Consider the following 219,566-nt stretch of genomic DNA (forward strand, 5'->3'; position numbering starts at 1 on the left):
ACGCATGTATCTGTCTGGGAGGGGCGGATTATGGCACGTGCAGTGCGAGTCACTGATCCGTAGTGATAGACCCCAGATGGGGTCCGTGAGCCGCGCGAGCAGCGTGTCGTGCTCGAGCGGTGCATCGCGCCGCGTGTCCAACTCAAAGATCCACTCGTCGCCTTTGATCCACGATCTAGTTGAGTAGGCCGAACTGGAGGTGTGAAAGAGCGCGATGCGCCGTAGAAGACCAGAGCCCAGCCATGCCAGCTCGCGGTCGCCCTTCCTCACACGCGGGTGCTTGATCTCGTCCTCGCGCTCGAAGCTCGACAGTACAGGCTCCTGCCACAGCGGAGGGTGACCGCCCTCGTCGAGTTCCTGCCACCGGGCGGACAGCTCGTGCTGCCATCGAGTGCCGGGGATTCCACGGACGATGAGGCGGCCGTCGCTGTTGACTCTGGTGAGATGCAGGTCCGTGTTCTGAACACCCGCTACCCGCAGGCCGAACGCACCATCGACCTGTACCCCTGGATCTGCGTAGGGCAGCAGATTGTCGAGGGCGTAGGAGCTCATCGGATACATTTCCCCAGCCGAGAGCTCAGTGTGGCCATCAAGGTGGACAACCACTGTGCCTTCGGGAGTGATGCGTACCTTGGAGATTCCGACCGGATGAGCCCACCATTCGCCTCCCCGCCCCAGGTGAGACATGAGTTGAGACTCGAGAAGAGCTTGATCACCTATAGCACCCGGGATGGGGTGTTCGTTGTCAAGAGCCTTCAGAGACCCCTTGAGGCGGCGAAATGACTCCCCGGTATACAGGCAGCGCATCCGAATGCGATTGGCCAGACGTCCACCAGCAGACATGCACGATCCGTCCTCGAACGCCGCTGCCCCAAAGCATCCGAACACTGATCAGTGCACCTGAGAAGGCGCAGACATACGTCACCTAGCGATGAGTGGTGAAGCTAGGGCTTCTTGATCCCTCGGAGGCACCGCTCTGGGGCAGCGCAGTGCCGGGATTGGCCGCCATCCGACCAGGGCTGATGGTGGCCTATCACGCGCGCTTCACGCAAGTTCCCTGGTGGTAAGGCAGTCGACGTCCAAGCGTCCGCGGGGTGGGCGCGGCTGGTCGGGACGCAGAGTCCCCCATGCTCAGCGCCAAGGCGCGTGGAGGGGAGGTATCGGCGCAGGTGAGAGGGTGCGCAAGGTGAGCCCGATGTGAGCCCGGATGCCTGCGGATGAGCTGTCATGGACTGATAGCCAACGCAGCGCCGCCCGGCGCTGACCTGCATGGACAGCGACCGGGCGGCAGGGCTCTGAATCCCCTGTCATGATCGGTCTCGAACTCGTCATGCGTAGGTCAAGGGTTCGATTCCCTTAGGCGGCTCCTCTTTGACCAGCGGCTTCCTTCGGGGAGCCGCTGTTCTGCGTGTGCCGTCGCCACCATCTGCGGTAGAGATTTCAGGCCACCCGACGCGTCCCCCCATCCGCTGACGTCCGGGGCTGGGTGTCGGGCGGGGGCGCTGGTGGGGTCGGTGGGTTGGGTGGGTGGGGCAACCGCATCGGGGGGCTTCGGAGTCAGGTCTGCGAGGGGGTGGTGTCCGAGAATGTGCACCGTGACCAGCGGCACCGACGCACCGACGTTCGAGGAGTACGCCGGCAGCATGTGGCCGTCGCTGTACCGCAGCGCGTATCTGCTCACCGGGAACCACGCGGATGCCGAGGACATCGCTCAGCAGACGTTGTTGCAGGCGTACCGATCCTGGTCGCGGGTGATCCGGTCGGACTCGCCCGACGCGTACCTGCGGCGCATGCTCACCAACACGTTCCTGTCGGCCCGCCGCCCGATGAAGCGGCGTCTTGAGCTGCTGACCGACGCTCCGCCCGAGCACGACGCGGCGCGGCTGCCGCACGGGCCCGAGGACCGGATGGTGCTCTGGCCGCACGTGAAGTCCCTGCCGCCGCGGCAGCGCGCGGTGATCGTGCTGCGCTACTACGAGGACCTCAGCGAGCAGGAGATCGCCGACGCCCTCGGCTGCTCGCGCGGCACGGTGAAGTCCACCGCACATCGCGCTCTCAAGGCGTTGCGGGCCGTCCTCCGCTCGGAACGCACCGACGGGAGGGAGAGCTGACATGAACGACGATGTCGAAGAGGTCCTGGGCCGCGAGCTCAACGAGGTGGCCTCCGGTCTCCAGGTCCCGGCCCGTCCGCCCCTGCCGCAGGAGGAGCGGGTGCAGACCCGGGGACTCTTCCGGTGGCCGAGGCTGGTCGGGTGGCGGCCGGTGGTGGTCGCCGCCGTCACCCTCGCCGTCGTGGGCGCGGTCTCCGGGGTGCTGTCGTACCTGGACGGCGGGCCGCGGCAGACGGCGGTGCCGCCGCCCACGCGGAGTCCCTCCGTACCGACGGACGGCCCCTCCACGCCCACGCAGAAGCCGCCCGCCCGTCCCCTCACCGCCGACGCGCCGACGGTGCCGTATCTGCTGGAGGGGCGCCTGTTCGCCGGGGGTGAGCAGGTGCCCGGGGAGTGGCTGACTCTGCGGCAGGCCGGTGACGCCTGGGCCGCGTGGAGTGACGACGGCACCTGGTCGTGGGGTACCGGTCCCGAGGGGAACGCCATTCCCGGCACGGTGGTCCTCCAGCCCCGGCTCTCCCCCGACGGGGGGCTCCTCGCGGTCGGCACCATCACGCCGGACGGCGGCCGCGTGCTGCTGATCGACACGCGGTCCGGTGAGACCGTCGACTCGCTGCCGTTCGACGCGGCCGAGCCCGGCGATCCGAACGCGCTCGGCGTCGTCGCGGTCACCGGGGACCGCAGGGTCTTCATCGAGGACGGGAGCGACAACGGGCGCCTGTGGCTCGCGGGCGGGGGCGACAGGACCGTCGACCTCGACAGCACCGCGCCCGGCCAGCAGGTCAGGGGCAGCACGGCCGCCGGTCTGATCGTGTTCGACGAGACCAGGGACGGCCGGCGCGACGCGACCTACCTGGCGGAGGCGTCCGGCACCGGAGCGCTGACGCGGTTGCGGACGCTGCCGAGCGAGGAGGCGGCGGTCAACCCGTCCGGCTCCTGGCTCGCGTACGGCGGCTCCTGGGGCGGCGAGTCCGAGACGATCTCCGAGATCACGGCGCAGCAGGTCGACGGCGGCCGCGAGCTCACGCTGGCGCCGGCCGACAAGCGGCAGCTCCTCCCCAAGACCTGGGAGGACGACGACCTGCTGCTCGCCGAGCTGTACACCGACGGAAGCCCGACCGGCCTCGCACGGTGCAGCGTCCGCGAGGAAGCCTGCATGGTCGTCGACCTCCCGTGAGCCTTGCCGAAAGTCATCAGCAGGGGGCAACCCGCGAAAACGTATCCCTCGTCAGTGGATTGGAGATTTCACGAGTGGGCGGGACGAAGGGGAGCCACATGGGGTGGGACCGGGCGGGACACGGGGACACGGCGGGGAGACCGGCGCGGCGGGCGGTGGTACGGGCCATGGCGCTGACCGGCGTCGCGGTCGGCGGGGCGAGTGCCTGCGTCAAGGGCAGCACGGCGCAGGCGGATGACGATCCCACCCGGCGGGGCGGTGCCTCCCGTTCGCCGTCCGCGCCCGTCATCACCATCGAGCCCGGCGGCGAGGCGGGCGCGGTAGCGCCGGGCGGCCGGGTGACCGTGCGCGTCGACGGGGGCCGGCTCACCGAGGTGACCGTGCGGGCCGAGGACACGGACTCCTTCGCGGGCGAACTGTCGCGGGACGAGTCCGTGTGGACGTCCACGGCGCTGCTCGGCCCCGGTGTCCGGTACACCGTCTCGGCCCGCGCCCAGGGGGACGGCGGCCGGGACGCCGCCGAAAGCGTGGAGATCACGACGGCCGAGGCGGGGGAGACGTTCGTCGGCGAGTACAGCCCGGAGAAGAACTCCGTGGTGGGCGTGGGCATGCCCGTGTCGATCGTGTTCAGCAAGCCCATCGGCGACAAGGCGGCCGTCGAGCGCGGGCTGAGCGTGACCTGCGAGCCCGGGGTCGAGGGCGCGTGGCACTGGATGACCCACCGGGACGGCAGGGACCGCGTGGACTTCCGGCCGAAGGAGTTCTGGCGGCCGGGGACGCGGGTCACGCTCAGGATGTCCCTGTCCGGTGTCGACAACGGCGACGGACTCCTGGGCACGCAGCAGCGCGTGGTGAAGTTCCGTATAGGCGACGCGGTCGTCACCGAGGTGGACGTGCGGAACAAGACGATGACCGTCACCAGGAACGGCGAGAAGCTCCGGGCACAGCCGGTCCTGATCTCCGCGGGCAAGCCGGGCTACGACACCTGGAGCGGCACCATGGTCGTGCTCGGCAAGGTGCCCGACCTGCGCATGGACTCCAGCACCGTCGGCATCTACGGCCCCGAGGCGTACGACATCGGCCATGTGAAGTGGGACGTGCAGCTCACACCGTCCGGCACCTATACGCACGCCGCCCCGTGGAACGAGGGAAAGTTCGGCCGGATCAACTACAGCCACGGCTGCATCGGCATGAGCACCGCCGACGCCCAGTGGTTCTACGACCAGGTGCACCTGGGCGATCCCGTGACCGTGACCGGCTCCGCGGAGCGGACCGTGGACACCAACAACGGCTACGGCGGCTGGAACGTCGACTGGGAAGCCTGGAAGGCGGGCAGCGCGCTGGCCTGAGACCGGTGGGCGTCGCGGGGTCAGGCGCCGGGCGGACGACGGCCGGCGGCTCCTCGGCCGTACTGCGCCGGACGCGGCGTCAAGTCGCGTGTTCGGGAGGTATCGGATGAGATGGTGCCATCTGTCCCACGCGGACCCGAGGGAGGAGGGCACCCGTGTCCGACGGCATCCCGGCCGCCCCCCGCCGGCTGGACCTGGTCCTGGCGGTCGTCATGGCGCTGGCCGCCGTCGGGACCGCCTGGGCCGGGTTCCAGAGCGCGAAGTGGAGCGGCGTCCAGGCCATCGACTACGCCGCCGCGGGCGCCGAGCGCACCAAGTCCAACCGCTCCTCGACCAAGGCGGGACAGCAACGTGTCACCGACGTCGTGACCTTCACCTCCTGGCTGAACGCGCTGAACCAGGAGATCGTCGACGATCCCTCCGCCCGCCCCCGCGGCGAGTACGAGCCGGACCCCGACGCCGTCTCCGGCTTCCTCTTCCAGCGCTTCCGCGACGAGTTCCGGCCCGCCGTCCACGCCTGGCTGGCCACCCGTCCCCTCGTCGACCCCGACGCGCCCGCCACCCCCTTCGCCATGTCCCGCTACCGGCTCGCCGAGGACGCCCGCGCCCGCCTCCAGGAGCGGCGCGCGGACCGGCTGTCGCAGGACGCCCGTACCGCCAACCAGCGCTCCGACAACTACGTCCTGACCGCGGTCGTCTTCGCCCTCGTCCTCTTCTTCGCGGGTCTCGCCGGCCGCACCACCACCAGAAGGGCCCCGCAGTACCTGCTCTCCGTTCTCGCCGCGGTGGCGCTGCTCTTCGCCGCCGCCCTGCTGCTCACCTTCCCCGTGACGGTGTGAAAGGCGGCGGGTGACGGGTGACGGGCGGCGCGCACCGGCGGAAAGGCGTGCGCGCCCCGCGTCACCCGCCCGGCCCCCGGGCTCAGCCGGTGCCGAGGCGGCCCACGCCGCCGTAGAGCCACACCTCGTCGAGGTGCCGGGGCCGTACGGGCCCGTCCGGGTGCCAGTGGGGCAGCTGGACGACGCCGGGGTCGACGACGTCGAAGCCGGCGAAGAAGGACTCCACCCGGTGCCGGGGGCGGGGCACCATCAGGGCCGCGGCGCGCCGCTCGCCGTAGACGGCGGCGGCGTCGGCGGCGCGCTCGGGCTGGATGTCGTTGGTGGTGTGGGACAGGGCCAGGTAGCTGCCCGGGGGGAGGGCGTCGCGGAGGGTGGCGACGAGGCCGGCGGGGTCCTCCTCGTCGCGTACGAAGTGCAGGATCGCGGACAGCATCAGGGCCACCGGGCGGTCCCGGTCCAGGGTCCGCCACAGCTCCGGGGCGCGGAGGATCTCGTCCGGGCGGCGCACGTCGGCCTCGATGTACGCCGTGCGGCCCTCCCGGGAGCCTCTCAGCAGGGCGCGGGCGTGGGCGAGGACGACGGGGTCGTTGTCGGCGTAGACGACGCGGCAGTCGGGGCTGATGCGCTGGGCGACCTCGTGGAGGTTGGGCGAGGTGGGGATGCCGGTGCCGATGTCGAGGAACTGGCGTACGCCGCGGCCGACGAGGTAGCGGGCGGCGCGGCGCATCCAGGCGCGGTTCGCGCGCGCGGACTCGCGGACCTGGGGGGCGCGCCGGATGGTTTCCTCCGCGGCGGCGCGGTCGGCCTCGTAGTGGTCCTTGCCGCCCAGGAGGTAGTCGTAGATCCGCGCGGGGTGCGGGATGTGCGGGTTGATCGGTTCCGGCGGCTGTTCGCCTAAGGGGGGCTGGTGGGTCACGGGCGTCTCACTCTCGGTGTCGGCGGTTTCACCGCGGACCACCGTCCACCATCCGGCGGTACGGGACAACTCCGGCCGCGCCCCGGCCACCCGGGTGGGGTGGCCGGGGCTCTTCCACTCGGGCAACGGCGCTGAAAGCCGAGCGGAGTCAGGGGAGTCCGCGGGCCGCGGACAGGGGCCGGTCAGCCGGCCGGGCGGGGTGCGCTCGCGGGCGGGAAGTCGGGCAGGGCGAGGGCGGAGTGGGCCGGCCGGCCCGCCCCGGAGGGGATGGCGCTGAGCTTGCGCAGCCTGGCGTTGCGCTGTTCGAGGGCCTCGGCGGTGGTGGGGAAGAGCGTGGCGCCGCCGGCGCCGACGAGGTCCTGGTTGAGGGTGACGAACCCGCGGGTGCCGTGCTCGTACGCGGCGAGGCCCGCGGTGTGGTCCCGGCCGGCCAGCGAACGGGCGAGCATGTACGCGCCGACGAGCGCGAGGCTGGTGCCCTGGCCGGTGAGGAACGACGGCGCGTACGCGGCGTCGCCCACCAGCGCTGCCCGTCCGCTGGACCACCGGGGCATGCGGATCTGGCCGACCGCGTCGAAGAACACCTCGTCCGCGTCGCGCATCGCGGCCAGCATGCCGGGGACCTCCCAGCCCGCGTCGGCGAAGACCGCGGCGACCAGGTTCCGCTGGGCCGGCGGGTCCGGGAAGGCGTCGAACGGCGGTACCGGCCGGGCGAAGTTCAGGAAGGCGTGTACGTCGTCGCCGTCGCCCCCGACGGCGTAGAGCGCCGCGGCCCGGCCGGGGGCGTTCCACATCACGGTCTCGTGGGAGAGCCCGAAGGTGTTGCGCATGGTGAACACGGCGAAGCAGTAGCCGAGGTAGCGGTGGAACCGCTCCTCGGGGCCGAAGAGCATCTCCCGGGTGCGCGAGTGCATGCCGTCCGCGCCGACCACCAGGTCGAACGTGCGCCTGCCGCCCCCGCGGAAGGTGACGTCGACGCCGTGGCCGGACTGGTCGAGGGTGTCGACGGAGTCGTCGAACAGGAACTCCACGTCGTCGCGGACCGCCGTGTAGAGGGCGTCGGTCAGGTCCCCGCGCCGCACCTCCAGGTCGTGCCCCTCGACGCCGCCGCTGACGGAGTGCGGGTGGACCGACGCCACCCGGTCGCCGTCCCCGTCGAGGAAGGTCAGCCGGCGCAGGTCGATGTGCGCGTCCCGCAGCGGCGGCAGGATCCCCATCCGGCGGACGACCTCCAGGGCCGTGCCGCGTACGTCGACGGGGTAGCCGCCGGCCCGCGGGCCGCCCGCCTTCTCCACCACGGTGACGGCGTATCCGCAAAGGACGAGCCAGTACGCGAGGGCGGGGCCGGCGATGCTGGCCCCGGAGATCAGGACCTGGCGCGGGGGTGTGGTGGGGGTCATTCCTGGACTCCTTTGCTCATGGTGCGGACGACCAGCAGGGACAGCGCGGTGACGGCGCCGGCGATGACGAAGCCGGTGACGAAGGAGGACTCGGCCGGGATCTGCGACCCGGAGGGGGTTCCGGCGGTGAGGAGCAGACCGCCGATCTGTGCGCCCACGGCGTAGCCGACCACGCGGTTGACGAGGATCAGGCTGCTGGCGATGCCGGTGTCGCTCTGCGCGACGGAGGTGGCGGTGCTGGTCATCATCGCCGTGACGCACAGGCCGTTGGCGAGGGCGATCAGCGCCTTGCCGACGACGACGTGCCAGACCGCGGAGTGCACGGCCGCCAGCGCGAACAGGGAGACGGCCATCATGACCGCCCCGGCGGCGACCACGGCCCGCGAGCCGAACCGCCGGGTCCCGAGCCCTCCGAGCGGCCCGGCCAGGGAGGCGGCGACGGCGCCGGGCAGCAGGAAGAAGCCGATCGCGGTGGCGCCGGCCCCGAACCCGTACGACCCGTCGGGCAGCGCGAGCAGCTGCGGTACGAGGAAGACCGCCACCGAGGTGCCGACGCAGATCAGGAACGTCAGCACGCACGCCTTCCAGATCGCGGGGCGGGCCAGCATGCGCAGGTCGATCATCGGCGCGGGCGAGCGGCGCTCGACGACGACCCAGCCGGCCGTGCAGGCGGCCAGGGCCACGACCAGGGCGGTGAGCGCGAGTGGCCGGGTGTCGAGTTCGGTCGCCTTGACCAGCATGATCATGAGGGCGGACAGCATTCCGCTCAGAAGCAGCAGCCCGGGCCAGTCGATCCCGGCGGCGTCGGACCGGCCCGGCGGGTCGTTCGGCATCAGCCTGTGCACCAGCAGGGTCGACCCGATGACCGCAAAGGTCGGCAGCGCGAACATCCAGTGCCGGGACAGCGTCTCCGCCACGGGCCCGGCCGCCAGGATCCCCGCCATCGTGCCCCCGACGAACAACCCGCTGACCGTCCCGATGGCCACCTTCGACTCGCCCGCGGGGAGGTGCGCGCGGACCACGATGAACGACAGGGGCAGCGCGCCCACCATCGCCCCCTGGAGCACCTGGCCGAGCAGCAGCACCGGCAGGTTCGGCGCCACCGCGGACACCAGGCCGCCCACCGAGACCACCGCCATCAACCGGACCAGGACCCGCTTGCCGCCGTAGCGGTCGCCGAACTTGCCGGCGATCGGTGCGGTGAGCGCGCCGGTGATGGCGAGCGCGATGCTGAGCAGCGCCCCCTCGGCCGGGGTCAGGTTCAGCTCGCGCTGGAGGAGCGGGAGCGTCGGCGTCACCACCGACTCCAGGGCGCCGCTGGCGAGGGCCAGCAAGCCGAGGGCCCCGACAGCGGCCTTTCCGAGGGGGACCGGGGGAGCCTGGGCTGTGGTGGTCATGAGCGTCCTTTCCGTCGGTGCCGGGCGGGCAAGGGGTCGGCGGTACGGGCCGCGCCGCCGCGCTACGCGGACGTACGCGCGCCGCCGCCCGCGCGGGGCGGCGGGGGCGCGGGCGCGGCCGCGGAACTGCTCGGGGGAGGGGGAACCGTCCCGGTCGGCGGTCCGGCCGCGGCTCCGGCCGGGTCCCCGGCCGGGCGGGCGGCGGCGTGGCCGAGGGCGCTCACGGCCAGGACGGCGAGCGCCGCCGCCGTCACCGCGAGACCCGCGTGCACCCGGCACAGCGCCGCGCCGGCGACGGCGCCGAGGACGATGAGCGAGACGGCCGCGACCCGCCGCAGCGCGCCCCGGCCGCGGGCCGCGCCGAGCCGGGAGTCCGCCGCGAGGCCGGTCAGCGTGGAGGTGACGACCACGGTGGTGACGTCCTTCACCGCCAGGTGGCGGGCCGTCGCCGCCTGCGCCCCCATGGCCAGGGCGAGCGCCGACGCCGACAGCGCGCGGGCGCCGGGGGTGCCCGACCCGGCGGTGGCCAGGCAGAGGGCCGTCGCGGCCAGGACCAGCCCGACGCCGCCCAGCAGGCCCGTGCAGCGGCGCCTCCAGCCGGGGCCGGCGGTGCGCAGCACCCGCCCGGCGAGGGCCGCGCCGACGAGGAAGAGCGCCAGCGCCAGGAGGGGTCCGAGCACCGGCAGCCCCGTCCCGCCCGTGGCGGCCATCCCGAGGATGACCACGTTGCCGGTCATGTTGCCCGCGAACACCTGGTCCAGGCGCAGGTATCCGACGGCGTCGACGACGCCCGTCGCGAAGGTGAGGGCGAGCATCAGCCCCAGGGGGGTGACGCGCCGCCGCACCGCGCCGCTCATCGGCCCGCCGCGTAGCCCTGGGCGCCACGCGGGTTGGCCGCCGCCCGGAGGAGGCCGCTGTCCGGGTCGCGGGTGACGACGGACAGCCGGCCCTGGCTCCACGGCCCGGAGACGGTCACGGCGTGGCCGCGTGCGCGCAGCTCGCCGACGACCGCCTCGCCCGCCCGCTCCTCGATCACCAGTCCCCCGGGCGTCCAGGTCCGCGGCCAGAACGAACTCGGCACCGCGGTGGTGTGGAACGCGGGGGCGTCGATCGCCTCCTGCGGGTCCAGCCCCAGCGCCAGCGTGCGCACCAGGTAGAGCAGCTGCCACTGGTCCTGCTGGTCGCCCCCGGGGGTGCCCAGCGCGGCCACCGGGCGGCCGCCGCGCAGCAGCAGGGTCGGGGTCAGGGTGGTACGGGGCCGCCGCCCCGGCGCCAGGCGCGCCGGGGCGGCCGGGTCCAGCCAGGTCATCTGGAGCCGCGTGCCCAGCGCGAAGCCGAGGTCCGGCACGGTGGGGGAGGACTGGAGCCACCCTCCCGACGGGGTGGCGGAGATGAGGTTGCCCCAGCGGTCGACGACGTCGAGGTGGCAGGTGTCCCCCCGGGTGTCCCCGGTCTGCTGCACGGTGGGTTCGCCCACGCCGTCGGCCCGTACCGCGGGCTGCGCCGTGACCAGGGGAGGGGCGTACGGTGCGACGCCGATGTCGCCGGGCCGGAGCGTCGTCGACGCGGTCTCGCCGATCAGGGCGGCGCGCTCCGCGCTGTAGCGGGGGGACAGCAGGCGGCGCAGGACGGTCTCCGCGTCCGCCGGGTCCAGGTGCCCGTAGTACGCCTCCCGGTCGGCCATGGCCAGCTTCAGCGCCTCGGTGACGGTGTGGATCCCCGCGGCGGTGGAGGGGTCGATCTCCGCGTCGCCGAAGTGGCCGAGGAGGGTGAGGGCCTGGAGCAGCACCGGCCCCTGGGACCACAGGCCCGCCTTCGCCACCGTGGTGCCGCGGAACTCCGCGGTGACCGCGGGTTCCAGGGACGGCTGGAAGTCGGTGAGGTCGGCGGCGGTGAGCACGCCGGCGTGGTCCCGGCCCGAGGAGTGCCGGTGCGGTACGGCCGCGAAGCCGGCGAGGGCGGCGGCGACGAACCCGGTGCGCCAGGTCCGCCGCGCGGCGTCGATGCGTGCGGTCCTCGTCGCCCCGGTGCCCGCGGCGGTCAGCCGGCGCAGGGTGCGGGCGTAGGCGGGGTTGGTGAGGGTGTCGTACGGGCGGGGGAGCCGTCCCCCGGGCAGCCACTGCGCGTACGACGTCGGCCAGTGCGTGCGGAAGAGGTCCTCGACCGTGGCCAGGACGCGCGTGAGCTGGGGTACGGCGGGTACGCCGCGCTCCGCGTAGTCGACGGCGTAGGCGAGGACGTCGGCGAGCTCCCAGGTGCCGTACGCGCCGAGCAGCCACAGCCAGGAGTCGACGGCGCCCGGGACGGCGGCGGCCAGCGCCCCCGCGCCCGGGACGTGGTCCAGCCCTTCGGCCCGGAAGTGCTCGATCGTGGCGCCGCGGGGCGCGTGGCCCTGTCCGGCCAGCACGCGCGGCGACGGGTCCGCCGCGGTGGCGAGGACGGCGACGAGGTCGCCGCCGGGCCCGTTGAGGTGGGGTTCGGCGACGTGGAGGACGAAGGCGCCGGCGGTGGCGGCGTCGAAGGCGTTGCCGCCGCGCTCCAGTACGGACTGGGCGGTCGCGGAGGCCAGCCAGTGCGTCGACGCGCACATGCCGAAGGAGCCGCGCAGCGTGGGGCGCGTGGTGTGCGGGGGCGCGTCGGTCGGTGACGGTTGCTGACCGGCCATGTCTGTCCCAATCCGTTCGTCTGGCGGGGGCGGGTGACGGGTGGCGTCCGGCGTTTGGCGGGTGGCGGGTGGCGGGTGGCGGCTTACGGCGCGGGCGGGGCCGTGCCGGGACCGGCGCGGTGGTGGGCCGCGTGGTGGGCGGCCAGGACGTCGCCGCCGAAGTCGGTCTCCGGGTCCCGCCACACGGCGTGGGCGTGGTTGGCGCCGCGGTGGACGTTGGTCCACTCGATGAGCAGCCGCGGGCCCTGGAGGCGGTAGTAGTGCGGTTCGCCCGCGGCGGTGGAGCCGGCCCAGGCGAGGTGGACGGCGTCCAGCGCCGCCGGGTCGTCGTAGCGGGGCAGCGGGGACACCCCGTCCGGGACGCGGTCGAGGTAGGTGCCGAGCAGGGCGCGCAGCAGCTCCCGCTGCGCGGCGTCGAGGGCGGCGCCCGGCACGCCCTTGGGCGCCGGGGTGAGCGCCAGCGCCCGCTGGTCCGTCCCGTACAGGCCGGTGACCGGGTGCCCGGCCCGGTCCGGTACGTGCTGTCCCGGGCGCCAGAGTTCGCTGCGCCGCACCACGCGGTCGCCGACCCGGGCGCTGTTGCCCGCCACGACGTCGTTCGGGGCGCGGGGCAGCAGCACGGCGCGGGCGGCGGCCTCGGGGGCGAGGGAGCGGACCAGCTCGCGGGCCAGGTCCTCGGCCGTGCCCAGCGGGCGCAGCGCCGCGCCGCCCAGCAGCGGTGCCGCGGCCGGGTCCGCGCCGAGGAAGCACGGTGTGGCGGCGGCGACGCGGCCGTCGGCCACGAGGTTGTTGAGCGAGACGTGGTGGCCGCCGAACCGCCAGCCCCACGGCTGCGCTCCGCCGGGTTCGCCGAAGACCCGCAGGTAGTACATGCCGGGATCGCGGGTGCGTTCGCGGCCCCAGTTCACCGAGAAGCCCTCGGTGCGGTCGAGGACGTTCTCCAGGCCGAGCACGGTGGCCACGGTGGTGTAGCCCGCTTCGGACAGCCCGCTGGCGACCAGCCGCATCACCAGCCGGTGCTGGTGGGGGCGCTGCTGGTGGAAGGTCAGGCCGCCGTGGTCGGTGGGCGTGTAGAACCAGCGGGTGCGTTCCGCCCCGGCCGGGCCGGCGGCCCCCGGCGGCGGCCCGGACGCCGCCCGGCGCTGGTCCGTGTCCAGGGACTCCAGCCACGCCAGGGCCGCTTCGGCCATCCGGGCCGCGGCCTCGCGGCTGCCGTCAGCCATGGCGGGGGAGCCGGGCCGGGCGCGGGCGGGGGGTGGCCGGGTGGCCCCGCTGCGGGCGCCGGGTCCACGGGTGGGCCGTACCGCTCATGCCGCGTTCACCCCGAGGAAGTCGCGCACCCGGCGGGCGACCGTGTCCGCGAACTCGACCGCGATCCCGTGCCGCCCGCCCTCGATCGCCCGCAGTTCGGCGTTCGGCATCCGCCGTGCCATCAGGACGGCGCCTTCGTAGGGCGCGAGGCGGTCCTCCGTGCCGTGCACGAGGAGCGTGGGCGCGGTGATCTCCCCGAGCCGGTCCCGGACCTCGTGGAGCCGGGCGGCGTCGTGGCGGCGGGCGCGCTGGCCGGGGTCGCGGACGGTGAGCGTCCGGGCGGCGGGCCGGGAGCGGAGCGCGGCCTGCCCCGCGGGGGTGAAGAAGAAGTCCGCCACCGCGTCCTGCCGGTCCTCGTGGGACATGCGCAGCAGCTCGTCGATCGCCTCGCCGCCCAGCGCGAAGCTCGGCGTGGTGGCGACCAGGACGAGGGACGCGACCCGCCCGGGGTGCCGGAGCGCGGCCTGGAGGGCGACCACACCGCCGAAGGAGGTGCCCAGCAGGTGCGCCCGCGGCAGGTCCAGCGCGTCCAGCAGGTCGGCGAGGTCGTCGCCGAGGACCTCCGGGGGGTACGGGACCGGGGGGTTCACGGTGATCCCCGAGTCCCGCTGGTCGTACGAGATCGCCCGTATCCCCGCGCCGAGCCGGCCGCGGAGCGCCGTGAACTGGGTGCGGTCGCTCTCGCCGCCGTGCACGAGCACGAGCGGCACGCCGTCGCCGTCGTCGATGACCCCGACGTCGAGTTCACCGGCCCGTACGGTCGCCTGGTGTGTCGTCACCGCCACCCTCCTTGTTGACGTAGGAGTATAGAAGACTCTGATTTGAGATGAGCGTATCACTTTAACGCCGGACCGGACCCGGGCGTGCGGAGAGTGTGCGCGCACGGCCGTGCGGCCGGCGTCGTACCCGGGTGGTGAGGTGGGGGTGCTACCCCGGTAGGGGGTGGTGGAGGGGCGGCAGGGCGGCGGTCAGCCCGCCCGCGACCAGCCGCTCAGGGCGCCGCGGTACGCCTCGGTCAGCCGCGCGATGACCTCCCGGCGGGACAGGCCCGTCTCCCGCAGCAGGTCCTGGACCTCCCGCGGATCGAAGATCATGTTGCTGAGGAACAGGGCGTACTCCAGCATCCCGGCGGGGATCCCGAGGTCGTCGAGCAGCCCGCGCACCGGCCCGCTCCAGGCGTCGCGCATGGCGACGATGATCTCGTTCCCGGCGTGCAGCCGCTCCAGGTAGCCCCGCCGGGACCGCAGCTGCACCAGCGCCGGGCCGTGCTCGGCGAGCAGGTCCACCCACTTGTCCACGACCGCGTCGAACAGCGGCCGCCCCCGCGCGGCCGACGACACGCTGAAGTCGCGCAGCTCCTCGACGACGCTGAGCACGTAGGCCGCGAGCACGTCGTCCATTGAGGAGTAGTAGCGGTAGGCGGTGGCCGGGCCGATCTCCGCGCGCGACGCGACCGCCTGCATGGTGAGCCGGTCGGGCGCCTCCCGGGCCAGCTCGCCGACGGCTTCGAGGAGGCGCCGGCGGTTGCGGAGGGTGTCGCTGCGCACCTTGCGCCCCCCGCTCGGGGCGGCCTGCTGGTCGGCCACGGGGCTCCTCCGCCTCATCGACGTGCGGGCAAAAGATTAGCGCCTCCCGGGCGTGGGCCGGCCGGCCGCCTCGTCAGCGGCGCGCGGAGCGGAAGTAGCGGACGAGGCGCTCCAGCCCGGTCCACAGGTCGTCCTCCGCGGTCGCGAACGAGATCCGGAGGTGCCCCTCGCCCGAGGGCCCGTACTCGGCCCCGGCCCGGACCAGCACCTTCTGCTCCGCCAGCGCGCGGGCGACCGCCTCGGAGGGCACGCCGGTGCCGTAGCGGAGGAACCCGTAGAACGCCCCCTCCGGCGGCACCAGGTGCAGGCCGGGCACGCCGGACAGGTGCGCGACCGCCAGGTCGCGGCGCTGCCGGTACGTGTCCGCCATGGCGTCCACGACCCGGTCGGGCAGTTCGAGGGCGGCCAGGGCCCCGTGCTGGACCGCCGTGTTCAGCGAGCCGTTGCCGGTCCGGTGCACCTGGGCGGCCGCGTCCACCACCGCGCGCGGCCCGGCCAGGTATCCCACGCGCCAGCCGGTCATCGCGTACGTCTTGGAGAACGTCTGCACGTACACCGTCCGGTCCCGCAGCGACGGGACCGCCAGCGCCGGGACCGGGGTGTGCCCCGGGTGGGCCAGCCGGTGGTACGCCTCGTCGCTGACGACCAGGGTGCCGGAGCCGTCCAGGAGCGCGCCGAGGGTCTCCAGCTCCTGCCTGCGGTGCACGATGCCGGTGGGGTTCGACGGGTTCGAGAAGATCACCATCGCCGCCCCGGGGAGCGCGGCGGCCAGCGCGTCGAGGTCCCAGTGCAGGTCGGGGGCGAGGGGGACGAAGTCCACGGTGCCCCCGGCGAGGACGACCAGGTCGGCGTAGAGCGAGTAGGCGGGCTCCGGGATCACCACGCGGTCGCCGGGGCCGACCGTCGCCGCCACGACTGCCGCCAGCGCGGCGGTGGCGCCGTGGGTGACCACGACGTCGTCCGCGGTCCAGGGCCGGCCGGGGCGGGCCGGCAGCCCGGCCGCGAGCGCGGCGCGCAGCTCGGGCAGGCCCTTCTGGTCGGCGTAGTGGGTGGCGCCGCCGCGCAGCGCGGCCACCGCGGCCGCGACCACCGGCGGCGGGGTGGGGTGGTCCGGCTCGCCCATGGCGAGGGAGACGGTGCCGGGCGGGGCGGGGGCGAGGGCCGGGCGGCGCGAGCGGCGGCGCAGCTCCGCGACCCGGAAGGCCGGTGCCGCGGCGGTCACCGGGCCGCCGCCGACCGGTCGGGGCGGGCGGCGAGGATGCGTCTGCGGAGCGCCTCCTCCTTCTCGACGATCCCGTCGACCGCGCCCGCGACCTCCGCCGCGCGGCGCCGCGGGACGACGACCACGCCGTCGGCGTCCCCGACGAGCACGTCGCCCGCGGCCACCACCACGCCGCCGACCGCCACCGGGGCGCCGACGGTGCCGGGCCCCTCCTTGAACGGGCCGGCCGGGGTGACCGCACGCGCGTACACGGCCAGGCCCATCCCGGACAGCGCCCGGACGTCGCGGACCGCGCCGTCGACCACCGCGCCGGCGAGCCCGGCGTTCACCATGATCTCGCCGATGAGGTCGCCGATCAGCGCGCGGGTCGTGTCCCCGTGCCCGTTGACGACCAGGACGTCGCCCGGGCGGGCCTCGTCGAGCGCCCGGTGGACGGCGAGGTTGTCGCCCGAGCGCACGTCCACCGGGAGGGCGTTCCCCAGGAGCGCGGCGTGCTCGGTGCACAGCCGGATGCCGCCGTCCATGACGGTCATCCGCCGCAGCGCGTCGCCGACGCTGGCGGCCGGCACCTCGCCCAGCCGCCGGGTCTCCGCCGCCGCCGCGCGGTCCCAGCCCGGAGCGACGGACACGCTGTCCGCCGCCGCAGCAATGAACACAATGGCGCTCCGTTCTTAAATGAGTCTTCTCTCTCACATGAGAGAGTAGCCTCCCGGGCGCCCGGCGACAACGGGTCCGGGGCCGTCCGGCCCCCGCCGGTCAGACGACGCCGGCGCGGATCTCGTCGTACAGCCGGACGGGATCCTCGGCCAGCGACTTCTTGACGTGCGCGCTCCAGTCGTCGGCCAGCACCTCCGCCGCGCCCGCCTCGACCCCGTCCAGCCCGGCCCGGACCGCGGCGGCCGGGTCGCCCTTGGGGCCGTCGTAGGCGGCGCTGAAGTCGGTGTCGACGGCGCCCAGGTGGAGGCCGGTGACGAGGGTGTGCCGAGCGGCCAGCTCCATGCGTACGGCGTTGGTCAGCGCCCACTGCGCCGCCTTGCTGGCGTGGTAGCCGTTGGTGCCGGGGAAGGCGAACCAGGACTGCGCGGACAGGACGTTGAGGACGGCCCCGCCCCCGGCCGCGGCGAGCGCCGGGGCGAAGGCGCGTACGACGTTCAGCGTGCCCCAGAAGTTGGTCTCCATCTCCGCGCGCACGTCGGACAGGTCGCCGGTGACGAGGTCGGTCCAGCGGCTGATCCCCGCGTTGTTCACCAGGAGCGTCACGTCGCCGGCCGCCTCGGCCGCCGCCCGGACGTCGCCGGTGTCCGTGACGTCCAGCCGCAGTGGTACGACGCCCGGCAGGTCGACCGACTCCGGCCGGCGGGCGGCCGCGTACACGCGGGCCGCGCCGCGGTCCAGCAGCTCGCGGGCGAAGAGGCGGCCCAGGCCGCGGTTGGCGCCGGTCACGAGGGCGACCGCGCCGTCGAGGCGGAGGCCGGGGGCGGGGCGGGGGCTGGTTTCTGCGTTCGGTGTGCTCATGCTTGGTACGCTAAGACCTACCGTTGACGTGAGGGTCAAGTCCTGGGTCCGGACCGGTGGGAAGGCGGGCGGAAGCGTGCGTATCGGAGAGGTCGCCCGGCGCTCCGGAGTGAGCGTCCGGGCCCTGCGCTACTACGAGGAGCAGGGGCTCCTCACCCCCGGCCGCAGCCCCGGCGGCCAGCGCGAGTACGGCGCCGACGCCGTCGACCGGGTCCGCTTCTACCAGCAGCTCTACGCCGCCGGCCTGCCCAGCCGCCGCATCGCCGAGCTGCTCCCCTGCATCGACACCGGCACGACGACCGCCGAGCAGCGGGCGATGCTCGACGCCGAACGCGCCCGCATCAGGAAGCAGATCGACGAGTACGCCGCCGCGCTCACCCGCCTCGACGAGATCGTCGAGGCCGCCGCCGCCCGCCGCGCCTGAGTCACCCTTCCCGCGCCCGGCGCTCGGTGTGGGCGGAGCGGGGCGCGGGCCAGGCGCCGGGGGGCGCGGTCTCGCGGGTGAGGCCGGTGAGGACGGCGGCGACGACGCGCTCGGTCTGCCGGTCGGCGGCCGCCGGTGAGTCGAGGGTCATCAGCCCGTCGGCGAGCAGCGCGGCGACCCCGTGGACCGCCGCCCAGACGGCGAACTCCGCCGCCGGCCGGGCCGCCGCGCTCAGCTCGCCCGCCGCGGCCAGCCGGTCCAGCTCCGCGTCGAGGACGTCGTGCGGGTGCGGTGGGGCCGCGGCGTCCGGGTCGCGGTCCGGGTCGCGGTCGCGGGCGGCGGCGCCGAAGGCGAGGCGGGCGACCGCGGGGTCGTCCAGGGTCCAGCGGACGTACGCGCGGCAGGCCGCGACCAGGCCGCGGCGGGCGTCGTCCCGCTCGGGCGCGGCGGCGTCGGCCATCCGGGTGCCGAGGCGGCCGAGGAGGCGTACGGACAGGGCGCGTACCAGCGCGTCGCGCGACGGGAAGTGGTGGTACGCGGCGCTCGGGCTGACGCCGACGCGGGCCGACGCCTCCCGCAGCGACCAGCCCGCGGGGCCGTGCTCGCGGACGAGTTCCTCGGCGGCGTCCAGCAGCGCGCCGCGCAGGTCCCCGTGGTGGTAGCGCCTCTTGCCGCTCATGACGCCGCATCTTAACAGCGTTCAGATACGTGCTACGGTCGGAAGCGGATCTCAACACTGTTCAGATTGGAGCGTGGCACATGGACCTCAGCACTCCGCCGCCGCCCGTCGTACGCGGCGAGCCGGTCGAGGTCGCCGACGGCGTCCACGTCATCCCCGACCGGCGCGTGGAACTGGTGCCGAACATCGGGATCGTGGTGGGCGAGCAGGCCGTCCTCGTCGTCGACACCGGCCTCGGCCCGCGCAACGGCGCGTACGTCCTCGAACACGCCCGCCGCCTCGCCGCCGGCCGCCGCCTCTACCTGACCCTCACCCACTTCCACCCCGAGCACGGCTACGGCGCCCAGCCCTTCGAGGGCGCCGCGACGATCGTCTACAACCGGGCGCAGCGCGACGAGCTGCGCCGCAAGGGCGCCGCCTACCTCGACATGTTCCGCGGCCTGCGCCCGGCCGTCGCCGCCGAACTCGACGGCGCCGAACCGGTCGCCCCCGACCTGGTCTTCGACGGCGAGGCCGAACTCGACCTCGGCGGCCGCACCGCGCTGCTCCGCCAGGTGGGCCCGGCGCACACAGCCGGCGACCAGGTCGTCCTCGTCGACGGCCGGGTCCTCTTCGGCGGCGACCTCCTCGAAACCCGCATCTTCCCCATCACGCCGTACTTCCCCCCGCACGACACGGACGTCGACCCCCGCCGCTGGATCGACGTCCTCGACGGCCTCGCCGCGCTCGCCCCCGAGGTCGTCGTCCCCGGCCACGGCGAGGTCGCCGGCGCCGGGCTGATCACGGACGTCCGCGACTACCTCACGTACGTACGCACCGAAGCGGACCGCCTGCGGGCCGCGGGGGTCCCCGCCGAGGAGGCGGCCGCCGCGATCGACGGCTCCGCGCGCGCCCGCTGGCCGGCGTGGGAGCGGCCCGAGTGGATCACCCCGGCCGCCCACGCCTTCTACGCGGGCGCCGCCGGCTGAGGCCCGGCGCCGTCCTCCTCCCGCAGCATCGCCGCGGTCAGGACCCCGCCGCCGACGCCCCACCCGCCGTCGCCCACCTCCTCGACGAGGACCACGGTGGTGGCGCGGGCGCGTTCGCCGTACAGCTCGACGTACAGGTCGGTGGTGCGGGCGACGATGGCCGCCTTCTGCCGGTCGTCGAGGGTGCCGGCCGGGATCTTGAAGTTCGCGAAGGGCATGCTGGTACTCCTTGTCAGATGATGCCGCCGTTGGCGCGTACGACCTGGCCGTTGACCCAGTGCCCGGCCGGGGAGGCGAGGAAGGCGACGACCTCCGCGATGTCCGCGGGCGTGCCGAGGCGCTCCAGCGGCGGCTGGGCGGCCAGCCGGGCGACGGTCTCCTCGTCCTTCCCGTCGAGGAACAGGTCGGTGGCGGTCGGCCCGGGCGCCACGGCGTTGACGGTGACGTCCCGCCCGCGCAGCTCGCGCGCGAGGATCGGCGTGAGCGCCTCGACGGCGCCCTTGCTCGCGCTGTACGCGCCGTACCCGGGCGGCGCCAGGCCGACGACGGACGTCGAGAAGGTGACGAGCGTGCCGCCGGCGCGGAGCCGCCGCGCGGCCTGCCGGGCGACGACGAAGGTGCCGCGGATGTTCGTACGGTGGACCGCGTCCAGCTCCGCCAGATCCAGCTCGGCGACGGGCGCCAGCGCCATCCGCCCGGCGGCGTTGACGACGGCGTCGACGCCCCCGAAGTCGTTCTCCGCGGCGTCGAACACCGCCGCGACCTGCTCCTCGTCGGCGACGTCCGCCTGCACGGCGCGCGCCGTACCGCCATCGGCGGCGATCTCCGCGACGGCCTCCTCGGCCAGTGCGCGGTTGCCGGCGTAGCCGACGAGGACGGCAAAGTCGTCGGCGGCGAGACGGCGTGCCGTCGCGCGGCCGATGCCGCGGGAGCCGCCGGTGACGACGGCGACGCGGCGTTGGTGGGTGGTGGTCATGTGCGCTCCTGCGGGATGGTGTGGGGCGGCCCCCGCGGCCGGACACCGCTGGGGCGACCCGCCGGGGGCTGGTGGTCTCCAGCGTGATCCTGGACGCGCGCCGTAGCCAGCGCGCTCTTCACCCTGGGGTCGCCGTCCCCTGGCTCACGCCCACCGCCGCGCGCGACCATGGGACACGTGAACCCCTCCGCACTCGCCGCCTACCTCAAATCCCGGCGCGACCGCATCCGCCCCGCCGACGTCGGCCTCCCCACGGGCCCCCGCCGCCGGGTCCCCGGGCTGCGCCGCGAGGAGGTCGCGGCGCTGGCCGGGCTGTCCGCCGACTACTACACCGAACTGGAGGGCGGCCGCGGCGCCCAGCCCTCGGCCCAGGTCCTCGCCGCCCTGGCCCGCGCGCTGCGCCTGACCGGCGACGAACGCGACCACCTCTTCCACCTCGCCGACCGCCCCCTCCCCCCGGCCGCGTACGGCCCCACGGCCCACGTACAGCCCGGCCTCCTCGGCCTCCTCGACCGGCTCACGACCACCCCCGCCCAGGTCATCACCGACCTGCACGAGATCCTCGTCCAGAACCCCCTGGCCGTCGCCCTCGTCGGCCGCCCCCCGGCCCGCACCGGCCCCCGCGCGAGCCTCGTCTACCGCTGGTTCACCGACCCCGAGTCCCGCACCCTCTACCCGCCCGAGGACCACCCGCACCACTCCCGCGTCTTCGTCGCCGACCTCCAGGCCGTCGCCGCGAAGCGCGGCGGCGACGCGGAGGTGACGGGGATGGTCACGGCGCTGCGCAAGCGCAGCGAGGAGTTCGCCGCCCTGTGGGACACCCACGACGTAGCCCTGCGCCGCTCGGACCACAAGCGGATCGTCCACCCGTCGCTGGGCGTGATCGAGCTGGACTGCCACAGCCTCTTCAGCGAGGACGGCCGCCAGCGCCTCCTGTGGTTCGACGCCCCACCCGACAGCGAAGGCGCGGCGCAGCTGCGCCTGCTGTCGGTGATAGGCACCCAGGACATGACCCCGTCCGAGCCGCCGGCGTAGCCGGGGCGGCTGAGGCGGCCCCGCGCCCGCAGTCTGGCGAAGCCGCACGTCGTCCGACGCCGTGTCAGTGTCAGCGACCGCCGGTAGGGTTCCGGATCAGGCGATCACCGTGCGCTCCCGGGCCGAACCGATACGCTGATCGCAGCGGCGAGAGAGGAGGCCAGCGTGCTGCTTCGCGCCCGTGTCGCGAATGTTCGGTCACTACGTGACGAGCAAGAGCTGTCCTTCGTCGCCCCCTCAGACGAGGACCCGGGCGACTCCGTGCGGGACGTGCGTCTCGGCGGCGACCGGTCCGCGGCGGTCTTCCCTCTCCTGGGCATCTTCGGGGCGAACGCGTCGGGAAAGTCGAACGTGCTGCGGGCGCTCGCCGACATGCGCAGAGCCGTCTTGGATTCCTACGGGCGCTGGGCTTCGTACGAGGGTGTCTCGCGCAAGCCCTTCGAACTCGACGCCAAGAGCGCGAGTGAGCCGAGCTTCTTCGAAGTCGACCTCGTGATCGACGAGGTGCGCTGGACGTACGGTTTCGAGCTGAGCCCGAAGCGCGTCGAGGCCGAATGGATTCACAGCTACCCGCGCGGCCACCGCCAGGTATGGCTTGACCGGGACGCGTCACGGGCGCAGGCGTTCGAGTGGCCGGGCAGCCGGGTGAAGGACCGGAACCAACTCGTCCGCCGTACCCGCCCCAACGCCCTGCTCCTCTCCACCGCCGGCACAGACAACCACCCGCAGCTCTCCCCCCTCTTCCACTGGTTCCGCAGCAACCTGTGGCTCGTCAACCCGGAGGACGAACGAGCAGAGCGCGAGCGGTACACGATGGGCGAACTCACCGGCGACCGCGGCCGGCGCATCAGGGAACTGTTGCGCGTCGCCGACCTGGGCATCACCGACGCGGAGTACGTACCGGAGACCGCCGGCGGCCCCACGGTGACGCTCACGCACCGGTCGGCCGCCGGCGAGGTGAACCTCGACTGGAAGAACGAGTCTCTCGGCACCCGCTCCTGGTTCGCCCTCCTCGGCCCGCTGCTCCTGGCCCTGGACGAGGGCGCCGTGCTGCTCATCGACGAACTGGACGCCAGCCTCCACCCGCGCTTCGCCGCCGAGGTCATCCGCCTCTACCACGACCCGCTGTCCAACCCCCGGGGTGCGCAGCTCGTTTTCACCACCCACGACCCTTCTCTGCTCACCACGTCGAGCGGCGGGCGCCTGCTGGATCCCGGGCAGGTGTGGCTGACGGAGAAGACCGAGGACGGCGCCACCGAGGTGTACTCGCTGGCCGCCGCCGTCGCTCCGGGCGAGCACGAGGACCTGACGAAGTCCTACCTGGCCGGCGCCTTCGGCGCGGTCCCCTCGCTGCTGGAGGGACAGATCGCCCGGCGCCTGCTGGCCACCACGGAGCGGGAGCGCGAGTACGAGGCGGAGCGAGGCTGATGGCGTACAGCAAGGGGCGGGACTCGCTCGGCCCGCCGAAGCAGCGGGGGCGGCGCCGCAGGATCGTCCACGTCTTCACGGAGGGCAAGGTCACCGAGCCCACGTACATTGAGATCATCAAAGCGCGGGGCACGTACGCCGATTCGGCCACAGCCGTCGAGGTGAAGATCGCGAACCAGAAAGCGCCCGGGTCCCAGCGCAAGCCTCTCAAGCTGGTCGAGGCGGCGGCACGGCTCATGCAAGAGGAGAAGAGGGCAGCAAAGCGCGGACGGCTGAAGAAGGAGTTCTGGCCGCAGGTCTGGTGCCTCTTCGACCGCGATCAGCACGAGCACATCGAGACCGCGCTGAAGGAGGCCCGGGAAGCCGATGTCCGCGTCGCCTTCTCGCACCCGTGCTTCGAGGTCTGGCGGGTGCTCCACCACAAGCCGGTGACCGGCATGTTCAACGGGGTCTGCGACCAGGTGACAGCGCGGCTGCCCTACGCCGCGAGCGCCGAGAACATCAAGATCGTACTCCCCGGGCAGATCGCACACGGCAGCTTCGAGGAGGCGAAGAGGCGCGCCAGGCAGATGAACGCCGCCCACGGCGACCACGTCCCGCTGTCCAACCGCGACCCGTACACCGATGTCTTCACGTTCGTCGAGGACGGGCTCGGACTCGTCGCGTACTGACAGCCAAGCTCACGCTCGCGCAGTTGGAGCGGGCAGCTGTTCGCCGGCGCGCGGGCCCGTGGGCGGGACTACCAGTGGCGTCCTTCCGGAAGATCGGACAGGTGGGGCGTGGACAGGTGCAGCACCTCGTACCGCTCCGTGGCGTCCTCGCCCTCGGGTACGGCGTGCTGCCACAGGACGAACCGCATCAGCTGCCAGTGACGGGGATCGAAGGCGAGGGCGGCGGTGTGCACGCCGTCGCGCCGGGCCAGAACCTTCAGCTCGTCGACCTCGTTCTGGATCAGGCGGGTGACGCCCGTGCCCGTCGGGTCGGAGTCGACCGGGATCCCGGTCAGGCGACGTGAGGCGGCCCCGGGGGCCGCGCCGCGGGACGGACCCGTGTGGCTGGCTATGCCGGTCCAGTGGTGGACAGCGGGGCGGCCGAAGTCGCGGATGATGCCGTGGAATCCGCCGCCGCCGACGAGGAAGTTGCTCATCGCGCCGGTGTCGTTCCACAGGTAGAAGGGGGCGTACTGATTGACCGGCGAGCCGTTCACGCCGCGCACACGGATGACGTATGCCTTCAGCCCCAGCCCGGCGCGGTCGTCGAGGATGTGCCCGTAGTCGGCGACCCGTTTGCGGATGACGCCCATGTCGTAGTCGGCGGGCAGGGTGACTTCGTACTGCTTAGCGTACATGTCGCTTCTTTCTGCTCAGGGTGCGCGCCGGAGGTGACGGCCTCGCCGCGCTCCGCCTCGGTGCCGTCGTCGGCGGCGTCCTGGACGGCCAGAGGCGCGGCGGCGGTGTCCGGGAGGATGCGGATGATCTGCAACGGAGGCGGTTCCTACCGGGAGGGTGTGGCGGCCTGGCAGGCGAGGAGTTCGAGTACGCCGGTGACGGCGTGCTCGAACGGCTCCGTCGAGTCGGCCGCACGGGCCAGGACGTAGCCGCCCTGAAGCACCGCGACCACCGTCGAGGCGGTCTTCGCGGGATCCATCGCGGCGTTGAGCTCACCGGCGTCGCGGCCCTCCGCCAGGACGGTGGTCAGGCGGTGACGCAGCCAGTCGAAGGTCTCGTCGACCGGAGCGCGCAGCGCGGGATCGGCCATCACGTCCGGATCCTGGGTCAGCCGGCCGATCGGGCAGCCCTTGAGAACGTCGCGCTCGCGCCGCAGGTACGCGGTGATCCGCGCCACCGCCGTCCCTGGAGCGGCGAACTGCGCCTCGGCCTGTGCCCGCAGCTCGTCCGCCGTGCGGCGGATGGCGGCCAGCGCGAGGTCCTGCTTGCCGCTGAAGTGGTGGTACATGCTGCCCTGCCCCACGTCGGCCCGTTGCAGGACGGCCCGGGGGCTGGTGCCCACGTAGCCGCGCTCCCAGAGGAGTTCGCGGGTGCTCGCGATGAGGCGTTCTCTGGTGCTCATGTGAGGAGTGTACATACTAGTAGTTACAGAAGGGTGGGCCCGGCGCCGGATTACCGGATGTGGGGCGGTTACCTGGTGCTCGTGGTCGCCGGGCGGACAAGGCCGCCGTTCTTCAGGGCGCTGACGAACGATGCCCAAGCGTCCGAGGTGAAGACCAGCGCGGGCCCGTTCGGGTCTTTGGAGTCGCGGACGGGGACGCCGGAGATGTGGCCGTCCAGGACCTCGACGCAGCTGCCGCCCTCGCTGTTGCTGTACGACGACTTGCGCCAGCCGCTCAGTGCTCCCGCGCGCGGGATGAGGGGTTCAGTCATGGTCTCCGTATTCCTCCGCGTATCCCTTCAGTACGGTGAGGGACTCCCGCTGGGGGAGCGCGTCACCCATGGCCAAAGCGTATGCGTCTTGCAGCCGTTGGACCATACTCGGGGAGTCGTGCAGCTTGCCCACCGAGGTGCCCTCGCTGTAGGCAACAGGTGGTTGGTCCTCGAACCCATCAGGGTCACCATCCCGGGCAGCATCGGGTGAAACCCGAGGCTGAACGGCAGGACATGGACGCGCACGCGCTCACCCTCCACCAGGCTGACCAAATGCGTGATCTGGTCAGCCATCGTGCGGGGGCCGCCGACGGGGCGGCGTAGCACTGCCTCGTCCAGCAACGCCCACACTACGGGCGGGGCCTGACCGTCGAGCACCTTCGCGCGCTCCAGCCGTGTGACGACGAGCCTGTCACACTCGTCCTCACTCGGCCGGGGGAAGCCCCAGCGCAACACCGTACGTGCGTACGGCGCTGTCTGAAGGATGCCGGGCACGAACGACAAGGCGAACTCCTGGATCATCGTCGCCTGTTGTTCGAGGATTCGCGCGGCCTCGAAGTACTCGGCGACCGCCGCGTCGTCGTCCGGCAGGAAGCTGGTCAGTACATCGCCCGTGCCCAGCGCCTTGTCCAACCGCCGCGCGTCGTTCCTGGAGGGGGTGCGGCGGCCCGCTTCGATGTGGGCGATGTGCGAGCGGGTCATCAGCGCTATGTCCGCAAGCTCCTGCTGGGTGAGGCCCCGGGCCTCGCGCTGTGACTTGAGCCAGTCGCCATAGGTGTTCGTCACTCGGCACCTCCCCCTGTGACGGAAGTCGCGTCACACCGTCACCTCTGGTGAGCGTAACCCCTCTCGTCTCACTCTGTGAGTGGATCGCTACAGAGCGATACCCCTCACCGATTGCGAAGGAGTCGACGGGATGCTCGACCGTACGGGCCGACTGCTGCCCTGGTCCTCGCCGGAGGGCAAGCCCTGCTACCTGCTCGGGGACGGATCCGGTTACGTCTCGCGGCTCGCGGACGACGTCGAGCGGGTGCAGCTCAGGATGGCGGTCGAACTCCGCGGGCACGCCACCGGCATGCTCCACGACGAAACCACCACCCTGCCGCAGTTCCGCTACCTCGTGGCATGCCTGGTCGAGTCGCTCAACGCCGTACACCGGATTGCCGAGAGCCGAGGAGCGCGTATCCCGGCCCCCGATGACGAAGACGACGAAGACGACGAAGAAACCGCCACCGCCCCGTAACCGGTCATGGCCGAAACCGCCCGCCCGTCGCCGTACGCGGACCTCCGCGCGGCAACCGTGCCGGATAGTTTGCCCGTTGACACCCGACGCCCACCCGAGGACGGCTCCTGTGGCGGAAGACCCGAACACCGACGAGGACGCCTCCTCGCCGATCGACGCGACGGTCTCGCACCCGGCCCGCATCTGGAACTACTGGCTCGGCGGCAAGGACAACTACGAGGCCGATCGGCAGGTCGGCGACGCGACCATCGAGGTCTACCCGGAGATAGCGGAGCTGGCGCGCCAGCAGCGGGCCTTCCTCGGCCGGGTCGTACGCCACCTGGCGGGCGAGGCCGGTGTCCGGCAGTTCCTGGACATCGGCACCGGGCTGCCCACCGCGAACAACACCCACGAGGTCGCCCAGCGGGTCGCGCCCGAGTCGCGGATCGTCTACGTCGACAACGACCCGCTCGTCCTCGCCCACGCCCGCGCCCTGCTCACCAGCTCCCCGGAGGGCGCCACCGACTACATCGACGCCGACCTGCGCGACCCGGACCGTATCCTCTCCGAAGCGGCGAGGACGCTGGACTTCACCAGGCCCGTCGCCGTCACCATGCTCGGCGTGCTGCTCTTCATCCCCGGTGACGACGAGGCGAGCGCCCTCGTGAAGCGGCTGCGCGACGCCCTGCCCTCGGGCAGCCATCTGGCCCTGACCCACTCCACGAACGTCATTCACGGCGAACGCGCGGACGAGGCGGTCCGGGTGTGGAACGAGGGCGGCTCGACGCCGATGGTCCTCCGTTCCCTGGAGATGATCACGAGCTTTTTTGACGGGATGGAGCTGCTGGAGCCCGGGCTGGTGCCGCTGTCGAGGTGGCGGCCCGACCCGGCGACCGTCGGTGCCGTCGCCGAGGTCGACGAGTTCGCCGCGGTCGGCCGCAAGCCGTAACGCCCGGTCGGGGGGCGGTGGGTGACCCGGTGTCGGGGTGGGGGCGGTGTCGGGGTGGGCGGCCGTGCGTCAGGGGCCGCGGCGACGGGGGTTTGGAGCATTTGTCCCCCCGGGCCCCGCCGCCCGGCTTTTCAGGAGTGCCGGGCGGTGGGCTTGGCCGGCGATAGGGGCGGAGCTGGCGGCGATGGGCCCTCGTATCGCGTCCGTACCGCTGCCGGGGGGCGGTTCCCGGCCCGGCGGCGCCCGCCCGCACCGCGACTCGGGCACCGCACGTGCCTCGGCGCGGTCAAGTGCCCGCCGGTGGGCGAAACTCGGCCTTCATGGGTGATTTGGTCGGGTTTTGGGGGTCGGTTACCGCGGGTTCGTCACCGCCGCGTGCCGCGCGTGCACGTCACCGGGCGAAACTCGGCTCCGGTGGGCGATTTGCCCTGGTTCGCCGAGGGGGTTACCGCAAGTTGTGACCGGTCAAGCGGCGAGTCGCAGGGCGGGCGCGGTGCCGCCGGGCAGTAAGCACCCCGGCGCCCGGCGGTGCGGGCGGGATACGAGGGCCCATCGCCGCCAGCTCCGTCACATCGCCGGCCGCACCCCGACGCCCGGCACTCGTGGAGAACCGGGCCGTAGGTCCCGGGGGGACAAATGCTCCAAACTCCCGTCGCCGCGCCCCCACCCGCACGACCACCCACCCCGACGCCGCCCCCACCCCCGGCCCCGGACCACCCACCGCCCCTCGGCCACCCCCGACGCAGCCACCCCGTCACCGCGCCCCCCCACGTTCGCCCACCCACCCGGCACCGCCCCAACCACCCCGGCACCGGGCCACCCGCCGACCCGGCCGACCCCGGCACGTGCGCACCGCGCAGCCGTCGCTCCGCGGTGCGAAGCCAGGCGCCTCCGGACTGCGGGGCGTGGCCACGTTCAGGGTCCCGACGGTGGGGGTGTGCGGTAGGCGCGGAGGGGGGCGTTGGTGGCGGCTACGGCGGCTATCGCCGCTACGGCGGCCAGGCCGCCGGTGACCAGGGAGACGGTGGCCGAGGTGGCAGAGGCGACGAGGCCGCCGCGGAAGTTGCCGAGTTCGGGGCCAGCCACGCCGATGACGTGCTCCACCGACGAGACCCGGCCCCGGTAGGCGTCCGGGGTTTCGAGCTGCACCAGGGCGCTGCGCGTGACGACCGAGACGGTGTCGGCCGCCCCGGCGACGGCCAGGCAGGCGAGGGCCAGCCAGAGAGGGCCGGCCAGGCCGAAGCAGGCGAGGGCCAGGCCCCAGAGGGCGGCCGCGGTGAGCTGGACCAGGCCGCCGCGGCGCCAGCGGGTGACCGTGCCGGAGAGCAGGCCGGCGGTGATGCCGCCGACGGCGACGGCCGAGAGGAACAGGCCGAGGGTCTGCGGGTCGCCGTCGAAGCGGGCCTCGTTGACCAGGGGGAAGAGGGCGATCGGCATCGCGAGGAGGGTGGCGGCCAGGTCGGTGGCCAGCGAGCCCCAGAGCGTCCGGCGGCGCAGGACGATGCGCCAGCCGCCGCGTTCCGCCCGGCGCCTGCCGCCGCCGCTGCTGCTCACACCGCTGCCGCCGCTGCCGCCCTTCGGCCGTACGCCTTCGGGGGGCATCGGCGGCAGGCGGAAGACCGCGAGCACCGCGATGGCGACGGTCGCAGCCTGGGTGGCGTACGCGGCGGGGAAGCCCCAGCGGGCGATGATCAGCCCGGCCGCCGCGGGCCCGGCGAGCATGGCGGCCTGGAAGGAGACGTTGCTCAGCGCGAGGCCCGCCGCGACCTGGTCGGGCGGCAGCAGGCGGACGGGGAAGGTGCGCCGGGCGGGGGCGCCGAGGGCGGCGCAGGCGGTGCTGAGGGCGACCAGGGCGAGCAGGAGGAGTACGTTCCGGTTGTCCATGAGCGCCTGGGCGCACAGCGCGCCGGCCGCGAGCAACTGGCCCGCGGTGGTGGCCCGTACGAGCGCGCGGCGGTCCACGGTGTCGGCCAGGGTGCCGCCGAGCAGGCCGAACACGATCATCGGCAGGCCGGTGGCCAGTCCGATGGCACCGGTGCCGACCGGGCTGCCGGTGAGGTCCCAGACCTGGGCGAGGACGGCCACGCCCGTTATCTGGGCGCCGAGTTGGGAGGCGGACGTGCCGATCCACAGCGCGCGGAACGGCGGACTGCTGTGCAGCGGGCGGGTGTCGAGGAAGCGGATCCGCCGCTTCACCGGGGTGGCTCGACGAGGTGGCCCTCGATGCGTTCGCGCATCGAACGGTGTGCCAGCGCCTCCCGTACGTCCCGCACCACCGCCGTCATCGCGTACGGCAGCTGGGCGTCCAGCTCGGCGACCGTCGCGTGGGTGGCGCGCCACTCCGCCTCCAGGAACGGCACGAGCGCCCGGCCGCGCTCGGTCAGGTCGATCCGCCGGGTGCGGGCGTCGGGCCCCGGCTCGGAGGTGACCAGGTCCTCCTTGCGCATCGCGGCGACGGTCTGGCTGACGGCGGAGTGCGAGCGGTGCAGGGAGTCGGCGAGTTCGCGGATGGTCAGCGGTCCGGTGTGGGCGAGGCGGATGAGCGGGTACGCGAAGCGGGGTCGTACGCCCTTGATGCCGCGGTCGGCGTAGACCTGCTCGATCTCGGCGTCGAGGGAGGCGAGGAGGGCGTGCAGCTCCTGCCAGGGGTCGGGGAGCTTGGTGGGGTCGGTAGATGTCACAGCGCTAATATAACAGCGCTGTGATAAGCGCGGCCGCGGGCAGGTCGTTCGTGCGTACGGGCGGACGGGGCGGCGTTGTCGGAGGGGGCGCGTAGCCTTGGGCGGGAGTGCGGGGGACGTGTGGCCGGGGGATATGGCGGCCGGGGTGCCGCAGCGGCGGGAGCGGCTGGAGGAACGGGTCCAGGGCCACCGCGCCGGCGGCTCAGCGTCGGGAGCGGCGGAGGAACTGGTCCAGGGTCACCGCGCCGAGGATCAGCAGGCCCTCGATCGCCTGCTTGTACGTCGGGTCCCACCCCAGCAGGTTGAACCCGTTCGAGATCAGACCCAGCAGCAGCACCCCCATCAGCGTCCGCCAGATCGCGCCCTCGCCGCCCAGGATGCTCGTGCCGCCGATGATCACCGCCGCGATCGCGGTGAGTTCCAGGAGCGTCCCCATGTTGGCCTGCGCCGAGCCGCTGCGGGTCGCCATCACCAGGCCCGCCAGCCCCGCGCAGGTGCCGCTCAGCGCGAAGGTCACCACCCGTACGACGTCCGTCCGGATCCCCGAGAGGCGGGCCGCCTCCGGGTTGCCGCCGATCGCGTAGATGCTGCGGCCCAGCGTCGTGCGGGACTGGAGGACCCAGAAGACCGCCGCCACCGCGAGCAGCAGCAGCGACGGGGCCGTCAGGTCGGCGAGGACCGTGGGGCTGCTCAGCTCCGCGAAGGAGTCGAGCTGGTCGGCGTGGGGGTAGACGATCGCGCCGCCGGTGAGGATCACCGCCAGGCCGCGGTAGACGATGCTCAGCGCCAGCGTGGCGATGAACGAGTGCACCCGCGACAGCACGGTGACCAGCCCCGTCGCCGTGCCCATCAGCGCCCCCGTCGCCACCGCCGCCGCGTAGCCCGCCCCCGGGCCCGCCGCCCGCGTGATCTCCACGGCGGCGATCGCGCTGACCGCCAGGACGGCGCTCACCGACAGGTCGAACATCCCGCAGGTGATGCAGAGCGTCAGCCCGCAGGCCAGCAGCCCGATCACCACCGCCTGGTCGACCACGTTGACGAGGTTCCCCGAGGTCAGGAACGTGTCCGTGGAGAGCGAGAGCGCCACGGCCAGCAGCAGCGGCGCGGCCGCGATGCCGTAGTCGCGGATCTCCAGCCCGCTGCGGGTGCCGGGGCCGGGTCGCGGCCACCCGCCCTTGAGCGCAGCTTTCACCGCAGCCCCGCCAGCGCCAGTACGTCCCGCACCCCCGCCGTCCCCCGCGCGAACTCCCCCGCCACCCGCCCCTCCCGCATCACCAGCACCCGGTGCGCCAGCCCCAGCACCTCGTCCACGTCCGACGACGCGACGAGCACCGCCACCCCCTCCGCCGCCGACTCCGCCAGCAGCCGGTGGATCTGGCTGCGCGCCGCCACGTCCACGCCGCGCGTCGGCTCGTCCGCCAGCAGCAGCCGCGGGCGGCGTATCAGCCACTTCCCGAACAGCGACTTCTGCTGGTTGCCCCCGGACAGCGTCCACGCCGGCCGGTCCAGCCCGGCGCCGCGGATGTCGAGGCGGTCGGCGGCCTCCCGGGTCGTGTGCCGCTCCGCGGACCGTCGTACGAAGCCCAGCCGGCGCCGGTCCGCCAGGCTGGCCAGCGCCAGGTTCTCGGCGGTGGACCGGACGAGGACGAGCCCCTGGTCCGCGCGCGACGCCGGGATCAGGCCCGCGCCCAGCGCCATCGCGCCGGTCACGCCGGTGACCCGGCGGCCCGCCACGGTCACCTCGCCGCCGTCGCGGCGGTCCGCGCCGAACACCGCACGCAGCGTCTCCGTACGGCCGCTGCCCGCCAGCCCCGCCAGCCCGACGATCTCGCCGGCCCGCACCTGAAGGCTGACGTCCCGCACCGTCCTGCCCCGCGACAGCCCCCGCACGGCGAGCACCACCGGCGCGTCCGCCCGCACCGGCGCGGGCTCGGGGTACAGCGTCGCGACCGGCATCCCCACCATGTCGCGCAACAGGTCGCCGGGCGTCGTCCCCGCCGCGGGCACCGTCGTCACGTGCCGCCCGTCGCGCAGCACGGTCACCGTGTCGCAGGTGGCGAGCACTTCGTCGAGGCGGTGCGAGATGAGGACGAAGGAGATGCCCGAGTCCGCCGCCAGCCGCCGTACGGTCGCGAGCAGCCGGGCGGCGTCGGCCTCGGCGAGCGCGGCGGTCGGCTCGTCGAGGACGACGAGGCGGGCGCCGTGCGCGAGGGCGCGGAGGAACTCGACCCGCTGGCGGGCCGGGAAGGGCAGGTCGCCCACGCGCGCGTACGGATCCGGGGCGTCGGCGGCGTACGGGCCGCCGGTCTCCCCGGCGGTTTCCCCGGCGGCGGGGACACCGGCGGCTTCCCCGGCGCCGGTCTCCCCGGCAGCCGCCTCCTCGGCGGCCCCGTGCGGATCTCCCCCGTCGCCGTACGGCTCGGCCGTCCACCCGGCCCGCGCCACCAGCTCGCCGTACCGCCGCCGCTCCGCCGCCCCGTCCCGCAGCCCGAACCGCCCGGCCCGACCGGCCCGCCCGAACCGACCGGTCCGCCCGGCCCGTGTCCCCGACCCCGTGCCGAGCAGCACGTTGTCCAGCACACTCAGCCCGGGCACCACCGCCCCCTCCTGCGTGACCAGCACGATCCCCGCGCCCAGCGCGTCCCGCGGCGTCCGGATCCGGGCCTCCCGCCCGTCGATCAGGACCCGCCCCCGGTCCGCCCGCGCCGCCCCGCACAGCACCCGGGCCAGCGTGCTCTTGCCGGCCCCGTTCTCGCCCACCAGCCCGTGCACCCGCCCCGCGGGCAGGCTCAGCGACACCTCGCGCAGGACGGGCGTACCGCCGTAGCTCTTGCCGATGCGGTCGAGGGCGACGTCCATCGCTCCGTCACTCGTCGTACTCGCCGGTGATGCCGAGCGACGTGATCTCCTTCTTCGTGTACACGCCCTCCTTCTCGGCGGCGAGCGACGCCATGTCCGTCGCCGCGGGCACGTCCTCGCCCCGCGCGTGCGCCATGCCCAGCTCCACGGCCTTCGCGCCGGACGTGGTCACCGGCAGGTACGGAATGCCGTACCAGCGGCCCTCCTTCACCGCCGACACCGCCTGCCGCGAGGCGCCGTTGCCGACGTACGTGATGTCCTTGCCGTCCGCCGCCTTCTCCGCGCCCAGCACCGCCTGCGAGGAGCCGATGACGACGTCCACGCCGGGGTGCGCCTGGAGCACGTCCTGCATCGCCGTACGCCCCGACTCGCGGGTGTAGCCGCCCTCGACGCGCGCGACGACCTCGATCCCGGACCCGGACTTCAGCGTCTCCACGACGGCCTCGGTGCGCGCGTTGTCCAGCGGCAGCGCCTTCAGCCCTTCCAGGTACGCCACCTGGCACGGCTCCGCGCCCCCGGACCCGCCCCGGGCCTCGCACGCGCCCGTGCCCAGCTCGCCGAGCCGGCGCCCGTTCTCCACCGGTACGTCCACGAGCGAGATCGCCCCGTCGACCTGCGGCTCGGGGGTGTCGTACGCCGTGCCGACCGGCGTGAACTGGACCACCACCGAGATGTCCTCGCGGATCGCGCTGCGCACCGCCGGGACGACCGAGGCGCCGTCGACGGCCTGGACGACGAAGACGTCGAAGCGCTGCGACGTGATCGCGTCCTGCATCTGCTTCACCTGGGTCTGCGCGTCGAACTCAGCGTCGAAGAACTCCGCCTCCGTGCCCTCCTTCTCCGCCTGCTCCTTGACCCCGTCGAAGGTGGCGACGGTGAAGGAGTTGGCCTTGGTGAAGCCGAAGAACGCGACCCCCTCGGGGGTCTTCTGGCCCCCGCCGCCCTTCTTCCCGTCGTCGCCCCCGTCGTCCTCGTCCGCGCATCCCGCCGCCAGCAGTGATAACAGCAGCGCCGCGGCCGCAGCCGACTTCCTGATCACGCTTTCCGCCCCATTCCCACGTAGAACCACTCTCCGCCCGGACGCCTGCGGTCCAGGTCTCCGTCCGGCCGCCACTCGTTGACCCGGGTCACCCCGGGGTCCAGCACCTCGAACCCCTCGAAGAACCGCGCGACCCCGGCGTGCGAGCGGTGGATCAGCGGCGCGGTGGCGTCGTCGTACACTTCCCTCGCCGCCGCCCCCACCTCGGGGTGGGCGTCGTCGGTGAGGTGCGAGACCGCGAGCATGCTGCCCGGCGCCAGGGGCGCGGTGAGGGTGCGTACGACACCCCACGGGTCCTCGTCGTCGGTCAGGCAGTGCAGTACGGCGATGCACAGCACCGCCACCGGCTGCGATAAGTCGATCAGCTGCCGCACGTCCGGGTGCGCCAGGATCCGCTCGGGCGCGCGGATGTCCTGCTGGACGACGGTGATGGTGTCGTCCAGCATCCGCAGCGCCTCCGCGTGCGCGCGCACCACCGGGTCGTAGTCGACGTAGACGACCCGCGCCCCGGGGTCGTACCGCTTGGCGACCTCGTGCACGTTCTCCTGGGTCGGCAGTCCCGTGCCGAGGTCGAGGAACTGCCGGATCCCCTGCTGCGCCGCGTGCCGTACGGCCCGGCCCAGGAAGCGCCGGTTGGCGACGCAGATGTCCCGGCTCGGGCCCAGGGCCATGATCTTCTCGGCCGCCTCCCGGTCCACCTGGTAGTTGTCCTTGCCGCCGAGGTAGTAGTCGTACATGCGGGCGGCGTTGGGGATGGTGGTGTCCACCCGGCGGAGCGCGGGGTTCTCAGCGGGGTTCTGTTCGGTCACTGCGAACCTCCGATGGGGACAGAAGGGCAGGAGGGGGCCAAGTGGGCGCACAGTAGCAGCACTTGATCCCGGCTCTCCAGGGAGGGGGTGGCGGGCCGGGGCCGGTCAGGGCTTCGCCGTCTGCTCCGCCGTCCGCTCCGCGAGGAAGTCCTCCCACGTAAGGCGCCCCACCGCGTGCTCCGGGGCCAGGTTGGCGCCGGCGCGGAACGCCGCCGCGGCCCGGCCCGGCAGCCGCGTCGGCAGGATCGGGCGGCGGCGGCCGGTGGCCCGGAGGTAGCCGCGCAGCAGGTCCCTCATCTCGTACGTGCGCGGGCCGCCCATCTCCGCCACGAGTCCCGCGGGCCCGGCCAGCGCCAGCTCCGCGAGCCGTTCGGCGACCTCCGCGGCGGCGATCGGCTGGATGCGGAAGCCGGCCGGCGCCGGGAGCACCGGCATGCGGGCCATGGCCCGGGCCGTCGTCAGCGTCAGCTCGTGGAACTGGGTGGCGCGCAGCGTCGTCCAGGGCAGCCCGGACTCCTCGACGACGCGTTCGGCGGCGCGCTTGGCGGCGACGTACCCGAACATGGCGCGGTCGAGGCGGCTGACGACGGGGGTGCGGTCGGCGCCGACGACGGAGATGAAGACGAGGTGCGGGCGCCCGGCGGCGGTGGCGGCGTCGACGAGGTGCCGGGCCTTCACGTCGTCGCCCTTGGCGGTGCCCGCGCAGTGGACGATGATGTCCGCACCGGCGACCGCCTCGGCGGTGCCCTCGCCGGTGCCGAGGTCTCCGGTGACGTACTCGACGCCCTCGGCGCCCTCGGCGGGGTCGTGGGCGTGCCGGCTGAGGACGCGCAGCTCGGCGCCCGCGGACCGCAGCCGCGGTGCGACGAGGCGCCCGAGCGTCCCGGTGCCGCCGGTGAGCAGAACGACTGATGACATGATCACTCCAGGGTGTTCAGCACTCGCAGGTCGGATGGGGTGTACTGCGAGGACCCCCGGCGAGTGAGGGATGTGACGGATGGACGGGCACGAGTTGCCGGCGGAGCGGCCGGACGACCTGCTGGCGGCGCGTTTCGAGGCCGAGCGGAGCCGGCTGCGGGCGGTCGCGTACCGGATGCTGGGCTCGGCCGCCGAGGCCGACGACGCCGTGCAGGAGACCTGGCTGCGGCTCAGCCGCTCCGACGCCGACGCGATCGAAGACCTGACGGCGTGGCTCGTCACGGTGGTGTCGCGGATCTGCCTGAACATGCTGCGGTCCCGCGCGCACCGGCGGGAGGAGCCGCTGGAGGTGCGCATGTCGCCGTACGGGGACGGGGGCGGACCCGGAGACAGCCCGGGCGGCCCGGGTCCCGGCGCCCGGGATCCGGAGGAGGAGGCGCTCCTCGCCGACTCCGTCGGGGTGGCGCTGCTCGTCGTACTGGACACGCTGGCGCCGGCGGAGCGGCTGGCGTTCGTGCTGCACGACATGTTCGCCGTGCCCTTCGACGAGATCGCGCCCCTGGTGGAGCGCACCCCGGCCGCCGCCCGCCAGCTCGCCAGCCGCGCCCGCCGCCGCGTCCGGGGCGGCGCCCCGGCGGGCGGCGGGTCCGGCGCCGCGCCGGGGCGGGACGCGGCGCGCAAGCGGCGCGTCGTGGACGCCTTCCTCGCCGCGACGCGCGGCGGGGACTTCGAGGCGCTGGTCTCCCTCCTCCACCCCGACGTCGTCCTGCGGTCCGACCGCGCGGCGGTGCCGACGCCGGAACCGGTCGAGGTCCGCGGCGCGACGGCGGTGGCGAAGGGCGCCATGGCCGCGGCCGGGCGGGCGCGGTTCACCGGGCCCGCGCTGGTCGACGGCCGGATGGGGCTGGTCATGGCGCCGCTGGGGCGGCTGCGGCTGGTGCTGAGCTTCACGGAGGCGGACGGGCTGATCACGGAGATCGACGTGATCGCGGACGCGGAGCGGCTGCGGGGGGTGACGCTGGCGGTGCCGGAACGGGACCTCCCGGACGCGGCGGAGTGACCGCACCCCCCGCCCCCGACCCCGCCCCTGGCCCGGGCCCGGGCCCCGGGGGAGCGGGTCATCGCCCCGGGCCCCCTGCCCCGGGGTGGAGACCGGGCCCGGGGATCACCCGGCCCGGTTGCCGTGCCGGGCCCCGAGCTTCCGTGCCGGGTCTCGTTCCCGTGCCGGGCCCCGCGCCGTTGTCCGCCCCCGCCCCGGCCCCCGGACGGCGGCCCGCCCGGACGCGTACGTACGCCCCGGGCGCCCCGAGCGCACGTCCCGCGCGCGCCGCCGCGCCCCGCCCCCGAAACACCCGCCCTCCCAACGGGTGAAGCTCCCCGCTCCCCCGGGTGGCACACCGCCCACCGCCCCACCCGGCGCCCCGCGCAGCCCTACGGTGAGCGCCATGTTGATCTTGAAACACCGGTCGGCGGCCCGCCGCCGGCGCTCCCTCGCCGCCGGCGCCGCCGCGCTCTTCGGGCTCTCCCTGCTCTCCTGGACCGGCGCCACTGCGGCCCCGCAGCAGCCCGCCGCCGCGCAGCCGGGCCCCGTCCCCGTCCAGCTCCTCGCGCTCAACGACCTGCACGGCAACCTCGACCCCGTCGACGGCCCCGCCGGCGCCGTCTCCCGGGTCACCGGGTCCGGCGAGGTCGTCCGCTCCCAGGCCGGCGGCGTCGCCGGGCTCGCCACGCTCCTCAAGGACGCCCGCGAGGGGCAGCCGAACACCCTCACCGTCGGCGCCGGCGACCTCATCGGCGGCAGCCCGCTGCTCTCCGCCAACTTCCACGACGAGCCCACCGTCGACGCCCTGGAGGAACTCGGCCTCGACGTCGCCTCCGTCGGCAACCACGAGTTCGATGAGGGCCCCGACGAACTCCTCCGCATCGCCCACGGCGGCTGCCACCCCGCCGACGGCTGCGCCGTGCCCGGCGAGCCGTACGACGGCGCCGACTTCCCCTACCTCGCCGCCAACGTCACCCGCAAGGGCAGCGCCGAGCCGCTGCTGCCGCCGTACTGGATCAAGACGCTGCCCGGCGGGGAGCGCATCGGCTTCATCGGGCTGATCACCCAGCATGCCCCCGACGCGATCTCCGCCGCCCGCATCCGCGACGTGGAGTTCCACGACGAGGTGGAGACCGTCGACCGCTACTCGCGCGAGCTGACCGGGATGGGCGTCGCGGCGCAGACCGTCGTCATCCACGAGGGCGGCGCCCACGGCGGCAGCGTCCCGTACAACGAGGACTGCGACGACGGCGGCCCGGGTGCGAAGCTCGGCCAGCCGATCCGTGCGCTCGCCGAGTCCTTCTCGCCGGACGTCGACGTGATCGTCAGCGGCCACTCCCACGAGCCGTACGTGTGCACCGTCCCCGACCCCGCCGGCGACCCGCGCGTCGTCACCCAGGCCGCGTCCTTCGGCCGCACGTACACCGACCTGCGCTTCGCCCTCGACCCCGGCACGGGCGACGTGCTCCGCAGCACGGTCGAGGCCGCCAACCACCCCGTCTCCACCGCCGCCCCGCAGGACCCGGCGATGGCGAAGCTCGTCGCCACCTGGCGCGAGCGCTCCGCCGAGCTGGAGAACAAGCCGGTCGGCTACATCACCGACGACCTGCCCGGCCGCGGCTCGACCGCGCCCGAACGCCCGCTCGGTGGCGTGATGGCGGACGGGCAGGTCGAGGCCACCCGCGGCAACGGCGCGGAGATCGCCATGATCCAGCCGGGCGGCATCCGCGCCGACCTCACGTACGCGTCGTCCGGCGACGAGGGCGACGGCGTGGTGACGTACGCGGAGGCGTTCCGCGTCTCGCCGTTCGAGACCGGGCTCGTGACCATGACGCTGACCGGAGACCGGCTCGTCGAGGTGCTGCGGCAGGGGTTCTCCGGCGCCAACGAGGACCGGGCGCGGTTCATGCAGCCCTCGGCGGCGCTGTCGTACGCGGTCGATCTGCGGCTCAGCGGCGGGGCCCGGCTCGACGCGTCGAGCGTGCGGGTCGCGGGCGAGCCGGTGGTGGCCGACCGGGAGTACCGGGTCACCGTCAACGAGTTCCTCGCCGAGGGCGGTGACGGGTTCACGGCCTTCAAGGAAGGTACGGACCGGCAGAGCGGCGGCATGACGGACACCGCGGCCCTCGTCTCGTACCTCCAGAACGCCAGCTCGCCCGAGGCTCCGCTGGCGCCGCCCGCGCCGGCGCGGATCGAGGTCAGGGAGTAGCCGGTGCGCCCCGGGTTCCCGCGGCTACGCTCACCGGTATGAGCGAGTCGCGGGAGACCTGGCAGCCCACCGCCCCCGGGGTGCTGCGGCTGCCCTCCGGGCGGTACGTGCGCGGGCGCGGCCTGCGCCGCCCCGCGCCGGAGGCCGCCGGCCCGGACCCGGAGCTGGGGCTGTACCTGCTCGGCCGGACGCCGCCGGCGGTGGCGTGGGAGAGCCGGTGGGTCCGGTGGCCCGACTTCCGGCTGCCCGCCGACCGCCCGGCCGCGGAGGCGGCGCTGCGCGAGGCGTGGGAGCGGGCCGGGTCGGAGCGGGTCGAGGTCGCCTGCGGCGGCGGAGTGGGGCGTACGGGGACGGCGCTGGCGTGCCTCGCGGTGCTGGACGGGGTGCCGGCGGGGCGGGCGGTGTCGTACGTACGGGAGCACTACAACCGGCGCGCGGTGGAGACCCCGTGGCAGCGCCGCTACGTGAGCCGCTTCCTTCAGGGCCGGGACGCGCGGACGGGGTGACCCGCCGGGCCCGGCCACGGGACCCGGGGCCGGACCGGGCATGGATCTCCCGCCCGGCCGGACGGATACTCGCCCCATGGCCGAGACGTACGAGACCCGCCCCCCGGCACCCGCCGAACAGCAGCGCCCGCCGCGCGCCCCCGTGCTCGCCGCCGGCGGCATGGCCGCGAGCGCGCACCCCGCCGTCACCTTCGCCGGTGCCGCCGTGCTGCGCGACGGCGGCAACGCCGTGGACGCGGCGCTGGCGATGGCCGCGACGTCGTGGCTCGCGCTGCCCGGGCAGTGCGGCGTCGGCGGCGACGCCTTCGCCGTCGTACGGGAGCCGGACGGCCGGGTGTGGACGGTGTGCGGCAGCGGCTACGGGCCGGACGGCGGCGACCCCGGCTTCTACGCCGACCGCGGCCACACCGCCGTCCCGCTGACCGGGCCGCTCTCCGTCGCCGTACCCGGCGCGCCCGCCGCGCTGGCCGCCCTGCACGCCGCCGGCGCCACCCGCGCGCTCGCCGACCTCTGGGCCCCCGCCGTCCGCGCCGCCGAGGAGGGCCTGCCGTGCACGGCGAAGACCCGCCGCGACATCGCGGAGGAGGCCCGGCTCCTCGCCGCCGACCCCGACGCGCTGCGGAACCTGCTGCCCGGCGGCCGCCCGCCCGCCGTCGGCCACCGCCTCGCGCAGCCGGACCTGGCGGCGACGATCCGTACCCTCGCCGACGACCCCGCGGCCTTCTACACCGGCGCGTTCGCGGAGCGGGCCGTGGCCGCGCTGCGCGCCGCGGGCGCGCCGTTCAGCGGCGAGGAGTGGGCGCTGACCGGCGACGTGTCCCCGGAGCCCGCGATCAGCGCCGCCTACGGCGGCCGTACCGTCCACCAGACCCCGCCGCCCACCCCCGGCTGGATGGTCCTTCAGCAACTCGCGATATCCGACGGCACGCTGGGCGGCCTCCCCCCGCTCGGCGCCGACGCCGTGCACCTGCTGGCGTCGGCCGCCCGGCTGTCGTTCGCCGACCGGGTCGGGCGCTGCGCGAGCGACACCGGGGTGTGGCGGGAGACGCTGACACCGGCCGCGGTCGCCGCCGCGCGCGAGCGCGTCGCGCGCGGCGCGGCGCCCGCGGGGGCGGCGGGGCGGGCGGACGGCGACACGACGTCGATGGTCGCGGTGGACGCCGAGGGCCGCGCGGTCAGCTACATCCACTCGCTCGCGTTCGCGTTCGGCTCGAAGACCACCGTCCCCGGCACCGGCGTGCTCCTCAACAACCGCCTGGGCCGCGGCGCGTACCTCGTACCCGGCCACCCCAACGAGGTCCGCCCGCGCCGCCGCCCGCTGCACACGCTCAACGCCTGGCTGGTCACGGACGCGGCGGGCCGGCTGGAGCACGTCGGCAACACCCCGGGCGGCGACGGCCAGGTGCAGTGGAACACGCAGCTCGTCTCGCACCTGGTCGACCACGGCCTCGACCCGCAGGCGGCGGTGGAGGCGCCGCGGTTCACCGTCCACCCGGGCAGCGACGCGGACGTCGTCGGGCAGCCGGAGGAGCTGCGGTGCGAGTCGCGGCTGGGCGCCGCGGTGCTCGCGGGGCTGCGGGAGCGGGGGCACGCGGTGGCGGACGCGGGGCCGTGGGGCGGGGGCGGGAGCGCGATGGTGGTGTCGGTGGACGCGGCACGCGGCTGCCTGCTGGGCGGCGCGGACCCGAGGCAGGACGGGGTGGCGATCGGCGTCTGACCGCGCGGTACGACCCGGCCGCGCACCCCGCGACGGCCCCGCCGCCGGGCGCGCGGGGCGGACCGGCCCCTCACCCCCCGGAGTGCACCCGGTACTTGAGATGGGCCACCCCGTTCCCCGCCACCGCCCGGACCTGCTCCAGCCGTACGCCCGTACCCCCGAGCCCGTCGAGGGGCCGGGAGCCGCCGCCGAGCAGCACGGGCACGACGTGCAGTTCGAGCACGTCGAGCAGCCCGGCGGCCAGGTACTCCCGCACGATCCGGCCGCCGCCGTACAGCATCACGTCCTTGCCGTCCGCGGCCTGCTTCGCCCGGTCGAGCGCGGACTGGACGCCCTCGGTGACGAAGTGGAAGGTGGTCCCGCCGGCCATCTCGACGGACTCGCGGGGGTGGTGGGTGACGACGAAGACGGGGTAGTGGTACGGCGGCTCGTCACCCCACCAGCCGTACCACGGCTCCTCGTCGGACCAGGGGCCGCGGCCCACGGGCCCGAACATGCCGCGGCCCATGACGGCGGCGCCGATGTTCGCGATCGACTCCTCGAAGACCGCCGTGCTCGCGGTGACCTCACCGCCCTCCATGCCGTGCATCCGGCGCCAGGCGGCGAGCGGCACCACCCACTCGTGGAGCCCCTCGCCGCCGACGCCGAGAGGGCTCTCCTCGCTCTGGTCCGGCCCGGCGACGTAGCCGTCGAGGGAGATCGAGATGTGACACCTGAGCTGGCTCATGCTGCTCCTCGGAAGGTCGGCTGATGCACGGAGCATGACGGGGACGGGGGCCGTCGTCCACCACCCGCGGCGCTCGGTGAGCCGCTCCGTTCCCCGGCCCGGGGCGGCGGCTCAGCGCGGGCGGCCCGGGGAGACACGAGGCCGTTCCCGTAGCGAACCCCGTGCTGTCGGCCGGGGGGCACGGTCGACGACCGCACTCCCACCGGGGGAGGAGATACGCCCTGGAGCACGGGCCCGGTCAGGGGCGGGTCGGCGTCCGGCGGGTGCGGGAGCGGGCGTGGCGGGTGCGCCGTACGAGGTCGGCGGCGGCCTGCGGCCAGGCGCCGTGGTCGAAGGCGAACCCGGCGTCGCCGAGCCGCCCGGGGACCACGCGGCGGCTCTTCAGGAGCAGTTCCGTGTCGGAGCGGAGGACGAACGCGCCGACCTCGGCCATCCACCGGGTCGCGGGCAGGCCGACGGGCATGCCCCAGGCGCGGCGCAGGGCGCGCATGAACTCCCGCTGCGGCAGCGGGCCGGGGGCCGCGAGGTTGACCGCCCCGGTGAGGTCGTCCCGGGTGATCAGGAACTCCACGGCGCGGACGAAGTCGCGGTCGTGGATCCAGGACACGTACTGGGCGCCGCCGGCGACCGGTCCGCCGAGGCCCAGGCGCGTCAGCCACAGCAGGTAGTCGAAGACGCCGCCGCGGTCGGGGCTCATCACCATCGCCGACCGCAGGGCCACCTTGCGGGTCCGCGGGGTCGCGGCCTTCTCCTGCTCGCGCTCCCAGTTCCGGGCGATCTCGACGCTGTACGCCCAGTAGCCGGGGACGCCGGGCTCGGCTCCGCCGACGGTGCCGGTGGCCTCGTCGTTCGGCGCGTCGAAGCGGTGGGCGTAGAGGGTGGCGGTACTCATCTGGAGCCAGACGGCGGGCGGGGTCCGGGCGGCGGCGATCGCCTCGCCCACGACGCGGGCGGAGTCCACGCGCGAGTCCATCATGGCGCGCAGGTTGGTGTCGGTGTAGCGGCAGCTGACGCTGCGGCCGGCGAGGTTGATCACGACGTCGCTGCCGTCGACGGCCTCCGCCGCCCAGGGGCCGAGCGTCCGGCCGTCCCACGTGACGTCGCCGGCGCGCGCCGGCCGTCTGGTGAGGACCACGACCTCGTGTCCCGCGGCGGTCAGCGCCCGCCGCAGCACGCCCCCGACCTGGCCGGTCCCTCCCGGCAGCACGATCTTCACCGGCCTCGCCCCCGTGACGCCTCTGCGGTTGATGCCGTACGGCGAGCGTACGGCCCGCGCCCGGGCGCGACGCGGCGGGGGTGTCGGGCACGCGCACGTACACCACCGGGACGCACCACCGGGGTCGCCGTGCCCAACGGCGCGTTCCCCGGCCGGGCTACCCCGCTGCCGCCGCCAGCGCCCTGTCCACCTGGCTCGGGGACAGCGCGTGCTCGATGGCCAGGATCCCCGCCCCGATCGCCGCCGCGTTCTTCCCCGTCCGGGTCGGCTCGATCCGCAGCACGTGCGTCGCCAGCGGGTGCGACCGCCGGTAGACCGCCTCCCGCACCCCCGCGAGCAGCTGGTCGTGCACCGCCGCCAGCGCGCCGCCGACCACCACCGTCTCCGGGTTGAAGAAGTTCACCAGCCCCGCCAGCACCTCGCCCACCGCGCGGCCCGCCTCGCGGACCATGCGGACCGCCTCGCGGTTGCCCTCCTTCACCAGCCGGACGACGTCGAGGCCCGCCGACGCCTCCAGGCCCAGCTCCCGCAGCCGCACCGCCAGTGCCGCGCCGCCCGCGATCGCCTCCAGGCAGCCGGAGTTGCCGCAGCGGCACAGGTCCTCGCGCTCGCCCACCCGGATGTGGCCGATGTCGCCGGCCGAGCCCTGCGCGCCGCGGTGCAGCCGGCCGTCGGCGACGATGCCGCAGCCGATGCCGGTGCCGACCTTCAGGTAGAGCAGGTACGACGTGTCGGGGAAGGCCTGGCGCTGTTCGGCGAGGGCCATGACGTTCACGTCGTTGTCCACCAGCGCGCGGACGCCGAAGCGCTCGTCGAAGAACTCCGGGATGGGGAACTGGTGCCACCCCGGCATGATCGGCGGGTCCACCGGGCGGCCGGTGGAGAACTCGACCGGGCCCGGCACGCCCGCGCCGATCGAGCGGAGCGTCTTCGGGTCCCGCCCGGCCTCCTCCAGCAGCGCGTGCAGCGTGTGCTCCACGTGGCCGAGAACCGCCGCCGGGCCGTCCGCGATCGTCAGCGGGTCCTCGCGGACCGCGAGGAGCGTGCCGCCGATGTCCATCAGCGCCACGCGGCAGTGCGAGGCGCCCAGGTCGACGCCGGCGACGGCGTGTTCGCGGGTGCGCAGTGACAGGCGGCGCGGGGGGCGGCCGCCGGTGGAGCCGGCTTCCGCGTCCTCGTCGACGAAACCGTGCGCGATCAGCGCGTCGACGCGCTGGGAGACCGTGGAGCGGGCGAGTCCCGTCAGCCGGGCTATCTCGGCGCGGGTGGCGGCGGCGCCGGAGCTGATCAGCGCGAGCACTTCGCCGGGGGACTGGCCCGCGGGCGGGCTGGGGGGCGGCGTACCGGTGGCCGATGGCGGCGGCGGTGGCGGCATCGGCGAAGAAGGTGCTGTCACAGCGCCCACCTTAGACACCGCCAGGTGCACCAACAAGCCCTTCTTTGTTCGACATCCGGCCGAAGTCGTCGCCAATTAAACATAGAAACCCCTTGCTTAGGCTCTTGACAGTCCAAAGAACCCTCGGGACATTGCCTTTCATGCTGACGATGCAGGACGTGTCCAAGAGCTTTCTCGGGGTGCGGGTGCTGCACGGGGTGTCGCTCGACCTCGATCCGGGGGAGGTGCACGCCCTGGTGGGGGAGAACGGCGCGGGCAAGTCGACGCTGATGAAGGTGCTGGCCGGGGAGTACGCCCCCGACGAGGGCACCATCACGCTCGACGGCACCGTGCACGCCTTCACCCACCCCGTGCAGGCCCAGGCCGCCGGGATCGGTCTGATCCATCAGGAGTTCGCGCTGCTGCCGCACCGCACGGTCGCGGAGAACGTGTTCCTCGGCCGCGAGCCGGTACGCCGCGGCCTCGTCGACCGCCGCGCCATGGAGCGGCGCACCGCCGAGCTCCTCGCCGAGCTGGACGAGACCGGAATCGCCCCTCACACCCTGGTCAAGGACCTGTCGGTGGCCCGCCAGCAGACGGTGGAGATCGTCAAGGCGCTGGCCGCCTCCGACGTCCGGGTGCTCGTCATGGACGAACCGACCGCGCCGCTGGCCGATCACGAGGTGGAACTCCTCTACGCGCTCATCCGCCGCCTCGCCGCCCGCGGCATCGGCATCCTCTACATCAGCCACCGCCTCCGCGAGGTCTTCGACCTCTCCCGGCGCATCACCGTCCTCAAGGACGGCCGCAGGGTCACCACCCTCACCACCGCCGAGACCACCCCCGACGACGTCGTACGCGCCATGGTCGGCCGCGAACTCGGCTCCTACTACCCGCCGCGCGCCTGCCCCGAGGAGATCGGCGAGCCGCTGCTGACCCTCGCCGGCGCCGGCAACGAACGCCTGGCCGGCATCGACCTGACCCTGCGCGCCGGGGAGGTCACCGGCATCGCCGGGCTCCAGGGCTCGGGCCGTACGTCCCTGGTACGCGCCCTCTTCGGCGCCGCGCCCTTCACCCGCGGCCGGATGACGGTGGCCGGGCGGGCGCTGCGCCCCGGCAGCCCGCGGCAGGCGATCCGCGGGGGTGTGGCGCTGGTGACGGAGGACCGCAAGGGCGAGGGCCTGGCCCTGCGCCAGTCCGTACGCGACAACGCCCTCCTCGTCACCCGCGCCGTCCACGGCGGCGGGGCGCGGCCGGGCGAGGTCCCCGGGCTGCTGGAGCGCGTCAACCTCCGCTCCCGCGGCCACGACCAGGAGGTCCAGTACCTCTCCGGCGGCAACCAGCAGAAGGTCGTCATCGCCAAGTGGCTCGCCGCGAGACCCCGTGTGCTGCTCTTCGACGAGCCGACCCGCGGCGTCGACGTCGGCGCCAAGTCCGCCATCCACACCCTCGTCCGCGAACTCGCCCGCGACGGCATGGCGGTGCTGATCGTCTCCTCCGAACTCCCGGAGCTGATCGGCATGAGCGACCGCATCCTCGTCATGGCCGACGGCCGGCTCGCCGGCGAACTGCCCGCCGGGGCGGGCGAGGAGGACATCATGCGGCTGGCCACCCGGGACGCCGCGGACCCCGCGGGCACCGCTCCCGAGGGGAGCGCCGCATGACCGCCGTGCGCACCGACGCCCCCGTCCCCGCCCCGCCCGCGCGCCGCGCGCGCCGGCTGCCGGCGACCGGCCGGCTGCGGCTGAACGACCCCGTGGTCGGCGTGTGGCTCGCCGCCGCCGCGGTCACCCTCATCGGCTGGATCGTGGTCACCCTCGACGGCGGCCAGTTCATGACCCAGGCCAACGCGACCGGCATCCTGCAGAACTCCGTCGCCCTCGGCCTGGTCGCGGTCGGCCAGTCCGCGGTGATCCTCACCGGCTCGCTCGACCTGTCGGTCGCGTACCTCATCAGCCTCGGCACGCTGGTGGCCGCCGAGACGATGGAGGACGGCAGCGTCGTCACGGCGGTGATCGCCGTGCTCGCGCTCTCCGCCGCCGTCGGGCTGGCCAACGGCCTCATCGTCACCGGGCTGAAGGTCAACGCCTTCATCGCCACCCTCGGGATGTCGTTCATCCTCCGCGGCTACATCGAGGACAACTACACCGGCCCGGCCGGCGACGTCCCCGCGTCCTTCCAGCGCCTCGGCTACGACCGCGTCGGCTTCGTCCCGATCTCCGTCTTCCTGCTGATCGGCGTGGCCGCCGTGCTGTGGCTGATCACCAAACGCACCCGCCTCGGCCACCACATGTACGCCACCGGCGGCGACGAGCACGCCGCCCGCCTGTCCGGCGTACGCACCCGCCGCACCGTGATCTACGCGCACGTGCTGTGCTCCCTGTGCGTCGGCGCCGCCGCCCTCTTCCTCGCCTCCCGGCTCGGCGCGGGCGCCCCCTGGGCGGGCACCGAGGCGCGCTACGACCTGGACTCCATCGCCGCCGTCGTGCTCGGCGGCACCGCGCTGGCCGGCGGGCGCGGCGGGGTGGCGGGGACGCTCGGCGGGGTGCTGCTGCTCTCCGTACTGGACAGCATCTTCAACCAGCTGTCGGTCGACCCCTTCTTCAAGAACGTCGTCCGCGGCGTCGTCATCATCGCCGCCGTCGCGCTCTACGCGAGGCCGCGCTGGGCGCGGGCTGCCGGACGGCGGGGCAGGCCGGGCGGAGGCGGACCGGGGAAACGGGCGAAGCCGCCGGCGGAGCCGGGCGGCCCGGTGAAGGAGCCGCCCGGCGGCCCTGACGGCGCCGATTCCGCCGGCGAAGCCGGGCGGGAGACGCGGGACGCGTCCGGTAAGGAGTTGCCCGCATGACGACAGCCACCCCCGACCACCCCCTCCGGCCGGAGCGGCGACTGGTCGCCGCACTCGGCACCGGCGCCCCCGTCTACGTCCTCCTCGCCGTCATCCTCGCCGCGCTGGCGGTCACCGACCCCGGCTTCTACGAGCCCGACTCCTTCCTCGCCTTCGTCAAACGCGCCGCGCCGCTGGTGATCCTCGCCGCCGGCCAGTACATGGTCATCGTCTCCGGCGGCTTCGACCTCTCCGTCGGCGCGGTGGTCACCGCCGGTGTCGTCGCCGCGGCCGAGTTCTACGGCTCGTACCCGGACGCCCCCTGGCTCCTGGTCACCGCCGGGCTGCTGCTGGCCGGCGCGATCGTCGGCCTGGTCAACGGGCTCATCTCCACCGTGCTGCTGGTGCCGTCGTTCATCACCACCCTCGGCATGATGCTGATCCTCGAAGGCGCCGTCTTCTACTGGACCGGCGGCTCCCCGCAGGGCGTGCTGCCGCAGTCCTTCCGCGAGTTCGGCCGCGGCGACGCCGGCGACTGGCTGCCGTGGGCGGTCCTCGCCTGCCTGGCGGTCGGCGCGCTCGCGGTGTGGCTGATGCGCTCCGACTTCGGCCGTACGCTCCTGGCCACCGGCGACAACGACCGCGCCGCCGCCCTGGCGGGCGTGCGCGTACCGCGCGTGCGCACCCTGGCGTTCGTGCTCTCCGGTGCCGCCGCGGCGCTCGCCGCCGTGCTCGTCGCCGGCTTCTCCGGGGTCTCGGCGCAGGCCGGGCGGGGGCTGGAGTTCGAGGCGATCACCGCCGTCGTCCTCGGCGGGGTCATCCTCGGCGGCGGCCGCGGCTCGGTCGTCGCCGCCATGGCCGGCGCGTTCTCGCTCCAGGCCCTCTTCACGCTGCTCAACCTCCAGGGTGTCTCGGGCGCGCTGGAGTCCACGGTGCAGGGGTTCATCGTCATCGCGGCCGTCGGCCTGGGAGCGACGGGCTCCTCGGGGCTGGCCCGCCTGCGCCGCCGTCCACAACCCTCGGAAGGGAAGTCCTCCTCATGAGCCGTACGCGCCGCACGACCCGCCCAGGCGGCGGCAGCCGCCGACTGGCGGCCCCGGCCGCCGCCCTGCTGGCCGCCGCACTGCTCGCCTCCTGTTCGTCGGACGCGCCGAAGGAGGACCTGGCCGACGACCCCGCCGCCTCCGAGGAGGCCGGGGACGCCGAGGGCACGTCGGAGTTCTTCGACCAGGCGGACTACGACCGGCAGCTGAAGCTCATGGAGGCGACCCCCGAGGGGCCGGCGGACAAGCCGTGGGAGCAGATGCTCGACCCGCAGTCGGCCGGGATGGTCGACACCTCCGAGTACGCGATGAAGGACAAGGCGCGGCAGCTGTGCTTCTCCAACGCCGGGGTCTTCAACCCCTGGCGGCAGGTCGGCCTGAAGACGATGAAGGCCGAGGTCGCGCTGCACGACGAGATCGCGGACTTCAAGATCCTGGACGCGCAGGGCAAGGACGACAAGCAGATCTCCGACATCCAGGAGCTGTCCGGCGGGGACTGCGACGCGCTGATCGTCTCGCCGAACACCACGGCGACCCTCACCCCCGCGGTCGAGGAGGCGTGCGGCAAGATCCCGGTCATCGTCTTCGACCGCGGCGTGGAGACCGACTGCGCCGTGACGTTCATCAGCCCCATCGGCGGCTACGCCTACGGGGCCGCCGCCGCGGACTTCCTGACCGAGGAGGTGGACAAGGGCGGCAAGATCGTCGCGCTGCGCATCTCGCCCGGCGTGGACGTGCTGGAGACCCGCTGGTCGGCCGCCGAGATCGCGTTCGAGAAGGCCGGACTCGACGTCGTCGAGGTGAAGTTCACCGACGGCGACCCGTCGAAGACCAAGTCGATCGTCTCCGACGCCATCGCTCGCCACGGCCAGATCGACGGCGTGTGGATGGACTCCGGCGCCACCTCCGTCGCCGCCGTCGAGGCGTTCGAGGACGCCGGCGAGGACATCCCGCCGATCACCGGCGAGGACCAGCAGGACTTCCTCACCGCGTGGCAGGACAAGGACCTCACCGCCATCGCGCCCGCGTACCCGACGTTCCAGTGGCGTACGCCCGTGATCGCCGCGCTGAAGATCCTGAACGGCGAGGAGGTCCCCAAGGAGTGGACGCTGCCGCAGCCGGTCGTCACCGAGGAGAACTTCGACGAGTACTACAAGGAGGGCATGCCCCCGCTGCACTACGGCGCCTGCGGCTGCGAGGACCTGCCCGGCTACCCCGAAGACTGGGGCGGTGAGTGAGGGTGGCCGGACGACGGCAGCTCGGCGCCAACCCGTGGATCTGGCACTCGCCGGTCACCGAACGCGCGCTGGCGGCGGTGCTGCCGCGGCTGGCGGGCTGGGGCTTCGACTGCGCGGAGCTGCCGCTGGAGCAGCCCGGCGACTGGCAGCCGGCCGCCGTGGCGAAGCTGCTGGACGACAGCGGCCTGGCGCCGGCCGCGGTGGTGGCCGTGCTGCCGCCGGAGCGCGGGCTCGTGCGCGCCGAGCCGCTGGCGGTCCGTTCGACGCAGGACTACCTGCGCCGGTGCGTCGACGCGGCGCGGGAGACCGGCGCGCCGGTCGTCGCCGGGCCGATGTACGCGGCGGTGGGCCGGACCTGGCGGATGGACGCGGACGAGCGGGCGGCGGCGTACGCCGAGTGGCGCGACAACATCGCGCCGGTCGTCGAACACGCCGCCGCGGCCGGGGTGCTGCTCGCCGTCGAGCCGCTCAACCGGTACGAGACCAGCCTGCTCAACACCGTCGCGCAGACCGTGACGGCGCTGGACGGGCTGCCCGGCGAGACGATCGGCGTCGCCCTCGACACGTACCACCAGAACATCGAGGAGCGCTCCCTGCCCGGCGCCGTGCGCGCCGCGGCGGGGCGGATCGCGCACGTCCAGGTGTGCGCCAACGACCGGGGCGCGCCCGGCGCGGACCACCTGGACTGGCCGGGTTTCCTTGGCGCGCTGGACGAGGCCGGCTACCGCGGCCCGCTGTGCATCGAGTCGTTCACCGCGCACAACGAGACCATCGCGGTGGCCGCGTCGGTGTGGCGGGCCCTGGCACCGAGCCAGGACGCCATCGCCGTCGACGGCCTCGCCTTCCTCCGCCGCGCGCTGGGCGACCGCTCGCCCACCTGACCGCGTACGCACCCTGACCGCGTACGCCCGCACCCGCCGCCGGGCCCGGAGACCGCGACCCCGATCCGGGCCCGGCGGACCACCCCTGCGCAACTCCCTGCGCACCCGCACCCGCACACCGAAGGAGAGGACCGACTCATGAGCTGTCATGCTCGTGACATTGGCAGGTCGTTGGTCACCTTGCTGGCCGCCGTCCTGCTCGCGCTCACAGCGCTGCCGTCCAGTGCGGCGGAGAAGGCCCCGGCCTTCAAGGCGCTGCTGTTCACCAAGGCCGTGGGCTACGTCCACGGCTCCATCCCGGCGGGCATCCAGATGGTCCAGGAGGAGGCGGAGGAGAACGGGTTCGCGGTCGACCAGACCGACGACTCCACCGTCTTCAACGACGCCGCGCTCGCCGAGTACGACGTGATCATCATGCTGCAGAACTCCGGCATGGTCTGGGACACCGACGAGCAGCGCCAGGCGATGCAGACGTACGTCAACAACGGCGGCGGCATCGCGGCCATCCACAACACGCTCGACATGGGGATCGAGAACGAGTTCCCGTGGTGGGACGAGCTGATCAACGGCGGCGCCCACATGCCGAGCCACTCGCCCGGCGTGCTGGACGGCACCGCGAAGGTCGCCGACACCGTGCACCCGTCGACCGAGGGCCTGCCGGAGCGCTGGCAGCGCCCCGAGGAGTGGTACAACTTCGACGTCAACCCGCGCGGCGACGTCCACGTCCTCGTCACCGCCGACGAGACGACGTACAACCCGGGCGGCGACGCGATGGGCGCCGACCACCCGATCTCCTGGTGCCGCAACGCCGAGGGCGGCAAGGTCTGGGCCACCGCCATGGGCCACGACACCCCCGCCTACAGCGAGGAGGAGTTCCGCGACCACGTCGTCGGCGGCGTGAAGTGGGCCGCCGGCGCCGAGCCCGGCGACTGCGGCGGCACCGTCTGGGACGGCTACGAGAAGGTCACCCTCGACGACGACACCGCCGACCCGATGGAGCTGGACGTGGCGAAGGACGGCCGCGTCTACTACGTCCAGCGCGCCGGCCAGGTCCAGGTCTTCGACCCGGCCAGCCACCAGACCACCACCGCCGGCAAGCTCGACGTCTACACCGGCGGCGAGGACGGCCTGGTCGGCATGGAGCTGGACCCGAAGTTCGAGAAGAACGGCTGGATCTACCTCTACTACGCCCCGGCCGGCAGCGCCGAGGACGTCAACCGGCTGTCCCGCTTCACCCTCAAGGACGGCACGCTCGACCCGGCCAGCGAGAAGCAGCTGATCGACGTGCCCGCGTACCGGGACCGCACCTTCCCCGAGCCCGGTCACACCGGCGGCGCGGTCGAGTTCGGCCCCGACGGCACGCTGTACCTGGGCACCGGCGACGACGTGCCGCCGAACCTCAGCCCCGACTGGCAGGGCTACGCGCCGATCGACTGGCGCGAGGGCCAGGAGATGCTGGACGCCGCGCGGACCGCGGGCAACACCAACGACCTGCGCGGCAAGATCCTGCGGATCAAGCCCAAGAACAACGGCACCTACGACATCCCGAAGGGCAACCTGTTCGCGGAGGGCCGGGAGAAGACCCGCCCCGAGATCTACGCGATGGGCTTCCGCAACCCGTTCCGCTTCACCGTCGACCAGGAGACCGGCTACGTCCACGTCTCCGACTACGGCCCCGACCGCGGGCTGCCGACGACGGAGCGCGGGCCGGAGGGCCTGGTCGAGTACAACGTCATCAAGCAGCCCGGCAACTTCGGCTGGCCCTTCTGCCACGGTGACAACCAGCCCTACGCCCCGTACAACCCGGACACCGGCGAGGTCGGCGCGAAGTTCGACTGCGACAACCTGACGAACCCCTCGCCGAACAACACCGGCCTGACCGAGCTGCCCGACGTCCAGATGCCGGAGATCTGGTACGGCTACGGCCCCTCCGAGACCTTCCCGGAGATGGGCGAGGGCGGCTCCGGCCCGATGAGCGGCCCGGTCTACAACTACGACCCGGACAACCCCTCCGAGACGAAGTTCCCCGAGTACTTCGACGGCGCGAGCTTCCTCTACGAGTGGACCCGCAACTACGTCAAGGAGATCCGCTTCGACAAGAACGAGGAGCTGCTGAAGATCAACGACTTCCTGTCCACGGCGACGTTCACCAAGCCGATGGACATGACCTTCGGCCCGGACGGCTCGCTCTACGTCCTGGAGTGGGGCAGCTCGTTCGGCGGCGGCAACAGCGACTCGGGGCTGTACCGCATCGACTACCGCCAGGGCAAGCGCTCCCCGGTCGCCAAGGCCACCGCCTCGGTGACCAACGGGCCGGTGCCGCTGACGGTCGACTTCTCCAGCGAGGGTTCGGACGACGCCGACGGCGACGCGCTCACCTTCGAATGGGACTTCGACGGCGACGGCACCTTCGACTCCACCGAGGCCGCCCCCAGCCACACCTACGACACGGCGGGCGACTTCACCGCGCAGCTGAAGGTCACCGACTCCACCGGCGAGACCGGCTTCGCCAACATCCCCATCACCGCGGGCAACACCGCGCCCGAGGTGACGATCGAGACGCCGGTCGACGGCAAGCTCATCGAGTTCGGCGACCAGGTCCCGTACAAGGTCACCGTCACCGACCCGGAGGACGGTGAGATCGACTGCTCCAAGGTCTTCGTCAACCCGGCCCTCGGGCACGACGACCACGAGCACTCCACGACCGACCTGCCGGGCTGCGAGGGCACCGTCGACACCGGTGACCTCGGCGGCCACCCGGAGGGCGCGGACCTGACGTACGTCCTCAACGCGCACTACGAGGACGGCGGCGGCGACGGCGCCGGCGCGCTGACCGGGTACGCCAAGGCGGTGCTCCAGCCGAAGCACAAGCAGGCCGAGTACCACGACGACCAGTCCGGCACCCGGATCATCGACCAGGCCGGGGCCGAGAACGGCAAGCGGATCGGCGACATCTCCGACGGCGACTGGATCGCCTTCGAGCCGATGTCCGTCGAGGGCGTGAGCCAGGTCTCGTACCAGCTGTCGTCGCCGTACGGCGTGGGCGCGATCGAACTGCGCGCCGACTCCCCGGACGGGCAGCTGCTGGCGACGACGCCGGTGCCGAACACCGGGGACTGGGACACCTACCAGCCCACCCAGGCGGTGCCGGTCGAGGCGCTGGAAGGGTCGCACAAGCTGTATCTGCGGTTCACGTCGCCGCAGAACAACTCGTTCGACGTCGACTCGGTGACGTTCGGCTAGCCGTTCTCCGGAGGAGGTGAACGAACGGCGGCGCCCCGGGCGGTCAGGCCCGCGCCGCTGTGCGCGTGCGCGTCAGAGGCGGATGCCGTACCCGCGCAGGTACGCGACCGGGTCGATGTCCGTGCCGTACTCGGTGCCCGTGCGCACCTCCAGGTGCAGGTGCGGCCCGCTGGAGTTGCCGGTGCTGCCGGAGTCGCCGATCGGGGTGCCGCCGCGGACGCGGTCGCCGGCGGCGACGGACATGCGGTCGAGGTGGGCGTAGAGGACGTAGCGCCCGTCGGCCATGCGGACGAGGACGTGGTTGCCGTACGCGCCCTCGGCGGAGGTGCTGTGGACCTTGCCGGGCCCGACGGAGTGCACCGGGGTGCCGGTGGGGACGGCGAGGTCGACGCCGGTGTGGTAGCCGGCGGCCCAGCTGTCGCCGGGGATGCCGTAGCGCGCGGAGATCCGGTAGTCGGCGGTGACCGGGGCGGCCCAGCCGGGGGCGGGCGCGAGGAGGACCTGGCCGGGGCGGAGCACGTCGGGGTCGTCGCCGATGACGGTTCTGTTGTTGGCGTACAGCAGCCGCACGGGCACCCCGAGCCGGCGGGCGATCGCGGTGAGGGTGTCGCCCGGGCGCACGCGGTACGTGCGCGGGGCCGGCGCCGCGGGCGTAGTACCGGCGGCGGCGTGCCGGGCGTGCTGCCCGCCGTGCGCGGGCGGCGGCGGCTCGGCCGGGGCGACCGGGGAGACCTGGGCCGTCGTGGCGGCCGGGGCCGCCGGGGCGGCGCCCGCCGCGCCCGCTCCGGCGAGGGCCGCGAGCACGGCGGCGAGGACGACGGCGGCGGTGCGCCGCGTGCGGGGGGAGGTCCGGGGCAAGGAGTGACGTCTTGTTGACACGGCGTCACGCTAAGCACGGGTGCGCCCCGTTCCGGTGACGGCGCGCCGTGATCACTCCACGACGAGCCGCACCGGGATGTTGCCGCGGGTGGCGTTCGAGTACGGGCACACCTGGTGGGTGGCGTCCAGCAGCGCCTTGCCCTGCTCGGCCGGGATGGTGTCGGGCAGCTCCACCCGCAGCGTGACGTCCAGCGCGAAGCCGCCCTCGTCGTTGGGGCCGATGCCGACCTCGGCGGTGGTCGAGACGTCGGAGACGTCGAGGTCCATGCGCTTGGCGACGACGCCCATGGCGCTGGTGAAGCAGGCGGCGTAGCCGACGGCGAAGAGCTGCTCGGGGTTGGTGCCCTCGCCGGCGCCGTCGCCGCCGAGCTCGGCGGGCGGGGACAGCCTGACGTCGAGCTTGCCGTCGGAGGTGACGCCGCGGCCGTCGCGGCCGTTGGCGGTGCCGACCGCGGTGTACAGAACGCGCATGGGAGGAGCCTCTCCGGGAGCCGTAGCGAACAGACAGGTCTGTCTGATCGATGTTCAGACTAGACAGATCTGTCTGGTACGGTCAAGGCGTGCCCGCTCCCGTGAAGTCTCCCGCCCGTGGCCGCGTCCTCGACGCCGCGACGCGGCTCTTCTACGCCGAGGGCGTGCACGCGGTGGGCATCGACCGGATCATCGCCGAGGCGGGGGTCGCGAAGGCGACCTTCTACCACCACTTCCGTACGAAGGACGACCTGGTCGCGGCCTACGTGACCGACCAGTGCCGGCGCCAGCGGCAGGCCGCCGCGGCCCTCCCGGCCGGCCCGCCGCGGGCCACCCTGCTGGCCGTCTACGACCTCGTCGGCGCGGCCGGCGCGGGCCCGGGCTACCGCGGCTGCCCCTTCATCAACGCCGCCGCCGAGTACCCCGACCCGGACCACCCGGTGCGGGTGGCGGTGGCGGACTTCCGCCGGTGGTTCCGCGGGATGGTGCGGGACCTGCTGGCGGCGGACGGGCACCCGGACGCGGAGCGTACGGCGGACCTCCTGCTGGTGCTGCGCGACGGGCTGGTCGTGGGCAGCGACCTGGGCGACGCGGCGGAGCTGGGGCGGCTGACGCGGGAGGCGGTGGAGCGGGTGCTGACGCCGGCGCCCTGAGGCCGCCGCGCCTACGCCTGCCCCTCCGGCCCCTCCGGCCCTTCCAACTCCCCCAGCTCCTCGACGGCCTCCGTCAGCCAGCCGATCCAGAACGTCTCCTGCGCGATCCCCCCGCGCAGCACCAGGTGCCGCAGCCGGTCCGCCGCCGCGTCCCGCCCCGGCCCGAAGTCCCGCTCCTCGATCTCCTCGTACTCCGCGAGCCGCCGCCGGTGCAGCCGGACATGGCGTTCCAGCTCCGCGCGCAGCCCGGCCGTGCCGACCACCGCCGCCGCCCGCAGCCGCAGCGTCAGCGGGTCGCGCTGCGGGCGCGGGTCGTGCGGCTCCGCCGTCCAGCGGGCCAGCTCGGCGCGGCCGGCGGGCAGCACGTCGTACTCCTTGCGCCGCCCCCGGGCCGGCTTCTCCGCCGGCAGCGCGCGGACGAGGCCGTCCCGCTCCAGGCGGCCCAGCTCCCGGTAGATCTGCTGGTGGGACGCCGACCAGAAGTAGCCGATGGACCGGTCGAAGCGCCGGGTCAGCTCCAGCCCCGACGACGGCTTCTCCAGCAGGGCGGTGAGGATGGCGTGCGGGAGGGACATGGGCCGCATGGTACGGACCCGGCGGGCCGCCACCGGACCGCTACAGATCCGCCGCCACCTCCGTCCCCTGCCGTACGGCGCGCTTGGCGTCCAGCTCCGCCGCCACGTCGGCGCCGCCGGCGAGACGGGCCCGTACGCCCGCGGCGCGCAGGTCGTCGTACAGCGTGCGCAGCGGCTCCTGGCCGGTGCAGAGCACGACGTTGTCGACCGGGATGAGCTCCGTCCGGCCGTCGACGGTGAGGTGCAGCCCGTCGTCGTCGATGCGCTCGTACGTCGCGCCCGCGACCGTCGTGACGCCGCGGTGGCGCAGCTCGTTGCGGTGGATCCAGCCGGTCGTCTTTCCCAGCCCGGCGCCGACCTTGGAGGTCTTGCGCTGGAGGAGGTGCACGGTGCGCGCGGCGGCGCGCGGACGCGGCGGGGCGGGCGCGAGGCCGCCGGGGCCGCGGTAGTCGGTGTCCACGCCCCAGCGGCGGAAGTACGCGTGGGTGTCCAGGCTCGCGCGGTCGCCGGGGTCGGTGAGGTACGTGGCGACGTCGAAGCCGATGCCGCCGGCGCCGACGACGGCGACCCGGGCGCCGACCTCGGCGCCGTCGCGGAGGACGTCGAGGTAGCCGAGGACCGAGGGGTGGTCGGCGCCGGGGATGGCGGGGACGCGGGGGACGACGCCGGTGGCGACGACGACCTCGTCGAAGCGCCCGTACCCGCTGCCGGCCAGCTCCGCCGCCGTGACCCGGGTGCGCAGCCGCACGTCGACGCCGTGCACCCCGAGCTGCACGCGGAAGTACCGCAGCGTCTCGTCGAACTCCTCCTTGCCGGGGATCCGCCGCGCGATGTCCAGCTGCCCGCCGATGCGGTCCGCCGCGTCGAAGAGCGTCACCGCGTGCCCGCGCTCCGCCGCCGACACCGCGCACGCCAGCCCCGCCGGCCCGGCGCCGACGACGGCGACCCGCTTGCCGCGGTCCGGCGGCACCGGGGTGAGGACCAGCTCCGTCTCGTGGCAGGCGCGCGGGTTGACCAGGCAGGACGTGATCCGGCCGGAGAACGTGTGGTCCAGGCATGCCTGGTTGCAGCCGATGCAGGTGTTGATGGTCTCCGGCCGGCCGCGCCGCGCCTTGGCGACGAAGTCGGCGTCGGCGAGGAACGGGCGGGCCATCGAGACCATGTCGGCCCGGCCCTCGGCGAGCACCCGCTCGGCGACCTCGGGGGTGTTGACGCGGTTGCCCGTCACCAGCGGCACCCCGACCGCGCCCCGCACCCGCCGGGTGACCCAGGTGTACGCGCCGCGCGGCACGGACGCGGCGATGGTGGGGATGCGCGCCTCGTGCCAGCCGACCCCGGTGTTGATGAGCGTCGCCCCGGCCGCCTCGACCGCCTTGGCCAGCGCCACCACCTCGGCGAGCGTGGACCCGCCGGGCACGAGGTCGAGCATGGACAGCCGGTAGACGAGGATGAAGTCCGGCCCCACGCGCTCCCGCACCCGCCGGACGATCTCGACGGGGAAGCGGATCCGGTTCTCGTACGTCCCGCCCCAGGCGTCGTCGCGGCGGTTGGTGCCGGCGGCGGTGAACTCGTTGATCAGGTAGCCCTCGGAGCCCATGATCTCGACGCCGTCGTACCCGGCGGCCTGCGCGAGCGCGGCGGCGCGGGCGAAGTCCTCGATGGTCTCCTCGATCTGCGCGCCGCTCATCGCGTGCGGCGTGAACAGGCCGATGGGCGCCCGCAGCGCGCTGGGCGCGACCAGGTCCTCGTGGTAGGCGTACCGCCCGAAGTGCAGGAGTTGCAGCGCGATCTTTCCCCCGGCGCGGTGGACGGCCGCGGGTATCGCCTCGTGCCGCTCGGCCTCGGCGGCGGTGGTGAGTTTGGCGCCGCCGTCGTACGGCCGCCCGGCCTCGTTGGGAGCGATGCCGCCGGTGACGATGAGCCCGGCGCCGCCGCGGGCGCGGGCGGCGTAGAAGGCGGCGAGCCGGTCGAAGCCGCCCTCGGCCTCTTCGAGGCCGAGGTGCATGGAGCCCATGAGGACGCGGTTGGGCAGGGTGGTGAAGCCCAGGTCGAGGGGCTGGAAGAGATGGGGGTAGGGGGTCACGACTCCGTTGTAGCCCACCGTGGCACCTTTATGCAACGAGTTGCAAAAAGGTGCCACATGGTACGTACGGCGGTACGAAGCTAGCGCCGCCGGCGCCGCCCGAGCAGCGCGCCCGCGGCCAGCGCCCCGGCGAGCACGAGCGCGGCGTTGACCCCGACCGCGGTCCTCACCCCGTCGAGCACCGCCCGGGGGCCGTGCCCGTCCCCGGCGGCGATGCGGGCGGTGGCGATCGCGCTCATCACCGGGATGCCCAGGGTGATGCCGACCTGCTGGGTCATGGTCGCGAGGCCCGTGGCCAGGCCCTGTTCGGAGTCGGGCAGCCCGGAGGTGGCGGTGACCATGAAGCCGGTGATCATCAGCATGTTGCCGACCCCGCCGGCGAAGGTCGCCGCGAGCAGCAGCCAGATCCAGTCGCCGGAGGTGCCGAGCGCGAGCAGCGCGGCCGTGGCGACGGCCTGCGCCACGCCCCCGTAGACGATCGTCGCGCGGCTGCCGATCCGCCCGATGACGCGCCCGCCGAGGGTGCCGCCGAGGACCGTGCCCAGGCCCAGGACGCCGAAGGTCAGCCCGGTGGCGAGCGGGGTGTAGCCCAGGACCTCCTGGAGGTAGAGGGTGAGCAGGAAGACGAGGGAGGTCTCGGTGAGGAAGGCGACGAGCCCGGCGGCGTTGCCCCACACGACGGTGGGCCGGCGCAGGACACGTACCGGCACCAGCGGATTCCGCGCCCTGCTCTCGATCAGCCAGAAGGCCGTGAGCAGGACGGCGCCGCCGCCGAGCGCGGCGAGGGTGCCCGGCCGGGTCCAGCCGGCCTCGCCGGCCCGGGTCAGCCCGTAGACGACGGCGAGCAGCCCGCCGGTGACGGTGACCGCGCCGGGGAGGTCGAGCCGGGGCCGGGCGGCGGGGCGGGAGTCGGCGATGACGGCGGGCGCGAGGGCGAGCACGGCGGCGGCCACGGGCACGTTGACCAGGAACGCCCAGCGCCAGGAGAGCAGGTCGGTCAGCAGCCCGCCGAGCACGGCGCCCGCGGTGAACCCGGCCGACATCAGCGCCCCGTTGAGCCCGAGCGCCCGCTGCCGCAGCGGGCCCTCCGGGAAGGCGGTGGTGAGCAGGGAGAGCCCGGCGGGGGTGACGGCGGCGGTCGCGAGCCCCTGGAGGACGCGGGCGACGAGCAGCATCCCGGGGGAGGTGACGAGGCCGCCGAGCGCGGAGGAGAGGCCGAGCAGGGCCATGCCGCCGAGGAAGAGCCGCTTGCGGCCGAAGAGGTCGGCGATGCGGCCGAACAGGAGGGTGAACCCGGCCGCGGCGAGCGCGAAGGCGGTGGCGATCCACTGCAGGTGGGCGAGGGGGAAGCCGAGGCCGGCGCCGATGACGGGGAGGGCGACGTTCAGGATGGAGAAGTCCACCGCGACCATGAACTGGGCGCCGAGGAGGAGGGTGAGGACGAGCTTCTGCCGCCCGGTCATGCGGGGGGCGGGGGCGGTGGCCACCTCGTCGAGCACGGACATGGAGGTTCCCTTCGAACGGGCTAACGGGACTCGTGTTCCGTTAAGCTGGAGTCGAAGGTAGCAGAGGATCGTCGACTAATGAAACTGGAGACCCGTTAATGAGTCCGGAGACCGATCCCGGGACCCTCCGCCCCGGCGGCCGTACCGCGCGGGTACGGGCGGCGGTGCTGCGCGCCGCCGGCGACGTCCTCGCCGAACAGGGCTTCGCCCACCTCGACCTCGCCGACGTCGCCCGCCGCGCCGAGGTCGGCAAGACCACCGTCTACCGCCGCTGGGGCTCCGCCACCGGGCTCGTCGCCGACCTGCTCGCCGACATGGCGGAGCAGTCCGTACCGCGCACCGAGACGGGCACGCTCCTCGGCGACCTCCGCGCCAACGCCCACCTCGTCCGGAGCACCCTCGCCGACCCCCGCCAGGGCCCGCTGTTCCGCGCGGTGATCGCGGCCGCCACCTGCGACGAGCGCGCGGCCGCGGCCCTGCACCGCTTCTACGAGGTCCGCGTCGCCGAGTGGGCCCCCTGCGTCGAGCAGGCCGCGGCCCGCGGCGAGGTCCCCGCCGGCACGGACCCCCACGAGGTCGTCCGCGCCGTCTCCGCCCCCCTCTACTACCGCCTGCTGGCCAGCGGCGGCCCCTTGGACGACGCCGCCGCCGACCGCGCCGCGGAGGCGGCGGCGGTGGCGGCGCGCGCGGGGGCGTACGCGGCGTAAGACCGGTGCCGGCCCCACGCGTGGCTCTGCGCCGGGGAGGGCTGGTGCTCAGCGGCTACTAGGCTGCGGGGTGCGCCGGGCCCGGCGCGTCGAGTGGGAGGGCGGGTCGATGGCGGTGAGGAAGCCGCCGACCGAGCGGCAGCGGCGGCTCGGGGCGGAGTTGCGCAGGATGCGCGAGCACGTGGGGCTGTCGCCCGCCGAGGCCGCTGTCATGCACCGCACCGATCGGACCACCGTCAGCAACATCGAGTCCGGCCGATTCGGCGTCAGCCCGGACCGGGTCCGCGTCTGGGCCGCCAACTACTCCTGCTACGACCGCGACTACATCGACGCGCTTGCCGACATGGCCCGGGAGCGGCGCGCCTCGACGGCCTACTGGTGGGATGAGTACCGGGACATGCTCGCGGCGCCGGTTCTCGATCTCGCGGAGCTGGAGTACCACGCGACCGCTCTCAGGACGGCGCAGATCACGCACATGCCCGGCCTGCTGCAACACGCGGACTACGCGCGGGCGGTCTTCGAGGAGGCGGTCCCGCCTCTGGTCCCGGACGACTTCGAGCGCAAGCTCGCCTTCCGGCTCCAGCGGAGCTGTGTGCTCGACCGGGAGCAACGGCCACATTGCTCGTTCATCATCCATGAGGCCGCGCTGCGCATACAGTTCGGCGGGCGCCGGGTGGTCAAGGTCCAACTGAAGCACCTGCTGGAGCAGTCCGAACGGGAGAACGTGTCGATCCGTGTGCTGCCGTTCTCCGTCGGCGGCTTTCCGGCCGCCGCCAGCTCGACGCTGTACGCCTGCGGCCCCGTCCCGCCGCTGGACACCGTGCAGACGGACACCCCGGTAGGATCTTCGTTCCTGCATGCGGAGACTCATCTCGCGAACTATCGTGCGATTCTTGACCGCATGGAGCAGCGCGCGCTCGCCCCGGCGGCGTCGCGTGACCTCATCGACGGGATCGTGCAGCAGATGTGAAGGCGTGGGATACGTGGACGTTGAGTGGCGCAAGTCTTCCTTCTCGGAGCAGCCGGACGGCAACTGTCTGGAGGTCGCCGCCGAGGGGGACGTCATCCTGGTCCGTGAGAGCGATGAGCCGAACATTGTCCTGCGGACGACGCCGGAGAAGCTGCGTGCGTTCCTGGCGGGCGTCAAGGCCGGCGAGTTCGACCACCTGACGTAGTCCGGGCACGGCGACGGTGGGCCGTACGTGCGTTGGGGCTGCCGCGGGGCTCAGCGTACAAAGTGTTGTAAGTTAGCCAGAGTTGACGCTAGCCTGTGGTCTGCCTCACATCGCTGAGGCGCAAGTGGCCCCGGCGGTGTTGAAGGCACCCCGGGGCGTGGCCAACGCCTTCCGCTAAGAGGAGCGTCAGCATGCCCAAGCCTATCCGGCCTGCCCGGAAACGAACACTCACCCGCATCCTCACCAGCCTCCGCCGCCCCGGCCGCGGGCGCCACCGGGCGGGGCATACCCCGCCGCCCGCCGCCCGGCGGATCGCCGTCCGGGCCGTAGCACCGCCCCGGCTCCCGGAACGGCTGCGACCGCAGCCCCACCCCGCGGCGGCGCACCCGGGGCACCGCCCCCGCACCTCCGCGGCGGCCCGCCGCCCTCACCCCTCGGTGCCGGGGGGCCCGGCCCCGTACCACCTCCGGGTGCGTCCCTATGTCCTCGCCCACGAGCAGCGCCCGCGGCGGCAGCAGCAGGCCCGCCGGCTTGCCCTCGCCTTCGCCCTCGACGGCATCGACGTCGGCCCGTCGGTCATCCACGGCCACCGCGTCGGCACCCCCGTAACACCCACCTCCACCCCCACCCCCCTGGAGGCGGCCGCGTGAAGAACCAGCCACCGACCCCGCCCGGCGACGGCAACGTCGTCACCCCCGGGCTGCGCATCAACCGGGTCCCCAACCGGCCTGTCCGCCGCGCCCAGGACGGCAGCCTCACCATCGCCCTCTGGCTCCAGCGCGACGGCCGGTTCAACGCCGACGTACCCCTCCGTCTCAGCGCCGACGAGGCCGAGCTGCTGCACGCGCAACTCTGCTACGCCCTCGACAACGAGCCCGTACCCGAGCTGACCGACCACATCCCCGACTGCCGCCGCACCACCGCCGACCTCCCCCGGGTCCGCTGGCCGTAGCGCTGAGCCTGCCCGCCGTCGCCTGCACGCGGCGGCGGGCGTAGGGCAGCGAGATCGACTCTGCTGTATATACGTGCTAGGGTTCAATATATAAGGAGGGAGGTTGAGGTGACCAAAATTCTCGTCGACATCGACGAAGACGCTCTCGCCGCTGCCCAGCACGTGCTTCGCACCAGGACCAAGAAGGACACCGTCAACCAGGCGTTGACCGAAGTCGTCGCCCGGATCAATCGGGCCCAGGCCCGCACCGACCTCGCCCGGCTCGCCGCTGATGGTGCGATGGACCTCGACCTGCTGCTGGACAAGCAGAACTACCGGCCCGGGCCAGGCGAGAAGCGTGATGATGTCACGCCGAAGCGGGGCGGAGATTGAACTACCTCGCGGACACCTCCGCGCTGGCCCGCCTGATTCCGGACGTGGCGGACACCTACGGCTTCCATCAGGCGATCGACGCGGGTCTGGTCGGCATCTGCGACATCACCGAGCTGGAGTTCCTCTACTCCGCCCGCACCGTGGCCGACCGCGCCTCCATCCTCCACCTGCTTGGTGGCGCGTACGTGTGGGTGTCCGTCCCCGACGGTGTCTATCAGCGGGCCCGGGAGGTACAGCAGATGCTCACCCGGCACAGCGAACACCGTGGCCCCGGCGCTGTTGATCTCCTGGTCGCCGCCGTGGCTGAACTCTCGGGACTGACCCTGCTGCACCGAGACGCCGATTTCGAAACGATCGCCAAGCACACTGGTCAACCCACCAAGGTTCTCCCCGGCTCGTAAGAGCGCCGTGAGCCGGAGTGCCGGGAGGAAATGACCCCGCGCCGCGGTGGCGGCACGGGGTGGCGGGCGGTCAGGAGTCGTGTGCGCGGAGGAACGTGCGCAGGCCCGCCAGGTCGTCGGTGTTGATCCAGTCCACGTTCGCGTCGAGCAGCGTGCGCCACAGGTTGTCGCGGGCCGGGCCCGGGGCGTCGGGCGTGGCCCAGAAGCGGACCGTCTGGTCCTGGCGGTGGGCGGTGTGGACGATGAGGTTCAGCCAGTTGCGCTCGGCCGCCGGCATGGTGCCGTTCCCCTGCCAGGTGAAGCTGGCGTTCCAGTTGCCGCTGATGAGCGGCATGAACGACGCGGGGACACCGGAGTTGATGTCGCCGTGGCGGCCGTCGTAGAAGGCGTAGCGGAGCTTCTCGGCCTCCATCGGCGCGCGGGCGCCGCGGTCGCCGGAGATGACGGCGGTCACGGCGCGGCGGCGGACCCGGCCGTGGGCGGCGGAGCTGAAGATCGAGCCGTAGCCGCGCAGGACCTCGGAGAGCGCGCGGTACGTCGGGTCGCCGGCGGTCTTGAGGTCGATGAGCAGCTGGAGCGACAGCCGGTGGCCGCGGTAGACGCGGCCGCCGTTGGCCTTGACGCGGCGGGCCAGCGGGTCGAGGTAGAGCCGCTGGAGGGTGCGGGCGGGGTCGAGCTGCGAGGCGTCGTGCGCGACGAGGAGCTGGCCGTCGACCAGCCAGATGTCCGACTCGACGCTGGCGAAGCCGTGGTCGAGGGCGTCGAGGAGCGGGCGCTCGTGGAGGTAGTCGTTGTGCGCGTGCGCGCGCCGCAGCGGTGCGGGCCCGCGGCCGTGGCCCCGGCCGTGTTCGCGGTCGGCGGCCCGGGCGTACGAGGGGAGTCCCCCGGCGAGCGCGCCGCCGGCGACGGCGGCGGAGAGCGTGGTGACGGCGCGGCGTCTGGAGTAGGCGGACAACGGTCCCTCCCCTGGTGCGGCGTGCAGGATGGACCGAAGTATTGACGCCGCGGGGCGACTTGCACAGGGTGCCCGCGGTGAACGGGAGTTGAGCCGTACGGTACGGGGCCCGCCCGCCCCCTCAGCGCTCGTCGTACGAGCCGCCCGCCGGGCGCGCCCGCCGGAGGATCGCCGCCGTGTCGACGCCCGGCGGCAGCGTGCCGTACGCCAGCCCGCCGTCGCCGTCGAGGCGCGCGGCGCAGAAGGCGTCCGCCACCGCCGCGTCGCCGTGCCGGTGCAGCAGCGCGCCCTGGAGCACCAGCGCCATCGACTCGACGACCCGGCGCGCCCGGTACTCCGCGGCCGTCATGTCCGCCAGGTCCTTGCGCAGCCGAACGACCGCCGCGTCGAGCCGCGCGTCGGCGCCCGCGGCGGCGTCGACCTCGGCGAAGAACGCCGTCACGGTCTCCGGGCGGCGGGCCATGGCGCGCAGCGCGTCGAGCGCGGCGACGTTGCCGGAGCCCTCCCAGATCGACGGCAGCGGCGCCTCCCGGTACAGCCGCGGCATGCCGGACTCCTCGACGTAGCCGTTGCCGCCCAGGCACTCCAGCGCCTCGGCGGCGTGCGCCGGACCGCGCTTGCACACCCAGTACTTGGTCACGGCGAGGCCGATGCGGCGGAACAGGTCCTCCTGCTCGTCGGCCGCCCCGGTCGCGCCGCGGTCGACGGCGGCGGCCAGCCGCATGCCCGCCACCGTCGCCGCCTCGGCCTCCACGGCGAGGTCGGCGAGGACGTTCGCCATCAGCGGCTGCTCCGCGAGCGGCCTGCCGAACGCCCGCCGGTGGCCGGCGTGGTGGAGGGCCTGCGCGACGCCCAGGCGCATGCCGCCGGCGGTGGCGAGCACGCAGTCGAGGCGCGTCATGTTGACCATCTTGATGATGGTCTTCACGCCCGCGCCCTCCTCGCCGACGAGGTGGCCGACCGCGCCCTCGTACTCGATCTCGGCGGAGGCGTTGGAGCGGTTTCCGAGCTTCTCCTTCAGCCGCATGAGACGGATCGCGTTGCGCGTGCCGTCGGGGAGGACGCGCGGGACGAGGAAGCAGGACAGCCCGCCGGGGGCCTGCGCGAGGGTGAGGAAGACGTCCGACATGGGCGCGGAGGTGAACCACTTGTGGCCGGTCAGCGCGTAGAGCCCGGCGCCGTCGCCGGTGGGGACGGCGCGGGTGGTGTTGGCGCGTACGTCGGAGCCGCCCTGCTTCTCGGTCATCGACATGCCTGCGATGAGACCGGCCTTGGCGGTGGGCGGGCGCAGCCCGAAGTCGTAGTCGGGGGAGGTCAGCAGGGGTTCGTACGCGGCGGCGAGGTCGGGCGCGGTGCGCAGGGCGGGGACGGCGGCGTACGTCATGGAGACGGGGCACAGGTGGCCGGCGTCGGTCTGGCCCCAGACGAAGAGCTTGGCGGCGCGCGCGACGTGCGCGCCGGGGGTGGGCTGCCGCCAGGGCGCGGCGTGCAGGCCGTGGGCGACGGCGGTGCGCATCAGCTCGTGCCAGTGCGGGTGGAAGCCGACCTCGTCGACGCGGTGGCCGTAGCGGTCGTGGGTACGGAGAACGGGCGGCTGCGCCTCCACGCCGTCCGCCCACTCCTGCGCCTCCGCGCCACCGGCCAGCAGCCCCAGCTCGTGCACCTCGGGCTCGGCCCGGCCGGCGCCGTGGGCGCGGAGGGACTCCAGGAGCGCGGGGTAGGCGGCGACGTCGTAGGAGGTCAGGGGCGGGGGCTGGTTGGTGACGTCATGGGTCGTCGGCACGGGGGGCTCCCAGGGCTCGGCGGGTGAAGGCGGCGAGGCGGGCGGGGGTGTGCGGATCGGCGGCGTGGGGGTCGCCGGTGGGCGGCTCGGCGGTGGGCGGCCCGGGGGCGTACGCGGTGGGGGCGCCGGACAGCGGGCCGATCAGCGCCTCCGCGCAGGCCCCGACGAGCCCGGCGGCGGTCAGCCGCGGGTCCTGTGCGGGCAGCCGCCCGGAGGCGGTGCCCTCGGCGACGCGGGCGGCGAGCACGTCGCGGAACGCCCGCCGGAAGACCAGGCGTTCGGCCTCGACGGCGGGGTCGACGGGCTCGGCGAGCAGCGCGTACGCCAGCCGGGGGCGGCGCAGCGCCCGGCGCGCGAACGTCTCCGCGGCGGCGGCGACGCCCTCGGCCGGGTCGGCCGGGCGGCGGGCGGCGGCGGACACGGCGTCGACCTCGGTGGTGACGACGCTGCGGAACAGCTCGACGGCGAGGACGGACTTGCTGGGGAAGTGGCGGTACACGCTGCCGGTGGCGATACGGGCCCGGGCGGCGACGGCGGCGACGGTGCAGCCGGCGTAGCCCTCGTCGGCGAGGAGCGCGCGGGCGGCGTCGAGGAGGTCGCGCCGCCGGTCGTCGAGCCGCGCCTGGACGGCGGGGGTGCGACGGTAGGGCATGGAAGGATTGAAGCAGTGATTCACAGCTTCAGCAAGGGAGCGGGGGCGATGTCAGTGGCGGGTGCCAGACTCGGCGGCATGACGGAGGAGCTGAGGCTGAGGGACGTGGCCGAGGAGGACCTGGAGGTCTTCCTGGCGCACGAGCAGGACCCGGAGAACGTGCGGCGGTCGCACTTCCCGCCCCGCGGGCGGGAGCGCTTCATGACGCACTGGCGGGAGAGCGTCCTCGGGGACCCGACGGGGCTGGTGCGGACCGTGGAGGTCGACGGGCGGCCCGCGGGGAACGTGGTGGCCTGGTGGGACGGCGAGCGGCGGTTCCTGGGCTATGTCTTCGGCCGGGAGTTCTGGGGCCGGGGGATAGGCACGCGGGCCGTGGCCCGGTTCCTGGAGCTGGAGCGGCACCGCCCGCTGTACGCGGACCCGTACGTGGGCAACGTGGGCTCGGTGCGGCTGCTGGAGAAGCTCGGCTTCCGCCGCACGGGCACGGACTGGAACGGGGACGACGAGCACGCGGTGTTCGTCCTGGACTGAGCGGGCCCTAGGCTCGGGCGATCATGCCTGCTCTGCTCGGGATCAACCATCTGACGCTGTCCACCACCGACCTCGACCGGCTCGTGGCGTACTACACCGGGGCACTCGGAGCGACGCTCGCGTTCACGCGCGCCGCCACGGGTGCCGACCCCCGGGTGGCGGTCCTCGACGTCGGCGGGAACGACCACCTGATGCTCGTCGAAACCGGCACCGCACCGGCCACGGACCTCGACCCGCTGAACGGCGCGGGGTGGGGGCTGCGCGTGGAGACGTACGAGCAGCTGTGCGCGCTGCGCGAACGGCTGCTGGACGGGGGGTGGCCGGTCGGCGGGATCGTGACGCTGCCCGCGCAGTGGACGATGACCGCCCGCGACCCGGACGGCCGCCCCGTGGACGTACGGGCGCACCGCCCCCGGCCCGCACCGGGGGAACCGGCCGGCGGCTGACGCCGGCCCGGCGGCGCTACGCGGCGCCCCTGCTCCCGCCGCGGACCACCAGCGAGTCCAGCAGCTCCTGCGTCACCGCGGCGATCTCCTCCACCGCCCTGTCGAACGCCTCGGCGTTGTGCGGCGCGGGGTGGCGGAAGCCGGAGACCTTCCGCACGTACTGCAGGGCCGCCGCCCGCATGTCGTCCTCGGTGACGGTGTCGGCGTACGGGGGGCGCAGGGTCTTGATGCTTCGGCACATGTGTACGACGGTACGCCGCCGCTCCGACAGCCGCGGCCGGCAGCGCGGCGGGGGCAGGATCACCAGCTGGTGTGCAGGAGGTGGTTGACGGCGAGCGCCACCGTGGCCTGCGCGGTGAGCCAGGCGCGGTGGTCGCGGTCCGGGAGGAGGGCGGCGGCCGGGAGCAGCCAGAGCGTGAACGGGAGCCAGATCCGCTCCGTCTCCGCCTTGCTGAGCCCGGAGAGGTCGGCCGCCACGATGCACGCCAGCCCGGCGACGGCCATCGCCGCCACGGCGTACGTGGAGACGGCCCTCCGGCGCTCGGACCAGGCGGTGCGCAGCGCGCGGCGGACGCCCGCCACCGCCGCGGGGCCCGCGCTGACCGCCGCCAGCGCCAGGTTCCCCCAGATCCAGTACGCGTACGGCCGCTCCCCGCCCCAGCCCTGGTAGTAGCGCGTGTGCAGCAGGTCGTAGCCCTCGTACCACCAGAAGCCGGCCGCCGTGAAGGCCACCACGACCGGCAGCGCGCCCAGCACCGCCCACGGCACCGCGCGCAGCACCGCGCTCCGCCCCGCACGCCCGCGCCGGGCCGCGCACCACAGCACCGCCGCGACCGGCAGCACCAGCAGCGCCAGCCCGTACGAGAGGTACAGCGCCCACACCAGCACCAGCCCCGCGCCCGCCGCCGCCACCGCCGGGCGGCGGGCCGTCCGGGTCACCGCCAGCGCCAGCAGCGCCAGGCCCCAGGCGGCCACGGCGGCGAAGTAGGCGTCCGCGGACACCCCCGCCCAGATCGCCCACGGCGCCAGCACCAGGAACGGCGCCGCCCGCCGCGCGCGCTCCTCGCCGCCCAGCGCCCGCAGCGCGACCAGCGCCGCGACCGCCGCCGACGCGCCCAGCGTGATGCAGAAGACCGCGCCCCACGCCCCGCCGCCGAGCCCCACCCGGTCCAGGCCGACGAACGTGAGGATCGCGCCGGGCGGGTGCCCGGCGATGTGCGCGGGCCAGTTGTCCGGGGCCTGCATGAGGATGTGGTCCGTGAACGTGCGGACGGCGTGCCCCAGGTCGTCGAAGCGGTCGACGGTCTCCGGCACGGCGTACTCGTTCTTCTTCACCAGCCGCCCCGCGGTCCCGTCCCGCCAGCCGTCGACCAGCGCCAGGGACCAGATCCACGCCATCCCCGCCACCCACGCCGCGGGCAGGAGCCGGCGCCACGGCAGCCGGTCGGCGAGCGGCGGCCCGTACGCGACGACGGCGGCGGCGACGGCGAACGCCGCGGGGGTGCCGGGCCCGTAGTGCGGCTCCCACGTGGCGATCAGCGGCGGCCAGCGCACGTGCAGGATGCCGTCGTCGTTGATGGCCCGCCCGACGACGGCGGTCACCGTGACGAGCAGGGCGGCGCAGCCGGCGGCGACCAGGTCCCAACGGCGGCCGGCCGGCCGCTCCGGGGGCGGCGGCGGGGCGGCCGCGGCCGCGGCTTCGGAGCCGGTGCCGGGCACGGGCCCGGCACCGGCGGCTGGCTCTGTCTTCGTTCCGGCGCCCGGCGGCCGGGGGGGTGAGGCGGTCACGTCGCCACGCTAGGCAGCGGCGGCGCGCTCGCGGCGGGAGCGCGCGGTGACGTCATGCTTTCGTCAGGAGTCGGTGCGGTGGTACGGGCCTTTGACCGGCATACCGTCGACGCATGTCCGCCGTACGCCCGCCGGCTCCCCCCTCGAACCCCGGCCCCGACGCCGACCCCGACCCCGACCCCGGCCCCGCCGCCGGCCCGGGGCCCGCCCTGCCGCCACCACCCGGCCCGTTCCGCCCCGCCTTCTGGCGCAGCCCGCTGCGCGGCCCGTGGTTCACCGCCCTCCTGGGCACCGTCCTGCTCGTCGGCCTCCCCCTGATGCTGCTGACCGGCCTGCTGTCGTACGCCGCCTACAACCCCGGCCTCCCCGGCAACGACCGCACCGCCACCAAGGGCCTCCTCGGCTTCTACCTCTTCTCCTGGCCGACCGACCCGCACTGGCTCTACCGCCTCAACCAGGGCGTCCACGTCACCCTCGGCGTCGCCCTCGTCCCCGTCCTGCTGGCCAAGCTCTGGTCCGTGCTCCCCCGCCTCTTCGTCTGGCCGCCGCTGGGCTCGGCCCGGCACGCGCTGGAGCGCGGCTCGACGCTGCTGCTCGTCGGCAGCGGGCTCTTCGAGTTCGCCACCGGCATCCTCAACATGCAGCTCTTCTACGTCTTCCCCGGCTCCTTCTACACCCTCCACTTCTACGGCGCGTGGGTGTTTCTCGCCGCCCTCGCCGTCCACCTCGCCACCCGCGTCGGCAAGCTGCGCCGCGGGCTGCGCGACCGCGGCATGGACGAGCTGCGCGCCCCCGACCCCGCGCCGCCGACGATCACCCGGCGCGGCGCCGCCGCGCTGGTCGGCGCCGGTTCGCTGGGGCTGGCCGCGGTCACCGCCGGGCAGAGCATCGGCGGCCCGCTGCGCCGCACCGCGCTCCTCGCGCCGCACGGCGGCGGCAACCCGGGCGACGGACCGAACGGCTTCCAGGTCAACAAGACCGCCGCGTCCGCCGGCGTCGAACCGGCCGACATCGGCGAGCGCTGGCGCCTGGTCGTCCGCGCCGGAAACGGCCGCCGCGCGGTGTTCAGCCGGGCGGAGCTGCTGGAACTGCCGCAGCACACGGCCTCGCTGCCGATCGCGTGCGTCGAGGGCTGGTCGACGGACGACCAGCTGTGGCGCGGGGTGCGCCTCGCGGACCTCGCCGCGCTGGTGGAGGCGGGGGAGGAGGACGGGGTGTTTGCCGAGTCGGCGCAGCCGAAGGGCGCGTTCCGGGCGGCGTCGCTGCGGGCCAACCAGGTACGGGACCCGCGGTCGTTGCTGGCGCTGCACGTCAACGGCGCGGTGCTGTCGCGGGATCACGGATATCCGGCGCGGGTCATAGTCCCGGCCAACCCGGGGGTGCACAACACGAAGTGGGTGACGAGGCTGACGTTCGGGGAGCTGCCGTGAGCACGGGCCGCCCTCCGGGCGGGGCACACGGTGAGCACGGGCCGGAGAGGGCACAGGGGGCGGACGGGATGCACGGGCCGGAGGGCGAGCACGGGCCGCATGGCGAGCAGGGGTCTCATGGCGAGCCGGGGCCGGGCGGCGGGCACGAGGCGAACGGCGGCGCGCGGGAGCCTGACGGGGTGCGGGACCCGGGAGGCGCGGGCGGGCCCGGCGGCCGGGCCGCGCCGGGAGGGACCGGTCCGGCCGCGAACGAGCCTGGATCCGCCGCGCCCGCGCCGGAAGGGAGCGTTCCGGCCGCGGACGAGCCGGGTTCCGGGGCGCCCGAGCCGGGTTCCGCCGCGCCTGCGCCGGGTTCCGCCGCGCCCGCGTCGGGAGGGGCCGGTCCGGGTGCGGACGAGGCGGGGGGCGGGGCCCGTACGGCAGGCGGCACCGCGACCACCCGCCGGGGCCGTGCCGCGCACGCCCCCGGCGCCACCCGCGCCCGCGGGCCCGCGGCCCTGCGGCGCCTGCTCGCGCCCGGGCCGCTGCCCACCCTCGTCCTCCTCCTCGCCTCCTTCGCGCTCACCGGCTACGCCGGTGTCCGCCTCTTCGACAGGGAGCCCTTCGCCGTCGCGCTCTGGCTGGCCGGTGCGGCGGTGCTGCACGACCTGGCGCTGGTGCCCGCGTACTCGCTCGCCGACCGCGGCGCCCAGCGCGTCCTGGGCCCGCGGCTGATCAACTACGTCCGCTTCCCCGCGGTCGTCTCCGGACTGCTGCTGCTCGTCTACTTCCCGCTCATCACCCGCCAGGTCGGCGGCTACGAGCGCAAGACCGAGCTGCCCGCCGACGTCTACCTCCAGCGCTGGCTGCTGCTCACCGCGGCGCTGTTCGCGGCGTCCGCGCTGGTGCTCGCAGCGCGGCGAACCGTCGGCCGCCCGCGGTCCAGCGGTCCTCCTCCCGCCAGCGGCCGGCCGCCGCGTACCGCAGCAGGGCGGGCAGCCCGACCCGGGCCCAGGGGAAGGGCGGGCCGTGCGGGGCGCGGTCCGGGAGAAGGGCCTCCCGGGGGCCGCGCGCCCCGTCCGTGACGTGCACCTGCACCCGCTCGTCCACGTCGTCGTCCGCGGCGGCCTCCACGACCAGCCGGCCCAGGGGGCGCAGCAGCGCGGCGGCGCGGTCGAGGAGGGCGGCGGGGTCGCCGCCGATGCCGACGTTGCCGTCGATGAGGAGGGCGGTGCCCCAGCGGCCCTCGCCGGGCAGCGGTTCGAACACCGACCGGCGCAGCGCGGCGGCGCCGCGCGCGCGGGCGTGCTCGACGGCCTCGGTGCTGACGTCGATGCCGAGCGCGGGGCGGCCCAGCTCGGCGAGGGCGGCGACGAGCCGGCCGGGGCCGCAGCCGATGTCCAGCACGGGCCCGGTGCAGCGGCGCAGCACGGTCACGTCGGCGCCGTCCGGCACTCCGCACCAGCGTTCCACTTCGAGCGGCAGCAGCCAGCCGTCGTGCCGTCGGAGGAAGAGCGGGCCGCCGCCGTTGCGCAGGGCGTGCGCGTAGGGGTCGGCGCCGTCCCAGGCGGCGGAGTCGGCCGCGGTGTCGGTCGCGAGGTCGGCCGCGGTGTCGGTACCGGTGTCCGCGGTGGGGGTGGCGGGCCCGGCCGGGCCGCGGGGCGGGGGCACGATCATCGGGCGGCCCGGCCGGGTGCGGTGCGGGCGCGGGCGGTGTCGTCGACCGCCGCGCCGGGCCCGGTGCCGGTGAGCGCCGGGCCGTCGACGGCCGTGGTGTCCGGGGCCGTCGACGGCGCCGACCGGGTGCCCGCCGCCCGGTCGCGGGCGGCGAGGCGGCGGGCCGTCGCGGCGAAGCGGCCGTGCGGGGCGGCGTCGGCGACCAGCGGGACGTCCGCCGGGGTGTCCACGTCGCGCAGCGGCGGCAACTCCCGTACGCGCAGGCCCGCCCCCAGCAGCCGGCGGTGCTGCGCGGCACCGGTCCGGGCCGTCGACATCGGCACGCCGCGCAGCAGCTCCGGGTCCGGCCGCGCGAGGCCCAGCGCCCAGAAGCCGCCGTCGAGCGCCGGCCCGAGGTAGGCGTCGCAGGCCGACCAGGCGTCGTCGGCGAGGGCGGGCGCGAGCAGTTCGGCGGTGAGCTGCGGGGTGTCCATGCCGACGAGCAGCGTCGGGCCCGTGCAGCCGCCGAACGCGGCGGCGAGCCGCTCGTCGAGCCCGCCGGCGGCCTGCGGTACGACGTCGAAGCCGGGCGGCAGCCAGTCGCCGGGGCTGCCGTCGAGGGCCAGCACGCGGCGCCGGGCGGGCAGGTCGCGTACGACGGCGAGGGTGTCGGCGAGCGCCGCCTCGGCGAGCTGCGCGGCTTCGGCGGGGGCGTACGCGGGGGTGAGCCGGGTCTTGACCCGGCCGGGGCGGGGCTCCTTGGCGATGACGAGGAGGGTGACGCCGTCACCGCCGCTCACCGCGCCGCCCCCGTAGCCCGCTCCTCGGCGGCCCCCGCGCCGGCGCCGCGGACGGCGCCGCCCGCGACTCCGGCCGCCGGGCCGCCGGCACCCCCGTCGCCGGCGGCCCGGTCACCTGCGGCGCCGGATTCCCGCGCGTCCGCGCCGGGGCCGGTCGGCGCGCCCGGGCCCGCCGCGTCACCCGGGCCCGCCCCGGGACCCGCGCCGGGGGGCGACTCCGCGCCCGCCGGGGCCGTCCGCAGGACACCCCGCATGTCGTGGACCGCGTGCCAGGTCCCCCGCCACGTCCCCGTCACCTTCGACCGCCCCGTCCGGGGCGCGTACGGCACGTCCAGCTCGGCGATCCGCCACCCCGCGTCGGCGGCGCGCACCACCGTCTCCAGCGGATATCCGCTGCGCCGGTCCGCCACCGCCAGCTCCAGCAGCGCCGCCCGCCGGGCGGCCCGCATCGGGCCCAGGTCGTGCAGCCGCACCCCCGTGCGGCGGTGCAGCATGCGGGCCAGCGCCACGTTGCCCGCCCGGGCGTGGAGCGGCCACGCGCCGCGGGCGGTGGGGCGGCGGCGGCCGAGGACGAGGTCGGCGGTGCCCGCGGCGACCCGCTCGGTGAGCCGGGGCAGCAGGCCGGGGTCCAGGGAGCCGTCGCAGTCGCAGAAGCAGACCAGCTCGGCCGTGGCCGCCCTGAGGCCCGCCGCGCAGGCGGCGCCGAAGCCGCGCTGCGGCTCGGGTACGACGGTGGCGCCGAGTTCGCGGGCGAGGTCGCCGGAGCCGTCCGTGGAGCCGTTGTCGACCACGATCGCGCGCCAGCCGGCGGGGATGCGGGACAGGACCCAGGGCAGCGCGGCGGCCTCGTCCAGACAGGGGAGTACGACGTCGGTCATGGCCACCACCCTACGAGCGCAAAAAGAACATAACGGACGCAAGGTTCTTACGAATCACGGACGTCGCCGGTCGCCATCCGTTCGGCCTCTGCCCACCGACCCCACCCGTGCCACGCTGGCAGCATGGACTCCGTCCCCTCTGGCCGGTCCCGGCCACCCGGAAGCCCGGCCCGCGTGCTGGTCGTCGACGACGACCCCACCGTCGCCGAGGTCGTCGCCGGCTACCTCGACCGCGCCGGCTACGCCGTCGACCGCGCCGCCGACGGCCCGCAGGCGCTCGCCGTCGCCGACGCCGGCCGGCCGGACCTCGTCGTCCTCGACCTCATGCTGCCCGGCATGGACGGCCTGGAGGTCTGCGCGCGGCTGCGCGCGGAGCGCCCCGTACCGGTGATCATGCTCACCGCCCGCGGCGACGAGGACGACCGCATCCTCGGCCTCGAACTGGGCGCCGACGACTACGTCACCAAGCCCTTCAGCCCGCGCGAGCTGGTGCTGCGCGTGGACTCGGTGCTGCGCCGGAGCCGCGCTGTCACGCCGGCGCAGCCCCGCGGCGGCCCCCACGGCGGCGAGCTGCGCGGCGCCGGGCTCACCCTGGACCCCCCGGCGCGCCGGGCCGCCAAGAACGGGGCCGAGCTGGCGCTGACGCTGCGGGAGTTCGACCTGCTCGCGCACTTCCTGCGGCACCCGGGGCGGGTGTTCGGCCGGGAGGAGCTGATGCGGGACGTGTGGGGCTGGGAGTTCGGCGACCTGTCGACGGTGACCGTGCACGTGCGGCGGCTGCGCGGCAAGGTCGAGGACGACCCGGCCCGGCCGCGGCTGCTCACCACGGTCTGGGGCGTCGGCTACCGCTTCGACGCACCGCCCGCCCCCGCCCCCGCTCCGGGCACCGGCCCCGAGCACGCCGCCCACACCCACACCCACACCGACACCGGCTCCGGCTCCGGCACCGACCCCGCCCCGGGCGGACACCCATGAACGACATCCTCCTCATGGCGGCCTTCGCCTTCCTCGGCGCCGCCGTCGCCGGCGTCCTCGGCGCCGTCGCCCTGCGCCTCCTGCGGAACCGCTCCCTCGTCGTCTCCGTCTCCGTCGTCGCCGCGACCGCCGTCACCGCCATGCTCCTCGGCACCCTCGCCGTGGCCAACGCGATGTTCCTGTCCGGCCACGACCTCACCGTCGTCAGCATCGTCATCCTCATGGCCGCGGTCGTCGCCCTCGCCACCGCCGTCCTCCTCGGCCGCTGGGTCGTCGCCCGCAGCAACGCGCTGGCGGCGGCCACCCGCTCCTTCGGCGACGCCTTCGCCGACGGCGGCTCCTTCGCGCCCCCCGCCGGCGGCGCCACCGCCGAGCTGGCCGCGCTGAGCCGGGAGCTGGCCGCGACCGCCGGGCGGCTCGCGGCGTCGCGGGAGCGGGAGCGGGCGCTGGACGCCTCCCGGCGCGAGCTGGTCGCCTGGATCTCGCACGACCTGCGTACGCCCCTGGCCGGGCTGCGCGCCATGGCGGAGTCGCTGGAGGACGGCGTGGCCGCCGACCCCGGCCGCTACCACCGCCAGATCCGCGCCGAGACCGAGCGCCTCGACGCCATGGTCGGCGACCTCTTCGAGCTGTCCCGCATCCACGCGGGCGCCCTCGCCCTCGCCCCCACGCGGATGTCGGTGTACGAACTCGTCGGCGACGCCCTCGCCGGCGCCGATCCGCTGGCGCGCGAGCACGGCGTACGGCTCGTCGGCGAGCCGCCGGCGCCGGAGCCGGCCGCCGCGGTGCCGGTGGAGGTCGACGGCAAGGAGATGACCCGGGTGCTGGGCAACCTCCTCGTCAACGCCATCCGCCGCACCCCCGCCGACGGCACGGTCGCGGTCGCCGTCCGGGCCCGGGCGGGCGCGGGGGTGGTCGTCTCGGTCACCGACCAGTGCGGCGGCATCCCGGAGGAGGACCTGTCCCGGGTCTTCGACACCGGCTGGCGCGGCAACCACGCGCGTACGCCCGTGCCGCCGGCGGGGGCCGGGCTGGGGCTGGCGATCGTGCGGGGGATCGTCGAGGCGCACCGCGGGCGCGCGGAGGTACGGAACGTGCCGGGCGGCTGCCGCTTCGAGGTCATCCTCCCCACGGCCCCGGGCTGACCGTCAGGGGGCCGCCGGTGCCGCCGGGGCCGCCGGAGCCGCCGCAGCCAGCGGCGACTTCGCGAACTCCGTCACCCCCTCCTCGAACCCCACCACCGGCCGCCACCCCAGCTCCGCCCGCAGCCGCGCCGAGTCCGCCGTGATGTGCCGCACGTCCCCCAGCCGGTACTCGCCCGTGACCACCGGCGCCGGCCCTCCGTACGCTGCCGCCAGCGCCGTCGCCAGCTCCCCGACGGTGTGCACGTCCCCGCTGCCCGCGTTGTACGCCGTGAGCCCCCCGGCGCCCGCCCCGGCCCGGTCGTCCCCGTACACCGCCTCCAGCGCCCGGACGTTGGCCTCCGCGACGTCCCGTACGTGCACGAAGTCCCGCCGCTGCGCCCCGTCCTCGTACACCCGCGGCGCCTCCCCCCGCTCCAGCGCCGAGCGGAAGAAGGAGGCGACACCGGCGTACGGGGTGTCCCGGGGCATCCCCGGGCCGTAGACGTTGTGGTAGCGCAGCGACACCGCACGCGCGCCGGTGACGCGCGCCCACACCCCCGCGATGTGCTCCTGCGCCAGCTTCGTCGCCGCGTACACGCTCCGCGGGTCCGCCGGCGCGTCCTCCGCCACCAGCCCCGCCCGCAGCTCCGCGCCGCAGCGCGGGCACCGCGGCTCGAAGCGCCCGCCGGCGAGGTCCGCCGCCGCCCGCGGCCGGGGCCGTACGGTGCCGTGCGCGGGGCAGTCGTAGCGGCCTTCCCCGTACACGACCATCGACCCCGCGAGCACCAGCCGCCGCACGTCCGCCGCCGCCATGGCGGCGAGGAGCACGGCGGTGCCGAGGTCGTTCACGCCGACGTAGGCCGGCGCGTCCGCGAAGTCCTCGGTGAGGCCGACCATCGCGGCCTGGTGGCAGACGGCGTCGGCCCCGGCGAGCGCCGCCGCGACGGTCTCGCGGTCCCGTACGTCACCGCGCACGTACGCGGCGCCCGGGCCCGGCCCGTCCGGTACGTCCCCGGGGTCTCTCACATCCAGCACCACCGCCTCGTGCCCCCGCTCCGCGAGGGCGGAGACCACGTGCGATCCGATGAACCCGGCGCCGCCGGTGACGAGTACGCGCATGCCGGCGAGCCTAGGGTCGCCGGCCCGGCTCACCGGGTGCTGCCACGCCCTCCGTCACACTCAGGTAAGACACTGCGGCAGCGGCAGTTCTATCCAGCAACCCGGGCGGATACTCCTACTCTTTCGAGCGATTGCTGCCGCTTTGCGGCGAAGCATAGCTTCGGTGCCATGACGACCACGCCAGAAGAAACGTCCGCGTCCGTCGAACCCCCCGCCCGCCTCAGCCTCGATACCGCCGCCGCGCGGAACCTCACGACGACCACCAAGACGCCCCCGCAGATGCAGGGGATCTCCTCCCGCTGGCTGCTCAAGGTGCTGCCCTGGACGGAGGTCAAGGGCGGGGCGTACCGGGTGAACCGGCGCCTCACCCACACCCTCGGCGACGGGCAGGTCGAGTTCACCTCCGTGGGCGACCAGGTGCGCGTCATCCCGCAGGAGTTGCGCGAGCTGCCGCCGCTGCGCGGGTTCGAGGACGAAGAGGTGCTGACGGCGCTGGCCGGGCGGTTCGAGCAGCGGGAGATCGCGCCGGGGGACGCGGTCGTGGCCGCGGGGGCGGCGGCGGACCAGGTGGTGCTGGTCGCGCACGGGCGGCTGGAGCGGGTCGGCGCGGGGAAGTACGGGGACGAGACCGTCCTCGGCGTCCTCGCCGACGGCGACTACGCCGGCGGGGACGTGCTCCTCACCGCCGACGACACCTGGTCGTTCACGCTGCGCGCCACCACGCGCGGCACGGTGCTGGTCCTCGCCCGCGGCGCCCTCGACGAGCTGCTGGCGCAGACGCCGGGGCTGCGCGAGCACCTGGAGGCGTTCCGCGCCATCCCGGCGCAGCGGCAGAACGGCAAGGGCGAGGCCGAGATCGAGCTGGCCTCCGGCCACCGCGGCGAGGCGGAGCTGCCGGGCACGTTCGTGGACTACGAGCTGACGCCCCGGGAGTACGAGCTGGAGGTCGCCCAGACCGTCCTGCGCGTGCACAGCCGCGTCGCCGACCTCTACAACGAGCCGATGAACCAGGTCGAGCAGCAGTTGCGGCTGACCGTCGAGGCGCTGCGCGAGCGCCAGGAGCACGAGCTGGTCAACAACCGCTCGTTCGGCCTGCTGCACAACGCCGACCTCAAGCAGCGCATCCGTACCCGCTCGGGCCCGCCCACGCCCGACGACCTGGACGAGCTGATCTCCCGCCGCCGGCAGACGCACGTGCTGCTGGCGCACCCCCGCGCGATCGCGTCGATCGGCCGGGAGTGGAACAAGCGCGGCATCTACCCGCCGCGTACGGAGTACCTGGGCAGCGAGGTCAACAACTGGCGCGGCATCCCGCTGCTCCCGTGCAACAAGATCCCGATCGCCCCCGAGGGGACCAGCTCGGTCATCGCGATGCGGCTCGGTGACGCGGACCAGGGCGTGGTCGGGCTGCACCAGACGGGGCTGCCGGACGAGATCCGCCCGGGGATGAACGTGCGGTTCATGGGCATCAGCGACCAGGCGATCATCTCCTACCTGGTGAGCACCTACTTCTCCGCCGCGGTGCTCGTCCCCGACGCGCTCGGCATCCTGGAGGACGTACAGATCGGCGCCGGCTGACGGCCCCCGGGCGGCTCCCGGCCGGCCGGCGCGAAAGCCGCGCCGGCCGGGAGCCGCCCCGGCCCCTGCGCCGCTGCCCGGTCCGGCCCTCAGCCGGGCCACGTCCAGTCCGCCACTTCCGGCAGGTCCGTCCCGTGCTCCCGGATCCAGTCGTGGTGCCTGCCCCGTACGTCCTCCATCCGCTGCCGCACCACCGCCGCCCGCACGGCGAGGCCCGGCACCCGGTCGATGACGTCCATCACCAGCCGGTAGCGGTCGAGGTCGTTGCGCACGACCATGTCGAACGGCGTGGTCGTCGTCCCCATCTCCTTGTAGCCGCGCACGTGCAGCTGGTCGTGCGCGGCGTGCCGGTAGGCGAGCCGGTGGATCAGCCACGGATAGCCGTGGTAGGCGAAGATCACCGGGGTGTCCCGGGGGAAGACGGAGTCGAACTCCCGCGCCGTCATGCCGTGCGGGTGCTCCTCGTGCGGCATCAGCCGGGCGATGTCGACGACGTTGACGACCCGCACCGCCAGCTCCGGCAGGTGCGCGCGCAGCAGCGCCGCCGCGGCCAGCACCTCCTGCGTCGGCACGTCCCCGGCGCAGGCCAGCACCGCGTCCGGCGCCTCGCCGGGGCGTTCGGTGCCGGCCCACTCCCAGATGCCGACGCCGCGCAGGCAGTGCGCACGGGCCTGCTCCAGCGTGAGCCAGTCGAACGACGGCTGCTTGCCCGCGACGACGACGTTGACGACGTCGCGGGTGCGCAGCACGTGGTCGGCCACGCACAGCAGGGTGTTGGCGTCCGGCGGCAGGTAGACCCGTACGGCGTCGGGGCTCTTGTTGAGGACGTGGTCCACGAAGCCGGGGTCCTGGTGGCTGAAGCCGTTGTGGTCCTGCCGCCAGACGTGCGAGGTCAGCAGGTAGTTGAGCCCGGCGACCGGCGCCCGCCAGGGCTCCTCGCGCGCGGTCCGGATCCACTTGATGTGCTGCGCCGCCATGCTCGCGACGATGTGCGCGAACGCCTCGTACGACGAGAACAGCCCGTGCCGCCCGGTCAGGACGTACCCCTCCAGCCAGCCCTGGCACAGGTGCTCGGAGAGCACCTCCATGACCCGGCCGTGCGGCCCGTGGTGCTCGTCGGTCGGCTTGGTCGCCGCCTGCCAGGCCCGGTCCGTGACCTCGAACAGCTCCTGGAGCCGGTTCGAGGCGGTCTCGTCCGGGCCGAAGATCCGGAAGTCGCGGCGCCCGGCGGTGTCCGCCATCACCTGCCGCAGCATGGCGCCGAGCACCCGGGTCGGCTCGTGCAGCCGGGTGCCGGGCCGGTCGACGGCGACGGCGTACGTCTCGGGCCCGGGCAGCGGCAGCGCGCGCAGCAGGCGGCCGCCGTTGGCGTGCGGGTTGGCGCCGAGGCGGCGGTCGCCGTGCGGCACGCAGGCGAGGACCTGCCCGTTGGGCCGCCCGTCGGCGCCGAAGAGCTTCTCCGGCTCGTACGAGCGCAGCCACCGCTCCAGCTCCGCCAGGTGCTCGGGGTTCTCGCGCACCTCGGGCAGCGGCACCTGGTGGGAGCGCCAGGTGCCCTCGACCGGGGTGCCGTCGACGTACCTAGGCCCGGTCCAGCCCTTGGGGGTGCGCAGCACGATCATCGGCCAGCGGGGCCGGGTCCGCGTCCCCCGCCCGCCGCGGGCGCGCGCGGCCTGCTGGAACTCGGCGATCCGGTCGAGCGCGGTGTCCATGGCCGCGGCCATGTCCCGGTGCACGCGCGCTGTGTCCTCGGAGGAGGCGTCCCCGCCGACGTGCAGGGGATCGTGCCCGTAGCCGCGCAGCAGCTCGTCCAGCTCGCTCTGCGGGATGCGGGAGAGCACGGTGGGCCCGGCGATCTTGTAGCCGTTGAGGTGCAGGACGGGCAGCACCGCGCCGTCGTGCACGGGGTCGAGGAACTTGTCCGCGTGCCACGACCCGGCCAGCGGCCCGGTCTCCGCCTCGCCGTCGCCGACGACGCAGGCGGCGACGAGCCCGGGGTTGTCGAAGGCGGCGCCGTAGGCGTGCGCCAGCGAGTAGCCCAGCTCGCCGCCCTCGTGGAACGACCCGGGCACCACCGGCGCGACGTGGCTCGGCGTGCCGCCGGGGAACGAGAACTGCCGGAACAGCCGCGCCATCCCGGCCGCGTCGCGCGAGACGTCGGGGTGCACCTCCCCGTAGCTGCCGTCGAGCCACGCCCCGGCGTAGACGGCGGGGCCGCCGTGGCCGGGGCCCCAGACGCAGACGGCGTCGAGGTCGCGGGCGCGGATGACGCGGTTGAGGTGGGTGTAGACGAGGTTGAGGCCGGGGCAGGTGCCCCAGTGGCCGAGCAGCCGCGGCTTGATGTCGCCGGGCGTGAGGGGCTCGGTGAGCAGCGGGTTGCGGGTGAGGTAGATCTGCCCCGCGGCGAGGTAGTTGAGGGCGCGCCAGTGGGCGTCGAGGTCGGCCAGCTCCTGCTTCTTCATCGTCGTCCCGTCGACGGGGGGTGCGGTGGACGGTACGGCCCAGTCTTACGGCCCGGGGGCGCGCCCACCACCGCACGGCGCGCGCCGCGCCCCCGCCCGCCCCGGACGGCCCTCGTACCACCCGAATGGCGGGCACGCCTCGCGCGGGACGAGGGGTACGGGTGGGACAGACTGCCTCGTATGTGGACGGCGAACCCGGGGACCGGTGATCAGATGGCCGTGTCGGTGTCGGTCGTGCTGCTGCTCCTCGTGCTGGCGGTGGTGTTCCTGCGCAGCGGCTCGCTGAAGACCTCGCACGCGGTGGTCTGCGTGCTCCTCGGCTTCTATCTCTCCGGCACCACCGTGGCCCCGACGATTCAGTCCGGCCTGGAGGCCACGGCGAACGTGGTGAGCAGCATCCGCCCGTAAATATGGCCGCGCCGGGAACTAACGGGTACCGCCCCGTGCGTTGAACCCTCGGGGGATGACCTTGGTGGACGCCTGATCGGAATCAAGCGCGCACGCTGTGTGCACGTGCATTTGCGCGTGCACCTAGCCGCCAACACAGCTATGATCCCCGACAGTTGACATTGGCAACCACCTTGGAGAAGCGCTGTGGCCCACGCATACAACGGCATTGCGGCCAGAGATCTTCACGGCGCCGCCTGGCAGAAGAGCCGGCACAGCAACTCGCAGGGTTCCTGCGTCGAGTTCGCCAAACTCCCCGGCGGTGAGATAGCCGTTCGCAATTCCAGATTTCCCGAAGGACCCGCGCTCGTCTACACCCGTGCCGAGGTGGAGGCGATGCTGCTGGGCATCAAGGACGGAGAGTTCGACCATCTCGTAGCTGACTGACCACCCCCCATTTCCCGGCTGCCCGCGCGCTTCCGCCGCCCCTTCGGGGCCCCATGGCAGCCGGCTGTCCTACGGATCCCGGGCCGGGATATCGCCGTCGTCGGCGGCGATCGGGACACACCCCCGATCCGTATGGAATGCCATCGCTCCCTTTCCGTCCGCGAACGGTTTCGGAGCGTGAATCACCCCGTATCCAGGGCGCAGCCATGCGTCATCGCCGCTGCGCACGGACGTACGGGACGTACGGCGGGCACGCGCGGCGGCGCCGCGGAAGGGAAAGCAGCGGTGGGAGCGGGCGCGCGTGCGGCCGCGGCCGGGCGGCGGGGCGTACGGGCTCTACCGGCCGTAGCCGTAACCGGCTGTGTAGCTGTGACTGGCTGTACTGGCTGTACTGGCTGTCCTGGCCGTACGGGCCGTCAGTCGACGGCCTCCGCCGCCGGCGGCAGGTGGAACACCGCCCACACCACCTTGCCGTGCAGCGTGCCGTCCAGCGGGTGCCAGCCCCAGCTGTCGCTGAAGGAGTCGACCAGGTACAGCCCGCGGCCCGACTCGGCGCCCACGTCGGCCACCCCGGCCACCGGGCTCGCGGTGCTCGGGTCGCGTACGGCGCACACCAGCCGCGACGCCCAGCGCATCAGGTGCAGCCGCACCGCCGGGTCCCGCCCCTCGCGGCCGGCCAGGGCGTGCCGGAGCGCGTTGGTGACCAGCTCGGAGACGACCAGCGCGACGTCGTCGCTGAGGTGGGTCAGCTCCCAGTGCCGGAGCGTGGTGTGCGTGAAGGCGCGCGCGCCGCTTACGGATTCGTGGCTGCCGGATATCGCACAGGACGCGGCACCGTCGACGGAGCCGGAGTCCAGCGGGGGCAGCCCTCGCCATAAGGGCGCGAGCACGGCTGCTGCTTCGGTCCCCATGCGCGGCACTCCCCAGTCGCGTGCGTTGTCTGTCGTCACCGTGCGGATGCCTATGGTTCCGAATGCCTTTGGCAGATGCAAGGGCAGATGCACGTGCACGAGCGAGGAATGTCTAGCAAATCACCGTTTCATGAGCATTGCCGAGCAAGATTTTCTCGATTGAGTAACCGTTCGGGCACGCAAGGGTACCGAGTGGTGGCAGTATGGCTCGGTGGCGCCGGGGGCGCGCTCGTAGTGCCATGTCCTTGTAAGTGCCATGTCGCCGAGGTGGGTGGAGGGCTCCGATGGCCGTGGACGGATCAAGCGGATCGGTCGTGCGCCGTATCCTGCTGGGCTCGCAGCTCAGACGGCTGCGGGAGGAACAGGGGATCTCGCGCGACGCCGCCGGATACGCGATCAGGGCCTCGGAATCCAAGATCAGCCGGATGGAGCTGGGCCGGGTGAGTTTCAAGAGCAGAGACGTGGAGGACCTGCTCACGCTGTACGGCGTGACCGATCAGACCGAGCGCGACGCCCTCGTCGGCCTCGTCAGCGAGGCCAACACCGCCGGGTGGTGGCACAGCTACAGCGACGTGCTCCCGGGCTGGTTCCCCACCTACGTGGGACTGGAGTCGGCCGCCGCCGGGATCGACGTGTACGAGGTGCAGTTCGTGCACGGCCTGCTGCAGACCGAGGAGTACGCGCACGCCGTCGTCACCGCGGGCCTGCCCACCTCGCCCGTCGAGGCGGACAAGCGGGTCGGCGCCCGGCTGGAGCGCCAGAAGCGGCTGTACGCCGAGCATCCCGCGCAGCTCAAGGCGGTGCTCGACGAGGCCGCCCTGAGCCGCCCGTACGGCGGCCGGCAGGTGATGCGCAAGCAGCTGCAACACCTGCTCGACGCCTCCGAGATGCCGAACGTGTCGCTGCGGATCATCCCGCTGGCGCAGCACGGCCACACCCCCGACTCCGGCGCCTTCACCATCCTGCGCTTCCCGGAGGAGGACCTCTCCGACGTCGTCTACGTGGAGCACCTGACCAGCGCGCTGTACCTGGACAAGCCGGAGGACGTCGCGACGTACGCGAAGGCCATGGACCTGCTCCGGGTCGCCGCCCAGGACGAGGCCGAGTCGAGGGAGTTGCTGCACCGGATCGTCCGAGAGGTGTAGACCGGGCGCGCTCGCGCACCAGTACGATGACGGATCAGCGGTCACAGCCGTGCCCGCCGTCCGCCGTGCGCAGGGGTGCAGCCTCGCTCATGTCTCTCTTCTCCGACCTCGCCCTGCAGTACGTCGACGGCAAGTGGTGCCCCGGCGCCGGCTCGTGGGACGTCATCGACCTCGACCCGTACACCGGCGAGCAGCTCGCGGCGATCACCGTCGCGACCGCCGCCGAGGTGGACGCCGCGTACCGGGCCGCGGAGCGCGCGCAGCGGCTCTGGGCGGAGCGCTCGCCGTACGAGCGGCGGCTCGTCTTCGAACGCGCCCTGCGGCTGGTCGAGGAGCGCGAGGAGGAGATCACCCGGGCGATCGTGGCGGAGCTGGGCGGCACCCGGCTGAAGGCCGCGTTCGAGATCGCGCTCACCCGGGACGTGCTGCGCGAGTCCGTGTCGTACGCGCTGCGCGCCGAGGGCCGGGTGCTGCCGTCCCCGACGCCCGGCAAGGAGAACCGCGTCCACCGGCTCCCCGTGGGCGTCGTCGGCGTCATCAGCTCGTACAACTTCCCGCTCTTCCTGGCCGCGAAGTCCGTCGCGCCCGCCCTCGCCCTCGGCAACGGCGTGGTGCTCAAGCCGCACCGCTACGCGCCCGTCGTCGGCGGCACGCTGCTGGCGTGGCTGCTCCAGGACGCCGGGCTGCCGCCCGGGCTGCTGAACGTCGTCGTCACCGACACCGCCGAGATCGGCGACGCCTTCATCGAGCACCCGGTGCCGCGGGTGCTGTCGTTCACCGGCTCCACCGAGGCCGGGCGGCACGTCGCGGGCGTCGCCGCCCGGCACTTCAAGCGGACCGTGCTGGAGATGAGCGGCAACTCCGCGATCGTCGTCCTCGCCGACGCCGACGTCGACTACGCCGTGGACGCCGCCGTCTTCAGCCGCTTCGCGCACCAGGGGCAGGTCTGCATGGCCGCCAACCGGCTGCTGGTGGACCGGGCGGTGCTGGACGAGTTCACGGAGAAGTTCGTCGCCCGGGCCGGCGCGCTCACCGTCGGCGACCCCGCCGACCCCGCCACCCAGCTCGGCCCGCTCATCGGCGCCCGCGAGGCCGCCGACCTCGCCGCCCAGGTCGACGCCGCGCTCGCCGCGGGCGCCACCGCGCTGCTGCGCGGGCGTACGGACGGCACGCTGGTCTGGCCGACGGTGCTGACCGGGCTGCCGGCCGGCAGCGAGCTGCTGCGGCGGGAGTTCTACGGGCCGGTGGCGTTCGTGGTGCCGTTCTCGGGCGAGGACGAGGCGGTACGGATCGTCAACGACACCCCGTTCGGGCTGAGCGGCGCGGTGCACACCGGGGACCTGGAGCGGGGCGTGCGGCTGGCGCGGCGGATCGAGACGGGGATGGTGCACGTCAACGACGGCACGATCCAGGACGAGCCGCTGGTGCCGTTCGGCGGGGAGAAGGGCTCGGGGGTCGGGCGGCTGAACGGGGAGGCGACGGTCGACGCCTTCACCACGCTGAAGTGGATCTCCGTCCAGCACGGGCGCACGCAGTTCCCCTTCTGAGCGGCCGCGGGCGCCGTTCCCGGGCGGTTCACCCGTTCGGCGGCGGGTGTATCGCCCGCGCGGCAGGGGACCCGGAGCATGACGGAGACGGACCTCCCTCCCGTACCCCACCCGACAGGAGACCCGTGATGACCGCTCCCACCACCGCAAGGAACGCCCGCGACCTCATGCACGAAGGCTGCGAGTGCATCGACTCGACCGAGTCCGTCGCCACCGCCGCCGCGAAGATGCGCTCCATGGACGTGGGCGTGCTCCCGGTGTGCGGCCAGGACGGCAAGCTCGCCGGCATGATCACCGACCGCGACATCGTGGTGGAGTGCGTCGCCCAGGGCCGGGACCTGACGACCTGCATGGCCGGCGAGCTGGCCAGCGGGCGTCCGGTGTACGTCGACGCCGGCGCCCCGGTCGAGGAGGTCCTGCGCACGATGGAGCAGCACCAGGTGCGCCGCGTCCCGGTGATCGAGGACCACCGGCTGGTCGGCTTGATCAGCGAGGCGGACCTGACCAAGGGGCTGACGGACGAGCAGATGGCGAGCTTCTGCCGCAGCGTGTACGCCGGCGGGCACTGACCCGTACCGCCGTACCGCTGGACCGCCGGACCGCCGCACCGGACCGGCGCAGGGCCGGGGCCTCCGCGCGGGGAGGCCCCGGCCCGTGCCGTGTCGGCGCGGGCGGCGGCCGTGCCCCCGTCGCCGCTGGTAGTCAAGGTTGACTAGGCTGGGGCCACAACTCTCCGCGACACGCAAGGAGGCCCCTTGTCCGCGACTCGCCTCCTGGTCCTGGGTGCGGTCCGCCGGCACGGCCGGACGCACGGGTACCAGGTCCGGGCCGACCTGGAGTACTGGGGCGCCCACGAGTGGTCCAACGTCAAACCCGGCTCGATCTACCACGCGCTCAAGCAGATGGCCAAGCAGGGCCTGCTGGTCGCCCACGAGGTCGCGCCCAGCACGGCGGGCGGCCCGCCGCGCACCGAGTACGAGCTGACGGACGAGGGCGACGCCGCGTACTTCCGGCTGCTGCGCGAGGCGCTGCGCCGCTACGACGAGAAGATCGACTTCCTCACCGCGGGCGTCGGCTTCCTCGTCGACCTGCCGCGCGCCGAGGCCGTCGCGCTGCTGAAGGAGCGGCTGGAGGCCATGGAGGAGTGGCGGGCCCAGGTCCTGCTGCACTATTCGCCCCAGGACGACCAGGACTTCGGGCACATCGGCGAGATCATGCGGCTCTGGCTGCACACCGCCGAGGCCGGCGCCGCGTGGACCCGCGCCCTGATCGGGCGGCTGGAGGGCGGCGCGTACGTGATGGCCGGCGAGGGCGACCCGTGGGCCGGCATGGCGACCAGCCCGGACGGTCCGCCGGCGCGGGAGGGTCATTAATCAAGTTTGACTAACCGCGGCGGCGGGGATACCTTCGGGTCCGGTGGTCAAATTTGACTACCGGAGGAGCGGAGGAGGCGTATGACGGCGATCCTCGCCGAAGGACTGCGCAAGACCTACGGAAAGAAGGGCGCCGCGAAGGCGGCGCTCGACGGCCTGGACCTCGCGGTCCCCGCGGGCACGGTGCACGCCGTGCTCGGCCCCAACGGCGCGGGCAAGACCACGGCCGTACGGATCCTGGCCACCCTGCTGCGCCCGGACGCCGGCACCGCGCGCGTCGCCGGCCACGACGCCGTACGGGACCCGGACGAGGTCCGCTACCGCATCGGGCTGCTCGGCCAGCACGCCGCCGTGGACGAGGTGCTCAGCGGCCGGCAGAACCTGGAGCTGTTCGGGCGGCTCTACCACCTCGGCCGGGCCGGCGCCCGGCGGCGGGCGGCGGCGCTGCTGGCCCAGTTCGGCCTGGAGGGGACCGGGGACAAGGCGGTCGGCCAGTACAGCGGCGGCATGCGGCGCCGGCTCGACCTGGCCGCGAGCCTGATCATGCGGCCGCGGGTGCTCTTCCTCGACGAGCCGACGACCGGCCTCGACCCGCGCGGCCGCACGGAGGTGTGGCAGGCGGTCCGCTCGCTCGTCGGCGACGGCACCACCGTGCTGCTGACCACTCAGTATCTGGAGGAGGCCGACCAGCTCGCCGACCGGGTCTCCGTCGTCGACCACGGCCGCGTCGTCGCCGAGGGCACGGCCGACGCGCTCAAGGCCCGCCTCGGCGGCGACCGCATCGACGTCGTCGTACGGGACGCGGAGCGGCTGCGCGCCGCCGCGGCGGTCGTCGGCATGGCCGCCCGGGTCGCGGAGGACGACGTCGAGGTCGACGCCGACGCGCGGCGGATCAGCGCACCGGTCGCCGACCGGATGGCGGCGCTGGCCGAGACCGTGCGGGGGCTGGGCGCGGCGGAGGTGGCGGCGGAGGACGTGTCGCTGCGCCGGCCGACACTGGACGAGGTGTTCATGCACCTGACCGGCCGGAAACCGGAGCCGGATCCGGAGCCGGAGCAGGATCCGGATCCGGGGCCGGGTGGGGACGGCGGCGCCGCCGGCCGGGCGCGCGCCGTAGCGGAAGGGAGCGCCGTATGACGACCGCCACGACCCTCGACGTCCCGCCCCCGCCCCCGCCCGCGCCGCCGCCCGCGCGCACCGCCTCCGCCCGGCTGCGGTGGGCGGTCGCCGACGGGCTCACGATGACCGGGCGCGGCTTCGCGCACTGGGCCCGGCAGCCCGGTCAGGCCGTGGTGAGCCTGGTCTTCCCGGTGATGATGCTGGTGGTGTTCACGTACCTGCTGGGCGGCGGGATGGCCGTGCCCGGCGGCGCCAGCTACCGCGAGTACCTGGTGCCGGGCATGCTCGCGCTCGCCATGTCCTTCGGCCTGGAGGCCACGATGGTCTCCCTCACCTCCGACCTCGGCAAGGGCGTCGTGGACCGCTTCCGCGCGATGCCGATGGCGCCGTCCGCGGTGCTCGTCGGCCGGGCGCTCACCGACATGGCCGAGTCGGTGCTCGGGCTCGCCGCGATGGCGGGCGCGGGGCTCGCGGTCGGCTGGCGCTGGCACGGCACGTGGGCGGAGGCGCTGGCGGCGTTCGGGCTGCTGCTGCTCCTGCGGTTCGCGATGCTGTGGGCCGGGATCTTCCTGGGCCTGGTGGCGGGCAAGCCGGAGATGGTGCAGGCGGTGCAGATCCTCGTGTGGCCGGTGGCGTTCCTGTCCAGCGCGTTCACCTCGCCGGAGACGATGCCGGGCTGGCTGGGCGCCGTCGCGGAGTGGAACCCGATGTCGGCGACCGCGGGCGCGATCCGCGAGCTGTTCGGCAATCCCGGCTGGACCGGCGACTCGTGGGCGGCGCAGCACCCGGTGCTGCTGGCGGTGGCGTGGCCGCTGGCGCTGCTCGCGGTGTTCTTCCCGCTGGCGGTGCGCCGCTACCGGCGCCTGGGGCGCTAGGGCGTCTCTCCGGTGCCGCCGGCGCGGGGCGGCGCCCCCCGCGCCGGCCGCGCTACGGCGCGTACGAGCAGGTGGCGGGCCGCGCCCGCGGGCGCGGGCGACGGCGCTCCCGCCGCGGGGGGCGCCCCCGCCGCACGCCAGTGGCGCCCCGTTTGTACGACTTGACCCGACGTGCCGCCGTGCTGCCGTACTCTCCCGACCCCCCGGGGGCGTTCTTCATGCGGCCGACTTATGCTCGCGGGCGTAAACCTTTCGGCACGTCCGCGGGGGGTGATGGTCCAGTGGGTCAGGAGCCCGAGCCGGATAACGGTGAGGACAGGCCGCAGTCCGACGAGGCGCACAGCGCGTTCACGCCGCCGTTCGGCGTGCCCCTGCCGCCCCCGCCACCGCCCGAAGACGGGCAGACGACCTCCGAGTTCGCCCGCCCCCCGGGCCTCGGCGGGCCCGTCGCCGAGGACCCGGGCGCCGGCTCCGGCTTCACACCCCCGCGCGGCGGCCCCGTGGCCGCCGCCGGGACGGCCGGCGGGGGCGCCGGGCCCGCCGCTCCGGCGACCGGCCCGCTGTCCCGTACGACGCCGTGGCAGGACCGGATGCGGGTCATGCTGCGTACGCCCGTGACCGAGCGCCCGACGCCGGAGCGGATGCTCTCCCCCACCGAGGAGACCGCGCTGCCGGTGCCGCGCGTGCTCGACCTCACCCTCCGCATCGGCGAACTGCTGCTCGCCGGCGGCGAGGGCGCGGAGGACGTCGAGGCCGCGATGTTCGCCATCGCCCACGCCTTCGGCCTGGACCGCTGCGAGCCGACCGTCACCTTCACCCTGCTCACGGTCACCTACCAGCCGTCCCTGGTCGACGACCCCGTCACGCTCAGCCGCACCGTGCGCCGCCGCGGCACCGACTACACCCGGCTCGCCGCCGTCTACCGCCTCATCGACGCCATCGTCGACGAGGACGCCGCCGTCAGCCTGGAGGAGGCGTACCGCGGCCTCGCCGAGATCCGCCGCAACCGCCACCCGTACTCCAAGTGGGCCCTCACCGTCGCCAGCGGCGGGCTGTCCGGTGCGGCGGCGACCCTGGTGGGCGGCGGGCCGCTGGTGTTCTGCGCGGCGGCGCTCGGCGCGATGCTCGGCGACCGGCTGGCGTGGCTGGCGGCGGGGCGCGGGCTGCCGGAGTTCTACCAGTTCGTGGCCGCCGCGATGGCCCCGGCGGCGGTCGGCGTCGCGCTCAACCTCGCCGAGATCGACGCCCAGCCCTCCGCCGTCATCACCGGCGGGCTCTTCGCGCTGATCCCCGGGCGCGCCCTGGTCGCCGCCGTCCAGGACGGCCTCACCGGCTACTACATCACCGCCTCCGCCCGCCTGCTGGAAGTCCTCTATCTGGTCGTCGGCATCGTCGTCGGCGTGCTGATCGTGCTCTACGTGGGCGTGCAGCTCGGCGCCGAACTGAGCCCGGACGCCGCGCTGCACCGGCAGGAGCGGCCGGTGATCTCGCTGTTCGCCGCGATGCTGCTGACGCTGGCGTTCTCGGTGCTGTTGCAGCAGGAGCGCTCCACCGTGATCGCGGTGACCCTCAACGGCGGCGTCGCCTGGCTGATCTACGCGGTCATCGCCGACCAGGCGGACAAGTCGCCGGTGCTGGGGACCGTCCTGGCCGCCGGGCTCGTCGGGCTCTTCGGCCAGCTCCTCTCGCGCTACCGGTTCGTCTCCGCGCTGCCGTACATCACGGCCGCCATCGGCCCGCTGCTGCCGGGCAGCGCCACGTACTTCGGCCTGCTGGGCTTCGCCCAGGACGAGCTGAACCGCGGGGGCCGCGCGCTGCTGACCGCCGCCGCGCTGGCGCTGGCGATCGCGATCGGGGTGAACCTGGGCAGCGAGATCGCGCGTCTCTTCATGAAGCGGCCGGGCATGAAGACGGCCCCCGCCCGGCGGGGCGCGAAGCGCACCCGCGGGTTCTAGGGGCCGTCCGCGCCGTTACCGCGCGTTCAGTGGTGGCCGCCGGCCGCCTCCAGGCGCTTCTTGGACGCCTCGATCTCCGCCTCCGCGTCCTGCCGGCCCACCCAGCTGGCGCCCTCGACGGACTTGCCGGGCTCCAGGTCCTTGTAGACCTCGAAGAAGTGCTGGATCTCCAGCCGGTCGAACTCCGACACGTGGTGGATGTCGCGGAGGTGCTCCACCCGCGGGTCGTGCGCCGGGACGCACAGCACCTTGTCGTCGCCGCCGGCCTCGTCCGTCATCCGGAACATGCCGATCGTGCGGCACGCGATGAGGCATCCGGGGAACGTCGGCTCGTCCAGAAGGACCAGCGCGTCCAGCGGGTCGCCGTCCTCTCCGAGCGTGCCTTCGATGAAGCCGTAGTCTGCGGGGTAGCTGGTCGAGGTGAAGAGCCGCCGGTCCAGGCGGATCCGGCCCGTCTCGTGATCCACTTCGTACTTGTTCCGCGAACCCTTCGGGATCTCGATGGTGACGTCGAACTCCACGGGTGGCTCTCCTTCAAGATCAGCATGGTTCAGATGATTAAGTGTCCCCCACGCAGCGGGGTGGTGGCGAAAGGGGCTGGTCCCTGGTGAGGGTCGGGGTCGGGGTCGCGGTGGCACGGCGGAAGGCCGCCCGCTGGGCACGGCACTGGACCCGGCGGTGGGAGGCGCAGCCCCTGCACACCCGTCGTACGGTGCGGCTGGTGGCCGCGTCCGGCGCGCTGGGCGGTGTCCTCGCCGCCGGTGCGATCACCGCGGCGGGGCCCTGGGACTCGGGTCAGCGTACGGCCGAGAGGCGGACCGCCGCCCGCGCCGACGCCGCCGAAGGCCGCACAGGTGACGCGGATCACGGCGCCGCCGACGGCGTGCCCGCGGGCGGCGCCCCCGGCGACGGCCCCCGCGGCGCCGCCGCGGGCGCCCCGCGGGTGCTGACCCCGCTCGGCCCGCAGGACGGCACCCGGCCCGTCGGCTCGCCGCCGACCGGGGCCGGGTTGGCCCGGGAGCTGGCGCCGCTGCTCGAAGACCCCGCGCTGGGCCCGACGAGCACCGCGGCGGTGTGGGACGTGGCCTCGGGCCGCGCGCTGTACGGCGCGCGCGAGAGCACCGGCGTCGTCCCCGCCTCCACGGTCAAGCTGGCCACCGGCGCCGCCGCCCTCACCGCCCTCGGCCCCGACCACCGCATCCCGACCGCGGCCTGCACGGCCGACGGGAAGGTCTTCCTCGTCGGCGGCGGCGACCCCACGCTGTCCGCGAAGCGGCTGGCGGGGCTCGCGCGCGACACGGCGCGGGAGCTGAAGAAGGACGGGGTGCGGAAGACGGCCGTACGGTACGACGCCACCGCGTACGCCGGCGACGTCCTGCACGACATCGGGCCCAACGAGAACATCGCCCCCGTCACCCCGCTGATGGTCGATGAGGCCCGCCTCGACGACTCCCGGTACGGCCCGGCGCCCCGCGCCACCGACCCGGCGCGGGACGCGGCGGACGCCTTCGCCGCCGCGCTGCGCAAGGCGGGCGTACGGGTCGCGGGCGAGCCGCGCGCCGCGCGGGTGCCGGAGGCGGCGGACGAGCTGGCGACGACGTACTCCGCGCCGCTGGCGGAGCTGACCGAGCGGATGCTGACGCACAGCGACAACGACCTCGGCGAGGCCCTGGCCCGGCAGACGGCCATAGCGGCGGGGCGGAGCGCGAGCTTCGAGGGGGCGGGGCGCGCGGTCGCGGGGCAGCTGAAGCAGCTGGGGCTGCCGGTGCGCGGGGCGCGGTTCGCGGACGGCAGCGGCCTCAGCCGCGACAACCGGGTCTCGGCGGACCTGCTGGCCCGGCTGCTGGTGACGGCGGCGGACCCGGACCGCCCGAAGCTGCGGCCGCTGCTGACCGGGCTGCCGGTGGCGGGGTTCAACGGCACGCTGCGGAACCGCTACGGGGACGAGGCCGGCGGCGCCGGGGCGGCGCGGGGCGTGGTCCGGGCGAAGACGGGGACGCTGACCGGGGTGAACTCGCTGGCGGGGACGGTCGTGGACGCGGACGGGCGGCTGCTGGCGTTCGCGTTCTTCACGATGGGCGCGACGGACCGCGCGGGCGCGGGCGAGGCGCTGGACCGGATGGCGGCGGCGGTGGCGGGCTGCGGCTGCCGCTGACGGCGGGACGCGCCACGGCCGGGTGCCGCCGGGTGCCGGGTGTCGCGCCGGACCCGGTCCGTCTCCCGGAATATCTGTCTGCGCAGACATGTTAATTCGGAAGTCCGCCGCGCCGGCGGCGGCCCGACGAAGGGACACGCACATGGCACGCGCACCGCTCTCCGCCGACAACAGCGCGATAGTCCTGGTCGACCACGCGGTCGGCTTCTCCAACCTCACCAGGTCCCACCCGATCGAGGAGACCCTCGACGGCGCCCTCGCGCTGGCCGAGATCGCGAAGGTCTTCGACGTGCCGCTGGTCGTCACGAACGGGCCCGACGACGGCCCCGCCGGCCCGCTGTACCCGGAACTTCTCGCCGCCCTCGGTGACCACCCCGTCATCAAGCGCGGTCCGGTGTTCGACGCGTTCGGCGACGAGGAGTTCACGGCGGCCGTCGAGGCGACCGGGCGCCGGCGGCTCATCGTCGCGGGCATCCAGACCGACGTCTGCGTCGCACTGACCGCCCTGACCGCCCTCGACCGCGGCTACGAGGTCTACGTCGTCGTCGACGCCTCGGCCGCCACCACCAGGGAGACCCACGACGCCGCGGTGATGCGGCTGGTGCAGGCCGGGGCCGTCCCGGTGAACTGGCTGGCCGTCGGCTCCGAACTGCTCGGCGGCTGGACCGACGACCCGACCGCGCCGGCCTTCGGCGAGGTGATCTTCAAGCACCTCACGTCGTGGAAGCACCAGAACGCCCTCACCGCCGGCGTCCGCGAGAACGCCGCCGGTTAGGCGACGCCCGCGACGAAGCACGCGGCGGCCGGCGCAGCAGCGCCGGCCGCCGCGCCGCACTCCCCGGGGGCCGCCGCGCGTACGGCCGCCGCGTGGTGCGGGCCCGGGGGGAGTCCGGTCGCTACCGCGCGGTGGCCCCCGTCGCGTAGTACGGCTTGCACACCGAGCCCTCGTAGTCCGTGGCGATTTCGAGCAGACGGCCGCCGTCCGCGGACGGCAGCAGCGCCGAGCTGTAGTTGGGGCAGTAGTCGACCGTCTGCGACTCGACCGCCACCGGAGCGGCGATCTCCTGCCAGGCGCCGCTGCCGTTGTCCGAGTTCGTCCATACGGTGCGGCCGCTGCCCGCCGCTCGGGAGCCGTCGGCGTGGTGCAGGACCTGGCCGACGAGGTACAGCCGCCCGTCCGGATTCCCCGGCTCCGGACCCCAGGCCAGATTGGGCGCGTGCTTGAAGTACTTGCCGTCGGCCGTCTCCGGCCGGAAGCCCAGGTGCGCGGGGTCGCCCCAGTCCCAGCCGTCGGCGGACGTGCGGTAGTGGACGACGCAGACGTACTGGCCGGCCGCGGCGCAGATCTCGTACGACATGAAGTAGCTGCCGTTCGGGAGCTTCCGCACCACCGCCATGCCGGGGCGGTCGGAGGCGAGGGTGGAGGCGACGGTGTCGTGGTGGCCGGTCCAGGTGACACCGTCCGTCGTGCGGGCCGCCACCAGCTTCTGGCTGTGGGCCGGGTCGGTCTCGTCCGAGTAGTGGGCGACCAGGGCGCCCGAGGCGTCGATCGAGAACTCCGGCTCCCACAGGCCCCGGTCGTCCGGAGCCGTCGCGATCGTCGAGAGGTACGACCACGAGCGGCCGGTGTCCGTGCTCATGAAGACCCGTAGCGCCATGCGGCGGTCGGCCTCGTCCTGGCCGACCGAGGCCGCCCACAGCAGCGTGCCGGCCCGCAGGCCGCCCACCTGCCGCGGCACCTCGTAGAGCGTGGCGCAGCACAGGCCCTGGCCGCCCGCCGCGTCCGGGTCGGCGACCGTGCCGACCTGGGTGAAGCTCCCGCCGTCGTCGGTGGATTCGTAGATCGCGCCGAGGCCGTTGTTGCCGTCGAAGGTGACGACCGAGGCGAGGACGCGGCCGTTGGCGGTGCCGCTGTGCTCCAGGCGGAGGGCGCGCGGGTAGAGGCCGGTGCCGTCGCGGAGCTTGGTGCCGGTGGCGGCGCCGGCCTGACCGGGGGCCGCGTACTGCGCGAGGAGCAGCGTGGCGGCGAGACCGAGGATCAAGGCGATCGTGTGGGGGATTCGACGAGGCATGGCGGACACCGTAGACGGTGGTTACAACGTTGAAAACCCCCTTCGCCGCCGTTCTCCCGCGGCCCGGTGCCCTCCGGTGGGACGCCGCGGGGACGCACCCGGACCGCCGTATGTCGCGGGTGTGTTGCAACTCCTCGCCCGGTTATCCACAGCTCTGTGGACGAGGGCCGCGGGGGGTGCGCCGGATGTGGCAGCATCCGAGACGTGTGAACGCCCGGTGCTGGCCAGAGCCCCGGGGAGTTGCGGGCACGCGAGGGGGAACGGGGGAAGAGGCATGCGCGAATTCGGGGGAGCGCGGGCGGCGGGCAGGCGCCGGCGCAGGGGCGTCGCCTGGGCCGTGGCCGGGCTGCTGGCGCTGCTCGCGCCGCTGCTGGTGCCGTCCGCGGGGGCGGAGCCGAAGCCGACGGTCGAGGAGGTGCACGCCCGCGTCGAGCGGCTGTACCGCGAGGCGGAGGCCGCCACGGACGCGTACAACGAGGCGGCGGGCAAGGCGGAGAGGCAGCGGGAGAAGGCCGAGCGGCTCGACCGCCGGGCGGCCGCCGCGAGCCGGCGGCTGGCCGGGCTGAAGGACGAGGCGGGCGCGCTGGCCCGGGCGCAGTATCGCGGCGGCGGGGTGCCCCTGGAGGCGCGGCTGCTCCTCAGCGACGATCCGGAGGAGTTCGTCGACGACCTGCGGCTGGCCCGCAAGGGGCAGCACGCCCAGCGGCGGCTGATCACCGAGGTGACCGGCGCGCGGCAGCGCCTGGACGGGTATGCGGAGGACGCCGCCGGGGCGTACGAGCGGCTGGAGCGCACCCGCGAGGCGAAGGGCCGGGCGAAGGAGAAGATAGAGGAGCGGCTGGCCGAGGCGAAGGAGCTGGAGCGGAGGCTCAGGGCCGAGGAGCGGGAGCGGCTGCGCCGGCTGGAGCGGCAGCGGGCCCGGGAGTCGCAGGCGCGCTGGCTGGACTCCGGGATCCTGGCGGAGATCGACGCGAAGGCGACGCCCGCCGGCCGGAAGGCCCTCGCGTACGCCACCGACCAGCTCGGCAAGGACTACGTGTGGGGGGCCGAGGGGCCCGACACGTTCGACTGCTCCGGGCTGACGATGCGCGCGTGGGAGGCGGCCGGGGTGCGGATCCCGCGGACCTCGCAGACCCAGCTGGCGGGGCTGCCGCGGATCGACGTGCGCGAAATGCGCCCGGGCGACCTGATCATCTATCACTCCGACGCCAGCCACGTCGGCATATATGCCGGTGACGGCGCGATCGTGCACGCGCCGCGGCCCGGCCGGCAGGTGACCGTGGCCGGCGCGGGGACCATGCCGATCAAGGCCGTCGTGCGCCCGGACGCGTGATCTGCGTCATGCGCGGCACCCGCCGGATGCGGCGTGGCCCGGCCCGGCGTGGCCCCTGTGAACAGGGCAAAGGGCCGGACGGGCGGGGGTGTTCCGGGCCCTTCGACCGTTCCGTACCGGCGGGTGATCACGCTAGGGTCCCTCCTTGGCGGTTTCGCTGCGGGCAGCGCCTCAGACAGCGGGGACCGCCGTACACGGCCGCGGGCGCGTTCGCGCCGGCCGTCACCCTCGGGGGGAGGGAAGGAAGAGCAATGCCCGCACCCGGGCGTTTTCCGGCCCCCGGCCCGCTCGGCGGACCCGACCAGTCCGCCCCCGGTGCCGGGGTGACCGACGCGCACGCCGCACCGCGGCGGCGGCACCCGCTGCCGCCGTCCGGGCACGCGCCGTCGCCGCAGCCGCACGTGCCGTTGCCGGCGCAGCGCTCGGCGACCGCGCCGGCGCCCGCCGGGCAGCCGCCCGCGCGCCCGCGCGCGGTGCCGGAGCCGCTGACGCTGCTGCTGATAGAGGCGGAGCCGGGCGGCGGGCCCGGCGTCGCGCGGATGCTGGAGCAGGCCGGCGCCGGCCGCCACGGGGAGCGGATCCGGGTGCGCACCGCGCGGAACCTCACCGAGGCGGAGCGGCTGCTCGGCCCCGACGTGCACTGCATCCTGCTGGACCTGAGCGTGCCCGGCGAGGGGAGCGGCGCGGCCCCCGAGGAGGGGGCCGGCCCCGGCGACGTGGGCGACGAGCTGGCGGCGCTGCACGCGGTGCTGGCCATGGCGCCGGCGCACGCCGTGCTCACGCTCACCGACGAGGACGACGTGGAGCTGGCCGCCGAGGCCGTCCGCGTCGGCGCGCAGGACTACCTCTTCCGCGGCGAGCTGGACGGCCGGGTGCTGGGCCGCGCCATCCGGTACGCGGTCGAGCGCAAGCGGGCCGACCTGACGCAGAGCCGGCTGACCGCCTCGCGGCTGCGGGCCCAGGAGAACGCCCGGCTGGAGCGCGGACTGCTGCCCACGCCGCTGCTCGCCGGCTCCGGCCTCGGCTTCGCCGCCTGCTACCGCCCCGGCCTGCCGCTGCCCTCCGCGGGCGGCACCCCCACCCGGGCGCTGCTCGGCGGCGACTTCTACGACGCCGTCCGCACCCCCGACGGCGCGGTGCACGCCATGATCGGCGACGTCTGCGGCCACGGCCCGGACGAGGCCGCGCTCGGCGTGGAGCTGCGCATCGCCTGGCGGGCGCTGACGTTCGCCGGCCTCGTCGGCGACGAGCTGATGGCCACCCTCCAGCAGGTGCTGGAGAACGAGCGGGCCGACGACGAGATATTCGCCACCATGTGCACGGTCGACATCTCCCCCGACGCCCGCCGCGCCGGCCTCTACCTCGCCGGCCACCCGGCCCCGCTGGTCGCCGCCCCGGGCGGCCGCCCGCGGCTGCTGCCGCAGGAGCTCGGCGGCCCGGCGCTCGGGCTGCTGCCGCACGCCCGCTGGCCGCGTCAGCAGGTGGACCTGGGCGGCGCGTGGCGCCTGATGCTCTACACCGACGGCCTCATCGAGGGCCGCACCGGCCCGGGCCGCGGCCGGCTCGGCCAGGAGGGCATGCTCTCGCTGGTCGGCAGCCTGCTGGACCGGGGCCTGGGCGGCGAGGACCTGCTGCACGGCGCGGTCACCGAGGCCCGCGCGCTCAACGGCGGCGACCTCACCGATGACGTGGCGGTGCTCCTGCTGGACCGCCCCCCGGGCCCGCGCGGGCCCGGGGACCGGCGGCCGTGACCGCCGGCGGGGTCAGCGCCCGTTGAACGGGCCGTAGGGCCCGTCGGAGCTGCTGCCCCCGCTGCGCCGGCCGCCGCCGATCTGCCTGAGCGCCGGCCGGACGTCCACCATGAAGACGATGGTCGCGATCAGCGCGATGATCGGCAGGAACGACATGATCGGGAAGATCACCATCACGGCGAAGCCGACGCCGAGGATGATCAGCCAGAACTGCTTGGTGTTCTTGTCAGCGGCCCGGTACGCGTCCTCGCGGGCCACGGCCGCCAGGATCAGGGCCGCGCCGGCGAACACGGTCAGGGCAAGGCTGAGCAGGCCCAGGAGCGAGTAGAAGCCAGAGACGAGCACGCGGTCCACCGCCTAATAGTCCGACTGAGTGGTTCAGGGATCCGGCGCAGACACCGTACCCGGATAACGCCCCGGGCACGCGATGTGTGCCCGGGGCCCGGCGCTCAGGACTCCGACTTCGGGGTCTTCTTCGTCGCGGACTTCTTCGCGGTGCCGTTGGCGCCGGTCCGGCCGGTGCCGCGGGCCGCCGTCTTGCGCGGGGCGGCCTTCTTGGCGGCGGGCTTCCCGGTCCCCGTCGCCGCGGACCCGGCGGCGGGCTTCTCGTCCGCCGGCTCGTCGCGGACGGCCCCCGCACCCCCGGCAGCCGCGCCGCCGACCGCCGCCCCGGCGTCCTTGCCGGCGGCGTCCCCGTCCTCGCGGGGCCGGATGATCTCGGTGGTCACCTGCACCGCGTCGGCGGTGTCGCCGCGCCACTCCGCGACCGCGCCGCGGCCGCGCTCGGCCAGCTCGTCGTAGGTCTCCCGGGCCTTCACCGCGTACTCGGCGGCCCGGCCCACGCCCTGCAGCGCGAGGTCCTGCGCGGTCTCCCGCAGCTTCTTGATGTCGGTGTCCAGCCCGTCGAGCCGCTCGGCGACCTTCGCCTGCGCCTCCTTGGCCTGCTTCGACACCCGCTCCTGCACGTCGCGCGGGTCGGTCTCCCGCACCGCGGACAGCCGCTCCGGCGCCTCCGCCCGCAGCCGCTCCACCAGCGCGGGCACCTCGCGCAGCTTCTCCAGCGCCAGGTCGGCGGTGCCGGCGACGGCGTAGAGGGGCGTCGGGTCGCTGAGCGTCTTGCGTACGTCGTCGGTGATGGTCATGTCGTTCTCCTCCGGTCGCTGGCGGGCTTCCCGTCGCCCTCGCCCCGCCCGCCGTCCGGCCGCGGGGCGTCCCCGTTCGTCTGGTCCTCCTCCGCGTGCCCGCCCGTGTCGTCGCGCGCGTTCTCCTTGCGGAAGGAGTCGTAGATCTGCAGCAGCACCTGCTTCTGCCGTTCGCTGATCGCCGGATCGGTGAGTATCGCGGAGTGCACCGCCAACCCGTCCGCCACCCCGTCGGCCCGGCGCTCGTCGAGGATCCCCGCCTGCACGTACAGCGTCTCGGCGGAGATCCGCAGCGCCTTCGCGAGCTGCTGCAGGATCTCGGCGCTGGGCTTGCGCAGCCCGCGCTCGATCTGGCTCAGATACGGATTCGACACCCCGGCGGCATCGGCCAGCTGCCGCAGGCTGAGCCGCGCGCTGCGCCGCTGCTCCCGCAGGAACTCACCGAGGTTGCCGACGTGTATCGAGGCCATGTGTCCGATGCTGCCGCAGTCGTGCTAACTATTGCAAGCACCCGCTTGCAAGTGTGTCACACGCCACATATCGCGATACTATCGCGACTGAAGGCGATCCGTCTCGCTCTTTCCGAGCCACCGCCGTGCCCGGCTCCCTACGGTCGTCGTACGTGGTCGGCGTTGATCCGCCCGGTCCGTCTGTCCTCCTTCCGCCTGCTGTCCCGCAGTCCGCTCAGCTGTCGAAGCGGAGGCCGGGCCGGGTCCAGAGTGTGAGGTCACTGCTGGTGGCGACCGCCAGGGTCAGGCCGGAGGGAGAGAATCCGGCCGCGCGGAGTTCCGCGTAGTCGGAGTGGAAGACGTGCCACCACGTCCCTCCCGCCGGGCCGTTGTGGGACCCGCCGTCGGCGGAGAGGACGACCCGGTCGTGGGGCCACTCGGGACTGACGACGTCCAGGGTCCAGCCGTCCGGCGTGGTGCTGTGCAGGCCGCCGCCGAAGAGTCCGGCCATGCGTACCGGGACGCCCGCGACGGGGCCGAGCCCCGGACAGGTGAGGTCCGGGTGGGCGTCGGGGGTGCTCGTTTCCGGGTCGGGGTCCCGGTCGCGGGCGATCTTCTCGCCGGTGAACGCGTCGAAGAGTCCGTGGCCGTTGCTGGACACGACCATGATGAGGTCGTGCCCGCTGTCGGGATGGACGGCGAATCCCACACCAAGAAGGCCCCCGATGGGAGTCCTGCGGTCCATCACCGGCTGCCATGGCTCGGGAGCCGGCAGGACGGTGGCGGCGAGATAGCGCTCGCGCAGCTTCTGCTGGTGCTCCGTGATCAAGTCGTCTCCCCGGTGCGATCCGCGTCGAGGGTCTCTCGCGCAGCGGCCCACGTCGACTCGAATTCCTGGCGGGTGGTCTCGGCAGCGCCCACGGGCCGACCGCTTCCTGCTGATCCAGCTGCGACGCTGTCCGACTCGTTTAAGCGAACGATCAGAGAGGAAACATCACGCTCAGTCTCGGCAGCTTGCGTGCTGCCTCGTCCTCGCGTCGCACGTCCCACCGCTGACCGAGCGGCCCCGAACTGCCCTCTCCATCCCCTTGTTCGGCCTTGACCTCCTCATAAAACGCCTCGCCGCAGTCGTCGTCGACACCGGTCAGGCTCCGGTACGCCTCCATCGCGACATAGTCGAGAGACTCCCACGTGGGCCAGTCGTCGTTCCACGTCTCCCGCGGGCGTCCCCCCAAGCACTGGACCTCCGGAACGTCGGCCAGAGAGTCCGGATCAGCCAGTGCCCTGGAGAAGGCATCACGGCCGAGCCCCACCATCCACAGGCCGAAGTAGCAGAAGCCGTCATCCGAACACCAGCCACCGAAGATCCGGTCCGCTGCCGCCCATAGATCCCACGTGAACGCGTCGTGCGTCACTTCGTCCAAGCGCACCTGGAACTGCACGACCTCGGCCACCGGCCTTCGCGACAGTGCGCCACACAGCCACGCGAGCCGCTCGTCCGGGCCGTGTGCCTGACGCCGGCACTCCTCGATGAGCTCCCAGAAGGAATCAATGTCCACAGCGGCACTGTGTCAGGCACCTCTGACAGCGCAGGGTCGACGAACTCTGTTCGAGGGGTGGAGAATCCGGAGATCATCATCAAGCTCACCCCGGATGAGTCGCTGCCGGGAATCCTTGCGGCAACAGGCTTCGGCCAGCACCGGACGACATTGGCGGTGGGATCCGCTGCCGTTCGTCAGCCTCGGACAATGCAGAAGGGGTGTCCGGCCGGGTCGGTCAGGACGCGCCACCTCGTCTCCTCGGGCTGGGTGCCCGGCTTGCCCGCGCCCAGCGCCAGCAGCCGGGCCTCCGCCTCGTCCAGGTTCTCCGCGACGGCGAAGCAGAGGTGCGACTGCTGCGGAACGACCTGGGTGGGCCAGGTCGGGGCCCGGTGGCCGTCGACGCGCTGGAAGCCGAGGATGAGCCCGTTCCCGTAGTCGAGCGCCGCGAAGTCGGCGTTCGACCCCGGGTGCGGTGGGAGGCCGGTGGCCTGTTCGTAGAACGCTGCCAGGGCGGACGGGTCCGGGCAGTCGAGGGTGATCGCGCGCAGCTTCATTCGCAGGGGCATGCGACGAGCCTATGGCGGCCGTCGGAGACGCTCTGTTGACCTTCCCCCTGGGGGAAGCCGCAGCATCGGCGGGGCCGGGCGACCGACCGCCCGGCGCGAGGAGGGACGGGCAATGGGGTTGCTGACCATCGGGGCCTTCGCCCGGGCGTCCCGGCTGTCGCCGAAGGCGCTGCGGCTGTACGACCGGCTCGGCCTGCTGACCCCCGCCAGCGTCGACCCGGTCACCGGCTACCGCCGCTACGCCCCCGAGCAGCTGGAGCAGGCCCGGCTCGTCGCCTGGCTGCGGCGGCTCGGGATGCCCCTGGCCCGTATCCGGTACGTCCGCTCGCTGGACGCGGCCGCCGCGGCGGGGGAGATCCGGGCGTTCTGGGCGCAGGTCGAGGCGGACACCGCCGCGCGGCGGGACCTGGCCGCCTTCCTCGTCGACCACCTGTCCGGGAGGGACCCCGACATGCCGCTGGAGATCCGTTACGCCGCCCTGTCCGACACCGGCCTCGTACGCGCGGGCAACCAGGACACCGCCTACGCCGGGTCCCGGCTCCTCGCCGTCGCCGACGGCTACGGGGACCGGGGTGCCCCCGCGAGCGCCGCCGCCGTCGACGCGCTCAAGCGCCTGGAGACCGACGGCGTCCCCGCCGGCGATCTCCTCAACGTCCTTCAGGACGCGATCGGCCGGGCCACCGGGGCCGTGCACGGCGTCACACCGGCCGGCGCCTCCGCCGGGGACGCCGGGGACGCCGGGACCACGCTCACCGCGATGCTCTGGACCGGAGCGCAGCTCGCCCTCGTCCACATCGGTGACTCCCGCGCGTACCTCCTGCGCGACGGGGAGCTGTTCCAGATCACCCACGACCACACCGTGGTGCAGTCGATGATCGACGACGGGCGTCTCACCCCGGCGGAGGCCGCCTCCCACCCGCAGCGGTCCCTGCTGGTACGCGCCCTCGGCCGCGGCGCCGACGCCACCGCGGACCTGCGCCTGCACGACGCCCGGCGCGGCGACCGGTACCTGCTCTGCTCCGACGGCCTCTCGGCCGTCGTCCCCGGCGGGGAGATCCACCGGGTGCTCGCCCGGAGCGGCGGGCCCGGGGAGACGGTGCGGGCGCTCGTCGGGCTGGCCAACGACTCCGGCGGCCCCGACAACGTGAGCTGCGTGGTCGCCGACGTCGCCGACGTCGGGGGCGCCCGGCGGTAGCGCGGCTAGCCGAAGGTGTACGTCGTCCAGTCGGCGTACACGGCGTAGCCGAGGCGCTCGTAGAGCGCGTTGCTCGTGGGGTTGGCCGCGTTCGTGAAGAGGGCCGCCTCCGTGGCGCCCGCGTCGAGCGCCGCGCGGGTCACCGCCGCGGTCACCGCGGCCGCGTAGCCGTGGCCGCGGTGGGCGGGCGGGGTGTAGACCGGGTCGACCTGGGCGAGGCCCGCGACCGGGGGGTTGACGCCGGCCACGGAGACCGGGGTGCCGTCGGGGGTCTCCCAGAAGGAGTAGTGCTTGTCGGCGTAGCGGGTGGTGGGCCAGGTGGCGGCGTCGACGGTGACGTCCTCGCCGACGTCGGCCGCGAAGCCGCGGATGAAGTCGATGACGTGCGCGTCGTCGCCCGCGCCCGCCGCCCGCGCGCGCCCCGCGGGGGCGGGGTCCGGCGGCGTGAGCGTACCGAGGCGGCGCAGCCGGAGCCGTACGGCGGGTGTCGGCGTCGCGCCCGAGTGGCGCTGCCAGGCGGCCGCGAAGGCGGCGGTGGTGTCGCTGTCGCCGCCGGTGGAGGGGAGGGTGTGCCCGAGGCCGGCCAGGTGGGATGCGAGGGTGTCGGCCTGCTCGGGGGTGAGCGGGGTGAGGCCGAGGGCGCGGCCGGGCAGTTGGTGGCAGACGGCGAGGACCGACCCGGCCCGCGACAGCCGGCCCAGCAGCGGGCGTCCGCCGCCGTACGGGCCCGTGCCGCGTGCTTGCAGCCGTGCCGCCCAGGTCAGGGCCATGATGTGGGGGACGGGCCGGGCGCGGAGGAACTCTCCGGCTCCGGCCAGGAATCGGTCGACGTCATCGGTGAGGTGCCAGCCGTCCGCGCTCATGGCGCCATGATCCCGCAGGTGGGATTCCCCGCGGCGGCCGGGCTGCGGAGGCCCTGGGTCAGCCGGGGCGGCGGGCGTCGATGAGCGCCTGGACGCCGTCGAGTACGCGCTCCAGGCCGAACGCGAACTCGTCGTAGTCCGACGGGTTCCGCGGCGGCTCCGTGTCCGGTTCGTCGAAGGCGCCGCCCTCCACCGCCGTACGCAGGTGGGGCAGCCGGCCGGCGGCGGAGACCCGGAGGAGGAAGTGGCTGTACTCGTTCATCAGCCGCTCCATGTCCTTGTTCCCGCCCATCGCGAGGGCGATCGTCACCTCCGCGCGCACCTGGTTGCTCACCAGCAGCGCCGTGGCCACCTTCTCGAACTCCGTCAGCGGGGTGTCGCGGAGGATGTAGAGGGCCTGGTCGAGCGCCGCGAGCTGGTTCGGGGTGACGGGCGGGCCGCCGCTGGGGACGTGCGCCACGGCCCACGGGTGCGCGAACATCGCGGCGCCGATGGCCTGGTACCAGTGCCGCAGCCCGGCCCGCCAGTCGGCCGCGGCGTCCTCCGGCAGCGGCTCCGGCGGGCCGAAGGCCCCGTCGACCATGAGCGTGACCAGCTCGTCCTTCGTGGCCACGTACCGGTAGAGGGCCATCGTCGAGACGCCCAGCTCCTTGGCGACCCGTCCCATCGACGCGGCCTCCAGGCCCTCCGCGTCCGCGACCGCGACCGCCGCCGCGACGATCCCGTCCAGCGTCAGCCCGCGCTTCGGCCCCTTCTGCGGCCGGGGTTTGAGGCCCCAGGCGGCCTCGACGCTGGCGGGGACGGCTCCGGTGCCGGGGCGGGGGTCGGGCTGGTCGTCGCTGGCGTCCATGGGTGCAGTTTACGGTATACGCAGTGCCGTGTATGGTCTACACAGTAGTGTGTAAGGCATACGCAGAAGACTTTGGGCGTGCCCTGAGAAGGTCCCGAGGAAGCGCCGAGAAGCCGAGAAGAGCTGAGAAAGGGGGAGAGCTGTGCCCCAGCCCACCCGTCCCGCCGTCGAGGCCGCCGGCCTCACCAAGGCGTACGGCGGCACGACCGTGCTCGACGGCGTCGGTCTGCGCGTCCCGCCCGGCACCGTCTTCGCCCTCCTCGGCCCCAACGGCGCCGGCAAGACCACCACCGTCCGGATCCTCGCCACGCTGCTGCGCGCCGACGCGGGCAGCGCCCGCGTCGCCGGGTTCGACGTGGCCGCGGAGCGCTCGAAGGTCCGCCGGGCCATCAGCCTCACCGGCCAGTACGCCGCGCTCGACGAGCAGCAGACCGGCGCGGAGAACCTCCGCATGGTCGCCCGGCTCACCGGCCTGTCCCGCCCCGCCGCCCGCCGCCGCGCGGCCGAGCTGCTGGAGCGGTTCGCCCTCGCCGGCGACGCCGCCGACCGCCGCGTCGGCACGTACTCCGGCGGCATGCGCCGCCGGCTCGACCTCGCCGCCGGCCTCGTCGGCGACCCCTCCGTGATCTTCCTCGACGAGCCGACCACCGGCCTCGACCCCCGCAGCCGCCAGGCCGTCTGGGACGAGGTCCGCCGCCTCGCGGACGGCGGCGTGACCGTCTTCCTCACCACGCAGTACCTGGAGGAGGCCGACCGCCTCGCCGACCGGATCGCGCTCCTCGACGGCGGAAAGCTCGTCGCCGAGGGGACGGCGGCGGAGCTGAAGCGGCAGGTCTCCGCCGAGCGGCTGGACCTCACCCTGACCTCCCCGGAGGCGTACGAGAAGACCGCCCGCGCCCTGGACCACCTCACGGTGCGCCGCGACCCCGGCGCCCGCACCCTCGGCATCACCACCGACGGCCGCGCCGCGCACATACGCGAGCTGCTCGACGCCGTCGACCCCGACCGCACCCTCATCGAGCGCTTCTCCGTGCACTCCGCGACGCTCGACGACGTCTTCCTGAAGGTGACCCGCGATGGCTGACGCCCTGACCCACTCGGCGACGATGGTCGGCCGCTCCGTGCGGCTCAGCTCCCGCAACCCCGACGCCGTGATCACGGCGCTGGCGCTGCCGGTGCTGCTGATGCTCGTCTTCGTCTACCTCTTCGGCGGCGCGATCGACACCGGCGGAGGCTACGGGCGCTACGTCGACTACGTCGCCCCCGGCGTCCTCGTCCTGTGCGCCGGCTTCGGCGCCGGCACGACGGCGATGAGCGTCGCGGACGACATGAAGGGCGCCGTCATCGACCGCTTCCGCTCCCTCGACGTCGGCGGCACCGCCGTCCTCGCGGGCCACGTCGCGGCGAGCGTCGTCCGGAACCTGGCCGCCACCGTGCTGGTCTTCGGCGTCGCCTTCGCGGTCGGCTTCCGGCCGGCGGCGGGGATCGGTGGCTGGCTCGCGTCGGCGGGCATCCTGCTGGCGGTGATCACGGCCATCTCGTGGGTCGCGGCGGCGGTCGGCCTGCTGGCCGACTCCCCGGAGGCGGCCGGCGGCTTCACATTCTTCCTGGCCTTCCTGCCGTACCCGTCCAGCGCCTTCGTCCCGGTCGACTCGATGCCGGGCTGGCTGCACGGCTTCGCCGAGCACCAGCCGCTGACCCCGGTGATCGAGTCGCTGCGGGGGCTGCTGCTGGGGCACCCGGTGGGCGGCAGCCCGTGGGAGGCGCTGGCGTGGTGCGCGGGGCTGACGGCGGTGTCGATGGCGGCAGCGGCGGCGCTGTTCAGGCGGCGGACGGCGTGAGCGGGCGGGGCGCGGGGCGGGTGCCGGTTGCGCACCGGCCCGTACGCACCCCGCCGACTCACACCCCGCCGAACAGCTCCAGCAGCTCCGTCCGCCCGGCCGCCCGCGCCGCCGCGACCGCCGACGGCGACCCGGCCTGCGGGTCCGCGCCGTGCCGCAGCAGCACCCGTACGACGTCGTCCGCGCCCGCCCGCACCGCCGCCGCCAGCGGCGTCGCGCCCAGCGCCCCGACCTGGTCCGCGTCGGCGCCGCGCAGCAGCAGCGCGCCGACGGTGCCGGGGTGCCCGTGCACGGCGGCGAGCATGACGAGGGTGTCCCCGTCGTCGTCGCGCAGCCCGACCGGCACCCCGGCGTCCACGTACGCCGCCAGCGTGTCCGTACGCCCCTGCCGCGCGAGGTCGAAGGCCTTGGTGGCCAGCTCGAACACGGCCGGATCGTGCGCGGGCTCGTCGGCTGCACTCATGCCGTCACCCTACGACGCGGAAGGCGATCCCCCGGTATTGCTGGCGTGCCGCCGCCGCGGTGCGGCGAGCCACCTCAGCAGCTCCCGTTCGATCTCACCGGCGCCGGCCACCGTGGACAGCGGCAGCGCGCCGGACGCCCGGTCGAGCACGGCGTTGACGGCCTTCGCCGCCTCGGCCGTCGTCGTCTCGCCCCGCTCCATCGAGTACGCCTGCCGGATCACGTCCGTGTACACCGACTGGAGCCGCTTGAACGCCAGATACCGGGGCAGGTCCGCCGCGAGCCCGGCGGTGGCGCCCGGCCGGAGCCGCTCCGCCGCCTCCGCCCAGCGGGCGACGACCTCGCTCTCCTGGCCGGCGGGGTAGCGCATCAGATGCAGGTGGGTGGCCAGATCGTACAGCGGATCGCCGAGGAGGGCCAGCTCCCAGTCGATGGTCCACAGCACCTGCTGCTTGTCGACGATGAGGTTCGCACGGTGGATGTCGCCGTGCAGCAGCGCGAAAGGGCGCGGGGTCATCCCCTCCAGCCGGGCCAGGAGCGAGGAGACGGCGGAGGGGGACGACTCCGGGTGGACGCCCAGACCGCGGAAGAGCGTGTCGAAGTGCGGCAGTGAGCGCTCGACGACGTCGGTCAGGGTGAACCGGACGAGAGCGCGGGCGAACGCCCTGGTGTCGCCGTCCGCCGGCGGCGGGGAGTGGAGCGCGAGCAGCCGGGGATCGCCGGCGTCGACGGCCAGCAGCTCCCGGAAGAGCCGCATGATCTGGTCGAGGAGCGCGGCGGGCACCGCCTCGCCGGGCGCGGCGACCTCCGCCAGCGTGCACCCCTCGATGAAGCCCTGGACGGTGAGGGTGTCGATGCGGCCGATCGTGGGCACGTGGGAGACGCGGCCCGCCAGTTCGGTGAGCAGATCGTCCTCGGAGGCGAAGCACCTGCGGTCGAACCACAGCAGCCCGGGCCGGGGGTCGCGCAGCTTCACCCACCCGGCGGACTCCCCGAACAGCCCGGGCGCGGACAGCCGTACCGCGTACGTCTCGTGGTGGTAGCCGGGCAGCGGCCCCACGACCTGCGTCGCCGAGGCGAAGAGGCCCGGCAGGACACGTGGACCGGTGGGGGGCGGGGGCAGAGCGTCCTCTGCTGGGGGCGTGGTCAGGGCGGATCACTCCTTCTGCCGCATGGCGTCCCTTGGACAGATCGGGCCGGGCGGGCGGGCGGTCAGTGCGGCGCGGTCGTGCCGCGCAGCGCATGCAGTATGGCGCCCATCGAGCCGACCGTGAGCGGTGCGCCCGCCGTTTCGAGGGCGTGCGCCTTGTGGGGGGCGCGTGCGTAGCCGATGAAGCCGACGCCGGCGAGGTGCGCGGCCTTCCAGTCGGACGGCGAGTCGCCGATCATCACACACTGGCCGGGCGCCGCGCCGGTCGACTCCAGCGCGCGCAGCAGGCAGTCGGGGTCGGGTTTCAGCCCGGAGGCGTCGGGCCGGCGCCCGTGCACGTGGGGGGAGAAGTAGCCGCCGAGCCCCTGCGTCTCCAGGTGGACCTCGATGGCGGCGGCCGCGTTGTTGGAGGTGACGGCCAGGGTGCGGCCGAGCAGGTGCAGTTCGGTGACCACGTCGTGCGCGTACGGGGTGGGGGCGGCCGTCTCCGCCGCCTTCTTCTCCGCCTCCGTCAGCAGCCTCTCCACGGTGCGGACGATGCCGTCGCCCGGCAGCTCCCGCCGGGCGGCGGTGAGGAGGCTGTGCGGGTCGCCCGGGTCGTGCGGGGAGGTGCGCAGCAGGCCGGGCGCCCGGCTGTCCAGCTCCCGGCGGAGCTGCCCGGCGACCTCGGTGGCGGGGTATGCGGCGAAAAGCCGGCAGAGTGGGCCGTCGAAGTCGAAGAACACGCACTTCGCGGAGTCGAGCACTTCTGCCAGGGCGGTCACATTCATCCGTTCCACGGTACGGCTATGGTCTTCCAGCGCGTTTCGAACCACGCGCGCTGCTGGTCGATGAAGAGGGCGTCCCGCGCGTTGCCGCCGTACTCGGGCGGGTGGAAGTGCACCAAGGGGGTCTCCACCCCGCGGACATCGTAAATGGTGTGGTATTCCCCCGAACCGAGGACGAATTCCACCTCTTCCCGCTGCGACGTGTAGGTCCCGAAGAGGACTTCGGCGCCGTTCAGGAGGTAGAACTTGTGTCCCGGCGGCTGCCCCGTGCTGCGCACCTGTAAGGAGACGTCGACGCCGGCGTCCTCCTTCAGCTGGTCCAGGCCGGCCCGCAGCGCCTGGGTGAAGCTGCGGACGAATCCGTACAGCCGGTCGCCCGGCCGTGGGTCCTCCGGCTGCCGGACGAGCCGGGGAAGGTCCTGAAGCGCCGACCGCCGGGGGATCAGCGCCCGGACGGTGATGCTGGCCGGATTCAGACTTCCTTCCAGTACTGATTTGAACGGCTTGTCGAGGTACCTGAGGAGCGACTGCATCGTGACCGAGACCACGTCCAGCGTGACGTGCTCCCTGCCGAAGGCCCGCGTCAGGCAGTCGACCGGGGAGGGGTCGTCCTGGTCGGGGGCGCTGTGCAGCACCCGGGACGGGCTTCCCCTCCCCGGATCGTTGACGAGGCCGTCCGCGCGCAGCAGGCCGAGGGCCTTGCTCACGGTCGGCCGGGAGACCCGGTAGCGGCCCGCCAGGGCGTTCTGGGCGGGCAGCGTGGCGTCCCGGCCGAACTCACCCTCGCCGATCCGGCGGCGGAGGTCGTCGGCGATCCACCGGTAGAGGGGAGTACGGACGCCGCCCGTCGCTGCCTCTCGATGCATCTGAGAAAGGTACAACGGCCTGTCATCTCCAGGGAGTTGTCAACACGGCAGGTTCGCGGCCTGCCTTCGGGCTGACAAAGCCGAGCATCTCCGGCGCTGCTGTCCGCTGCGTGCAACCGGTGCAGCTCCGTAGATTCGCAGTTGTCGAACGGAGGAGGCGCGGGATGGCCCACCTTTCCGGCCGCCGGGCCGCCGGCTCAGTATCCGAGGGGGTACGGCACGGCGATGCTGGACCACAGCGATTCGAACCAGGCCCGGGAGTGCTCGACGAAGGCCGCGTCGTGCTGGTCGCGGCTGTCGGGGCCCGCGGAGTAGTGGAAGAGCGGGGCGTTGAGGCCGAGGACGTCGTGGATGGCCATCATCTCGCCCTGGTACTCCACCTCCCGCCGCAGCACCCGGTAGTACCCCATCAGCGCCTCGGTGCCGTTGAACACGTAGAGCTTGCTGGTGGGGGTGAGGGGCATGCCCCGGATCTCGACGGACACCTCGGGCACCAGATCGCGTTCGCGGAGGTTGCGCAGGGTGTGGTCCAGGCTGCGGGCGTGCAGCTGGACCAGGTCGTGCAGGCGCTGCCGCGGCCGGGGGTCCGACGGGTCCCCGGTCAGCTGCGGGATGGCGAGCTGGGCGTCCGGGCTGGGCACCAGGATGCGTGCGGTGATCGACTCCGGCGCGCGCTGCTCGCCGATCGCGATCCGCATGGCCGTGGGGGCCAGCGCCTGGGTGAGCGTCTCCGTCGTCAGGTTGAGCACGTCGAGGGTCACGTGGGTGGCCTGAAACGCCAGCTCGATGCGGTCGACCAGCTCCACCCCCGCCGCCCGCGGCTCCTCCGCGTCCACCGCGCGCGGCTCGGCCACCGTGGGCGGTGCCCCCCGGCCGACGTCGGCGAGGAGCCGCTCGCGCTTGAGCTGCTCCAGGGCCTTCCGTACGACGCTGCGCTCGACGGCGAACTCCGCCATCAGCACCTTCTGCGTCGGGAGGCTGTCTCCGGGGCGCAGTTCGCCGGACCGGATGCGCTCGCGCAGCGCGCCGGCGACGCGGTCGCGCGCGGTCCCGGTGCCGGCTGCCGAAGGTTGATCCCTGCTCACCCGGCCAACATTACAACTTCTGGCCAACAGGCGCGGGTTGTCTGGGAATTGTTTTGAGTTGGTGACCAACTGGGCACAAGTCAAGCAGAGTTGGCTGCCAACTCTGGGACCCTGGCGGCAACCGGCGGAAGTTGGCAGTGCTGGCCGCCGCCCGGGGTTCGCGCTCTCCCGCTGTTCAACGGCGCATGGGGGGAGGGGGACCGCTGCGTTCGCAGAAGGGAGGGACCCACCATGCCGGTCGGACTCACTCTGGCCATGTCAGCGCTGCTCGTCGGCTTCGAGCGCTTCGTCGAATGGCGCTTCGGCACGGTGGGAGCGATCGGGCTCACCACCTTGCTCGTGGGGCTCAAGGCGCAGAACGTCACGTGCATGACCATCGGCGGGCTCGCGCTCGCCGTGCTGCTGCTCCAGTCCGCCGAGCCCGTCCGCCCCGCGGCCGGGCAGTGAGCGGGATCCGGAGCGGGACCCGGAAGCAGAGAGCCGGCCGGAAGGAGGGCTAGAAGGTGTCGGGACACCACGGCCGGCGCGAGGTGCGCAGGAGGGCGTCCGCCCGTGCGGCGGCGCCCGGGCGCTCCTCGTCGACCACGCCCAGGGCGGCGAGCCGCACCGCGGACTCGTCGCCCAGGCAGAGGCGGCCCAGCTCCGCCACGCCCAGGGCGAGGTCGGCGGGCCGGTCCGTGGGGGAGCAGCCGGCGCCGTCCGGGCCGGCGGCGTCCAGCAGGAAGCGGCCCCCGGCGAGGCCGGCCGGGTCGTGCACGTCGAGTACGAGAGAGCCGGAGGCCGCGTAGGTGCGGGCCTCCAGAAGTCGCGGGACGTCCAGTGGCCGCAGCCACAGGTAGTCCGCGTGCGTGGTCACCCGGGCCGCCCGAGGGTCACCCAGGTAGAGGGGGAGGAGATCGTCGGGCGCCCGGTGGCCCGTATGGAGGGTCGTGGCCCAGTCGATCGAGACCAGGTAGCGCCAGAGCGCCCGCTCCGCCGCCGGGGTGACGGCGATGAGGTCGGACACCGTCAGCTGGTCGTCGGAGAGCTTGCCGGGCCATTCGCCCCACTTCGCGCGGTACGTGACGATGCCCTCCGGCTCGCCCGCCGCCGAGCGGTAGGCCGCGTAGAAGGGTTCCACCCACGGCTCGTCGACGCTGAGGCGGGTCGCGCCCGTGTGCACCTGCCAGCGGTACGCGCTCCGGTCCACCGCGCCCGGCATCTGCCGGCGGAAGCGGTCGTGCAGCTCCGGGCCGATCGCGAGCAGCCCCGCGGAGTCGAGGAGTTCGACGGTGCCGCCGTCGTCCGGGCCGGCGTAGCGCGGGTCGAGCTGGGCGCGCCGGGTGCTGACCTCGTAGTCGGTGATCCAGGTGCCGGGGCCGAAGCCGTGGCGGCCGTAGATCGGGTATTCCGCGGCGATCAGGCTGGCGATCACGTCGCCGCGTTCCTTCGCCGCCGCCAGGTCGGCCGCCAGCAAGCGCGTCAGCAGCCCCCGCCTGCGGTGCGTCGGCGACACGGTGACGCCGGACACCGCGCACGACCGCACGGCCGCCCCGCCGGGCACCGTCAGCTCCTGGTCGAAGCTGCGGTACGTGCCCACGCAGCGCCCGCCGTCGTACGCGCCCCGCACCCGGGTCAGGTCGCGCGACCCGATGAACGTCGCCACGTCCTCCTCCGTCACCGTCGGGGGGCGCAGGAAGCCGGTCAGCAGGGCGGCGAGCCAGCCGGCCACGTCGCCTTCGTCGAGCGTACGGATCTCGATGCCGTCGCCAGCACCGCCGGAGTCACGGATCATGCGCCCACGCTAGGCGCCGATCGTCAGATCGTCGCCCGAATTTCGCCGACCTGTTCCCCGCCGCCCAGCAGCGGCGCCGCCCCGATCCGGGCCAGCACCGGCGACCGTACGCCCAGCAGCGCCAGCGCCCGCGCCAGCACCGGGCCGACGGCCCGCAGCGCCCCGTCGTCGACCTTGAACGCCAGCGCCCGCCCGTCCGGCAGCGCCACCGCCTGCACGCCCTCCGCGCCCACCTTCGCCAGCGCGCCGGGTACGCCCCGCATCAGCCAGGTGTCCCACCGCCGGGTGCCCGCGACGTACTCCGGGTGCGCCCGCATCGCGTCCGCCACCCGCCGCTCCGGCGTGCCCTCCGCGGCCAGCACCAGCCGCCGGAAGCCGCGCGCCAGCGCCGTCAGCGACAGCGACAGCAGCGGCGCGCCGCAGCCGTCGACGCCGACGTGCCGCACCTCCTCGCCCGCGGTCTCCTCCACCGTCTCCCGCACCGTCCGCTGCAACGGGTGGTCGGGGGCGAGGTAGGAGTCCCGCGGCCAGCCGTGCGCGACGCAGGCCGTGAGCATCGCGGCGTGCTTGCCGGAGCAGTTCATGGCCACCCGGTCCCGGGTCCGCCCGGCGGCGACGTACGCCTCCCGCTCCTCCGGGTCCAGCGGCAGGTCGGGCGGGTTGCGCAGGTCGTCCTCGGACAGCCCGGCCGCCGCGAGCATCTTGCGCACGAGGTCCAGGTGGAACGGTTCGCCCGAGTGGCTGGCCGCCGCCAGCGCCAGCCGCTCCCCCGTCAGCGAGCCCGCCGTGCCGGCCCCGGCGCGCAGCACCGCCGCCGCCTGGAACGGCTTGTTCGCCGACCGCGGGAACACCTGCCCGGCCACGTCCCCCCACGCCCGCTCCACCGCGCCGTCCGGCCCCAGCAGCACCAGCGACCCGCGGTGCCGCCCCTCGGCGAAGCCGGAGCGCACCACCTCCGCCAGCACCGGCGGCGGCCCGGTGTACGCGCCCTCCTCGGCCGGCGCGGGCGCGGGGGCCGGCGGCGGGGATATCCAGCTGTCGTCGTGCATGGGCGGGCGCCTTCCGTGCCGGGGACGGCCCCGGGGTCGCCGCGGTCCGCCGCTCGGTCAGAGCTCAGGACAGCAGGTCGTCGACCTGCGCCTCCCCTTCACGATAGCGGCGCGCGATCTCCGCGCTGCACTCGTCCGCCGTCCGCTGGAGCCGCTGCCGGCGGCCGGAGATGCGGGCCTCGTAGCCGGCGAGCCGGGCGAGGCCCTGGGCCAGCTCGTCGTCCGTACGGGACGGCAGGTCGGACAGCGCGACCTCCGCGAGCATCTGCTCGGCCAGCTCCCGGTACTCCGCGCGCAGCGGCGGGCCCATCGTGACGTGCCGGGCGGAGGCCGGCCGCGGGGAGGGGCCGTCGGTGAGGATCTCCGGCAGCCGGTCGAGCACGGGCGAGTGCGGGCTGGCGCGGCGGCCCAGCTCGGCGCGGAGGATGTCGATGCGGCCGTGCAGCAGGCGGCGTACGTAGCTGAGGTCGGCCTCCTCCTGCTGCGCCGAGCGGCGCAGCCGGCGCACCTCGGGCAGGCCGAGCGTGTCGAGCCGCGGGGGCGGGGCGGCCGGGTCGGGGGCGGCGACGAGGGACGCGAGGGAGGCGAGAGGGGCGGCCGCGGTCCCGGCGGAGTGCGCCGCGCCCGCCTTGGCGGAGGCCACGCCGCCCTCCGGGGCGCGCGGCCCCGGCGGACGGGGACGGCGGTCGGCGCGCGGGCTGCTGCGCGCGGTCGGTACGGGCGGCGTGGGCCGCCCGGCTCCGGAAGAACTCATGCGCGTGTCAGTCCCCTTCGTCCGAGATGCCGCGTCGGCGTGGCGACCGGTCGGACACCGGAAGCAATCGTGCCACTGCCCGGGGCGGCGCGGCAGTCGGACCGCGCCCGTTCGGCCCCGCGCACGTTGCGGCGCCCGGGGGCACGGCGGCGCACGTCGCGCCGCCGGGATAATGCGACGTATGCGAGCGGTGGTGCAGCGGGTGGACGGCGCGCGGGTCGAGGTCGGCGGGGAGACGGTCGGCGAGGTGGCCGGCGAGGGGCTGTGCGTGCTCGTGGGCGTCACCCACGGCGACACCCCGGCGAAGGCCGCGCAGCTGGCCCGCAAGCTGTGGACGATGCGGGTGCTGAACGACGAGAGGTCCTGCTCGGACGTGGCGGCGCCGCTGCTGGTGATCAGCCAGTTCACGCTCTACGGCGACCCCCGCAAGGGCCGCCGGCCGACCTGGCAGGCGGCGGCGCCCGGGGAGGTCGCCGAGCCGCTGGTCGAGGAGGTCGTCGCGCGGCTGCGGGAGCTGGGCGCGCGGGTGGAGACGGGGGTGTTCGGGGCGCCGATGCGGGTGACGCTGACGAACGACGGCCCGTTCACGTTGCTGGTCGAGGTCTGAGGCGTACGTACCGGGGCCCCGGGGTCCCGGGGTGCCGCCGGTGGTATCGGAGGGCACGGGGGGCGTGCAAGGCATCCGGGGCGCACGGGAGCATGCCCGCGCGCCGTCCGCGCCGCCGCCCCGTGGCCGCCCCCGCGGCTCAGGGCTCGACGACCGTCTCCTGCGCCGCCGCCGTCTCGTCCGCGAGCAGCGCCGCGTCCGCCGGAACGTTCCGCTTCACCAGCGCCAGCGCGATCGGCCCCAGCTCGTGATGGCGCACCGAGGTCGTGACGAAGCCCAGCTTGCGCCCCTCCTCCTCGGCCGCCAGCCGGATCGCCGCGCCGTGCGGCGGCAGCGTCACCTCACTGCCGTCGAGGTGCAGGAACACCAGCCGGCGGGGCGGCCGGCCGAGGTTGTGCACCCGCGCGACCGTCTCCTGCCCCCGGTAGCACCCCTTCTCCAGATGCACCGCGGTCCCTATCCAGCCCACCTCGTGCGGGATGGTCCGGTGGTCCGTCTCCAGCCCCAGCCGCGGCCGGTGCGCCGCCACCCGCAGCGCCTCGTACGCCAGCACCCCGGCCGGCGGGCCGGCGGTCGCGGCGAAGTCCGCCAGGGTGGCGCGCGGGAGGAAGAGGTCGCGGCCGTACGCCGTCTCCCGGACGGGCACGCCGCCGGGCGCCTCCGTGATCGACCCGGCCGGCAGGTGGACGACGGCCCGGTCCTCGGTACGGTCCGCGATGTCCACCCGGTAGAAGAACTTCATGCTCTCCAGGTACGCGATCAGGTCCTTCTGCGTGCCCGGCTCCACGTGCGCCCACGTCGTCTCGCCGTCGTCGACGAGGTACAGCGCGTGCTCGATGTGCCCGTGGGCGGACAGCACCAGCGCCTCGGTGGCGTGCCCCGGCGCCAGCGCCTCGACGTGCTGCGTCAGCAGCAGATGCAGCCAGCTCAGCCGGTCCTGGCCGGTGACCGAGACGACGCCGCGGTGGGAGAGGTCGACGAAGCCCTCGCCGGCGTCCAGCGCGCGCTGCTCCCGGAAGAGGTCGCCGTAGTGCGCGGCGACGCCCTCGTCGGGAGCCTCGGCGCCGACCGCCCCGGGCAGGGAGAGGAGGGGAGAAGGCGCGTTCATGCTTCAAGAGTACGTCCGGGCGGGCACCCTTCGTCACGGGCCGGATGCGCCCGCGGACGCGCCCGGCTCGGCGCACGTCGCGCAGCGGCCGAGGATCGCGAAGTGCTGGACGTCGCTCTCGAAGCCGAACCGCTGCCGCAGCGTCTCCGCGAACGGCTCCGCCACCGCGTTCTCCGCCTCGATCACCCGGTCGCAGACCCGGCACACCAGGTGCAGGTGGTGGTGGCGGTCGGCGATGTGGTACGTCGGCGGGCCGTGGTTGAGGTGCGCGTGGCTGACGAGGCCCAGCTCCTCCAGCAGCTCCAGCGTGCGGTAGACCGTGGAGATGTTGACGCTCGCGGCGGTCTTGCGCACCTCGCACAGAATCCCGTCGGGCGTCGCGTGCTCCAGGGAGTCGACGGCCTCCAGCACGAGCTGCCGCTGCGGCGTCAGCCGGTAGCCGCGTTCGCGCAGGTCGCGCTTCCAGTCGGTGGTCTCCACGGCTCAAGTGTATGAGCGTCGCGCAGGAAGCCCCGCCGGCCGCCCGGGATCAGCGGAAGAACGCGATCCCGTCGTCCGGGAGGTCCTTCAGGTCCTTCGCCCACTCCCGGGGGTCCACGACCTTCTTCAGCTGCGCCGACATGTACGGCCGCAGCTCCACCTCCGGGGTCGCCTTCTCGCCGACCCACATGAGGTCGCCGTTCACGTACCCGTAGAGCCGCTTGCCGCCCGCGTACGGCGGGGAGGCCGGGCCGCGCGCGACCGCGTCCGTGGCCAGGTCCAGCTGCGGCTTGCCCTCGGCCAGCTCGCCGTACCAGACCTCGGCGACGCCCTGGTCGCGCACCATGACGGCCTCCAGCTGCCGGCCGGGACGCAGGCGCCAGTAGCCGCTCTCGCTCTCCAGCGGGCGCACCTTCGCGCCTTCGTCGTCGAGCACCCAGGTGTACGACGTGTAGGCCAGGAAGTCCCGGCCGTCGTGCCCGAAGCGCAGCTCCTGGCCGAAGTTGCACTTCTCGGCGCCGGGGAAGTCGAAGACGCCCGCGCCTTGCCAGTCGCCCAGCAGGAACGCCAGCGGGACCAGGTCCTTGTGCAGGTCGGAGGGGATCTCGATCGGCATGTCAGCGCTGGCCCTGGTACAGCTTCTTCACGACCAGGCCGGCGAAGGCCAGTGTGCCCACGCAGACCAGCACGAGCAGGATGTCGAAGGTGAGGACCAGCACGGGCGCTCCGTAACGCGAAGAGAGTCGATGAGGGGGCGTACCGACGCCGAGTCTAACCGCCGGGCCGGACACCGGCCCGGCGGGCGTCACCCGAGGAGCTGCTGCTGGAGGGCCAGGGTCTGCTGGAACGGGATCAGCGGGGCCTCCTTCGGCGCCGCGACGGTGACCAGGCCGACGGTGTCGCCGGCGACCAGGTACGCCTGCCGCACGTGCTCCTTGCCGCGCGGCTTCGCCTCGTCGTACACGTACAGCTCCACCTCCGGCAGCTTGTCCTCGTCCGACCAGTTCTCGTCGACCAGCACCTCGGGGGCGCCGGTCAGGTCGCGGGCGGTGGAGATGCCGCCGGCGAGCTGCTGGTCGTAGAAGTGGGCGGCGAGGGAGCCGGTGTTGAACTGGAGCAGGAAGATGCGGACGCGGGTGTCGTCGGGCATGGTCCAGCCGGTAGCGGCGATGTGGCGCACGGCCTCGTCCCGGAGCGCCCGGCGCAGCTCCGTCCGCTCCTCCTCGACGTAGCCGGAGACGAAGTCGGCGGTGGCCAGCCAGCCGTCCTCGGTCTTCAGCCCGTCGTCGTCCCCGGCGCCCTCGGGCGCGGGCAGCAGCAGCTCGCGGAGGTCGGCGTGGTGGACCTCGCCGCCGTTGGCGGGGGCGAACGGCGGCGGCTTGCCCGCGGGCAGCGCGGGCAGCTCCAGCTCGGGGTAGTCCCAGCGGCCGTCGCCCTCGGTGGCCAGGCCGGGCAGGTCGCCCCGCTCGGCGCCGGTGACGGCGTACGCGGAGCCGAACGCGGCACCGGCGAGGAGGAGCACGGCGGCGCCCCAGCGCAGCGCGGGGCGGACCCACCGGCGGGGCGGGCGCGGCGGGGGCGGAGGCGGCCCGAAGGGGGCGGGCTGCTCCTGCGCGTACGGGGGCGGGGGGTGCTGCGCGTAGGGCGCGGGCTGCTGCTGCCCGTACGCGGGCTGCGGCTGCGGTGGCGGCGCCTGCTGCGGCGGTGCGTACGCCGGCGGGGCCGCGGGTGCCGGTGCTGGCGCGGGTGCCGGGGCGTCCGGGCGGGGCGGATCCGGCTCGTACCCGCTGGTCTCGTAGCCGCTCATATGGACTTCCCCGGGGCGTCGATGTGGGCGAGCTGGTCTTCGAGGAGCCGCACGGCGCGCTCGCCGTGGGCGGCCGACCCGTACGCGGTGAGCGAGACCAGCAGGTCGCCCTTGGCCGCCGAGCAGGTCATCATCTTCACCCCGCCGGCCCCCAGACCGGCCGTGGGGCCGGGCACCTCGAAGCACGCGGCGTTGTCGTGCCCCTCGACCTCCGGGCCCTCCTCGTACTCGCCGAGGCTGCGCGCCAGCTCCTCCTGTACGGCCGCGAGCCCGGCCGCCGTGCCCTCGGCGCCCGTCCGGGCGAGCTGCACCTCGACGACGAGGTCGAACCCGTCGGCCTCGTAGGACCGCATGGCCATCCCCTTCAGGTCCAGGTCCGCCAGCGCGTCGCGCTGCATCCGCCGCTGGTCGGGCGGCAGTCCGCGCATCGTCTGCTTGTAGACGGCGTCCGCCTGCCGGGCCGACAGGACGGTCTCGTTGCCGAAACCGTCGATGTCGGGCCCGGGGTGGTAGCCGCGCGGCATGGGCAGCAGCGCGCCGCCGAGCGGGCCGCCGGCGGGCGCGGGGACGCCCGGCTGCTTGGCGGCGTCGCCGTGGGGTTTGCGGTTGCCGGGCTTCTGCCAGACGTCGGTGTCGCCGGCGCCGCGGTCGGCGTCCTGCACCCGCAGCGCGGTGGCGACGACGCCGGTGGCCGCGACCCCGGCGGCGAGCACGGCGGCCAGCACGACGAGCACGAGCCGCCGCCGCCCGGACCGCGGCCCGGGCGGCGGCGCCGGGGCCGCGGGCGGCTGGGCGGCCGGCGGCGGGGGCGGGGCGGGCGCGGGGTAGTGGCCGGTCACAGGCGCTCCAGCTGGCGTTCGGCGAGCGCGGTGAGGTCCTTCTCCGCGATCGGGGCGGAGTCGTACATGTAGATCTCCAGCACGATGTCACCGCGGCGGGCGAGGACGTTGCCCTGGTACAGCGGCAGCAGACCCGCCTCCTCGATCGGGGCGGCGGGGAAGTACGCCTTGCCGTTCGACGACCCCTTCAGCGACTCGGTGCGCACATCGCCGTCGATGCCGAAGATCGAGACGGTCTCCATCATCTCCATGTACTCCGCGGACCCCACCGAGTCCTCGTCCCGGAACTGGCTGAGGTACACGACCACCGTGTCGGCGCCGGCATCCTCCGTCCACGACGTGAACGCCGTCCTCCGCAGCCCGAACTCCAGCATCACGCCGAGCATCTCCTCAGGCGCGCCCGTGTCGGCCGCCAGCTCGTACGGCGCGAGCCAGCCCTCCCCGCCGTAGTCCAGCTCGGCGTCGGTCGCGCCGTCCGGGATGGGGACGAGCAGCTCGCGCAGGTCGCCGTCCGTCTTCACCCGGCGGTCCTGCGCGGCGGACAGCGGCTCGGGGGCCTCGTCGGCGGGCAGCGGCTTCTTTGGGTGCGCGAGGCCGGGCTGGTTGAGCGGGGGGAGGGGCGTCGGGGGTTCGCCGGCCTGCTCGTAGTAGCCGTAGGTGACGCCGCCGAGGGCGCCGGCGAGGACGGCCGCGACGAGTAGCAGGGCGGTGCGCAGCCCGCGGCGGCGGGCGCGGCCGGCGCCGGGCTGCGGCGGCGGCCCGAAGGCGCTGCCGCTGCCGTTCCCGGCCCCGTCCGCCGTCCCGTACGCGCCCGGTGCCGGGCCGCCGTACGTCCCGTACGACGCCTCGCCCGGGGGCGGGGTGTCGGGCCCGATCGGCTTCAGCCGGGTCGTCGGCGGGTCGTCGGCCGGCGGCGGGCCGCCCGTTCCGTCGGGAAGGGTCACAAGCGCCCCCTGCTCACGTCCATATCTGTACAGCGCGCGGCGCCGCGAGAATGTCACCCTCCCCGCGGTCCTACAGTTGGGCGCATGGCGAAGAATCTGGTGATCAAGGTGACCGCGGGGTCGGACGCGCCGGAGCGCTGCTCCCAGGCGTTCACGGTGGCGGCGGTCGCCGCCGCCAGCGGCGTGGAGGTGTCGCTCTGGCTGACCGGCGAGTCGGCGTGGTTCGCGCTGCCGGGCCGGGCCGCGGAGTTCGAGCTGCCGCATGCCGCGCCGCTGCCGGACCTGATCGACGGGGTGCTGGCGGGCGGCCGGATCACGCTGTGCACGCAGTGCGCGGCGCGGCGCGGGATCGAGGAGAAGGACGTGCTGGAGGGGGTGCGGATCGCCGGGGCGCAGGTCTTCGTCAGCGAGGCGATGGCCGACGGCGCGCAGGCCCTCGTCTACTGAGGACCGCTCACCGCTCGTCCCACCACTTGTCGCCCTCCTCCCACCGGTTGCCGGTGATCGCCGCCAGCGGCGGCAGCGCCGCCGCGACGACGCACATGGCGACGGCGGCGGGTACGGACCACGGGTAGACGACGGCACCGGCCAGCACGAACAGCAGCACCGCCGAGCCCATGAGCAGGAAGTAGCGCCTCCGGCGCCGCGGCTGACTGCGCGGCACCCGGGGGTCGAGCCGGAAGCCGTGACGGCGGAAGCCCCGCACGCCTCCACGGTACGCCGGGAGGCGGTACGGGGCTTCCGCGCGGCTCACGCGCCGTACGGCGCGGGCTCAGACCGCGATCGCGACCTCCGACAGCCCGCCCTGCTGGGCGACCACCGTGCGGTCGGCGGTGCCGCCGGGCACCAGGGCCCGTACGGTCCAGGTGCCCTCCGCGGCGTAGAACCGGAACTGGCCGGTGGCAGAGGTCGGCACCTCGGCGGTGAACTCGCCGGAGGCGTCCAGCAGCCGCACGTAACCGGTGACGGGCTCGCCGTCGCGGGTCACGGAGCCCTGGATGGTGGTCTCGCCGGCCTTGGCGGTGGAGGCGTCCGGGCCGCCTGCCGTGGCTCCGCACATGGGGGTGGTGTCCTTTCGTCGGTCCGCGGTCGTCGGTCCGCGGTCGTCGTGCCGTGCGTCGTCAGTCGTTGGCGCCGAGCTCGATCGGCACGCCGACCAGGGAGCCGTACTCGGTCCAGGAGCCGTCGTAGTTCTTGACGTTCGGCTGGCCCAGCAGCTCGTGCAGCACGAACCAGGTGTGCGCCGACCGCTCGCCGATGCGGCAGTACGCGATGGTGTCCTTGGCCAGGTCCACGCCCTCGCCCTCGTACAGCTCCTTCAGCTCGTCGTCCGACTTGAAGGTGCCGTCGTCGTTGGCCGACTTCGACCACGGGATGTTCCGCGCGGAGGGCACGTGCCCGGGCCGCTGCGACTGCTCCTGCGGCAGGTGCGCGGGGGCCAGCAGCTTGCCGGAGAACTCGTCGGGCGAGCGGACGTCGACGAGGTTGAGGGTGCCGATGGCGGCGACGACGTCGTCGCGGAACGCGCGGATCGCGGTGTCCTGCGGCTTCGCCTTGTACGCGGTGGCCGCGCGCTGCGGCACCTCGGCGACCAGGTCGCGGGAGTCCAGCTCCCACTTCTTGCGGCCGCCGTCGAGGAGCTTGACGTCGGCGTGGCCGTAGAGCTTGAAGTACCAGTAGGCGTAGGCGGCGAACCAGTTGTTGTTGCCGCCGTAGAGGACGACGGTGTCGTCGTTGGCGATGCCGCGCTCGGACAGCAGCTTCTCGAAGCCGGCCTGGTCGACGAAGTCGCGGCGCACCGGGTCCTGGAGGTCGGACTTCCAGTCGATGCGGACGGCGTTCCTGATGTGGTTCTTGTCGTACGCGGCGGTGTCCTCGTCGACCTCGACGAGGACGACCTTCGGGTTGTCGAGGTTGGCCTCGACCCAGTCGGCGTCCACCAGGACGTCACTGCGGCTCATCTGCTTCTCTCCTCCGGAGCGCTGAGACAGGGGGTACGGGCGGGGTGCGCCGGCGCGCGCGGTGAGGCAGGGCGGGGCGCCGGACGCGGTGTGTGCGGACAGCCGGGCGGACGGTGCGGGGAGGCACGGCCCGGCTGGGGGCGGGAGCTGCGGACCCGGGCCCCGGTCAGGCGGTGCGACAGAGCATGGCGGCGACGCGGCACAGGTCGACGGCGCGCCGCTGGGTCAGGTGATCTGCCTGTCCCCGGGGGCGGGGACCGCTCATCGAGCACAGCATGCCGTCGATCGTACGGAGGGACGTGCGCCCGTGTCACCGGCGTGTCGAATGGCGAGACGAGTCTGTCCGGGATGCGGGACAAGGGCGGGGCGGGCGCGGCCGTGCGGCGGGGTGCGCGGGGGGTTTTCGGGGCGGGGTTTCTGCGGTATGGACGCGGCGGTCTCAGCTTACGGACGGGGGCGGCGCGGGCGGCGGCGGGGGCGGCCTGCCGGCGGCGGCGCGGTCAGCCGCGGGCCGAGCGCTCGTCGCCCAGCTCCACGTCCTCGCCGCCGCCCGTGACGACGATCCCGTCCTTCGTCACCTCGACGTCCGTCAGCCGTATGCCGGGCGGCAGGTCCTCGACCGTCCAGCTGTAGTCCATGCGGTCGCGTATGAACCCCTCCAGGCCCGGCATGCCCCCGAGGTTGTCGAGGTCGGTCGCGCGCAGCCGGATCGTGTCGCCGTCCGCCACGGTCACCTCGCCGAGCACCGACTCCTCCAGCCGCTGCCCGAGGAAGCTCGTCCCGACCGTCGCCTTGACCTTGTCGTCGCCGGCCGCGTCCTTCCCGCCGTACGAGACGGTCACCACCGGCAGCGCCGCAGAGATGTCCGCGTACGTGATCTTCACCGTGCCGTCGGCGCGGTCCGCCGTCGCCCGGTCCCAGTCGTCGCCCTCGATCCGCACCCCCTCCAGCGCGCCGCGCACGCCGTCCAGGCGCAGGGTCCGGCCGCCGGTGCCGACGGCGTCAATGCCGTCGATCCGTACGTCCACGGCCTCGAACTCCCGGGACATCACCTGGGTCAGGAAGGGGAAGCCCTTGATGTCGATCGTCGGCCGCTGGGACAGCCCGTACTCCTTCTCGATACGGTCCGCCGCGTCCGACTCGGCCAGCCGGAGCGCGACGCGGTCGGCGGCGAGCGCGAGCACGCACAGCACGGCCACCACCACCGCAGTGATCTTCAACGCGCGCTTCGGCATCGGTTCTCCGCCCCCCGGTCGGTCGTGCCTGAGAGCTTAGACAGATGTGCGGGTGATCGGGGGCCGGTCAGAGCAGCGCCAGCCCGAGGAGGTGGACCGCCCCCGCCGAGAGCGCGAGCGGCAGGGACACCCCGGCTGTCATGTGCACGAACCGCGACGGGTAGTCGTAGCTGGCCACCCGGACCGCGACGAGCACGCACACCCCGATCGCCAGTCCCAGCAGCCCGCCGGCCGCGCCCATGTCGGTGCCCAGCCCCGCCGCCAGCCCGCCGGCCCCCGCCGCGGCGACGGCGGCGACGGGCGAGGCGTTCGGCGGCAGCGGCACCGCCCGCCCCAGCGTCCCGGCGGCCACGGCGACGGCGCCGACGACCACGGCGTGCCGCTCGGCGGCGAGGTAGCCGGCGGCGAGGACGGCGAGGGCGGCGGCGGCCAGGGCGACGTTGAGAGCGGCGAGGCGCTCCTTGGGGGCCCGGGTGCTGCGCAGCTGGACGAGGGCGATCACGAGGAACCAGCAGCCGAGGGAGCCGAGCGCGGCAATCGTCGCGTCGTCCTCGTCGACGGCCAGGACGGCGCCGGTCGCGGTGAGGCCCGCGGCGGCGGCCAGCGCGATGCCCTCGCGGGCCGGCCACATGCCGTTCAGCCGGAACCAGCCGGCGGCGGTCACCACCTGGAGCAGCGCGACGGCGACGGCGAGCCCCGGGCGGACGTCGAGCGCGGCGGCGAGGGCGAGGAGCGCGGCCAGGGCGGCGGTGACCGCGGCGGGCCGGGGCCCGGGCTCGATGAGGACGGAGGTGCCCTCCTCGCGGAGGACGCCGGCGGGGGGTTTGGGGCGGCGGGGGGTGGGGGCGCCGTAGAGCGTGCCGGTCTCGGGACCGCGGGGGCCGGGGAAGCCGGTCGCGGCGGTCCCGGGGGCGGGGGCCCGGCCGGCGGCGGGTACGTCGGGGTGGGGGTCTGCGGTGCCGGGGTGGGCGGAGGCGTGGCCGTGTGGGACTCCGGGATGGCTGCCCGGGGCGGAGTGGGCCCCGGTCGTGGTGCCGGGGTGTGCGGCCGGAGCAGCGTGGTTGCCGGGTGCGGTGCCGTGGACGTCCGTCGGGCCGCCGGGGTGTCCGCCTGCCGTGCCGGGGTGGCCGCTGCCGGGGCCCGCGTGGCCGCCCGCGGGGCCGGGGTGGCCGGGGGCCGGGGCGGCGGGCCCGGTGCCGCCGCGCTCCCAGCCCTCGGGCCAGTGCGCGCCGTCCCCGCCCGCCGGGTCGTGGTCGGTGATCGGCGGCAGGTAGGCGGTCTGCTCGGCGGCTGCCCCGCCGCCGGTGCCGCCGTGCGGCGCGGGGACGCCCGCGCCGGTGCCGCCGTAGCCCGCGGCGCCGTCGCCGGGCACCGGCGGGAGGTACGCGGTCTCCTCGGCCGCCCCCGCCCCCGGAGGCGGCCCGGCCCCGGCGCCCGCGCCGAGCACGCCGTCCGCCGGCGGGTACGGCCCTCCGCCGTACCCGGCACCGCGCCCGCCCGGCGACCCGTCGCCGTACTGCGGCGCGTGCCCGCCGGCCGGGCCCCCGGCGCCGCCGTACGGGTCCACGTGCCCGTTTCCGTACGAACCGCCGTAGGCGCCCCCGTACGCCCCCGGCCCCGGACCCTGACCCGGTCCCGGTCCCGCCTCCGTCACCGGCGGCAGGTACGAGGTCTGCTGCCCCGCCGCCGACTCCTCGTGCAGGGCCATGCCCAGCTGCGTCTCCGGCCCGTCACGGCCGTCGCCGCCCTGACCCGCCGCCGGCGGAAACTGCGTGTGCCCGCTCGGGACGCCGGCGCCGTCGCGCTGTTCCTCGTCGTACGGCGCCCAGCCCGCGGCGGCCGGAGGGGCCGCCGACCACGGCGTGGGGTCGTGTCTCTGGTCGCTCATCGTGCGCCTAGCCTCCCGCGAACGGGGGCAGGACCTCAACTGTCCCCCCGTCCGCCAGCGCCACCCCCGCGTGGTCCCGGGCGCCCACCGCCCGCCCGTCCACCAGGAACGAGCACCGCGCCAGCACCCGCGCCAGCTCCTGGCCGTGCCGCCCCCGCGCCGCGGCCAGCGCCTCGGCCAGCGTGTCCGCCGCGTAGGGCTCCTCCGCCGTCCCGGCCGCGGCCTTGGCCGCCGCCCAGTACCGGATGGTGCCGTTGGCCGTCATGACGTGGCGCCCCTTTCGCTTCTGACTCCGAGTCCGGTCTTCCCTGCCGGGCCTTCCGGCCCGGCGTCGCCGGTTCCGGCAGTACGCCCCCCCATCATGCCGGTGGCGAAATCGTTGTCGCCCCGGGCAACCATCGACGTACGCTTCCGGCGTGCTCGTCCGCATCCTCCGCGCGTATCTGCGCCCGTACCGCCGGGACATCGGCCGGGTCGTGGCGCTCCAGCTGATGGCCACGCTGACGACGCTCTACCTCCCCACCCTCAACGCCGACATCATCGACCACGGCGTCATCCCCGGCGACAACGGCTACATCGTGCGCACCGGCGGCTGGATGCTCGCGTGCAGCGTGCTCCAGTTCGGCGCGGCCGGCGGCGCCGTGTTCTTCGCCGCCCGTACGGCCACCGCCTTCGGCCGCGACGTGCGCGCCGCCGTCTTCGACCGGGTGCAGTCCTTCTCCGCGCGCGAGATGGCCCGCTTCGGCGCGCCGTCCCTCATCACCCGCACCACCAACGACGTGCAGCAGATCCAGATGCTCGCGCTGATGACGTTCACGATGATGGTGACCGCGCCGATCATGTGCGTCGGCGGCGTCGTCATGGCGCTCAACCAGGACGTGCCCCTCACGTCCCTCCTGCTGGTCGTCGTGCCGCTGCTGGGCGTCGTCGTCACGCTGATCGTGCGCCGCATGCGCCCGCTGTTCCGCAGCATGCAGGAGCGCATCGACGCGGTGAACCGCATCATGCGCGAGCAGATCACCGGCATCCGCGTCATCCGCGCCTTCGTCCGCGACGCGCACGAGCGGCGGCGCTTCGGCGCGGCCAACGCCGAGCTGAGGGACGTGGGCGTACGGGCCGGAAGGCTGATGGCGCTGCTGTTCCCCACCCCGATGCTCGGCGTGAACCTGTCGAGCGTCGCCGTGGTCTGGTTCGCGGCCGGCCGGATCGACAGCGGCGCCATGGACGTCGGGGCGCTGACGGCCTTCCTGTCCTACCTGATGTACATCCTCATGAGCGTCATGATGGCCACCTTCATGTTCATGATGATCCCGCGCGCGGAGGTCTGCGCCGAGCGCATCCAGGAGGTGCTGGACACCGAGTCGTCCGTCGTCCCGCCCGCGGCCCCGGTGCCCGCGGCGGCCGAGCCGCGCGAGCGCGGCCGGCTCGACGTCCGCGGCGTCGGGTTCCGCTACCCGGGCGCGGAGGAGCCGGTGCTGAAGGACGTCGACCTGACCGCCCGCCCGGGGCGTACGACGGCCGTCATCGGCAGCACGGGCAGCGGCAAGTCGACGCTGCTGGCGCTGGTGCCGCGGCTGTTCGACGCGACCGCGGGCAGCGTCGCCGTCGGGGGCGTGGACGTACGGGACCTGGACCCGGCGGCGCTGGCGCGGGCCATCGGATACGTACCGCAGAAGCCGTACCTCTTCAGCGGCACCGTCGCGTCGAACCTCCGCTACGGAAAACCCGACGCGACCGAGGACGAGCTGTGGGACGCGCTGCGCACCGCGCAGGCGGCGGACTTCGTCGCCGCCATGGACGGGGGCCTCGACGCGCCGATCGCGCAGGGCGGCTCGGACGTCTCCGGCGGCCAGCGGCAGCGCCTCGCCATCGCCCGCGCGCTGGTGCACCGCCCGGACATCTACCTCTTCGACGACTCCTTCTCCGCCCTCGACTTCGCCACCGACGCCGCCCTGCGCGCGGCGCTCGCGCGCCGGCTGGGGGACGCGACGGTGGTGGTCGTCGCGCAGCGGGTCGCGACGATACGGGACGCGGACCGGATCGTGGTGCTGGACGAGGGCCGCGTGGCGGGGGCCGGTACGCACGCGGAGCTGATGGCGGCGAACGGGACGTACCGGGAGATCGTGCTGTCCCAGCTGACCGAGGAGGAGGCCGCGGCATGAGCACGCCGAAGGAACCGGCGCGGCAGCCGGCGCCCGGGCCTCCCGGCCCGCGCCCCAGCGGCCCCATGCGCATGTTCAGCGGCCCGCCCGCCGAGCGCTCCATGGACTTCCGCGGCTCCGCCGTCCGCCTCCTGCGCACCCTGCGCCCCGACCGCGCCCTGATCCGCGCCCTCCTCGCCCTCGGCGCCGCCGCCGTCGCGCTCACCGTCGCCGGCCCGAAGCTCCTCGGCCACGCCACCGACCTCATCGTCGCGGGCGTCTACGGCGACCGGGTCGACACCGGCGGCGCCCGCCCCACCGACGGCATCGACTTCGACGCCGTCGGCGTGACGCTGCTGTGGGCCGCGCTCGTCTACGTCGCCGCGTGGGGACTCGGCCTCGCGCAGGCGCGGCTGACGGCGGTGGTGGTGCAGCGGGCGGTCTTCCGGCTGCGCGAGGAGGCGGAGGCCAAGCTGGCGCGGCTGCCGCTGTCGTACTTCGACCGCAACCAGCGCGGCGAGATCCTCTCCCGGGCGACCAACGACATCGACAACGTCGGGCAGTCGCTCCAGCAGACCATGAGCCAGATCGTCACGTCGCTGCTGACCGTCGTCGGGGTGCTGGCGATGATGTTCTGGATCTCGCCGCTGCTGGCGCTGGTCGCGCTGGTGACCGTGCCGCTGTCGATCGCCGTCGCGACCCGGGTCGGCAAGCGGGCGCAGCCGCAGTTCGTGGCGCAGTGGGCGTCCACCGGCAAGCTGAACGCGCACATCGAGGAGATGTACACCGGCCACTCGCTCGTCCAGGTGTTCGGCCGCCGGAACGAGGCCGCGGAGACCTTCCGGGAGGAGAACGACGAGCTGTTCCGGGCCGGCTACCGGGCGCAGTTCATCTCCGGGCTGATCCAGCCGGCGATGATGTGCATCGGCAACCTCAACTACGTGCTCGTCGCCGTCGTCGGCGGCCTGCGGGTCGCCTCCGGCGCGCTGTCGATCGGCGACGTGCAGGCGTTCGTCCAGTACTCGCGCCAGTTCAGCCAGCCGCTCGGGCAGATCGCGTCGATGGCCAACCTGGTGCAGTCGGGCGTCGCCTCGGCGGAGCGGGTCTTCGAGCTGCTGGACGCGGACGAGCAGGAGCCCGACCCGGAGTCCCCGGCCCGGCCGGCGGCGCCGGTGCGGGGCGAGGTGGCGTTCGAGGGCGTCTCGTTCTCGTACGACCCGGAGAAACCGCTGATCGAGGACCTGTCGCTGACGGTGCGCCCGGGCCAGACGGTGGCGATCGTCGGCCCCACGGGGGCGGGAAAGACGACGCTGGTGAACCTGCTGATGCGGTTCTACGAGGCGGCGGGCGGCCGGATCCTCCTGGACGGCGTGAACGTGGCGGAGATGGACCGCGAGGAGCTGCGCGCGCAGATCGGGATGGTGCTCCAGGACACCTGGCTGTTCGGCGGCACGATCGCCGAGAACATCGCGTACGGCGCCCCGGCGGGCACCCCGCACGACAGGATCGTCGCCGCCGCGAAGGCCACCCACGCCGACCGCTTCATACGGACCCTCCCCGACGGCTACGACACGGTGATCGACGAGGAGGGCACGGGCGTCTCGGCGGGCGAGAAGCAGCTGATCACGATCGCCCGGGCGTTCCTCGCGGAACCGGCGATCCTGGTGCTGGACGAGGCGACGAGTTCGGTGGACACCCACACGGAGGTGCTGATCCAGCACGCGATGGCGGAGCTGCGGACGGGCCGTACGAGCTTCGTGATCGCGCACCGGCTGTCCACGATCCGCGACGCGGACGTGATCCTGGTGATGGAGGCGGGGCGGATCGTGGAGCAGGGCACGCACGAGGAGCTGCTGGCGGCGGAGGGCGCGTACGCGCGGCTGTACCGCGCGCAGTTCGCGGAGCCGGTGGCAGAAACGATCTAGCTCACCCGTGCGGGTGGACTCCGCCCCGGACCGATGATCTGCCCCGCGCCGGCGGGCGAGACTGGCCGCGACCCGGAAGGGGGTGCACCATGACGGTTATGGCAGAGCGCACGGCACGCACCGCGCAGATGACGGTCGAGGAATTCGAGGAGATCGCCAAGGCTGCCGAGAAGCTGAACGACGCCGTCAGGTTCGAGTTCATCGACGGGCGGATCGGGGTCAAGGGCGTGCCGGACGGAGACCACGGGGAGATCATCAGGTGGCTGGTGGAGCAGTGCATCCGGAGCGGGAGCCGCTTGGGCGTGTACTCGGCCGACCTCGGCCTCCGAGTCGGCGAGTACCGCAACGGCCGGGCGAAACCTGATGTCGTCCTGGCGCCGAAGGGAACGTTCGCCGGGCAGGGCGACTGGGCCGATCCCGACCACGTCGCGATGGTTGTGGAGGTGACTTCCTACGACTCGGACACCCACCGTCGGGACCGTGTTGAGAAGCCTGTCGCCTACGCCGCCGAGGGTATCCCGGTCTACCTGCTCATCGACCGTGATGCCTGCACCCTGACCGTGCACAGCGACCACTCTCCCCGGGGCTACCGCGACATCCACTCGGTTGAGTTCGGCGCCACGCTCGCCCTCCCGAAGCCGGTGGACATCGAGCTGGACACCGGGGAACTCAAGGACTACGTGCGCTGACCTTCCGGACCGACCGCCTCCGTCGCCCACGCCGCGATCCGCCGCAGCAGGTCGTCGTCCGCCGCGTTCTCCGCGTGGCCGAAACCCTCCTCCACCCACAGCTCCGCCGCGCCCGGCGCCGCCGCCGCGGCCAGCGCGCGGGGGTGGTCCAGGGGGAAGTAGGCGTCCCGGGTGCCGTGGACGACGAGCAGCGGGACCGGGGCGATCAGCGGGACCGCGGCGGTGGGGGAGAGGGGTTCGGGGTTCCAGCGGCGGTGGTGGACGCGGGTTTTCAGGGCCAGGCGCGAGACCGTACGGCCCACCCGGCGCTCGACCACCCAGTGCAGCCGCCGCATCGGCGCCGTACCGCGGTAGTACCAGCGGGCCGGTGAGCTGACGGACACGACGGCGTCCGCGTACGCGGCCGTGCGCCCCCCGCGCCCCCGCCCATCCCCGCGCTCCGCCCCGCGGTACAACGCGCCGTGCCGCAGCACCACCGAGCCGCCCATCGAGAACCCCACCGTCGCCACCCGCCCGTGCCCCAGCGACCGCGCCCACGCCACCGCCGCCGCCAGGTCCAGCACCTCCCGGTCCCCCACCGTCGACCGCCCGCCGGAGCCCCCGTGCCCGCGGAACGAGAACGTCACCACCGCCGCACGCTGCGCGAACACCGCCGCCGCCCGCCGTATCGCCGGCCGCTCCAGGGCGCCGGTGAAGCCGTGGGCCACCACGATCGCCGGGGCGCCGGGGGCGGCGGGGCCCGGCCCCGGGGCGTACGCCGCCTCGATCGGAACGCCGTCCGCGGCGCGCAGCAGTGCCGTGCGCGAGGGCGGTGACGCGGGCGGGAAAGGACCGGGTGCGGCGTCTCGCCGGTCGGACGAAGCCTCGGGGGTGGCGCTCATGTGGGCTATTCTGGCTGCTGAAGGATCCGGGCAAGGTTGCCCCCGGGTCCTTTTGTGCTTTCATGCACCCTTTGAGGAGGCCGAAGCCATGGGCGAACGCAGAGGCACAGCCGAGACCCCGACGACCGCGATCAATGCTGCCGCCGCGCACCGGGAGGTGCGCCCGTGAGCTCTCTGCTGCTTCTGACGAACGCCCTGCAGCCCTCCGCCGAGGTGCTCCCCGCCCTCGGCCTGCTGCTCCACAACGTCCGGGTGGCGCCCGCCGAGGGCCCCGCCCTGATCGACACCCCCGGCGCTGACGTGATCCTCGTCGACGGCCGCCGCGACCTGCCGCAGGTGCGCAGCCTGTGCCAGCTGCTGCACTCCACCGGCCCCGGCTGCCCCCTGATCCTCGTCGTCACCGAGGGCGGCCTCGCCGCCGTCACCGCCGAGTGGGGCGTCGACGACGTCCTGCTGGACACCGCGGGCCCCGCCGAGGTCGAGGCGCGGCTGCGGCTGGCGCTGGGGCGGCAGCAGCTGCCCGTGGACGAGAGCCCCACCGAGATCCGCAACGGCGACCTGACGGTCGACGAGGCCACGTACAGCGCGAAGCTCAAGGGGCGGGTGCTGGACCTGACCTTCAAGGAGTTCGAGCTGCTGAAGTACCTCGCGCAGCACCCGGGCCGGGTGTTCACCCGGGCGCAGCTGCTCCAGGAGGTCTGGGGCTACGACTACTTCGGCGGCACCCGCACCGTCGACGTGCACGTGCGGCGGCTGCGGGCGAAGCTGGGGCCGGAGAACGAGTCGCTGATCGGCACGGTACGGAACGTCGGCTACCGCTTCGTCGTGCCGGACAAGGCCGAGAAGGCCGAGAAGCCCGGGAAGCCGGGAAAGCCGGAGCCGAAGGCCGGCGCGGCGCAGGAGCCCGAAGCGCGCCGTTCCCGGGCGTAGCCCGGCGCCCGAGCCCTTGGCCAGGGCTTCACTGCGCGGGGTAGTGCGCGAGGTCATCACGCGTAGACTTGCGCCGTGGCCAAGGTGACGCGGGACGACGTGGCACGGCTGGCGGGCACCTCGACCGCGGTCGTGAGCTACGTCATCAACAACGGACCCCGGCCGGTCGCCCCGGCCACCCGGGAGCGGGTGCTCGCGGCGATACGGGAGCTGGGCTACCGCCCGGACCGCGTGGCGCAGGCCATGGCATCGAGACGCACGGACCTCATCGGCATGATCGTGCCGGACGCCCGGCAGCCGTTCTTCGGCGAGATGGCGCACGCGGTGGAGCAGGCGGCGTCCGAGCGCGGAAAAATGGTCCTCGTCGGCAACTCCGACTACCTCGACGACCGCGAGGTCCACTACCTGCGGGCCTTCCTCGGCATGCGCGTCTCCGGGCTGATCCTGGTCAGCCAGGGCCCCAGCCCCGCCGCGGCCGCGGAGATCGACGCCTGGGACGCCCGGGTGGTGCTGATGCACGAGCGCCGGGACCAGCCCGACGACCTGGTCGTCGTCACCGACGACGTCGGCGGCGCCCGGCAGGCGACGACACACCTGCTGGAGCACGGCCACGCGTACGTGGCCTGCCTCGGCGGCGTCGAGACCACCCCCACCACCGGCGACCCGGTCACCGACCACGTCGAAGGCTGGCGCCTCGCGATGCGCGCGGCGGGCCGGCCCACGGAGGGCCGGCTCCTCCAGTCCCCGTACAACCGCTACGACGCCTACCAGGTCGGCCTCAAGCTCCTCGCCGGCCCCGACCGCCCGCCGGCCATCTTCTGCGCCACCGACGACCAGGCGATCGGCCTGCTGCGCGCGGCCCGCGAGCTGCGCATCGACGTGCCGGGCGAGCTGGCGGTGGCGGCCTTCGACAACGTCAAGGAGGCGGGCCTCACGGACCCGCCCCTGACGACGGTCTCCTCGGACCGCCCGGCGATGGCCCGCGCGGCGGTGGACCTGGTCCTGGACGAAACCCCCCTGGCCACCCGCCGCGAACGCCTGAAGCAGTTCCCGTCCCGCCTGGTGATCCGCCGCTCCTGCGGCTGCGCGTAGCGGTACCGGGGCGTCAGCTCCGCTCTGAGGGGAGCTTGAGCGTGACCCACACGCACTTGCCGATGCCGTTCGCCCGCCGGTACGTACCCCACTCGTCCGCGAGCGCGTCGACGAGCGCCAGACCGCGCCCGCTCTCGTCCTCGTCTCCCGCCGTCCGAGGCTGCGGCAGGTCGCCGTTGGCGTCGGCGACCTCCAGCCGTAGCCTCCCCTCCCGCAGAGCGAACCACGTGCCGATCTCGCGCCCGGGCGGCACCGTGGCGTGCCGCACGGCGTTGGTGACCAGTTCGGAGACGAGCAGCACGGCGGTATCGGCCACGTTCTGATCAACGCCCCACAGCCCCAACTGGGCTCTCAGAGCCGTCCGGGCACGCCCCACGCTCCTGGCGTGCCGTGGGAAGCGCCGGCCGGTCTCGCGTTGCTTCCCTGCCGTGAATGCGGCGAACGACGGGTCCATGAGCAAACCCCCTTGTCCATGCGGGCGTTCTGCGATCGGAGCCGATGCAGGCCCCTTCCGCTGACGAAGCACCAGCATGCTTCTGTGCCCGATCGAACAGAAATCGTTCCTACAGAACATGTTCCAAGATTTTCTAGCGTACAGTAATCTCCCTGTGTCGTTGCGTATGCAGAGGGGGCATCACATGACCGGAGCGCGGCCCACCGTGCGCCGTCGGCGCCTGGCCGCCGTCCTCCTGGCGCTCCGGGAGGAAGCGGGCAAGACGCCGGAGGAGGCGGCCGAGCGGATCGGCTGTCATCGGACGAAGATCAGCCGGATCGAGAACGCCCATCTGGGCATCTCCCTCGGCGAGCTGCGTGATCTGTTGGCCTTCTACGGGGTGGAGGACGCCGACTACGTCGAGCAGTTGGTCGGCCTGGCCAGACGGGGGAGAGAGCCGGGCTGGTTGCAGCGGCTGGGCACGGCCTTGCCCTCGTATGCCGACTACGTCGGTTACGAACAGTCCGCGAACTACATCCGTTCGTACGAGCCGCTGCTGGTCACCGGTCTGCTGCAAACACCTGACTATGCCAGGGCGCTTCTGGAGGGCAGCAACGCCATCCTCAGCCGACAGCGTATGGACGAGCTTGTCGGCGTCCGGATGGAGCGGCAGCGCGTGCTGGAAGACGACAAGCATCCACGCCTGTGTGTGATCGAGGGGGAGGCCGCGCTGCTGACCTGTGTCGGTGGTTCGAAGGTGATGCGTGCGCAGCTTGACCACTTGCTGACGCTGGCAGAGCACCCGAACGTCGAGTTGCAGGTTGTCCCCCACAGCGCGGGCGCGCATGCTGGGTTCATGGGAGCGTTCGTGCTGTTCGGCTTCCCGACGCCCGCCTTCTCGGACGTGGTCTGTGTGGAGCACTACACAGGGACGCTCTACCTGGAGACTCCAGAAGAGATCGAGACGTATACGCTCACGTTCGACTCGCTGCGGTCCACCGCTCTGGCTCCGGCCGAGAGCCGTGACCTGATTACCCGATTGAAGACGACGTTCGACTAGGACCCGGAGGCACGGGATGCATTCACTGGAGCACAAGGGTGTCGCCTGGTACAGGTCCAGCTACAGCGGCAACTCCGGCAACTGCGTGGAGGTCGCCCGCGTCGGCCCGGACCGCGCGGTCCGGGACAGCAAGGATCCGCAGGGTGGCCTGCTCACCGTCAGCGGCGTCGCCTGGGCCGACTTCGTCGCCGCGGTCAAGCGCGGGGAGTTGCAGGCGTAACTCACGCTCCGAAGGAAGAGTCCGTGTCACCTCGTTCCGAGTGGTACAAGAGTTCTTACAGCGGCCAGAACGGTGAGTGCGTCGAGGTGCGGCAGGTCGCGGCTGCGATCGGCGTCCGGGACAGCAAGGACCCCGCGGGTGGCGCCCTCGCCGTCAGCCGTGTCGCCTGGGGCGACTTCGTCGCGGCTGTCAGGCGCGGGGAGTTCCCGCTCACCTAACCGCTCACTCCCCGCCCCCGGCGGCGTTCCGCCCGGCGTTTCGCCGCCTCGTGGGCCGCGTGGAGGAGGCGGGACGCCAGTGGGGTGGTGGCGGTGGCCGGGTTGGTGATCGCGATCCAGGTCTGGGCGCGGTACACCGGGTGCGGGAGGACCGCGTCGGTGGCGGTGTAGTCCCTCGGGGCCGGGGCCGCGCGGGGGTGTTCGCCCGTCAGCTCGGTGAACGTGGCGGTGCCGACGTGGATGTTGAGTCGCCGGCGGCCGGGGCGGTCGAGGGCGCACAGGGTGTCGCCGGGGTAGTTCTTCGTGACGACGGTGGCGTACGGCTGCCCGCGCCGGGGCGGCTCGCCGTCGGGGGCGTAGAAGAAGAAGTGGTCGCCCCAAGTGATCTCGGGGAACGCGCTGCCCTCGGCGGGGGCGAGTTCGAGTACGCCGTCGAAGGCGCGGACCTCTTCGAGGAGCTGGTTCATACTCATGGTTCGAGCGTGTACCTGAAGTGCTTATGGAGGGTTGGCCGCATGAACACCTCCGCCGTGGCGGCCGCCTCCGGGTACTCGGTGCAGCAGGTCCGCGATCTGGAGGCGCTCGGCGTCATCCCCGCCGCGGAGCGCGCGGCCAACGGCTACCGGCGCTTCTCCGCCGCGCATGTGCGCGCTCTGGGCGCGTACCGCGACCTCGCCCACGCCGTCGGCCCCGTCGCGGCGCGGCGTGCGATGCGGGAGGTCCGGGGGCTGCCGCCCGGCGACGGGGTGGCGGTGCTCGGGGGGCTCCACACCCGGCTCAACGACGAGCGCGGGCGGGTGCTTGCCGCCCGGCGGGCGCTGGAGGCCATCCGGGCCGAGGCGGTGACCGACGCCGCGCCCGTCGACGCGGACTCCATGACCATCACCGAGCTGTCGCAGGCGCTCGGGGTCAAAGCCTCCACTCTCCGTTTCTGGGAGGAGGCCGGGCTGGTGGCGCCCGAGCGGGTCGCCACGCGCGCGGGGACGGCGCGGCGCTACCCGGTCGCCGCGGTCCGGGAGGCGCGGATCGCCGCCGCGCTGCGGGCGGGCGGGCACCGGGTGCCGGACGTACGGGAGGCGGTGGCGGCCGTCCGCGAGCTGCGCGACGTGGGCCGGTCGCTCGCCGCCCTCGACGCCCATCTGGAGGCCCTGACCGGGCGGGCGCTCGCGCTGCTGCGCGCGGGGGGCGTGCTCGCGGAGATCATCGATCCGCCGGCTCCGGCCGTCGCCGTGCCCGGTTCCGGGGTCGGCTTTATATCGGGCATACGCGGTTTTACTCCGCTTCTTACAGCCGTCTCAGACGGCTCTCAGAATCCCCGGCGATCGTCGGAGGCATGACGGAGCAGACACACCGCACCAGCAGCCAGCCCGACTTCATCGCCGGCCGGGACGGGGTCCTGCCCGCCGCCCCGTCCGGTGTCGGGCACCCGCCCCGGACTCCGGCCCCCGGCCCCGGCCCGGACCCGGCCCCCGCTCCCGGCCCGCGCCCGGCGCCCGCTCCCGGCCCCTGCTCCGGCGGCACCGGCGGCTACGCCGGGTTCGGCGATCCGCCGGCTCCGCCGGCCCCACCCGCGCCGCCCGCGGGTCCCCCGCGGCGCAGGCGGGCCAAGGGGCCCGCCGCCGTGCTCGTCGCCGCGGCGGTCGTCGCCGCCGTCGTCGGGGGCGGCAGCGCCGCGCTCGTCGGGGAGCTGACCGGCTCGTCCGGTACGGCCGCCACCGCCACCGGCGGCGGGGCCGCCAGCGGGACGCAGGTGTCCGCCGGGAGCAAGGGCACCGTCGCCGGGGTCGCCGAGGCGGTGAGCCCCAGCGTCGTGGAGATCCGGGCGACCGGGAGCGCCGGGCAGTCGACCGGGTCCGGGGTCGTCGTCGGCGAGGACGGCGAGATCCTCACCAACAACCACGTCGTCTCCGGCGCCCAGCAGGTGCGGGTCACCTTCAGCGACGGCTCCACGGCCGCCGCCGAGGTCGTCGGCACCGACCCGGACCTCGACATGGCGCTCGTCGAGGTGTCGGGCAAGAGCGGCCTCAAGCCCGCCGTGCTCGGCGACTCCGACTCCCTCCGCGTCGGCGACGAGGTCGTCGCCATCGGCTCCCCCGAGGGCCTCAGCGGCAGCGTCACCAGCGGCATCGTCTCCGCGCTGGACCGCGATGTCACCGTCGAGAAGGAGCAGCAGCCGCAGGGCGGCGAGCAGTGGCCGTTCGGGTTCGGCGGCGGCCAGTACAACGGGCGGCTCGGTGCGGAGACGACCACGTACCAGGCGATCCAGACCGACGCCTCCCTCAACCCCGGCAACTCCGGCGGCGCGCTCGTCGACATGCAGGGCCGGGTCGTCGGCATCAACTCGGCCATGTACGCACCGGAGAACGGCTCCGCCGCGGGCAGCGTCGGGCTCGGCTTCGCCATTCCCGTCAACGACGTGAAGCAGATCCTCGACGACCTCAGGAACAATTGAGGCCGTGACCGAGCAGCAGCAGCGCATCCTGATCGTCGACGACGAGCCGGCCGTGCGCGAGGCGCTGGAGCGCAGCCTCGCCTTCGAGGGCTACGGGACCGAACTCGCCGTCGACGGTCTCGACGCCCTCGACAAGGCGGACTCGTACCGCCCCGACCTCGTCGTCCTGGACGTGCTCATGCCCCGCATGGACGGCCTGACCGCCGCCCGCCGGCTGCGGGCCGCCGGCGACCGGGTGCCCATCCTCATGCTCACCGCCCGCGATACTGTCGGCGACCGCGTGACGGGGCTCGACGCGGGCGCCGACGACTACCTCGTCAAGCCGTTCGAGCTGGACGAGCTGTTCGCCCGTATCCGCGCCCTGCTGCGCCGCCACGCCTACGCCGACGGCGGCGGCGCGGAGCACGGGCAGGCCGACACCCTGGAGTTCGGCGACCTGCGGATGGACCTCGCCGCCCGCGAGGTCACCCGCGGCGGGCGGCCGGTGGAGCTGACCCGCACCGAGTTCACGCTGCTGGAGCTGTTCCTCCAGCACCCGCGCCAGGTGCTGACCCGGGAGCAGATCCTCAAGGCGGTCTGGGGCTTCGACTTCGAGCCCAGCTCCAACTCCCTCGACGTGTACGTCATGTACCTGCGCCGCAAGACCGAGGCGGGCGGCGCCGCGCGGCTGGTGCACACGGTGCGCGGCGTCGGCTACGTGCTGCGCGCCCCCGAGGGCCGGGGTGCCGGGCGCGGCAGGGGCGCCGCCGGGTGACGACCCGGGTCCGCCGGCTGCCGCTGCGGTCGCGGCTGGGCCTGCTCACCGCCGCCGCGGTGGCGGTGGCCGTCGCGGCGGCCGCGGTCGCCTGCTGGCTGATCACCCGCGACCAGCTGATGAGCCAGTTCGACCGCTCGCTGCGGCAGGCGGAGGTGCCGAGCACGCTGCCGCAGATCGTCAACAGCGTCGGCTGCGTCGACGCGCGCCCGACCGGCCGCGTGGAGCGCCTCGGCCTGAACCCGGACCGGACGACCGCGCAGATCGTCCTCGCGGACGGCACCGCCTGCTGGGTCCAGGGGGAGCGCACGATCGACGTGACCGACGCGGACCGGGCGATCGCCGCGCAGACCGGCCCGCGGCGCGTGGAGGTGCTGCACGACGTGACCTCGGGCGGCACCGAGTGGCGGGTGCGTACGATCAGCGGCCTCCGGCTGGGCGGCCAGCCGGCCGCGATCACCCTCGCCCGCCCGCTCACCGAGGTCACCGACCCCCTCCGCACCCTCGCGCTCGTCCTCGCCCTCGTCGCCGGCGGCGGCGTCGTCGGCGCCGGGGCCGCCGGGCTGCTGGTCGCGCGCGCCGGGCTGCGGCCCGTGGAGCGGCTCACGCACACCGTCGAGCACATCGCCCGCACCGAGGACCTCGCCGTCGAGATCCCCGCCGAGGGCGACGACGAGATCGCCCGGCTGTCCCGCTCGTTCAACGCCATGACCGCCGCCCTCGCCACCTCCCGCGGGCGGCAGCAGCAGCTCATCGCCGACGCCGGGCACGAGCTGCGCACGCCGCTGACCTCGCTCCGTACGAACATCGAGCTGCTCGCCCGCAGCGAGGACTCCGGCCGCGGGCTGCCGCAGGAGCAGCGCCGGGAGCTGCTGGGGTCGGTCACCGCGCAGATGACCGAGCTGGCCGCGCTCATCGGCGACCTCCAGGAGCTGTCCCGGCCGGACGCGGCGCCGGACCGGGCGCAGCTGGCGGTCGTGGCGCTGGACGGGATCGCGGAGCGGGCGGTGCGGCGGGTGCGGCTGCGGGCGCCGGAGGTGGAGATCGCGGCGGAGCTGGCGCCCTGGTACGTCCGGGCCGAGCCCGCGGCGATGGAGCGGGCCGTGGTCAACCTGCTGGACAACGCGGTGAAGTTCTCGCCCGCCGGCGGCCGCGTCGAGGTGGACCTCGGCGGCGACGGGCTGCTGCGGGTGCGCGACCACGGCCCGGGCATCCCGGAGGCGGAGCTGCCGCACGTGTTCGAGCGGTTCTGGCGCTCGCCGTCGGCGCGCAGCCGGCCGGGCAGCGGGCTGGGGCTGTCGATCGTGGCCCGTACGGTGCAGCAGGCCGGCGGCACCGTGGCGCTGCGGCGGGCGGACGGCGGCGGCACGGAGGCGCTGCTGCGGCTGCCGGGGGCGCCGGAGCCGCCGCCGGGGTCCTTATCGGCGATACGGGGGCGGCCATGGGGCCACGGCGGCGGCCGGGGAACGGAATCGAAGGACATGCCTCCTTCGGGTGACGGTGCCGCGCACTCCTGACCGGCTGGGGTATCCCTGACGTGCCAGACGCCCGCCACCCGGCGCGTCACGCCCACCGAGGAGACACCCCCCATGACCGTCCGGCCCTTCGCCGCCGTCCTGGCCGCCACCGCCGTCGCCGCCGCCACCGCCGCCACCGCCGTGCTGCTGCCGCCGACCGCCGCCGCCCGCCCGCTGCCCGAGCCGTTCGACGCCACGCACCTGCGGCTGACGACGACGTACGTCAACTCCGCCGACCGCGCCAAGGCCGCCTTCACCTACCTGAACTGCGACCCCGCCGGCGGCTCCCACCCCGCTGCGGAGTCGGCGTGCACGGACCTCGCCGCGGTCGACGGGCGGTTCGAGGAGCTGGGCGACAAGGAGGGGGTGTGCACGATGCAGTACGAGCCCGTCGAGCTGCGCGCCACCGGCACCTGGCACGGCGAGCCCGTGGACTACGTCTCCGAGGTCTTCGCGAACCCGTGCACGGCGGACCTGGCGACCGGCGGGAACGTCTTCCACTTCTAGCCGGCGCGCTGCCGGCCGCGGCCCGCCCGCCGGGCGCTACGGCTTGCGCCCCAGCGCCCCGTACGCGTCGACCGGCGCCGCCCCGCCCGCCGCCGCCGCGCCCGGCCGCCAGCGCGTGATCGGCACCATGCCGGGCTCGACCAGCTCCAGGCCCTCGAAGCACGCGCCCAGCTCCGCCGGGCTGCGCAGGTGGTACGGGACGCCGCCGGCCTCGATGAGCTTCTCGCCGCCCTCGACGACGGCGTCGCCGGTGTCGGTGCCGTCCCACAGCAGCAGGTGGCTGCCCGGCGGCACCGCCGCCATGACCCGGCCCGTGATGCGGCGCAGCTCCGCGAGCTCCGGCTCGTAGCCCAGCACGCCCATGAACATCACCGCCACCGGCTCGGTGAGGTCCAGCCCGTCCGCCGCGCCGGCCAGGATCCGCTCCGGGTCGTGGTAGTCGGCGTGGACGTACGAGGTCGCGCCCTCGGTGGTGGTGCTGCTCAGCAGGGCGCGGGCGTGCGCGAGCACCAGCGGGTCGTTGTCGACGTAGACGACGCGGGACTCGGGGGCGATCCGCTGCGCCACCTCGTGCGTGTTCTGCATCGTGGGCAGGCCGGTGCCGATGTCGAGGAACTGCCGCATCCCGGCCTCCCGCGCCAGGTGGGTCACCGCGCGGATGAGGAACTGGCGGGACTGCCGGGCCATGGTGACGATGTCCGGGTAGACGCGCGCGACGGCGTCGCCCGCCTCCCGGTCCGACCGGTAGTTGTCCTTCCCGCCCATCCAGTAGTTCCAGATCCGCGCCGCGTGCGGCACGGTGGGGTCCACCGACGGCGGTACCGCTTCCTCGCTGCCGCTGCCGCTGCCGCTGCCGCTGCTCATCGTCACCCTCCTGCGGGTAGGGGCCGGGGTGTCTGCGCCGGTGCCCCGGCAGGGCGGACCTGCCGGGGCACCCGGTACGGACCAGCACAGCAGACGGCGGTACGGCCGCGCAGCCGAACGTCACCGCCCGGCCGCGGCTCCGCCCACCACCGTGATCCGGTCCGCCGCCGGCGGCGCCAGCGGGCTGTCCGCGCTGGAGTTCGCCGTCAGGTAGGTCTCCAGCGCCGCCAGGTCGTCCCCGCCGACCAGCGGGTCCGTACCCTCGGCGAGGGTGGGGAAGCCGTCCCCGCCGCCGGCGAGGAACGAGTTGACCGCGACGCGGTACGTGGCCGCCGTGTCGAGCGGCTGCCCGTCGAGCCGCACCGAGCCGGCGACGACGCGGTCGGCGCCGGACTTCGTCAGGTCCAGCGTGTAGGTGAGCCCGGCGGACGGCTGGAGGATCTTCGGCGACTCCTCGTTGGCGCCGCTGACCTGCTCCCGCAGCACCTGGAGGAGCTGCTCGCCGGTCAGGCTGGTCAGGTTCACGGTGTTCGAGAACGGCTGGACCGTGAAGCCCTCCCCGTACGTGACGACCCCGTCGCCCTCGCCGCCGGACGCCGCGTGGGTGAGGTCCGCGCGGATCCCGCCCGGGTTCATCAGCGCCAGCCGCGCGCCCTCGTCGAGGGTCCGGGCGTGGGCGAGCTGCGCGTCGGCGATGAGGTCGCCGAGCGGCGACTCGGTGCCCGTGCGCGGGATGTCGGCGGAGACGTAGCCGATCGGCTTGGCCGCGACCGGCTCGGCGCGCGCGTTCCACTCCTCGACCAGCGCGGTCATGTCCGCGGCCCGCGGCTGCTCGCGGTCGACGACGTGGTTGGCGGCGTCCGGCAGTTCGGTCGCGGTGCGCACGATGTCGCCGCTGCGGCGGTCGTACGTCAGCGTGGTCTCGGTGTAGAGCCGCCCGAAGGACGACGCGGAGGTGACGCTGCGCGGCCTGCCCTCCGGGTCGGGGACGGTGCAGGCGTACGCCTGGTGGGTGTGGCCGGTGACGAAGGCGTCGACGTCCGACGTCGTGCCCGCGGCGATCTCGGCGACCGGGCCGGAGATGCCGGCGCCCGGGCCGGGGCTGTCGCAGTCGTAGTTGTACGCGCCGCCCGACGAGTCCGCGGGGAAGCCGCCCTCGTGGACGAGCGCGACGATGGACTCGACGCCCTGCCGGCGCAGCTGCTTCGCGTACCTGTCGAGGGTCTCGATCTCGTCGTGGAAGTCCAGGCCCTTGACGCCCTCGGCGGAGACGATGTCGGGGGTGCCCTCCAGCGTCACGCCGATGAAGCCGATCTTCACGCCCCGCTTCTTCCACACGTGCACCGGGTCGAGGACCGGCTCGCCGGTCTTCTCGTCGGTGACGTTGGCGGCGAGGTAGGGGAAGTCGGCGCCCTCGAAGGCGCGGCCCTCGGCGTAGCAGCCGTCCTCGGGGTGACAGCCGCCGTCCTGAAGGCGCAGCAGCTCCGCGCGGCCCTCGTCGAACTCGTGGTTGCCGACGCCGGCGACGTCGAGGCCGAGGCCGTTCATGGCCTCGACGGTGGGCTCGTCGTGGAAGAGGCCGGAGATCAGCGGGCTGGCGCCGACGAGGTCGCCGGCGGCGGCGGTGACGGAGTAGCGGTGGTCCTCGCGCGCCTCGCGGAGGGAGGTGGCGAGGTATTCGACGCCGCCGGCGTCGACGGTCTTCGTGGAGCCGTCCGGCTGGAGTTCGGTGACGCGGCCGGAGGAGCCCTGCGGGGGTTCGAGGTTGCCGTGGAAGTCGTTGAAGGAGAGCAGCTGGACGTCGACCGTACGCCCGTGCCCGTGCCCGTGCCCGCGTCCGCGGTCCGCGCTGTCCGCGCCCGCCGGCTGCGCCGCGGCGAACAGGCTCCCGGCCACCGCCACCGCGGCGGCCGCCGCCGCGGCCCGGCGCCCCCTCCGCGTCGTACGGACCCTGCCAGCCCGCTGTGTTCTTCGAGACCTCAGCATGAACGCCCCCTCGGCGCGACGGGAAACACCGGTCGGCAGCTTACGGTCGACGCGCGTAGCCCGTCTCCAACAAAGACTGAACGAATCCCAAAGCTCTGCGGGCCGTCCGCTGGCCTTAGGCTCTCTCCATGACGGAGTCCGGTACGACCGACACGGGGAAGCCGCGCGGCAGGCGCATCGACGTGCTCGACGAGCTCACGCCGTCCCAGTCGCACGCGGTTCTCGGCATCATCGACGCCGCCGCCGAGGCGGACGGCCGCCAGGCCGTCTCCGAGCAGGGCCGGCTGACCCTGCGCAGAGGCCGCCGCGAGGGCGTCAGACACCTGTTCCTGACCGACGGCACCGAACCCGCCGGCTACGCGCAGCTGGAGGAGACCGACCCCGTCGAGCCGCCCGCCGCCGAACTGGTCGTCCACCCGGCGTACCGCCGCCGCGGCCACGGCCGGGCCCTGGGCCGCGCGCTGCTCACCGAATCCGGCCAGCGGATGCGGCTCTGGGCGCACGGCGGCCACCCGGCCGCGCGGCACCTGGCGCAGCTCCTCGGCCTCACCCTCTTCCGCGAGCTGCGCCAGCTGCGCATGCCGCTCGCCGGGTTCGCGGCGGACGGCGCCGGGGCGCCGGAGCCGCGGCTGCCGGCGGGGGTCACGGTGCGTACGTTCCGGCCGGGGGAGGACGACGCGGAGTGGCTGGCCGTCAACGCCGCCGCCTTCGCCCACCACCCCGAGCAGGGCTCGCTCACCCAGGCCGACCTCGACGACCGCATGGCCGAGCCGTGGTTCGACCCGCGCGGGTTCTTCCTCGCCGAGCGCTCCGGGAAGGTCGTCGGCTTTCACTGGACGAAGGTGCACAGCGCCGAGCAGCTCGGCGAGGTGTACGTGCTGGGGGTGCACCCCGACGCGCAGGGTGGCGGGCTCGGCAAGGCGCTGACGACGATCGGGCTGCGCCATCTGGCCTACGAGCGGAGCATGCCGACCGCCATGCTGTACGTGGACGCGGACAACGCCCCGGCGGTGGCCGTCTACGAGGGGATGGGGTTCCGGACCCACGAGACGGACCTGATGTACCGCACCGAGGGCTAGCGTCACTGCACCCAGGGTTGGCCGCGCCGTTACCGACGGTTCAACCGCGGTTGCGAGCATCGACGCATGCAGCGCTCCGCCGCGAACCTCTCCGCCGTGCCGGGCCGGGCCCGTACCCGGGAGAATAGGGGCATGGACGACAGCCCGCCCCTCGTCACCCCCGCCCAGCCCGCGCAGCCGTCGGTGGGATCGATCGCCGCCCGCCGCCCGCACCCGGTGGCGCCCTCCATGCAGCGCGCCGCCCAGCAGATCGACCCGGACATCGACGCCGACGCCGACGACTACGACGGCCGGGAGGCGGACGAGGAGCTGCCCACCGGCCGCTTCCTGGACCGCGAGCGCAGCTGGCTCGCCTTCAACGAACGGGTCCTGGAGCTCGCCGAGGACGCGGCCACCCCGCTGCTGGAGCGCGCCAACTTCCTGGCGATCTTCGCCAGCAACCTGGACGAGTTCTTCATGGTGCGCGTCGCCGGCCTCAAGCGCCGCATCGCCACCGGCGTCGCCACCCGCTCCGCCTCCGGGCTCCAGCCCCGCGAGGTGCTGGACCTGATCTGGAACCGCTCGCGCGAGCTGATGGCGCGGCACGCCGCCTGCTTCCAGCAGGACGTGCAGCCCGCGCTGGCCGACGAGGGCATCCAGCTGATCCGCTGGGCCGACCTGGGCGAGAAGGAGCAGGCCCGGCTCTTCACCCTCTTCCGGCAGCAGATCTACCCGGTGCTCACCCCGCTGGCCGTCGACCCGGCGCACCCGTTCCCGTACATATCGGGCCTGTCCCTGAACCTCGCCGTCGTCGTCCGCAACCCGGTCAGCGGCCACCGGCACTTTGCCCGCGTCAAGGTGCCGCCGCTGCTGCCGCGGTTCCTGGAGACCGCCACGGTCGGCGGCGCCCAGCGGTTCGTACCGCTGGAGGACGTCATCGCCGCCCACCTCGAAGACCTCTTCCCGGGCATGGAGGTCCTCGCCCACCACACCTTCCGGGTCACCCGCAACGAGGACCTGGAGGTCGAGGAGGACGACGCGGAAAACCTGCTGAAGGCCCTGGAGAAGGAGCTGATGCGGCGCCGCTTCGGGCCGCCGGTGCGCCTGGAGGTGGAGGAGTCCATCGACCCGTACGTGCTGGACCTGCTCGTGCGCGAGCTGAAGATCTCCGAGGCCGAGGTCTACCCGCTGCCCGGCCCGCTCGACCTCACCGGGCTCTTCGGCATCGCCACCCAGGACCGGCCGGAGCTGAAGTACCCGAAGTTCGTCGCCGGCACGCACCGCGACCTCGCCGAGGTCGAGTCGGCGTCCGCGCCCGACATCTTCGCCGCGCTGCGCGAACGCGACGTGCTGCTCCACCACCCGTACGACTCCTTCTCCACCTCCATCCAGGCGTTCCTGGAACAGGCCGCGGCCGACCCGGACGTGCTGGCCATCAAGCAGACGCTCTACCGCACCTCCGGCGACTCGCCGATCGTCGACGCCCTGATCGACGCCGCGGAGAGCGGCAAGCAGGTCCTGGTGCTGGTGGAGCTGAAGGCGCGCTTCGACGAGCAGGCGAACATCAAGTGGGCGCGGAAGCTGGAAGAGGCCGGCTGCCACGTGGTGTACGGGCTCGTCGGGCTGAAGACCCACTGCAAGCTGTCGCTGGTCGTACGGCAGGAAGGCGAGACCCTGCGCCGCTACAGCCACGTCGGCACCGGCAACTACCACCCCAAGACCGCCCGGCTCTACGAGGACCTGGGCCTCCTGACCGCCGACGCGAAAGTCGGCGCCGACCTCTCCGACCTCTTCAACCGGCTCTCCGGCTACTCCCGGCGGGAGAACTACCGCCGCCTGCTCGTCGCACCCACGTCGGTGCGCGACGGCCTGGTCCACCGCATCCACCGCGAGATCACCCACCACCGGGCCGGCCAGCCCGCGTACGTCCGCATCAAGGTCAACTCGATCGTCGACGAGGCCGTCATCGACGCCTGCTACCGGGCGTCCGCGGCGGGCGTACCGGTCGACATCTGGGTGCGCGGCATCTGCGCCGTACGGCCGGGAGTGGCGGGACTCTCCGAGAACATCCGGGTACGGAGCATCCTCGGCCGGTTCCTGGAACACTCCCGGATCTTCTCCTTCGGCAACGGAGGCGACCCGGAGGTGTGGATCGGCAGCGCGGACATGATGCACCGCAACCTCGACCGCCGCATCGAGGCGCTGGTCCGGGTCGCCGACCCGGCACACCGGGAGGCGCTGAACCGGCTGCTGGAGACGGGAATGTCGGACGAGGTCGACTCGTGGCACCTGGACTCGAACGGCGACTGGACGCGCAACGCGGTGGACGACGGGGGCAGTCGGCTGGCGAATGTACAGGAAATGCTCATCGACGCCCGGAGGCGCCGGCGTGTCATCGCGGCATGAGGTACATGAGGCATCGGTGACGGCGGCCGCGCCCGGCGGCTCGGCGGAGGCGCCTGGCGGCTCGGCGGGGGAGGTGCTGGCGCGATACCTGAGCACGCAGGCGACGGAGCTGCTGCGCGGTCTGCGGGACCTCCCGGCCCAGGACCCGGCCCCGGCGGGGGCCGCGGGAGCCGGAGGGGGCGCGCGGGCAGCGGGCGCGGTCCACGACGCGGCGTTCCGGATCGCGGACACGCTGGGGAGCTTCCGGCCTTTACTGGACCCGGAGTGGGCGGAGCGGCTGGAGACGGAGCTGTACTGGCTGGGCCACACGGTGATGCGCGAGCACGTGTACGCGGCACGCCGCGACCGGCTGGTGGGGGCGCTGCGACGGCTGTCGGGGGAGGAGGACACGGGCGACCCGCCGGCCGGCGACGGGGGTGATCCCGCGGGTGGTGCGGTGGGCGACGGCGGGGTCGCGGACCGTGCGGTGGGCGGCGGCCGGATCGCGGATCGTGCGGTGGGCGGCGCGGGTGGCGCGGTGGACGGCGCCGGGGTCGTGGACCGTGCCGTCGGTGGTGCGGTGGGCGGCGGCCGGGTCGTGGACCGTGCGGTGGGCGGCGCGGGTGGTCCCGCGGGTGGTGCGGTGGGCGGCGGCCGGGTCGCGGATCGTGCGGTCGGCGGCACCGGGAGCCGCAACGCGGACGGCGGCCGGACCGCCGAGGGCGGTAGGCGCGAGGGCGCGCCCGCGGAGGCGCGGGACGCGCGCGGCGCGGTGCCCACGCAGGTCGGCCAGGCTGAGCACGCCCCGGGCGGCCAGGCCGAGCACGCCGGTGACGGCAGGCGCGCGGGGCGCGCCGGTGGCGCCGATGCCGCCGGTGGCGGCGGGCGTGCAGGGGCCGGGGACGCGGCGCCGGGGGCCGCGGGACTGCCGAACGGGGTCGCGGAGCGGGCCGGTACGCCCCGCGCCGGCGGCGCGGTGCCGGAGGCGCGGCCCGGGGGCGACGGCAGAGCCGTGCCGCCGCCCGGCGGAGCCGCGTCCGCCGGGCCGGTCTCCAGCGCCGGTACCGCCGCCGGATCCGGCACCGGTGGCGCTGTCTCCGCCGGATCGGGCGCCGGTGGGTCCCGCTCCGGCGGGTCGGGCGCCGGTGGGCCGGTCTCCGGGTCCGGCACCGGCGGGTCTGGCACCGCGGGGTCGGGCACGCGCGGGTCTGTCTCCGCCGGGTCGGGCACCGCTGCGTCTGCCTCCACCGGGTCGGGCGCCGGTGGGTCCCGCTCCGGCGGGTCGGGCGCCGGTGGGCCGGTCTCCGGGTCCGGCACCGGTGGATCTGTCTCCGCGGGGTCGGGCACGCGCGGGTCTGTCTCCGCCGGGTCGGGCACCGCTGCGTCTGCCTCCACCGGGTCGGGCACCGCTGCGTCTGCCTCCACCGGGTCGGGCGCCGGTGGGTCCCGCTCCGGCGGGTCGGGCGCCGGTGGGCCGGTCTCCGGGTCCGGCACCGGCGGGTCTGGCACCGCGGGGTCGGGCACGCGCGGCTCTGTCTCCGCCGGGTCGGGTGTCCGTGGGTCTGTCTCGGGGACTGGCGCCGGTACCGCCGCCGGGCCGGGCGCCGGTGGGCCTGGCTTCGGGTCGGGCACCCGTGGCTCGGGCACGCGCGACTCCGTCTCCGCCAGGTCCGGCACCGCTGCGTCTGCCTCCACCGGGTCGGGCACCGGCGGCTCTGTCGCCCACAGGTCCGGCTCCGGCACCTCCGCCCCCGCCCCGCCCGCTGGCGGCGGCTCCGCCACCGGGCGGGTGTCTGCGGCCGGGGGGCGGCGTGCGGGGGTATCCGCCACCGCGTCCGCCGCGCCCGCCGCAGGCGTCGCGCGGGCGGGGGCGCTGCTGGAGCGGCGGCTCGGGCTCGCGCGGAGCCGGGCGCACTCCGAGGCGCTGGACGCGCTGACGTCCGCGCGGTATCACGCGGTCGCCGACGCCGTCGCGCTGCTGGTCTCCGACGCGCCGCTGACCCGCGCCGCCCGGCGGCCCGCCGCTGCTCTGCCGGAGCACCACGACGACCTGCGCCGCGTGCTGGCCTCCGCGGTCGCCGCGCTGCCGCTGGCCCGTGCCGGCCGCCCGTACAACGCCGCCGCCCTCGCCCGCGGCCTCGCCGCCCCCGCCCGCGCAGGCGGCGGGGACGGCGCCGCCGCGGCCACGGCCGTCGACGATCGCGACGACGCCCCCTGGCGGCACGTGCACACTCTCGTGCGGCGCGCCCGGCACGCCGCCGAGGTTCTGGCGGCGTGCCCGCCCGGCACCGTCCCGGTGCGCCCGCCGGGGCCGCCGCTGGCCGCCGCGGGCACCGCGCTCGACCGCGACCGCGAGGCCGTGGAGGCCGCCGCCGCGGCCGCCTCTGCCGCCGCGACCCCGCGTATCGCCCCCGCCACCGCCTACGCACTCGGCGTACTCCACGCCGACCAGCGCCACGAGGTAGAAGCCGCGCGCTTCACCTTCGGCCGACTCTGGCAGACGAGAGGGGAGCACAGGTGAGGGAGCACCGCAACGACCCGGCCGACCCGGCCTGCCTGATCCGTGCCGCGGGCTGCGTGCTGTGGCGTTCCGCACCGCCCGCCGGTCCCGCCGCCGGTCCCGGCGCGCCCGCCGCGCCCGCCGCGCTGGAGATCGCCGTCGTCCACCGCCCCAAGTACGACGACTGGTCCCATCCCAAGGGCAAGCTCAAGTCCGGTGAGGAGCCGCTCGACGCCGCCGTCCGCGAGGTCGCCGAGGAGACCGGCCTCGCCTGCGAGCCCGGCCCGCCGCTGCCCACCACCCACTACCGGGTGGCCGACGGCCGGCCCAAGGAGGTCCGCTACTGGGCCGCGCGGGCCCGCGCCGGCGCGTTCGTGCCCAACGACGAGGTGGACCGCCTGGTCTGGCTGCCGCCCGCCGCGGCCCGCCGCACGCTGACCCACGGCCACGACCGCGCCCTCGTCGACGCCCTGCTGGACACCCTGCCCTCCGGGGCGGCCTGAGGGCTACGGCGTCGCGTACTGCTCGGCGAACTCGCCCGTCGCCGCGATGGGCGTGATCACGTCGACGAGGATCCCGTTCGGGTCCGCGACGATGAAGTGCCGCTGCCCGAAGTCCTCGCTGCGCAGCTCCAGCTCGGGTGTGAGCCCTTCGCGTACGACGAGCCGCTCCCACTCCGCGTCGACGTCCTCGACCTCGAAGTTGAGCAGCAGCCCGCGCGCGGCCGCGCGGTAGCCGGCGGGGACGGTCGGGTGGCCGGGGTCGAGGAGGGCCAGCTCGTACGGCGGGTCGCCCGGCCGGCGCAGGCTCACGTACCAGTCGGCCTCGAAGGTCACCTCGAAGTGCATCAGCTGGACGTAGAAGTCCCGGGATTCGCTCAGCCGCTCCGTGCCGAGCACGGGATAGAAACCGGTCAGCCGCATCGTCGGCTCCTTTCGCGTACCATTGGTATGTCAAAAACCGTAGTTCGCGTACCATCGGTATGTCAAACGGGAGGCGAGGTGCGCATGACCGCGCGCGGCGGCAGCGGAACCGGCGGAACGGGCGGGACCGGCGGAGTCAGGGCGGAGCAGCGGGAGCAGACCAGGCGGGCGCTGCTCCGCGAGAGCCGGCGGCTGTTCGCGAGCCGCGGCTACGGGGCCGTGGGGCTGGCCGAGATCGTGCGCGCGGCCGGCGTGACCAAGGGCGCGCTGTACCACCACTTCGACGCCAAGACCGGCCTCTTCCGCGCCGTGCTGGCGGAGGTGCAGCAGGAGGTCGGCCGGCGGGTGGCGGAGGCCGCGGAGCGGCACGCGGACCCGTGGGACCGGCTGACCGTCGGCTGCCGCGAGTTCCTCACCGCCAGCACCGCCCCCGAAGTGCAGCGGATCATGCTGGTCGACGGGCCGGCGGTGCTGGGGTGGAGCGAGTGGCGGGCGCTCGACGAGGCGGCGTCGGCGCGGCATCTGACCGAGGCGCTGGCGGAGCTGATGGCGGCGGGGGCGGTGGCGCGGCAGCCGGTCGCGCCGCTGGCGCACCTGCTGTCCGGCGCGATGAACGAGGCCGCGCTGTGGCTGGCCGCGGAGGGCGGCCCCGGCGATCTCGCCGACACCTGGGCGGCGCTGGAGCGGATGCTGGAGTCGCTGCGTCCTACCCGGGCTGCTCCGGCTGCTCCGCCCCGCGCGTCAGGTGCGTGAACGCCTCCAGGTTGCGCGTCGACTCCCCCCGGGACGTACGCCACGCGTACTCCTTGCGGATGGCCGTCGCGAACCCCAGCTCCAGCAGCGTGTTGAAGCTCCCGTCCGCGTTCTCCAGCACCGTGCCCAGCACCCGGTCCAGCTCCTCCGGCGTCACCGCGGCCAGCGGCAGCCGGCCGACGAGGTAGATGTCGCCGAGCCGGTCGACGGCGAAGCTCACCCCGTACAGCCGGGTGTTGCGCTCCAGCAGCCAGCGGTGGACGCCGGCCTCGTTCTCGTCGGGGTGGCGGATCACGAAGGCGTTGACCGACAGCGAGTGCCGGCCGACGATCAGCTGACAGGTCGTCGACAGCTTCCGCGTGCCGGGGAGGGAGGCGACGTAGGTGCCCGGCGCGGGTGACTCGTAGTCGATCCCCGCCTCCCGGAGGGTGTCCTCGACGACCTTGCCGACGGTGTCCACGCTCGCGCTCGTGCGCGCTGCCTCAGCCATGCGGCGATCGTAGGCGAGGAGGCCGGGCCGCGCCGGGGTGGCCGGCGGCTGCCGCGGCGTACACGTCGGCCGTCGCGTGGGCGGCGGCGTCCCAGCCGAAGCCCGCCGCGTGCCGGGCCGCCGCCGCGCCCATGCGGGCGGTGAGCGCCGGGTCGGCGGCGAGCCGTCCGAGCGCGGCGGCGAAGCCCGCCGGGTCGTGGCCCTCGACGAGGTACCCCGTGACGCCGTCGCGGACCGCGACCGGCAGGCCGCCGACCGCCGCCGCGACCACCGGCGTCCCGCACGCCTGCGCCTCCAGCGCGACCAGCCCGAACGACTCGCTGTACGACGGCATCACCAGCGTCGACGCCGCCCGGAACCAGCGCGCGAGCGCCTTCTGTGCCACCGGGCGTTCAAACCTCACGACATCGGAGATTCCCAGCCGCGCGGCGAGCTTCTGGAGCGCCTCCGGCTTCGCCAGCCCGCTGCCGCTCGGCCCGCCGACCACCGGCACCACCAGCCGCTCGCGCAGCGCCGGGTCCCGGTCGAGGAGGTGGGCGACGGCGCGCAGCAGCACGTCGGGCGCCTTGAGGGGCTGGATGCGGCCGGCGAACAGGGGGACGAAGGCGTCCGGGGGGAGTCCGAGCGCGGCGCGGGCGGCGGCGCGGGACGCGGCGGGGTCACCGGGGCCGGGGCGGAAGACGTCCAGGTTCACGCCGGGGCGGACGATGCCGACGCGGGCGGGGTCCGCGTCGTAGTGGTGGATCAGGTCGTGGGCCTCGTCGTCGGTGTTGGCGACGAGCCGGTCGGCGGCCCGTACGATCTGGCTCTCGCCGAGGACGCGGGCGGGCGGCTCGGCGCTGTCGCCGGCGGCGAGGGCGGCGTTCTTGACCTTGGCCATGGTGTGCATGGCGTGCACCAGCGGCACGCCCCAGCGCTGGGCGGCGAGCCAGCCGACGTGGCCGGAGAGCCAGTAGTGGGAGTGGACGAGGTCGTAGTAGCCGGGGCGGTGGGCGGCCTCGGTCTGCATGACGCCGTGCGTGAACGCGCAGAGCTGCGCGGGCAGGTCCTCCTTGGCCAGTCCCTCGTACGGCCCGGCGGCCACGTGCCGGACGAGCACGCCGGGGGCCAGTTCGACGGCGGGCGGGAGGGCGGCGGAGGTGGCGCGGGTGAAGACCTCGACCTCGACGCCGATCTCGGCGAGCCGGCGGGCCAGCTCGACGATGTAGACGTTCATGCCGCCGGCGTCGCCGGTGCCGGGCTGGTGGAGGGGGGAGGTGTGGACGGAGAGCATCGCGACGCGGCGTGGCCGGCGGTGGCGCGCGCGGGCGCGGAGCCGGGACAGGTGGTGGCTCACGGCTACTGGTTCCTCCTCGCGTTGGCCGTCATCCCCGCCGTGATGGGGTGAACACCGGGTGTGGCGGTGTTCATTCCCGCGCGGGGCGCGCGGCGCGGGGCGTCGTGCTCGGGGAGGGGGGCCCGCCCGGACCACGACCGCGGTACGGCCCGGCCGCCGCCGGCGGCTACGTCCCCCACCCGCGCGGCGCCACCGCCCGCCACGCCACCGTCAGCTCGCCCTGCCGCCAGCGCCCCGGGCCGTCCGTCAGCGGCCAGTCGCCCGCCAGCGCGCTCGCCGCCCGGATCCAGCGCTGCCGCGCGCCCAGCGCCGCGTACGGGGCCGCCGCCGCCCACGCCCGGTCGAAGTCGCGCAGGAACGCGTGCACCGGCTCCCCCGGGACGTTCCGGTGGATCAGCGCCTTCGGCAGCCGCTCCGCCAGGTCGGAGGGCGCGTCGAGGGACGCGAGGCGGGCGGCGAAGGTGAGGGTGCGGGGGCCCTCCGGGCCCAGCGCCACCCACACGTGCCGCCGCCCCGCCTCGTCGCAGGTGCCCTCCACCAGCAGGCCGTTCGGGCCGAGCCGCCCGGTGAGCCGGTCCCACGCCGCCGGGACCTCGTCCGCGCCGTACTGCCGCAGCACGTTGGCCGCCCGGATCAGCGCCGGGCGCGCGCCGCCGGGGAGGGGGACCTCGAAGCCGCCGCGCAGGAACGCGAGGCCCGCCCGCTCGTACGGGCGCGCCGCCGCGACCCGCTCCGCGTCGATCTCCACGCCGGCCACCTCGACCCGGGGGCAGGCGGTACGGAGCCGGTCCAGCAGCTCGACCGCGGTCCACGGGGCGGCGCCGTAGCCGAGGTCGACGGCGACGGCGCGGCCGTCGGCGCGGGCGGTGCGTCGCAGGGCGGGGCCGTGGGCGGCGGCGATCCAGCGGTCCATGCGGCGCAGCCGGTTGGGGTGGGTCGTCCCCCGGGTCGGCGACCCGACCGGCCGCGCGGCGCGCGCGGGACGCCCGCCGGCCGCGCCGGACGCGGGGCGCGGGGGCCGCTGCTGGGACGCCATGCGTCCAGCGTACGAGCCGGCCGCGGACCGGCCGGCGGGCCCGTACGGCACCCGCGGACGCGGCCGCCGCCGGGTCCCTGCCGCCGCTCTCGGGCGGGCACTTCGGGTCTTACGAGGGGCTGACGCTGCCCGTGGGACGCATGCGCTTGTCCCGCGGGTCGTCCGGCGGTTCCGCGCCCGCCTCCCCGGCGGCGACCGGGTCCGGGGCCGGGGCCGGGGCCGGGCCCTGGGCCGGGTCCTCCCGGGGCAGCCCGCGCATCAGCAGCGCGTACCCGGCCGCCGCCACCGTGCCCATCCCCGCGCACCCCGCCCACAGCCACTCCGCCCCGGCCGTGTCGATGACCCACCCGCCCAGCAGCGGGGCGGCGAGCCCGGCGACGGCCCAGGAGGTCGTGTACATGCCCTGGTACCGGCCGCGGCCGTGGACGGGGGAGAGGCGGACGACGATGCTGGTCTGCGTCGGCGCGTTGACGATCTCGCCGAGGGTCCAGACGCAGATGACGAGCGCGTACACGGCGACCGGCCCGGCGAAGGCGTGGAGCCCGAACCCGTACCCCGCCAGCAGCGACGAGACGATGAGCAGCGTCCGCGGGTCGCGGTGCTCGATGAACCGGGTCACGGGTATCTGGAGGACCACGATCAGCACGCCGTTCACGGCGATGGCGAGCCCGAAGTCCGAGCTGGACAGCCCCTGGTCGCCCATCGCCACGGGCAGCGACACGTACGCCTGCATGAAGATCATCGAGATCAGGAACGACAGCCCGACGACCCCCATGAACCGCCCGTCGCGCAGCACCGTGCCGAGGCTCACCGCATCCGCCGGGCCGCCCGCGGCGCCCGCGGGGCGTTCGGGCCGGGACTCGGGGAGCTTGACGAAGACCAGGATCGCGCAGGTGAGGGTCAGCAGGCCCTCGATGAGGAAGCCGGCCCGGTAGCTGTACTCGGCGATGAAGCCGGCGCCGGCGGAGGAGATCGCGAAGCCCAGGTTGATCGCCCAGTAGTTGAGCGAGAAGGCCCGTACGCGGTGCTCGGGCGGGACGATGTCCGCCATCATCGCCTGCACCGCGGGCCGGGAGGCGTTGGACGCCATGCCGACGGCGAAGGCGACGACCGGGATGGCCGCGGGGTGGGTGGTGAAGCCGAGCGCGGTGACGGTCACGGCGGTGGCGGACTGCGCGAGCATCAGGGTGGGGCGGCGCCCGAGGCGGTCGGTGAGCACGCCGCCGCCGAGCGAGGAGATCACGCCGCCGAGCCCGTAGAGGGCGGCGACCAGCCCGGCGTAGGTGGCGGAGTGGCCGCGCTCCTGGGTCAGGTAGAGGGCCATGAAGGTGGCGACGAAGCCGCCGAGCCGGTTGATGAGCGTGGACGTCCACAGCCACCAGAACGCGCGGGGCAGCCCGGTGACGGTTTCGCGCGCGGCGCGTCCGATGCGGGTCACGGGCACGGCGGATCCCCTCGATGTAAGTGGCACGAGCGATGAGGGGATGTTACGAAGCCGGGGGGCCGGGACGCCACCGGATTGACGGCTGCCGTCAATCCGGGCCCGGGGCGTGGGGAGACGCCCGCTCGATTAGGCTCGGAGCCATGGCCGACGCACCGTACAAGCTGATCCTCCTCCGGCACGGAGAGAGCGACTGGAACGCCAAGAACCTGTTCACCGGCTGGGTGGACGTGAACCTCACCGACAAGGGCGAGAAGGAGGCGGTACGCGGCGGCGAGCTGCTGCGCGAGGCGGGGCTGCTGCCGGACGTCGTCCACACCTCCCTGCTCAAGCGCGCCATCCGGACCGCGAACATGTCGCTGACCGCCTGCGACCGGCACTGGATCCCGGTCGCCCGCTCCTGGCGGCTCAACGAGCGGCACTACGGCGCGCTCCAGGGCAAGGACAAGGCGCAGACGCTCGCCGAGTTCGGCGAGGAGCAGTTCATGACCTGGCGCCGCTCGTACGACACGCCCCCGCCGCCGATCGACGACGACAGCGAGTTCTCGCAGGCGCACGACGCGCGCTACGCGCACATCCCCAGCGAGCTGCGGCCGCGGACCGAGTGCCTGAAGGACGTGCTGGAGCGGGCCCTGCCGTACTGGTACGACAGCGTCGTGCCGGACCTCCAGGCCGGGCGGACCGTGCTGGTCGCCGCGCACGGCAACAGCCTGCGGGCCCTGGTCAAGCACCTCGACGGCATCTCCGACGAGGAGATCCCGGGGCTGAACATCCCCACCGGCATCCCGCTGGCGTACGAGCTGGACGGCGACCTCCGCCCGGCCGTCCGCGGCGGTACGTACCTCGACCCGGACGCCGCCGCCTCGGCGATCCGGGCGGTGGCGAACCAGGGCAAGAAGTAGCTTCGGCCCGCCGTACGCACACCGCAGCCCCTGCCCGGCGTCGTCAGGGCAGGGGCTGCGGGCGTCTCAGGGGCGGGGCCGGGGCCCGGGCGCCGGCGCGGGTGCCGGGCGCCGGCGGCGGCGCGGGCGCCGGCCGCGGCTCAGCTGCCGCAGCTGCCGCCGCAGCTGCACCCGCCGCCGGACTGGCAGCCGCAGGAGCAGCCGGGGCCGCAGTTGCAGGAGGCGAGGCGCGGGAGCGGGGTCATCTTCGGGCGCGTCCGCGGGGGCTTCGCCGTGGTGCGCGGTTCGGCAGGGGTGCGGGAGGTGGACTCTTCCGGCATGGGGGACCTCCTAGCAGGGGTGTTCCCTTCGCCGGAAGGCTTCCCGGCCGGCGGGGCGCACACGCGGGCGCGCGGGTGCACCGCGGCCCGCCGCGAACCCGTACGCCCCGGGCGTCGCGCCCGCGTACGCCCCCGCGCCCGCGGGTCCGGGGGCCCGTACGCCTACGCGCCCTCGACCGGGGCCGTCGCGCTCAGCTCGTCGGCGTGCTCGCCTGTCACCAGGTACACCACCCGGCCCGCGCAGGACACGGCGTGGTCGGCGAAGCGCTCGTAGTAGCGGCCGATCAGCGTCACGTCCACGGCGGTCTCGATGCCGTGCTTCCAGCGGTCGTCCATGAGGTGCTGGAAGATCTTGCGGTGCAGGTAGTCCATCCTGTCGTCGTCCTGCTCCAGCTCCAGCGCCAGGTCGACGTTCTTGGTGGTGACGACCTCCGCGGTCTTGGCCATCAGCCGCTGCGCGAGCTGCCCCATCTCCAGCACCGTGGCGTGCAGGTCGTCGGGGATGCAGCGGCCGGGGTAGCGCAGCCGGGCCAGCTTGGCGACGTGCTTCGCGAGGTCGCCGGCCCGCTCCAGGTCGGCGCTCATCCGCAGCGACGTCACGACGATGCGCAGGTCGGTGGCCACGGGCTGCTGCCGGGCGAGCAGCTGGATGGCCCGCGTCTCCAGCTCGCGCTGGAGGTCGTCCACCTTCTCGTCGCCGGCGATCACGCTCTCGGCGAGCTGGAGGTCGGCGTCGAGCAGCGCGGCGGTGGCACGGCCCATGGCGGAGCCGACCAGCCGGGCCATGTCGACCAGGCCCTCGCCGATCGAGTCGAGCTCCTCGTGGTAAGAGTCGCGCATCCCAGTCCCGTCCATCCTCTTTGCCGATTTATGCAGCATCCACCATGCAGGGGACGTCGCGCCACTTCGTGAATCGAGACCGACCTGAGGGTGAACTCTTGGCGACCAGTGTTCGAGACGGCACCCGGATGGCTGTGGAAGGGGCTCACAGGGTGCCTAACCTGGAGTCATGGACGTGAACGCGGCGGTTGCCGCGGCGGCAGCGCTCGCCGGTCTGTGCACCGGCGTGATCGCCATGCTCGCGTTCCGGTGGAGCGAGCGCGAGCAGTCCAGGCCCACGCGCACCTCGCTGCACACGGACGCGGTCCTGCCGCCCGGCGTGGACACCGTGCTTTCTGTCCTGCGCTCCTCCGCCGTCGTCCTCGACGAGGACGACACCGTGGTCAAGGCCAGCTCCGCGGCGTACGCCCTGGGGCTGGTCCGCGGCGGCCGGCTGGCGGTGGAGCCGATGCTCGCCATGGCCCGCGACACCCGCCGCGACGGCGAGATACGGCAGGTCGAGCTGGACCTGCCGCGGCGCAGCGGCAGGGGCGAGGCGCTGGCGGTCTCCGCCCGCGTCGCGCCGCTCGGCTCCCGGCTCGTCCTGCTGCTGGTCGAGGACATGACCGAGGCCCGCCGCATCGAGGCCGTCCGCCGCGACTTCGTCGCGAACGTCAGCCATGAGCTGAAGACCCCGGTCGGCGCGCTGTCCCTGCTCTCCGAGGCGGTCATGGACGCCGCCGACGACCCCGAGGCGGTGGAGCGCTTCGCCGGCCGCATGCAGGGCGAGGCGACCCGGCTGACCAGCCTCGTGCAGGAGCTCATCGACCTCTCCCGGGTGCAGAACGACGACCCGCTGGAGGACGCCGAGCCGGTACGGGTCGACGAGCTGGTCGCCGAGGCCATGGAGCGGTGCCGGCAGCAGGCCGGCGCCAAGCAGATAAACATCGCCACCGGCGGCACGGCCGGGCTCCGCGTCTGGGGCCACCGCGGCCAGCTCGCGGCGGCCCTGGGCAACCTCGTGGAGAACGCCGTGAACTACAGCCCCGCCCGCACCCGGGTCGGCATCGCGGCCCGCCGGATGCCCGCCGCGGGCGGCGACCTCATCGAGGTCACGGTCACCGACCAGGGGATCGGGATCTCCGAGAAGGACCGCGAACGGATCTTCGAGCGCTTCTACCGGGTCGACCCGGCGCGCTCGCGGGCCACCGGCGGGACCGGGCTCGGTCTCGCCATCGTCAAGCACGTGGCCGCCTCGCACGGCGGGGAGGTCACGGTGTGGAGCGCTGAGGGCCAGGGCTCCACCTTCACCCTGCGGCTCCCCGAGGCCGCACGTCCGAAGAGCGGCCGGCCCGACACCGGCCGCAGCGGAGCTCTCATCGGCCCGGAGGACCTCGACGGCGAGGACCGGCTCCGGTACGGCGGGACCGACGCGTCAGACACAGCTCCGGAGGTCATTCCGTGACCCGCGTGCCCACCGACCGGCGCGGCTCCACTCCCCGCCGCCCGGCTCCCCTCCTCCCCCCGTCCCCGCCGGCCGCGTCCGGTCCGTCCACCCCGGAGGTCAGAGCGTGACCCGGGTACTCGTCGTCGAGGACGAAGAATCGTTCAGCGACGCCCTGTCGTACATGCTCCGCAAGGAGGGCTTCGAGGTGGCCGTGGCCACCACGGGCCCCGAGGCGCTCGACGACTTCGACCGCAACGGCGCCGACCTGGTGCTGCTGGACCTCATGCTGCCGGGGCTGCCCGGCACGGAGGTGTGCCGCCAGCTGCGCGGCCGGTCCAACGTCCCGGTCATCATGGTGACCGCCAAGGACAGCGAGATCGACAAGGTCGTCGGGCTGGAGATAGGAGCCGACGACTACGTGACGAAGCCCTTCTCCTCCCGGGAGCTGGTCGCCCGGATCCGCGCGGTCCTGCGCCGCCGCGGCGAGCCGGAGGAGGCGGAGCCGGCGGCGCTGGAGGTCGGCCCGGTGCGGATGGACGTCGACCGGCACGTGGTCACGGTCGCCGGCGACAAGGTCGACCTGCCGCTGAAGGAGTTCGACCTGCTGGAGATGCTGCTGCGCAACGCCGGCCGGGTGCTGACCCGGATGCAGCTCATCGACCGGGTCTGGGGCGCGGACTACGTCGGCGACACCAAGACGCTCGACGTCCACGTGAAGCGGCTGCGCGCGAAGATCGAGCCGGACCCGGGCGCGCCGCGGTATCTGGTGACGGTCCGGGGGCTGGGCTACAAGTTCGAGCCGTAGACCCGGCCGCGGCTGCGGCGCCGTCGTACGGCCGTCGTCGTACGGCTGCCGTACGGCCCGGTGCCGCCGTCGTACGGCCGCCGTGCGCCGCGTCGTACGGAGCAGGCCCGGCCCCGGTGCGCAGGTGCGCGCCGGGGCCCGGTGCGTGTGCGCCTACTGCCCGCTGACGGGGCTGTCCGAGGACGAGGCGGCATCGTCCGTGCCGGAGGCGTCCGTGCCGTCCGCGGGGTCCGTGGCGTCCGCGGTGGCGCCGGCGTCCGGTGACGTGGAGGCGTCGGCGGTGCCGTCGCCGGTGTCCGCGGCGTCCGTGCCCGTGCCCGCGTCCTCGCCGGGCTCGCCGTCCGCGCCGGCCGGCGGCTCCGTCTCCAGCGGGCTCGGGGACTCGGTCGCGGCGAAGTCCGCGTACGGGCCGTCGTCCTCGACGACGAAAGCCGCGAGCCGCACCTCGCCCTCCTTGCTGAACTCGAAGGCGAGCTTCTTCGTCGCGCCGTGCCCGGCGTCGTGCCCGTCCGGCAGCACCGCGGAGGCGTTGCCCTCGCCGCCCAGCATCACCGAGCCGCCCGCCGGTACGACCACGCCGCCCCGGCCGTTCTCGCCGGCCAGCTCCAGCTCCGCGCCGCCGTCCACGAGGGCCAGCCGGTCGAGCGTCTGGTCCTGGCCGCCGCTGTTGAAGATGCGGGCCGAGACGGCGGCCGGGGCGTCCGTCTCCGCCGGCGGTGCGATCACCACGGCGTTCTGGATCCGGATGTCGCCCGCGGAGGCGCGCGCGTTGTCGGGGTTGATCTTCAGGGTCTCGGCGTTGTTGCCCGCCCCGCACGCGGTGAGGACGGCGAGCGAGAGAGCGAGGGCGGTCGCGGCGAGCGTGCCGCGTCGAATGCTGCTGCTGCTCACGGCGGCGGCATCTCCTTGGACGTGCAGGCCGGTTCGGCTTGCTTGCGGTGGGTGACCTTGCTGGAGGAACAGTACCGACCCCCCTTCGGCCGCACGGACCCGACCCGCCCTCCGCGGCCCGCGCCGCCGCGCGTGCGGGACGCGCGCGGGCCCGCGTGCTGACCCCGCGCGCGAGGTCGTGGTAATCCCCGGCAATATCCCCGCGGGGCGCGGTGTTGGAAGAAGGAGGGAACGCCGGCGGAGGGAGAACAGGGATATCGATCACGGCCTGTGTGATCAATTCCGGGAATCCGGCCGGATTCGATCGGGATCGGCCGAACGGAGCAGCGCGACTTCACCGGCGGACTCCGACAAATCGGGACGTTAGCCGCCCTGTCGATCCTTCCGGCGGCGGGTGGCCGTCGCGTTTCAGGCTTCCGGCAGACGCCATCCCACCTGCGGAAACCATGATTCCGGCGCGGGGCGAAGCACGTTCCAGGGTCGCTTGTCAAGCCCCGAGACGGGCCCTGACCTGCGAAAACGCCATTCAGAAGCGGCCTGTCCCGTGTTACCCTGGATAGCCACGGAAGGGGTACCTGTCACATGACGTTCAAGGTTGGCGACACCGTGGTCTATCCCCATCATGGGGCCGCGCTGATCGAGGCCATCGAAACTCGCCAGATCAAAGGTGTGGACAAGACCTACTTGGTGCTGAAAGTCGCGCAGGGCGACTTGACGGTGCGCGTGCCGGCGGACAATGCCGAGTTCGTCGGGGTGCGCGATGTGGTAGGCCAGGACGGGCTGGAGCGGGTCTTCGAGGTGCTGCGTGCGCCGTATGCCGAAGAGCCCACCAACTGGTCGCGGCGGTACAAGGCAAACCTGGAGAAACTCGCCTCGGGTGACGTGATCAAGGTCGCGGAGGTCGTCCGGGACCTGTGGCGCCGGGAGCGCGAGCGCGGTCTCTCCGCAGGGGAGAAGCGGATGCTCGCCAAGGCCCGCCAGATCCTGGTGAGCGAGCTGGCGCTGTGCGAAAGCACGAACGAGGACAAGGCGGAGGCGCTGCTCGACGAGGTGCTGGCGTCCTGAAGGGCTGACTGCACGGCTGAGCGGGGCTTCGCCGAGCCGAGCTTTCCGCATCGGTCCGTGCCGTCCGCAGCCGGCCGTGCCGACGTCGCTGACCGTGCTGACCACGCTGTCTTCGTCGTCCGCGCAGCCTGCTGTCCGTGCCGTACGGCGGAAAGGCCCGGCCGCGCTCGCCGACCGCCCGGGATGCCGCCCGGTCACGTCCTCATGGTCCGTCCGTTTGTCCCCGCTCGTCCTTTCGCGTGCGTTCCGACGGCCTGGAAGCGTGCCGTTTCACGGGGGGCAGCCGTAGGCTCCCGCGCCGCGCGTGCGTATGCTCGCGTGCGGCGCTCCGGGCCGGCGGCTGTCCCGCTTTCCTGTGGACATCCCGCACCGGGCCCGGGCAGCTGCTTCGACCAAGTGCGTCACGGAAGGGGGTCGACAGCGAGCTCCGCGGTGGGGGCACGAAGCGTCGTGCCCGGCACGTTTTGGCCATACCCATCTCGTCCGAGGACACAAACCTGAACACCGCAATGACTCCGTCAGGCCCGTCCGACTCGCCCGCCGCGTCCGTGCGGACCCGGCCCGGCCACTCGGACCCGTCCGCTCCGCTCCGCTGCGCCGCGGTGATCCCCGCCGCCGGCCGCGGCGTGCGGCTCGGCCCCGGCGCGCCCAAGGCGCTGCGCGCCCTCGGCGGCACGCCGATGCTCGTCCACGCCGTACGCGCCCTGGCCCGGGCCCGCGCGGTCTCCCTGGTCGTCGTCGTCGGCCCGCCCGGCGAGGCGGCGCAGGTGCGCACGCTGCTCGACGACCACCTGGAACACCTCGCCGACGACTCGACCGAGGTCGTCGTCGTCTCCGGCGGCGACACCCGCCAGGACTCCGTACGCCTGGGCCTGGCCGCGCTCCCCGAGGACGTCGGCGTCGTGCTCGTGCACGACGCCGCCCGCCCGCTGGTCCCGGTCGACACGGTGGAGGCCGTCGCCGCCGCGGTACGGGCCGGGGCGCCCGCCGTCGTACCGGCGCTGCCCGTCACCGACACCGTCAAGCAGGTCGAGCCCGGCGGCGAGCCGGGCGGCCCGGAGCCGGTCGTCGCCACGCCCGAGCGGGCCGCGCTGCGCGCCGTGCAGACCCCGCAGGGCTTCGACCGCCGGGTGCTGACGGAGGCCCACGAGAAGGTGCCCGCGGCCGGCGAGGGCGCCACGGACGACGCCGGGATGGTCGAGCGGCTGGGCGTCGAGGTCGTGCTCGTACCGGGGCACGAGGAGGCGTTCAAGGTGACGCGGCCGCTGGACATGGTGCTGGCCGAGGCCGTGCTGGCGCGGAGGAGGGCGACGGATGCCTTCTGAGCCGGATCAGGCGGGCGGGGCGGCCGGGGTGCCGGGTGCGCCCGGGGCGTACGCCGTGCTGCCGCGCGTCGGCGTCGGCACCGACGTGCACGCCTTCGCCGAGGGGCGCGAGCTGTGGTGCGCCGGGCTGCTCTGGGAGGGCGAGAGCCACGGCCTCGACGGGCACTCCGACGGCGACGTCGCCGCCCACGCCGCCTGCGACGCGCTCTTCTCCGCCGCCGGCCTCGGCGACCTCGGCGCGCACTTCGGCACCGGCCGGCCCGAGTGGTCCGGCGCCGCGGGCGTGGCGCTGCTCGGGGAGGCGGCCCGTATCGTGCGCGCGGCGGGCTTCCAGGTCGGCAACGTCGCGATCCAGGTGATCGGCGTCCGGCCGAAGATCGGCAAGCGGCGCGCGGAGGCGCAGGAGGCGCTCTCGGCGGCCGCCGGAGCGCCGGTGTCGGTCTCGGGCACGACCACCGACGGCCTCGGCCTCACCGGGCGCGGGGAGGGCCTGGCGGCCGTCGCCACGGCGCTCGTCCTGCCGCCGACCGGGTGACGCGGATCCGCCGCCGCCGCGCGGAAGGTCCGGCGCGCGTGCGTTGTTGGGTACGCAGGTAGTTCCCACCCGTGCGAAAGCGGAGGAGTCCCTCGTGTCTGTCACCCTCTCCGACAACCTCAAGAAGGTCCTCGACGGCCAGGTCTTCATCACCGTCGCCACCGCGCAGCCCGACGGCGCCCCGCAGGCGTCGCCCGTGTGGGTGAAGCGCGACGGCGACGACCTGCTCTTCTCCACGACCGCCGAGCGGGTCAAGGCCCGCAACCTGAGCCGCGACCCGCGGGTCAGCGTCGTCGTGGTCAACCCGGCGGCCCCGTACAACTACGCCCAGGTGCGCGGCAGGGCGAGCATCACCACCGAGGGCGCCGTGGAGCTGATCGACGAGCTGTCCGTGAAGTACACCGGCAAGGACTACGACACCTTCAGCGGGGGGCGGCGCGACGACGGCACGCGGGTGGTGGTGCGCGTGACGCCGGAGAAGGTGTCGGGCCAGGGCGACCTGCACTGAGCGCCCCCCCCGCGCGGGGGGCGTGCAGGGGCGCGGGGCGCGGGCCTGGCGGCGTACGGGCCCGGTGTCGGCGGGCGGGCCTACCCTGGGGCGGGTGTGCGGGGAAGGCGGACCGGGGCCCGCGGGGGGTCCGGGTCCTACTACCCTTGAGGGGTGACCATTCGCCTGTACGACACCAGCGCCCGGCAGATCCGTGACTTCACCCCGATCACCCCGGGCTGCGTCTCGATCTACCTGTGCGGCGCCACCGTGCAGGCCCCCCCGCACATCGGGCACATCCGCTCCGGCCTCAACTTCGACATCCTGCGCCGCTGGCTGCTCCACCGCGGCTACGACGTGACGTTCATCCGCAACGTCACCGACATCGAAGACAAGATCATCGCCAAGTCCGCCGACCAGGGCCGCCCCTGGTGGGCCATCGGGTACGAGAACGAGCGCGCCTTCACCGCCGGCTACGAGGCCCTCGGCTGCCTCCCGCCGACGTACGAGCCGCGCGCCACCGGCCACGTGCCCGAGATGATCGAGATGATGCGCGCGCTCATCGACTCCGGCCACGCCTACGCCTGCGACGGCAACGTCTACTTCGACGTCCGCTCGTACCCGGACTACCTCGCCCTGTCCAACCAGGACCTGGACAACCTCCGCCAGCCCGAGGGCGAGGGCGAGACCGGCAAGCGCGACCCGCGGGACTTCGCCATGTGGAAGGCCGCCAAGCCGGGCGAGCCGTCCTGGGAGACCCCCTGGGGCCGCGGCCGCCCCGGCTGGCACCTGGAGTGCTCGGCGATGGCCCACAAGTACCTGGGCTCCCGCTTCGACATCCACGGCGGCGGCATCGACCTCGTCTTCCCGCACCACGAGAACGAGATCGCCCAGTCGAAGACCTTCGGCGACGGCTTCGCGGACTACTGGCTGCACAACGCCTGGGTGACCATCGCCGGCGAGAAGATGGCCAAGTCCCTCGGCAACTCCGTGCTGGTCTCCGAGATGGTCAAGCGCTGGCGCCCCATCGTCCTGCGCTACTACCTCGGCACCCCGCACTACCGCTCCACCATCGAGTACAGCGAGGAGGCCCTGCGCGAGGCCGAGGCCGCGTTCGCGCGCATCGAGGGCTTCGTGCAGCGGGTGGTCGAGAAGGCCGGTGAGCCGGTCGCCCCGGCCGCGGACGTGCCGCCCGCCTTTGCCGAGGCGATGGACGACGACCTCGGGGTGCCGCAGGCGCTCGCCGTCGTGCACACCACCGTCCGGCAGGGCAACGCCGCCCTGTCCGCCGACGACAAGGAAGCCGCCGTCGCCCGCCTCGCCGAGGTACGGGCCATGCTCGGCGTCCTCGGCCTCGACCCCCTCGACGAGCCCTGGACGGGCGCCGCGGGCGGCGCCGGCGGCGCGGACCGGGGCGCGGATCTGCACGGGGCCGTCGACACCCTCGTACGGCTGGTGCTGGAGCAGCGCGAGGCGGCGCGGGCGCGCAAGGACTACGCCGCCGCGGACGCCATCCGCGACCAGTTGCAGCAGTCGGGCCTCGCCGTCGAGGACACCCCCGACGGCCCGCGCTGGACGCTCGGCTGACCGGCCGGGCCGGACCTGACAGGACCTGAGTGTGCCGCCCGGCGGACCGGGCGGCACACTCGTGACGTAGCGAAACACCGACCGCAGAAGCAGGTGGAGCCCCCATGGCCGGGAACAGCCAGCGCCGAGGCCGCAGAACCGCGAGCAAGAAGGGCGCGACCAAGGGCAGCGGCGGCAAGGGCCGCCGCTCCCTGGCGGGCAAGGGACCCACGCCGCCCGCCGAGCAGCGCCCCGGGCACGCCAAGCAGCGCGCCGCACGGGCGCGCGCGAAGAAGGCCGCCGCCGGCCGCCCGGCGGCCCGCCGCGGCGGCCGGGGCAGCAGCGAGCTGGTCGTCGGCCGCAACTCGGTGTACGAGGCGCTGCGCGACGGCGTGCCGGCCACGACGCTGTACGTGCAGCAGTACCTCGACAGCGACGACCGGGTGCGCGCCGCGCTGCAACTCGCCGGGGACCGCGGCGACGTTCACCTGATGGAGGCCCCCCGCCCCGAGCTGGACCGGATGACCGACGGCCTGAACCACCAGGGGCTCGTGCTCCAGGTCCCGCCGTACGAGTACGCCCACCCCGAGGACCTGCTCGACGCCGCCGCCGAGGACGCCGCGGACCCGCTGGTCGTCGCGCTCGACGGGGTCACCGACCCGCGGAACCTGGGCGCCGTCGTCCGCTCCGTCGCCGCCTTCGGCGGGCACGGGGTCGTCATCCCGGAGCGGCGGGCCGCGGGGATGACGGCGGGCGCGTGGAAGACGTCGGCGGGGACGGCGGCGCGTACGCCGGTGGCGCGGGCGACGAACCTCACGCGCGCGCTGGAGGCGTACCAGAAGGCCGGCGTGATGGTCGTCGGTCTCGCGGCCGACGGGGACGTCGAGCTGCCGGAGCTGGACCTGCTCGACGGGCCGGTGTGCCTGGTGGTCGGCAGCGAGGGCAAGGGCCTGTCGCGGCTGGTGGGGGAGACGTGCGACGTGCGGGTACGGATCCCGATGCCGGGCGGCGCGGAGTCGCTGAACGCGGGGGTCGCGGCCGGGGTCGTGCTGTACGAGGCGGCGCGCAGGCGGGCGTGAGCGCCGTGCGGGACGGCGCGCGGCGAATCGTTACGAGCCCCCGCGAACGGTGTGTTTGACGGGCCTCCGACACAAAAGGGCCGTGTCAGGCAGTGTCCAATCGCCGCGTCACTCGGTTAGTGGAGTGTGGACACCAGAACTCCGCCCACCCCCGCGGGTGGTCGCGCCCAGGAGACCGAGGACCCCGGCCGGCTGACGATGGTGCGGATCCCGAGCGACCCCGCCCGGATCAACGTCGACAGCCCCAGCTTCCGGGTGCAGCTGGGGCCCTCGTCCCACCGGTCGCTCGCCGCGGCAGGCGCGCCGCTGTACGGGGCCGGGGCCGGGCTCGGCACCGGCCCCGGGGCGCTGACGCCCGCCCTGGTGGGCGCCGGGGCCGCCGCGGGCGCCGCCGGCGGGGCGCGGCGGCGGGCGCCCGTCGTGTGGACCGGCCGCGCCGACGACACCGCCGCCGGCCGGCTGCTGCAAGCCGTCCCCCGCGGCGACGCCGCCGGCCGGCACCCCGCGGGCGCCCCCGACGCGACCGCGACGCAGCTGCTGCCCCGCGTCGACGAGGCGACCCAGGTGCTGCCGCGCGCCGGCGACGCCACCCGGGTGCTCCCCCGGATCCCGGAGCCCGCCGCCCCGTACGACCCGTACACCGCCCCCGGCGACCCCGGCCCGGCGCCGGACGGCACCGCCCCGGACGGCCCGGACGGCCCCGCCCCGGACACCGGCGCCGACCGCCCCCGCGGCCGTACCCAGCGCCACGGCGCCGACCCCGTCCGGCACGCCTTCTACCCCGGGCGCCGGATGAACCTCGGCGTCGTCCTCCTCCCCCTGCGCATTGTCCTCGGCCTCGTCGCGCTCTACGCCGGCATGGGCAAGCTCAGCGACCCGCTCTTCTTCGACGGCGGCGAACGCGGCTCCATGCGCAGCTGGCTGGACCGGATGGACCCCTGGCTGATCGCCCGGCCGCTGTACGACCTCGCCCTCGCGCACCCCGTGGGCGCCGGGCTGACGGTCGCGTTCCTCCAGATCATCGTCGGCGTGCTGACGATCTGCGGGCTCTGGCAGCGGCTCGCGGCGGCCCTCGGCGGGCTGCTCGCGCTCGGGCTGCTGGTGACGGTGGCGTGGCAGACGTCGTCCGCGTACGACGCGACGGACGCCCTGTTCCTCGCCGCCTGGTCCCCGCTCGTGATCGCCGGCGCCCCCGTCTACTCCCTCGACGCCCGCCTCGCCGGCGAGGCGTGGCGGACGCTGGGGCCGCGCTCGGAGCTGTGGGAGCTGCGCCGCCGGGTGCTGCGCCGCGGGACGGTGCTGGCCACCGTGATCGTGGGGCTGGCGCTGCTGGTGGGGTCGATGCTGGGCGCGGCGGTGCGGTCGTCGAGCACCGTACGGGTACCGGGCCCCGACGAGCCGCCCGTCAACCACCTGCCGGGCACCCCGCTGCCCACCCCGCCCGGCGGCGAGGGCAAGGGCGGCGACGCGGGCTCGGCGACCCCGTCGCGGGACGGCACCGGGCTGCCGGGCGGCGCGTCGCCCGACGCCGACGCCGGCCCCGAGCCGGGCACCGCGTCGGCGGGCCCGGCGACGGAGTCGGGCAGCGTCGCCCCGGAGCAGCAGCCGGCCGCGCCCCCCGCCTCCCAGGCGCCGCCGCCCTCGTCCGCCGAGAACCCGGCGCCGCCCCCCTCCGACGCGGGGCCGGGCACCGGGACGGACCCGGGCGCGGCGGAGCCGGGCGGGGACGGCGGGAGCACGGGCGACGGCGGCGGCTCGTCGGACGGTTCGACGGGCGGCGAGGAGAAGCCGCCGGGTCTGGTGGGCGGGTTGCTGGGCTAAGCGCGGAGGCGTACGGGGCCGGGGGTCACCCCCCGGCCCCGCTCCGCGTCAGCCCCGGCCCAGCTCCTTGGCCGCCTCCGTCAGGTCCTTCGCCGTGTCGATCGCCCGCCAGTACGCCCCCTGCGGCAGCGGGTACCCGGCCAGCCGCCGCTGCCGCGCCAGCCGCGGGAACGTGGCCCGCTCGTGGTCGCCGCGCTCCGGCAGCAGGCCGCGGAAGGCGGCGGAGAAGACGTAGACGCCCGCGTTGATGAGATACGGCGACGGCGGCGCCTCGATGAAGTCGACGACGTGCCCGAACTGGTCCGTCTCCACCGCGCCCCACGGCATGTTCGGCCGCGCCAGCGCCAGCGTCGCGTCCGCGCCCCGCTCCTGGTGGAACGCGGCCATCGCGCGCAGCGAGAACCGCGTCCAGATGTCGCCGTTCGTCGCGTACCACGGCTCGTCCGCCCGCGGCAGCGACGCCGCCGCGAACTTCAGCCCGCCGCCCCGCCCCAGCGGCTCCTTCTCGACCACGCAGCTCACCTTCAGCGGCAGCTCCGTGGTCTCCAGCCACTCCTGGAGCACCTCGGCGAGGTGCCCGCAGGACACCACGGCGTCCGTGACGCCCTCGGCCGCCAGCCAGGCCAGCTGGTGCCCGATGATGGGCACGCCGGTGCCGGGGATCTCGACCATCGGCTTCGGGCGGTCGTCCGTGTACGGACGAAGCCGTGACCCCTGCCCACCGGCAAGGACCACGGCTTGAGTGGGTTGTGCTGCGGCTCCGGTCATACCCCGCACCCTAACCGGCCGGTAGCAACCGGCCGCGGGTACGGGGCGACCGGGCGTCCCGTACGCGCCTACTGGGCCGCGACGACCCCGGAGGCGAAGGCGGTGTCGCACACCGGGCGCGCGTACGACTGCGCGCGTGCGATCCCGTACTTGGCGACCGCGGCCTCGCCGAGCGCGCGGGCGATGCCGGCGCAGTGCCGCGCGAGCGACGGCCGCGCGCGCACCTCGCGCTGCAACTGCGTGAGCGCGGTGCCCGGGTCGCTCTGCCGCAACTCGTCGACGAGGCGGTCCCGCAGCACCTCCTGCGGGGCGCGGGCGGCGGACTTGGCCGCCGAACTCTTCGCGGAGGTGCTGAGCATCCGGGAGTCGGCCGAGGACGACGCCCAGGGGACGGTGGCGACCGCGAGCGTACCCGCCAGAACGAGTACGACGGGGAGGACGAATGCGATGGTTCTGCCGATACGGCGCGCTGCCTGTTTCACGAGGGCGATCGTAGCGATCGGTAGTGATTTGGCGACATTGAGTCACCCTAACGAGCGCGGTTGGCCGGGAAATTCGAATTCCGTGTTGACGTGAGCGTCGAACGAAGGGGCGGACTGTCCGACGCACTTGCCGTTACGCGCACGCGCGACGGCGCCGCACCCCCCGCGGAGGGTGCGGCGCCGTCGCGTACGAACCGTGCGAACTGCCGGGCGGCGCGGGTCAGTCGCTGAGCCGCGCGCCGGAGGACGTGGCGAACACGTGCGTCTCGCCGGGCCGCGGGACGATGTGCAGCGTCGAGCCCTTGTCCGGCGCGGCGCGGCCCGAGACGCGGACGACCAGGTCCTTCTCCTCGCCGCCGACGTTCGCGGAGCCGTAGACGTAGGCGTCGGCGCCCAGCTCCTCGACGACGTTGACGGTGACGGGCAGACCGGCCGGAGTCCCGGCCGCATCCTTCGACAGGCTCTTGTCGGCGGGGGCGTCGCCGTTGGCCAGGTCGAAGTGCTCGGGGCGGACGCCGACGGTGACGGTGCGGTCGCCCTGGTCGGACGCGGCGGCCAGGGCCTCCCGGCTGACGGGCACGACGCTGTTGCCGAACTTGACGCCGCCGTCGATGATCGGCACCTCGACGAGGTTCATCGCCGGCGAGCCGATGAAGCCCGCGACGAAGAGGTTGGCCGGCTTGTCGTACATCTCGCGCGGCGTGGCGACCTGCTGGAGCAGCCCGTCCTTGAGGACGGCCACCCGGTCGCCCATGGTCATGGCCTCGACCTGGTCGTGGGTGACGTACACCGTGGTGACGCCGAGGCGCCGCTGGAGGCCGGCGATCTGCGTACGGGTCTGGACGCGGAGCTTGGCGTCGAGGTTCGACAGCGGCTCGTCCATGAGGAACACCTGCGGCTCCCGGACGATCGCCCGGCCCATCGCGACGCGCTGCCGCTGACCGCCGGAGAGCGCCTTCGGCTTGCGGCCCAGGTAGTCGGTGAGGTCGAGGATCTTGGCGGCGTCCTCGACCTTCTTCCGGATCTCCGCCTTCGGCACGCCGGCGATCTTGAGCGCGAAGCCCATGTTGTCGGCGACCGTCATGTGCGGGTACAGCGCGTAGTTCTGGAACACCATGGCGATGTCCCGGTCCTTCGGGGGCAAGTGCGTGACGTCGCGGTCACCGATGTGGATGGTGCCGGAGTTGACGTCCTCCAGCCCGGCGAGCATGCGCAGGGACGTCGACTTGCCGCAGCCGGACGGGCCGACCAGGACGAGGAACTCGCCGTCCTCGATGTCGATCTCCAGCTCGCTGACCGCGGGGGTGTCGGAGCCCGGGTAGGTCCGGGTGGCCTTGTCGAACGAAACGGTTGCCATGGTGTTTCCCTTCACCGGCAGGAACGTGCCGGACGATCCGAGTAAAGGAGTGGTGTAGTCCACCGTTGTGGACCTGGCGCTGACCGTACCTGCCGGTCAGGCCGCTTGTCACCACCCCGAAGGCCCCGAAAACGCAATCCCGTGCCCCCCGGCGCCCCGGTTACACTGCACGGGCGCGCCTCCTTAGCTCAGCTGGCCAGAGCAACGCTCTTGTAAAGCGTAGGTCGTCGGTTCGAATCCGACAGGGGGCTCCGACGACCCCAGCTTAGAAGTGCTCTGAGCTGGGGTTTTGCGCTATCGGATGCGTCGGCGGCGCCGTGCGCGGGCGGCGCGGGTGTCCTTGGTCTCAGTCCTGGTCTCAGACGTGGCCCCGGGACTGGGCATGAAGGTGTTGCCCATCCGCTTCATGGCGTCCTTCGAGAGGTGAGATCGGCCCTTGACGTACCGCCGCGTCTGGCTGATCTGGGTGTGCCGAAGGATCTCCATGATGGTGGGCATGTCCACCCCCAGCTCGTTCAGGATCGTGCCGGCGGTGTGGCGGCTGCCGTCGTACAGGCGCCGGTCATCGATGCCCGCTTCGGCGAGGAGCTCCTTGAACTCTTCCCAGTCGGCCCGCGGGTCCAGCGGGCGCCCGTCCGGCCGTGCGAACAGCACGTCGTGCTCCTGCCACAGCTCGCCTGCGGCGGCGCGCGCCTGCTCCTGCTGCGCCTTGTGCTCACGCAGATGCGGGATGAACGGCGGCGGGATAGGCACCGGGTTTGTGCTCTTCTTCGTCTTAGGCCGGGTGAAGGCGAGTCCGCCGCCCTGGCGCTCCGGGCACGTGCTGGCGTGCCGGGTGCAGCCCTTCGGGCATGGCTTAGGACAGCCACGCGTGTACGACTTATGCCGCCTGCAGTCCTCTGCGCACGGCTCGAAGCGGTGCAGCCGGGCGCCGCAGGCGTGCGGGTCCTTGCAGCCGTGCCGCCACGTCAGCCGCTGAAGCTGCCACTGCGGGTGGACCAGCTCGTTGTCGAGGTCGACGTAGGCCCAGCGGAGCCCAAGGGTCTCGCCCTGCCGGAAGCCCATCCCGACCCCGACGACCCACCGCATGAACGTGGGCCGCTTTGCCGCCGCTTCGAGGAACGCCTTGGCCTCCTTCTGGGTGAAGGGATTCGCCTCGGTCTCCTCCTGGGTGGGCGGATCAACGAGCGTGGCGACGTTCTCGGCGATGATGCGGCGGCGGTGGGCGATCTTCAGCGCTCGGGACAGGATGCGGTGCACCTTGAGCACGTGCGAGGGAGCGTGTCCCTCGGCGAGCATCGTGGCATACATCCTCTCCAGGTGCTCAGGGGCCAGCTTGTCGAGCCGGTGCTTGCCGACGCCGGGAACGATGTCGTTGCGGGTCTTGGACCAGTAGTCGTCCAGGGAACGCGGCCGGAGCTTCAGGCTCGCGATGGTAGTGAGGTAGGTCTCCATCCACTGCTCCACGGTGGGCACCCGGCCGGCCTTCGGCGCCCGGCCGCTGTCACGCTGCTTTTCCAGGGCCTTGACCTTGCGGAGCACCCCCGTCTCGGTGCGGGCGCGGCGGTGCCGGCGGTCGGGGCTGCCGTCGGCCTTAACGCCCATGGTGACGCGGCCGTGCCACCATCCGTCGCTGCCGAAATAGACGGATGACTCCATGTTGGGCTTGCGTGGGCTCATGCACTTCCTCCATGCAGAGAGGCGGCCCCGGACCGGGGTCCGGGGCCACCTCGTGTTCGGTGCGGTGTTCAGGCGGCGGGCGAGAGTCCCGCCACGTAGCTCTCCAGGTCGCTGCGGCGGATGCGGCGGCAGCGGCCCAGCTTGATGTACTTCACGACGCCGGCCGCCATCAGCTCGTAGAGGGTCGAGCGGCCGATACGGAGCACGTCAGCGGCTTCCTCTGCGGTATAGAGGAGCTGATCAGCAGGGGCAGGCTTGCTCATGCGGGTGCAACCTCCTTGGCGGGGCGCACTCCTGTCCGAGGTGCGGATTTCTGCGTCACTGCGTCATCTGCGTCACTCATACCCCCTGGTCTGCGGTTTTGAGTGACGCAGGGGGTTGAGGGCTGCGTCACTGGTGACGCAGGCGCTGCGTCATCGGTGACGCAGGTGACGCGGGGTGACGCAGGCTTCGCCGTCCTGCGTCACCGCCGTTGCGGCAGGGCACGGGCCGTTTTGGGCCCGCGGGTGACGCAGGTGACGCAGCGCTCCTCTCTTCGGACAGGAGGGAGGGAGATGTCTGTACGGGTTGCGCTCTGGTCAGAGCGTGAAGAGAAGGAGCCGCTTCGCGGCGCGTCCATCGGGCGGCGGCAAGCCGCCGAAGAACAAGAAGAGCACCCGGGGGCTGGTGCTCTTCTTGCTTGTGCGCCGCGTGTCAGTGCATCTGCTCCTGCTGGTGTGGGGGCGGTGTGGCGGGGCGGGTCATCTCGATGTAGCGGGCCTTGTTGATGCGTCCCCAGTCGATGAGTACGCCGCGGGCGGCGAGGGTGGGCTGGAGGCGCTTGAGGCGGTCGGAGAGGACCTTTCCCGTGGTCGGCCACCCCTTGGGCAGGGGACGCAGTTCCTCGCCCGCGTAGAGGCGCGTGAGGCAGTGCAGCCACTCGGCAGAGGTCATCCGCTCCTCATCGCCCGGTGCGAGGCCGGCGGCGTGCTGCAGCACGGTCTGTGCGAGGAGGTCACCCTCGATGACGTCGTCGTTGAGGTCGTCCAGGCTCGCCCGGTACGCGCTGAGTGCTCCCCACCCGGTTGCGGCGTCGAGCTGCGCGCACAGGTGCGCGAAGTCGGCCATTCGCAGGTCGGTGGGGATGTCGGCTTCGGCGGCGCGGACCTGAACCGTCAGGTCCAGGAGCGAGCCGAGGACGACGGGCAGAACCTCGCCGAATTCCGCCCACAGCTCCGCTTCGGTGCGTCGGGTGCGGGGGCGTTCGAGGCGCAGCGGGAGCAGCCGTTCGGCGAGGTCGGGCCGGATGACGCCCACGTCGATGCCGGTCAGCAGCAGCGGCCGGCGGTAGCGGGCGCGTACGACGTCGCCATCGGTGTACAGGGCGCGTTTGATGGTCTCGGCGCCGGTGACGATGCAGCACATCAGGTCGGACAGGTCCGGAGCCACGTGGGAGAGGTTGTCCAGCGCGGTGACCCATCCCGCGGCCACCGCGGCGATCAGGTTCTCCTCATCCTTCGGGGCGCGGCGCAGGTCTGCGCTCATGCCCTCGATGATCCGCACGAGCATCCGCCCGCCCGTCGACTTCCCCGCCCCCTGCGGGCCGGTCAGGAACGGGGCGGGCACGGGCACGGACGGCTCCAGGCAGCCGATGAGCCAGGCCACGGCCAGGCACTCGGTTTCGGCGGTGGCGAAGTTGCACAGCCTCAGCAGCAGGTCGATGCCCTTGCCGCCGGTGTCCTTGGCCGGTAGCGGCAGTTCGCCGGTGAGCTGGGTGCGGCGCCAGCAGGCCTCTGCCGGGTCGGGGGTGAGGATGTCCCATCCGGTGGGGTGGATGCGGACCGACTTGCCGTCGTTGCGGCCCAGGTCCAGCCAGGTCGCGCCGTCGAAGCCGGGCGCGACCCGGATGTGGACTTGCTGGACGTCCTGGCTCATCGCCAGCGCTTCGATCAGGTCCAGCGCCTCTTTGAGCGCGGTGCCGTTGAACGAGCCGTATCCGTCGCGGAACAGGCCGACCATGAGTTCCTGGCGGTGGCTGCCCGAGGTGCCCTGGGAGCGGATCGGGCGGGCCACGGGGTGGCCGTTGCGCTGCGCGAACACGGTGCCGTCCGCGGTGCGGAAGTACCGGAAGTGCTCGCTCGCGTAGTCCGTGATGATCGCGCGTGCGGGGGTCTTGTCGTCCTCGGACATGGCTAGAGTCCCAACCGGGTGCGGGCGTTGGTCCATGCGTCGGTGCAGTGCCGGACGGTTTCGCCCTTGGCCTGCGCGGCGGTGAACAGCCGGGCGACGTGGACGTCGGTGAGGCAGCCGCAGCGGCCGTGCGCGGACAGCACGGCCAGGAACGTGCTGTACACGGTCGCATGCACCCGGCTGGACGCGTCGGTGATGCGCTGCACAGCCATCGCGATCCCGCGCTCCAGGAACGCGGGCGTACGGTGCCGACACGGACCCGTCCCGCCCGGCGCCGCCGCGCCGGCGACCGCCGCCGAGGGGGGCGGCGGCGGCTCCTTGGCGGCCAGCTCGCTGACGGCTTCGGGCAGCGCGGTCATGGTGCCGGTGCCGGGCCCGAGCCACCGCGCGTAGGACATCGCGGACTTGATGTCGACCCCCTCACGCACCGCGTTCACCGACCGCATGGCGCCCCGGTAGATCCAGTGCTCTCCGCGCGTGCTGGCCACGGTCCGCGTGCCGGGCAGGGTCCGGCGCGCCCACGTGACGGCGGCGGGGGTGTCAAGGTCGACGATGGTCACCCCGGCGCCGCCGGGGTGGTAGGCCACCGCCGCCGCGCTGCGCCACGCCCGCGCCCACGCGGGCGAGGTGATGACGTGCGGGTCGGTGGTGGCGGTGGCCCAGCCGTGGCACGGCCCGGGGCACGCGCACGGGCCGGGGTTCTTCATGTTCGGCCGGCCACCGCAGGCGTTGCCGGCGCAGGCACGGCAGTTGCCGACCGGGACCTTGCCTTTGCGTAGGGGCAGCACGGGCAGGCCGTCGGCGGCGAGCCGCACGGCGGTCGCGAGGTGAACTCGCGGGTTGTCGTCGGGTTGGGTCATGCTGGAGTCCTCCAACAGGTCCGTGAAGCGGGCTGATGGGGCCGGGGCGACCGCGTGTCTTTGGCGAGATGGGGCGGTCGCCCCGGGTGGGTTCAGGCGATGTCCAGTGCGAGCTGGGCCGGGGCGGGGTCTGCGGTTGCGGGGGCGGCTTCGGCTGCCAGCAGCGTGCGGTAGGCGTGCGCGGCCTGGTGGATGACGACGCCGTTGCCGAGGATCTTGAGCTGGTCGGAGCGGGGCAGGCCGAGGTCCGTGCCGGTGACCCAGCCGGGATCGGCGCCCATCATCCATTCCACGAACGTCGGCGCCAGGCGCCGGTTGCCGCGGGCGCCGGGTTCGGTCGGCTCCGGGGCGAGCCATCCGAGGACGCTCTCCCAGCGGTGGATGGCGGGGCCGTAGTCGGTGCCGTTGGTGGCCACCCACCGCCCGTCCAGCCGTACGGCCTGGCCGGGCAGGTAGTAGCGGCCGGCCGCGTCCCGCTGGTTCGGCCCGCCGTGCGGCCCGTCCGACGCCTTCGGGGTGGGCAGCAGGTTGACAACCACCTCGTTCAGCGGCCGGGAGTTGGTGCCCAGCAGGTTGGAGGCACCGGACTTCCAGTCCCGCGCCGCCGGGGTCGGCAGCAGCGTCACGGCGGTGCGCAGGTTCATGCCCCCGCGGCGTTTGGGGGAGGTTCCGGGGCCGCCGGTGCCGTCGGCGGCGGCCGGGGTGGGCAGCAGCGTCAGCCGGCCGCCGTCTGCGGGGGCAGCAAGAAGACCACTTCGTCCTCCAGTGTCGGCCCGTGCCCGCCCGCCCGGCGCTTGTCCGGGTGCTGCGGCCCGCCGTTGCGGCCCAACTGCGAGGTCGGGGTCTTCAGCAGCGGGATGCGCGACGGCGAACCAGCGGTCGCGCCGGTGGCAGGCTCCGACTTCGGGGTCGGAAGCTCGTAGGCACATCCACCGCGCGTCGTACCCGATCGCGGCCAGGTCCGCGGCGACGACGTCGAGTCCGCGGCTTCGGATGGCGGCGACGTTCTCCAGGAACACGAGCCGGGGTCGAAGATGGCGAACGGCTGCCGCGATGGTTTTCCAGAGTCCGGAGCGGTCACCGGCGATCCCTCCCCGAGGTCCGGCGTTGGAAATGTCCTGGCAGGGGAAACCGGCCGTCAGCGACGCCGGCCGCGGCATCCCGGCGGCCAGCGCCGCCCAGTCCACCGCGGTGATGTCACCCAGGTTGCGAGCGTGGGGCAGGCGCGCGGCCAACAACCGGGACGCGGCCGGGTCCCTCTCACCGACCACGGTCGTCGTCGCGCCGGTGACGGCTTCGACGGCCAGGTCGAGCGCGGCAGAGCCGGTGCACAGGCTGATGTTGCCGCCGTCCGGCGGCCGGGCGGGGTCATGGGTCATGCTGGAGTCCTCCAACAGGTCCGTGAAGCGGGCTGGTGGGGCCGGGGCGACCGCGTGTCTTTGGCGAGATGGGGCGGTCGCCCCGGGCGTGGCTAGGGGCAGGTGCAGTCGGGGCGTTCGCTGCTGCCGTCGGCGCCGCACCCGCAGCAGTGCGGGTACGCCTCGCCGCTGTCGTACTCGTACTCGCAGGTGGGGCAGTCGGGGAACTCGTCCTCGTATGCGTCGTAGACCATGGGGTGCCTTCCTGGTCTCAGTTGCCCGTGGTGGAGCGTCCCCACCACCGGTTGTGGTTGGTGATCGTGCTGTGCTTCTGTACGACGGGCCCCGTGTAGTGGTGGTGGTGCTCGGTCGGGGCCGCCTCCTTCGCGGCCTTCCCGAGCGCCTTCACCAGCCCTTGCAGGGAGAGCAGCGCGACGGGCGGGGTGGCGCAGAGGAGACCGACGACCATCGGGTCGGCGTAGCCGGACGCGACCAGCACGAGGGACACGGCGCCGCCGACGCCGAGGGAGCACACGCCGCCGGCGAGCATCAGCCCGGAGGCGTCGGTGGCGGCCTGGGACATCGGCGGCCGGCCGGGCTGTGTGACCGGCGGAGTGGTGCCGACCTCGGGTAGGGGGCTGTTGTCCCGGTAGCGCATCGGCCGGGCGGCGATCGCTTCCTCAACGGCGGCGATCAGCTCGTCGGCGTCGCGGCGCCGCTGCCCCTCCTTGGCTCGCGGTTCAGGCTGCGGAACGGACATGCGCGGCCTCCTGTCAGGTGCCGATGTCGCGGGCGGCGTCGGCGAGCGCGACGACAAGCTGGTTGACGGTGGGGGCGGCGTCGGTGCCGGCGAGGTAGAAGCCGAACAGGGCGGCCACGACGGCGGCCCCGACTGTGACCGAGCGCATCTTGAGCGCGGCGAGCACGGCCACACCGAGGAGCAGCACCAGGGAGAAGCTGACGCTCATCGCGTGCCCCCCGCCCCCGGAGCGGTGCCGGCGCGGTAGGTGCGGGCCCACCGGTTGTAGAGCCAGCGGCCGGTGCGTATGCGCCGGCCGGTGGCGCGGCAGCGGCGGCAGGCCCGGCCGCGCTTGAGGCGCCCGCGGCGGTTGGTGCGCACGGCGTAGCCGAATCCGCGGCACTTGCGGCAGGCTCCGAACGGGGAGACGGCACACAGGCCGCTGTAACCGAGGGTGATGGCGAGTAGGCAGGTGATAGCGAGTAGGGCAGGGGTCATGAAGGGCCCTCCCGGGCGGTTTCACAGGGTTGTCGCAGGTGGGCCGCTAGCCACTAGCGACCTGATCAGATGAGGTTTGGGGCGCTAAGACGGCTGCTAACGCTAGCGGGGTATCCCGCTAGCGTTAGCTGTGATCGAACCTCAGCCCGCGTCCCGGTTTCCGTCACGCTCCGCAATCGCGGTGGTGATGTGGGAGCGGTCGATGCCGCGCCGGTTGACGACCTTGCCGCCCTGGCGACGGCCCACCTGGATCGTGGAGATTCCGCGCGGCTTGAGCGCGGCGGCCAGCGTCTCAGGCTCCCAGCCGTCATAGACGTCCGGGCGCAGTTCGGCCAGGCGGGTCACGATGGTCTCGGACCACACCTTGGCCTCACCGGCGGGGACGACGGCGAGGATGTCGGCGAGCAGGTCGTACGCCGGTGCGGTCGGCTCCGGGGCCTCCCCCAGCGCGTGACCGGACAGGGTGCCGGCGCGTTCGCGTCCGACGCGGGCGCGGCCGGCGATGGCGTCGGCGGTGGGGGCGTCGATGAACGCGCTGGAGACGATGCGGGCGTCGGCGCCTTCGCCGACGAAGTAGTGGATGCCCTTGTCTCCCCAGGTGAACATGGTCGCGCGCACCCCGCGCTTGTACGCCGAGGTGCCCAGCACCATGTCGTTCTCCAGCTGGCCCATGACCTTCAGGCACCACCGCGCGCTGGCGTTCGCGGAGATGCCGGTGGGCAGCGCCTTGGCGTCCGGCCGCTGGGTCGCGAGAAGCAGCACGATGCCGGTCGCGGGGCCGCGTTTGACCAGGTCAGTACAGATCTCCTCGAACTCCTTGCCGTGCTCGGGGTGCTCGAAAAGCACCTGGCACTCATCCACCCCCACCACGATCGGGTGCAGACCCAGGGACCGCTTGGAGGCGAGTTCGCTGGTCACCTTCGACTCGGGGCAGACATCCCGCGGCAGCGAGCGGATCGCCTTGGTGCGCCGCCGCAGTTCCTCGCGCAGTTCACGCAGGTCAGCCAGGACGTAGGTGAGGGTCTCGTCGTCGTCGCCTGCACCGTGGCGGTGGGAGACGGCGTCGCCGACCGGGTCGAGGTCGCCGGTGCCCTTCATGTCGTAGGTGTGCAGCTCCGCCCGCGGGTCCAGGGCCGCGATCAGCAGCAGCAGGCGCAGCAGGAACGTCTTGCCCATGCGCGGAATGGCACCGATGACGCCCGCGATGTACATCAGCGTCACCTCCACCCAGCGTCCGCGCTGGTCGGTGCCGTAGGCGACGGGCTTGAACAAATCCACGGTGCCGGACTTGGCCAGCGGCCAGGTGGGCTTCTTCGCCTTGGACATGTCCTGATCCCCGACCCACAGCACCAGGTGCCCGGTGTGCTCATCGGGCACGGCTTCGGGCCACACGCACCCGAGCGGGCGGCGCAGCCCGGAGGCCAGGCGTTCGCGGCGTTCGATGATGTCGGTGACCGTCACACCGTGCGGCAGGTTGCCCTCAGCGCGCCAGCCGGGCCCGTCGCGGGTGATGGGGGCGGTGAACTCGAAGCCGTCGCGCCCGACGGCTTGGGCCCGGTTGATGGGGGAGATCCCGAGCGAGCCCAGCGCGCGCAGCACGATGTCGGACGTGAGCTTGGTCGCCTTGGGCAGCTCCACGGCGCGGTGGATGACGGGATCGTCGGCCTTGCGGCCGGCCGCTCCCAGGGCCAGCGTCACCGCGCCCACCGAGAGCGCCTGCAACCAGCCGGGGGCAAGTACATAGATGGCCAGCGCCGAGCCCACACCGACGAACAGCGCCAGCACCGTGACCAGGGTGCGCAGCCGCACGCGGCCGTCGCGCTGCCGGGAGAGCTTGAGGTAACGCTCGGCGTCCTCGGCGCGCACGGCGGCGAGCCGGACCGGCTCGCCCTCGCGGTCGGCCATCCACCGCAGCGTGCCGCCGACGAACCGAGCGGCACCGACCGGCGCCTGCAGCGTGAGCCGGGCGGCGTAGACCGGGGAGCGAAGCGCGTGGTAGCCGGTGGCGTGCGCGTAGTGCCGGGCCACCCAGGACGCGGCCGTCTTCAGCTCCTCCGTGGAGCGCAGCCACGGCGGGACGACCGGGCGTCGCTTGGCGCCCAGGAGCCGGCCGAGGTAGCCGGGCCCGGCCGACTTCGGTGTCGGCACGTCCACGTTCGGGCGGGCGGTCGGGTCGGCCGACTCGGCACCCGACCCGGTCGTGTCGAAGTCGGCCGGCCCGGGGGTGTCGAGTCGGGTGGGCGAGTCGGCCGACCGGTCGCGGGCGGACCGGGCCTTGTCGAGGTCGACTACCTCGCCCGCGGAGTCGGCCGTCATCTCCGCTTCGAGGCGGGTGAAGAGTTCGTGGTCGTCGTCGGGATGCTTCACTGGCAGTGTCCTTCCGGATCAGGAGGGATGAGCGGGGCCCGGTGCATCGCTTTGGTCGGTTGAACACCGGGCCCCGTGAACTGGACCGTACGGCCGGTCCCGGGCGCCAAGGGGTACAACAGCTACCCCCTCGTTGAGGGGTAGGACTTGTACCCCTCACGTGATCTTGGCTTCACGCCTCAGGCGGCCTGCCGGGTGGCGTGGGCGCAGTCGTTGCAGATGCCGCGGGAGGTCGGGATGCAGTACCAGCGCTCCACCCGGCAGCGCGGGCAGGTGCGGCGGGCGATCATCATGGCGTCGAACGCGGCCCACTTCGCCAGCGTCATCGGCCGCACCGGCGCCGCCTTGGCGACCTCGTACAGGTACGCCACTCGCGGTTCGCCGGTGCGGCGGGCGAGCCGCATCACCTGAGCGGCGATGGGCTGCCCGCCCGGCCGCAGCCCGCGGGCCCGGAGCTGCCGGCGGGTCGCCAGACCCTCGGGCGCCAGGCGCCACGGGTACGTCGGCACGCCGTAGCGGGTGCCGGTCGGGTCGTAGCACTCGGCGTAGGCGGTGGTCATCAGGACGCCACCGGTTCGTCACGGGCTTCGTGCAGGCGGGCGCTGATCCAGCCCACCGACCATCCGGTGTGCTGCGCGATCTGCCGGACGGAATGCCCGGCAGCGGCCCCGGCGCGTACGGCTTCCAGCGCTTCGGCCTCGTTCATTTTCGCCGTCGCGGTGGTGTTCACCGGCTTGCGCGCGGTCCTCTGGTGCGGCTTGGCGAGGCGTTCACGCCCGGCACCCTCAGCCCGTTCACGGGCCTGTCGCTCGCTCTGTTCACGCTCGCGTTGTTCACGCTGTTCGTGGTCGACGCGTTCACGCTCGCGCCGCTGATGCTCTACCTGTTCGCGGCGCTCGCGCTCGGCGCGTTCGCGTTCCTCACGTGCCAGTTCAAAGGCGCGCTGTTCGGCCCGCTCACGTTCTTGGCGGTCCAGTTCCTCACGGCGCAGCCGCTCCTCATGCTCGCGCTGCTCACGCCACTGTGCGGCTTCCCGCTCCGCGCGCTGCTGCTCCAGCCGCTCGGCGTGCTCACGCTGTTCACGCTCGCGCCGTTCAGCGTCGGCCTGACGCTGTTCACGCTCGCGCCGCGCGGCCTGTTCACGCTGCTCGCGTTCGATGCGTTCACGCTCGCGTTGTTCACGGTATTCACGCTCGATGCGTTCAAGCGCGGCGGTGATCGCCCGGCGGTAGGCAAGCCCGGCTTCGGCGGTGACGATGAGCAGCGTGGGCGCGACCGCGTGAACGGCCACCCCCACCGCATCGCCGTGCAAAGCGGAATGCCCGATGTTCAACGCCAGGGTCATGATCCCGGTCAGCCAGCGCAGGACCGCCGGCCACCGGCCGGCCGTCCCGCCCAGCCGCGCAACGGTGGAGTCCAGCCGCACCACGATCACCACGGCCGCGTCGACCACCAGCGGCAGAATCGGCGCGGTCCACTCCCAGCCCTGGGGGGCGACACCACGAACCAACGGCGTGACCGTCAGCACGGAGAACAGCATCGCGCCCAGCGTGATGCCCCACGTGCCGACCGACAGCGTGCGCTCAGCCGACCGGACCTGACCCGGACTCATCGTGGAGAAGTTCATGCCGCACCACCTCCCTCAGGTGCCGTGTGGGTGCCGGTCAGGACCGGCCCGGCCGCCGCAGCGGCAGAAACGAGCGCGCTCATGTGGCGCCTCCCACCGCCACCAGGGCGGGCACGTCGCCGAAGCCGGTCAGCTCCACCTCGGCGCCCGCGTAGTCGGCGAACGCCCGCAGCACGCGGGTACGGCCGCCGCTCTGCTCGCGGTAGACGACGGCGTCCGAAGCAACGGCCAGCGCTTCACGCCACACCTCGAAGTCGGCAAGGCTGTGGTGGAACGCCAGCCGCAGCCGGTTCGGGTAGATCGGGGAGACCTGCACATCAGGGACAGGAAGGTGCCCGAAGTCCACGCTCAGGAGCCGCAGCACCCGCAGCGGCACAGCCAAGTCATCCAGCGTCAGCGCCTCGCTCATGCCGCACCGCCCAGCGTGGCCAGCGCGGCACCGAACAGCAGCGCGGCGGCGGTGCGGGTCAGGTCGACAGCACGGGCGAACGCGGTGAACTTGCCCACCGCGATCCGCGACAGGTCCGCAACCTCCGCGGCCTGGTCGCATCCGAGAGTGGCGCGGATCTCCTCGGCGGTGAGCGTGGCCCACAGCGGGAAGCCGCCCCCGCCGCGCAGGTTCGGGCGCACCGACCGCAGCAGCAGCGCAACGGCGACCACCAGCAGCCCGATACCCGAACCGCCCAGCACCCGGGCCGGGGCGGTCAGCGGCACGCTGCTGCCGACGGTCCACACGCCCGCGAAGACGGCGGCGATGAACGCCAGCAGCAAGCTGGTCTTGGTGTCGACACGGGCGATTTCCGCCTTCACCTCCCCATGAGCGGCAGCAAGACGCGACTCACGGGCGTCACGGGCACTCATGCGGCACCGCCCGTCGTGCCGGTGGTGCGGCGGTTGGCCAGCTGACGGCGAGCGGTGAGGACCCGGCGGCGGGCCCGGCGCAGGCGCCGGCGGTCCAGCTCGCCCGGCACCCGGTCCAGGGCGGCGATCTGCGCGTCCAGGAACGCAACTTCAGCGTGGATGACGGGCATCTCGGTCTCGATCGCGTCCAGCTCCGCCGGCGTCGGCTCACGGCCGGACGTGTCACCGGTTCCGGCCACTTCAGGCGCGGCCATACTGTCCATGGGTCGTACTTCCTTTCACGCAGGACGGCCCGACAGCGCTCCCGGAGATGGCCCTCCGGGAGCGCGCGGCACATGGGGGTGGGACTGGGAAGGTTCCCCCTCGAAAGTCGGTGTGGACACCGGGATTCCGGCTCCCCGCACCCCCGCCCGTCCGCACACCCCACCAAGTGCAGGTGCGCGGACGGGCGGGAGAGGCAGCCGACCACCGCCCCGCGGGGCGGTCGTGCCGGTGTTCAGCGCAGGGTCGGGTCCGCGGCCATCAGGCGGCGGGCCAGCGCGACCCCGGCGGGGGTGAGCGCGTCACGCGAGACCAGGTCGGCCGCGTACAGGCTCATCAGCGCATCGGCGTTGCGACTCGATACACGCTGGTCCGGCCGGCGGGCGGCGCGGACCAAGATGCGCTGCTGGGGGTAAGGAACGTCAAGCATGAGCACTCCCGAGGTTGATTCCGGCTCCCCGCCCTGCCCGGCCGGCGCCGGGCAGGACAGGCAGCCGCTCAGCCGCGGTCACTCCCGCTATTGCCGGCGGACTGCTGTGCCGCCGCGAGCCTCTGCGCGGCCTCTTCCGCTTGAGCGGTGGCCTGTTGCGACGCCGCTAATGCCTGCGCCGCCCGTTGCTGCGCAGCCTCCATCTCCGCGAGCGCGTTGCTACGCTCCATACCGATCACTCCCTGACTGGTAGGTGAGCTGATCAGGGCCCCGGGAGGTGTTCCAGCACCTCTCGGGGCCGCCCTTTGGCGCCGGACTTTCCGACTCCCCGCGCCCCCGCCCGTCCCCCGCCGCATGCGCGGGTCGGGGTACGGGCGGGAGAGGCAGCCGGCCACCGCGCCCCTGCGGCGTGATGCCGGGGGCGGGTGGTGCCGGGCGTTACTTGTTCTGGTCGTCGCTGGGGTGCATCTCGTCCAGAACCTCGTTCATGTTCTTGTGGTACTCCGCGTACCTCGGGTCACTGGTGTCCTCGACGCCCTGGCACAGCTGAGCGGTCCGGGTCAGGTAGTCGGGCATCCCGTCGATGCGGTGGTCACTCATCAGAGATCTCCTCTTGTTGGGTTCGGCCTGTTCTGGCCGACTGCCCGACGGCCCCGGCCGGTGGGCCGGGGCCGCAGACGGTCCGTCAGATCCGGGTGCCGTACAGCGCCTTGGCGGCGGTCTCACGCAGCGCGGTGTGTGCCTGCCGGGCCCGCAGCCCGGCCTCATCGCGCTCGTCGTCCGGTACGTCGCCGATCGCCATCGCGGCGTCGACCGCGGCCTGCGCCATGGCCAGCAGCTCGCGGTCCGTGGTGGCCATGTACAGCGTGTCCATCGCGCTGGTGACCGCCGACCGGGCGGCGTAGCGGGCCTGCCGCGCCTCGGCGGTGTCGGGCTGGAGCTCCCGGCGGGCGGCGACCTTGAGCCACTGGTGTTCGCGGTGGGTCACGATCGCGGCCAGCAGCGCGGGAACAGCCTCGGCGAGCGCCTGCCGGCGCCGCTCAGCCGTCGCGTTCCGCGCGGCGCGGGCCGTCGTGAGGTGCTGCATGAGCCCGGCGACCACAGCACCGGCGAGCGTGCCCAGAACAGCAATGAGTGTGGTGGTCATGAAGTCTTCTCCTCGGGATTCCGGCTCCCCGCACTCCCGCCCGTCCGCCGCCCACCAGGCAAGCCGCGCAGACGCAAACGGACGGGAGAGGCAGCCGGCCCACCGCGGCATCGCGGCGGAACCAGGGGCGGACCGTGAGGTCTGCGGCGCCGCCGGCCGGTCCGTACCGGCGGCGCCCTGGTAGTCGTCGTGGTCGTCGGTACACACCGACCTCCCAGCAGATCGCAGGGAAGAAGACTGGCGGGCGTGGCCATCGGCCACGCGGTCCGTCTTTCGAGAGGGGCAGACGGGGCCCGCGATCTTTGCCCTTGTCTCACCTGTGCGCATGGATCACGACCCCACCCCCGGCAGGGGGCGGCATCGGAAAAGGTGCGTACGAGTCGCACAGGCAGGGCCTACGGCTTGTCGCTGTTGCCTGATCCCGGGTGACCAGAGGACGCCACCTGTACAGCGCCCCTCCGCAGATCTCTTACTCGGAGGCGCCAGCGCGTCATGGCTCCGGGGTACGTCTGTTCAGTTGACAAGGGGCTTGCGCTTCCCGTGGGCTCCGGTTCGGGAGCACCGCCGAGGCGTTGCAGTACCTGTTTTACAGGTACTGCATAAGGAGGGTCAAGCGCACCGGCTGAACTTCCGGGTCTTGCGTCGGGACTTCTTGGTGCACCATCAGAATCGCCGCAGGTCAGGGGAGTTGGTCACCTCATGCGTGGACAGCTCAGGTAGATCTCGCTACCGTCCAGAAGTCCCTAGACGTCCCCTCGGGGGTGCAGATGTCCAACGAGCGTCTGAGGTCGACCCTCTTAGCGCGGAACATGACCGTGCATCAGCTCGCCGAAGCGATCGAAGTGAACCCGAAGACGGTCGAGCGGTGGATCACGCAGGGCAAGGTGCCGTATCGGCGCCATCAGTACGCCACTGCATCCGTGCTCGGCGTGGACGTGACGACGCTGTGGGAAGACGATTCGCGTGCTGTCGACAGCGCGACTGACCTGTGCAAGGCGGAGATCCTGACGGCGTATCCGCATCGCCATGTCGTGCCAACCGACCTGTGGCGGCAGATGTGCGAGCGCGCAACGCGGCAGATCGACATCCTCGTCTACGCCGGCATCGGGCTAGCTGAGGACCCGCGGTTCCTGTCGGTCCTCAAGGCGAAGTCGCGGAAGGTCACGATCCGCGTGCTGATGGGCGATCCCGAGTGCGAAGCCGTCATCCGCCGTGGTGTTGATGAAGGGCATCGGATCATGGATGGCAAGATCCGTAACGCACTGGTCAACTATCGCCCGCTGTTCACCAGCCACCCCGAAATCGCCTTTCGGCTGCACGACACCGTGCTCTACAACTCGGTCTACCGTGCAGATGACGAGATGCTGGTCAACGCACACGTGTACGGTATCGGTGCCTACCTGGCTCCGGTGCTTCACCTTCGGCGACTCCCGGGCGGGGGGCTCTTCGACACGTTCGCCAACAGCGTGCAGCAGACCTGGGAAGGCGCAAGGCCAGTGACCGAGCACGACATCACAGGAGCTTGAGGCATGGGACGCATCGACTACCTTCACGACCCCGACGCCCCGCCGGCCAACTCCGTGGTGCCCTCAGTCGTGGCGTTCGTCCAGAACGACGCAGGGCAGGTGCTGATGATCCAGCGGTCCGACAATGGCCGTTGGGCTCTGCCGGGTGGCGGGCACGACGTTGGCGAGTCGATCTCTGACACCGTCGTGCGCGAAGTCTGGGAAGAGACGGGCATCAAGGCCGAAGTGGTCGACATGTCCGGGATCTACACCGACCCCGGGCACCTGATGCAGTACGACGACGGTGAGGTTCGTCAGCAGTTCAGCATGTGCTTCCGCGCCCGGCCGGTCGGCGGCGAGCTGCGTACGAGCAACGAGACGACACAGGTCCGCTGGGTCGACCCAGCGGACCTGTCACAGCTCGACATCCACCCCACGATGCGGCTCCGCATCGAGCACGCTACAGACCGGGCCCGGGTGGCTCCCTACATCGGCTGACGCTTCACAGCAGCGACCCGTTCGAGCACTCGCGACGTGCTCGCGAGGATCTCGGGCTCCGCTCGTCGGATGAACTTTCCGACCAGGCTCTCTGGTCCGTACCGTCCGGTGATCTCGTTCACTCGGTCGATGGGGTTCGTCGGCGTACCGTCCGGCGTGGTGTTCATGTCGCAGAAGCACAGGGCATCGTTCAGGTGCGCATGCTCGCGAGGGAACTCTTCCAACTCGTCGCGCAGGCTGCGCGCGTCGGCCTCCAGCCACGCACAGGAGTGGTGCGCGACCAGGTTCACGATCCGCTCGTCGGGGGTGGCCACGTCCCGGAGGTAGCGGGCCCCGTCGAGGGGGTGGAACCCTGTCTTGGCAAGGTCGGGTGAGTAACCAATGTCGTGCAGTACGGCAGCCGCTTCCAGCAGCTCAGCATCGTCCCCAAGGATGGGCGCGATGGTACGCGCCCGTTGTGCCACGCCCCGCGAGTGCGCCCACCGGCGCGGCAGCGGATCAGCAAGCAGCGACTCGGCGAGGGGATAGGCCCACTCCACCAGGTCCGACAATCTAACCCTCCTCCTGAGCCGGTACGGCGGCGCGGACGGTCCGCGTCTTGCCTTGTCCTTCACTCGCCAGCACGCCGGCGGCTTCCAGCTTGTCGAGCGCCTTGGTCACGGTGGGGCGTGAGACTCCGAACCGCCCGGCCAGAGCTGAGGCGCTAGGGAACGCATCCCCTGCTGCGAGCCCATCAGCCGTGATGACGTCTGCGATGCGCTCGTCGAGCGGGCGGCGGTCGACCTGCTCGCCAGCCCGGATGACGCGCCAGCGTCCACCCGGCACGGGTTCCGCGATGCCTTCCTCTCGGAGCACGTCGAACGCCCGGAGCACGACTCCCCGCGAGACCCTGCGGCGCTGCATGAGGTCTGCGACCGGCGGCAGCCTTGTCATATCCGGATCGTCCGCAATCTGCACCTTCACCTCTGCCGCGATCTCCAGGTAAGTCCCCCGAGGGCTCGCCTGATGCGCCACTCGTTTCCCCTTCTGCTCGCCTGGCCAAGCTCTACGGGTCAAGAGTGGCACGTCCCAGTGTCAGCGTGGAGCGGCAAGGTGAGCTGCCGCCCGCGCAAGCTGCGTGACAGCGTCGTCAGCGGGTCGTCTGGGTAGCGTTCGGAGCGAAGATCGTATTACCTTCCGGTACCTGCCGCGATGACCTCAGGGTCCGAGTAGCGTCCCCCCTGCGCTCCCGATCTACGGGGCGCGACTGGACGTGAACCTCAAGGAGCTTCGTGAAGGGCATCAGGAACCGCGTTCGCGCGATCATGGTTTGTGCTGGCGTGGGGATCGCTCAGTGGATGTACGGCCTCACCGACATGGTGGGCAACTACGCGGCCATGTAGGCCCACCTCGGCGGCACAACGCGACCGGCTCCCGGAGGTCTCGAGGGCCGGTCTCTGCATGGTGACTCGTGGTGACGCCCGATGGTTGGCGTGGGGCACCAGTGGGGCAGCGACCGACCAGCGCACGAGCGCAGCAGGTCAGAGGCGCTTGTCGCGGGGGCTGTAAATTTGCCGAGCCGGAAGGTGCGTGCGCTCGTCTGGCGCACGTCCCGAGGGCTTGAAAACCGACGCCCCTAACTGCATGGGGCGTCGGTTTTCGATGGAAGCCAGACGGCTGTATGCGCGTCAGCGAGCTAGCCGAGAAGAGTCTCCTGGTCGAGAAGTTTGCTTTCCGGTGAACTGCACGATGTTATCGCCGTCAACTACTCTATCCGTGCCGGGCGTAGGCGGTTTCTTGGATCTCTTCTTCGATCTCGGCGTAGGGGCGATCGAACGAAGAACCGCTGGAGGAATCGCCAGATGCTCTGCACCAGGAAGATAGGGTCTATCTCCGAACTGACGTTGAAGCAGTGTCCACAGCAGCAGAGGTTCCTCTTGTCCTACTTCGACAGGTTCCTGCTTACGCCAACCGCGCTGAGACAACTGGACGTAGAGAGATCGCACGCGGGTCTTGTCGATCCTCTCGACTGCGGCGGCTCGCATAATCAAAGCCTGGATCGAAATTCCCCAGTTGGCTTTTTTGCGGGCATACTCCGTCAGTGTTGTTTCTGCATTCAGCTCTTCTCGTGCTCTGGCGTATGGCACAAGCAGGGCTGACGCAAAGCGATTCGCCTCGCCTTCGGCATCCTTAGCCCGAGGGCGGAAGGTGTGGAGAACGAGGTGCCCAAGCTCGTGGGCCAATGTAAATCTATCCCGGTCTCCGCTCGCTGGAAAGTAGCCAATAAGTGCAGTGTCGCCAAGTCCGCTCCAATAAGAGACCCCAAAATGCCCGTTTGCTGCTGGCTCGTCCGAGCCCGCGTGGTCCGAGAGGACCATAGGGGCTACGGCAACGCCTCCACGCTCCAGTGCGCGTGTGAGGTGGGGAATCGGCTTGTCTGGTGCTAGACGCAGCGCGATACGCGTCTGATCGGCCAAGACCTCAATGTCCTCCGCTTCGAGTGTCTCGGCATCCGCAAAGGGGAGAGGGGGGGTGGGGTAGCGCTCCAGGTTGATCAGGTCGTCCGACACTCGGTAGCTCTCACTGTAGAGCGCATGCACTCGTTTAGTCAGCGTCCGCTTAGCAGAAGCAAGCTTTCTGAATCGGAGAGAATCCAGAGGGACGGCCCTTGGCTGGACATAGAAGAACCCTACGGGCGTCTCTGTGGCCTTCGCGATCAGTTGCAGCTTGTCGTCCTGTGGATCCGCGTGGCCGTTCTCCACGTCAGAGATCCATGAGGATGCTACGCCGGTCATTGCGGACACCTGAGCCTGTGTCATACCCATCAGTTCCCTCAGTGTGCGCAGGCGTTCACCCGGAGATGCCGCCAGCACCGAAGTCATTACCCTCCTCCTCATCTGCGATATTTAGGAAGATGTCATCGTCTGATGGGTCGAACTGCATCTGCTCCAACTCGGCCGCCGTGGGCGGAAGGGTGAAATCGACATCGACAGGAACCCGTCTGCCGGTCATCACATCGCCGATCGGCCGAACCACGCGCAGCGCGGGTTCGCCCGTCGGGCCCACGTGCCAAAGGATCAGGAGCCTGTGATGCTCCAAGCCGGGAATGGTCTCCTGAACGCCGAACAAGGGCGTCCCCCCAAGGGGCCTGTTCCGGTAGTACGCGCGCCGGGCGAGGTTGTAGCCGGGCTTCGGGATGTCGTTGGCCACGCCGTGGAGGATCCGAAGCTCGAACGCCCCGTTTGCAAGCCACAACTCGCCATTGCGCTTGTGATTGCCCGCGAGAGTCCACGGATCCAGGTTGCGTCGTGACAGGTAGAAGTGGGCATGGGCGCGCACAGCGTGCGTCCTGAACCACCCGTACTCAGGACCAGAGAAGTCTGGCACCTCATCGCTGTCCGCCTCGTCCTGGTGATCGCCGTCCGCCTCGTCTGGAGGCTTGAGGATCTTGGAAGCACCCGCCTGAGCGAAGACGTCATGCAAGGGTTCGCACAGGTCAGCCAGCGCCTCACGGATGCGCTCAGTCCCACCGTTATCCATGTGCCAGAAATTATCACGCGAAAAGTTAAGGGTCCACCACCGGTGTGGTGCGGTCTGCAACGTGGGCTGACGGCGGCGTGCCTCCGAAGTGCGGTCCCGACGCGACTGGTGCTCTGGCCAGGGAGAACGCGCCCTAGCTCGCAACCATGAGCAAGTGATCGTGTCAAGCTCACGTTTCGCCTGTCACCCGTGGCGCTCACCGGGGTGCGGACGTCTTGTTGTTCCGGCGCCATTCCAGCAGGCCCCACTGACATCCGACCCACGCCGGCTGCGCCCAGTCAGCGCATACGCGGTCTCACTTGTGGTCTCGATCACCCCGCCGTCCGGGCTGGTTCACTGGCGTCCGTGTACATCCGGCACTCCGTTTGACCGGCCCCGACGGCGGGATCGTGGACGTCTGCGGACGCCTGCGAATCAAGATCGGACAACTTGTAAAGCGTAGGTCGTCGGTTCGAATCCGACAGGGGGCTCCATCCGCGTCCTCGGCGACGCCTCTGACCTGCGCGGAAATACGGAGGCGCCGCGCGCTGTGACGTGGCACCCTCGTCCTGGCCGATGAGTTCCGGTGCGCCCGCCGGTCTGTCTCGGTGAAGCGACCGACCCATCCAGTCCGGCGGCCCCTCGGCTGCGAGGTGACTGTGATCAGGAACCCCAGCGAGGAGCTGACATGCGAGCCGTACGAGCTGCGATAGCGAAACGCGGCGGGCGATCCGGCGCCGCGGAGACCGCGGAGGGCGGCCGGACGCCGACCGTGGTGCGGCTGCTGGTGCTGGCGACGTTCGTGGTGATCCTCAACGAGACCATCATGATCAACGCCATCCCGCGGCTGATGGAGGACATGCACGTCACCGAGCAGGCCGCGCAGTGGGTGTCCACCGCGTTCATGCTCACCATGGCCGCGGTGATCCCGGTCACCGGCTGGTTCCTCCAGCGGGTCACCACCCGCCGGGCCTACGCGCTCGCCATGGGCACGTTCCTCACGGGCACCCTGGTGGCCGCCGTCGCGCCGACGTTCGCGGTGCTGCTGGCGGGCCGTATCGTGCAGGCCGCCGGCACGGCGGTGATGATGCCGCTGCTGATGACCACGCTGATGACGGTGGTGCCCGCCGAGCACCGCGGCAAGGTGATGGGCCAGGTCACGCTGGCGATGTCGGTCGCGCCCGCGCTCGGGCCGACGGTGTCCGGGGTCGTCCTGGAGGTCGGCTCCTGGCGGCTGCTGTTCGTGGTCGTGCTGCCGATCGCGGCGGCGGTGACCGTGTTCGGGCTGCGCCGGCTGGAGGACGTCGGCGAGCGCGAGATCAGCTCGATCGACTGGTTCAGCGTCGTCGTGGCGGCGCTCGGCTTCGGCGGGCTGGTGTACGGGCTGAGCCTGGTCGGCGAGAGCGACCGCCGGGCGCTGGGCATCGGCGTCGCCGTGGCCGGGATCGCGGCCATCGCCGTCTTCGCCCTGCGCCAGCTGAAGCTCCAGCGCTCCGGCACCCCGCTGATGGACCTGCGCACCCTGGTGCACGGGGCGTTCACCCGGTCGCTGGCCGTGATGGCGATCGGCTTCCTGGCGATGATGGGGTCGATGATCCTGCTGCCGCTGTACCTCCAGAACGTACGCGGCCTCAGCCCGCTGGAGACCGGGCTGCTGGTCATGCCCGGCGGGCTGGCGATGGGCCTGCTGGGGCCGACGGTGGGCCGGGTCTTCGACCGGTTCGGCAGCCGCGTGCTGGTGGTGCCGGGCTCGGCCGGCGTCATGCTGGGGCTCGCCGGCTACACGCAGATCTCGACGTCCACGCCGTACGGGCAGATCCTCGCCCTGCACGTGCTGCTGATGGTGAGCCTGGCGGCGACCTTCACGCCGGTCTTCACGCTCGGCATGGGCGCGCTGCCCCCGCACCTGTACTCGCACGGCAGCTCCATCCTCGGCACCCTCCAGCAGGTCGCGGCGGCGCTGGGGACGGCGCTGGTGGTGACCGTGATGTCGGCGCGCGCCGAGGGCCTGGCCGCCGACGGCGTGGCGCCGCTGGACGCCGAGGTCAGCGGGATGAAGCTGGCCTTCGGCACCGCCGCCGCGCTGGCCGCGCTGATGATCGTCCTGGCGGTGACGCTGCCGCGGCGGGTGGCGGGCACGGGCGACGACGCCCACGGAGCGGACAAGGACGCGGGCGCACCCGCCGCCGGGGACGCTGCCGCGGACCGTGAAAGGGACGGGGACGCCGGCGCGGGCGCCGTGGAGGACGAGCGGGTTTCGGTGTAGGTACGGCCCGCGCCCGCACCCCCGTCGCTGCCCGCGGCGGGGGTGCGCCGGTTCGGGGGCACGTCGCGCGGCCGGTCAGCCGCGGAGCCGGGCGTTGAGGCGGGCGGCCTCGCGGGTGAGGTGGTCGCGTTCGGGGACGGTGGGCGCGGTGCGGGCGGCCCGGGCGTAGAGGCGGGCCGCGGTCCGCGGGTCGCCGGCGCGCTCGTGCAGGTACGCCGCCACCGCCGTGTACCGCGGCAGCCCGTCGTCCAGCTCCGCCAGGGCCGCCAGGCCCGCTTGCGCGCCGTCGGCCTCGCCCACGGCGACGGCCCGGTTGAGGCGGGCCACCGGGCTGTCGGTGAGCCGTACCAGCTCGTCGTACCACTCGACGATCTGCACCCAGTCGGTCTCCGCGGCGGTCGGGGCGTCGGCGTGCAGCGCGGCGACGGCCGCCTGCGCCTGGAACTCGCCCAGGCGGTCGCGGGCCAGCGCGGCCTGGAGGATCCCGACGCCCTCGGCGATCATGCGGGTGTCCCACAGGCCGCGGTCCTGCTCGGCGAGCGGCACGAGCCGTCCGTCGGCGGCGGTGCGGGCGGGGCGGCGGGCGTGGGTGAGGAGCATGAGCGCCAGTAGACCCGCCACCTCCTCGTGGCGGGTCCTGGCGGCCAGCTGGCGGGTGAGGCGGATGGCCTCGGCGGAGAGGTCGACGTCGCCGGAGTAGCCCTCGTTGAAGACGAGGTAGAGCACGCGCACGACGGTGGCGACGTCGCCGGGCTGGTCGAACCGGACGTCGGCGACGGTCCGCTTGGCGCGGCTGATCCGCTGGGCCATGGTCGCCTCCGGCACCAGGTAGGCCCGCGCGATCTGCCGCGTGGTCAGCCCGCCGACCGCGCGCAGGGTGAGCGCGGTGGCCGAGGCGGGGGTGAGGGAAGGGTGCGCGCAGAGGAAGTACAGCTGGAGCGTGTCGTCCACGGCCGCGCCCTCGCCGGGCGGGGGCTCGGCGTCGACCAGTTCCTCGCGCCGCCGCCGGGAGGTGTCGGCCCGTACGGCGTCGAGGAACTTGCGCCAGGCCGCCGTGATCAGCCACCCCTTGGGGTCCCGCGGGGCCTCGCCGTCCGGCCACCCGCGCCGCACGGCCTCGACCAGGGCGTCCTGGACGGCGTCCTCGGCCGCCGCGAAGCCGGCTCCGCGGCGGACGAGGACACCTATCACCTCGGGAACCAGCTCCCGGAGCAGCGACTCGTTCACTCGGTGGCGGTGGCCGCGGGCTGCACGCCGTAGAACGGGCGGAGTTCGAGCCACTCGTGGATCGGCTTCCCGCCCGCCCCGGGGGCGGCGGACAGCTCGCCGGCCAGCTCGACGGCGCGGTCGTAGGACTCGACGTCGATGATCATCCAGCCGGCGATGAGGTCCTTGGTCTCCGCGAACGGCCCGTCGGTGACCGGCGGGCGGCCCTCGCCGTCGTAGCGGACGAAGGTGCCCTCGGGGGAGAGCGCGGCCTCGTCGACGAACTCGCCGGTGGCCTCCAGCCGGGCGGCGAAGTCCCGCATGTACTGGATGTGGGCCGTGACCTCCTCCGGCTCCCACTCGTCCATCGGTACGTCGTTGACGCTCGCCGGGGCGCCGCGGTAGTGCTTGAGCAGCAGGTACTTGGCCATGATGGTCTCCTCGCCTGGTACGGCCCCATTGTGGGCCGTGTTCGCTCCGGGGACGGAGCCGCGCGCGGGTTCTCGACATCCCGGCGGAATTTTTTTCGCGGCCTTCGGCGGGCGTCCCGGGCGGGGAGCGCGGAGGAGTGGGTGGTGCGGGTGGATCCGGTGTCGGTGGGGCTGTTAGTGGCGCTGGCCGGTGGGGCGGGCGGCGAGATCGGGCGGCAGTCGTGGGAGGGGCTCGTACGGCTGGTGCGGCGGCCGTTCCGGCGGGCCGGGGGAGACGAAGGAGCCGGGGGTGACGGCGGTGACGGCGGTGACGCGGGCGCCGGGGCCGGGGGCTCCCCCGGGGCGGCGGAGCTGGCGCGGCTGGCGGCGGAGCCGTCGGACGAGGCGCGGGCGCAGGCGCTGAGCACGGCGCTGGCGGTACGGGCCGCGCTGGACGCGGACTTCCGCGCCGGGCTGCGGGCGTGGCTGGAGGCGCTGCCGCCGCTGCCGGGGGACGGGGCGGGCACGGTGACGAACGTCGTGAGCGGCAGCGTCCACCACGGCTCGGTCGTCCAGGCCCGCGACATCTCGGGGCTCACCGTCCACGCCGCAGCTCCGCCGCCGCCCCCGCCCCCGTCCCCGCCGCCGGTGCCGGAGCGGCCGGACGACGGCCCGGGGGCGGGCGGCGGGTGACGGCGCCCCGGTGGCGCGCCGGTGCGCCCCGCCACCGGGGGGCCGTCCGTGGTGGCGGGGCGCGGTCCGTACACCTGTCCGTGGCGTACGCCTAGGCGCTTACACGCAGGGGCCGAGGTCCTCCCACACGCTGCTGCCGGCGCTGGGCGTCTCGCCCCGGGTCCACCACTTCGCGCGCCAGGTGTGGCCGGCGTGGGTGGCCTGGTCGCCGCCGTTGTACACGGTGCCCGAGCTCCAGGGCGCCGCGGTGCACTCGTCGGGGTCGCCCGGGCCCGGGTCGCCGCCGCCACCGCCGATGTTGACGTCGATGCAGGAGTAGAAGGCGTTGCCCGTGTCGTAGACGTTCCAGACGGCGAGGACCTTCTGCTGGCCGCTGAAGCCGCCGAAGTCCACGTTGTGGTACACGTTGTCCGGGGGCTGGGCGCCGCCGTCGTTGAACTCTGCGATCTTCGTGCCGCCGATGAAGTACTGCCAGGTGCTGGTGCGGTGGTTGGCGGTGATGTGCCAGCTGAACGTGGTCGAGTTGCCGACCGGGGTGACGTGCCAGCCCTTGCTGTCGTCGTTCAGCTCGGCGAACCGCCCGTTGCCGCCGCTACAGCTGGTCAGGCCCTTCGGGCCCTCGACGCTCTGCGGCTCCCACTGGATCGCGCCGCAGCTGACGACGCCCTGCGCGCACTGGTCCTGCCGGCTGGACGGGGACGTGACCCAGCCGTGTGCGCTGGCCGAGCCGGTGGGGAGGCTCACGGCCAGGACGGGGGCGAGCGCCGCGCCGGCCAGTGCGGCCATTCTTCGTTTCGTGTGCATGTCAACTCCTGGGGTCGCGTGACATGGGGAGGACGTGCATGTGGCCACGGGTGGTCCAGGGGCCGTCCGCTCGCGCGCTGCTTGCGTGCGCCGTCGACTGCGTGCGGGCGACCGGGTGTTGGTCTAGACCTTATCCAATGGCGGTGGACGGTCAAGAGGTAGAGACCAATAAAGTCCGCACGCGACCCCACCGGCCCGGACAAGACCGCTCAGCGAGCGTCGCCCCCCGCGCGCACGGAAGGTACGGCCGCCGGGTCCGCCGGGTCCGCCGCGGCCGGGCCGGGCGTCGCCTCCGGCACGGCCAGGAACGGCGTCAGCAGCTCCGGCACCGCCTCCTCCGCGAACCGCAGCCCCGCCGACTCGCCCACGTCGTACGCCGCGTACGCCTGCGCCCCCGCCGCCGTCGTCGCCCGCAGCGTCACCAGCCCCACCCGCCGCTGGAACACCGACTGCCGCACCGTCCAGCCCACCACCCCGTCCCGCCGCAGCGCCACCGTGGACCGCCGCAGGGTGCCGCTGCGGACGACCAGGTACGGGCCCGCGAGCCCGTGCCCCAGGCTCCGGTACGCGTCCCGCGCCAGCAGCGCGCCCGCCGGCAGCAGCACCGCGGCCACCGCCGCCCCCGCGTACGCCAGGCCCCGCACCGACAGCGCCGCCGCCAGCCCCAGCAGCACCGCCACCGGCACCAGCGCCGCCCCCAGCGACCACCGCAGCCGGCGCGCGAACGCGGCCCGCGGGTGCGGGGTCAGCTCCGGCCGGGTCAGGGCGACGGGGGCGCGCAGCACCCGCGCCGTCACCGCGTCGGCGACGGCGCGCGGGGCGGCGGGCAGCAGGGTGCTGAGGTCGTTCTCCTCGCTGTCCCTGCGGGACAGGCCGGTCGCCACCGCCTCCACCCGGGCCGCGCCCGCCAGCCGCACGCCCAGCGGCTCGACCAGGTCGACGCCGCGCAGCCGCGCCTCCTCCAGCGATATCGACCGGGTCGTCAGCAGCCCGCGCCGCACCCGCAGCGTGCCGTCCGGCTCGCGCTCCAGCCGGTAGTTCCACCACATCTCGGTCCACAGCCCGAGCGCGCCCACGAACCCCGACGCCAGCAGGATCGACCCCAGGGACAGCACCGTCCACAGCGCCGGCAGCGGGCTGAACGTGTCCCGCACCCAGTCGACGACCGTCTCCTCCGCCCCGAACCACTGGCTGACCTGCATCACCGCGCCCCAGCCGGTGAGCGCGAGGAGAGGGGTGAGGAACGAGAGCGGCGCGTAGCGGACCCAGCCGGGGGCGACGGCGGCGAGCGCGGGCCCCGCGGAGTCGCCGGCGGCCGGGGCGCGGCGCAGCAGCGTGCGCCGCAGCGACTCGCCCTCCGCACGCCGCACCGGCGACAGCTGAAGCGCGGACTCGCCCCCGGCGGCCTGGTCACCCGCGCCGATACGGACCTTGACCAGCCCGAGGAGGCGGAGGAGCGGGTGCGCGGTGAGGTCGACCGAGCGAATCCGGTCGCGGGGGAGGGAACGCCGGGTGGTGAACAGCACGCCGGTACGCAACTCGACCCGCTCGGCGCCGACGCGGTAGCGGGTGTGGCGCAGGCGCAGCACGTCCACGGCGAGCCCGCCGACGACGAGCAGCGCGCACCCGGCCAGGGTCCAGGCCACGGCGGCGCGGAAGTCGAGATGGGCGGCGAGCCCGGCGCCGACGGGAACGCCGGCGCCGAAGGCGGCGCCGAGGAGGAGTTCGGCGGTGACGAGGAGGGAGCGGGGGTCGAGGCGGCGCCAGCCGGAGCCGGCGGCGGGGGAGTCTGGGGCGGTACGGGCGTCGGCGCCGGGGCCCGGGTCCGGGTCGGGGTCCGTGTTCGCGTCCGCGCCCGGGTCCGTGCCCGCGTCGGGGTCCGCGCCCGCGTCCGGGCCCGCGCCGGGGCCCATACCCGCGTCGGGGTCCGCGCTCGCACCCGCGCCCGTGCCCGGGTCTGTGCTCGCCTCGGGGCCCGCGCCCGCGTCGAGATCCGTACTCGCGCTCGGGTCCGCGTCCGAGCCCGCGCCCGGGTCCGTACTCGCGCCTGGGCCCGTGTCCGCGCCCGTGCCCGGATCCGCGCTCGCGTCCGGGCCCGTGCCCGCGTCCGCACTCGCGTCCGGTGCCGCGCCCCCGTCCGTACCCCCGTCCGCGGGTGCTTCCCGCGCCGGGTCGGGGACCGCCTCCGTGTCCGCGCCGCTCACGTCGCGTCCCCCGGCGTCTTCTGCGTCGCCAGCGCCAACTGCTCCGCCAGCTCCGCCGCCTCCTCGTGGTCCAGCGCCTCGATCCGCAGCGCCCCCTTCGCCGACGCCGTCGTCACCGTCACCGCCGCCAGCCCGAACGCCCGCTGCAACGGCCCCCGTTCGGTGTCCACCGTCTGAATCCGCGACATCGGCGCGATCCGCGAGTCGACCCAGAAGAAGCCGGTGCGCACGTACACCGCGTCGTCCGTGACCTCCCAGCGGTGCACGCGGTAGTACCACAGCGGCAGCCCCAGCCCCGTCCCCAGCCCGGCCGCGGCCACCCCCGCGCCCGCCAGCAGCAGCCAGAACCGGGCCGGTCCGACCAGCGCGCCCAGCACCGCCAGCACCCCGGTCGGCACCGCCGCCGCCAGCAGCAGCCGCGTACGCCACCAGGCGACGGCCCGGCGGTCGACCCGGTGGTGCGGCGGCCGGAGCCGCAGCTCCGCCGGGTCCGGGCCCCGGCCGCCCTCTCGATCTACGCCCACAACCCGAACGGTACGTCCTGCCGCGGCCGTCACCGCCCGGTACGAACCGTTTCGGCCGCCGCCTGCGGCTCGTACCGCTCCAGGAAGAGCTTGCCGACGAGCGCGCCGCGGTACGGAGCCGGATGCGCGGCGAGGTGGCGCCTGCCGCCGCCCGCCCGCTACGGCTCCAGCACCACCTTCCCCACCGTCCCCCGCGTCTCCAGCGCCCGGTGCGCCTCCGCCGCCCGCGCCAGCGGGTACCGCTGTACCAGCGGCGTCCACCGCCCCGTCGCCGCCTCCGTCAGCGCCGCCTCCTCCATCCGCCGGAGCGGGTTCTCGCCGCCGATGCGGCTGAGCCAGTCCGGGCCGAGGACGTTCAGCGACGTGATCCCCCGCTCCGCCAGCTCCGCCTCCGTGAACTCCAGCGGCGCCCCCGAGGACCAGCCCAGCACCAGGTGCCGCCCGCCCCGCGTGAGGAGGTCGGCCGCCGTGCGGGCGGCGGGGCCGCCGACGGTGTCGAGGAGCACGGTGGCCCGGCGGTCGCCGAGGGCGGCGCGTACGTGCGCGGGCCAGGCCGGGTCGGTGTAGTCGGCGGCGGTGTCCGCGCCGAGGTCCCGTACGCGCGCGACCTTCTCCGGACCGCCGGCGAGGCCCACGACGTACGCCCCGGCGTTGCGCGCGGACTGCACGAGCAGCGAGCCGACGCCGCCCGCCGCCGCGGTGACGACCGCGACGTCGTCCGCCGTGACCGCGGCGAAGTGCAGGAACGCCATCGTCGTACGCCCCGTGCCGATCATCGCGACGGCCTCGGCGGCGTCGAGGGAGTCGGGCAGCGCGTGCAGCCGTTCGGCCTCGGTGACGGCCAGCTCGGCGTAGCCGCCGGGCCTGAGCCCGATGTGGGCGACGACGCGGCGGCCGAGCCACTCCGGGTCGACGCCGTCGCCGAGGGACTCGACGGTGCCGGCGATCTCGCGGCCGGGGATGGTGGGCAGGTCGGCGGGCGGCATGGGGCCGCCGGTCTCGCCGCGGCGGAGGGCGGTGTCGAGGAGGTGCACTCCCGCCGCGGCGACGGCGATACGGACCTGGCCGGGGCCGGGTACGGGGTCGTCGGTCTTCTCGTGGACGAGGTTGTCGGCGGGGCCGAAGGCGTGAAGTCGTATGGCGTGCATACGGCCAGTGGACAACCTCAACATAACTTCAGGTCAAGCGCCGGGCCGGGCCCGGCCAGCCGCCGAGGCCGGGGCCGCCCGGCCCCGGGAACCGGCCGCCCGGCCGGACGGACGCGGACCGCGGCCCGCGCCCGCCGGCCGGGCGAACCGCCCCCGATCCCCCGCCCCCCGGCCTCCCGCGCCTGCGCCTACGCCACCGCCCCGAGCCGCCGCTCCCCCAGCGCCAGCGTCACCGCCGTGATCGCGCTCGCGAACGACACCTCGCTCAGCACCCCCGGCGCCGCCACCTGGTCCCCCGCCAGGTACACCCCGCCGCCCCGGTCCACCCGCGGCCGGTCCCGCCACGTGCTGCCCACCGGGTCCACCGCCCCCGTACGGCCCGCGGCCAGCGCCTCCCGGCGCCACACCGTACGGTCCCGCCACCCCGGGTAGCCGAGGTCGAGCAGCTCCTCCGCCCGCGCGACCCCGGCCGCCCGGCCCTCCTCCGGCGCCACCGGCACCTGGCCCTGGATGAGCTGCTCGCCCGCCGGGGCCAGCGCCGGGTCCTGGGCGGTGAACCGCTCCAGCCAGCCGGGGGAGTCGAGGTCGGAGACGACGAAGGCGTCGCCGCGGCGCTCGCGTACGGCCAGGTCGACGAGGGCCGTACGGCCGGAGGGCCAGGTCAGCGACGCGTCGCCGAGGAGCGTGCGGGCGGCCGGGAGGGAGGTGGCGACGACGACGGGCCCGTCCTGCGGCAGCTCGCCGACGCGGGCGCCGACCTCGATGCGTACGCCCATGTCCCAGGCCCGGCTCGCCATCAGGCCGACGAGAGAACCCCAGCCGCCCGCCGGGTAGTGCGCCTCCGGCGGCAGCGCGGTGGCGCGGCGCAGCCGCTCCAGGACGAACGCGGCGGAGAGCGAACCCGGGTCGTGGTGGAAGATCGCCACCGCGCTGTAGCGGGCGGCGGCCCGGGCGCCGGCCTCGCCGGCGATTCCGGCGGCCCAGCTGTGGAAGTCGCGGTCCACGGGCGCGTCGCGGCGGCGCACCAGGCGCAGCATCGCGGCCGGCGGCACCTTCCGCAGCCGGCCGTCGCGGCGGAAGCGGAAGCGGGAGCCCTCCAGGGGCGGGAGCGGCGCCATCGCGGGCAGCAGGTCGTGCTGCTTGAGCCAGGTCCAGTGCGGGCCGCGGTAGTAGAGCGCGTGCGGCCCTTCGTTGGTGCGGTAGGGCGCGTCCGCGGTACGGGCGCGCCCCCCGAGGCTGCTGTGCGCCTCGTACAGCGTCACCCGGGCGCCCGCCTCGGCGGCGGTGAGGGCGGCGGTGAGCCCGGCCAGCCCGCCGCCGATCACGGAGATGCGTCGTCGCATGAGGTGCTCCTCGCCTGCTGGTGTTGCACGTTCTCTGGTCAAGACGGATGGGAGGGGCCGGAACGTGACAAGGGGGCCGCTGTCAGTGCTGTACGTCACGATGGAGCGCATGACGCGGCAGAGGACGATCAAGGCGCCGCGGCGGCCGGAGGTGCGGCTGCCGGAGGCCCTGGGGACGTACGGGGACGGGGCCGGCGGGGGCGCCGCCCTGGAGCCCGACGGGGACTACGACGCACTGGAGTTCCCCGGGCTCGACCTGACCGGGGCGGACGCCGCGGGCGCCCGCTTCATGGACTGCGCGCTGCGCCGCTGCGTGCTGGACGGGGCCCGGCTGCCGCACGCGCGGCTGATCGACACGGTGCTGGAGGAGGTCCGCGGCGCGGGCACGGACCTCGCGGACGCGATGCTGCGGGACGTGGAGCTGACGGACACCCGGCTGGGCGGGGTGCAGCTGCCCGGGGCGACGCTGGAGCGGGTGGTGGTGCGGGGCGGCAAGGCGGACTTCCTGAACCTGCGCGGGGCGAGGCTGACGGACGTCGTGTTCGAGGACTGCGTGCTGGCGGAGCCGGATTTCGCCGCCGCCCGGCTGGAGCGGGTGTCGTTCCCGGGCTGCGCGGTGCAGCGCGCGGACCTGTCCGGCGCGCGGCTCGCGGACGTGGATCTGCGGGGCGCGGCGGAGCTGTCGCTGGAGCGCGGCGTGGACCGCCTGGCCGGCGCGGTGATCAGCCCGGAGCAGCTCCTCGCGCTGGCCCCGGCCTTCGCGGCGCAGGTGGGGGTGGAGGTCAGGGCGGTGGATGACCTGCAGAAACGTCACTGAACGCCCGTTCGGGTGAACCGGCGCCTGATCCTGTCTCGCGGACTCGCTTACGCTGAGGGCGTCCTTCCACGAAGGAGGTCACCCATGGCATTGACGACCTGAGCGCGAGGTGCTCGTGCCTGCAGACGACGCAGTCGAGGAAGTCTTCTTCGCGGCAAGCGCGGCTGCCCCCCAGGGGCGGCGCGTGGAACTGATCGAAGGGCACATCCACGTGTCGCCTCCGGCCAACGGTGAGCACGAAGAGAGCATCTCCGGGGTGACCGAGCAGATCCGTGACCATTGCAGGGATCTCAGGATGTACACCGGGATCGGCCTGCTCCTCCCAGGTGCAGACCCGAAGGACAGGGTGATCCCCGATGTGGTGGTGGCCCCCAGGAGGAGCTTCCAGAACGACCGTGAGTGGCACGACCCCGGTCCTGTCCTGCTCGTCGTCGAAGTCACGTCGAAGTCCACGGCCCACAACGACCGAGCCAGGAAGTTGCGCGGCTACGCCCGTGCGGGGATCCCGTCCTATGTACTCGTCGATCGCGAGGCAGGCGTTGCCTGGGTCCACACCGAGCCGGGCAGTGACGACTATGCCCGGGCCGCGAAGGCCGAACTCGGTATGAAGATCATGCTGCCCGAGCCCTTCGGCTTCGAGCTGGACACCGCCGAGTTCTGACCCGAAGCCACAAGCGGCCCGCCGCGCTACCGCGCGACGGGCCACTCCGCGTAATCCGGTGTCCTGCGGACCCCTACCGGCTCAGACGTTGACGCCGAAGTCCTGCGCGATGCCCGTCAGGCCCGAGGCGTAGCCCTGGCCCACCGCGCGGAACTTCCACTCCGCGCCGTTGCGGTACAGCTCGCCGAAGACCATCGCCGTCTCGGTCGCCGCGTCCTCCGAGAGGTCGTAGCGCGCGATCTCCGTGCCGCCGTCCTGGTTCACCACCCGGATGAACGCGTTCCGCACCTGGCCGAAGTTCTGGCTGCGGCTCTCCGCGTCGTAGATCGACACCGGGAAGACGATCTTGTCGATGTCCGCCGGCAGCCCGGCCAGGTTGACGCTGATCTGCTCGTCGTCGCCCTCGCCCTGACCGGTCACGTTGTCACCGGTGTGCACGATCGTCTGGTCCGGCGACTGCCGGTTGTTGAAGAAGATGAAGTGCTGGTCGGAGAAGACCTTGCCCTCGGCGTTCACCGCGATCGCGCTGGCGTCGAGGTCGAAGTCCACCCCGGTGGTGGTGCGGACGTCCCAGCCGAGTCCGACCGTGACGGCGGTCAGCCCGGGGGCTTCCTTCGTGAGCGAAACGTTGCCGCCCTTGGACAGGCTTACGGGCATGGGAAGTCCCCTCCTGGTTCTGGCTCCACGTGCCGGAGCCTTCTTCTACGAGCCTCAACGCCGGATGTGCCCTACCCGGTTCCACGTACCGTACGCCCCCCGCCTCCGGGCCGGTTCCGGGCGGTGCAAACCGCGTGACAGGCCGAACACCTGCGCGGGATCATGGGAGGCATGTCCGGTCCCTACCGCATCCGCGGCTCGGTCGCCCTTTCGGAGGCCGAGCTGGTGTGGCGTTTCTCCCGCGCCTCCGGGCCCGGCGGCCAGCATGTGAACACCAGCGACACCCGCGCCGAGGTCCGCTTCGACCTCGCCGCCACGCGCTCGCTGCCGCCGGTGTGGAAGGAGCGGGCGCTGGAGCGCCTCGCGGACCGGCTCGTCGACGGGCAGGTCGTGGTGCGGGCCGGTGAGCACCGGTCGCAGTGGCGCAACCGCGAGGCGGCCGCCGTGCGGCTCGCCGCGCTGCTCGCCGAGGCCACCGCGCCGCCGCCCGCGCCGCGGCGGAAGCGGAGGGTGCCGCGGGGCGTGAACGAGCGCCGGCTGCGGGAGAAGAAGCAGCGGTCGGACGTCAAGCGCGGCCGTACGGGCCGCGGCTGGGGCCCGTAGCGCGGGAGGCGCCCGCCGCCGCCCAGCCGCCCCCGCGGCGGCGCCCCGCCGTCAGCCCAGCGTCCGGTAGCGGCCCCGGAAGTACGTCAGCGGGCTCCCGTCCGAGCTCGGCTGCGCCGCGCTCAGCACCCGCCCGATCACCAGCGTGTGGTCCCCCGCCACCACCCGCTGCTCCGTGCGGCACTCCACCGTCGCCAGCGCCCCGCCGACCAGCGCGCACCCCGTCACCCCGCCCCGCGTGTACGGGATGTCGTCGAAGAGCAGCCGGTCGCTGATCCGCCCCTTCATCGCGAACCGCCCGGCGATGTGCCGCTGGCTCTCCGACAGCACCGAGGCCGCCCACTCCTCCCGCTCCGTCAGCAGCTCGTCCATGCGTGAGCCGTTGCGCACGCTGACCATCACCAGCGGGGGGTCCAGGGACACCGACAGGAACGCGGTCGCCGTCATCCCCACGTCCTCGCCGTCCAGTCCGGGGTCCGGGTCGTAAGCGGTGACCAGCACCACGCCCGCGGCCAGCCGGCTCATGGCCGCCCGGAACTCGTCCTCGCTCACCCCACCAGGATGGGCCACCGTTCGCGTCTCATGCAGCACGCCCCCGACCGTAACGGGACGGGTCCGCCCCTGGCATCGGGCCGAGGGCGGAGCGAAGTCCTAGGTCTCCCCGTCCGGGGTCAGCCGTCCACGCCCAGGTTGCGCAGATACTCGCGGGCCCGGGCGTCGCCGCCGTCCGCCGCGAGGCGCGCCCAGTGCAGCATGGCGAGCCCGGCGGCCTGGCGGGCGTCCGCGCTGGTGGCGCTGTCCAGGGCAAGTCCGGCCAGCACGGCGAGTTCCCGCGAGCAGGCGGCGTCGCCGCGGGCGGCGCCCTGCGCCAGCCACGTCCCGGCCTCCGCGGTCTCGCCGCGCTCCCGCAGCGAGATGCCGAGGTACTCGCAACTGCGGTCGTCCTGGAACTTCTCGGCCGCGGTGCGCCACCAGCCCTCCGCGGCGCGTTCGCGGTGCTGCCCGAGGCTGCGCAGCCGCACGCCGGGGTCGTGTGGGGGGATGTCCATGCCGCGGCGGCGCGCGGTGCGGTACCAGCGCAGGGCCTCGGCGTAGTCGCCGTCGGCGCTGCACTCGATCACGAGGTCCGCGGCGGCGCTGGCGCTGCCCGCCTCGGCCGCCTGCCGCCAGAGCGCCACCGCGCCGTCCCGGTCGCCCGCGTCGTAGAGCTGCTTGGCGGTCCTGGCGGCGCCGTCGGGCGTGAGGTCGGCACCGCTGACGATGCCGCGTCCGTACGGGCCGAAGGACTGGACGCGCGCCTCAATCGCCGCTTCGGCTAAGGCTTCCTCGGCGGCGCGCTTCCCGCTCGGTCCGCGCCCGCGACGCCTCCACCCACTGGTCATCCCCACCCCTTTTTGTCGCTGCTTGTCCTCCAAGAAGACCATAGAACGCGCGTGCGGTGAAGACGGTTGAAGGACGGATGGAGACCGGCGCGCGACGGTGTGCCGCGCGCCCGTCCACACCGCTCCAGCCTGTGACTTGAGTCACAGAGAGCATCCAATGTTGACCCTGTGTACCCGCCGAAGAGCTGCCTGTGATTCAGTGGCCGTGTCGTTGGGTGAAATTCCACGCGGGGGTCTCCCGCCGAGGTCGGGGCGAGACGGGAGGGCAGGTATGGAGACGGAGGCCGAGCCTTACGTAAGGCTGGCGAGCCTGCGCCGGCTGCATCGGGTCCTCGCGGACCTCAACCAGACGCGCAGCCTTGCCGACACACTCCAGAGCGTCGCGGACGGGCTCGTGGCCCTCGGCTACGAGGTGTCGGCGGTGAACCTCGTACGGGCCGACGGCGACCTCGTCGTCGCCGCCGTCGGCGGCGATCCCACCGCCGAGGCGATCATGGCCGGCCGGGTCGGCCCGCGCGCGGCGTGGGAGCGCCGGCTGCGCATGGGCGTCGAATGGGGCGAGCTGCGCTACATACCCCACAGCGAGGGCTGGGTCCTCGACGACGACGAGGTCCCGCAGACCCACCCCGTCGTCCCGCCGCCCTCCGCCCCCGGCGACTGGGTCACCGGCGACCGGCTCCTCGCGCCGATCTACGACGCCGGCCGGGAACTGCTCGGCGTGCTCTCCGTCGACAAGCCGGCCAACGGCCGGGTGCCTACCCCCTGGGGCCGCGAGGCGCTCCAGATGTACGCCTCGCAGGCCGCCATAGCGATCACCAACGCCCGGCTGCGCGCCAACATGCAGCGCGCGCTGGTGCGCCTGGAGCGCGAGCAGCAGGCGCTGCGCGCCAGCGAGGAGAGCTTCCGCCAGGCGTTCGAGTACGCGCCCAGCGGCATGGCCGTCGCCGAGATGGGCGGCGACGACCACGGCCGGCTGATCCGTACGAACGACGCGCTGTGCCGGCTCCTCGGCCGCGCGCCCTCCAGCCTCCGCCGGCTGTCGTTCTCCGACCTCGCCCACCCCGAGGACGTCGGCACCCTGCTGCGCACCTTCGCCGAGGGCGGCAAGGCCGAGCTGCGCCTCGTCCGCCGCGACGGCACGTACGTGTGGGTGTCCCTGCGCAACTCGGTGGTGGCCGACGCCGCCGACGGGCCGCGCTACCTCCTCACCCACGTCGAGGACATCGAGGAGCGCAAGCGGCACGAGGCGCAGCTCGCGCACCGCGCCAGCCACGACTCGCTCACCGGCCTGCCCAACGCCGCCGAGTTGCGCGCCCGGCTCACCGCCCGGCTCTGCGACCGGCCGCCGGAGCTGTACACCGGCGCCGTCAGCCACTCCGCCGCCGGCCTGCCCGGGCCGCGCGGGCGCGCGATCGTCGGCGCCGGGCCGGGCGGCGACGTCGACACCAACGGGCACGGCTTCGGCGCGGACGGCGCCGAGGAGCACCAGTGGGCCGGGCCCGGGCCGTACGAGCACCACGTGCACGCGATGGTCCCCGAGGGCGGCGGGGAGTCCGCGGGCAAGGGGCTCGCGGTGCTCTTCTGCGACCTCGACGGCTTCAAGTCCATCAACGACCGCTTCGGGCACAACACCGGCGACGCCGTGCTCATCGCCGTGGCGCAGCGGCTGACCGGCGCGGTCCGCGACGGCGACACCGTCGCCCGGCTCGGCGGCGACGAGTTCGTGGTGCTGGCCGACGGGCTGACGCCCGGCGGCGCCGAGGACCTGGCGGTGCGGCTGCGGAACGCGATCATCCCGCCGATCCGGGTCGACGGCCGGGCGGTGCGGGTCGGCGCGAGCATCGGCAAGGGCTGGGCGATGTGCGGGATGTCGACCGAGGAGATCCTCAGCTCCGCGGACCAGCTGATGTACCGGGAGAAGCGGGCCCGCTCGCAGGGCCGCTCGCACCGCCGGGCCGGCTAGTGGCGGGTTTTGTCCACAGGCGGGCGCCGTGGCTTCGTCCACAGTCGACCGAAGGAACGCTCGGGCAGTGCTCCGGACGGGGTAGGCTCGCCCCCTGGCCGGCGGTTCGCCGGCGCGGACGCAACGCCCACCAGGGAGTGAGAGGGAGATGACGGCCGGCAACCACGGCGCGGGCACACCGCCCGAGGACGACGACCCCTTCGCCCATCTGTACCGCCCGGAGGGCGGTGCCGCGGCGGCGCCCGGCCCGGGCGACGGCACCGCGCCCGCCCCCGGTGTGCCCCGCACGTCGTACACGCAGGTCAGAGCGGTCGGCGAGCGGACGTACGGGGGGCAGCAGGCCGCGCAGCAGGTGCCGCCCCAGCAGGCGTACCCGTACGGCCAGGCCAGCCCCAGCCCGCACTACGCGGCCCCCGAGACCTACGGCGGCCAGCCCCCGCCGCCCCCGCCCTTCACGCCCGGCGGTGACGAGCAGGGCCCGCGCCGCGGCCGCGGCGGCGGGCGGAACGGGCTGATGCTCGGCGCGGTCGCCGTGGTCGCCACGGTCGTGATCGCCATCGTCGCCGCGGTGCTCTTCAGCGGCGACGGCGAGTCCTCCGACGTCGGCGGGGGCGACGCGGAGTCCGTGGTGCCCACCCCCGGCCCGAGCGAGGACGGCGGCAAGAACGGCGACGACAAGCCGAAGAAGGACCCGGCCGCCCCGCCCACCGAGGACGGGACGAAGCTGGATCTGGCCGGCGGCGCCGTCGTCGGCAACGATCCGAAGGTCTCCGACGACGGCCCGTACGTCCACGGGCTGTACAACGAGGGCGCGTCCGCCACCTGGAACCCCGAGGTCTCCGGGGACGGTGACTACACCCTGTTCGTCGAGTACAGCGTCCCCGGCAAGAACGCCGACCTGACCCTCACGGTCAACGGCGAGCCGCAGTCCCGCGCGCTGAACATGGAGAACTTCGCCGGCGCCAAGAAGGACGACTGGCTGGCCGGCTGGACCCGGACGTTCTCGTGGATCTCCCTGGAGGAGGGCGAGAACGAGATCACGCTGTCCTGCGAGTCGGGCAACAAGGAGTGCCAGAGCGCGATCAGCAAGGTGTGGCTCAAGGAGGGCCAGGTCACCAGCCCGTAGAGGGGGTACGGGCCCGCCGCGCAGCGCGCGCCGGGCCCGCGGACCCGCGGCCGTCAGCCGCCGACCACGCCCAGGAACCGCCGCACCGTCCCCGCCATCGCGTCCCGCCCCACCGCCAGGTACTTGCGCGGGTCCACCACGTCCGGGTGCGCGTCCAGGTGGCCGCGGACCGCGGCGGTGAACGCGGTGTTCAGCGCCGTACCGACGTTGATCTTCACCATCCCCGCCGCGACCGCCCGCCGCAGCTCCCCGTCCGGCACCCCGGACGAGCCGTGCAGCACCAGCGGCACCGCGATCGCCGCCCGCAGCCGGGCGATCAGGTCGTGGTCCAGCGCCGCCGTGCGCTCGGTCATGGCGTGCGAGCTGCCCACCGCGACCGCCAGCGCGTCGACCCCGGTGTCCGTGACGTACGCCACCGCCTCGGCCGGGTCCGTGCGCACCCCCGGCGCGTGCGCGTCGAGCGGCGCCTCGCCCTCCTTGCCGCCGACCTTCCCCAGCTCCGCCTCGATCCACATCGCGTGCTCGTGCGCCCAGCGCACCGCCTCCGCGGTGGTCTTGACGTTGTCCGCGTAGGACTGCTTCGAGGCGTCGAACATCACCGAGCTGAAGCCCAGCCCGTGCGCGGAGCGCAGCAGGTCGGCGGAGACGACGTGGTCCAGGTGCAGCGACAGCTGCGCGGACGAGGCGCGCGCCACGGCCGCCGCGGCGGCGGCCAGCGGCGCGAGCCGGCCGCCGTGGAACCGTACGGCGTTCTCCGAGACCTGGAGCACCGCGGGCGCGCCCGCGGCCTCCGCGCCGGCGGCGACGGCCTCGGCGTGCTCCAACGTGATGACGTTGAAGGCGGCCACGCCGTGCCCGCCCGCCCGGGCGGCGGCGACGAGTTCTCCGGTGGTCGTCAGTGGCATCTTCAGGCCCCCTCCCGGGCCGCCCCGCGGCCCGACGTGATCTCGATCCGCGGCAGCGTCTCCGCGTAGGTGGCGGCGTCGAACTCGCCCGCCACCGGCGCGGCGACCGTCGCCGCGGAGAGCGCCACCGCGCGGGCGAGCCGGGCGGGCCAGTCCAGCCCCTCGGCGAGCCCGGACAGCAGCCCGGCGACGGCGGAGTCGCCGGCGCCGGTGGGATTGCCCGGCACGTGCCGCGGCGGTGCGGCGCGCCAGGTGCCGTCGGCGGTGACGGCGAGCAGCCCGTCGGCGCCGAGCGAGGCGGCGACGGCGTGGGCGCCGCGGCGGCGGGCGTCGTCGGCGGCGCGCAGCGGCTCGGTGGAGCCGGTGAGCTGGGCCAGCTCGGCGGCGTTGGGCTTGACGAGGCCGGGGCGGGCGGCGACGCCGCGGCGCAGCGGCTCGCCGCTGGTGTCGAGGAGCACGGGGACGCCGGCGGCGTGCGCGGCGCGCACCAGCTCGGCGTACGCGCCGACGGGCACGCCGGGCGGCAGGCTGCCGCACAGCGCCACGGCCCGTACGGGCGCGCCGCCGCGGCCGCCGCCCGCGCCTTCACCCGCGCCGGCGCCGCCGCCCGCGACCGTGCCTTCACCCGCGCCGCCGCCCGCGAGCAGCGTCCCGTACGTGTCCAGGAACGCCGCCCACTCCGCCGCCGTGACCTCCGGCCCCGCCTCGTTGAGCTGCGTGGTGTCGCCCGTGCTGCCGTCCACCACCGCGATCGTGCGCCGCGTGTTGCCCGCGACGTCCACCAGCGCGTCCGTCACCGGCCCCGCCCCGGCGGCCAGCAGCGCGCGCACGTGCGCGCCGGTGGGGCCGCCCACGAAGCCGGTGACGGTCACCGGGTGGCCGAGCGCGGCGAGCACCCGGGCCACGTTCAGGCCCTTGCCGCCGGGGCGCTCCGTGACGTCGGTGATCCGGTGCGACTCGTGGGCACGCAGCCGCGGCACCCGGTACGTGACGTCGAGTGCGGCGTTGAGTGTGACGGTGAGGAACATACGTACGAAAGATCCTGCCATGGCGGCCCGGCGCCGTCGACAGCGCGCCGCCGGGCCGTGTCAGCCGGCGGTGCCCGGTTCGAGGATCCACGCGCCCTTGCGCATGACCCCCGCGAGCGCGAAGTCGGCGTCGAGCACGACGAGGTCCGCGTCCTTCCCCGGTTCCAGCGACCCGATCCGGTCGTACGCGCCCAGCAGCTTCGCCGGCGTCGCCGACAGCGCGTCCACGACGTCCGCCACCGCCAGCCCGTCGACGGTGACGGCCCGGCGGAACGCGGAGTCCAGCGTCAGCGTGGAGCCGGCGATCGACCCGCCGTCGGCCAGCCGGGCGACCCCGTCGCGCACCTCGACCTCCATCGGCCCGAGCGGGTAGCGGCCGTCTCCCATGCCGGCGGCGCCCATCGCGTCGGTGATGAACGCGACCCGGCCCCGCCCGGCGCGGCGGAACGCCAGCTGGAGCACGGCCGGGTGCAGGTGCACGCCGTCGTCGATCAGCTCGACGGTGACCCGCTCGTCCTCCAGCAGCGCGGCGACCGGCCCGGGGGCGCGGTGGCCGAGCGCGGGCATGGCGTTGAAGAGGTGGGTGGCGACGGTGGCGCCGGCCTCGACGGCGTCGCGGACCGCGTCGTACGAGGAGTCGGTGTGGCCGACGGCGGCGATGACGCCGCTGTCGGCGAGGAGGCGTACGGAGTCGAGCCCGCCGGGCAGCTCCGGCGCCAGCGTGAGCATCCGGGTCTGCCCGCGGCCGGCCTCGACGAGCTTGCGCACGTCGGCGGGCGCGGGGTCGCGCAGCAGCGCCGGCTGGTGCGCGCCGCAGCGGTGCGGGGAGATGAACGGGCCCTCGAAGTGGATACCGGCCAGCTCGCCGTCCTCGGCCAGCTCGGCGAGGACGCCGGCCTGCCGGGCGAGTTCGTCGAGGTCGCCGGTGACGGTGGAGGCGAGCATCGTGGTGGTGCCGTGGCCGCGGTGGGTGTCGATGACGGTGCGGGCCTGCTCGTGGGTGCCGCCGGAGAAGGACGCGCCGCCGGCGCCGTGGACGTGGATGTCGACGAAGCCGGGGACGATCCAGTGGCCGCCGAGGTCGGTGCCGGCGGGGTCGGTGCCGGCGGGGTCGTCCGGCCCCGCGGCGGCGGCGCGCGGCGCCACCGAGGCGATCCGGCCGTCCGCGACCGTGAGCCGGGCGTCCTCGACGGTGCCGGCCGGCTGGACCACCCGGGCGCCGCTGAGTACCGTGCGGCCCTCCCGCGTCGAATCCCGCATCGAATCCCGCATCAGGCGGTTACCTCCGTGGCGAGTAGGTCCCAGGCGAGCTGCCCGGCGCCCAGGCAGGCGGCGGCGTCTCCCAGCTCCGCCGGGACGATCTGGGGAGTTGTCTGGAACGTGACGCGCGCCCGGACGGCGCGCAGCAGCGGTCGGAAGAGGGTGTCGCCGGCCTCGGCGAGGCCGCCGCCGACGACGATGCGCCGGGGGTCGAGCAGGGTGAGGCCGGTGACCAGGCCGCCGGCGAGGGCGTCGACGGCGTCCTGCCAGACGGCCTCGGCGAGCGGGTCGCCGGACTCCACGGCCTTGGCGCAGTCCGCGGCCGTCGCGCCCGGGTCGCCGCAGGCCAGGGCCCACGCCTCGCCGACGGCGGAGGCGGACGCCAGCCGCTCCAGGCAGCCGCGCTGCCCGCAGCCGCAGGGCGGCCCGTCGGGGCGTACGACGATGTGCCCGATCTCGCCGGCGGAGCCGTGCGCGCCGGGCTCGATGCGGCCGTCGATGCCGATGGCGGCGGCGATCCCGGTGCCCAGCGCGATGAACAGGAACCGGTCCACGCCGCGCGCCGCCCCGAGCCGCCCCTCGGCCAGCCCGCCGGTACGCAGGTCGTGGCCGACGGCGACGGGGCAGGAGAGCCGCTCGCCGAGGAGCCGGCGAAACGGTACGTCCCGCCAGCCGAGGTTCGCCGAGAACACGGCGACGCCCTCCGCGTCGTCCACGATTCCGGGTACCGCGACGCCGGCGGCGACGGCCGGCTCCCCGTACTTCCCGGCTCCCGCGTCGCGCAGCTCGGCGGCGAAGTCCAGCACGGCGGCGACGACGGCGTCGGGCCCCGCGTCCCGCGGGGTCGCCCGGCGCGCCTCGTGGAGCAGCGCGCCGTCCGCCCCGACGAGGGCGGCTTTCATGCCGGTGCCGCCCACATCGAGGGCGATGACGTGTCTCACGGGGGACAGTCTCGCTTGTAAAGCGGCGAGAGGTCTAGTCCAGTCGCGGCAGCGGGTCCGGTTTCGCCCGGTATCCGGTCAAGTGCCCCCGGGGGAAAGGCCCCGCGGTACGCGCCCCGCGCGCCCCCTGCGCCGCCGTCCGGCCTACCGGAGGACCACGCTCCGCGTCAGGTTCCGGGGCCGGTCCGGGTCGTACCCCTTCGCCTCCGCCACGGCCACCGCCAGCCGCTGCGCCCGTACCAGGTCTGCCATCGGGTCCAGCCCGCGCGCCGTCGACTCCGCGCTCAGGTGGCCGCCGACCCGGCCCACGTCCGCCGCCAGCCCCTCCGGCAGCTCGCCGAAGTGCCACACCGCCCGCCCCGGCCCGGTGATCGCCATCGGCCCGTGCCGGTACTCCATCGCCGGATAGCTCTCGGTCCAGGCCCCGGCCGCCTCGCGCATCTTCAGCGCCGCCTCCGCCGCGAGACCGCAGGTCCAGCCGCGGCCCAGGAACGTCCACTGCACCGCCGCCGCCAGCTCCGCCGGCAGCGGCTGGGTCACGGCCAGCTCCGCGTCCACCGCCGCGTCGGTGACGGGCCTCACACCCGCCGCCGGCGCCCCGTGCAGCTCCAGCCCGGCGCGCAGCAGCGCCAGCGCCGTCGTCGCGAACCGGGTCTGGACCACCGACTCCTCGTCCGCGTACGCCAGCGTGACCAGGTCGTCCGCGGCCGCGGCGACCGGGGTGCCGGCGTCCGCCGTGAGCGCGGTGGTCGCGGTGCCGGCGGCCTCGTCCCGTACCGCCGCCAGCAGGTCCAGCACCTCGGTCGTCGTGCCGGACCGGGTGATCGCCACCATCCGGTCGTACCGCCGCCCGGCCGGGAACTCCGAGGCGGCGTACGCGTCCGTGTGCCCCTGCCCGGCGGCCTCGCGCAGCCCGGCGTACGCCTGCGCCATGAACCACGACGTGCCGCAGCCGACCACGGCCACCCTCTCCCCGGGCCGCGGCAGCCCGGGCACGGTCTCGGCCTCCCGCCCGGCTCGGCGCCAGCAGCTCGGCTGGGTGGCTATCTCGGCGGCGGTGCGGGACGGTTCGGCGGCTGCCATGAGGTGCGGCTCCCTGGGTCGTGCTGGTGTACGTGCGCGCTTCTCGCCGTTCCGCGACCGTTGACGTGCGGTTCAGCTCGCCGTCTCCCTATCAGCCCGGCACCCCGCGCGGCAACGGCGGGCGGCGGCCGAAGAGGGGCGGTGGTTACGGAAGTGATATCCCTCTGGTGTAGACCTGGGAGGGGCGATCCGGTCAGACTCGCCCCCTCAGATGATTCTGTACGAGGTGGGCTAAAGCTGTGCAGCGGCGTGGATTTCTGAAGGCGGCAGCGGGTGCCGCGGGAGCGGCGGCCCTACCGCTGAGCGCGTGCGGGGACGGCAGCGGCGGCGGCGATGTCACGCTGCGGGTGGTCGCCGCCGAGTACGGCACGGGCGAGTCCGACACCTCCCGGCGCTACTGGGAGCAGCTCGCCGCGAAGTTCTCCAACCAGACGGCGGGCATCTCGGTCGAGATCGAGATCATCCCGTGGGAGGACATCGACGCCAAGGTCGACAGGATGGTCGAGGACGGCAACCCGCCGGACATCGCGCAGATGGGCCCGTACGCCGAGTACAGCGCCCGCGACATGCTCTACAGCACCGACCAGCTGCTCTCCATCCCCACCCAGGCCAACTTCGTGCCCAGCCTCGCCACCGCCGGCGAGGTCAACCGGGTCCAGTACGGCATGCCCTTCGTGTCCAGCTCGCGGCTGCTGTTCTACAACAAGTCGCACTTCGAGGCGGCGGGCCTGAGCACCGACCCCGAGGACGCGCCCAAGGACTGGGACGAGCTGCTCGACGTCGCGCAGGCCCTCAAGGACGTCGGGGTGAAGATCCCGTACGCGCTCCCGCTCGGCCCCGAGGAGGCGCAGGCCGAGACGCTGATGTGGATGATCAGCGGCGGCGGCGCGTACACGGACGACGTCGGCAGCTACACGATCGACTCCGAACAGAACATCCACACCTTCAACTGGATACGCGACAACCTCGTCGGCGGCGGCCTCACCTACCCCGCGCCGTCCGAGACCAACCGGCGCACCGCCTTCGCCGACTTCGCCAAGGGCGACGTCGGCATGGCCTTCGGCCACCCGACGCTGATGCAGGACCTGCGGCGGGCCGACGTCGACTTCGGCATCGCGCTGAAGCTGCCGGGCAAGGACGGCCCGTCGGAGTCCACCCTCGGCGTCGCCGACTGGGTCATGGCGTTCAAGGCCAACGGCCACCGGTCGGAGATCGGAGCGTTCCTCGACTTCCTCTTCGAGGACACGAACGTGCTGAAGTTCACGCAGCGCTACGACCTGCTGCCGACCACCATCTCCGGGGTGGAGAAGCTGAGCCAGGGCCGCCAGGACCTCCAGCCGTTCCTGGACCAGCTCCAGACCGCCACCTTCTACCCGGACAACAAGACGTCGTGGGCGCGGGTGAACGCCGAGCTGAAGAAGCAGATAGGCAAGGCCGCCGAGGCGGGCGGCGAGCCGCCCGAGCGGGTGCTGTCGAACCTGCAGAGCATCGCGGAGTCGGCGTCCTCGACGGAGGAGTGACCCCGGCCGGGCCCGTACGGGCGCCTCAGCCCTCCCGCGCGTCGCGGCGGGCCTGCCGGACGCGGCGCAGCCGGTGCACGGTCACCGGGTCGTGCGCGAGCGCGCGAGGGTCGTCCAGGAGCGCGTTCAGCAGCTGGTAGTAGCGCGTGGGGGAGAGCCCCAGACGCTCCCGGATCGCCCGCTCCTTCGCCCCCGGCGCCGGCCACGCGCGCGTCTCCAGCGCCAGGACGGCCAAGTCCCGCTCGCTCAGCGCCCGGTCACCCTCAGACATGCCCTGCACGTTACCGCGGCCCGGTAGGGTCCTGGACATGGGCAGCACCTCCGCAGCACAGCTCCCCGTTCCCCGAACCGAGGCGGGCCGCGCCGGCCTGGCGGCCCTGCTGGCCGACCCGGCACAGGCCCTCGTCGCCTTCGACTTCGACGGCACCCTCGCCCCGATCGTCCCCGACCCCGACTCCGCACGCGCCCACCCCGGGGCCGTACCCGCCCTGAGCCGCCTCGCGCCACGCGTCGGCACGGTCGCGGTCATCACCGGCCGCCCCGCCGCCGTCGCCGTCCGGTACGGCGGCTTCGCCGGCGCCCCCGGCCTTGAGCACCTGCGCGTCCTCGGCCACTACGGCGCCGAGCAGTGGGACGCCGCCACCGGCACCCTGCGCACCCCCCAACCGCACCCGGGCGTGGCGGCCGTCCAGGCCGAGCTGCCGGGGGTGCTGGAGACGGCCGGCGCCTGGCAGGGCACATGGATCGAGGACAAGGGCCGCGCCGTCGCCGTCCACACCCGCCGCGCCGCGCACCCCGCCGAGGCCGCCGACGCGCTGCGCAAGCCGCTCGACGACCTGGCGGCGGCGCACGGCCTGGTGGTCGAGCCGGGCAGGTTCGTCCTCGAACTCCGCCCCCCGGGCATCGACAAGGGCCGCGCGCTCACCGACCTGACGCGCGCGACGACCGCCCGCACGGTCCTCTACGCCGGCGACGACCTCGGCGACCTGGCCGCGTACGACGCCGTCGACGCGCTGCGCGCGGAGGGGGTGCCGGGACTGCTGGTGTGCAGCGCGGCGGCGACGGGCGAGGGCGCGGACGCGCTGGCGGACCGGGCGGACGTGACGGTGGCGGGGCCGGGGGGCGTGGTGGGGCTGCTGACGGCGCTGGCGGCGGCGCTCGGCGCGTAGGACGCCCCGGGCGGGGCGCGGTACCGGGAGCGCCGCGCGGGGCCGCCGTGCGGCGGCAGACCGCGTCGGGGCAGGCCCCCCCCGGGGGTCCGCCCCGACCCCCTGGCTACCCCCGCAGCGCGTTCAGCTGCGCCAGGAACCACTCCTGCGGCGGCAGCGCCGTGGCCGCCGCGGCGAGCCGCTCGGTCCGGCGGGCGCGTTCGTCGCGCGGCATCGACAGCGCCGCGTGCAGCGCCTCCGCCGTGGCCTCCACGTCGTACGGGTGCACGACGAGCGCGTCCTCGCCGAGATCGGCGTACGCGCCCGCGTCCCGCGACAGCACCAGCGCGCAGCCGTCGTCCGAGACCACCGGGATCTCCTTCGCGACCAGGTTCATGCCGTCGCGCAGCGGGTTGACCAGCGCCACGTCGGCGAGGCGGTACGCGGCGAGGGAGCGGGCGAAGTCGTCCTCGACGTGCAGCACGACGGGCTGCCAGCCGTCCGTGCCGTACGTCTCGTTGATCTCCGCGGCGAGGCGGGCGACCTCGGCGGTGTAGTCCCGGTACACGGCCAGGTCCTGCCGCGACGGGTACGCGAACGCCAGCTTCACCACCCGCCCGCGCCACTCGGGCCGCCGCTCCAGCAGGCGGCGGTAGGCGAGGAGGCCGCGGACGATGTTCTTCGACAGCTCGGTGCGGTCGACGCGGACGAGGACGTGGCGGTCGGCGCCGCCGATCTGCGCGCGGAGGGCGGTCATCCGCTCGGCGACGTCGGGGCGGCGGGAGCGTTCGCGCAGGAAGCCGGCGTCGGCGCCGAGGGCGTGCACGTCGACGAACGTGGTGCGCTTGCCGCGGCGGTCGGGGAGGGCGGAGTCGACGCGCCAGGAGGTCTTCTCCCGGTAGGAGTCGGTCTCGTTGCCGAGGACGTCGAAGCAGCAGGAGACGAAGGCTTCGGCCCAGCGGCGGGTGTGGAAGCCGACGCGGTCGGCGCCGAGGAGCCCGCGGAGAAGGGCGGCGGCGATGTCGTCGGGGAGGAGGCGGAAGTATTCGGGCGGGGCCCAAGGGGTGTGCGTGAAGTGCGAGATCCTGAGGTCGGGTCGGCGCTCGCGGAGCATCCGGGGCACCAGGCAGAGGTGGTAGTCCTGCACGAGCACGGCCGCGCCGTGCTCGGCGCCGTCGGCGAGGGCGTCGGCGAAGGCGCGGTTGTACGTCTCGTAGGCGGCCCAGCGGCGGCGGAAGGCGGCGTCGAAGACGGGGGAGACGGGGATGTCGTAGAGCATGTGGTGGACGAACCACAGCACGGAGTTCGCGACGCCGTTGTAGGCGTCGTGGAAGACGCCGGGGTCGATGCCGAGCATCCGCACCCCGGGCTCCGCCACCCCGCGCCGCACGGCCTCCCGGTCCCCGTCCCCGAGGGCGGCGCACACCCACAGCGCCCCGGCGTCGGGGCCGACGGCGCTGAGCCCGGAGACGAGCCCGCCGCCGCCGCGACGGGCGGCGAGGTCGCCGTCGTCGCGGAGGGAGTAGGAGACGGGGCCGCGGTTGGAGGCGACGAGGAGGGGGGCACGCGGGGGCTCGGCCATGGGCCGAGCCTAGCCGCGGAGGGGGCCGGTGAAACGCGGGCAGGGCGGTGTGGCCGGAGGACACCACCCGCTCCGCGGGGGCCGCGGGGACGGCCGGGGCGGGGGCCCCGGAGGGGGGCGGGAGGCCCGGAGGGGGCGGAGCACCACGGGGGCGGTTGCGGGGGCGGCGGGGGTTCGGTCCGGAGCCGGGCGGCGGTCGGAGGCGGCGGAGGTTCGGTGCGGAGCCGGGCGGCGGTGGGGGGCGGAGCCCGGTGGCGGGTGCCGCGCGGTGGGGTTCGGGGCGGAGCCCCGCGGGGGGTGCGGGGGCCGAGCCCCGGTGGGGGTGCGGGGGCCGAGCCCCGGTGGGGGTGCGGGGCGGAGCCCCGTGGGGAGGTGGAGCGCCGTGGGGTCCGGGGCGCAGGCCCGGCGGGAGCGGCAGCGGAGCCCCGTGGGGAGGTGGAGCGCCGTGGGGTCCGGGATGCAGGCCCGGGGGGAGCGGGGGCGGAGCCTTGGCGGGGTCCGGTGCGCTGTCCCGTGGGGTTTCGGGGCGGAGCCCCGGTGGGGGTGGAGGCGGGGTCTCCGGAGGGGGCCGGGGCAGCCGTGAGGGCCCGGGGCGCAGTCCCGCGGGGGTTCGGGGGCGGAGCCCCCGGCGAGCAGCTCCAGTGGGGCGAGCGCTCGGCGGGGTTCGGGGCGGAGCCCCGGTGGCGGGTGTCGCGCACTGTGGGGTTCGGGGCGGAGCCCCGCGGGGGTGCCGGGGCGGAGCCCCGGTGGGGGCTCGGGGGGCGGAGCCCCCGGCGGTCAGCCCGACGGGGGTGGACCGCTCGGCGGGGTTCGGGGCGGAGCCCCGGGGGTGCGGGGGCGGAGCTCCCGGCGGGGCTCGGGGCGCAGCCCTGAGTTTCGGGAAGGGGCGGGTACGGGGATCCCCCCCACCCCCTACGCCACCGTCGCCCCCGGGTCCGCCTCGCCGCGGCCCCGGCCCCGTACCCCGCCCCGGCCCGCCCGGCGCAGGCTCGCGTACTCGGGGATCTCCCGCATCGGCGGCCGCTCCTCCGTGTCCACCCCGTACGTCCGTGGTTCGAACTCCCCGCCCGCCCCGCGCTCGAACTGCGTCAGCCGCGGCCGCACGAGGTGTCCCCGCGCCAGCCGCAGCTGCGCGGTGCGGTAGATTGCCGCGGCCATGCGGCCGAGGGCCCGGTCGTCCTGGTGGCGGTGGCGGCGGGCGCCGACGTCGACCTGGGCGAGTGCGTCCAGTCCCACGGTGTGCAGTGCGTCGACGAGCAGGCCGAGCTCCACGCCGTATCCCACCGGGAAGGGCAGCCGTTCCAGGAGGGAGCGCCGTGCCGCGTACTCGCCGCCGAGCGGCTGGACGAAGCCGGCCAGCAGGGGCCAGTGGAGGTTCAGCAGTGGCCGGGCCACCAGCTCCGTCACCCGCCCGCCCTGTCCGCCAGGGCTC

The 219,566-nt window shown here is 74.1% G+C and carries 221 protein-coding genes, 1 tRNA gene and 5 pseudogenes (1 of these 227 running past the window's edge); 94 read left to right on the plus strand and 133 right to left on the minus strand.

Features of this window, described 5'->3' with window-relative positions:
* A pseudogene (locus ACHZ99_RS29100) lies at window positions 1-552 on the minus strand (hypothetical protein); the annotation flags it as partial.
* A gap of 1,043 nt (window positions 553-1,595) precedes the next feature.
* On the opposite strand from ACHZ99_RS29100, the gene ACHZ99_RS29105 reads away from it, so the two are divergent.
* From ACHZ99_RS29105 to ACHZ99_RS29120, 4 genes are all read left to right on the plus strand, one after another.
* Window positions 1,596-2,111: a SigE family RNA polymerase sigma factor gene (locus ACHZ99_RS29105; RefSeq protein WP_420307787.1), complete on the plus strand. Its 516-nt coding sequence runs from the start codon at window positions 1,596-1,598 to the stop codon at window positions 2,109-2,111.
* A gap of 1 nt (window position 2,112) precedes the next feature.
* Window positions 2,113-3,288, plus strand: coding sequence for a hypothetical protein (locus ACHZ99_RS29110; RefSeq protein WP_420307788.1), 1,176 nt, complete (start codon window positions 2,113-2,115; stop codon window positions 3,286-3,288).
* Window positions 3,289-3,386: 98 nt separating this feature from the next.
* Window positions 3,387-4,637, plus strand: a complete 1,251-nt coding sequence (locus ACHZ99_RS29115; RefSeq protein WP_420307789.1) for a L,D-transpeptidase — start codon at window positions 3,387-3,389, stop codon at window positions 4,635-4,637.
* 155 nt (window positions 4,638-4,792) lie between these two features.
* Window positions 4,793-5,476, plus strand: coding sequence for a hypothetical protein (locus tag ACHZ99_RS29120; protein WP_420307790.1), 684 nt, complete (start codon window positions 4,793-4,795; stop codon window positions 5,474-5,476).
* A gap of 82 nt (window positions 5,477-5,558) precedes the next feature.
* Here ACHZ99_RS29120 and ACHZ99_RS29125 read toward each other — a convergent pair whose 3' ends face one another.
* The 11 genes from ACHZ99_RS29125 to ACHZ99_RS29175 all read right to left on the minus strand — a co-directional run bounded on the left by ACHZ99_RS29125 (window position 5,559) and on the right by ACHZ99_RS29175 (window position 17,488).
* Window positions 5,559-6,392, minus strand: a complete 834-nt coding sequence (locus ACHZ99_RS29125; protein WP_420307791.1) for an SAM-dependent methyltransferase — start codon at window positions 6,390-6,392, stop codon at window positions 5,559-5,561.
* 182 nt (window positions 6,393-6,574) lie between these two features.
* Window positions 6,575-7,792 (minus strand): FAD-dependent monooxygenase, encoded by a 1,218-nt coding sequence (locus ACHZ99_RS29130; RefSeq protein WP_420307792.1) that lies wholly within the window; start codon window positions 7,790-7,792, stop codon window positions 6,575-6,577.
* Window positions 7,789-9,189 carry an MFS transporter gene (locus ACHZ99_RS29135; RefSeq protein ID WP_420307793.1) on the minus strand — a complete coding sequence of 467 codons (1,401 nt, stop codon included), beginning with the start codon at window positions 9,187-9,189 and terminating at the stop codon, window positions 7,789-7,791. The genes ACHZ99_RS29130 and ACHZ99_RS29135 overlap by 4 nt, the downstream gene beginning before the upstream one ends.
* Window positions 9,190-9,251: 62 nt before the next feature.
* On the minus strand, window positions 9,252-10,046 hold the full coding sequence (locus ACHZ99_RS29140; protein WP_420307794.1) for a YoaK family protein: 795 nt from the start codon (window positions 10,044-10,046) through the stop codon (window positions 9,252-9,254).
* The gene (locus ACHZ99_RS29145; RefSeq protein ID WP_420307795.1) at window positions 10,043-11,854 is read right to left on the minus strand and encodes a gamma-glutamyltransferase family protein; all 1,812 of its coding nucleotides are present in this window, start codon (window positions 11,852-11,854) and stop codon (window positions 10,043-10,045) included. Before ACHZ99_RS29145 ends, ACHZ99_RS29140 begins: the two co-directional genes overlap by 4 nt.
* An 83-nt stretch (window positions 11,855-11,937) precedes the next feature.
* Window positions 11,938-13,077: a DUF3500 domain-containing protein gene (locus ACHZ99_RS29150; RefSeq protein WP_420307796.1), complete on the minus strand. Its 1,140-nt coding sequence runs from the start codon at window positions 13,075-13,077 to the stop codon at window positions 11,938-11,940.
* Window positions 13,078-13,161: 84 nt separating this feature from the next.
* Window positions 13,162-13,944, minus strand: a complete 783-nt coding sequence (locus ACHZ99_RS29155) for an alpha/beta fold hydrolase (protein WP_420307797.1) — start codon at window positions 13,942-13,944, stop codon at window positions 13,162-13,164.
* Window positions 13,945-14,133: 189 nt separating this feature from the next.
* Window positions 14,134-14,751 (minus strand): TetR/AcrR family transcriptional regulator, encoded by a 618-nt coding sequence (locus ACHZ99_RS29160; RefSeq protein WP_420307798.1) that lies wholly within the window; start codon window positions 14,749-14,751, stop codon window positions 14,134-14,136.
* Between the two features lie 73 nt (window positions 14,752-14,824).
* Window positions 14,825-15,973: a pyridoxal phosphate-dependent aminotransferase gene (locus ACHZ99_RS29165; protein WP_420307799.1), complete on the minus strand. Its 1,149-nt coding sequence runs from the start codon at window positions 15,971-15,973 to the stop codon at window positions 14,825-14,827.
* Window positions 15,970-16,629: an RraA family protein gene (locus ACHZ99_RS29170; RefSeq protein ID WP_420307800.1), complete on the minus strand. Its 660-nt coding sequence runs from the start codon at window positions 16,627-16,629 to the stop codon at window positions 15,970-15,972. Before ACHZ99_RS29170 ends, ACHZ99_RS29165 begins: the two co-directional genes overlap by 4 nt.
* A gap of 100 nt (window positions 16,630-16,729) precedes the next feature.
* Window positions 16,730-17,488, minus strand: coding sequence for an SDR family oxidoreductase (locus ACHZ99_RS29175; RefSeq protein ID WP_420307801.1), 759 nt, complete (start codon window positions 17,486-17,488; stop codon window positions 16,730-16,732).
* Between the two features lie 76 nt (window positions 17,489-17,564).
* On the opposite strand from ACHZ99_RS29175, the gene ACHZ99_RS29180 reads away from it, so the two are divergent.
* Window positions 17,565-17,912: a MerR family transcriptional regulator gene (locus tag ACHZ99_RS29180; protein ID WP_420307802.1), complete on the plus strand. Its 348-nt coding sequence runs from the start codon at window positions 17,565-17,567 to the stop codon at window positions 17,910-17,912.
* Between the two features lies 1 nt (window position 17,913).
* Here the strand turns inward: ACHZ99_RS29180 and ACHZ99_RS29185 are convergent, their stop codons facing one another.
* A complete protein-coding gene (locus tag ACHZ99_RS29185; protein WP_420307803.1) occupies window positions 17,914-18,591 on the minus strand; it encodes a TetR/AcrR family transcriptional regulator in 678 nt (225 codons plus the stop codon).
* A gap of 80 nt (window positions 18,592-18,671) precedes the next feature.
* On the opposite strand from ACHZ99_RS29185, the gene ACHZ99_RS29190 reads away from it, so the two are divergent.
* Window positions 18,672-19,559: an MBL fold metallo-hydrolase gene (locus ACHZ99_RS29190; protein ID WP_420307804.1), complete on the plus strand. Its 888-nt coding sequence runs from the start codon at window positions 18,672-18,674 to the stop codon at window positions 19,557-19,559.
* Here the strand turns inward: ACHZ99_RS29190 and ACHZ99_RS29195 are convergent.
* Window positions 19,538-19,777: a tautomerase family protein gene (locus tag ACHZ99_RS29195; protein ID WP_420307806.1), complete on the minus strand. Its 240-nt coding sequence runs from the start codon at window positions 19,775-19,777 to the stop codon at window positions 19,538-19,540. The genes ACHZ99_RS29190 and ACHZ99_RS29195 overlap by 22 nt on opposite strands.
* Window positions 19,778-19,791: 14 nt before the next feature.
* The gene (locus ACHZ99_RS29200) at window positions 19,792-20,535 is read right to left on the minus strand and encodes an SDR family oxidoreductase (RefSeq protein ID WP_420307807.1); all 744 of its coding nucleotides are present in this window, start codon (window positions 20,533-20,535) and stop codon (window positions 19,792-19,794) included.
* 168 nt (window positions 20,536-20,703) lie between these two features.
* Here ACHZ99_RS29200 and ACHZ99_RS29205 point away from each other — a divergent pair, with 168 nt between their 5' ends.
* The 3 genes from ACHZ99_RS29205 (at window position 20,704) to ACHZ99_RS29215 (ending at window position 23,669) form a co-directional block, all read left to right on the plus strand.
* Window positions 20,704-21,570, plus strand: coding sequence for a helix-turn-helix transcriptional regulator (locus tag ACHZ99_RS29205; protein ID WP_420307808.1), 867 nt, complete (start codon window positions 20,704-20,706; stop codon window positions 21,568-21,570).
* A gap of 165 nt (window positions 21,571-21,735) precedes the next feature.
* The gene (locus ACHZ99_RS29210) at window positions 21,736-22,998 is read left to right on the plus strand and encodes an AAA family ATPase (RefSeq protein ID WP_420307809.1); all 1,263 of its coding nucleotides are present in this window, start codon (window positions 21,736-21,738) and stop codon (window positions 22,996-22,998) included.
* Window positions 22,998-23,669 carry an RloB family protein gene (locus ACHZ99_RS29215; protein WP_420307810.1) on the plus strand — a complete coding sequence of 224 codons (672 nt, stop codon included), beginning with the start codon at window positions 22,998-23,000 and terminating at the stop codon, window positions 23,667-23,669. Before ACHZ99_RS29210 ends, ACHZ99_RS29215 begins: the two co-directional genes overlap by 1 nt.
* Window positions 23,670-23,737: 68 nt before the next feature.
* Here the strand turns inward: ACHZ99_RS29215 and ACHZ99_RS29220 are convergent, their stop codons facing one another.
* The 4 genes and pseudogenes from ACHZ99_RS29220 to ACHZ99_RS29235 all read right to left on the minus strand — a co-directional run bounded on the left by ACHZ99_RS29220 (window position 23,738) and on the right by ACHZ99_RS29235 (window position 26,165).
* Window positions 23,738-24,346 (minus strand): DUF4865 family protein, encoded by a 609-nt coding sequence (locus tag ACHZ99_RS29220; protein WP_420307811.1) that lies wholly within the window; start codon window positions 24,344-24,346, stop codon window positions 23,738-23,740.
* Between the two features lie 146 nt (window positions 24,347-24,492).
* Window positions 24,493-25,068 (minus strand): TetR/AcrR family transcriptional regulator, encoded by a 576-nt coding sequence (locus ACHZ99_RS29225; RefSeq protein ID WP_420307812.1) that lies wholly within the window; start codon window positions 25,066-25,068, stop codon window positions 24,493-24,495.
* Window positions 25,069-25,136: 68 nt separating this feature from the next.
* Complete coding sequence (locus ACHZ99_RS29230; protein ID WP_420307813.1) at window positions 25,137-25,379, minus strand: DUF397 domain-containing protein; 243 nt, start codon at window positions 25,377-25,379, stop codon at window positions 25,137-25,139.
* A pseudogene (locus tag ACHZ99_RS29235) lies at window positions 25,372-26,165 on the minus strand (helix-turn-helix domain-containing protein). The gene ACHZ99_RS29230 and the pseudogene ACHZ99_RS29235 overlap by 8 nt, the downstream one beginning before the upstream one ends.
* A gap of 130 nt (window positions 26,166-26,295) precedes the next feature.
* Here ACHZ99_RS29235 and ACHZ99_RS29240 point away from each other — a divergent pair.
* On the plus strand, window positions 26,296-26,622 hold the full coding sequence (locus ACHZ99_RS29240; protein WP_420307814.1) for a hypothetical protein: 327 nt from the start codon (window positions 26,296-26,298) through the stop codon (window positions 26,620-26,622).
* Window positions 26,623-26,731: 109 nt separating this feature from the next.
* Window positions 26,732-27,550 (plus strand): SAM-dependent methyltransferase, encoded by an 819-nt coding sequence (locus ACHZ99_RS29245; protein ID WP_420307815.1) that lies wholly within the window; start codon window positions 26,732-26,734, stop codon window positions 27,548-27,550.
* 915 nt (window positions 27,551-28,465) lie between these two features.
* Here the strand turns inward: ACHZ99_RS29245 and ACHZ99_RS29250 are convergent.
* The 7 genes from ACHZ99_RS29250 to ACHZ99_RS29280 all read right to left on the minus strand — a co-directional run bounded on the left by ACHZ99_RS29250 (window position 28,466) and on the right by ACHZ99_RS29280 (window position 35,856).
* Window positions 28,466-29,746 (minus strand): MFS transporter, encoded by a 1,281-nt coding sequence (locus tag ACHZ99_RS29250; protein WP_420307816.1) that lies wholly within the window; start codon window positions 29,744-29,746, stop codon window positions 28,466-28,468.
* Window positions 29,743-30,231: a MarR family winged helix-turn-helix transcriptional regulator gene (locus ACHZ99_RS29255; RefSeq protein WP_420307817.1), complete on the minus strand. Its 489-nt coding sequence runs from the start codon at window positions 30,229-30,231 to the stop codon at window positions 29,743-29,745. The genes ACHZ99_RS29250 and ACHZ99_RS29255 overlap by 4 nt, the downstream gene beginning before the upstream one ends.
* Window positions 30,232-30,433: 202 nt before the next feature.
* Entirely contained in the window at window positions 30,434-31,423 is a 990-nt protein-coding gene (locus tag ACHZ99_RS29260; protein WP_420307818.1) for an ABC transporter permease, read from the minus strand.
* Window positions 31,420-33,090, minus strand: coding sequence for a sugar ABC transporter ATP-binding protein (locus tag ACHZ99_RS29265; protein WP_420307819.1), 1,671 nt, complete (start codon window positions 33,088-33,090; stop codon window positions 31,420-31,422). Before ACHZ99_RS29265 ends, ACHZ99_RS29260 begins: the two co-directional genes overlap by 4 nt.
* A 7-nt stretch (window positions 33,091-33,097) precedes the next feature.
* Complete coding sequence (locus ACHZ99_RS29270) at window positions 33,098-34,129, minus strand: sugar ABC transporter substrate-binding protein (RefSeq protein ID WP_420307820.1); 1,032 nt, start codon at window positions 34,127-34,129, stop codon at window positions 33,098-33,100.
* On the minus strand, window positions 34,126-34,938 hold the full coding sequence (locus tag ACHZ99_RS29275; protein ID WP_420307821.1) for an SAM-dependent methyltransferase: 813 nt from the start codon (window positions 34,936-34,938) through the stop codon (window positions 34,126-34,128). Before ACHZ99_RS29275 ends, ACHZ99_RS29270 begins: the two co-directional genes overlap by 4 nt.
* Before the next feature lie 105 nt (window positions 34,939-35,043).
* Window positions 35,044-35,856, minus strand: a complete 813-nt coding sequence (locus ACHZ99_RS29280; RefSeq protein ID WP_420307822.1) for an SDR family oxidoreductase — start codon at window positions 35,854-35,856, stop codon at window positions 35,044-35,046.
* 79 nt (window positions 35,857-35,935) lie between these two features.
* Here ACHZ99_RS29280 and ACHZ99_RS29285 point away from each other — a divergent pair, with 79 nt between their 5' ends.
* From ACHZ99_RS29285 to ACHZ99_RS29300, 4 genes are all read left to right on the plus strand, one after another.
* Entirely contained in the window at window positions 35,936-36,916 is a 981-nt protein-coding gene (locus tag ACHZ99_RS29285) for a sigma-70 family RNA polymerase sigma factor (RefSeq protein WP_420307823.1), read from the plus strand.
* Between the two features lie 385 nt (window positions 36,917-37,301).
* Window positions 37,302-39,107, plus strand: coding sequence for a bifunctional metallophosphatase/5'-nucleotidase (locus ACHZ99_RS29290; protein WP_420307824.1), 1,806 nt, complete (start codon window positions 37,302-37,304; stop codon window positions 39,105-39,107).
* A 38-nt stretch (window positions 39,108-39,145) separates the two neighbouring features.
* Window positions 39,146-39,613, plus strand: coding sequence for a protein-tyrosine phosphatase family protein (locus ACHZ99_RS29295; protein WP_420307825.1), 468 nt, complete (start codon window positions 39,146-39,148; stop codon window positions 39,611-39,613).
* A 76-nt stretch (window positions 39,614-39,689) separates the two neighbouring features.
* On the plus strand, window positions 39,690-41,330 hold the full coding sequence (locus ACHZ99_RS29300; protein ID WP_420307826.1) for a gamma-glutamyltransferase: 1,641 nt from the start codon (window positions 39,690-39,692) through the stop codon (window positions 41,328-41,330).
* Between the two features lie 70 nt (window positions 41,331-41,400).
* Here ACHZ99_RS29300 and ACHZ99_RS29305 read toward each other — a convergent pair whose 3' ends face one another.
* The 3 genes from ACHZ99_RS29305 to ACHZ99_RS29315 form a co-directional block, all read right to left on the minus strand.
* The gene (locus ACHZ99_RS29305; protein ID WP_420307827.1) at window positions 41,401-42,057 is read right to left on the minus strand and encodes a dihydrofolate reductase family protein; all 657 of its coding nucleotides are present in this window, start codon (window positions 42,055-42,057) and stop codon (window positions 41,401-41,403) included.
* Window positions 42,058-42,295: 238 nt separating this feature from the next.
* Entirely contained in the window at window positions 42,296-43,273 is a 978-nt protein-coding gene (locus tag ACHZ99_RS29310) for an epimerase (protein ID WP_420307828.1), read from the minus strand.
* Between the two features lie 157 nt (window positions 43,274-43,430).
* Window positions 43,431-44,648: an ROK family protein gene (locus ACHZ99_RS29315; RefSeq protein WP_420308027.1), complete on the minus strand. Its 1,218-nt coding sequence runs from the start codon at window positions 44,646-44,648 to the stop codon at window positions 43,431-43,433.
* Between the two features lie 161 nt (window positions 44,649-44,809).
* Between ACHZ99_RS29315 and ACHZ99_RS29320 the strand changes: the two genes are divergently transcribed.
* From ACHZ99_RS29320 to ACHZ99_RS29345, 6 genes and pseudogenes are all read left to right on the plus strand, one after another.
* Complete coding sequence (locus tag ACHZ99_RS29320) at window positions 44,810-46,312, plus strand: sugar ABC transporter ATP-binding protein (RefSeq protein ID WP_420307829.1); 1,503 nt, start codon at window positions 44,810-44,812, stop codon at window positions 46,310-46,312.
* Window positions 46,309-47,328 (plus strand): annotated as a pseudogene (locus tag ACHZ99_RS29325) (ABC transporter permease); the annotation flags it as partial. The gene ACHZ99_RS29320 and the pseudogene ACHZ99_RS29325, both read left to right, overlap by 4 nt.
* Before the next feature lie 164 nt (window positions 47,329-47,492).
* On the plus strand, window positions 47,493-48,518 hold the full coding sequence (locus ACHZ99_RS29330) for an ABC transporter permease (protein ID WP_420307830.1): 1,026 nt from the start codon (window positions 47,493-47,495) through the stop codon (window positions 48,516-48,518).
* Window positions 48,515-49,756 carry a substrate-binding domain-containing protein gene (locus tag ACHZ99_RS29335; protein ID WP_420307831.1) on the plus strand — a complete coding sequence of 414 codons (1,242 nt, stop codon included), beginning with the start codon at window positions 48,515-48,517 and terminating at the stop codon, window positions 49,754-49,756. Before ACHZ99_RS29330 ends, ACHZ99_RS29335 begins: the two co-directional genes overlap by 4 nt.
* Window positions 49,757-49,758: 2 nt before the next feature.
* Complete coding sequence (locus ACHZ99_RS29340) at window positions 49,759-50,637, plus strand: sugar phosphate isomerase/epimerase family protein (protein ID WP_420307832.1); 879 nt, start codon at window positions 49,759-49,761, stop codon at window positions 50,635-50,637.
* 138 nt (window positions 50,638-50,775) lie between these two features.
* Window positions 50,776-53,880: a ThuA domain-containing protein gene (locus tag ACHZ99_RS29345; RefSeq protein WP_420307833.1), complete on the plus strand. Its 3,105-nt coding sequence runs from the start codon at window positions 50,776-50,778 to the stop codon at window positions 53,878-53,880.
* Between the two features lie 72 nt (window positions 53,881-53,952).
* Here ACHZ99_RS29345 and ACHZ99_RS29350 read toward each other — a convergent pair whose 3' ends face one another.
* A complete protein-coding gene (locus ACHZ99_RS29350; RefSeq protein ID WP_420307834.1) occupies window positions 53,953-54,738 on the minus strand; it encodes a M23 family metallopeptidase in 786 nt (261 codons plus the stop codon).
* Between the two features lie 72 nt (window positions 54,739-54,810).
* Entirely contained in the window at window positions 54,811-55,230 is a 420-nt protein-coding gene (locus ACHZ99_RS29355; RefSeq protein ID WP_420307835.1) for an organic hydroperoxide resistance protein, read from the minus strand.
* Window positions 55,231-55,319: 89 nt separating this feature from the next.
* Here ACHZ99_RS29355 and ACHZ99_RS29360 point away from each other — a divergent pair, with 89 nt between their 5' ends.
* The gene (locus tag ACHZ99_RS29360) at window positions 55,320-55,883 is read left to right on the plus strand and encodes a TetR/AcrR family transcriptional regulator (protein WP_420307836.1); all 564 of its coding nucleotides are present in this window, start codon (window positions 55,320-55,322) and stop codon (window positions 55,881-55,883) included.
* Between the two features lie 11 nt (window positions 55,884-55,894).
* Here ACHZ99_RS29360 and ACHZ99_RS29365 read toward each other — a convergent pair whose 3' ends face one another.
* The 3 genes from ACHZ99_RS29365 to ACHZ99_RS29375 form a co-directional block, all read right to left on the minus strand.
* Window positions 55,895-56,458: a PadR family transcriptional regulator gene (locus tag ACHZ99_RS29365; RefSeq protein ID WP_420307837.1), complete on the minus strand. Its 564-nt coding sequence runs from the start codon at window positions 56,456-56,458 to the stop codon at window positions 55,895-55,897.
* A gap of 40 nt (window positions 56,459-56,498) precedes the next feature.
* Window positions 56,499-58,541, minus strand: a complete 2,043-nt coding sequence (locus tag ACHZ99_RS29370) for an FAD-dependent oxidoreductase (RefSeq protein WP_420307838.1) — start codon at window positions 58,539-58,541, stop codon at window positions 56,499-56,501.
* A gap of 80 nt (window positions 58,542-58,621) precedes the next feature.
* Window positions 58,622-60,046, minus strand: coding sequence for an MFS transporter (locus ACHZ99_RS29375; protein WP_420307839.1), 1,425 nt, complete (start codon window positions 60,044-60,046; stop codon window positions 58,622-58,624).
* A 98-nt stretch (window positions 60,047-60,144) separates the two neighbouring features.
* Here ACHZ99_RS29375 and ACHZ99_RS29380 point away from each other — a divergent pair, with 98 nt between their 5' ends.
* From ACHZ99_RS29380 to ACHZ99_RS29410, 7 genes are all read left to right on the plus strand, one after another.
* A complete protein-coding gene (locus ACHZ99_RS29380; protein ID WP_420307840.1) occupies window positions 60,145-60,753 on the plus strand; it encodes a TetR/AcrR family transcriptional regulator in 609 nt (202 codons plus the stop codon).
* 109 nt (window positions 60,754-60,862) lie between these two features.
* Entirely contained in the window at window positions 60,863-61,723 is an 861-nt protein-coding gene (locus tag ACHZ99_RS29385; protein ID WP_420307842.1) for a helix-turn-helix domain-containing protein, read from the plus strand.
* A 13-nt stretch (window positions 61,724-61,736) separates the two neighbouring features.
* Complete coding sequence (locus ACHZ99_RS29390; RefSeq protein ID WP_420307843.1) at window positions 61,737-61,928, plus strand: DUF397 domain-containing protein; 192 nt, start codon at window positions 61,737-61,739, stop codon at window positions 61,926-61,928.
* A gap of 470 nt (window positions 61,929-62,398) precedes the next feature.
* A complete protein-coding gene (locus ACHZ99_RS29395) occupies window positions 62,399-62,578 on the plus strand; it encodes a hypothetical protein (RefSeq protein WP_420307844.1) in 180 nt (59 codons plus the stop codon).
* Window positions 62,575-62,880, plus strand: a complete 306-nt coding sequence (locus ACHZ99_RS29400) for a hypothetical protein (RefSeq protein ID WP_420307845.1) — start codon at window positions 62,575-62,577, stop codon at window positions 62,878-62,880. The genes ACHZ99_RS29395 and ACHZ99_RS29400 overlap by 4 nt, the downstream gene beginning before the upstream one ends.
* A 108-nt stretch (window positions 62,881-62,988) precedes the next feature.
* Window positions 62,989-63,252, plus strand: a complete 264-nt coding sequence (locus ACHZ99_RS29405; protein ID WP_420307846.1) for a type II toxin-antitoxin system VapB family antitoxin — start codon at window positions 62,989-62,991, stop codon at window positions 63,250-63,252.
* Window positions 63,249-63,653 (plus strand): PIN domain nuclease, encoded by a 405-nt coding sequence (locus tag ACHZ99_RS29410; RefSeq protein WP_420307847.1) that lies wholly within the window; start codon window positions 63,249-63,251, stop codon window positions 63,651-63,653. The genes ACHZ99_RS29405 and ACHZ99_RS29410 overlap by 4 nt, the downstream gene beginning before the upstream one ends.
* A gap of 70 nt (window positions 63,654-63,723) precedes the next feature.
* Here the strand turns inward: ACHZ99_RS29410 and ACHZ99_RS29415 are convergent, their stop codons facing one another.
* The 3 genes from ACHZ99_RS29415 to ACHZ99_RS29425 all read right to left on the minus strand — a co-directional run bounded on the left by ACHZ99_RS29415 (window position 63,724) and on the right by ACHZ99_RS29425 (window position 67,043).
* Window positions 63,724-64,608, minus strand: coding sequence for a phosphatidylinositol-specific phospholipase C/glycerophosphodiester phosphodiesterase family protein (locus ACHZ99_RS29415; protein ID WP_420307848.1), 885 nt, complete (start codon window positions 64,606-64,608; stop codon window positions 63,724-63,726).
* A 121-nt stretch (window positions 64,609-64,729) separates the two neighbouring features.
* Window positions 64,730-66,391 (minus strand): acyl-CoA dehydrogenase family protein, encoded by a 1,662-nt coding sequence (locus ACHZ99_RS29420; protein WP_420307849.1) that lies wholly within the window; start codon window positions 66,389-66,391, stop codon window positions 64,730-64,732.
* Window positions 66,375-67,043 (minus strand): TetR/AcrR family transcriptional regulator, encoded by a 669-nt coding sequence (locus ACHZ99_RS29425; RefSeq protein WP_420307850.1) that lies wholly within the window; start codon window positions 67,041-67,043, stop codon window positions 66,375-66,377. The genes ACHZ99_RS29420 and ACHZ99_RS29425 overlap by 17 nt, the downstream gene beginning before the upstream one ends.
* Window positions 67,044-67,121: 78 nt before the next feature.
* Between ACHZ99_RS29425 and ACHZ99_RS29430 the strand changes: the two genes are divergently transcribed.
* Window positions 67,122-67,574, plus strand: a complete 453-nt coding sequence (locus ACHZ99_RS29430) for a GNAT family N-acetyltransferase (RefSeq protein ID WP_420307851.1) — start codon at window positions 67,122-67,124, stop codon at window positions 67,572-67,574.
* A 23-nt stretch (window positions 67,575-67,597) separates the two neighbouring features.
* On the plus strand, window positions 67,598-68,020 hold the full coding sequence (locus ACHZ99_RS29435) for a VOC family protein (RefSeq protein WP_420307852.1): 423 nt from the start codon (window positions 67,598-67,600) through the stop codon (window positions 68,018-68,020).
* 16 nt (window positions 68,021-68,036) lie between these two features.
* Here the strand turns inward: ACHZ99_RS29435 and ACHZ99_RS29440 are convergent, their stop codons facing one another.
* Window positions 68,037-68,261 (minus strand): DUF2277 domain-containing protein, encoded by a 225-nt coding sequence (locus ACHZ99_RS29440; protein WP_420307853.1) that lies wholly within the window; start codon window positions 68,259-68,261, stop codon window positions 68,037-68,039.
* 59 nt (window positions 68,262-68,320) lie between these two features.
* Entirely contained in the window at window positions 68,321-69,808 is a 1,488-nt protein-coding gene (locus ACHZ99_RS29445) for a hypothetical protein (RefSeq protein WP_420307854.1), read from the minus strand.
* Between the two features lie 113 nt (window positions 69,809-69,921).
* Between ACHZ99_RS29445 and ACHZ99_RS29450 the strand changes: the two genes are divergently transcribed.
* Window positions 69,922-71,238 (plus strand): molybdopterin-dependent oxidoreductase, encoded by a 1,317-nt coding sequence (locus tag ACHZ99_RS29450; protein ID WP_420307855.1) that lies wholly within the window; start codon window positions 69,922-69,924, stop codon window positions 71,236-71,238.
* 852 nt (window positions 71,239-72,090) lie between these two features.
* Here ACHZ99_RS29450 and ACHZ99_RS29455 read toward each other — a convergent pair.
* The 3 genes and pseudogenes from ACHZ99_RS29455 to ACHZ99_RS29465 all read right to left on the minus strand — a co-directional run.
* Window positions 72,091-72,894 carry a methyltransferase domain-containing protein gene (locus ACHZ99_RS29455; RefSeq protein WP_420307856.1) on the minus strand — a complete coding sequence of 268 codons (804 nt, stop codon included), beginning with the start codon at window positions 72,892-72,894 and terminating at the stop codon, window positions 72,091-72,093.
* Window positions 72,891-73,673 (minus strand): TIGR04282 family arsenosugar biosynthesis glycosyltransferase, encoded by a 783-nt coding sequence (locus ACHZ99_RS29460; protein ID WP_420307857.1) that lies wholly within the window; start codon window positions 73,671-73,673, stop codon window positions 72,891-72,893. The genes ACHZ99_RS29455 and ACHZ99_RS29460 overlap by 4 nt, the downstream gene beginning before the upstream one ends.
* Before the next feature lie 185 nt (window positions 73,674-73,858).
* Window positions 73,859-74,551 (minus strand): annotated as a pseudogene (locus ACHZ99_RS29465) (glycosyltransferase family 2 protein); the annotation flags it as partial.
* Window positions 74,552-74,674: 123 nt separating this feature from the next.
* Here ACHZ99_RS29465 and ACHZ99_RS29470 point away from each other — a divergent pair.
* The gene (locus ACHZ99_RS29470) at window positions 74,675-75,526 is read left to right on the plus strand and encodes a response regulator transcription factor (protein WP_420307858.1); all 852 of its coding nucleotides are present in this window, start codon (window positions 74,675-74,677) and stop codon (window positions 75,524-75,526) included.
* The gene (locus ACHZ99_RS29475) at window positions 75,523-76,671 is read left to right on the plus strand and encodes a sensor histidine kinase (RefSeq protein ID WP_420307859.1); all 1,149 of its coding nucleotides are present in this window, start codon (window positions 75,523-75,525) and stop codon (window positions 76,669-76,671) included. Before ACHZ99_RS29470 ends, ACHZ99_RS29475 begins: the two co-directional genes overlap by 4 nt.
* A 3-nt stretch (window positions 76,672-76,674) precedes the next feature.
* Here ACHZ99_RS29475 and ACHZ99_RS29480 read toward each other — a convergent pair whose 3' ends face one another.
* Window positions 76,675-77,769 (minus strand): NAD-dependent epimerase/dehydratase family protein, encoded by a 1,095-nt coding sequence (locus ACHZ99_RS29480; protein WP_420307860.1) that lies wholly within the window; start codon window positions 77,767-77,769, stop codon window positions 76,675-76,677.
* Between the two features lie 168 nt (window positions 77,770-77,937).
* Between ACHZ99_RS29480 and ACHZ99_RS29485 the strand changes: the two genes are divergently transcribed.
* Complete coding sequence (locus ACHZ99_RS29485) at window positions 77,938-79,347, plus strand: family 2B encapsulin nanocompartment shell protein (RefSeq protein ID WP_420307861.1); 1,410 nt, start codon at window positions 77,938-77,940, stop codon at window positions 79,345-79,347.
* A gap of 89 nt (window positions 79,348-79,436) precedes the next feature.
* On the opposite strand, the gene ACHZ99_RS29490 is transcribed toward ACHZ99_RS29485, so the two are convergent.
* Window positions 79,437-81,809 (minus strand): phosphoketolase, encoded by a 2,373-nt coding sequence (locus tag ACHZ99_RS29490; protein WP_420307862.1) that lies wholly within the window; start codon window positions 81,807-81,809, stop codon window positions 79,437-79,439.
* A 213-nt stretch (window positions 81,810-82,022) separates the two neighbouring features.
* Between ACHZ99_RS29490 and ACHZ99_RS29495 the strand changes: the two genes are divergently transcribed.
* Together ACHZ99_RS29495 and ACHZ99_RS29500 are read left to right on the plus strand one after the other, a co-directional pair.
* Window positions 82,023-82,217, plus strand: coding sequence for a hypothetical protein (locus tag ACHZ99_RS29495; RefSeq protein ID WP_027753143.1), 195 nt, complete (start codon window positions 82,023-82,025; stop codon window positions 82,215-82,217).
* A 186-nt stretch (window positions 82,218-82,403) separates the two neighbouring features.
* A complete protein-coding gene (locus ACHZ99_RS29500; RefSeq protein WP_420307864.1) occupies window positions 82,404-82,643 on the plus strand; it encodes a DUF397 domain-containing protein in 240 nt (79 codons plus the stop codon).
* A 416-nt stretch (window positions 82,644-83,059) separates the two neighbouring features.
* Here the strand turns inward: ACHZ99_RS29500 and ACHZ99_RS29505 are convergent, their stop codons facing one another.
* Window positions 83,060-83,554: an ATP-binding protein gene (locus tag ACHZ99_RS29505; protein WP_420307865.1), complete on the minus strand. Its 495-nt coding sequence runs from the start codon at window positions 83,552-83,554 to the stop codon at window positions 83,060-83,062.
* 284 nt (window positions 83,555-83,838) lie between these two features.
* Here ACHZ99_RS29505 and ACHZ99_RS29510 point away from each other — a divergent pair, with 284 nt between their 5' ends.
* From ACHZ99_RS29510 to ACHZ99_RS29540, 7 genes are all read left to right on the plus strand, one after another.
* Entirely contained in the window at window positions 83,839-84,699 is an 861-nt protein-coding gene (locus ACHZ99_RS29510) for a helix-turn-helix domain-containing protein (RefSeq protein ID WP_420307866.1), read from the plus strand.
* Window positions 84,700-84,788: 89 nt separating this feature from the next.
* Complete coding sequence (locus tag ACHZ99_RS29515) at window positions 84,789-86,246, plus strand: aldehyde dehydrogenase family protein (protein ID WP_420307867.1); 1,458 nt, start codon at window positions 84,789-84,791, stop codon at window positions 86,244-86,246.
* 128 nt (window positions 86,247-86,374) lie between these two features.
* On the plus strand, window positions 86,375-86,815 hold the full coding sequence (locus ACHZ99_RS29520; protein WP_420307868.1) for a CBS domain-containing protein: 441 nt from the start codon (window positions 86,375-86,377) through the stop codon (window positions 86,813-86,815).
* Between the two features lie 186 nt (window positions 86,816-87,001).
* The gene (locus tag ACHZ99_RS29525) at window positions 87,002-87,619 is read left to right on the plus strand and encodes a PadR family transcriptional regulator (RefSeq protein ID WP_420307869.1); all 618 of its coding nucleotides are present in this window, start codon (window positions 87,002-87,004) and stop codon (window positions 87,617-87,619) included.
* A gap of 81 nt (window positions 87,620-87,700) precedes the next feature.
* Complete coding sequence (locus tag ACHZ99_RS29530; RefSeq protein WP_420307870.1) at window positions 87,701-88,756, plus strand: ATP-binding cassette domain-containing protein; 1,056 nt, start codon at window positions 87,701-87,703, stop codon at window positions 88,754-88,756.
* Window positions 88,753-89,613 carry an ABC transporter permease gene (locus tag ACHZ99_RS29535; RefSeq protein ID WP_420307871.1) on the plus strand — a complete coding sequence of 287 codons (861 nt, stop codon included), beginning with the start codon at window positions 88,753-88,755 and terminating at the stop codon, window positions 89,611-89,613. The genes ACHZ99_RS29530 and ACHZ99_RS29535 overlap by 4 nt, the downstream gene beginning before the upstream one ends.
* Before the next feature lie 281 nt (window positions 89,614-89,894).
* Window positions 89,895-91,568 (plus strand): threonine/serine ThrE exporter family protein, encoded by a 1,674-nt coding sequence (locus ACHZ99_RS29540; RefSeq protein ID WP_420307872.1) that lies wholly within the window; start codon window positions 89,895-89,897, stop codon window positions 91,566-91,568.
* 26 nt (window positions 91,569-91,594) lie between these two features.
* Here the strand turns inward: ACHZ99_RS29540 and ACHZ99_RS29545 are convergent, their stop codons facing one another.
* Entirely contained in the window at window positions 91,595-92,089 is a 495-nt protein-coding gene (locus ACHZ99_RS29545; RefSeq protein ID WP_018835994.1) for an inorganic diphosphatase, read from the minus strand.
* An 86-nt stretch (window positions 92,090-92,175) separates the two neighbouring features.
* Here ACHZ99_RS29545 and dacB point away from each other — a divergent pair, with 86 nt between their 5' ends.
* Window positions 92,176-93,723 (plus strand): D-alanyl-D-alanine carboxypeptidase/D-alanyl-D-alanine endopeptidase, encoded by a 1,548-nt coding sequence (gene dacB / locus ACHZ99_RS29550; RefSeq protein WP_420307873.1) that lies wholly within the window; start codon window positions 92,176-92,178, stop codon window positions 93,721-93,723.
* A 142-nt stretch (window positions 93,724-93,865) separates the two neighbouring features.
* On the plus strand, window positions 93,866-94,498 hold the full coding sequence (locus ACHZ99_RS29555; RefSeq protein WP_420307874.1) for an isochorismatase family protein: 633 nt from the start codon (window positions 93,866-93,868) through the stop codon (window positions 94,496-94,498).
* 121 nt (window positions 94,499-94,619) lie between these two features.
* Here ACHZ99_RS29555 and ACHZ99_RS29560 read toward each other — a convergent pair whose 3' ends face one another.
* Window positions 94,620-95,795: a sialidase family protein gene (locus ACHZ99_RS29560; RefSeq protein WP_420307875.1), complete on the minus strand. Its 1,176-nt coding sequence runs from the start codon at window positions 95,793-95,795 to the stop codon at window positions 94,620-94,622.
* Window positions 95,796-96,069: 274 nt separating this feature from the next.
* On the opposite strand from ACHZ99_RS29560, the gene ACHZ99_RS29565 reads away from it, so the two are divergent.
* Window positions 96,070-97,128 carry a C40 family peptidase gene (locus ACHZ99_RS29565; protein ID WP_420307876.1) on the plus strand — a complete coding sequence of 353 codons (1,059 nt, stop codon included), beginning with the start codon at window positions 96,070-96,072 and terminating at the stop codon, window positions 97,126-97,128.
* A gap of 251 nt (window positions 97,129-97,379) precedes the next feature.
* Window positions 97,380-98,879 carry a PP2C family protein-serine/threonine phosphatase gene (locus ACHZ99_RS29570; protein ID WP_420307877.1) on the plus strand — a complete coding sequence of 500 codons (1,500 nt, stop codon included), beginning with the start codon at window positions 97,380-97,382 and terminating at the stop codon, window positions 98,877-98,879.
* Between the two features lie 12 nt (window positions 98,880-98,891).
* Here the strand turns inward: ACHZ99_RS29570 and ACHZ99_RS29575 are convergent, their stop codons facing one another.
* From ACHZ99_RS29575 to ACHZ99_RS29600, 6 genes are all read right to left on the minus strand, one after another.
* Entirely contained in the window at window positions 98,892-99,224 is a 333-nt protein-coding gene (locus ACHZ99_RS29575; protein WP_420308028.1) for a DUF2516 family protein, read from the minus strand.
* A gap of 104 nt (window positions 99,225-99,328) precedes the next feature.
* Entirely contained in the window at window positions 99,329-100,021 is a 693-nt protein-coding gene (locus ACHZ99_RS29580; RefSeq protein WP_420307878.1) for a hypothetical protein, read from the minus strand.
* Window positions 100,018-100,491: a helix-turn-helix domain-containing protein gene (locus tag ACHZ99_RS29585; RefSeq protein ID WP_420307879.1), complete on the minus strand. Its 474-nt coding sequence runs from the start codon at window positions 100,489-100,491 to the stop codon at window positions 100,018-100,020. Before ACHZ99_RS29585 ends, ACHZ99_RS29580 begins: the two co-directional genes overlap by 4 nt.
* 214 nt (window positions 100,492-100,705) lie before the next feature.
* Complete coding sequence (locus tag ACHZ99_RS29590) at window positions 100,706-101,299, minus strand: hypothetical protein (protein ID WP_420307880.1); 594 nt, start codon at window positions 101,297-101,299, stop codon at window positions 100,706-100,708.
* A 151-nt stretch (window positions 101,300-101,450) separates the two neighbouring features.
* Complete coding sequence (locus tag ACHZ99_RS29595; RefSeq protein ID WP_420307881.1) at window positions 101,451-102,029, minus strand: DUF4240 domain-containing protein; 579 nt, start codon at window positions 102,027-102,029, stop codon at window positions 101,451-101,453.
* Between the two features lie 176 nt (window positions 102,030-102,205).
* The gene (locus ACHZ99_RS29600; RefSeq protein ID WP_420307882.1) at window positions 102,206-102,577 is read right to left on the minus strand and encodes a VOC family protein; all 372 of its coding nucleotides are present in this window, start codon (window positions 102,575-102,577) and stop codon (window positions 102,206-102,208) included.
* 112 nt (window positions 102,578-102,689) lie between these two features.
* Here ACHZ99_RS29600 and ACHZ99_RS29605 point away from each other — a divergent pair, with 112 nt between their 5' ends.
* Complete coding sequence (locus tag ACHZ99_RS29605) at window positions 102,690-103,772, plus strand: MerR family transcriptional regulator (protein ID WP_420307883.1); 1,083 nt, start codon at window positions 102,690-102,692, stop codon at window positions 103,770-103,772.
* A gap of 5 nt (window positions 103,773-103,777) precedes the next feature.
* Here ACHZ99_RS29605 and ACHZ99_RS29610 read toward each other — a convergent pair whose 3' ends face one another.
* Together ACHZ99_RS29610 and ACHZ99_RS29615 are read right to left on the minus strand one after the other, a co-directional pair.
* Window positions 103,778-104,635 (minus strand): GNAT family N-acetyltransferase, encoded by an 858-nt coding sequence (locus ACHZ99_RS29610; protein WP_420307884.1) that lies wholly within the window; start codon window positions 104,633-104,635, stop codon window positions 103,778-103,780.
* Window positions 104,636-104,693: 58 nt separating this feature from the next.
* The gene (locus tag ACHZ99_RS29615) at window positions 104,694-105,485 is read right to left on the minus strand and encodes a TetR/AcrR family transcriptional regulator (protein WP_420307885.1); all 792 of its coding nucleotides are present in this window, start codon (window positions 105,483-105,485) and stop codon (window positions 104,694-104,696) included.
* A 142-nt stretch (window positions 105,486-105,627) separates the two neighbouring features.
* Here ACHZ99_RS29615 and ACHZ99_RS29620 point away from each other — a divergent pair, with 142 nt between their 5' ends.
* Both ACHZ99_RS29620 and ACHZ99_RS29625 read left to right on the plus strand, forming a co-directional pair.
* Window positions 105,628-106,569, plus strand: a complete 942-nt coding sequence (locus ACHZ99_RS29620) for an ATP-binding cassette domain-containing protein (protein WP_420307886.1) — start codon at window positions 105,628-105,630, stop codon at window positions 106,567-106,569.
* Window positions 106,562-107,326, plus strand: a complete 765-nt coding sequence (locus ACHZ99_RS29625) for an ABC transporter permease (protein WP_420307887.1) — start codon at window positions 106,562-106,564, stop codon at window positions 107,324-107,326. Before ACHZ99_RS29620 ends, ACHZ99_RS29625 begins: the two co-directional genes overlap by 8 nt.
* A gap of 58 nt (window positions 107,327-107,384) precedes the next feature.
* Here ACHZ99_RS29625 and ACHZ99_RS29630 read toward each other — a convergent pair whose 3' ends face one another.
* From ACHZ99_RS29630 to ACHZ99_RS29650, 5 genes are all read right to left on the minus strand, one after another.
* Window positions 107,385-107,789 carry an ankyrin repeat domain-containing protein gene (locus ACHZ99_RS29630; protein WP_420307888.1) on the minus strand — a complete coding sequence of 135 codons (405 nt, stop codon included), beginning with the start codon at window positions 107,787-107,789 and terminating at the stop codon, window positions 107,385-107,387.
* 9 nt (window positions 107,790-107,798) lie between these two features.
* Window positions 107,799-108,848 (minus strand): phosphotransferase, encoded by a 1,050-nt coding sequence (locus ACHZ99_RS29635; RefSeq protein ID WP_420307889.1) that lies wholly within the window; start codon window positions 108,846-108,848, stop codon window positions 107,799-107,801.
* 152 nt (window positions 108,849-109,000) lie between these two features.
* Window positions 109,001-109,708 (minus strand): HAD family hydrolase, encoded by a 708-nt coding sequence (locus ACHZ99_RS29640; RefSeq protein ID WP_420307890.1) that lies wholly within the window; start codon window positions 109,706-109,708, stop codon window positions 109,001-109,003.
* Entirely contained in the window at window positions 109,705-110,571 is an 867-nt protein-coding gene (locus tag ACHZ99_RS29645; protein ID WP_420307891.1) for a GntR family transcriptional regulator, read from the minus strand. Before ACHZ99_RS29645 ends, ACHZ99_RS29640 begins: the two co-directional genes overlap by 4 nt.
* Window positions 110,572-110,768: 197 nt before the next feature.
* The gene (locus ACHZ99_RS29650) at window positions 110,769-111,656 is read right to left on the minus strand and encodes a winged helix-turn-helix domain-containing protein (protein ID WP_420307892.1); all 888 of its coding nucleotides are present in this window, start codon (window positions 111,654-111,656) and stop codon (window positions 110,769-110,771) included.
* A gap of 231 nt (window positions 111,657-111,887) precedes the next feature.
* Here ACHZ99_RS29650 and ACHZ99_RS29655 point away from each other — a divergent pair, with 231 nt between their 5' ends.
* Window positions 111,888-112,103 carry a hypothetical protein gene (locus tag ACHZ99_RS29655; RefSeq protein ID WP_420307893.1) on the plus strand — a complete coding sequence of 72 codons (216 nt, stop codon included), beginning with the start codon at window positions 111,888-111,890 and terminating at the stop codon, window positions 112,101-112,103.
* A 49-nt stretch (window positions 112,104-112,152) separates the two neighbouring features.
* On the opposite strand, the gene ACHZ99_RS29660 is transcribed toward ACHZ99_RS29655, so the two are convergent.
* From ACHZ99_RS29660 to ACHZ99_RS29670, 3 genes are all read right to left on the minus strand, one after another.
* The gene (locus ACHZ99_RS29660; RefSeq protein ID WP_420307894.1) at window positions 112,153-113,430 is read right to left on the minus strand and encodes a GNAT family N-acetyltransferase; all 1,278 of its coding nucleotides are present in this window, start codon (window positions 113,428-113,430) and stop codon (window positions 112,153-112,155) included.
* A gap of 23 nt (window positions 113,431-113,453) precedes the next feature.
* Window positions 113,454-114,479: an asparaginase gene (locus tag ACHZ99_RS29665; RefSeq protein ID WP_420307896.1), complete on the minus strand. Its 1,026-nt coding sequence runs from the start codon at window positions 114,477-114,479 to the stop codon at window positions 113,454-113,456.
* A gap of 64 nt (window positions 114,480-114,543) precedes the next feature.
* The gene (locus ACHZ99_RS29670) at window positions 114,544-115,233 is read right to left on the minus strand and encodes an ABC transporter substrate-binding protein (protein ID WP_420307898.1); all 690 of its coding nucleotides are present in this window, start codon (window positions 115,231-115,233) and stop codon (window positions 114,544-114,546) included.
* Between the two features lie 181 nt (window positions 115,234-115,414).
* Here ACHZ99_RS29670 and dtd point away from each other — a divergent pair, with 181 nt between their 5' ends.
* Window positions 115,415-115,840 (plus strand): D-aminoacyl-tRNA deacylase, encoded by a 426-nt coding sequence (dtd, locus tag ACHZ99_RS29675; RefSeq protein WP_420307899.1) that lies wholly within the window; start codon window positions 115,415-115,417, stop codon window positions 115,838-115,840.
* A 139-nt stretch (window positions 115,841-115,979) separates the two neighbouring features.
* Here dtd and ACHZ99_RS29680 read toward each other — a convergent pair whose 3' ends face one another.
* The 6 genes from ACHZ99_RS29680 to ACHZ99_RS29705 form a co-directional block, all read right to left on the minus strand.
* Complete coding sequence (locus tag ACHZ99_RS29680) at window positions 115,980-116,948, minus strand: YgfZ/GcvT domain-containing protein (protein WP_420307900.1); 969 nt, start codon at window positions 116,946-116,948, stop codon at window positions 115,980-115,982.
* A gap of 33 nt (window positions 116,949-116,981) precedes the next feature.
* A complete protein-coding gene (locus ACHZ99_RS29685; protein WP_420307901.1) occupies window positions 116,982-117,428 on the minus strand; it encodes a Fur family transcriptional regulator in 447 nt (148 codons plus the stop codon).
* 49 nt (window positions 117,429-117,477) lie between these two features.
* The gene (locus ACHZ99_RS29690; protein ID WP_420307902.1) at window positions 117,478-118,044 is read right to left on the minus strand and encodes an FABP family protein; all 567 of its coding nucleotides are present in this window, start codon (window positions 118,042-118,044) and stop codon (window positions 117,478-117,480) included.
* Window positions 118,045-118,233: 189 nt separating this feature from the next.
* Window positions 118,234-119,235 carry a hypothetical protein gene (locus ACHZ99_RS29695; protein WP_420307903.1) on the minus strand — a complete coding sequence of 334 codons (1,002 nt, stop codon included), beginning with the start codon at window positions 119,233-119,235 and terminating at the stop codon, window positions 118,234-118,236.
* Window positions 119,232-120,074, minus strand: coding sequence for a hypothetical protein (locus ACHZ99_RS29700; protein WP_420307904.1), 843 nt, complete (start codon window positions 120,072-120,074; stop codon window positions 119,232-119,234). The genes ACHZ99_RS29695 and ACHZ99_RS29700 overlap by 4 nt, the downstream gene beginning before the upstream one ends.
* The gene (locus ACHZ99_RS29705) at window positions 120,071-121,018 is read right to left on the minus strand and encodes a hypothetical protein (RefSeq protein ID WP_420307905.1); all 948 of its coding nucleotides are present in this window, start codon (window positions 121,016-121,018) and stop codon (window positions 120,071-120,073) included. The genes ACHZ99_RS29700 and ACHZ99_RS29705 overlap by 4 nt, the downstream gene beginning before the upstream one ends.
* Before the next feature lie 84 nt (window positions 121,019-121,102).
* Between ACHZ99_RS29705 and ACHZ99_RS29710 the strand changes: the two genes are divergently transcribed.
* Window positions 121,103-121,465: a DsrE family protein gene (locus ACHZ99_RS29710; RefSeq protein WP_420307906.1), complete on the plus strand. Its 363-nt coding sequence runs from the start codon at window positions 121,103-121,105 to the stop codon at window positions 121,463-121,465.
* Window positions 121,466-121,472: 7 nt separating this feature from the next.
* On the opposite strand, the gene ACHZ99_RS29715 is transcribed toward ACHZ99_RS29710, so the two are convergent.
* The 7 genes from ACHZ99_RS29715 to ACHZ99_RS29745 form a co-directional block, all read right to left on the minus strand.
* Window positions 121,473-121,724, minus strand: a complete 252-nt coding sequence (locus ACHZ99_RS29715) for a DUF3099 domain-containing protein (protein WP_420307907.1) — start codon at window positions 121,722-121,724, stop codon at window positions 121,473-121,475.
* Window positions 121,725-121,790: 66 nt separating this feature from the next.
* A complete protein-coding gene (locus ACHZ99_RS29720; RefSeq protein ID WP_420307908.1) occupies window positions 121,791-122,078 on the minus strand; it encodes a DUF1416 domain-containing protein in 288 nt (95 codons plus the stop codon).
* Between the two features lie 61 nt (window positions 122,079-122,139).
* Entirely contained in the window at window positions 122,140-122,979 is an 840-nt protein-coding gene (locus ACHZ99_RS29725; protein ID WP_420307909.1) for a sulfurtransferase, read from the minus strand.
* 166 nt (window positions 122,980-123,145) lie between these two features.
* Window positions 123,146-123,256 carry a putative leader peptide gene (locus tag ACHZ99_RS29730; protein ID WP_420307910.1) on the minus strand — a complete coding sequence of 37 codons (111 nt, stop codon included), beginning with the start codon at window positions 123,254-123,256 and terminating at the stop codon, window positions 123,146-123,148.
* A 223-nt stretch (window positions 123,257-123,479) separates the two neighbouring features.
* The gene (locus ACHZ99_RS29735; protein ID WP_420307911.1) at window positions 123,480-124,214 is read right to left on the minus strand and encodes a DUF2993 domain-containing protein; all 735 of its coding nucleotides are present in this window, start codon (window positions 124,212-124,214) and stop codon (window positions 123,480-123,482) included.
* 67 nt (window positions 124,215-124,281) lie between these two features.
* Window positions 124,282-126,102, minus strand: coding sequence for a hypothetical protein (locus tag ACHZ99_RS29740; protein WP_420307912.1), 1,821 nt, complete (start codon window positions 126,100-126,102; stop codon window positions 124,282-124,284).
* Between the two features lie 7 nt (window positions 126,103-126,109).
* Window positions 126,110-126,367: a MoaD/ThiS family protein gene (locus tag ACHZ99_RS29745; protein WP_420307913.1), complete on the minus strand. Its 258-nt coding sequence runs from the start codon at window positions 126,365-126,367 to the stop codon at window positions 126,110-126,112.
* A gap of 151 nt (window positions 126,368-126,518) precedes the next feature.
* Here ACHZ99_RS29745 and ACHZ99_RS29750 point away from each other — a divergent pair, with 151 nt between their 5' ends.
* From ACHZ99_RS29750 to ACHZ99_RS29760, 3 genes are all read left to right on the plus strand, one after another.
* Complete coding sequence (locus ACHZ99_RS29750; RefSeq protein ID WP_420307914.1) at window positions 126,519-128,264, plus strand: ABC transporter ATP-binding protein; 1,746 nt, start codon at window positions 126,519-126,521, stop codon at window positions 128,262-128,264.
* A 65-nt stretch (window positions 128,265-128,329) separates the two neighbouring features.
* Window positions 128,330-130,168: an ABC transporter ATP-binding protein gene (locus ACHZ99_RS29755; protein WP_420308029.1), complete on the plus strand. Its 1,839-nt coding sequence runs from the start codon at window positions 128,330-128,332 to the stop codon at window positions 130,166-130,168.
* 89 nt (window positions 130,169-130,257) lie between these two features.
* Entirely contained in the window at window positions 130,258-130,857 is a 600-nt protein-coding gene (locus ACHZ99_RS29760; protein WP_420307915.1) for a Uma2 family endonuclease, read from the plus strand.
* Here the strand turns inward: ACHZ99_RS29760 and ACHZ99_RS29765 are convergent.
* Window positions 130,845-131,738 (minus strand): alpha/beta fold hydrolase, encoded by an 894-nt coding sequence (locus ACHZ99_RS29765; RefSeq protein ID WP_420307916.1) that lies wholly within the window; start codon window positions 131,736-131,738, stop codon window positions 130,845-130,847. The genes ACHZ99_RS29760 and ACHZ99_RS29765 overlap by 13 nt on opposite strands.
* A gap of 165 nt (window positions 131,739-131,903) precedes the next feature.
* On the opposite strand from ACHZ99_RS29765, the gene ACHZ99_RS29770 reads away from it, so the two are divergent.
* On the plus strand, window positions 131,904-132,668 hold the full coding sequence (locus tag ACHZ99_RS29770; protein ID WP_420307917.1) for a response regulator transcription factor: 765 nt from the start codon (window positions 131,904-131,906) through the stop codon (window positions 132,666-132,668).
* A 75-nt stretch (window positions 132,669-132,743) separates the two neighbouring features.
* A complete protein-coding gene (locus ACHZ99_RS29775; protein ID WP_420307918.1) occupies window positions 132,744-133,760 on the plus strand; it encodes a LacI family DNA-binding transcriptional regulator in 1,017 nt (338 codons plus the stop codon).
* Between the two features lie 13 nt (window positions 133,761-133,773).
* On the opposite strand, the gene ACHZ99_RS29780 is transcribed toward ACHZ99_RS29775, so the two are convergent.
* Window positions 133,774-134,334, minus strand: coding sequence for an ATP-binding protein (locus tag ACHZ99_RS29780; RefSeq protein ID WP_420307919.1), 561 nt, complete (start codon window positions 134,332-134,334; stop codon window positions 133,774-133,776).
* Between the two features lie 64 nt (window positions 134,335-134,398).
* On the opposite strand from ACHZ99_RS29780, the gene ACHZ99_RS29785 reads away from it, so the two are divergent.
* Genes ACHZ99_RS29785 through ACHZ99_RS29795 form a run of 3 tightly spaced genes read left to right on the plus strand, consistent with a single transcriptional unit; the run spans window position 134,399 to window position 135,691 of the window.
* Entirely contained in the window at window positions 134,399-135,253 is an 855-nt protein-coding gene (locus ACHZ99_RS29785; RefSeq protein ID WP_420307920.1) for a helix-turn-helix domain-containing protein, read from the plus strand.
* Between the two features lie 16 nt (window positions 135,254-135,269).
* The gene (locus tag ACHZ99_RS29790) at window positions 135,270-135,473 is read left to right on the plus strand and encodes a DUF397 domain-containing protein (protein WP_420307921.1); all 204 of its coding nucleotides are present in this window, start codon (window positions 135,270-135,272) and stop codon (window positions 135,471-135,473) included.
* Window positions 135,474-135,496: 23 nt separating this feature from the next.
* A complete protein-coding gene (locus tag ACHZ99_RS29795) occupies window positions 135,497-135,691 on the plus strand; it encodes a DUF397 domain-containing protein (protein WP_420307922.1) in 195 nt (64 codons plus the stop codon).
* Here ACHZ99_RS29795 and ACHZ99_RS29800 read toward each other — a convergent pair.
* Window positions 135,688-136,158 (minus strand): DUF6194 family protein, encoded by a 471-nt coding sequence (locus tag ACHZ99_RS29800; protein WP_420308030.1) that lies wholly within the window; start codon window positions 136,156-136,158, stop codon window positions 135,688-135,690. The genes ACHZ99_RS29795 and ACHZ99_RS29800 overlap by 4 nt on opposite strands.
* Before the next feature lie 48 nt (window positions 136,159-136,206).
* Here ACHZ99_RS29800 and ACHZ99_RS29805 point away from each other — a divergent pair, with 48 nt between their 5' ends.
* The 5 genes from ACHZ99_RS29805 (at window position 136,207) to ACHZ99_RS29825 (ending at window position 140,921) form a co-directional block, all read left to right on the plus strand.
* Window positions 136,207-137,028: a MerR family transcriptional regulator gene (locus ACHZ99_RS29805; RefSeq protein WP_420307923.1), complete on the plus strand. Its 822-nt coding sequence runs from the start codon at window positions 136,207-136,209 to the stop codon at window positions 137,026-137,028.
* The gene (locus ACHZ99_RS29810) at window positions 137,025-138,143 is read left to right on the plus strand and encodes a S1C family serine protease (protein ID WP_420307924.1); all 1,119 of its coding nucleotides are present in this window, start codon (window positions 137,025-137,027) and stop codon (window positions 138,141-138,143) included. The genes ACHZ99_RS29805 and ACHZ99_RS29810 overlap by 4 nt, the downstream gene beginning before the upstream one ends.
* A gap of 4 nt (window positions 138,144-138,147) precedes the next feature.
* Window positions 138,148-138,897: a response regulator transcription factor gene (locus tag ACHZ99_RS29815; protein WP_420307925.1), complete on the plus strand. Its 750-nt coding sequence runs from the start codon at window positions 138,148-138,150 to the stop codon at window positions 138,895-138,897.
* The gene (locus tag ACHZ99_RS29820) at window positions 138,894-140,414 is read left to right on the plus strand and encodes a HAMP domain-containing sensor histidine kinase (protein WP_420307926.1); all 1,521 of its coding nucleotides are present in this window, start codon (window positions 138,894-138,896) and stop codon (window positions 140,412-140,414) included. The genes ACHZ99_RS29815 and ACHZ99_RS29820 overlap by 4 nt, the downstream gene beginning before the upstream one ends.
* 72 nt (window positions 140,415-140,486) lie before the next feature.
* Entirely contained in the window at window positions 140,487-140,921 is a 435-nt protein-coding gene (locus ACHZ99_RS29825) for an SSI family serine proteinase inhibitor (RefSeq protein ID WP_420307927.1), read from the plus strand.
* 36 nt (window positions 140,922-140,957) lie between these two features.
* Here the strand turns inward: ACHZ99_RS29825 and ACHZ99_RS29830 are convergent, their stop codons facing one another.
* A complete protein-coding gene (locus ACHZ99_RS29830; RefSeq protein ID WP_420307928.1) occupies window positions 140,958-141,785 on the minus strand; it encodes an SAM-dependent methyltransferase in 828 nt (275 codons plus the stop codon).
* Between the two features lie 120 nt (window positions 141,786-141,905).
* A complete protein-coding gene (locus ACHZ99_RS29835; RefSeq protein WP_420307929.1) occupies window positions 141,906-143,771 on the minus strand; it encodes a bifunctional metallophosphatase/5'-nucleotidase in 1,866 nt (621 codons plus the stop codon).
* A 128-nt stretch (window positions 143,772-143,899) separates the two neighbouring features.
* Here ACHZ99_RS29835 and mshD point away from each other — a divergent pair, with 128 nt between their 5' ends.
* Both mshD and ACHZ99_RS29845 read left to right on the plus strand, forming a co-directional pair.
* The gene (mshD, locus tag ACHZ99_RS29840) at window positions 143,900-144,850 is read left to right on the plus strand and encodes a mycothiol synthase (protein WP_420307930.1); all 951 of its coding nucleotides are present in this window, start codon (window positions 143,900-143,902) and stop codon (window positions 144,848-144,850) included.
* Window positions 144,851-144,982: 132 nt separating this feature from the next.
* Window positions 144,983-147,235, plus strand: coding sequence for an RNA degradosome polyphosphate kinase (locus ACHZ99_RS29845; RefSeq protein WP_420308031.1), 2,253 nt, complete (start codon window positions 144,983-144,985; stop codon window positions 147,233-147,235).
* A 250-nt stretch (window positions 147,236-147,485) separates the two neighbouring features.
* On the opposite strand, the gene ACHZ99_RS29850 is transcribed toward ACHZ99_RS29845, so the two are convergent.
* A complete protein-coding gene (locus tag ACHZ99_RS29850; RefSeq protein ID WP_420308038.1) occupies window positions 147,486-148,040 on the minus strand; it encodes a hypothetical protein in 555 nt (184 codons plus the stop codon).
* Between the two features lie 738 nt (window positions 148,041-148,778).
* Here ACHZ99_RS29850 and ACHZ99_RS29855 point away from each other — a divergent pair.
* Window positions 148,779-149,735: pseudogene (locus tag ACHZ99_RS29855) on the plus strand (hypothetical protein); the annotation flags it as partial.
* Window positions 149,732-150,217: an NUDIX hydrolase gene (locus ACHZ99_RS29860; protein WP_420307931.1), complete on the plus strand. Its 486-nt coding sequence runs from the start codon at window positions 149,732-149,734 to the stop codon at window positions 150,215-150,217. The pseudogene ACHZ99_RS29855 and the gene ACHZ99_RS29860, both read left to right, overlap by 4 nt.
* Window positions 150,218-150,220: 3 nt before the next feature.
* Here ACHZ99_RS29860 and ACHZ99_RS29865 read toward each other — a convergent pair whose 3' ends face one another.
* Entirely contained in the window at window positions 150,221-150,637 is a 417-nt protein-coding gene (locus ACHZ99_RS29865) for a VOC family protein (RefSeq protein WP_420307932.1), read from the minus strand.
* A gap of 84 nt (window positions 150,638-150,721) precedes the next feature.
* On the opposite strand from ACHZ99_RS29865, the gene ACHZ99_RS29870 reads away from it, so the two are divergent.
* Window positions 150,722-151,390 carry a TetR/AcrR family transcriptional regulator gene (locus ACHZ99_RS29870; protein WP_420307933.1) on the plus strand — a complete coding sequence of 223 codons (669 nt, stop codon included), beginning with the start codon at window positions 150,722-150,724 and terminating at the stop codon, window positions 151,388-151,390.
* On the opposite strand, the gene ACHZ99_RS29875 is transcribed toward ACHZ99_RS29870, so the two are convergent.
* From ACHZ99_RS29875 to ACHZ99_RS29890, 4 genes are all read right to left on the minus strand, one after another.
* The gene (locus tag ACHZ99_RS29875) at window positions 151,344-151,880 is read right to left on the minus strand and encodes a YbjN domain-containing protein (protein WP_420307934.1); all 537 of its coding nucleotides are present in this window, start codon (window positions 151,878-151,880) and stop codon (window positions 151,344-151,346) included. The genes ACHZ99_RS29870 and ACHZ99_RS29875 overlap by 47 nt on opposite strands.
* Complete coding sequence (gene mshA, locus ACHZ99_RS29880; RefSeq protein ID WP_420307935.1) at window positions 151,873-153,216, minus strand: D-inositol-3-phosphate glycosyltransferase; 1,344 nt, start codon at window positions 153,214-153,216, stop codon at window positions 151,873-151,875. The genes ACHZ99_RS29875 and mshA overlap by 8 nt, the downstream gene beginning before the upstream one ends.
* A 166-nt stretch (window positions 153,217-153,382) precedes the next feature.
* Entirely contained in the window at window positions 153,383-154,252 is an 870-nt protein-coding gene (locus ACHZ99_RS29885) for a class I SAM-dependent methyltransferase (RefSeq protein WP_420307937.1), read from the minus strand.
* 109 nt (window positions 154,253-154,361) lie between these two features.
* Window positions 154,362-155,696 carry an MDR family MFS transporter gene (locus ACHZ99_RS29890; protein WP_420307938.1) on the minus strand — a complete coding sequence of 445 codons (1,335 nt, stop codon included), beginning with the start codon at window positions 155,694-155,696 and terminating at the stop codon, window positions 154,362-154,364.
* 140 nt (window positions 155,697-155,836) lie between these two features.
* Between ACHZ99_RS29890 and ACHZ99_RS29895 the strand changes: the two genes are divergently transcribed.
* A complete protein-coding gene (locus tag ACHZ99_RS29895; protein ID WP_420307940.1) occupies window positions 155,837-156,595 on the plus strand; it encodes a phosphoglyceromutase in 759 nt (252 codons plus the stop codon).
* A 140-nt stretch (window positions 156,596-156,735) separates the two neighbouring features.
* Here ACHZ99_RS29895 and ACHZ99_RS29900 read toward each other — a convergent pair whose 3' ends face one another.
* Window positions 156,736-156,915, minus strand: a complete 180-nt coding sequence (locus ACHZ99_RS29900) for a hypothetical protein (RefSeq protein WP_420307941.1) — start codon at window positions 156,913-156,915, stop codon at window positions 156,736-156,738.
* A gap of 162 nt (window positions 156,916-157,077) precedes the next feature.
* On the minus strand, window positions 157,078-157,755 hold the full coding sequence (phoU, locus tag ACHZ99_RS29905) for a phosphate signaling complex protein PhoU (RefSeq protein ID WP_420307942.1): 678 nt from the start codon (window positions 157,753-157,755) through the stop codon (window positions 157,078-157,080).
* Window positions 157,756-157,924: 169 nt separating this feature from the next.
* Between phoU and ACHZ99_RS29910 the strand changes: the two genes are divergently transcribed.
* Together ACHZ99_RS29910 and ACHZ99_RS29915 are read left to right on the plus strand one after the other, a co-directional pair.
* Entirely contained in the window at window positions 157,925-159,199 is a 1,275-nt protein-coding gene (locus ACHZ99_RS29910; protein ID WP_420307943.1) for a sensor histidine kinase, read from the plus strand.
* 106 nt (window positions 159,200-159,305) lie between these two features.
* Window positions 159,306-159,986: a response regulator transcription factor gene (locus ACHZ99_RS29915; RefSeq protein WP_047016404.1), complete on the plus strand. Its 681-nt coding sequence runs from the start codon at window positions 159,306-159,308 to the stop codon at window positions 159,984-159,986.
* A gap of 153 nt (window positions 159,987-160,139) precedes the next feature.
* On the opposite strand, the gene ACHZ99_RS29920 is transcribed toward ACHZ99_RS29915, so the two are convergent.
* Window positions 160,140-160,877 carry a hypothetical protein gene (locus ACHZ99_RS29920; protein ID WP_420307944.1) on the minus strand — a complete coding sequence of 246 codons (738 nt, stop codon included), beginning with the start codon at window positions 160,875-160,877 and terminating at the stop codon, window positions 160,140-160,142.
* 582 nt (window positions 160,878-161,459) lie between these two features.
* Between ACHZ99_RS29920 and ACHZ99_RS29925 the strand changes: the two genes are divergently transcribed.
* The 7 genes from ACHZ99_RS29925 (at window position 161,460) to ACHZ99_RS29955 (ending at window position 168,755) form a co-directional block, all read left to right on the plus strand.
* Window positions 161,460-161,942, plus strand: coding sequence for a CarD family transcriptional regulator (locus ACHZ99_RS29925; RefSeq protein WP_165238457.1), 483 nt, complete (start codon window positions 161,460-161,462; stop codon window positions 161,940-161,942).
* A gap of 509 nt (window positions 161,943-162,451) precedes the next feature.
* The gene (ispD, locus tag ACHZ99_RS29930) at window positions 162,452-163,267 is read left to right on the plus strand and encodes a 2-C-methyl-D-erythritol 4-phosphate cytidylyltransferase (RefSeq protein ID WP_420307945.1); all 816 of its coding nucleotides are present in this window, start codon (window positions 162,452-162,454) and stop codon (window positions 163,265-163,267) included.
* On the plus strand, window positions 163,257-163,802 hold the full coding sequence (gene ispF, locus ACHZ99_RS29935) for a 2-C-methyl-D-erythritol 2,4-cyclodiphosphate synthase (RefSeq protein WP_420307946.1): 546 nt from the start codon (window positions 163,257-163,259) through the stop codon (window positions 163,800-163,802). Before ispD ends, ispF begins: the two co-directional genes overlap by 11 nt.
* Window positions 163,803-163,896: 94 nt before the next feature.
* The gene (locus ACHZ99_RS29940; protein ID WP_420307947.1) at window positions 163,897-164,310 is read left to right on the plus strand and encodes a PPOX class F420-dependent oxidoreductase; all 414 of its coding nucleotides are present in this window, start codon (window positions 163,897-163,899) and stop codon (window positions 164,308-164,310) included.
* 153 nt (window positions 164,311-164,463) lie between these two features.
* Window positions 164,464-165,876 carry a cysteine--tRNA ligase gene (cysS, locus tag ACHZ99_RS29945; RefSeq protein ID WP_420307948.1) on the plus strand — a complete coding sequence of 471 codons (1,413 nt, stop codon included), beginning with the start codon at window positions 164,464-164,466 and terminating at the stop codon, window positions 165,874-165,876.
* Between the two features lie 104 nt (window positions 165,877-165,980).
* Window positions 165,981-166,934, plus strand: a complete 954-nt coding sequence (rlmB, locus tag ACHZ99_RS29950; protein WP_420307949.1) for a 23S rRNA (guanosine(2251)-2'-O)-methyltransferase RlmB — start codon at window positions 165,981-165,983, stop codon at window positions 166,932-166,934.
* Window positions 166,935-167,132: 198 nt separating this feature from the next.
* Complete coding sequence (locus tag ACHZ99_RS29955) at window positions 167,133-168,755, plus strand: DoxX family membrane protein (protein ID WP_420308032.1); 1,623 nt, start codon at window positions 167,133-167,135, stop codon at window positions 168,753-168,755.
* A gap of 48 nt (window positions 168,756-168,803) precedes the next feature.
* Here ACHZ99_RS29955 and ACHZ99_RS29960 read toward each other — a convergent pair whose 3' ends face one another.
* From ACHZ99_RS29960 to ACHZ99_RS29970, 3 genes are all read right to left on the minus strand, one after another.
* Entirely contained in the window at window positions 168,804-169,523 is a 720-nt protein-coding gene (locus ACHZ99_RS29960; protein ID WP_420307950.1) for a nucleotidyltransferase family protein, read from the minus strand.
* A 68-nt stretch (window positions 169,524-169,591) separates the two neighbouring features.
* Entirely contained in the window at window positions 169,592-170,005 is a 414-nt protein-coding gene (locus tag ACHZ99_RS29965; RefSeq protein ID WP_420307951.1) for a hypothetical protein, read from the minus strand.
* Window positions 170,006-170,225: 220 nt separating this feature from the next.
* Window positions 170,226-171,362 (minus strand): ABC transporter ATP-binding protein, encoded by a 1,137-nt coding sequence (locus tag ACHZ99_RS29970; RefSeq protein WP_420307952.1) that lies wholly within the window; start codon window positions 171,360-171,362, stop codon window positions 170,226-170,228.
* A gap of 177 nt (window positions 171,363-171,539) precedes the next feature.
* Between ACHZ99_RS29970 and ACHZ99_RS29975 the strand changes: the two genes are divergently transcribed.
* Window positions 171,540-171,613: transfer RNA gene (locus tag ACHZ99_RS29975), tRNA-Thr, on the plus strand.
* 43 nt (window positions 171,614-171,656) lie between these two features.
* On the opposite strand, the gene ACHZ99_RS29980 is transcribed toward ACHZ99_RS29975, so the two are convergent.
* The 18 genes from ACHZ99_RS29980 to ACHZ99_RS30065 form a co-directional block, all read right to left on the minus strand.
* Complete coding sequence (locus ACHZ99_RS29980) at window positions 171,657-173,042, minus strand: tyrosine-type recombinase/integrase (protein WP_420307953.1); 1,386 nt, start codon at window positions 173,040-173,042, stop codon at window positions 171,657-171,659.
* Window positions 173,043-173,110: 68 nt separating this feature from the next.
* Complete coding sequence (locus ACHZ99_RS29985) at window positions 173,111-173,305, minus strand: helix-turn-helix domain-containing protein (protein WP_420307954.1); 195 nt, start codon at window positions 173,303-173,305, stop codon at window positions 173,111-173,113.
* Between the two features lie 430 nt (window positions 173,306-173,735).
* The gene (locus tag ACHZ99_RS29990; RefSeq protein ID WP_420307955.1) at window positions 173,736-175,211 is read right to left on the minus strand and encodes an ATP-binding protein; all 1,476 of its coding nucleotides are present in this window, start codon (window positions 175,209-175,211) and stop codon (window positions 173,736-173,738) included.
* Window positions 175,212-175,213: 2 nt separating this feature from the next.
* On the minus strand, window positions 175,214-176,071 hold the full coding sequence (locus ACHZ99_RS29995; protein ID WP_420307956.1) for a DNA primase: 858 nt from the start codon (window positions 176,069-176,071) through the stop codon (window positions 175,214-175,216).
* Between the two features lie 92 nt (window positions 176,072-176,163).
* Window positions 176,164-177,450, minus strand: coding sequence for a DNA cytosine methyltransferase (locus ACHZ99_RS30000; RefSeq protein ID WP_420307957.1), 1,287 nt, complete (start codon window positions 177,448-177,450; stop codon window positions 176,164-176,166).
* Between the two features lie 92 nt (window positions 177,451-177,542).
* Window positions 177,543-177,683 (minus strand): hypothetical protein, encoded by a 141-nt coding sequence (locus ACHZ99_RS30005; RefSeq protein ID WP_420307958.1) that lies wholly within the window; start codon window positions 177,681-177,683, stop codon window positions 177,543-177,545.
* 17 nt (window positions 177,684-177,700) lie between these two features.
* On the minus strand, window positions 177,701-178,189 hold the full coding sequence (locus ACHZ99_RS30010; protein WP_420307959.1) for a hypothetical protein: 489 nt from the start codon (window positions 178,187-178,189) through the stop codon (window positions 177,701-177,703).
* 13 nt (window positions 178,190-178,202) lie between these two features.
* On the minus strand, window positions 178,203-178,397 hold the full coding sequence (locus tag ACHZ99_RS30015; RefSeq protein ID WP_420307960.1) for a hypothetical protein: 195 nt from the start codon (window positions 178,395-178,397) through the stop codon (window positions 178,203-178,205).
* Complete coding sequence (locus ACHZ99_RS30020; RefSeq protein WP_420307961.1) at window positions 178,394-178,666, minus strand: hypothetical protein; 273 nt, start codon at window positions 178,664-178,666, stop codon at window positions 178,394-178,396. Before ACHZ99_RS30020 ends, ACHZ99_RS30015 begins: the two co-directional genes overlap by 4 nt.
* A 141-nt stretch (window positions 178,667-178,807) precedes the next feature.
* A complete protein-coding gene (locus ACHZ99_RS30025) occupies window positions 178,808-181,033 on the minus strand; it encodes a cell division protein FtsK (RefSeq protein ID WP_420307962.1) in 2,226 nt (741 codons plus the stop codon).
* Window positions 181,034-181,212: 179 nt separating this feature from the next.
* A complete protein-coding gene (locus ACHZ99_RS30030; RefSeq protein WP_420307963.1) occupies window positions 181,213-181,593 on the minus strand; it encodes an RRQRL motif-containing zinc-binding protein in 381 nt (126 codons plus the stop codon).
* On the minus strand, window positions 181,593-182,660 hold the full coding sequence (locus ACHZ99_RS30035; protein ID WP_420307964.1) for a hypothetical protein: 1,068 nt from the start codon (window positions 182,658-182,660) through the stop codon (window positions 181,593-181,595). The genes ACHZ99_RS30030 and ACHZ99_RS30035 overlap by 1 nt, the downstream gene beginning before the upstream one ends.
* A 79-nt stretch (window positions 182,661-182,739) precedes the next feature.
* On the minus strand, window positions 182,740-183,069 hold the full coding sequence (locus ACHZ99_RS30040; RefSeq protein ID WP_420307965.1) for a hypothetical protein: 330 nt from the start codon (window positions 183,067-183,069) through the stop codon (window positions 182,740-182,742).
* Complete coding sequence (locus ACHZ99_RS30045; protein WP_420307966.1) at window positions 183,066-183,521, minus strand: Pycsar system effector family protein; 456 nt, start codon at window positions 183,519-183,521, stop codon at window positions 183,066-183,068. The genes ACHZ99_RS30040 and ACHZ99_RS30045 overlap by 4 nt, the downstream gene beginning before the upstream one ends.
* Window positions 183,518-183,784, minus strand: a complete 267-nt coding sequence (locus ACHZ99_RS30050; RefSeq protein WP_420307967.1) for a DUF6284 family protein — start codon at window positions 183,782-183,784, stop codon at window positions 183,518-183,520. The genes ACHZ99_RS30045 and ACHZ99_RS30050 overlap by 4 nt, the downstream gene beginning before the upstream one ends.
* A gap of 496 nt (window positions 183,785-184,280) precedes the next feature.
* A complete protein-coding gene (locus ACHZ99_RS30055; protein WP_420307968.1) occupies window positions 184,281-184,442 on the minus strand; it encodes a hypothetical protein in 162 nt (53 codons plus the stop codon).
* A 208-nt stretch (window positions 184,443-184,650) separates the two neighbouring features.
* The gene (locus tag ACHZ99_RS30060) at window positions 184,651-184,812 is read right to left on the minus strand and encodes a hypothetical protein (RefSeq protein WP_420307969.1); all 162 of its coding nucleotides are present in this window, start codon (window positions 184,810-184,812) and stop codon (window positions 184,651-184,653) included.
* A gap of 85 nt (window positions 184,813-184,897) precedes the next feature.
* On the minus strand, window positions 184,898-185,359 hold the full coding sequence (locus ACHZ99_RS30065; RefSeq protein WP_420307970.1) for a pRL2-23: 462 nt from the start codon (window positions 185,357-185,359) through the stop codon (window positions 184,898-184,900).
* Between the two features lie 809 nt (window positions 185,360-186,168).
* Here ACHZ99_RS30065 and ACHZ99_RS30070 point away from each other — a divergent pair.
* Together ACHZ99_RS30070 and ACHZ99_RS30075 are read left to right on the plus strand one after the other, a co-directional pair.
* On the plus strand, window positions 186,169-186,885 hold the full coding sequence (locus tag ACHZ99_RS30070; RefSeq protein ID WP_420307971.1) for an XRE family transcriptional regulator: 717 nt from the start codon (window positions 186,169-186,171) through the stop codon (window positions 186,883-186,885).
* A 3-nt stretch (window positions 186,886-186,888) separates the two neighbouring features.
* Window positions 186,889-187,362, plus strand: a complete 474-nt coding sequence (locus ACHZ99_RS30075; protein ID WP_420307972.1) for an NUDIX domain-containing protein — start codon at window positions 186,889-186,891, stop codon at window positions 187,360-187,362.
* On the opposite strand, the gene ACHZ99_RS30080 is transcribed toward ACHZ99_RS30075, so the two are convergent.
* The 4 genes from ACHZ99_RS30080 to ACHZ99_RS30095 form a co-directional block, all read right to left on the minus strand.
* Window positions 187,350-187,913: an HD domain-containing protein gene (locus ACHZ99_RS30080; RefSeq protein ID WP_420307973.1), complete on the minus strand. Its 564-nt coding sequence runs from the start codon at window positions 187,911-187,913 to the stop codon at window positions 187,350-187,352. The two genes, ACHZ99_RS30075 and ACHZ99_RS30080, sit on opposite strands and share 13 nt — an antisense overlap.
* Before the next feature lies 1 nt (window position 187,914).
* Window positions 187,915-188,376, minus strand: coding sequence for a GntR family transcriptional regulator (locus ACHZ99_RS30085; protein ID WP_420307974.1), 462 nt, complete (start codon window positions 188,374-188,376; stop codon window positions 187,915-187,917).
* Between the two features lie 653 nt (window positions 188,377-189,029).
* A complete protein-coding gene (locus ACHZ99_RS30090; RefSeq protein ID WP_420307975.1) occupies window positions 189,030-190,223 on the minus strand; it encodes an XRE family transcriptional regulator in 1,194 nt (397 codons plus the stop codon).
* Complete coding sequence (locus tag ACHZ99_RS30095; RefSeq protein ID WP_420307976.1) at window positions 190,192-190,881, minus strand: hypothetical protein; 690 nt, start codon at window positions 190,879-190,881, stop codon at window positions 190,192-190,194. The genes ACHZ99_RS30090 and ACHZ99_RS30095 overlap by 32 nt, the downstream gene beginning before the upstream one ends.
* Before the next feature lie 667 nt (window positions 190,882-191,548).
* Here ACHZ99_RS30095 and ACHZ99_RS30100 point away from each other — a divergent pair.
* Complete coding sequence (locus tag ACHZ99_RS30100) at window positions 191,549-193,126, plus strand: MDR family MFS transporter (protein WP_420307977.1); 1,578 nt, start codon at window positions 191,549-191,551, stop codon at window positions 193,124-193,126.
* Window positions 193,127-193,201: 75 nt separating this feature from the next.
* On the opposite strand, the gene ACHZ99_RS30105 is transcribed toward ACHZ99_RS30100, so the two are convergent.
* Window positions 193,202-194,353 carry an RNA polymerase sigma factor gene (locus tag ACHZ99_RS30105; protein ID WP_420307978.1) on the minus strand — a complete coding sequence of 384 codons (1,152 nt, stop codon included), beginning with the start codon at window positions 194,351-194,353 and terminating at the stop codon, window positions 193,202-193,204.
* The gene (locus ACHZ99_RS30110; RefSeq protein WP_420307979.1) at window positions 194,350-194,763 is read right to left on the minus strand and encodes a YciI family protein; all 414 of its coding nucleotides are present in this window, start codon (window positions 194,761-194,763) and stop codon (window positions 194,350-194,352) included. Before ACHZ99_RS30110 ends, ACHZ99_RS30105 begins: the two co-directional genes overlap by 4 nt.
* A gap of 144 nt (window positions 194,764-194,907) precedes the next feature.
* On the opposite strand from ACHZ99_RS30110, the gene ACHZ99_RS30115 reads away from it, so the two are divergent.
* Window positions 194,908-195,435, plus strand: a complete 528-nt coding sequence (locus ACHZ99_RS30115; protein WP_420307980.1) for a hypothetical protein — start codon at window positions 194,908-194,910, stop codon at window positions 195,433-195,435.
* A 99-nt stretch (window positions 195,436-195,534) separates the two neighbouring features.
* On the opposite strand, the gene ACHZ99_RS30120 is transcribed toward ACHZ99_RS30115, so the two are convergent.
* The 5 genes from ACHZ99_RS30120 to ACHZ99_RS30140 all read right to left on the minus strand — a co-directional run bounded on the left by ACHZ99_RS30120 (window position 195,535) and on the right by ACHZ99_RS30140 (window position 201,458).
* On the minus strand, window positions 195,535-196,239 hold the full coding sequence (locus ACHZ99_RS30120) for a lytic polysaccharide monooxygenase (RefSeq protein ID WP_420307981.1): 705 nt from the start codon (window positions 196,237-196,239) through the stop codon (window positions 195,535-195,537).
* Window positions 196,240-196,448: 209 nt separating this feature from the next.
* Window positions 196,449-198,152, minus strand: a complete 1,704-nt coding sequence (locus tag ACHZ99_RS30125; RefSeq protein ID WP_420308033.1) for a PH domain-containing protein — start codon at window positions 198,150-198,152, stop codon at window positions 196,449-196,451.
* Window positions 198,153-198,439: 287 nt separating this feature from the next.
* Window positions 198,440-198,967 (minus strand): PH domain-containing protein, encoded by a 528-nt coding sequence (locus ACHZ99_RS30130; RefSeq protein WP_420307982.1) that lies wholly within the window; start codon window positions 198,965-198,967, stop codon window positions 198,440-198,442.
* 158 nt (window positions 198,968-199,125) lie between these two features.
* Window positions 199,126-200,115 carry a zinc-binding dehydrogenase gene (locus ACHZ99_RS30135; protein WP_420307983.1) on the minus strand — a complete coding sequence of 330 codons (990 nt, stop codon included), beginning with the start codon at window positions 200,113-200,115 and terminating at the stop codon, window positions 199,126-199,128.
* Window positions 200,116-200,303: 188 nt separating this feature from the next.
* Window positions 200,304-201,458 (minus strand): NAD(P)-binding protein, encoded by a 1,155-nt coding sequence (locus ACHZ99_RS30140; RefSeq protein WP_420307984.1) that lies wholly within the window; start codon window positions 201,456-201,458, stop codon window positions 200,304-200,306.
* 109 nt (window positions 201,459-201,567) lie between these two features.
* On the opposite strand from ACHZ99_RS30140, the gene ACHZ99_RS30145 reads away from it, so the two are divergent.
* Window positions 201,568-202,275 (plus strand): pentapeptide repeat-containing protein, encoded by a 708-nt coding sequence (locus ACHZ99_RS30145; RefSeq protein WP_420307985.1) that lies wholly within the window; start codon window positions 201,568-201,570, stop codon window positions 202,273-202,275.
* A 115-nt stretch (window positions 202,276-202,390) separates the two neighbouring features.
* Entirely contained in the window at window positions 202,391-202,936 is a 546-nt protein-coding gene (locus ACHZ99_RS30150) for a Uma2 family endonuclease (RefSeq protein ID WP_420307986.1), read from the plus strand.
* Window positions 202,937-203,017: 81 nt separating this feature from the next.
* Here ACHZ99_RS30150 and ACHZ99_RS30155 read toward each other — a convergent pair whose 3' ends face one another.
* Entirely contained in the window at window positions 203,018-203,593 is a 576-nt protein-coding gene (locus ACHZ99_RS30155; protein WP_420307987.1) for a TerD family protein, read from the minus strand.
* 171 nt (window positions 203,594-203,764) lie between these two features.
* On the opposite strand from ACHZ99_RS30155, the gene arfB reads away from it, so the two are divergent.
* Window positions 203,765-204,196, plus strand: coding sequence for an alternative ribosome rescue aminoacyl-tRNA hydrolase ArfB (gene arfB, locus ACHZ99_RS30160; protein ID WP_420307988.1), 432 nt, complete (start codon window positions 203,765-203,767; stop codon window positions 204,194-204,196).
* Between the two features lie 51 nt (window positions 204,197-204,247).
* Here the strand turns inward: arfB and ACHZ99_RS30165 are convergent, their stop codons facing one another.
* Entirely contained in the window at window positions 204,248-204,721 is a 474-nt protein-coding gene (locus ACHZ99_RS30165) for a flavin reductase family protein (protein WP_420308034.1), read from the minus strand.
* Between the two features lie 146 nt (window positions 204,722-204,867).
* A complete protein-coding gene (locus tag ACHZ99_RS30170) occupies window positions 204,868-205,578 on the minus strand; it encodes a hypothetical protein (RefSeq protein ID WP_420307989.1) in 711 nt (236 codons plus the stop codon).
* A 271-nt stretch (window positions 205,579-205,849) separates the two neighbouring features.
* Here ACHZ99_RS30170 and cdgB point away from each other — a divergent pair, with 271 nt between their 5' ends.
* A complete protein-coding gene (cdgB, locus tag ACHZ99_RS30175) occupies window positions 205,850-207,541 on the plus strand; it encodes a diguanylate cyclase CdgB (protein ID WP_420307990.1) in 1,692 nt (563 codons plus the stop codon).
* 148 nt (window positions 207,542-207,689) lie between these two features.
* Entirely contained in the window at window positions 207,690-208,667 is a 978-nt protein-coding gene (locus tag ACHZ99_RS30180) for a hypothetical protein (protein WP_420307991.1), read from the plus strand.
* 53 nt (window positions 208,668-208,720) lie between these two features.
* On the opposite strand, the gene ACHZ99_RS30185 is transcribed toward ACHZ99_RS30180, so the two are convergent.
* From ACHZ99_RS30185 to ACHZ99_RS30205, 5 genes are all read right to left on the minus strand, one after another.
* A complete protein-coding gene (locus ACHZ99_RS30185) occupies window positions 208,721-209,572 on the minus strand; it encodes a class II fructose-bisphosphate aldolase (protein ID WP_420307992.1) in 852 nt (283 codons plus the stop codon).
* A gap of 2 nt (window positions 209,573-209,574) precedes the next feature.
* Entirely contained in the window at window positions 209,575-210,600 is a 1,026-nt protein-coding gene (locus ACHZ99_RS30190) for a 1-phosphofructokinase family hexose kinase (RefSeq protein WP_420307993.1), read from the minus strand.
* 60 nt (window positions 210,601-210,660) lie between these two features.
* Window positions 210,661-211,872: an N-acetylglucosamine-6-phosphate deacetylase gene (gene nagA / locus ACHZ99_RS30195; protein WP_420307994.1), complete on the minus strand. Its 1,212-nt coding sequence runs from the start codon at window positions 211,870-211,872 to the stop codon at window positions 210,661-210,663.
* Window positions 211,872-212,801: an ROK family protein gene (locus tag ACHZ99_RS30200; protein ID WP_420307995.1), complete on the minus strand. Its 930-nt coding sequence runs from the start codon at window positions 212,799-212,801 to the stop codon at window positions 211,872-211,874. The genes nagA and ACHZ99_RS30200 overlap by 1 nt, the downstream gene beginning before the upstream one ends.
* Window positions 212,802-212,945: 144 nt before the next feature.
* Window positions 212,946-213,884, minus strand: a complete 939-nt coding sequence (locus ACHZ99_RS30205; protein WP_420307996.1) for an SIS domain-containing protein — start codon at window positions 213,882-213,884, stop codon at window positions 212,946-212,948.
* Between the two features lie 239 nt (window positions 213,885-214,123).
* Between ACHZ99_RS30205 and ACHZ99_RS30210 the strand changes: the two genes are divergently transcribed.
* A complete protein-coding gene (locus ACHZ99_RS30210; protein WP_420307997.1) occupies window positions 214,124-215,404 on the plus strand; it encodes an ABC transporter substrate-binding protein in 1,281 nt (426 codons plus the stop codon).
* A gap of 25 nt (window positions 215,405-215,429) precedes the next feature.
* Here the strand turns inward: ACHZ99_RS30210 and ACHZ99_RS30215 are convergent, their stop codons facing one another.
* The gene (locus ACHZ99_RS30215; protein ID WP_420307998.1) at window positions 215,430-215,675 is read right to left on the minus strand and encodes a DUF3263 domain-containing protein; all 246 of its coding nucleotides are present in this window, start codon (window positions 215,673-215,675) and stop codon (window positions 215,430-215,432) included.
* Between the two features lie 37 nt (window positions 215,676-215,712).
* On the opposite strand from ACHZ99_RS30215, the gene otsB reads away from it, so the two are divergent.
* On the plus strand, window positions 215,713-216,573 hold the full coding sequence (gene otsB, locus ACHZ99_RS30220; RefSeq protein ID WP_420307999.1) for a trehalose-phosphatase: 861 nt from the start codon (window positions 215,713-215,715) through the stop codon (window positions 216,571-216,573).
* 106 nt (window positions 216,574-216,679) lie between these two features.
* On the opposite strand, the gene ACHZ99_RS30225 is transcribed toward otsB, so the two are convergent.
* Both ACHZ99_RS30225 and ACHZ99_RS30230 read right to left on the minus strand, forming a co-directional pair.
* Complete coding sequence (locus ACHZ99_RS30225) at window positions 216,680-218,134, minus strand: alpha,alpha-trehalose-phosphate synthase (UDP-forming) (protein WP_420308000.1); 1,455 nt, start codon at window positions 218,132-218,134, stop codon at window positions 216,680-216,682.
* Window positions 218,135-219,046: 912 nt separating this feature from the next.
* A protein-coding gene (locus ACHZ99_RS30230; protein ID WP_420308001.1) for a glucosyl-3-phosphoglycerate synthase crosses the window boundary here: on the minus strand, window positions 219,047-219,566 show its end. 554 nt of this gene lie beyond the right edge of the window; 520 of the gene's 1,074 nt are visible here — the last part of the coding sequence; the start codon falls outside the window, past its right edge; its stop codon occupies window positions 219,047-219,049.

It is taken from the genome of Streptomyces sp. MAR4 CNX-425 (assembly GCF_048656465.1).
Classification (GTDB): Bacteria; Actinomycetota; Actinomycetes; order Streptomycetales; family Streptomycetaceae; genus Streptomyces.

What these genes read in the sequence shown, in the direction of transcription:
- ACHZ99_RS29435 (WP_420307852.1), top strand. Translation starts at nt 67,598, where the DNA reads ATGCCTGCTCTGCTCGGGATCAACCATCTGACGCTGTCCACCACCGAC.
- ACHZ99_RS30140 (WP_420307984.1), bottom strand. Translation starts at nt 201,458, where the DNA reads ATGCGACGACGCATCTCCGTGATCGGCGGCGGGCTGGCCGGGCTCACC.
- ACHZ99_RS29215 (WP_420307810.1), top strand. Translation starts at nt 22,998, where the DNA reads ATGGCGTACAGCAAGGGGCGGGACTCGCTCGGCCCGCCGAAGCAGCGG.
- rlmB (WP_420307949.1), top strand. Translation starts at nt 165,981, where the DNA reads ATGGCCGGGAACAGCCAGCGCCGAGGCCGCAGAACCGCGAGCAAGAAG.
- ACHZ99_RS29610 (WP_420307884.1), bottom strand. Translation starts at nt 104,635, where the DNA reads ATGAGCGCGGACGGCTGGCACCTCACCGATGACGTCGACCGATTCCTG.
- ACHZ99_RS29625 (WP_420307887.1), top strand. Translation starts at nt 106,562, where the DNA reads ATGGCTGACGCCCTGACCCACTCGGCGACGATGGTCGGCCGCTCCGTG.
- ACHZ99_RS30050 (WP_420307967.1), bottom strand. Translation starts at nt 183,784, where the DNA reads ATGGACAGTATGGCCGCGCCTGAAGTGGCCGGAACCGGTGACACGTCC.
- ACHZ99_RS29805 (WP_420307923.1), top strand. Translation starts at nt 136,207, where the DNA reads ATGAACACCTCCGCCGTGGCGGCCGCCTCCGGGTACTCGGTGCAGCAG.
- cdgB (WP_420307990.1), top strand. Translation starts at nt 205,850, where the DNA reads ATGGAGACGGAGGCCGAGCCTTACGTAAGGCTGGCGAGCCTGCGCCGG.
- ACHZ99_RS29485 (WP_420307861.1), top strand. Translation starts at nt 77,938, where the DNA reads ATGACGACCACGCCAGAAGAAACGTCCGCGTCCGTCGAACCCCCCGCC.
- ACHZ99_RS29730 (WP_420307910.1), bottom strand. Translation starts at nt 123,256, where the DNA reads ATGCTGTGCTCGATGAGCGGTCCCCGCCCCCGGGGACAGGCAGATCAC.
- ACHZ99_RS29580 (WP_420307878.1), bottom strand. Translation starts at nt 100,021, where the DNA reads ATGACCATCACCGACGACGTACGCAAGACGCTCAGCGACCCGACGCCC.
- ACHZ99_RS29455 (WP_420307856.1), bottom strand. Translation starts at nt 72,894, where the DNA reads ATGATCGTGCCCCCGCCCCGCGGCCCGGCCGGGCCCGCCACCCCCACC.
- ACHZ99_RS30035 (WP_420307964.1), bottom strand. Translation starts at nt 182,660, where the DNA reads ATGAACTTCTCCACGATGAGTCCGGGTCAGGTCCGGTCGGCTGAGCGC.
- ispD (WP_420307945.1), top strand. Translation starts at nt 162,452, where the DNA reads ATGACTCCGTCAGGCCCGTCCGACTCGCCCGCCGCGTCCGTGCGGACC.
- ACHZ99_RS30180 (WP_420307991.1), top strand. Translation starts at nt 207,690, where the DNA reads ATGACGGCCGGCAACCACGGCGCGGGCACACCGCCCGAGGACGACGAC.
- ACHZ99_RS29470 (WP_420307858.1), top strand. Translation starts at nt 74,675, where the DNA reads ATGGACTCCGTCCCCTCTGGCCGGTCCCGGCCACCCGGAAGCCCGGCC.
- ACHZ99_RS29380 (WP_420307840.1), top strand. Translation starts at nt 60,145, where the DNA reads ATGAGTCCGGAGACCGATCCCGGGACCCTCCGCCCCGGCGGCCGTACC.
- ACHZ99_RS29990 (WP_420307955.1), bottom strand. Translation starts at nt 175,211, where the DNA reads ATGTCCGAGGACGACAAGACCCCCGCACGCGCGATCATCACGGACTAC.
- ACHZ99_RS30145 (WP_420307985.1), top strand. Translation starts at nt 201,568, where the DNA reads ATGACGCGGCAGAGGACGATCAAGGCGCCGCGGCGGCCGGAGGTGCGG.
- ACHZ99_RS30120 (WP_420307981.1), bottom strand. Translation starts at nt 196,239, where the DNA reads ATGCACACGAAACGAAGAATGGCCGCACTGGCCGGCGCGGCGCTCGCC.
- ACHZ99_RS30170 (WP_420307989.1), bottom strand. Translation starts at nt 205,578, where the DNA reads ATGACCAGTGGGTGGAGGCGTCGCGGGCGCGGACCGAGCGGGAAGCGC.
- ACHZ99_RS30190 (WP_420307993.1), bottom strand. Translation starts at nt 210,600, where the DNA reads ATGTTCCTCACCGTCACACTCAACGCCGCACTCGACGTCACGTACCGG.
- ACHZ99_RS30075 (WP_420307972.1), top strand. Translation starts at nt 186,889, where the DNA reads ATGGGACGCATCGACTACCTTCACGACCCCGACGCCCCGCCGGCCAAC.
- ACHZ99_RS29720 (WP_420307908.1), bottom strand. Translation starts at nt 122,078, where the DNA reads ATGTGCGGAGCCACGGCAGGCGGCCCGGACGCCTCCACCGCCAAGGCC.
- ACHZ99_RS29140 (WP_420307794.1), bottom strand. Translation starts at nt 10,046, where the DNA reads ATGAGCGGCGCGGTGCGGCGGCGCGTCACCCCCCTGGGGCTGATGCTC.
- ACHZ99_RS29865 (WP_420307932.1), bottom strand. Translation starts at nt 150,637, where the DNA reads ATGCGGCTGACCGGTTTCTATCCCGTGCTCGGCACGGAGCGGCTGAGC.
- ACHZ99_RS29265 (WP_420307819.1), bottom strand. Translation starts at nt 33,090, where the DNA reads ATGGACGTCGCCCTCGACCGCATCGGCAAGAGCTACGGCGGTACGCCC.
- ACHZ99_RS29630 (WP_420307888.1), bottom strand. Translation starts at nt 107,789, where the DNA reads ATGAGTGCAGCCGACGAGCCCGCGCACGATCCGGCCGTGTTCGAGCTG.
- ACHZ99_RS30045 (WP_420307966.1), bottom strand. Translation starts at nt 183,521, where the DNA reads ATGAGTGCCCGTGACGCCCGTGAGTCGCGTCTTGCTGCCGCTCATGGG.
- ACHZ99_RS29115 (WP_420307789.1), top strand. Translation starts at nt 3,387, where the DNA reads ATGGGGTGGGACCGGGCGGGACACGGGGACACGGCGGGGAGACCGGCG.
- ACHZ99_RS30205 (WP_420307996.1), bottom strand. Translation starts at nt 213,884, where the DNA reads ATGGCAGCCGCCGAACCGTCCCGCACCGCCGCCGAGATAGCCACCCAG.
- arfB (WP_420307988.1), top strand. Translation starts at nt 203,765, where the DNA reads ATGTCCGGTCCCTACCGCATCCGCGGCTCGGTCGCCCTTTCGGAGGCC.
- ACHZ99_RS29985 (WP_420307954.1), bottom strand. Translation starts at nt 173,305, where the DNA reads ATGAGCAAGCCTGCCCCTGCTGATCAGCTCCTCTATACCGCAGAGGAA.
- ACHZ99_RS30060 (WP_420307969.1), bottom strand. Translation starts at nt 184,812, where the DNA reads ATGAGTGACCACCGCATCGACGGGATGCCCGACTACCTGACCCGGACC.
- phoU (WP_420307942.1), bottom strand. Translation starts at nt 157,755, where the DNA reads ATGCGCGACTCTTACCACGAGGAGCTCGACTCGATCGGCGAGGGCCTG.
- ACHZ99_RS29725 (WP_420307909.1), bottom strand. Translation starts at nt 122,979, where the DNA reads ATGAGCCGCAGTGACGTCCTGGTGGACGCCGACTGGGTCGAGGCCAAC.
- ACHZ99_RS29785 (WP_420307920.1), top strand. Translation starts at nt 134,399, where the DNA reads ATGACCGGAGCGCGGCCCACCGTGCGCCGTCGGCGCCTGGCCGCCGTC.
- nagA (WP_420307994.1), bottom strand. Translation starts at nt 211,872, where the DNA reads ATGCGGGATTCGATGCGGGATTCGACGCGGGAGGGCCGCACGGTACTC.
- ACHZ99_RS29280 (WP_420307822.1), bottom strand. Translation starts at nt 35,856, where the DNA reads ATGTCATCAGTCGTTCTGCTCACCGGCGGCACCGGGACGCTCGGGCGC.
- ACHZ99_RS30005 (WP_420307958.1), bottom strand. Translation starts at nt 177,683, where the DNA reads ATGGTCTACGACGCATACGAGGACGAGTTCCCCGACTGCCCCACCTGC.
- ACHZ99_RS29845 (WP_420308031.1), top strand. Translation starts at nt 144,983, where the DNA reads ATGGACGACAGCCCGCCCCTCGTCACCCCCGCCCAGCCCGCGCAGCCG.
- ACHZ99_RS29755 (WP_420308029.1), top strand. Translation starts at nt 128,330, where the DNA reads ATGCGCATGTTCAGCGGCCCGCCCGCCGAGCGCTCCATGGACTTCCGC.
- ACHZ99_RS29825 (WP_420307927.1), top strand. Translation starts at nt 140,487, where the DNA reads ATGACCGTCCGGCCCTTCGCCGCCGTCCTGGCCGCCACCGCCGTCGCC.
- ACHZ99_RS30125 (WP_420308033.1), bottom strand. Translation starts at nt 198,152, where the DNA reads ATGGGCCCCGGCGCGGGCCCGGACGCGGGCGCGGACCCCGACGCGGGC.
- ACHZ99_RS29480 (WP_420307860.1), bottom strand. Translation starts at nt 77,769, where the DNA reads ATGCGCGTACTCGTCACCGGCGGCGCCGGGTTCATCGGATCGCACGTG.
- ACHZ99_RS29290 (WP_420307824.1), top strand. Translation starts at nt 37,302, where the DNA reads ATGTTGATCTTGAAACACCGGTCGGCGGCCCGCCGCCGGCGCTCCCTC.
- ACHZ99_RS29955 (WP_420308032.1), top strand. Translation starts at nt 167,133, where the DNA reads ATGGTGCGGATCCCGAGCGACCCCGCCCGGATCAACGTCGACAGCCCC.
- ACHZ99_RS30155 (WP_420307987.1), bottom strand. Translation starts at nt 203,593, where the DNA reads ATGCCCGTAAGCCTGTCCAAGGGCGGCAACGTTTCGCTCACGAAGGAA.
- ACHZ99_RS29475 (WP_420307859.1), top strand. Translation starts at nt 75,523, where the DNA reads ATGAACGACATCCTCCTCATGGCGGCCTTCGCCTTCCTCGGCGCCGCC.
- ACHZ99_RS30225 (WP_420308000.1), bottom strand. Translation starts at nt 218,134, where the DNA reads ATGGCCGAGCCCCCGCGTGCCCCCCTCCTCGTCGCCTCCAACCGCGGC.
- ACHZ99_RS29385 (WP_420307842.1), top strand. Translation starts at nt 60,863, where the DNA reads ATGGCGGTGAGGAAGCCGCCGACCGAGCGGCAGCGGCGGCTCGGGGCG.
- ACHZ99_RS29520 (WP_420307868.1), top strand. Translation starts at nt 86,375, where the DNA reads ATGACCGCTCCCACCACCGCAAGGAACGCCCGCGACCTCATGCACGAA.
- ACHZ99_RS29885 (WP_420307937.1), bottom strand. Translation starts at nt 154,252, where the DNA reads ATGGCGTCCCAGCAGCGGCCCCCGCGCCCCGCGTCCGGCGCGGCCGGC.
- ACHZ99_RS29515 (WP_420307867.1), top strand. Translation starts at nt 84,789, where the DNA reads ATGTCTCTCTTCTCCGACCTCGCCCTGCAGTACGTCGACGGCAAGTGG.
- ACHZ99_RS29425 (WP_420307850.1), bottom strand. Translation starts at nt 67,043, where the DNA reads ATGCCCTACCGTCGCACCCCCGCCGTCCAGGCGCGGCTCGACGACCGG.
- ACHZ99_RS29900 (WP_420307941.1), bottom strand. Translation starts at nt 156,915, where the DNA reads ATGCCGGAAGAGTCCACCTCCCGCACCCCTGCCGAACCGCGCACCACG.
- ACHZ99_RS29835 (WP_420307929.1), bottom strand. Translation starts at nt 143,771, where the DNA reads ATGCTGAGGTCTCGAAGAACACAGCGGGCTGGCAGGGTCCGTACGACG.
- ACHZ99_RS30100 (WP_420307977.1), top strand. Translation starts at nt 191,549, where the DNA reads ATGCGAGCCGTACGAGCTGCGATAGCGAAACGCGGCGGGCGATCCGGC.
- ACHZ99_RS30040 (WP_420307965.1), bottom strand. Translation starts at nt 183,069, where the DNA reads ATGAGCGAGGCGCTGACGCTGGATGACTTGGCTGTGCCGCTGCGGGTG.
- ACHZ99_RS29190 (WP_420307804.1), top strand. Translation starts at nt 18,672, where the DNA reads ATGGACCTCAGCACTCCGCCGCCGCCCGTCGTACGCGGCGAGCCGGTC.
- ACHZ99_RS29225 (WP_420307812.1), bottom strand. Translation starts at nt 25,068, where the DNA reads ATGAGCACCAGAGAACGCCTCATCGCGAGCACCCGCGAACTCCTCTGG.
- ACHZ99_RS29655 (WP_420307893.1), top strand. Translation starts at nt 111,888, where the DNA reads ATGCCGGTCGGACTCACTCTGGCCATGTCAGCGCTGCTCGTCGGCTTC.
- ACHZ99_RS29760 (WP_420307915.1), top strand. Translation starts at nt 130,258, where the DNA reads ATGACGGTTATGGCAGAGCGCACGGCACGCACCGCGCAGATGACGGTC.
- ACHZ99_RS29695 (WP_420307903.1), bottom strand. Translation starts at nt 119,235, where the DNA reads ATGAGCGGCTACGAGACCAGCGGGTACGAGCCGGATCCGCCCCGCCCG.
- ACHZ99_RS30000 (WP_420307957.1), bottom strand. Translation starts at nt 177,450, where the DNA reads ATGACCCATGACCCCGCCCGGCCGCCGGACGGCGGCAACATCAGCCTG.
- ACHZ99_RS29565 (WP_420307876.1), top strand. Translation starts at nt 96,070, where the DNA reads ATGCGCGAATTCGGGGGAGCGCGGGCGGCGGGCAGGCGCCGGCGCAGG.
- ACHZ99_RS29660 (WP_420307894.1), bottom strand. Translation starts at nt 113,430, where the DNA reads ATGATCCGTGACTCCGGCGGTGCTGGCGACGGCATCGAGATCCGTACG.
- ACHZ99_RS30135 (WP_420307983.1), bottom strand. Translation starts at nt 200,115, where the DNA reads ATGCACGCCATACGACTTCACGCCTTCGGCCCCGCCGACAACCTCGTC.
- ACHZ99_RS29150 (WP_420307796.1), bottom strand. Translation starts at nt 13,077, where the DNA reads ATGGCTGACGGCAGCCGCGAGGCCGCGGCCCGGATGGCCGAAGCGGCC.
- ACHZ99_RS29870 (WP_420307933.1), top strand. Translation starts at nt 150,722, where the DNA reads ATGACCGCGCGCGGCGGCAGCGGAACCGGCGGAACGGGCGGGACCGGC.
- ACHZ99_RS29830 (WP_420307928.1), bottom strand. Translation starts at nt 141,785, where the DNA reads ATGAGCAGCGGCAGCGGCAGCGGCAGCGGCAGCGAGGAAGCGGTACCG.
- ACHZ99_RS29195 (WP_420307806.1), bottom strand. Translation starts at nt 19,777, where the DNA reads ATGCCCTTCGCGAACTTCAAGATCCCGGCCGGCACCCTCGACGACCGG.
- ACHZ99_RS29535 (WP_420307871.1), top strand. Translation starts at nt 88,753, where the DNA reads ATGACGACCGCCACGACCCTCGACGTCCCGCCCCCGCCCCCGCCCGCG.
- ACHZ99_RS29330 (WP_420307830.1), top strand. Translation starts at nt 47,493, where the DNA reads ATGACGACAGCCACCCCCGACCACCCCCTCCGGCCGGAGCGGCGACTG.
- ACHZ99_RS30165 (WP_420308034.1), bottom strand. Translation starts at nt 204,721, where the DNA reads ATGAGCCGGCTGGCCGCGGGCGTGGTGCTGGTCACCGCTTACGACCCG.
- ACHZ99_RS29745 (WP_420307913.1), bottom strand. Translation starts at nt 126,367, where the DNA reads ATGACGGCCAACGGCACCATCCGGTACTGGGCGGCGGCCAAGGCCGCG.
- ACHZ99_RS29970 (WP_420307952.1), bottom strand. Translation starts at nt 171,362, where the DNA reads ATGGCAACCGTTTCGTTCGACAAGGCCACCCGGACCTACCCGGGCTCC.
- ACHZ99_RS29800 (WP_420308030.1), bottom strand. Translation starts at nt 136,158, where the DNA reads ATGAACCAGCTCCTCGAAGAGGTCCGCGCCTTCGACGGCGTACTCGAA.
- ACHZ99_RS29995 (WP_420307956.1), bottom strand. Translation starts at nt 176,071, where the DNA reads ATGACCCAACCCGACGACAACCCGCGAGTTCACCTCGCGACCGCCGTG.
- ACHZ99_RS29240 (WP_420307814.1), top strand. Translation starts at nt 26,296, where the DNA reads ATGCTCGACCGTACGGGCCGACTGCTGCCCTGGTCCTCGCCGGAGGGC.
- ACHZ99_RS30070 (WP_420307971.1), top strand. Translation starts at nt 186,169, where the DNA reads ATGACCGTGCATCAGCTCGCCGAAGCGATCGAAGTGAACCCGAAGACG.
- ACHZ99_RS30110 (WP_420307979.1), bottom strand. Translation starts at nt 194,763, where the DNA reads ATGGCCAAGTACCTGCTGCTCAAGCACTACCGCGGCGCCCCGGCGAGC.
- ACHZ99_RS29145 (WP_420307795.1), bottom strand. Translation starts at nt 11,854, where the DNA reads ATGGCCGGTCAGCAACCGTCACCGACCGACGCGCCCCCGCACACCACG.
- ACHZ99_RS30065 (WP_420307970.1), bottom strand. Translation starts at nt 185,359, where the DNA reads ATGACCACCACACTCATTGCTGTTCTGGGCACGCTCGCCGGTGCTGTG.
- ACHZ99_RS29440 (WP_420307853.1), bottom strand. Translation starts at nt 68,261, where the DNA reads ATGTGCCGAAGCATCAAGACCCTGCGCCCCCCGTACGCCGACACCGTC.
- ACHZ99_RS29670 (WP_420307898.1), bottom strand. Translation starts at nt 115,233, where the DNA reads ATGAGTTCTTCCGGAGCCGGGCGGCCCACGCCGCCCGTACCGACCGCG.
- ACHZ99_RS29585 (WP_420307879.1), bottom strand. Translation starts at nt 100,491, where the DNA reads ATGGCCTCGATACACGTCGGCAACCTCGGTGAGTTCCTGCGGGAGCAG.
- ACHZ99_RS29205 (WP_420307808.1), top strand. Translation starts at nt 20,704, where the DNA reads ATGGGACACGTGAACCCCTCCGCACTCGCCGCCTACCTCAAATCCCGG.
- ACHZ99_RS29200 (WP_420307807.1), bottom strand. Translation starts at nt 20,535, where the DNA reads ATGACCACCACCCACCAACGCCGCGTCGCCGTCGTCACCGGCGGCTCC.
- ACHZ99_RS29570 (WP_420307877.1), top strand. Translation starts at nt 97,380, where the DNA reads ATGCCCGCACCCGGGCGTTTTCCGGCCCCCGGCCCGCTCGGCGGACCC.
- ACHZ99_RS29640 (WP_420307890.1), bottom strand. Translation starts at nt 109,708, where the DNA reads ATGAATGTGACCGCCCTGGCAGAAGTGCTCGACTCCGCGAAGTGCGTG.
- ACHZ99_RS30030 (WP_420307963.1), bottom strand. Translation starts at nt 181,593, where the DNA reads ATGACCACCGCCTACGCCGAGTGCTACGACCCGACCGGCACCCGCTAC.
- ACHZ99_RS30095 (WP_420307976.1), bottom strand. Translation starts at nt 190,881, where the DNA reads ATGGATAACGGTGGGACTGAGCGCATCCGTGAGGCGCTGGCTGACCTG.
- ACHZ99_RS29285 (WP_420307823.1), top strand. Translation starts at nt 35,936, where the DNA reads ATGGACGGGCACGAGTTGCCGGCGGAGCGGCCGGACGACCTGCTGGCG.
- ACHZ99_RS29505 (WP_420307865.1), bottom strand. Translation starts at nt 83,554, where the DNA reads ATGGGGACCGAAGCAGCAGCCGTGCTCGCGCCCTTATGGCGAGGGCTG.
- ACHZ99_RS29355 (WP_420307835.1), bottom strand. Translation starts at nt 55,230, where the DNA reads ATGCGCGTTCTGTACACCGCGGTCGGCACCGCCAACGGCCGCGACGGC.
- ACHZ99_RS29110 (WP_420307788.1), top strand. Translation starts at nt 2,113, where the DNA reads ATGAACGACGATGTCGAAGAGGTCCTGGGCCGCGAGCTCAACGAGGTG.
- ACHZ99_RS30010 (WP_420307959.1), bottom strand. Translation starts at nt 178,189, where the DNA reads ATGTCCGTTCCGCAGCCTGAACCGCGAGCCAAGGAGGGGCAGCGGCGC.
- ACHZ99_RS29790 (WP_420307921.1), top strand. Translation starts at nt 135,270, where the DNA reads ATGCATTCACTGGAGCACAAGGGTGTCGCCTGGTACAGGTCCAGCTAC.
- ACHZ99_RS29925 (WP_165238457.1), top strand. Translation starts at nt 161,460, where the DNA reads ATGACGTTCAAGGTTGGCGACACCGTGGTCTATCCCCATCATGGGGCC.
- ACHZ99_RS29220 (WP_420307811.1), bottom strand. Translation starts at nt 24,346, where the DNA reads ATGTACGCTAAGCAGTACGAAGTCACCCTGCCCGCCGACTACGACATG.
- ACHZ99_RS29680 (WP_420307900.1), bottom strand. Translation starts at nt 116,948, where the DNA reads ATGAACGCGCCTTCTCCCCTCCTCTCCCTGCCCGGGGCGGTCGGCGCC.
- ACHZ99_RS29765 (WP_420307916.1), bottom strand. Translation starts at nt 131,738, where the DNA reads ATGAGCGCCACCCCCGAGGCTTCGTCCGACCGGCGAGACGCCGCACCC.
- ispF (WP_420307946.1), top strand. Translation starts at nt 163,257, where the DNA reads ATGCCTTCTGAGCCGGATCAGGCGGGCGGGGCGGCCGGGGTGCCGGGT.
- ACHZ99_RS29780 (WP_420307919.1), bottom strand. Translation starts at nt 134,334, where the DNA reads ATGTTCTGTAGGAACGATTTCTGTTCGATCGGGCACAGAAGCATGCTG.
- ACHZ99_RS29185 (WP_420307803.1), bottom strand. Translation starts at nt 18,591, where the DNA reads ATGAGCGGCAAGAGGCGCTACCACCACGGGGACCTGCGCGGCGCGCTG.
- ACHZ99_RS29305 (WP_420307827.1), bottom strand. Translation starts at nt 42,057, where the DNA reads ATGAGCCAGCTCAGGTGTCACATCTCGATCTCCCTCGACGGCTACGTC.
- ACHZ99_RS29690 (WP_420307902.1), bottom strand. Translation starts at nt 118,044, where the DNA reads ATGCCGATCGAGATCCCCTCCGACCTGCACAAGGACCTGGTCCCGCTG.
- ACHZ99_RS30020 (WP_420307961.1), bottom strand. Translation starts at nt 178,666, where the DNA reads ATGACCCCTGCCCTACTCGCTATCACCTGCCTACTCGCCATCACCCTC.
- ACHZ99_RS29495 (WP_027753143.1), top strand. Translation starts at nt 82,023, where the DNA reads ATGGCCGTGTCGGTGTCGGTCGTGCTGCTGCTCCTCGTGCTGGCGGTG.
- ACHZ99_RS29130 (WP_420307792.1), bottom strand. Translation starts at nt 7,792, where the DNA reads ATGACCCCCACCACACCCCCGCGCCAGGTCCTGATCTCCGGGGCCAGC.
- ACHZ99_RS29335 (WP_420307831.1), top strand. Translation starts at nt 48,515, where the DNA reads ATGAGCCGTACGCGCCGCACGACCCGCCCAGGCGGCGGCAGCCGCCGA.
- ACHZ99_RS29605 (WP_420307883.1), top strand. Translation starts at nt 102,690, where the DNA reads ATGGGGTTGCTGACCATCGGGGCCTTCGCCCGGGCGTCCCGGCTGTCG.
- ACHZ99_RS29600 (WP_420307882.1), bottom strand. Translation starts at nt 102,577, where the DNA reads ATGCCCCTGCGAATGAAGCTGCGCGCGATCACCCTCGACTGCCCGGAC.
- ACHZ99_RS30015 (WP_420307960.1), bottom strand. Translation starts at nt 178,397, where the DNA reads ATGAGCGTCAGCTTCTCCCTGGTGCTGCTCCTCGGTGTGGCCGTGCTC.
- ACHZ99_RS29980 (WP_420307953.1), bottom strand. Translation starts at nt 173,042, where the DNA reads ATGAGCCCACGCAAGCCCAACATGGAGTCATCCGTCTATTTCGGCAGC.
- ACHZ99_RS29530 (WP_420307870.1), top strand. Translation starts at nt 87,701, where the DNA reads ATGACGGCGATCCTCGCCGAAGGACTGCGCAAGACCTACGGAAAGAAG.
- ACHZ99_RS29375 (WP_420307839.1), bottom strand. Translation starts at nt 60,046, where the DNA reads ATGTCCGTGCTCGACGAGGTGGCCACCGCCCCCGCCCCCCGCATGACC.
- ACHZ99_RS30215 (WP_420307998.1), bottom strand. Translation starts at nt 215,675, where the DNA reads ATGTCTGAGGGTGACCGGGCGCTGAGCGAGCGGGACTTGGCCGTCCTG.
- ACHZ99_RS29560 (WP_420307875.1), bottom strand. Translation starts at nt 95,795, where the DNA reads ATGCCTCGTCGAATCCCCCACACGATCGCCTTGATCCTCGGTCTCGCC.
- ACHZ99_RS29710 (WP_420307906.1), top strand. Translation starts at nt 121,103, where the DNA reads ATGGCGAAGAATCTGGTGATCAAGGTGACCGCGGGGTCGGACGCGCCG.
- ACHZ99_RS29300 (WP_420307826.1), top strand. Translation starts at nt 39,690, where the DNA reads ATGGCCGAGACGTACGAGACCCGCCCCCCGGCACCCGCCGAACAGCAG.
- ACHZ99_RS29735 (WP_420307911.1), bottom strand. Translation starts at nt 124,214, where the DNA reads ATGCCGAAGCGCGCGTTGAAGATCACTGCGGTGGTGGTGGCCGTGCTG.
- ACHZ99_RS29135 (WP_420307793.1), bottom strand. Translation starts at nt 9,189, where the DNA reads ATGACCACCACAGCCCAGGCTCCCCCGGTCCCCCTCGGAAAGGCCGCT.
- ACHZ99_RS29740 (WP_420307912.1), bottom strand. Translation starts at nt 126,102, where the DNA reads ATGAGCGACCAGAGACACGACCCCACGCCGTGGTCGGCGGCCCCTCCG.
- ACHZ99_RS29295 (WP_420307825.1), top strand. Translation starts at nt 39,146, where the DNA reads ATGAGCGAGTCGCGGGAGACCTGGCAGCCCACCGCCCCCGGGGTGCTG.
- ACHZ99_RS29510 (WP_420307866.1), top strand. Translation starts at nt 83,839, where the DNA reads ATGGCCGTGGACGGATCAAGCGGATCGGTCGTGCGCCGTATCCTGCTG.
- ACHZ99_RS29810 (WP_420307924.1), top strand. Translation starts at nt 137,025, where the DNA reads ATGACGGAGCAGACACACCGCACCAGCAGCCAGCCCGACTTCATCGCC.
- ACHZ99_RS29430 (WP_420307851.1), top strand. Translation starts at nt 67,122, where the DNA reads ATGACGGAGGAGCTGAGGCTGAGGGACGTGGCCGAGGAGGACCTGGAG.
- dtd (WP_420307899.1), top strand. Translation starts at nt 115,415, where the DNA reads ATGCGAGCGGTGGTGCAGCGGGTGGACGGCGCGCGGGTCGAGGTCGGC.
- ACHZ99_RS30185 (WP_420307992.1), bottom strand. Translation starts at nt 209,572, where the DNA reads ATGCCACTGACGACCACCGGAGAACTCGTCGCCGCCGCCCGGGCGGGC.
- otsB (WP_420307999.1), top strand. Translation starts at nt 215,713, where the DNA reads ATGGGCAGCACCTCCGCAGCACAGCTCCCCGTTCCCCGAACCGAGGCG.
- ACHZ99_RS29910 (WP_420307943.1), top strand. Translation starts at nt 157,925, where the DNA reads ATGGACGTGAACGCGGCGGTTGCCGCGGCGGCAGCGCTCGCCGGTCTG.
- ACHZ99_RS29645 (WP_420307891.1), bottom strand. Translation starts at nt 110,571, where the DNA reads ATGCATCGAGAGGCAGCGACGGGCGGCGTCCGTACTCCCCTCTACCGG.
- ACHZ99_RS29450 (WP_420307855.1), top strand. Translation starts at nt 69,922, where the DNA reads ATGTCCGCCGTACGCCCGCCGGCTCCCCCCTCGAACCCCGGCCCCGAC.
- ACHZ99_RS29960 (WP_420307950.1), bottom strand. Translation starts at nt 169,523, where the DNA reads ATGACCGGAGCCGCAGCACAACCCACTCAAGCCGTGGTCCTTGCCGGT.
- ACHZ99_RS29315 (WP_420308027.1), bottom strand. Translation starts at nt 44,648, where the DNA reads ATGCCGCCACCGCCGCCGCCATCGGCCACCGGTACGCCGCCCCCCAGC.
- ACHZ99_RS29665 (WP_420307896.1), bottom strand. Translation starts at nt 114,479, where the DNA reads ATGCACGACGACAGCTGGATATCCCCGCCGCCGGCCCCCGCGCCCGCG.
- ACHZ99_RS29345 (WP_420307833.1), top strand. Translation starts at nt 50,776, where the DNA reads ATGAGCTGTCATGCTCGTGACATTGGCAGGTCGTTGGTCACCTTGCTG.
- ACHZ99_RS29615 (WP_420307885.1), bottom strand. Translation starts at nt 105,485, where the DNA reads ATGGACGCCAGCGACGACCAGCCCGACCCCCGCCCCGGCACCGGAGCC.
- mshD (WP_420307930.1), top strand. Translation starts at nt 143,900, where the DNA reads ATGACGGAGTCCGGTACGACCGACACGGGGAAGCCGCGCGGCAGGCGC.
- ACHZ99_RS29490 (WP_420307862.1), bottom strand. Translation starts at nt 81,809, where the DNA reads ATGAAGAAGCAGGAGCTGGCCGACCTCGACGCCCACTGGCGCGCCCTC.
- ACHZ99_RS29230 (WP_420307813.1), bottom strand. Translation starts at nt 25,379, where the DNA reads ATGACTGAACCCCTCATCCCGCGCGCGGGAGCACTGAGCGGCTGGCGC.
- ACHZ99_RS29875 (WP_420307934.1), bottom strand. Translation starts at nt 151,880, where the DNA reads ATGGCTGAGGCAGCGCGCACGAGCGCGAGCGTGGACACCGTCGGCAAG.
- ACHZ99_RS30055 (WP_420307968.1), bottom strand. Translation starts at nt 184,442, where the DNA reads ATGGAGCGTAGCAACGCGCTCGCGGAGATGGAGGCTGCGCAGCAACGG.
- ACHZ99_RS29555 (WP_420307874.1), top strand. Translation starts at nt 93,866, where the DNA reads ATGGCACGCGCACCGCTCTCCGCCGACAACAGCGCGATAGTCCTGGTC.
- ACHZ99_RS29175 (WP_420307801.1), bottom strand. Translation starts at nt 17,488, where the DNA reads ATGAGCACACCGAACGCAGAAACCAGCCCCCGCCCCGCCCCCGGCCTC.
- ACHZ99_RS29895 (WP_420307940.1), top strand. Translation starts at nt 155,837, where the DNA reads ATGGCCGACGCACCGTACAAGCTGATCCTCCTCCGGCACGGAGAGAGC.
- ACHZ99_RS29365 (WP_420307837.1), bottom strand. Translation starts at nt 56,458, where the DNA reads ATGTCCCTCCCGCACGCCATCCTCACCGCCCTGCTGGAGAAGCCGTCG.
- ACHZ99_RS30090 (WP_420307975.1), bottom strand. Translation starts at nt 190,223, where the DNA reads ATGACTTCGGTGCTGGCGGCATCTCCGGGTGAACGCCTGCGCACACTG.
- ACHZ99_RS29320 (WP_420307829.1), top strand. Translation starts at nt 44,810, where the DNA reads ATGCTGACGATGCAGGACGTGTCCAAGAGCTTTCTCGGGGTGCGGGTG.